General features: G+C 72.3%; 172 protein-coding genes, 4 tRNA genes, 1 other RNA gene, 8 pseudogenes and 2 riboswitches (1 of these 187 cut by a window edge). Of the genes and pseudogenes, 92 read left to right on the forward strand and 93 right to left on the reverse strand.

Annotated features, from left to right (window positions below; all coding sequences use genetic code 11):
- From hrcA to ACFY4A_RS00975, 12 genes and pseudogenes are all read left to right on the forward strand, one after another.
- Window positions 1–602: the 3' portion of a heat-inducible transcriptional repressor HrcA gene (gene hrcA, locus ACFY4A_RS00920; RefSeq protein ID WP_390827272.1), read on the forward strand. Its footprint begins 415 nt before the window's first position; the window shows 602 of its 1,017 coding nt (coding positions 416–1,017); the start codon falls outside the window, past its left edge; its stop codon occupies window positions 600–602.
- Entirely contained in the window at window positions 603–1,739 is a 1,137-nt protein-coding gene (dnaJ, locus tag ACFY4A_RS00925; protein WP_390827273.1) for a molecular chaperone DnaJ, read from the forward strand.
- Between the two features lie 228 nt (window positions 1,740–1,967).
- Window positions 1,968–3,056 (forward strand): nitronate monooxygenase, encoded by a 1,089-nt coding sequence (locus tag ACFY4A_RS00930; protein WP_390827274.1) that lies wholly within the window; start codon window positions 1,968–1,970, stop codon window positions 3,054–3,056.
- Window positions 3,053–3,793: a 16S rRNA (uracil(1498)-N(3))-methyltransferase gene (locus ACFY4A_RS00935; RefSeq protein WP_390827275.1), complete on the forward strand. Its 741-nt coding sequence runs from the start codon at window positions 3,053–3,055 to the stop codon at window positions 3,791–3,793. The genes ACFY4A_RS00930 and ACFY4A_RS00935 overlap by 4 nt, the downstream gene beginning before the upstream one ends.
- A gap of 106 nt (window positions 3,794–3,899) precedes the next feature.
- Window positions 3,900–4,472, forward strand: a complete 573-nt coding sequence (locus tag ACFY4A_RS00940; protein ID WP_390827276.1) for a hypothetical protein — start codon at window positions 3,900–3,902, stop codon at window positions 4,470–4,472.
- Window positions 4,473–4,583: 111 nt separating this feature from the next.
- Window positions 4,584–7,826, forward strand: coding sequence for a S41 family peptidase (locus ACFY4A_RS00945; protein WP_390827617.1), 3,243 nt, complete (start codon window positions 4,584–4,586; stop codon window positions 7,824–7,826).
- A 94-nt stretch (window positions 7,827–7,920) separates the two neighbouring features.
- A complete protein-coding gene (locus ACFY4A_RS00950) occupies window positions 7,921–8,274 on the forward strand; it encodes a histidine triad nucleotide-binding protein (RefSeq protein WP_390827277.1) in 354 nt (117 codons plus the stop codon).
- 6 nt (window positions 8,275–8,280) lie between these two features.
- Window positions 8,281–9,213 carry a ribonuclease Z gene (locus ACFY4A_RS00955; protein ID WP_390827278.1) on the forward strand — a complete coding sequence of 311 codons (933 nt, stop codon included), beginning with the start codon at window positions 8,281–8,283 and terminating at the stop codon, window positions 9,211–9,213.
- Between the two features lie 20 nt (window positions 9,214–9,233).
- Window positions 9,234–10,262, forward strand: a complete 1,029-nt coding sequence (locus tag ACFY4A_RS00960; RefSeq protein ID WP_390827279.1) for an adenosine deaminase — start codon at window positions 9,234–9,236, stop codon at window positions 10,260–10,262.
- Window positions 10,263–10,433: 171 nt separating this feature from the next.
- Window positions 10,434–10,742: pseudogene (locus ACFY4A_RS00965) on the forward strand (enolase C-terminal domain-like protein); the annotation flags it as partial.
- 65 nt (window positions 10,743–10,807) lie between these two features.
- Window positions 10,808–11,989: a carbohydrate kinase family protein gene (locus ACFY4A_RS00970; RefSeq protein ID WP_390827280.1), complete on the forward strand. Its 1,182-nt coding sequence runs from the start codon at window positions 10,808–10,810 to the stop codon at window positions 11,987–11,989.
- Window positions 11,990–12,205: 216 nt separating this feature from the next.
- On the forward strand, window positions 12,206–14,284 hold the full coding sequence (locus ACFY4A_RS00975; RefSeq protein ID WP_390827618.1) for a glycoside hydrolase family 31 protein: 2,079 nt from the start codon (window positions 12,206–12,208) through the stop codon (window positions 14,282–14,284).
- A gap of 333 nt (window positions 14,285–14,617) precedes the next feature.
- Here ACFY4A_RS00975 and era read toward each other — a convergent pair whose 3' ends face one another.
- From era to ACFY4A_RS01020, 9 genes are all read right to left on the reverse strand, one after another.
- Complete coding sequence (era, locus tag ACFY4A_RS00980; protein WP_390827281.1) at window positions 14,618–15,571, reverse strand: GTPase Era; 954 nt, start codon at window positions 15,569–15,571, stop codon at window positions 14,618–14,620.
- A gap of 228 nt (window positions 15,572–15,799) precedes the next feature.
- Entirely contained in the window at window positions 15,800–16,162 is a 363-nt protein-coding gene (locus ACFY4A_RS00985; RefSeq protein WP_390827282.1) for a cytidine deaminase, read from the reverse strand.
- 66 nt (window positions 16,163–16,228) lie between these two features.
- Window positions 16,229–16,588, reverse strand: coding sequence for an MmcQ/YjbR family DNA-binding protein (locus tag ACFY4A_RS00990; RefSeq protein WP_390827283.1), 360 nt, complete (start codon window positions 16,586–16,588; stop codon window positions 16,229–16,231).
- Complete coding sequence (locus ACFY4A_RS00995; RefSeq protein ID WP_390827284.1) at window positions 16,585–17,895, reverse strand: hemolysin family protein; 1,311 nt, start codon at window positions 17,893–17,895, stop codon at window positions 16,585–16,587. The genes ACFY4A_RS00990 and ACFY4A_RS00995 overlap by 4 nt, the downstream gene beginning before the upstream one ends.
- Window positions 17,896–17,903: 8 nt before the next feature.
- Window positions 17,904–18,401, reverse strand: a complete 498-nt coding sequence (ybeY, locus tag ACFY4A_RS01000; protein WP_390827285.1) for an rRNA maturation RNase YbeY — start codon at window positions 18,399–18,401, stop codon at window positions 17,904–17,906.
- Window positions 18,402–18,413: 12 nt separating this feature from the next.
- Window positions 18,414–19,505 (reverse strand): PhoH family protein, encoded by a 1,092-nt coding sequence (locus ACFY4A_RS01005; RefSeq protein WP_390827287.1) that lies wholly within the window; start codon window positions 19,503–19,505, stop codon window positions 18,414–18,416.
- A 167-nt stretch (window positions 19,506–19,672) separates the two neighbouring features.
- Window positions 19,673–21,037 carry a GH1 family beta-glucosidase gene (locus ACFY4A_RS01010; protein WP_390827288.1) on the reverse strand — a complete coding sequence of 455 codons (1,365 nt, stop codon included), beginning with the start codon at window positions 21,035–21,037 and terminating at the stop codon, window positions 19,673–19,675.
- Window positions 21,038–21,083: 46 nt separating this feature from the next.
- Window positions 21,084–21,350: a protealysin inhibitor emfourin gene (locus ACFY4A_RS01015; protein WP_365775344.1), complete on the reverse strand. Its 267-nt coding sequence runs from the start codon at window positions 21,348–21,350 to the stop codon at window positions 21,084–21,086.
- 20 nt (window positions 21,351–21,370) lie between these two features.
- On the reverse strand, window positions 21,371–22,444 hold the full coding sequence (locus ACFY4A_RS01020) for a M4 family metallopeptidase (RefSeq protein WP_390827289.1): 1,074 nt from the start codon (window positions 22,442–22,444) through the stop codon (window positions 21,371–21,373).
- Window positions 22,445–22,824: 380 nt separating this feature from the next.
- On the opposite strand from ACFY4A_RS01020, the gene leuA reads away from it, so the two are divergent.
- Window positions 22,825–24,546, forward strand: coding sequence for a 2-isopropylmalate synthase (gene leuA, locus ACFY4A_RS01025; RefSeq protein WP_390827290.1), 1,722 nt, complete (start codon window positions 22,825–22,827; stop codon window positions 24,544–24,546).
- Window positions 24,547–24,741: 195 nt separating this feature from the next.
- Window positions 24,742–25,440, forward strand: a complete 699-nt coding sequence (locus ACFY4A_RS01030) for a TerB family tellurite resistance protein (RefSeq protein ID WP_390827291.1) — start codon at window positions 24,742–24,744, stop codon at window positions 25,438–25,440.
- A 14-nt stretch (window positions 25,441–25,454) separates the two neighbouring features.
- Here the strand turns inward: ACFY4A_RS01030 and ACFY4A_RS01035 are convergent, their stop codons facing one another.
- A complete protein-coding gene (locus ACFY4A_RS01035) occupies window positions 25,455–26,003 on the reverse strand; it encodes a GNAT family N-acetyltransferase (protein WP_390827292.1) in 549 nt (182 codons plus the stop codon).
- 318 nt (window positions 26,004–26,321) lie between these two features.
- Between ACFY4A_RS01035 and ACFY4A_RS01040 the strand changes: the two genes are divergently transcribed.
- From ACFY4A_RS01040 to ACFY4A_RS01065, 6 genes are all read left to right on the forward strand, one after another.
- Window positions 26,322–27,092, forward strand: a complete 771-nt coding sequence (locus ACFY4A_RS01040) for an SCO2525 family SAM-dependent methyltransferase (protein ID WP_390827619.1) — start codon at window positions 26,322–26,324, stop codon at window positions 27,090–27,092.
- Window positions 27,093–27,147: 55 nt separating this feature from the next.
- Complete coding sequence (locus ACFY4A_RS01045; protein ID WP_390827293.1) at window positions 27,148–28,992, forward strand: SCO2524 family protein; 1,845 nt, start codon at window positions 27,148–27,150, stop codon at window positions 28,990–28,992.
- A gap of 3 nt (window positions 28,993–28,995) precedes the next feature.
- Window positions 28,996–29,913, forward strand: coding sequence for an SCO2523 family variant P-loop protein (locus ACFY4A_RS01050; protein ID WP_390827294.1), 918 nt, complete (start codon window positions 28,996–28,998; stop codon window positions 29,911–29,913).
- Window positions 29,910–30,872, forward strand: coding sequence for an SCO2522 family protein (locus ACFY4A_RS01055; RefSeq protein WP_390827295.1), 963 nt, complete (start codon window positions 29,910–29,912; stop codon window positions 30,870–30,872). The genes ACFY4A_RS01050 and ACFY4A_RS01055 overlap by 4 nt, the downstream gene beginning before the upstream one ends.
- A 1-nt stretch (window position 30,873) precedes the next feature.
- Window positions 30,874–31,863, forward strand: a complete 990-nt coding sequence (locus ACFY4A_RS01060; RefSeq protein WP_390827296.1) for an SCO2521 family protein — start codon at window positions 30,874–30,876, stop codon at window positions 31,861–31,863.
- A gap of 95 nt (window positions 31,864–31,958) precedes the next feature.
- Window positions 31,959–33,158, forward strand: coding sequence for a hypothetical protein (locus tag ACFY4A_RS01065; protein WP_390827297.1), 1,200 nt, complete (start codon window positions 31,959–31,961; stop codon window positions 33,156–33,158).
- 40 nt (window positions 33,159–33,198) lie between these two features.
- Here ACFY4A_RS01065 and ACFY4A_RS01070 read toward each other — a convergent pair whose 3' ends face one another.
- Window positions 33,199–34,134: a dihydrodipicolinate synthase family protein gene (locus ACFY4A_RS01070; RefSeq protein ID WP_390827298.1), complete on the reverse strand. Its 936-nt coding sequence runs from the start codon at window positions 34,132–34,134 to the stop codon at window positions 33,199–33,201.
- Window positions 34,135–34,192: 58 nt separating this feature from the next.
- Here ACFY4A_RS01070 and ACFY4A_RS01075 point away from each other — a divergent pair, with 58 nt between their 5' ends.
- The 4 genes from ACFY4A_RS01075 (at window position 34,193) to ACFY4A_RS01090 (ending at window position 36,469) form a co-directional block, all read left to right on the forward strand.
- Window positions 34,193–34,639: a protein phosphatase gene (locus ACFY4A_RS01075; protein ID WP_390827299.1), complete on the forward strand. Its 447-nt coding sequence runs from the start codon at window positions 34,193–34,195 to the stop codon at window positions 34,637–34,639.
- A 66-nt stretch (window positions 34,640–34,705) separates the two neighbouring features.
- Window positions 34,706–34,837 carry a hypothetical protein gene (locus tag ACFY4A_RS01080; RefSeq protein ID WP_390827300.1) on the forward strand — a complete coding sequence of 44 codons (132 nt, stop codon included), beginning with the start codon at window positions 34,706–34,708 and terminating at the stop codon, window positions 34,835–34,837.
- On the forward strand, window positions 34,834–35,580 hold the full coding sequence (gene recO / locus ACFY4A_RS01085) for a DNA repair protein RecO (RefSeq protein WP_390827301.1): 747 nt from the start codon (window positions 34,834–34,836) through the stop codon (window positions 35,578–35,580). The genes ACFY4A_RS01080 and recO overlap by 4 nt, the downstream gene beginning before the upstream one ends.
- Before the next feature lie 55 nt (window positions 35,581–35,635).
- Window positions 35,636–36,469, forward strand: coding sequence for an isoprenyl transferase (locus tag ACFY4A_RS01090; RefSeq protein ID WP_390827302.1), 834 nt, complete (start codon window positions 35,636–35,638; stop codon window positions 36,467–36,469).
- 134 nt (window positions 36,470–36,603) lie between these two features.
- Here ACFY4A_RS01090 and ACFY4A_RS01095 read toward each other — a convergent pair whose 3' ends face one another.
- From ACFY4A_RS01095 to ACFY4A_RS01110, 4 genes are read right to left on the reverse strand one after another with little or no spacing between them, the layout of a single operon-like run.
- Complete coding sequence (locus tag ACFY4A_RS01095; RefSeq protein WP_390827303.1) at window positions 36,604–37,023, reverse strand: Fur family transcriptional regulator; 420 nt, start codon at window positions 37,021–37,023, stop codon at window positions 36,604–36,606.
- Window positions 37,024–37,081: 58 nt separating this feature from the next.
- Window positions 37,082–37,984, reverse strand: a complete 903-nt coding sequence (locus ACFY4A_RS01100) for a metal ABC transporter permease (RefSeq protein ID WP_390827304.1) — start codon at window positions 37,982–37,984, stop codon at window positions 37,082–37,084.
- Window positions 37,984–38,820 (reverse strand): metal ABC transporter ATP-binding protein, encoded by an 837-nt coding sequence (locus ACFY4A_RS01105; protein ID WP_390827305.1) that lies wholly within the window; start codon window positions 38,818–38,820, stop codon window positions 37,984–37,986. Before ACFY4A_RS01105 ends, ACFY4A_RS01100 begins: the two co-directional genes overlap by 1 nt.
- Before the next feature lie 17 nt (window positions 38,821–38,837).
- Window positions 38,838–39,797, reverse strand: a complete 960-nt coding sequence (locus tag ACFY4A_RS01110) for a metal ABC transporter substrate-binding protein (RefSeq protein WP_390827306.1) — start codon at window positions 39,795–39,797, stop codon at window positions 38,838–38,840.
- A gap of 174 nt (window positions 39,798–39,971) precedes the next feature.
- Between ACFY4A_RS01110 and ACFY4A_RS01115 the strand changes: the two genes are divergently transcribed.
- On the forward strand, window positions 39,972–41,354 hold the full coding sequence (locus ACFY4A_RS01115; protein ID WP_390827307.1) for a glycine--tRNA ligase: 1,383 nt from the start codon (window positions 39,972–39,974) through the stop codon (window positions 41,352–41,354).
- 77 nt (window positions 41,355–41,431) lie between these two features.
- Here ACFY4A_RS01115 and ACFY4A_RS01120 read toward each other — a convergent pair.
- A pseudogene (locus ACFY4A_RS01120) lies at window positions 41,432–41,589 on the reverse strand (chitinase); the annotation flags it as partial.
- Window positions 41,590–41,699: 110 nt separating this feature from the next.
- Here ACFY4A_RS01120 and ACFY4A_RS01125 point away from each other — a divergent pair.
- Together ACFY4A_RS01125 and ACFY4A_RS01130 are read left to right on the forward strand one after the other, a co-directional pair.
- On the forward strand, window positions 41,700–42,704 hold the full coding sequence (locus ACFY4A_RS01125; protein ID WP_390827308.1) for an aldo/keto reductase: 1,005 nt from the start codon (window positions 41,700–41,702) through the stop codon (window positions 42,702–42,704).
- Window positions 42,705–42,730: 26 nt separating this feature from the next.
- Window positions 42,731–43,321, forward strand: coding sequence for a TetR family transcriptional regulator (locus tag ACFY4A_RS01130; RefSeq protein ID WP_390827309.1), 591 nt, complete (start codon window positions 42,731–42,733; stop codon window positions 43,319–43,321).
- A gap of 17 nt (window positions 43,322–43,338) precedes the next feature.
- Here the strand turns inward: ACFY4A_RS01130 and ACFY4A_RS01135 are convergent, their stop codons facing one another.
- The gene (locus ACFY4A_RS01135) at window positions 43,339–43,752 is read right to left on the reverse strand and encodes a hypothetical protein (protein ID WP_390827310.1); all 414 of its coding nucleotides are present in this window, start codon (window positions 43,750–43,752) and stop codon (window positions 43,339–43,341) included.
- A gap of 222 nt (window positions 43,753–43,974) precedes the next feature.
- A complete protein-coding gene (locus tag ACFY4A_RS01140; RefSeq protein WP_390827311.1) occupies window positions 43,975–45,513 on the reverse strand; it encodes an MFS transporter in 1,539 nt (512 codons plus the stop codon).
- A gap of 81 nt (window positions 45,514–45,594) precedes the next feature.
- Between ACFY4A_RS01140 and dusB the strand changes: the two genes are divergently transcribed.
- Entirely contained in the window at window positions 45,595–46,761 is a 1,167-nt protein-coding gene (gene dusB / locus ACFY4A_RS01145) for a tRNA dihydrouridine synthase DusB (protein WP_390827312.1), read from the forward strand.
- Window positions 46,762–46,788: 27 nt separating this feature from the next.
- On the opposite strand, the gene ACFY4A_RS01150 is transcribed toward dusB, so the two are convergent.
- Window positions 46,789–48,480 carry a CDP-alcohol phosphatidyltransferase gene (locus ACFY4A_RS01150; RefSeq protein ID WP_390827620.1) on the reverse strand — a complete coding sequence of 564 codons (1,692 nt, stop codon included), beginning with the start codon at window positions 48,478–48,480 and terminating at the stop codon, window positions 46,789–46,791.
- Between the two features lie 1,552 nt (window positions 48,481–50,032).
- On the opposite strand from ACFY4A_RS01150, the gene ppdK reads away from it, so the two are divergent.
- The 3 genes from ppdK (at window position 50,033) to ACFY4A_RS01165 (ending at window position 54,760) form a co-directional block, all read left to right on the forward strand.
- Window positions 50,033–52,780 carry a pyruvate, phosphate dikinase gene (gene ppdK / locus ACFY4A_RS01155; protein ID WP_390827313.1) on the forward strand — a complete coding sequence of 916 codons (2,748 nt, stop codon included), beginning with the start codon at window positions 50,033–50,035 and terminating at the stop codon, window positions 52,778–52,780.
- Window positions 52,781–52,942: 162 nt separating this feature from the next.
- Entirely contained in the window at window positions 52,943–53,869 is a 927-nt protein-coding gene (locus tag ACFY4A_RS01160; RefSeq protein ID WP_390827314.1) for an oxidoreductase, read from the forward strand.
- 108 nt (window positions 53,870–53,977) lie between these two features.
- Window positions 53,978–54,760 carry a sulfite exporter TauE/SafE family protein gene (locus ACFY4A_RS01165; protein ID WP_390827315.1) on the forward strand — a complete coding sequence of 261 codons (783 nt, stop codon included), beginning with the start codon at window positions 53,978–53,980 and terminating at the stop codon, window positions 54,758–54,760.
- A gap of 20 nt (window positions 54,761–54,780) precedes the next feature.
- Here the strand turns inward: ACFY4A_RS01165 and ACFY4A_RS01170 are convergent, their stop codons facing one another.
- From ACFY4A_RS01170 to ACFY4A_RS01180, 3 genes are all read right to left on the reverse strand, one after another.
- A complete protein-coding gene (locus ACFY4A_RS01170) occupies window positions 54,781–55,398 on the reverse strand; it encodes a class F sortase (RefSeq protein WP_390827316.1) in 618 nt (205 codons plus the stop codon).
- A gap of 169 nt (window positions 55,399–55,567) precedes the next feature.
- The gene (locus tag ACFY4A_RS01175; protein ID WP_390827317.1) at window positions 55,568–56,101 is read right to left on the reverse strand and encodes a hypothetical protein; all 534 of its coding nucleotides are present in this window, start codon (window positions 56,099–56,101) and stop codon (window positions 55,568–55,570) included.
- Window positions 56,102–56,631: 530 nt separating this feature from the next.
- Window positions 56,632–58,275 carry a M4 family metallopeptidase gene (locus ACFY4A_RS01180; RefSeq protein ID WP_390827318.1) on the reverse strand — a complete coding sequence of 548 codons (1,644 nt, stop codon included), beginning with the start codon at window positions 58,273–58,275 and terminating at the stop codon, window positions 56,632–56,634.
- Window positions 58,276–58,407: 132 nt separating this feature from the next.
- Here ACFY4A_RS01180 and ACFY4A_RS01185 point away from each other — a divergent pair, with 132 nt between their 5' ends.
- Window positions 58,408–58,860, forward strand: coding sequence for a gamma-glutamylcyclotransferase family protein (locus ACFY4A_RS01185; RefSeq protein WP_390827319.1), 453 nt, complete (start codon window positions 58,408–58,410; stop codon window positions 58,858–58,860).
- Window positions 58,861–59,017: 157 nt separating this feature from the next.
- Here ACFY4A_RS01185 and ACFY4A_RS01190 read toward each other — a convergent pair whose 3' ends face one another.
- Window positions 59,018–59,731 (reverse strand): vancomycin high temperature exclusion protein, encoded by a 714-nt coding sequence (locus tag ACFY4A_RS01190; protein WP_390827320.1) that lies wholly within the window; start codon window positions 59,729–59,731, stop codon window positions 59,018–59,020.
- 273 nt (window positions 59,732–60,004) lie between these two features.
- Here ACFY4A_RS01190 and ACFY4A_RS01195 point away from each other — a divergent pair, with 273 nt between their 5' ends.
- The 3 genes from ACFY4A_RS01195 to dnaG all read left to right on the forward strand — a co-directional run bounded on the left by ACFY4A_RS01195 (window position 60,005) and on the right by dnaG (window position 64,794).
- Window positions 60,005–61,384, forward strand: a complete 1,380-nt coding sequence (locus ACFY4A_RS01195) for a deoxyguanosinetriphosphate triphosphohydrolase (RefSeq protein ID WP_390827321.1) — start codon at window positions 60,005–60,007, stop codon at window positions 61,382–61,384.
- A gap of 194 nt (window positions 61,385–61,578) precedes the next feature.
- Window positions 61,579–62,844 carry an NAD(P)/FAD-dependent oxidoreductase gene (locus ACFY4A_RS01200; RefSeq protein ID WP_390827322.1) on the forward strand — a complete coding sequence of 422 codons (1,266 nt, stop codon included), beginning with the start codon at window positions 61,579–61,581 and terminating at the stop codon, window positions 62,842–62,844.
- A gap of 39 nt (window positions 62,845–62,883) precedes the next feature.
- Window positions 62,884–64,794, forward strand: a complete 1,911-nt coding sequence (dnaG, locus tag ACFY4A_RS01205; protein WP_390827323.1) for a DNA primase — start codon at window positions 62,884–62,886, stop codon at window positions 64,792–64,794.
- A gap of 13 nt (window positions 64,795–64,807) precedes the next feature.
- On the opposite strand, the gene ACFY4A_RS01210 is transcribed toward dnaG, so the two are convergent.
- Complete coding sequence (locus ACFY4A_RS01210) at window positions 64,808–65,005, reverse strand: hypothetical protein (RefSeq protein WP_390827324.1); 198 nt, start codon at window positions 65,003–65,005, stop codon at window positions 64,808–64,810.
- Between the two features lie 269 nt (window positions 65,006–65,274).
- Here ACFY4A_RS01210 and ACFY4A_RS01215 point away from each other — a divergent pair.
- Window positions 65,275–66,544 (forward strand): annotated as a pseudogene (locus ACFY4A_RS01215) (RNA polymerase sigma factor).
- Between the two features lie 49 nt (window positions 66,545–66,593).
- Here the strand turns inward: ACFY4A_RS01215 and ACFY4A_RS01220 are convergent.
- The 4 genes from ACFY4A_RS01220 to ACFY4A_RS01235 form a co-directional block, all read right to left on the reverse strand.
- Complete coding sequence (locus ACFY4A_RS01220; protein ID WP_390827325.1) at window positions 66,594–68,576, reverse strand: ABC transporter ATP-binding protein; 1,983 nt, start codon at window positions 68,574–68,576, stop codon at window positions 66,594–66,596.
- The gene (locus tag ACFY4A_RS01225; protein ID WP_390827326.1) at window positions 68,576–70,309 is read right to left on the reverse strand and encodes an ABC transporter ATP-binding protein; all 1,734 of its coding nucleotides are present in this window, start codon (window positions 70,307–70,309) and stop codon (window positions 68,576–68,578) included. Before ACFY4A_RS01225 ends, ACFY4A_RS01220 begins: the two co-directional genes overlap by 1 nt.
- Before the next feature lie 277 nt (window positions 70,310–70,586).
- Window positions 70,587–72,041 carry an FGGY family carbohydrate kinase gene (locus ACFY4A_RS01230; RefSeq protein WP_390827327.1) on the reverse strand — a complete coding sequence of 485 codons (1,455 nt, stop codon included), beginning with the start codon at window positions 72,039–72,041 and terminating at the stop codon, window positions 70,587–70,589.
- 90 nt (window positions 72,042–72,131) lie between these two features.
- Window positions 72,132–72,434, reverse strand: a complete 303-nt coding sequence (locus ACFY4A_RS01235) for a YtxH domain-containing protein (RefSeq protein WP_390827328.1) — start codon at window positions 72,432–72,434, stop codon at window positions 72,132–72,134.
- Between the two features lie 147 nt (window positions 72,435–72,581).
- Between ACFY4A_RS01235 and ACFY4A_RS01240 the strand changes: the two genes are divergently transcribed.
- From ACFY4A_RS01240 to ACFY4A_RS01250, 3 genes are all read left to right on the forward strand, one after another.
- A tRNA-Asn gene (locus tag ACFY4A_RS01240) sits at window positions 72,582–72,654 on the forward strand.
- 5 nt (window positions 72,655–72,659) lie between these two features.
- Window positions 72,660–72,732: transfer RNA gene (locus tag ACFY4A_RS01245), tRNA-Asn, on the forward strand.
- Between the two features lie 189 nt (window positions 72,733–72,921).
- Window positions 72,922–72,998, forward strand: a tRNA-Ile gene (locus ACFY4A_RS01250).
- A gap of 149 nt (window positions 72,999–73,147) precedes the next feature.
- Here the strand turns inward: ACFY4A_RS01250 and ACFY4A_RS01255 are convergent.
- The gene (locus ACFY4A_RS01255; RefSeq protein ID WP_390827329.1) at window positions 73,148–73,309 is read right to left on the reverse strand and encodes a hypothetical protein; all 162 of its coding nucleotides are present in this window, start codon (window positions 73,307–73,309) and stop codon (window positions 73,148–73,150) included.
- 66 nt (window positions 73,310–73,375) lie between these two features.
- The gene (locus tag ACFY4A_RS01260) at window positions 73,376–74,110 is read right to left on the reverse strand and encodes an ANTAR domain-containing response regulator (protein ID WP_390827330.1); all 735 of its coding nucleotides are present in this window, start codon (window positions 74,108–74,110) and stop codon (window positions 73,376–73,378) included.
- Between the two features lie 289 nt (window positions 74,111–74,399).
- On the opposite strand from ACFY4A_RS01260, the gene ACFY4A_RS01265 reads away from it, so the two are divergent.
- Window positions 74,400–75,332 carry an anti-sigma factor RsbA family regulatory protein gene (locus tag ACFY4A_RS01265; protein WP_390827331.1) on the forward strand — a complete coding sequence of 311 codons (933 nt, stop codon included), beginning with the start codon at window positions 74,400–74,402 and terminating at the stop codon, window positions 75,330–75,332.
- 33 nt (window positions 75,333–75,365) lie between these two features.
- Here the strand turns inward: ACFY4A_RS01265 and ACFY4A_RS01270 are convergent, their stop codons facing one another.
- The gene (locus tag ACFY4A_RS01270) at window positions 75,366–76,406 is read right to left on the reverse strand and encodes a rod shape-determining protein (RefSeq protein ID WP_390827332.1); all 1,041 of its coding nucleotides are present in this window, start codon (window positions 76,404–76,406) and stop codon (window positions 75,366–75,368) included.
- Window positions 76,407–76,740: 334 nt separating this feature from the next.
- Here ACFY4A_RS01270 and ACFY4A_RS01275 point away from each other — a divergent pair, with 334 nt between their 5' ends.
- Entirely contained in the window at window positions 76,741–80,439 is a 3,699-nt protein-coding gene (locus ACFY4A_RS01275) for a S8 family serine peptidase (RefSeq protein ID WP_390827333.1), read from the forward strand.
- Here ACFY4A_RS01275 and ACFY4A_RS01280 read toward each other — a convergent pair.
- Together ACFY4A_RS01280 and ACFY4A_RS01285 are read right to left on the reverse strand one after the other, a co-directional pair.
- A pseudogene (locus ACFY4A_RS01280) lies at window positions 80,440–81,639 on the reverse strand (AMP-binding protein); the annotation flags it as partial.
- Between the two features lie 15 nt (window positions 81,640–81,654).
- Window positions 81,655–82,293, reverse strand: coding sequence for a hypothetical protein (locus ACFY4A_RS01285; protein ID WP_390827334.1), 639 nt, complete (start codon window positions 82,291–82,293; stop codon window positions 81,655–81,657).
- A 16-nt stretch (window positions 82,294–82,309) separates the two neighbouring features.
- Between ACFY4A_RS01285 and ACFY4A_RS01290 the strand changes: the two are divergent.
- Window positions 82,310–82,467: pseudogene (locus ACFY4A_RS01290) on the forward strand (SMP-30/gluconolactonase/LRE family protein); the annotation flags it as partial.
- A 34-nt stretch (window positions 82,468–82,501) separates the two neighbouring features.
- On the opposite strand, the gene ACFY4A_RS01295 reads toward ACFY4A_RS01290, so the two are convergent.
- The 6 genes from ACFY4A_RS01295 to ACFY4A_RS01320 all read right to left on the reverse strand — a co-directional run bounded on the left by ACFY4A_RS01295 (window position 82,502) and on the right by ACFY4A_RS01320 (window position 91,758).
- Entirely contained in the window at window positions 82,502–83,899 is a 1,398-nt protein-coding gene (locus ACFY4A_RS01295; protein ID WP_390827335.1) for an FAD-dependent monooxygenase, read from the reverse strand.
- Between the two features lie 26 nt (window positions 83,900–83,925).
- Window positions 83,926–85,101, reverse strand: a complete 1,176-nt coding sequence (locus ACFY4A_RS01300; protein ID WP_390827336.1) for an MAB_1171c family putative transporter — start codon at window positions 85,099–85,101, stop codon at window positions 83,926–83,928.
- A 544-nt stretch (window positions 85,102–85,645) separates the two neighbouring features.
- Entirely contained in the window at window positions 85,646–86,812 is a 1,167-nt protein-coding gene (locus ACFY4A_RS01305) for an MAB_1171c family putative transporter (protein ID WP_390827337.1), read from the reverse strand.
- The gene (locus ACFY4A_RS01310) at window positions 86,809–87,315 is read right to left on the reverse strand and encodes a toxin (protein ID WP_390827338.1); all 507 of its coding nucleotides are present in this window, start codon (window positions 87,313–87,315) and stop codon (window positions 86,809–86,811) included. Before ACFY4A_RS01310 ends, ACFY4A_RS01305 begins: the two co-directional genes overlap by 4 nt.
- A gap of 104 nt (window positions 87,316–87,419) precedes the next feature.
- Complete coding sequence (locus ACFY4A_RS01315; protein WP_390827339.1) at window positions 87,420–88,664, reverse strand: DUF6545 domain-containing protein; 1,245 nt, start codon at window positions 88,662–88,664, stop codon at window positions 87,420–87,422.
- A 133-nt stretch (window positions 88,665–88,797) separates the two neighbouring features.
- Window positions 88,798–91,758: a beta-galactosidase gene (locus ACFY4A_RS01320; RefSeq protein WP_390827340.1), complete on the reverse strand. Its 2,961-nt coding sequence runs from the start codon at window positions 91,756–91,758 to the stop codon at window positions 88,798–88,800.
- 856 nt (window positions 91,759–92,614) lie between these two features.
- Between ACFY4A_RS01320 and ACFY4A_RS01325 the strand changes: the two genes are divergently transcribed.
- A complete protein-coding gene (locus tag ACFY4A_RS01325) occupies window positions 92,615–93,493 on the forward strand; it encodes a hypothetical protein (RefSeq protein WP_390827341.1) in 879 nt (292 codons plus the stop codon).
- 68 nt (window positions 93,494–93,561) lie between these two features.
- Here ACFY4A_RS01325 and ACFY4A_RS01330 read toward each other — a convergent pair whose 3' ends face one another.
- Entirely contained in the window at window positions 93,562–94,011 is a 450-nt protein-coding gene (locus ACFY4A_RS01330) for a MarR family winged helix-turn-helix transcriptional regulator (protein WP_390827342.1), read from the reverse strand.
- A gap of 87 nt (window positions 94,012–94,098) precedes the next feature.
- On the opposite strand from ACFY4A_RS01330, the gene ACFY4A_RS01335 reads away from it, so the two are divergent.
- The gene (locus ACFY4A_RS01335; protein WP_390827343.1) at window positions 94,099–95,097 is read left to right on the forward strand and encodes an NADP-dependent oxidoreductase; all 999 of its coding nucleotides are present in this window, start codon (window positions 94,099–94,101) and stop codon (window positions 95,095–95,097) included.
- A gap of 118 nt (window positions 95,098–95,215) precedes the next feature.
- On the forward strand, window positions 95,216–95,635 hold the full coding sequence (locus tag ACFY4A_RS01340) for an organic hydroperoxide resistance protein (protein WP_390827344.1): 420 nt from the start codon (window positions 95,216–95,218) through the stop codon (window positions 95,633–95,635).
- A 187-nt stretch (window positions 95,636–95,822) separates the two neighbouring features.
- On the opposite strand, the pseudogene ACFY4A_RS01345 reads toward ACFY4A_RS01340, so the two are convergent.
- A pseudogene (locus ACFY4A_RS01345) lies at window positions 95,823–96,531 on the reverse strand (serine hydrolase domain-containing protein).
- A gap of 206 nt (window positions 96,532–96,737) precedes the next feature.
- Between ACFY4A_RS01345 and ACFY4A_RS01350 the strand changes: the two are divergent.
- The gene (locus tag ACFY4A_RS01350; protein ID WP_390827345.1) at window positions 96,738–97,547 is read left to right on the forward strand and encodes an EI24 domain-containing protein; all 810 of its coding nucleotides are present in this window, start codon (window positions 96,738–96,740) and stop codon (window positions 97,545–97,547) included.
- 185 nt (window positions 97,548–97,732) lie between these two features.
- On the opposite strand, the gene ACFY4A_RS01355 is transcribed toward ACFY4A_RS01350, so the two are convergent.
- Window positions 97,733–98,704, reverse strand: coding sequence for an aldose epimerase family protein (locus tag ACFY4A_RS01355; RefSeq protein WP_390827346.1), 972 nt, complete (start codon window positions 98,702–98,704; stop codon window positions 97,733–97,735).
- A 44-nt stretch (window positions 98,705–98,748) separates the two neighbouring features.
- Complete coding sequence (locus tag ACFY4A_RS01360; RefSeq protein ID WP_390827347.1) at window positions 98,749–99,654, reverse strand: SGNH/GDSL hydrolase family protein; 906 nt, start codon at window positions 99,652–99,654, stop codon at window positions 98,749–98,751.
- Window positions 99,655–99,910: 256 nt separating this feature from the next.
- On the opposite strand from ACFY4A_RS01360, the gene ACFY4A_RS01365 reads away from it, so the two are divergent.
- Window positions 99,911–100,405 carry a DUF3145 domain-containing protein gene (locus tag ACFY4A_RS01365; protein ID WP_141361221.1) on the forward strand — a complete coding sequence of 165 codons (495 nt, stop codon included), beginning with the start codon at window positions 99,911–99,913 and terminating at the stop codon, window positions 100,403–100,405.
- Between the two features lie 150 nt (window positions 100,406–100,555).
- On the opposite strand, the gene fabF is transcribed toward ACFY4A_RS01365, so the two are convergent.
- The 5 genes from fabF to fasR all read right to left on the reverse strand — a co-directional run bounded on the left by fabF (window position 100,556) and on the right by fasR (window position 105,528).
- A complete protein-coding gene (fabF, locus tag ACFY4A_RS01370) occupies window positions 100,556–101,827 on the reverse strand; it encodes a beta-ketoacyl-ACP synthase II (protein WP_390827348.1) in 1,272 nt (423 codons plus the stop codon).
- Between the two features lie 86 nt (window positions 101,828–101,913).
- Window positions 101,914–102,162, reverse strand: coding sequence for an acyl carrier protein (locus tag ACFY4A_RS01375; RefSeq protein WP_003989952.1), 249 nt, complete (start codon window positions 102,160–102,162; stop codon window positions 101,914–101,916).
- Between the two features lie 100 nt (window positions 102,163–102,262).
- Window positions 102,263–103,294 (reverse strand): ketoacyl-ACP synthase III, encoded by a 1,032-nt coding sequence (locus ACFY4A_RS01380; RefSeq protein ID WP_390827349.1) that lies wholly within the window; start codon window positions 103,292–103,294, stop codon window positions 102,263–102,265.
- A gap of 21 nt (window positions 103,295–103,315) precedes the next feature.
- The gene (locus tag ACFY4A_RS01385) at window positions 103,316–104,233 is read right to left on the reverse strand and encodes an ACP S-malonyltransferase (RefSeq protein ID WP_390827350.1); all 918 of its coding nucleotides are present in this window, start codon (window positions 104,231–104,233) and stop codon (window positions 103,316–103,318) included.
- A gap of 89 nt (window positions 104,234–104,322) precedes the next feature.
- A complete protein-coding gene (gene fasR / locus ACFY4A_RS01390; RefSeq protein ID WP_390827351.1) occupies window positions 104,323–105,528 on the reverse strand; it encodes a fatty acid biosynthesis transcriptional regulator FasR in 1,206 nt (401 codons plus the stop codon).
- A gap of 95 nt (window positions 105,529–105,623) precedes the next feature.
- Here fasR and ACFY4A_RS01395 point away from each other — a divergent pair, with 95 nt between their 5' ends.
- The gene (locus tag ACFY4A_RS01395) at window positions 105,624–106,301 is read left to right on the forward strand and encodes a pirin family protein (RefSeq protein WP_390827352.1); all 678 of its coding nucleotides are present in this window, start codon (window positions 105,624–105,626) and stop codon (window positions 106,299–106,301) included.
- Here ACFY4A_RS01395 and ACFY4A_RS01400 read toward each other — a convergent pair.
- The 3 genes from ACFY4A_RS01400 to ACFY4A_RS01410 form a co-directional block, all read right to left on the reverse strand.
- On the reverse strand, window positions 106,285–106,584 hold the full coding sequence (locus ACFY4A_RS01400; RefSeq protein ID WP_390827621.1) for a DUF5959 family protein: 300 nt from the start codon (window positions 106,582–106,584) through the stop codon (window positions 106,285–106,287). The genes ACFY4A_RS01395 and ACFY4A_RS01400 overlap by 17 nt on opposite strands.
- Before the next feature lie 184 nt (window positions 106,585–106,768).
- Complete coding sequence (locus tag ACFY4A_RS01405) at window positions 106,769–107,587, reverse strand: serine hydrolase domain-containing protein (RefSeq protein ID WP_390827353.1); 819 nt, start codon at window positions 107,585–107,587, stop codon at window positions 106,769–106,771.
- A 19-nt stretch (window positions 107,588–107,606) separates the two neighbouring features.
- Window positions 107,607–108,077 carry a GNAT family N-acetyltransferase gene (locus tag ACFY4A_RS01410; RefSeq protein WP_390827354.1) on the reverse strand — a complete coding sequence of 157 codons (471 nt, stop codon included), beginning with the start codon at window positions 108,075–108,077 and terminating at the stop codon, window positions 107,607–107,609.
- A 105-nt stretch (window positions 108,078–108,182) separates the two neighbouring features.
- On the opposite strand from ACFY4A_RS01410, the gene ACFY4A_RS01415 reads away from it, so the two are divergent.
- A complete protein-coding gene (locus tag ACFY4A_RS01415) occupies window positions 108,183–108,656 on the forward strand; it encodes a MerR family transcriptional regulator (protein ID WP_390827355.1) in 474 nt (157 codons plus the stop codon).
- Between the two features lie 110 nt (window positions 108,657–108,766).
- Here ACFY4A_RS01415 and ACFY4A_RS01420 read toward each other — a convergent pair whose 3' ends face one another.
- The 3 genes from ACFY4A_RS01420 to ACFY4A_RS01430 form a co-directional block, all read right to left on the reverse strand.
- Window positions 108,767–109,621: a DUF4429 domain-containing protein gene (locus ACFY4A_RS01420; protein WP_390827356.1), complete on the reverse strand. Its 855-nt coding sequence runs from the start codon at window positions 109,619–109,621 to the stop codon at window positions 108,767–108,769.
- Between the two features lie 66 nt (window positions 109,622–109,687).
- On the reverse strand, window positions 109,688–110,905 hold the full coding sequence (locus ACFY4A_RS01425; protein WP_390827357.1) for an alpha/beta hydrolase: 1,218 nt from the start codon (window positions 110,903–110,905) through the stop codon (window positions 109,688–109,690).
- 149 nt (window positions 110,906–111,054) lie between these two features.
- A complete protein-coding gene (locus ACFY4A_RS01430; protein ID WP_390827358.1) occupies window positions 111,055–111,747 on the reverse strand; it encodes a TetR family transcriptional regulator in 693 nt (230 codons plus the stop codon).
- A 142-nt stretch (window positions 111,748–111,889) separates the two neighbouring features.
- On the opposite strand from ACFY4A_RS01430, the gene ACFY4A_RS01435 reads away from it, so the two are divergent.
- Window positions 111,890–113,509, forward strand: coding sequence for an MFS transporter (locus ACFY4A_RS01435; RefSeq protein ID WP_390827359.1), 1,620 nt, complete (start codon window positions 111,890–111,892; stop codon window positions 113,507–113,509).
- A 268-nt stretch (window positions 113,510–113,777) separates the two neighbouring features.
- Here the strand turns inward: ACFY4A_RS01435 and aceE are convergent, their stop codons facing one another.
- Entirely contained in the window at window positions 113,778–116,525 is a 2,748-nt protein-coding gene (aceE, locus tag ACFY4A_RS01440) for a pyruvate dehydrogenase (acetyl-transferring), homodimeric type (protein WP_390827360.1), read from the reverse strand.
- Between the two features lie 415 nt (window positions 116,526–116,940).
- Here aceE and ACFY4A_RS01445 point away from each other — a divergent pair, with 415 nt between their 5' ends.
- The 6 genes from ACFY4A_RS01445 to ACFY4A_RS01470 all read left to right on the forward strand — a co-directional run bounded on the left by ACFY4A_RS01445 (window position 116,941) and on the right by ACFY4A_RS01470 (window position 121,419).
- Window positions 116,941–117,378, forward strand: a complete 438-nt coding sequence (locus ACFY4A_RS01445; protein ID WP_390827361.1) for a DUF3052 domain-containing protein — start codon at window positions 116,941–116,943, stop codon at window positions 117,376–117,378.
- 118 nt (window positions 117,379–117,496) lie between these two features.
- The gene (locus tag ACFY4A_RS01450; protein WP_390827362.1) at window positions 117,497–117,955 is read left to right on the forward strand and encodes a peroxiredoxin; all 459 of its coding nucleotides are present in this window, start codon (window positions 117,497–117,499) and stop codon (window positions 117,953–117,955) included.
- A gap of 136 nt (window positions 117,956–118,091) precedes the next feature.
- A complete protein-coding gene (locus ACFY4A_RS01455) occupies window positions 118,092–118,667 on the forward strand; it encodes a TerD family protein (protein ID WP_390827363.1) in 576 nt (191 codons plus the stop codon).
- A gap of 115 nt (window positions 118,668–118,782) precedes the next feature.
- A complete protein-coding gene (locus tag ACFY4A_RS01460; RefSeq protein WP_390827364.1) occupies window positions 118,783–119,361 on the forward strand; it encodes a TerD family protein in 579 nt (192 codons plus the stop codon).
- 51 nt (window positions 119,362–119,412) lie between these two features.
- Window positions 119,413–120,561, forward strand: a complete 1,149-nt coding sequence (locus tag ACFY4A_RS01465; RefSeq protein WP_390827365.1) for a DUF475 domain-containing protein — start codon at window positions 119,413–119,415, stop codon at window positions 120,559–120,561.
- A 120-nt stretch (window positions 120,562–120,681) separates the two neighbouring features.
- Complete coding sequence (locus ACFY4A_RS01470; RefSeq protein WP_390827366.1) at window positions 120,682–121,419, forward strand: Tellurium resistance; 738 nt, start codon at window positions 120,682–120,684, stop codon at window positions 121,417–121,419.
- A gap of 27 nt (window positions 121,420–121,446) precedes the next feature.
- Here ACFY4A_RS01470 and ACFY4A_RS01475 read toward each other — a convergent pair whose 3' ends face one another.
- On the reverse strand, window positions 121,447–122,247 hold the full coding sequence (locus tag ACFY4A_RS01475; protein WP_390827367.1) for a TerD family protein: 801 nt from the start codon (window positions 122,245–122,247) through the stop codon (window positions 121,447–121,449).
- A 171-nt stretch (window positions 122,248–122,418) separates the two neighbouring features.
- Here ACFY4A_RS01475 and ACFY4A_RS01480 point away from each other — a divergent pair, with 171 nt between their 5' ends.
- The 3 genes from ACFY4A_RS01480 to ACFY4A_RS01490 are packed head-to-tail and all read left to right on the forward strand — an operon-like array spanning window position 122,419 to window position 127,017.
- Window positions 122,419–123,597 carry an HpcH/HpaI aldolase/citrate lyase family protein gene (locus ACFY4A_RS01480; RefSeq protein ID WP_390827368.1) on the forward strand — a complete coding sequence of 393 codons (1,179 nt, stop codon included), beginning with the start codon at window positions 122,419–122,421 and terminating at the stop codon, window positions 123,595–123,597.
- A 37-nt stretch (window positions 123,598–123,634) separates the two neighbouring features.
- The gene (locus ACFY4A_RS01485) at window positions 123,635–126,205 is read left to right on the forward strand and encodes a phosphoribosyltransferase (RefSeq protein WP_390827369.1); all 2,571 of its coding nucleotides are present in this window, start codon (window positions 123,635–123,637) and stop codon (window positions 126,203–126,205) included.
- A complete protein-coding gene (locus ACFY4A_RS01490; RefSeq protein WP_390827370.1) occupies window positions 126,205–127,017 on the forward strand; it encodes an HAD family hydrolase in 813 nt (270 codons plus the stop codon). The genes ACFY4A_RS01485 and ACFY4A_RS01490 overlap by 1 nt, the downstream gene beginning before the upstream one ends.
- Before the next feature lie 5 nt (window positions 127,018–127,022).
- Here ACFY4A_RS01490 and ACFY4A_RS01495 read toward each other — a convergent pair whose 3' ends face one another.
- The 5 genes from ACFY4A_RS01495 to ACFY4A_RS01515 all read right to left on the reverse strand — a co-directional run bounded on the left by ACFY4A_RS01495 (window position 127,023) and on the right by ACFY4A_RS01515 (window position 130,515).
- The gene (locus ACFY4A_RS01495) at window positions 127,023–127,244 is read right to left on the reverse strand and encodes a zinc ribbon domain-containing protein (RefSeq protein WP_390827371.1); all 222 of its coding nucleotides are present in this window, start codon (window positions 127,242–127,244) and stop codon (window positions 127,023–127,025) included.
- Window positions 127,245–127,519: 275 nt separating this feature from the next.
- Window positions 127,520–128,938 (reverse strand): hypothetical protein, encoded by a 1,419-nt coding sequence (locus tag ACFY4A_RS01500; RefSeq protein WP_390827372.1) that lies wholly within the window; start codon window positions 128,936–128,938, stop codon window positions 127,520–127,522.
- Between the two features lie 74 nt (window positions 128,939–129,012).
- The gene (locus ACFY4A_RS01505) at window positions 129,013–129,783 is read right to left on the reverse strand and encodes a DUF4097 family beta strand repeat-containing protein (protein ID WP_390827373.1); all 771 of its coding nucleotides are present in this window, start codon (window positions 129,781–129,783) and stop codon (window positions 129,013–129,015) included.
- Window positions 129,784–129,984: 201 nt separating this feature from the next.
- Window positions 129,985–130,056 (reverse strand) — tRNA-Val (locus tag ACFY4A_RS01510).
- 96 nt (window positions 130,057–130,152) lie between these two features.
- Window positions 130,153–130,515 carry a hypothetical protein gene (locus tag ACFY4A_RS01515; RefSeq protein WP_390827374.1) on the reverse strand — a complete coding sequence of 121 codons (363 nt, stop codon included), beginning with the start codon at window positions 130,513–130,515 and terminating at the stop codon, window positions 130,153–130,155.
- Window positions 130,516–130,735: 220 nt separating this feature from the next.
- Here ACFY4A_RS01515 and ACFY4A_RS01520 point away from each other — a divergent pair, with 220 nt between their 5' ends.
- Both ACFY4A_RS01520 and ACFY4A_RS01525 read left to right on the forward strand, forming a co-directional pair.
- Window positions 130,736–131,023 (forward strand): hypothetical protein, encoded by a 288-nt coding sequence (locus ACFY4A_RS01520; protein WP_390827375.1) that lies wholly within the window; start codon window positions 130,736–130,738, stop codon window positions 131,021–131,023.
- Window positions 131,024–131,079: 56 nt separating this feature from the next.
- Window positions 131,080–131,310 (forward strand): DUF2277 domain-containing protein, encoded by a 231-nt coding sequence (locus ACFY4A_RS01525; protein ID WP_390827376.1) that lies wholly within the window; start codon window positions 131,080–131,082, stop codon window positions 131,308–131,310.
- An 84-nt stretch (window positions 131,311–131,394) separates the two neighbouring features.
- Here ACFY4A_RS01525 and ACFY4A_RS01530 read toward each other — a convergent pair whose 3' ends face one another.
- Both ACFY4A_RS01530 and ACFY4A_RS01535 read right to left on the reverse strand, forming a co-directional pair.
- Complete coding sequence (locus ACFY4A_RS01530) at window positions 131,395–132,030, reverse strand: DedA family protein (RefSeq protein ID WP_390827377.1); 636 nt, start codon at window positions 132,028–132,030, stop codon at window positions 131,395–131,397.
- A 223-nt stretch (window positions 132,031–132,253) separates the two neighbouring features.
- Entirely contained in the window at window positions 132,254–132,907 is a 654-nt protein-coding gene (locus ACFY4A_RS01535) for an HNH endonuclease family protein (RefSeq protein WP_390827378.1), read from the reverse strand.
- A gap of 434 nt (window positions 132,908–133,341) precedes the next feature.
- Between ACFY4A_RS01535 and ACFY4A_RS01540 the strand changes: the two genes are divergently transcribed.
- On the forward strand, window positions 133,342–133,920 hold the full coding sequence (locus tag ACFY4A_RS01540) for a TMEM165/GDT1 family protein (protein ID WP_390827379.1): 579 nt from the start codon (window positions 133,342–133,344) through the stop codon (window positions 133,918–133,920).
- Between the two features lie 603 nt (window positions 133,921–134,523).
- The gene (locus ACFY4A_RS01545) at window positions 134,524–135,183 is read left to right on the forward strand and encodes an HAD-IA family hydrolase (protein WP_390827380.1); all 660 of its coding nucleotides are present in this window, start codon (window positions 134,524–134,526) and stop codon (window positions 135,181–135,183) included.
- Between the two features lie 24 nt (window positions 135,184–135,207).
- Here ACFY4A_RS01545 and ACFY4A_RS01550 read toward each other — a convergent pair whose 3' ends face one another.
- On the reverse strand, window positions 135,208–135,459 hold the full coding sequence (locus tag ACFY4A_RS01550) for a peptidoglycan-binding protein (RefSeq protein ID WP_390827381.1): 252 nt from the start codon (window positions 135,457–135,459) through the stop codon (window positions 135,208–135,210).
- On the opposite strand from ACFY4A_RS01550, the gene ACFY4A_RS01555 reads away from it, so the two are divergent.
- Window positions 135,458–135,706 carry a hypothetical protein gene (locus ACFY4A_RS01555; RefSeq protein ID WP_390827382.1) on the forward strand — a complete coding sequence of 83 codons (249 nt, stop codon included), beginning with the start codon at window positions 135,458–135,460 and terminating at the stop codon, window positions 135,704–135,706. The genes ACFY4A_RS01550 and ACFY4A_RS01555 overlap by 2 nt on opposite strands.
- A 1,882-nt stretch (window positions 135,707–137,588) precedes the next feature.
- Window positions 137,589–139,772, forward strand: a complete 2,184-nt coding sequence (locus ACFY4A_RS01560) for a DHA2 family efflux MFS transporter permease subunit (protein WP_390827383.1) — start codon at window positions 137,589–137,591, stop codon at window positions 139,770–139,772.
- Window positions 139,773–139,864: 92 nt separating this feature from the next.
- Here ACFY4A_RS01560 and ACFY4A_RS01565 read toward each other — a convergent pair whose 3' ends face one another.
- From ACFY4A_RS01565 to ACFY4A_RS01575, 3 genes are all read right to left on the reverse strand, one after another.
- Complete coding sequence (locus ACFY4A_RS01565; RefSeq protein WP_390827384.1) at window positions 139,865–140,089, reverse strand: hypothetical protein; 225 nt, start codon at window positions 140,087–140,089, stop codon at window positions 139,865–139,867.
- Window positions 140,090–140,102: 13 nt separating this feature from the next.
- Window positions 140,103–140,603 (reverse strand): GNAT family N-acetyltransferase, encoded by a 501-nt coding sequence (locus ACFY4A_RS01570; RefSeq protein ID WP_390827385.1) that lies wholly within the window; start codon window positions 140,601–140,603, stop codon window positions 140,103–140,105.
- Window positions 140,604–140,960: 357 nt separating this feature from the next.
- Complete coding sequence (locus tag ACFY4A_RS01575; protein WP_390827386.1) at window positions 140,961–141,365, reverse strand: DUF1992 domain-containing protein; 405 nt, start codon at window positions 141,363–141,365, stop codon at window positions 140,961–140,963.
- Window positions 141,366–141,466: 101 nt separating this feature from the next.
- On the opposite strand from ACFY4A_RS01575, the gene ACFY4A_RS01580 reads away from it, so the two are divergent.
- Complete coding sequence (locus tag ACFY4A_RS01580) at window positions 141,467–141,859, forward strand: hypothetical protein (protein ID WP_390827387.1); 393 nt, start codon at window positions 141,467–141,469, stop codon at window positions 141,857–141,859.
- A gap of 35 nt (window positions 141,860–141,894) precedes the next feature.
- Here ACFY4A_RS01580 and ACFY4A_RS01585 read toward each other — a convergent pair whose 3' ends face one another.
- The 3 genes from ACFY4A_RS01585 to proP all read right to left on the reverse strand — a co-directional run bounded on the left by ACFY4A_RS01585 (window position 141,895) and on the right by proP (window position 144,571).
- Window positions 141,895–142,089 carry a zinc ribbon domain-containing protein gene (locus ACFY4A_RS01585; RefSeq protein WP_390827388.1) on the reverse strand — a complete coding sequence of 65 codons (195 nt, stop codon included), beginning with the start codon at window positions 142,087–142,089 and terminating at the stop codon, window positions 141,895–141,897.
- Window positions 142,090–142,271: 182 nt separating this feature from the next.
- Window positions 142,272–142,943: an O-methyltransferase gene (locus tag ACFY4A_RS01590; protein ID WP_390827389.1), complete on the reverse strand. Its 672-nt coding sequence runs from the start codon at window positions 142,941–142,943 to the stop codon at window positions 142,272–142,274.
- Between the two features lie 263 nt (window positions 142,944–143,206).
- Window positions 143,207–144,571 (reverse strand): glycine betaine/L-proline transporter ProP, encoded by a 1,365-nt coding sequence (proP, locus tag ACFY4A_RS01595; protein ID WP_390827390.1) that lies wholly within the window; start codon window positions 144,569–144,571, stop codon window positions 143,207–143,209.
- Between the two features lie 413 nt (window positions 144,572–144,984).
- On the opposite strand from proP, the gene ACFY4A_RS01600 reads away from it, so the two are divergent.
- Window positions 144,985–147,018 (forward strand): phosphatase PAP2 family protein, encoded by a 2,034-nt coding sequence (locus tag ACFY4A_RS01600; protein WP_390827391.1) that lies wholly within the window; start codon window positions 144,985–144,987, stop codon window positions 147,016–147,018.
- Between the two features lie 29 nt (window positions 147,019–147,047).
- On the opposite strand, the gene ACFY4A_RS01605 is transcribed toward ACFY4A_RS01600, so the two are convergent.
- Together ACFY4A_RS01605 and ACFY4A_RS01610 are read right to left on the reverse strand one after the other, a co-directional pair.
- Window positions 147,048–147,257, reverse strand: coding sequence for a hypothetical protein (locus ACFY4A_RS01605; RefSeq protein WP_390827392.1), 210 nt, complete (start codon window positions 147,255–147,257; stop codon window positions 147,048–147,050).
- Window positions 147,224–147,661 carry an ATP-binding protein gene (locus ACFY4A_RS01610; protein WP_390827394.1) on the reverse strand — a complete coding sequence of 146 codons (438 nt, stop codon included), beginning with the start codon at window positions 147,659–147,661 and terminating at the stop codon, window positions 147,224–147,226. Before ACFY4A_RS01610 ends, ACFY4A_RS01605 begins: the two co-directional genes overlap by 34 nt.
- Before the next feature lie 91 nt (window positions 147,662–147,752).
- On the opposite strand from ACFY4A_RS01610, the gene ACFY4A_RS01615 reads away from it, so the two are divergent.
- Complete coding sequence (locus ACFY4A_RS01615; protein WP_390827395.1) at window positions 147,753–148,601, forward strand: helix-turn-helix domain-containing protein; 849 nt, start codon at window positions 147,753–147,755, stop codon at window positions 148,599–148,601.
- The gene (locus ACFY4A_RS01620) at window positions 148,561–148,767 is read left to right on the forward strand and encodes a DUF397 domain-containing protein (protein WP_390827397.1); all 207 of its coding nucleotides are present in this window, start codon (window positions 148,561–148,563) and stop codon (window positions 148,765–148,767) included. The genes ACFY4A_RS01615 and ACFY4A_RS01620 overlap by 41 nt, the downstream gene beginning before the upstream one ends.
- Window positions 148,768–148,770: 3 nt before the next feature.
- Here ACFY4A_RS01620 and ACFY4A_RS01625 read toward each other — a convergent pair whose 3' ends face one another.
- The 8 genes from ACFY4A_RS01625 to ACFY4A_RS01660 all read right to left on the reverse strand — a co-directional run bounded on the left by ACFY4A_RS01625 (window position 148,771) and on the right by ACFY4A_RS01660 (window position 156,931).
- A complete protein-coding gene (locus ACFY4A_RS01625) occupies window positions 148,771–149,304 on the reverse strand; it encodes a PH domain-containing protein (protein ID WP_390827398.1) in 534 nt (177 codons plus the stop codon).
- A 59-nt stretch (window positions 149,305–149,363) separates the two neighbouring features.
- Window positions 149,364–150,047: a YoaK family protein gene (locus ACFY4A_RS01630; RefSeq protein ID WP_390827399.1), complete on the reverse strand. Its 684-nt coding sequence runs from the start codon at window positions 150,045–150,047 to the stop codon at window positions 149,364–149,366.
- A gap of 213 nt (window positions 150,048–150,260) precedes the next feature.
- Window positions 150,261–151,097, reverse strand: coding sequence for an ECF transporter S component (locus tag ACFY4A_RS01635; RefSeq protein WP_390827400.1), 837 nt, complete (start codon window positions 151,095–151,097; stop codon window positions 150,261–150,263).
- On the reverse strand, window positions 151,094–152,779 hold the full coding sequence (locus ACFY4A_RS01640) for an ABC transporter ATP-binding protein (protein ID WP_390827401.1): 1,686 nt from the start codon (window positions 152,777–152,779) through the stop codon (window positions 151,094–151,096). The genes ACFY4A_RS01635 and ACFY4A_RS01640 overlap by 4 nt, the downstream gene beginning before the upstream one ends.
- A complete protein-coding gene (locus ACFY4A_RS01645; RefSeq protein WP_390827402.1) occupies window positions 152,776–153,912 on the reverse strand; it encodes a CbiQ family ECF transporter T component in 1,137 nt (378 codons plus the stop codon). Before ACFY4A_RS01645 ends, ACFY4A_RS01640 begins: the two co-directional genes overlap by 4 nt.
- Window positions 153,905–154,546 (reverse strand): SCO2322 family protein, encoded by a 642-nt coding sequence (locus ACFY4A_RS01650; protein ID WP_390827403.1) that lies wholly within the window; start codon window positions 154,544–154,546, stop codon window positions 153,905–153,907. Before ACFY4A_RS01650 ends, ACFY4A_RS01645 begins: the two co-directional genes overlap by 8 nt.
- The gene (locus ACFY4A_RS01655) at window positions 154,543–155,766 is read right to left on the reverse strand and encodes a prenyltransferase/squalene oxidase repeat-containing protein (RefSeq protein WP_390827404.1); all 1,224 of its coding nucleotides are present in this window, start codon (window positions 155,764–155,766) and stop codon (window positions 154,543–154,545) included. The genes ACFY4A_RS01650 and ACFY4A_RS01655 overlap by 4 nt, the downstream gene beginning before the upstream one ends.
- Window positions 155,767–155,897: 131 nt before the next feature.
- Window positions 155,898–155,971: riboswitch (cobalamin riboswitch) on the reverse strand.
- Window positions 155,972–156,132: 161 nt separating this feature from the next.
- Window positions 156,133–156,308, forward strand: a riboswitch (TPP riboswitch).
- A complete protein-coding gene (locus ACFY4A_RS01660; protein ID WP_390827405.1) occupies window positions 156,308–156,931 on the reverse strand; it encodes a TetR family transcriptional regulator in 624 nt (207 codons plus the stop codon). Its footprint overlaps the riboswitch before it by 1 nt.
- 207 nt (window positions 156,932–157,138) lie before the next feature.
- Here ACFY4A_RS01660 and ACFY4A_RS01665 point away from each other — a divergent pair, with 207 nt between their 5' ends.
- Genes ACFY4A_RS01665 through ACFY4A_RS01675 form a run of 3 tightly spaced genes read left to right on the forward strand, consistent with a single transcriptional unit; the run spans window position 157,139 to window position 160,409 of the window.
- Window positions 157,139–158,593 (forward strand): glycosyltransferase family 4 protein, encoded by a 1,455-nt coding sequence (locus ACFY4A_RS01665; RefSeq protein WP_390827406.1) that lies wholly within the window; start codon window positions 157,139–157,141, stop codon window positions 158,591–158,593.
- The gene (locus tag ACFY4A_RS01670) at window positions 158,587–159,339 is read left to right on the forward strand and encodes a class I SAM-dependent methyltransferase (protein ID WP_390827407.1); all 753 of its coding nucleotides are present in this window, start codon (window positions 158,587–158,589) and stop codon (window positions 159,337–159,339) included. The genes ACFY4A_RS01665 and ACFY4A_RS01670 overlap by 7 nt, the downstream gene beginning before the upstream one ends.
- Window positions 159,336–160,409, forward strand: a complete 1,074-nt coding sequence (locus tag ACFY4A_RS01675) for a prenyltransferase/squalene oxidase repeat-containing protein (RefSeq protein WP_390827408.1) — start codon at window positions 159,336–159,338, stop codon at window positions 160,407–160,409. Before ACFY4A_RS01670 ends, ACFY4A_RS01675 begins: the two co-directional genes overlap by 4 nt.
- A 28-nt stretch (window positions 160,410–160,437) precedes the next feature.
- Here ACFY4A_RS01675 and ACFY4A_RS01680 read toward each other — a convergent pair whose 3' ends face one another.
- Complete coding sequence (locus tag ACFY4A_RS01680; protein WP_361409023.1) at window positions 160,438–160,731, reverse strand: hypothetical protein; 294 nt, start codon at window positions 160,729–160,731, stop codon at window positions 160,438–160,440.
- Between the two features lie 152 nt (window positions 160,732–160,883).
- Between ACFY4A_RS01680 and ACFY4A_RS01685 the strand changes: the two genes are divergently transcribed.
- Window positions 160,884–161,447 (forward strand): hypothetical protein, encoded by a 564-nt coding sequence (locus ACFY4A_RS01685; protein WP_390827409.1) that lies wholly within the window; start codon window positions 160,884–160,886, stop codon window positions 161,445–161,447.
- A 115-nt stretch (window positions 161,448–161,562) separates the two neighbouring features.
- Here the strand turns inward: ACFY4A_RS01685 and ACFY4A_RS01690 are convergent, their stop codons facing one another.
- From ACFY4A_RS01690 to ACFY4A_RS01705, 4 genes are all read right to left on the reverse strand, one after another.
- The gene (locus ACFY4A_RS01690; protein ID WP_390827410.1) at window positions 161,563–162,324 is read right to left on the reverse strand and encodes a hypothetical protein; all 762 of its coding nucleotides are present in this window, start codon (window positions 162,322–162,324) and stop codon (window positions 161,563–161,565) included.
- Between the two features lie 157 nt (window positions 162,325–162,481).
- Window positions 162,482–163,459 (reverse strand): N-acetylmuramoyl-L-alanine amidase, encoded by a 978-nt coding sequence (locus ACFY4A_RS01695; protein WP_390827411.1) that lies wholly within the window; start codon window positions 163,457–163,459, stop codon window positions 162,482–162,484.
- A 10-nt stretch (window positions 163,460–163,469) separates the two neighbouring features.
- The gene (locus ACFY4A_RS01700) at window positions 163,470–164,171 is read right to left on the reverse strand and encodes a class I SAM-dependent methyltransferase (RefSeq protein WP_390827412.1); all 702 of its coding nucleotides are present in this window, start codon (window positions 164,169–164,171) and stop codon (window positions 163,470–163,472) included.
- Window positions 164,172–164,283: 112 nt separating this feature from the next.
- Entirely contained in the window at window positions 164,284–166,023 is a 1,740-nt protein-coding gene (locus ACFY4A_RS01705) for an MFS transporter (protein WP_390827413.1), read from the reverse strand.
- 243 nt (window positions 166,024–166,266) lie between these two features.
- On the opposite strand from ACFY4A_RS01705, the gene ACFY4A_RS01710 reads away from it, so the two are divergent.
- Complete coding sequence (locus ACFY4A_RS01710) at window positions 166,267–167,124, forward strand: MaoC/PaaZ C-terminal domain-containing protein (RefSeq protein ID WP_390827414.1); 858 nt, start codon at window positions 166,267–166,269, stop codon at window positions 167,122–167,124.
- 76 nt (window positions 167,125–167,200) lie between these two features.
- Here the strand turns inward: ACFY4A_RS01710 and ACFY4A_RS01715 are convergent, their stop codons facing one another.
- Window positions 167,201–167,356, reverse strand: a complete 156-nt coding sequence (locus tag ACFY4A_RS01715) for a hypothetical protein (protein WP_390827415.1) — start codon at window positions 167,354–167,356, stop codon at window positions 167,201–167,203.
- Window positions 167,357–168,903: 1,547 nt separating this feature from the next.
- Window positions 168,904–169,950, reverse strand: a pseudogene (locus ACFY4A_RS01720) (hypothetical protein); the annotation flags it as partial.
- A 197-nt stretch (window positions 169,951–170,147) separates the two neighbouring features.
- Here ACFY4A_RS01720 and ACFY4A_RS01725 point away from each other — a divergent pair.
- Genes ACFY4A_RS01725 through ACFY4A_RS01735 form a run of 3 tightly spaced genes read left to right on the forward strand, consistent with a single transcriptional unit; the run spans window position 170,148 to window position 173,082 of the window.
- On the forward strand, window positions 170,148–171,032 hold the full coding sequence (locus ACFY4A_RS01725) for a Nif3-like dinuclear metal center hexameric protein (protein WP_390827416.1): 885 nt from the start codon (window positions 170,148–170,150) through the stop codon (window positions 171,030–171,032).
- A 13-nt stretch (window positions 171,033–171,045) separates the two neighbouring features.
- Window positions 171,046–171,789 carry a zinc ribbon domain-containing protein gene (locus ACFY4A_RS01730; protein ID WP_390827622.1) on the forward strand — a complete coding sequence of 248 codons (744 nt, stop codon included), beginning with the start codon at window positions 171,046–171,048 and terminating at the stop codon, window positions 171,787–171,789.
- 24 nt (window positions 171,790–171,813) lie between these two features.
- Window positions 171,814–173,082 carry a bifunctional RNase H/acid phosphatase gene (locus tag ACFY4A_RS01735; protein WP_390827417.1) on the forward strand — a complete coding sequence of 423 codons (1,269 nt, stop codon included), beginning with the start codon at window positions 171,814–171,816 and terminating at the stop codon, window positions 173,080–173,082.
- Here ACFY4A_RS01735 and ACFY4A_RS01740 read toward each other — a convergent pair.
- Both ACFY4A_RS01740 and yaaA read right to left on the reverse strand, forming a co-directional pair.
- Window positions 173,066–173,376, reverse strand: a pseudogene (locus ACFY4A_RS01740) (keto-deoxy-phosphogluconate aldolase); the annotation flags it as partial. The gene ACFY4A_RS01735 and the pseudogene ACFY4A_RS01740 sit on opposite strands and share 17 nt — an antisense overlap.
- A gap of 44 nt (window positions 173,377–173,420) precedes the next feature.
- Window positions 173,421–174,230 carry a peroxide stress protein YaaA gene (gene yaaA, locus ACFY4A_RS01745; RefSeq protein WP_390827418.1) on the reverse strand — a complete coding sequence of 270 codons (810 nt, stop codon included), beginning with the start codon at window positions 174,228–174,230 and terminating at the stop codon, window positions 173,421–173,423.
- Between the two features lie 78 nt (window positions 174,231–174,308).
- Here yaaA and ACFY4A_RS01750 point away from each other — a divergent pair, with 78 nt between their 5' ends.
- From ACFY4A_RS01750 to ACFY4A_RS01780, 7 genes are all read left to right on the forward strand, one after another.
- A complete protein-coding gene (locus ACFY4A_RS01750; RefSeq protein ID WP_390827419.1) occupies window positions 174,309–175,814 on the forward strand; it encodes an RNB domain-containing ribonuclease in 1,506 nt (501 codons plus the stop codon).
- A gap of 262 nt (window positions 175,815–176,076) precedes the next feature.
- Window positions 176,077–176,478: RNase P RNA component class A (gene rnpB, locus ACFY4A_RS01755), an RNA gene on the forward strand.
- Between the two features lie 477 nt (window positions 176,479–176,955).
- Window positions 176,956–178,746 carry an ATP-binding protein gene (locus tag ACFY4A_RS01760; RefSeq protein WP_390827420.1) on the forward strand — a complete coding sequence of 597 codons (1,791 nt, stop codon included), beginning with the start codon at window positions 176,956–176,958 and terminating at the stop codon, window positions 178,744–178,746.
- Between the two features lie 121 nt (window positions 178,747–178,867).
- Window positions 178,868–179,287: a roadblock/LC7 domain-containing protein gene (locus ACFY4A_RS01765; RefSeq protein ID WP_390827421.1), complete on the forward strand. Its 420-nt coding sequence runs from the start codon at window positions 178,868–178,870 to the stop codon at window positions 179,285–179,287.
- The gene (locus ACFY4A_RS01770; protein WP_390827422.1) at window positions 179,284–179,640 is read left to right on the forward strand and encodes a DUF742 domain-containing protein; all 357 of its coding nucleotides are present in this window, start codon (window positions 179,284–179,286) and stop codon (window positions 179,638–179,640) included. The genes ACFY4A_RS01765 and ACFY4A_RS01770 overlap by 4 nt, the downstream gene beginning before the upstream one ends.
- Window positions 179,621–180,238: an ATP/GTP-binding protein gene (locus ACFY4A_RS01775; RefSeq protein WP_390827423.1), complete on the forward strand. Its 618-nt coding sequence runs from the start codon at window positions 179,621–179,623 to the stop codon at window positions 180,236–180,238. The genes ACFY4A_RS01770 and ACFY4A_RS01775 overlap by 20 nt, the downstream gene beginning before the upstream one ends.
- On the forward strand, window positions 180,235–181,491 hold the full coding sequence (locus ACFY4A_RS01780; RefSeq protein ID WP_390827424.1) for a cytochrome P450: 1,257 nt from the start codon (window positions 180,235–180,237) through the stop codon (window positions 181,489–181,491). The genes ACFY4A_RS01775 and ACFY4A_RS01780 overlap by 4 nt, the downstream gene beginning before the upstream one ends.
- Before the next feature lie 305 nt (window positions 181,492–181,796).
- Here ACFY4A_RS01780 and ACFY4A_RS01785 read toward each other — a convergent pair whose 3' ends face one another.
- Both ACFY4A_RS01785 and ACFY4A_RS01790 read right to left on the reverse strand, forming a co-directional pair.
- Window positions 181,797–183,023: a cytochrome P450 gene (locus tag ACFY4A_RS01785; protein ID WP_390827425.1), complete on the reverse strand. Its 1,227-nt coding sequence runs from the start codon at window positions 183,021–183,023 to the stop codon at window positions 181,797–181,799.
- Between the two features lie 441 nt (window positions 183,024–183,464).
- Complete coding sequence (locus ACFY4A_RS01790; protein WP_390827426.1) at window positions 183,465–184,010, reverse strand: DoxX family protein; 546 nt, start codon at window positions 184,008–184,010, stop codon at window positions 183,465–183,467.
- 132 nt (window positions 184,011–184,142) lie between these two features.
- Here ACFY4A_RS01790 and ACFY4A_RS01795 point away from each other — a divergent pair, with 132 nt between their 5' ends.
- Both ACFY4A_RS01795 and ACFY4A_RS01800 read left to right on the forward strand, forming a co-directional pair.
- Window positions 184,143–184,469 (forward strand): nuclear transport factor 2 family protein, encoded by a 327-nt coding sequence (locus ACFY4A_RS01795; protein WP_390827427.1) that lies wholly within the window; start codon window positions 184,143–184,145, stop codon window positions 184,467–184,469.
- Between the two features lie 318 nt (window positions 184,470–184,787).
- Window positions 184,788–186,035 (forward strand): D-alanyl-D-alanine carboxypeptidase family protein, encoded by a 1,248-nt coding sequence (locus ACFY4A_RS01800; protein ID WP_390827428.1) that lies wholly within the window; start codon window positions 184,788–184,790, stop codon window positions 186,033–186,035.
- 294 nt (window positions 186,036–186,329) lie between these two features.
- Here the strand turns inward: ACFY4A_RS01800 and ACFY4A_RS01805 are convergent, their stop codons facing one another.
- Both ACFY4A_RS01805 and ACFY4A_RS01810 read right to left on the reverse strand, forming a co-directional pair.
- Window positions 186,330–187,088, reverse strand: a complete 759-nt coding sequence (locus tag ACFY4A_RS01805) for an SDR family oxidoreductase (protein ID WP_390827429.1) — start codon at window positions 187,086–187,088, stop codon at window positions 186,330–186,332.
- A gap of 88 nt (window positions 187,089–187,176) precedes the next feature.
- Window positions 187,177–188,235: a Gfo/Idh/MocA family protein gene (locus ACFY4A_RS01810; RefSeq protein WP_390827430.1), complete on the reverse strand. Its 1,059-nt coding sequence runs from the start codon at window positions 188,233–188,235 to the stop codon at window positions 187,177–187,179.
- A 110-nt stretch (window positions 188,236–188,345) separates the two neighbouring features.
- Here ACFY4A_RS01810 and ACFY4A_RS01815 point away from each other — a divergent pair, with 110 nt between their 5' ends.
- From ACFY4A_RS01815 to ACFY4A_RS01840, 6 genes are all read left to right on the forward strand, one after another.
- Window positions 188,346–189,653, forward strand: coding sequence for a multidrug effflux MFS transporter (locus tag ACFY4A_RS01815; RefSeq protein ID WP_390827431.1), 1,308 nt, complete (start codon window positions 188,346–188,348; stop codon window positions 189,651–189,653).
- Window positions 189,602–190,789 carry a serine hydrolase domain-containing protein gene (locus ACFY4A_RS01820; protein ID WP_390827432.1) on the forward strand — a complete coding sequence of 396 codons (1,188 nt, stop codon included), beginning with the start codon at window positions 189,602–189,604 and terminating at the stop codon, window positions 190,787–190,789. The genes ACFY4A_RS01815 and ACFY4A_RS01820 overlap by 52 nt, the downstream gene beginning before the upstream one ends.
- A 92-nt stretch (window positions 190,790–190,881) precedes the next feature.
- Entirely contained in the window at window positions 190,882–191,103 is a 222-nt protein-coding gene (locus ACFY4A_RS01825) for a hypothetical protein (RefSeq protein ID WP_390827433.1), read from the forward strand.
- 205 nt (window positions 191,104–191,308) lie between these two features.
- Complete coding sequence (locus ACFY4A_RS01830; RefSeq protein WP_390827434.1) at window positions 191,309–192,304, forward strand: small ribosomal subunit Rsm22 family protein; 996 nt, start codon at window positions 191,309–191,311, stop codon at window positions 192,302–192,304.
- A 93-nt stretch (window positions 192,305–192,397) separates the two neighbouring features.
- Window positions 192,398–193,015 carry a TetR/AcrR family transcriptional regulator gene (locus ACFY4A_RS01835; RefSeq protein WP_390827435.1) on the forward strand — a complete coding sequence of 206 codons (618 nt, stop codon included), beginning with the start codon at window positions 192,398–192,400 and terminating at the stop codon, window positions 193,013–193,015.
- A gap of 143 nt (window positions 193,016–193,158) precedes the next feature.
- On the forward strand, window positions 193,159–193,896 hold the full coding sequence (locus tag ACFY4A_RS01840) for a bifunctional DNA primase/polymerase (RefSeq protein WP_390827436.1): 738 nt from the start codon (window positions 193,159–193,161) through the stop codon (window positions 193,894–193,896).
- Window positions 193,897–194,024: the final 128 nt, after the last annotated feature.

Below are 194,024 nucleotides of genomic sequence, written 5' to 3' on the forward strand. Positions count from 1 at the left end.
TGTCTCTCGCGCCCGCGCGCGTGATGCTCGTGCTGATCACGGACACCGGCCGGGTCGAGCAGCGGATGGTCGACTGCCCGGCGCCCTTCGGGGAGACCTCCCTGGCCGACCTGCGGGCGCGGCTGAACAGCCGGGTCGCGGGCCGCCGGTTCACGGACGTGCCCCACCTCGTGGAGGACCTGCCCGACGGCTTCGACGCCGAGGACCGGGGCACCGTCTCGACCGTGCTGTCCACCCTGCTGGAGACGCTCGTCGAGGAGAACGAGGAGCGGCTGGTCATCGGCGGCACCGCCAACCTCACCCGCTTCGCGCACGACTTCCCGCTCACGATCCGGCCCGTCCTGGAGGCGCTGGAGGAGCAGGTCGTGCTGCTGAGGCTGCTCGGTGAGATGCAGAATCCGGGCATGACCGTGCGCATCGGTCACGAGAACGCCCACGAAGGACTCAACTCCACGTCCATCGTGTCGGTCGGCTACGGTTCGGGCGGCGAGGCAGTGGCCAAGCTCGGCGTGGTCGGACCGACCCGCATGGATTACCCGGGAACGATGGGAGCGGTACGCGCAGTGGCACGGTACGTCGGACAGATCCTGGCGGAGTCGTAGGTGGCCACGGACTACTACGCCGTTCTCGGCGTGCGCCGTGACGCGTCGCAGGAAGAGATCAAGAAGGCCTTCCGGCGGCTCGCGCGCGAGCTGCACCCGGACGTCAACCCGGATCCGAAGACCCAGGAGCGGTTCAAGGAGATCAACGCCGCCTACGAGGTGCTCTCCGACCCGCAGAAGAAGCAGGTCTACGATCTCGGCGGCGACCCCCTCTCGCAGGCCGGCGCGGCCGGCGCGAGCGGCTTCGGAGCCGGTTCCTTCGGGAACTTCTCCGACATCATGGACGCCTTCTTCGGTACGGCGTCGCAGCGCGGACCGCGTTCGCGCACGCGCCGGGGCCAGGACGCGATGATCCGGCTCGAGGTCGAGCTGGACGAGGCGGCCTTCGGCACCACGAAGGACATCCAGGTCGACACGGCCGTCGTCTGCAACACGTGCAGCGGCGAGGGCGCGGCCCCGGGCACCACCGCGCAGACGTGCGACATGTGCCGCGGCCGGGGTGAGGTCTCGCAGGTCACCCGGTCCTTCCTGGGCCAGGTCATGACGTCGCGTCCGTGCCCGCAGTGCCAGGGCTTCGGCACGGTGGTCCCCACCCCGTGCCCGGAGTGCGCCGGAGACGGGCGCATCCGCGCCCGCCGCACCCTGACCGTGAAGATCCCGGCCGGTGTCGACAACGGCACGCGCATCCAGCTCGCGGGCGAGGGCGAGGTCGGCCCCGGCGGCGGTCCGGCCGGCGATCTGTACGTCGAGATCCACGAGCTGCCGCACTCGACCTTCCAGCGGCGCGGCGACGACCTGCACTGCACGGTCACGATCCCGATGACCGCGGCGGCCCTCGGCACCAAGGTGCCGCTGGAGACCCTGGATGGCCTGGAGGAGGTCGACATCCGCCCGGGCACCCAGTCCGGCCAGTCGATCCCGCTGCACGGCCGGGGCGTCACGCACCTGCGCGGCGGCGGCCGGGGCGACCTCGTCGTCCACGTCGAGGTCCAGACCCCGACCAAGCTCGACCCCGAGCAGGAACGCCTGCTTCGCGAGCTGGCCAAGCTGCGCGGCGAGGAACGTCCACAGGGCCAGTTCCAGCCGGGGCAGCAAGGCCTGTTCTCGCGGTTGAAGGATGCCTTCAACGGGCGTTGACGCGGGGGCTTGGGGCCGGCCGGGGGCTCGGGGGTCGTCCCCCGGGCAGGCACAGTCAGCCGGGGCAGCAAGGCCTGTTCTCGCGGTTGAAGGATGCCTTCAACGGGCGTTGACGCGGGGGCTTGGGGCCGGCCGGGGGCTCGGGGGCGTTCCGGAGGGGATTCCTCTGACATATGCCAGAGGTCGCCCGGGTTCGGACTCGTCAGGAGGACGTGACAACATGCCGTCATGTCCTCCGCACTGACCGATCTCTTCCCGCACCCGATCGTGCAGGCGCCGATGGCGGGCGGGCCCGCGGTGCCGCCGCTCGCCGCGGCGGTGTCTGATGCCGGCGGACTCGGGTTCCTCGCCGCCGGTTACAAGACCGCCGACGGCATGTACCAGGAGATCAAGCAGCTGCGCGGTCTGACCGCCCGCCCCTTCGGCGTCAACGTGTTCATGCCGCAGCCGGAGAGCGCCGAGACCGGCGCCGTCGACCTCTACGCCCACCAGCTCGCCGGCGAACCCGGCTGGTACGAGACCGAACTCGGCGATCCGGACTCCGGACGCGACGACGGCTACGACGCCAAGCTCGCCGTGCTCCTGGACAACCCGGTGCCGGTGGTCTCCTTCCACTTCGGCGTGCCCGCCCGCGAGGTCGTGGACTCCCTGCACCGGGTCGGCACCTTCGTTTTCGCCACCGCCACCACCGCCGAGGAGGCGCTCGCCGTGGACCGGTCGGGCGCGGACGCGGTGATCGCCCAGGGCGTGGAGGCCGGCGGCCACCAGGGCACCCACCGCGACCTGCCGGAGCGGGACGGCGCCGGGATCGGCGTGCTCTCGCTCGTCGCGCAGATCCGTGAGACGGTCGCCCTGCCGATCATCGCCACGGGCGGCATCATGCGCGGCAGCCAGATCGCCGCCGTGCTCGCGGCGGGCGCCGGCGCCGCCCAGCTCGGCACGGCCTTCCTCGCCACCCCGGAGTCCGGCGCGCACGACCTGCACAAGCAGGCACTGACCGACCCGGTGTTCCCGCGTACGGAGCTGACCCGGGCGTTCTCCGGGCGGCCGGCCCGCGGACTGGTCAACCGCTTCATGCGGGAGCACGGCCCGTACGCGCCCGCCGCCTACCCGGAGGTCCACCACCTCACCGCCCCGCTGCGCAAGGCGGCCGCCAAGGCGAATGACGCGCAGGGCATGGCGCTGTGGGCGGGCCAGGGCCACCGGATGGCCCGCGACCTGCCCGCCGGGCAGCTGGTGGAGGTGCTGGTCGCCGAACTCGACGCGGCACGCGCGGCGTTGGCGGCCGGTTTGGCGGCAGGAGGTGACGCGCGATGACCGCGCCGGTGTTCGTCGTGGACGAACTGAAGGGCATCACAACGGAGTTCGTGCTGGACGGCCCCGAGGGGCGGCACGCGGTCTCGGTCAAGCGGCTGCGGCCGGGCGAGGACGTGGTGCTCACCGACGGCCGCGGTCGCTGGATCGAGGGCGTGGTCAAGGCCGCCGAGGGCAAGGACCGGCTGGTGATCGCGGACCTGGCGGCCCTCGTCGAGGAACCGCCGGAGTCCCCCCGTATCACCGTCGTCCAGGCCCTGCCCAAGGGCGACCGCGGCGAACTCGCCGTGGAGACCATGACCGAGGTCGGCGTGGACGCGATCGTGCCGTGGGCCGCGTCCCGCTGCATCACGCAGTGGAAGGGCGATCGGGGTCTGAAGGCGCTCGGCAAGTGGCGCTCGACCGCCCGCGAGGCCGGCAAGCAGTCCCGCAGGGTGCGCTTCCCCGAGGTCGCGGACGCGGCGACGACCAAGCAGGTTGCGGCACTTCTGGCCGGAGCCGACTTCGCCGCCGTGCTCCACGAGAGCGGCGAGGAACGCCTGGCCACCGCCGAACTCCCCGCACAGGGCGAGATCGTGCTGGTCGTCGGCCCCGAAGGCGGGGTCTCCCCCGAGGAGTTGGCGCAGTTCCGGGACGCGGGGGCGAAGGCGTACGTGCTCGGCCCCACCGTGCTGCGCACCTCGACCGCCGGTACGGCGGCGGCCGCCCTGCTGCTGGGCCGTACCGGCCGCTGGTCCTGACCGGCAGGGCACGCCCCGCGGCCGGCCGAATGAGTGCTGGCGCGCGGCGCGCGCGTGGCCGTATGCGCTCTACCGCCCCGGGCGCGGCGGTGGCAGGCTGCCGTACATGGGGGCATTGAGGCGGATTCGGCACCTGTCGCACGGGCGGCGGGTGAGGGCCGTGGCGGTGCTCGCGGTGGTCGCCGCGGGCGGGGCCGTCGCATGTGATCCCGGCGGGCTCAGCGCCGCGTCGGCGGCGTACACGACCGACAGGACGGCGACGGCGGAGTTGAACCGGCGGCATGCTTCGGTGAGTTGGCTCAGCTGCACGGGCAGGGACGACGGCGGCCGGACCCGCACGGCGGGGAACCCGACGCCGTCCGCGTCCGAGACCACCGTGGTCTCCGTGGACTGCCAGGGGCAGACGAAGGACGGCCGGAAGATCACCGTCACCGGGAAGGTCACCCGGGCCGTCGACGGAGCCTGCGTGCGCGGGGACCTGACCGCCAAGGTGGGCGGCAGGGTGTGGTTCCACGTGCGCGGCCTCGGCGACTGCGACGCCACGACCGGTCCGACGTTCCGGCCGGCCGTCACCTACCGGCCGACCCACGGGCAGCCGGAGCCGGGGGTCACGGTGACCGTCACGCGGACGATCTGGTGCCAGGGCGATCCCACCTGCTGGCCCGTACGTGGCAAGTGAGGCCGCACCGCTGCCGGTTCGCGTGCCGGGGAAGCCATCCGCCCCCTGTCCGTGGCCGCCGCCCCTGCGTAGGGTGATCACGTGACTCAGCCCGCATCGTCTCCGTCGCCCGTGTCGTCCGTATCGTCTGCTTCCTCCGCGTACCTCCGGTTCCCGCATCTGCGCGGCGAGTTGGTCGCCTTCACCGCCGAGGACGACGTGTGGCTCGCGCCGCTGGACGGCGGCAGGGCCTGGCGGGTCAGCGCCGACAACGTGCCGGCGAACCATCCCCGTATCTCGCCCGACGGCACTCTCGTCGCCTGGACCTCCACCCGTGACGGCGCACCCGAGGCGCACATCGCCCCGGTCGCCGGCGGTCCCGCCAAGCGCCTGACGTACTGGGGGAGTTCGAAGACCCAGGTGCGCGGCTGGACCCCGGACGGCGAGGTCCTCGCGATCAGCGCCCAGGGCCAGGCCAGCCTGCGCCGCACCTGGGCGCGCGCCGTCCCGCTCGACGGCGGACCGGCCACCACCCTGCCGTACGGGCCCGTCGGCGACGTGGCGTACGGCCCCCACACCGTGTTGCTGTCCGCGCCGATGGGCCGCGAGGCGGCATGGTGGAAGCGGTACCGGGGCGGCACGGCGGGCAAGCTGTGGATCGACCGTGAGCACACCGGGGAGTTCGTCCGGCTGCACGAGGACCTGGACGGCAACCTCGAGTACCCGCTGTGGGTGGGGGAGAGGATCGCGTTCCTCTCCGACCACGAGGGCACCGGCGCGCTGTACTCCTCCCTCGCCGACGGCTCGGACCTGCGCCGGCACACCCCGATTGGGGGCACCTCCCGCTCGAGCGAAGCCGGGGGTGGGGGAGGTTTCTACGCCAGGCACGCGGCCACCGACGGCACTCGGGTCGTCTATTCCAGCGCCGGTGAACTCTGGCTGCTGGACGACCTGGACGCCGCCGAGCCGCGCCGGATCGACGTCCGGCTCGGCGGGCCGCGCGTGGACCTCCAGCCGTATCCGGTGAACGCCTCCCACTGGTTCGGCTCGGCGGCCCCCGACCACACCGCACGCGGCAGCGCGGTCGCCGTGCGCGGCGCCGTCCACTGGGTCACCCACCGCTCCGGTCCTGCCCGCGCGCTCGCCGCCGAGCCCGGCGTACGCACCCGGCTGCCGCGCACCTTCCGCGCCGAGGGCGAGGAGTGGGTGGTGTGGGTGACGGACGCCGAGGGCGACGACGCCCTGGAGTTCGCGCCCGCCACCGGCCTCGCGCCCGGCGCGACCCCGCGCCGGCTGGGCGCCGGGCAGCTCGGCCGCGTCCTGGAACTCGCCACCGCCCCCGACGGCAGCCGCGTGGCCGTCGCCTCGCACGACGGCCGGCTGCTGCTCGTCGAACGCGAGAGCGGCGAGGTGCGCGAGGTCGACCGCAGCGAGCACGGGGACGTCGGCGACCTCGCCTTCTCGCCCGACTCCGCCTGGCTGGCCTGGTCGCACCCCGGCCCGCGCCCACTCAGCCAGCTCCGCCTCGCCAACACCACCGACCTGTCGGTCACCGAGGCGACCCCGCTGCGCTTCCGCGACCACGCGCCCGCCTTCACCCTCGACGGCAAGCACCTCGCCTTCCTCTCCCACCGCTCCTTCGACCCGGTCTACGACGAGCACGTCTTCGACCTGGCGTTCGTCGAGAGCTCCCGCCCGCACCTGATCACGCTCGCCGCGGCGACCCCCTCGCCGTTCGGCCCGCAGCGGCACGGCCGGCCCTTCGAGGCGCCCGACAAGGAGGAGACCCCGGACAGCGAGGGCATCCCGACGACCCGGATCGACCTGGACGGCCTGGCCGACCGCATAGTGCCGTTCCCGGTCGAGGCCGCCCGCTACTCCAACCTGCGCGCCGCCAAGGACGGCGTGCTCTGGCTCAGGCACCCGGTGCGCGGAGTCCTCGGCGCCTCCCGCGCCACACCCGACGACCCCGACCCGAAGACCGAACTGGAGCGCTACGACCTTCTCCAGCAGCGCATCGAGCACCTCGCCGCCGACGCCGACCACTTCGCGGTCAGCGGCGACGGCAAGCGGGTCCTGCTGTGGACGGACGGCAAGCTCAAGGTCGTGCCCAGCGACCGGCGCGCCTCCGGCGACGAGGACAGCGACTCCAACATCACCGTCGACCTCGGCCGGGTCCGGCAGACCGTCGACCCGGCCGCCGAGTGGCGGCAGATGTACGAGGAGACCGGTCGCATCATGCGGGACCACTTCTGGCGGCCGGACATGGGCGGCGTCGACTGGGACGGCGTCCTCGACCGCTACCGGCCCGTCCTGGACCGGATCGCCACCCATGACGACCTGGTCGACCTGCTGTGGGAGGTGCACGGCGAGCTGGGCACCTCCCACGCCTACGTCATGCCGCCGGGCGGCTTCGGGCACGGCAGCACCCGGCAGGGGCTGCTCGGTGCGGACATCTCCCTGCACCAGGACGGCAGTTGGCGCATCGACCGGATCCTGCCCTCGGAGACCTCCGACCCGGACGCGCGCAGCCCGCTCGCCGCGCCCGGCGTCGCGGTGCGCGCCGGGGACGCGATCGTCGCGGTCGGCGGCCGCCCGGTCGACCCGGTGACCGGACCCGGCCCGCTGCTGGTCGGCACGGCGGACAGGCCGGTCGAACTGACCGTCCTGCCGGCCGGCGGGGGCGACCCGCGGCACGCCGTCGTGGTCCCCGTCGCCGACGAGGAGCCCCTGCGTTACCACGCGTGGGTGGCCGACCGCAGGGCCTACGTCCACGAGCGGTCCGGCGGCCGCCTCGGCTACCTGCACGTACCGGACATGCAGGCCCCCGGCTGGGCGCAGATCCACCGCGACCTGCGCGTGGAGGTGGCCCGCGAAGGACTCGTCGTCGACGTGCGCGAGAATCGCGGCGGCCACACCTCCCAACTCGTGGTGGAGAAGCTGGCCCGGCGGATCGTCGGCTGGGACCTGCCGCGCGGGATGCGGCCGGAGAGCTACCCGCTCGACGCGCCCCGCGGCCCGGTCGTCGCCGTCGCCAACGAGTTCTCCGGCTCCGACGGCGACATCGTCAACGCGGCCATCAAGGCACTGGGCATCGGGCCGGTCGTCGGCACCCGTACCTGGGGCGGTGTGATCGGCATCGACAGCCGCTACCGCCTGGTCGACGGCACACTCATCACCCAGCCCAAGTACGCCTTCTGGCTGGAGGGTTACGAATGGGGCGTGGAGAACCACGGGGTGGACCCGGACATCGAGGTGGCGCAACGCCCGCAGGACCACGCGGCGGGCCGCGACGTCCAACTGGACGAGGCGATCCGCCTGGCGCTGGAGGCGCTCCAGGAGACGCCCGCGAAGACACCGCCGTCCCTGCCGTGACCGTCCGGGGGCGGCGGTCCCCGGGCCCGGCCGGATCCGCTCGCCCTGGATACCATGCCCCCGTACTCGATCAACCCGGCGTGAGGAGCACCGCATGGCAGGGGAACCCCAGGGCGACTGCCTGTTCTGCAAGATCGTCGCGGGACATGTCCCGGCCACGATCGTCCGCGAGACGGAGACGACCGTCGCCTTCCGAGACATCAACCCCCAGGCGCCCACCCACGTCCTGGTGATCCCCAAGGCGCACTACAAGGACGCCGCCGTCCTCGCCGCCGAGGCCCCCGGACTCGCCGCGGACGTCCTGCGTGAGACACAGGCGATCGCCGACGAGGACAAGCTGGACAGCTACCGCATCGTGTTCAACACCGGCTCCGGCGCCGGCCAGACCGTCTGGCACGCCCACGCCCACGTCCTCGGCGGCCGCGGCCTCGAGTGGCCCCCCGGGTAGGCCGTCGTGTCCGTACGTGAACTGGTCGTCCTCGGCACGGCCAGCCAGGTGCCCACCCGGCACCGCAATCACAACGGCTATCTGCTGCGCTGGGACGGCGAGGGCATCCTGTTCGACCCCGGCGAGGGCACCCAGCGCCAGATGCTGCGCGCCGGGGTCGCGGCGCACGACCTGAACCGGATCTGCGTCACCCACTTCCACGGCGACCACAGCCTCGGCCTGGCCGGGGTGATCCAGCGGATCAACCTCGACCAGGTGCCGCACGAGATCACCGCCCACTACCCGCGTTCGGGCAGGCGCTTCTTCGACCGCCTGCGCTACGCCACCGCCTACCGCGAGACGGTCGGGATCACCGAGGCCCCGGTCGACGCCGACGGCGTTCTCGCGACGACCCCGGCGTACACCCTCGAGGCCCGCCGGCTCTCCCACCCCGTGGAGTCCTTCGGCTACCGGCTCGTCGAGCCGGACGGGCGCCGCATGCTGCCCGAGCGGCTCGCCGCGCACGGGATCAAGGGCCCGGACGTGGGCCGCATCCAGCGCGAGGGCTCCCTGGACGGGGTCCCGCTGGAGGCCGTCAGCGAGGTGCGGCGCGGACAGCGGTTCGCGTTCGTCATGGACACCCGGCTGTGCGAGGGCGTGCACGCGCTCGCCGAGGGCTGCGACATGCTGGTCATCGAGTCGACCTTCCTCGACGAGGACGAACGACTGGCCGTCGAACACGGTCACCTGACGGCCGGTCAGGCGGCACGGGCGGCGCGGGACGCCGGCGTGCGGCATCTGGTGCTCACCCACTTCAGCCAGCGGTACACCGCTCCGGGGGGCACCTCCCGGACGGAATCCGGGGGAGAATTCGAGCGGCAGGCGCGGGCGGCAGGGTTCGACGGCGAGCTGACCGTGGCGCACGACCTGCTCAGGGTGCCGGTTCCGAAACGCCGCTGACCAGGTCGTACGATGTTCCGATGCCTCTGCCGAAAGCCGAACTGCACCTCCACATCGAAGGCACCCTGGAGCCCGAGCTCGCTTTCGAGCTGGCCGCGCGCAACGGCGTCGAGCTGCCGTACGCGGACACCGACGCGCTCCGCGAGGCCTACCGGTTCGAGGACCTCCAGTCCTTCCTGAACCTGTACTACGAGCTCATGGCCGTCCTGCGCACCGAGCGGGACTTCGAGGACCTGGCCGACGCCTATCTCGCGCGGGCCGCCGCGCAGGGCGTGCGGCACGCGGAGATCTTCTTCGACCCGCAGGCCCACCTGTCCCGGGGCGTCGGCATGGGCACGGTCGTCGACGGGCTGTGGCGGGCGCTGGGCCGGTGGGGGTCCCCCCGCTCGAGCGAAGCCGAGAGTGGGGGAGCGGAGAAGCACGGCGTCTCGACCCGGCTGATCATGTGCTTCCTGCGCGACGAGTCCGTCGAGTCGGCCATGGAGACGCTCGAGGCCGCCAAGCCGTACCTCGACCGGATCGCGGGGATCGGGCTGGACTCGGCCGAGGCGGGTCACCCGCCGGCGAAGTTCCGCGAGGTGTACGAGGCCGCCGCCGCCCTCGGGCTGCGGCGCGTGGCGCACGCCGGCGAGGAGGGTCCGCCGGAGTACATCGCGCAGGCCCTCGACGTGCTCGGCGTCGAGCGTGTCGACCACGGGCTGCGCTGCGTGGAGGACCCCGAGCTGGTCGCCCGCCTGGTGCGCGACCGGATCCCGCTGACCCTGTGCCCCCTGTCGAACGTCCGCCTCCGCGCGGTCGACACGCTGGCGGCCCATCCGCTGCCCGCCATGCTGGACGCCGGTCTGCTGTGCACGGTCAACTCCGACGACCCGGCCTACTTCGGCGGTTATGTCGGCGATAACTTCGACGCCGTGCGCGACACCCTTGGCCTGGGCGAGGACCGGCTGCGCGAACTGGCCCGCAACTCCTTCCTCGCCTCCTTCCTCGAGCACGACGAGGAGCGGCGCCGGCGGTACCTCGCCGAGGTCGAGGCGTACGAGTTCCCGTAAGTCCCGCCGAATCCGTCTCCCGCATGCGCCGGGCGCCCTGTGCGCCCGGCGCATGCGGGTTTTTTTGGTGTCTGGGGTTTGCGGGCGGCCAACGGCGATCCCCCGCAGGTCCGTTGACGGAGCACATTCGCATTTCCAAGCTCCGTTCCCATACGTGGATGGCGTCTATGCGTGCCCGGCCTCCACCACGCCTGCGACACCCACTACCCCTGGCAGTCGGAGGACGTCCTGACCGAACGGCTCGCCTTCGACGGCGGCCGGATCGCCGTACCCGACGCCCCCGGTCTCGGCGTCGAACTCGACCGGGACAGGCTGGCCTTCCTGCACCGCCGCAGGGCCGAGGACGACGGCCGTCTGCGGGACCGGGACGACGGCCGTCTGCGGGACCGGGACGACGCGGCGGCGATGCGCGTCGCCGAACCGGGCTGGGCCGCCCCGGCGACCCCCGCCGGTAGGCGCGGCCGCCGCTCCCCGGCGTGAGCGCCGACGTGTCGTCGGCGCTCTGGTGCACACTGGCCGGACCAGCACACCTCAGGGAGCGCACCGTGACCGCGTCCAACACGTCCGCCGGAGCGGGACCGGAGTACCCGGAGGACCGGGAGTACATCGTCGGGGCGCCGCACGCCCACGTCGCTCCCCAGGTCGACCCGCTGGCCCGACTGCGCTCGGCGGACGACCCGCCCTGGGACGTGTACCTCACGGGCACCGTCTTCCTCGACATCATCTTCACCGGACTCGACTCCGCCCCGGTGCGCGGGACCGAGTCCTGGGCGCGCGGGATGGGGTCGAGCCCCGGCGGGGTGGCCAACATGGCGACCGCGCTGGCCCGCCTGGGACTGCGGACCTCCCTGGCGGCGGCCTTCGGCGACGACCACTACGGCGACTACTGCTGGGACGCGCTGGAACAGGGCGAGGGCATCGACCTGTCCCCGTCCGGCACCGTGCCCGGCTGGCACTCGCCGGTCACCGTATCCATGGCGTACGAGGGCGAGCGCACCATGGTCTCGCACGGCCACGAGCCGCCCCCGGAGGCCGTGTTCCTCCAGGAGGGCGTCCCGGAGTGCCGGCCTCGCGCGCGTGCCGCCGTGGCCTCGCTGACGCCGGGCCGGCGCTCTTCCTGGATCGCACAGGCCGCGAGCGAGGGCACGCGCATCTTCGGGGACGTCGGCTGGGACGACACCGGCGCCTGGGACCTGGCGGGCCTGTCCGACCTGGAGCACTGCGAGGCGTTCCTGCCCAACGCCGAGGAGGCGATGCGCTACACGGGCACCGACTGCCCGCGCGCCGCCGCGCACGCGCTGACCGCGTTCGTACCGCTCGCGGTGGTCACCCTCGGCTCCGAGGGCGCCTACGCGGTCGACCGGCGCACGGGGGAAAGCGCCGAGGTGCCCGCCATCGCGGTGGAGGCCCTGGACCCGACCGGCGCGGGCGACGTCTTCGTGGCCGGCTTCGTCACCGGCACCCTGGCCGGCTGGCCGCTGGCCGACCGCCTCGCCTTCGCCGGCCTCACCGCCGCCCTGTCCGTGCAGGAGTTCGGCGGCTCCCTGTCGGCCCCCGGCTGGTCCGAGATCGCCGCCTGGTGGCGCCGGGTCCAGTCGGTACAGGGCCAGGACCCGGCGGCCCTGCGGCGGTACGCGTTCCTGGAGGACCTGGTTCCCGAGGCGAGCGTCGAGCCGTGGCCGCGGCGCCGGGCCGTGCCGACCATCGGGTTCCGCAGGCCGGCGTGACCGGCGCCGCGACCGAGCGCCGAGCCGACCGCCCCGGCGGACGGGGCGGATTCGGCGCATTCCGCCACGGTGTCTCGGCCGGGAACGTCGTTGACAGGTGACGTCCGCCGCCCGATCATCGGCGCGACCGAACACGATGAGGCAAGCAGCCTCCGGCCTCCTGACTCCCTCCGTCGAAGGACATGCGTCGTGCGCAGACCATCACGCAGACCCGGACTGCTCCTCGCCGCTTCCGGCCTTGTCCTCGCGCTGCCCGTCGCGTTGACCGCGCCGGAACCGGCCCAGGCGCGGGCACGGACCGGGCCCGGCCCCGACCGGCACGCGCCCCGGTTCACCCAGTCCGCGGGTCAACTCACCTTGACCGTACCGGCGAGCCGCACCACCCCCGGTTACACAATTCGGGTGACGAGAGATCAACTCTCTTTGACGACGGCCCGTTCGGGCGGCACGGTTCTGGCCGCCGCGGGCGGTGACACCGGCGCGCTGCGCTTCCAGACCGCCGGCGGATGGCAGCACGCCACCCGAGTCACCGACTGGACCTGGCGGAACGGCACGCTCACCCTCACCGCCGCCACGACGACGGCCGGTGCCACCGTACGGGCCCGGCTCACCCCGTCCGCCGACCGCTACCGGCTCGACTGGCAGGTCCTGGGAACCGCCCCCGAACGTCTCGGCCTCGCCTACGACTTGCCGTCCTCCGGCCACTGGTACGGCCACGGCGAGACCCAGACCCCGCACGGCGGACCCGCCACCGACCAGCCCTGGCCGCTCGACAGCGGGCAGGTCGCCGACCCGGCCTTCGGGCCCGCCTCCTACTACATGGTCGACCCGTTCTGGTACACCTCCTCGGCTGCCGGACTGCACGTGGACACCGGGCACGTCATGAACGTGGCGATCAACCAGGACGAGGACGGCCTCGGCCGCTTCGACATCGAGTCCGCGGACCCCTACCGGGCCACGGTCTTCGTCGAGTCCACGCCGCTGGAGGTCTACCGCGACTACGTCGGCGTCGTGGGCAAGCCGGCCAAGAGCGACGCCACCCACCGGCAGTACGCCGAGCCGGTGTGGAACTCCTGGGCGCAGTTCTACACCCGCGTCGATCAGGCGGGGCTCGTCGGCTACGCCCAGGACCTGCACGACCACGGGATCACCGGGCACACGCTCCAGCTCGACGACAAGTGGGAGTCCGACTACGGGAACATGACCTTTGACCCGAAGGCCTACCCGGACCCCAGGGCGATGTCCCGCCGGATCCACGACCTCGGCTTCGACCTCGGCCTCTGGGTGACCCTGTGGATCAACCTGGACTCCGACCAGTACCAGTACGCCGCCGACCACGGCTATCTGCTCGGCGCCGCCGCCGACCCCGCCGAGCCGTGCCGGGTCACCTGGTGGAACGGCACCGCCGGCATCGTCGACCTCGCCAACCCGGAGGCCAGGACCTGGTACGTGGGCCGGCTCGGCAGCCTGATGAGCACCTACGGCGTCGACGGGCTGAAGTTCGACACCCGCTTCTTCGACGAGCGGTGCGCTCCCCGCCCGGGTTACGAACCCACCGACTACCAGCGCCTCGGCGCCCGGCTCGCCGACGAGTTCGACCTCCAGGGCGTCGGCATCCGCGTCCACTGGGACACCACCGCCCACCGGGCCGGGTTCGTCACCCGCCAGCTGGACAAGGGCACCGGCTGGAACTCCCTGCGGGCCGCCGTCACGCAGAACCTCGCCGTCTCCACCATCGGCTATCCCTTCGTCACCACCGACATGATCGGCGGCTCCAGCGGTCAGCCCGCCCCCACCAAGCAGGTACTGGTCCGCTGGGCCCAGGCCGCGTCACTGATGCCGCTCATGTACGCCTCCACGTCCCCCGTCGCCACCGTCGACGCGACGACCGGCAAAAAGGTGGCGTACGACGCGCAGACCGCCGCCCTCTACCGCGAGGCCATCGCCCGCCACGGCCGCCTCGCCCCCTACCTCCGGGACCAGGTCCGGCACACGCTGCGCACCGGCGACCCGATCATGCGCCCGCTCTTCTTCGACTTCCCGCACGACGAGCAGGCGTACACGATCACCGACGAGTGGATGCTGGGCCCCGCGATCCTGGCGGCCCCCCAACTGGCCGACGCCCCCAGCCGCTCCATCCACCTCCCCCCAGGCACCTGGCACGACGTGACCCACGCCCGAACCCTGCGCGGCCCCCGAACCATCCGCTCCTACACCACACCCCTGAACGTCACCCCCATCTTCATCAACCTGAACGCAAAGGAAGCGAAGGAGGCCCTACGGGCCTTGCGCTGACAGCCACCCACCCGACTCGGTGAGCGGAGAGCCCACGGCCCAGCACGGTGAAGCAGCCGAGGAACTCCGAAGGAGGCACCGGTTCGGCCAACCGAGTCGGGTGAGCGGGTGGGCAAAGCGGAGGCGCAGGGGTGGAGCCCCCGCCGGGGTCTGGGGCGGAGCCCCGGGCCCGGAACTTTCAATCCACCGAGTCGGGCGGGTGACAACGCGGGGTGCAGGTGGCGGAGCCCCGGGGCGGGACCATCTCACCCCACCGAGTCGGGCGGGTGGGTGGGAAAGCGGGGGGCCGCGGGGGCGGAGCCCCGGGGGAGAGGGGCCCTGCTCACCGAGTCGTCAGAAGCCGAGGCGGCGCAGCTGCTTGGGGTCGCGTTGCCAGTCCTTGGCGACCTTCACATGAAGGTCGAGAAACACCGGCGTCCCCAGCAACGCCTCAATGTGCTTACGGGACTTGATCCCGACCTCCTTCAGCCGCTTCCCCTTGGGCCCGATGATGATGCCCTTCTGGCTCGGCCGCTCGATGAACACGTTGGCGTGGATGTCGAGCAGCGGCTTGTCCGCCGGGCGGTCCTCGCGAGGCAGCATCTCCTCCACCACCACGGCGATGGAGTGCGGCAGCTCGTCCCGCACACCCTCCAGCGCCGCCTCCCGGATCAGCTCGGCCACCATGACCTGCTCGGGCTCGTCCGTGAGGTCGCCCTCGGGGTAGAGCGCGGGCCCCTCGGGCAGCAGCGGGACCAGCAGGTCGGCCAGCAGGTCCACCTGCTTGTTCGCCGTCGCCGACACCGGCACGATCTCCGCCCAGGTGATCCCCAGCTCCTCGCCCAGCCGGTCGATCGCGATCAGCTGCTCGGCGAGTGCCTTGGAGTCCACCAGGTCCGTCTTCGTGACGATCGCGACCTTGGGCGTCTTCTTGATCCCCGCCAGTTCCTTCGCGATGAACCGGTCACCGGGCCCGATCTTCTGGTCGGCCGGCAAGCAGAAGCCGATCACGTCGACCTCGGCCCAGGTGGTCCGTACGACGTCGTTGAGCCGTTCCCCCAGCAGCGTGCGCGGCTTGTGCAGCCCCGGCGTGTCCACCAGGATCAGCTGCGCGTCCGGGCGGTGGACGATGCCCCGCACGGTGTGCCGCGTCGTCTGCGGCCGGTTCGAGGTGATCGCCACCTTCTGCCCGACCAGAGCGTTCGTGAGGGTGGACTTGCCCGCGTTGGGGCGGCCCACGAAGCAGGCGAAGCCCGCCCGATGGGCAGCTTCGACGGACTGCTCGGATGACTGGGTGCGAACGCTCATGGCGCCCATTGTCCCTGATCCACGAGCCCCGGCTGCACACGCGTCCTCAGTCGACGAGGCCCAGCCTGGCGCGGTCCCGCTGCCTGGTTGACGAGGACGGCCGAGAGGGCGCCCACGACCACCAGCGTCAGCGCGGTGCGCACCAAGTGCCGCCGAGGCCACCGCCCAGCGACTGACCCGCACCGCGCGACCATGTGCGGCCCGCCACCAGAGCCCGCCCGGCGGACCTCAGCCGTTCTCGCCCGCCGGCAGGGTGAGCCGGACGGCGCCGTCCGGTCCGGCCAGCAGTACCGGTGTTTCGGCGCCGCCCAGGTCCCGTACGGCGGCCCGGTCCTCCGGGGCGATCCCCTCCGCCTCGCTGACCACCGCCGCCGCCTCCAACGACGTCGCCCCGGACGCGACGGCCATCGCCACCGCCGTCTGGAGGGCGCTCAGCTTCAGTGAGGCGAGGTGCACCGACCCGGCGACGTACGTGCGCCCCGTCTCGTCGCGTACGGCCGCGCCTTCCGGCACACCGTTGCGGGCCCGGGCCGAACGGGCCAGAGTGACGATCTTGAGGTCCTCGGGATCAAGCGCGTTGGTCTCGTTCATGCCCCGAGCATAGGAGCCGCCCCGGCGGCCGCCGAGATCACCCCGGCGGCCGCGGAGTCCGGGTGCTCACGCCCGGTCGAGACGGAGCCGGTCCGCGCGGGGCAGGCCCGCCACGACCAGGTCGTAGGAGTCCTCGACGAGTTCGCGGACCAGGCGGTCCGGGAGCCCGGCGTCGACCGTGACCGTGTTCCAGTGGCGCTTGTGCATGTGCCAGCCGGGGACGATCAGGCCCTCGTACTCGGCGCGCAGCCGGATCGCGTCCTCCGGGTCGCACTTGAGGTTGACCTTCAGCGGGCGGGAGTCCAGGGCCGACAGGGCGAACAGCTTGCCCTTGACCTTGAACACCGAGGTCTCCGGGTTGAAGGGGAAGTCCTCCACCACCGCGTTGAACGACAGGCACAGGGCGCGCAGCTCCTCGGGACTCATTCCGGCTTCCCCTTCCCGTCCCCGGTGGGCGCCGCCGGGCCCACCGGCTCCGCGAGCACGGTCACGATCTTGTTCCGGCGGCCGGCCGCGGCCTCCGCCGTCAGCCGCAGCTCCCGGCCGTCGGGCAGCTCCACGACCGACGACGCGCCCGCGATGGGAACCCGGCCCAGGGCCTTGGCGAGCAGCCCGCCGACCGTCTCCACGTCCTCGTCGTCGTACTCCTCCAGGCCGTACAGCTCGCCCAGGTCCGTGATGTCCAGGCGCGCGGTGACGCGGTAGCGGTCGTCGCCGAGCGGCTCCACCGGCGGCAGCTCACGGTCGTACTCGTCGGTGATCTCGCCGACGATCTCCTCGAGGATGTCCTCGATGGTGACGATGCCGGCCGTGCCGCCGTACTCGTCGATGACGACGGCGACGTGGTTGCGCTGCTTCTGCATCTCGCGCAGCAGGTCGTCGGCGTTCTTCGTGTCCGGAACGAAGACGGCCGGACGCATCGCCGTCGACACCAGCTCGCTCTCGGCGTCCCGGTTGATGTGCGTCTTGCGGGCCAGGTCCTTCAGATAGACGATCCCGACGATGTCGTCCTCGCTCTCGCCGGTGACCGGAATCCGCGAGAAGCCGGAGCGCAGCGCCAGCGTGAGGGCCTGGCGGATGGTCTTGTACCGCTCGATCACCACCAGGTCGGTGCGCGGCACCATGACCTCGCGCACGAGGGTGTCCCCGAGTTCGAAGACCGAGTGCACCATGCGCCGCTCCTCGTCCTCGATCAGCGACTCCTGCTCGGCCAGGTCGACCAGGGCGCGCAGTTCCGCCTCGGAGGCGAACGGGCCGCGCCGGAACCCCTTGCCGGGGGTCAGCGCGTTGCCGATGAGGATCAGCAGCGACGGGATCGGGCCCAGCACCCGGGCGAGCGGCACCAGCGCGTATGCCGCCACGGTCGCCGTGTTCAGCGGGTGCTGGCGGCCGATGGTGCGCGGGGAGACCCCGACGGCCACGTACGAGACGAGCACCATGACCGCGATGGCGACGACGAGCGCCTGGGCCGTGCCGGAGAACGCCTCCAGACAGGCGTAGGTGACCAGCGCCGCCGCCGCCATCTCGCAGGTCACGCGCACCAGCAGCGCCAGGTTGAGGTAGCGGGTCGGGTCGGCGGCGACCTGGGCCAGCTTGGCGCTGCCGCGGCGGCCCGACTTCACGGCCTCCTCGGCACGGAAGCTGGACACCCGTGCCAGGCCCGCCTCCGCGCAGGCGGCGAGCCAGGCGGCGACGACGAGCGCGATCGCGCCGACGACGATCTGAGGGCTCATGGGCGGGCTTACGAGACGGTGGGCGCCGGGGACGGGCCGCGCAGGCCCCGCTCCGCGCGCCAGCCGTCCACGATCGCTGCCTGCAGACCGAACATCTCGGCCTTCTCGTCCGGCTCCTCGTGGTCGTAGCCGAGCAGGTGCAGCACGCCGTGGACGGTGAGCAGCTGGAGCTCCTCGTCCATGGAGTGCTGCGTCGGGGCCTCGGCACCCTGCTTCGCGGCGACCTCGGGACACAGCACGATGTCGCCGAGGAGGCCCTGCGGGGGCTCGTCGTCGTCCTTGGACGGCGGCCGCAGCTCGTCCATGGGGAAGGACATGACATCCGTGGGCCCCGGCAGGTCCATCCACTGGACGTGCAGCTGCTCCATGGCGTCGGCGTCCACGACGATCACCGAGAGCTCGGAGAGCGGGTGGATGCGCATCCGGGTGAGTGCGTAGCGGGCGATGTCGAGGATCGCCCGCTCGTCGACCTCGCTTCCCGACTCGTTGTTGACGTCGATCGACATGGTGGTGCTGGTCTACTTCCCCTTGTGCCCGTGTCCGTGCGCGTGCCCGGCCCTGCCGTGGCCGCCGGTCCTGGGCGCGCCGTTCTCGGTGCCGTGCTTGCTGTCGTACTTCTCGTACGCGTCGACGATACGGCCCACGAGCTTGTGCCGTACGACGTCGTGCGACGACAGCCAGGAGAAGTGGACGTCCTCGACCCCCTCCAGGATCTCCTGCACCTGCCGCAGCCCGGACTTCTGGCCGTTGGGCAGGTCCACCTGGGTGACGTCACCCGTGATGACGATCTTCGAGTCGAAGCCGAGCCGGGTGAGGAACATCTTCATCTGCTCGGGGCTGGTGTTCTGGGCCTCATCCAGGATGATGAAGGCGTCGTTGAGGGTGCGGCCGCGCATGTAGGCGAGCGGCGCGACCTCGATCGTCCCCGCCGCCATCAGACGCGGGATGGAATCCGGGTCGATCATGTCGTGCAGCGCGTCGTACAGCGGGCGCAGGTACGGGTCGATCTTCTCGTACAGCGTGCCGGGCAGGAAGCCCAGTCGCTCGCCGGCCTCGACCGCCGGGCGGGTCAGGATGATGCGGTTGACCTGCTTGGACTGCAGGGCCTGCACCGCCTTGGCCATGGCCAGGTAGGTCTTGCCGGTACCGGCGGGGCCGATGCCGAAGACGACCGTGTGCTTGTCGATCGCGTCGACGTACCGCTTCTGGTTGAGCGTCTTGGGGCGGATCGTGCGGCCGCGGGAGGACAGGATGTTCTGGGTCAGGACCTCGGCGGGGGTCTCGTGGCCGTCGCTCTCGCCGTTCTCGCTCGCCTTGAGCATGGCGATGGAGCGTTCCACTGCGTCCTCCGTCATCGGCTGCCCGGTGCGGAGCACCAGCATCATCTCGTCGAACACGCGCTGGACCAGGGCGACGTCCGCCGGATCGCCGACCGCGCTGATCTCATTGCCCCGGACATGGATGTCGGCCCCCGGGAAGGCCTTCTCGATCACGCGCAGGAGAGAGTCGCCGGACCCCAGGACGGTCACCATGGGGTGCTGGGCGGGGACGGTGAACTGTGCTCTGGCCTGCCCCTGCGCGGGGGTCTTGGCTGCGGGTGTCTGAGTCATGGGCCGGCGCTGAAGGCCTGCGGTTCCTCCTCGTCACGGCCGCACAAGTGTGGGCGGCCTCGCGCTTCCAGGGTACGACGGGGGAGTGACAACGCCGTAGGGCTTTTCGGCGACCCCGGAGCGCGACTCCAGGCGGCCTCGGCGCCCTGGGCGGCCCCGGAACGGGATCAGTCCGGCACGAGGGACGCGACGGCCCCCGTCCCCGGTCCCCGCTGGGCCCGCAGCAGGTCCCGGAACCAGCGGTAGGACGCCTTCGGGGTGCGCTCCAGGGTCTCGTAGTCGACGTGCACCAGGCCGAACCGGCGGGCGAGGCCTTCCGCCCACTCCCAGTTGTCCAGCAGCGACCACACGAAGTAGCCGCGAACGTCCACGCCCGCCTCCAGGGCCCGGTGCAGGGCGCGGATGTGTCCGTCCAGGTAGGCGATGCGGTCCTGGTCGTCGAGGCCCTCGTAGGAGCACCCGTTCTCGGTGATGACGACGGGCGGGAGCCGGTCGCCGTAGCGGTCGCGGAAGCCGGTCAGCAGCTCGGTCAGCCCCTCCGGGGCCACGGGCCAGCCGAAGTCCGTGACCGGACGGTCCTCGATCTCCCGTACCGAGAAGGGCAGTTCGGCGGGCAGGGCGACACCGCCGAACTCGATCTCCTCGCCGCGCGGAGCGCCCACCCGCGTCGGGGCGTAGTAGTTGACGCCGTACCAGTCCAGGGGCTCCGCGATGACCTTCAGATCCGAGTCGACGTGCTCGGCGGAACCGGGCATCAGCTCGCCCAGCCCCTCGGGGTACCGGCCGAGCAGCAGCGGGTCGGCGAACAGGCGGTGCAGCAGCAGGTCGTAGAAGCCGGCCGCCTCGACGTCCGCCTGCTCCCCGGACGCCGGCCAGACGGGCCCGTGCGAGTTGGCGATACCGATGTCCGTGGCCCCGGCCGCGCGCAGCGCCCGGACCGCCAGGCCGTGGGCGAGCAGTTGGTGGTGGGCGGCCGGAAGCGCGTCGAACAGCAGCCGCTTCCCCGGTGCGTGCACGCCCAGGGCATGGCCGAGCAGGGTGTGCTCGGCGGGCTCGTTGAGCGTGATCCACTTCGCCACGCGGTCGCCCAGGCGTTCGGCGACCACCGACACGTGGTCGGCGAACCGCGCGGCCGTGTCCCTCTCCAGCCAGTCCAGCCGGGCCGGCAGGTCCCAGTGGAAGAGGGTCGGGACCGGGCGGACGCCGGCCGCGCACAGGTCGTCGACCAGGCGGTCGTAGAAGTCCAGGCCGCCGGGGGAGTTCACCCGGGGCCAGGAGACGGAGAAGCGGTACGCGTCCACGCCGAGGCCGGCCAGCAGTGCCACGTCCTCACGGTGGCGGTGGTAGTGGTCGCAGGCCACCGCCGCCGTCGAGCCGTCCTTGACCCGTCCCGGCTCGGCCGAGAACGTGTCCCACACGGACGGCTCGCGCCGGTCGACCGCGCCCTCGATCTGGTGGGCCGAGGTGGACACGCCCCACAGGAAGCCGGCCGGGAACCGGGGTATCGGGTTCGTCGCCACGCGCGAGACCATCCTCACCGTCGGTAACGGAAGTCGACGCCCGAGCGGGAAAAGGGCCTCACGCGCCCTCCTTGAGCACTCGGGAGATGAGCTCGCGCTGCTCCCCGGTCAGCCGGGGATCGGCCGCGTACACCGTCCGGCCGTCCACGGTGATCTCGTAGCTGAAGCCGTCGGGCACCCCGGCCGGCGGCGCGGCCCTGCCGGCGGCCAGCGCCCGCTCGGCCAGCTCCCGCCACTGCGGGGCGTCGGGCCGCCCCGAGACGTCCACCTCGGCGCGGCGCTCGATGCCCGCGAACCCTCCTGTGCGCCTCACTCGAATCCGCATGGTCCGTGTCTAGTACGGAACTACAGCGTCCGCACCCCTACCTGTTCCCAGGCCTTCCGCACGGCCTCGAGTTCGCCGCCGTCGGCGCCGTACCGCTCCCGCGCGGCCCGCACGGTGAGCGTGGCGAAGTCCGTGAACTGCGCGTCCTCGTGCAGCTCGCCGCCGGTCAGCACGTCGTACCAGAGCTGTCCCGCCTTCTCCCAGGCGTGGCCGCCGAGTGCGGTGGCGACCAGGTAGAAGGCGTGGTTGGGGATGCCGGAGTTGATGTGGACGCCGCCGTTGTCGCTGCCGGTGTGGACGTAGTGGTCCATGGTGGCCGGCTGCGGGTCCTTGCCGAGCACGTCGTCGTCGTACGCCGTGCCGGGGGCCTTCATGGAGCGCAGCGCGGTGCCGCTGACGCCCGGGGCGAGCAGCCCGGCGCCGATCAGCCAGTCGGCCTCGGTGGCGGTCTGGCCGAGCGTGTACTGCTTGATCAGCGAGCCGAAGACGTCGGAGAGCGACTCGTTGAGCGCGCCGGACTGCCCGAAGTAGGCCAGGTTGGCGGTGTGCTGGGTGACGCCGTGGGTCAGCTCGTGGCCGATGACGTCGACCGGGATGGTGAAGTCCAGGAAGATCTCGCCGTCGCCGTCGCCGAACACCATCTGCTCGCCGTTCCAGAAGGCGTTGTTGTACTTCTCGTCGTAGTGCACGGTCGCGTCCAGCGGCAGGCCGCTGCCGTCGATGGAGTCGCGCCGGTAGGCCGTGAGGTACAGCTCGAAGGTGGCGCCGAGGCCGGCGTAGGCGCGGTTGACCGTGGCGTCCCCGCCGGGCTCCTCGCCCTCGCCGCGCACCTTCCGCCCGGGCAGGTCGGTGCCGTGCCGGGCGTCGTAGACGGTGCGGTGCGGCTGCCCGTCCCGCTTGCCCGCGGGCGCGGCGACGGCGGGTGCGCCGATGACGGTCGTCAGCCGCCGCCGGGTGCGCTCGAAGGCGTCGCGTTCCAGCGTCCGGCGGGCGGGTCCGGCGAGCGCGGGGTCCTCGTTGCGTGCGAGGCGGTCGAGGACGTGCGGCGGCACGATGGTGCAGAAGACGGGCTCGAAGCCCCCGTTGGTCGTCATACCAGGAACAATTGCACTCTGTGGTCGCGCTGTCACCACCCGCAACCGTGATTGGTGAAATATCGGGCGACGAGCCCGCCCTTCCGTCGCGAAGTGATAGGTGTTCGCGGCGGAGAAGCCTGAAGGGGATGACGCCGCGTGACATCGCGCACTTTTTGCCCTGTTTGCCCCTTCGGTTTCGCATACTGGGACGGGTCCGCGCATCCGGCGCGGCTCGGCTAGGCTGCGCAGCATCATGCGTTTCGGGCTGCTTCTCCTTAGCTGCCGCGGCGAGGGCCTGTAGTCGAGGCCGACCCCCTCCCCGCGGAGTTCGGCGTTGCGCCGTCGGCCGTTCTCCGGCACCCGCGGACCCGCGGACTTTTCGAGGAGCCCACGCAAACATGGTCAACCGCCAGCAGCCCAGTTCCATGCCGATCCACAAGTACGGCCGCTACGAGCAGGTCGACATCCCCGACCGCACCTGGCCCGGCCGCCGGATCACCGTCGCCCCCCGCTGGCTCTCCACGGACCTGCGCGACGGCAACCAGGCCCTGATCGACCCGATGTCGCCCGAGCGCAAGCGCCGGATGTTCGACCAGCTGGTCAAGATGGGCTACAAGGAGATCGAGGTCGGCTTCCCGGCCTCGGGGCAGACCGACTTCGACTTCGTGCGCTCGATCATCGAGGAAGAGGGCGCGATCCCCGAGGACGTCACGATCTCCGTACTGACCCAGGCCCGCGAGGACCTGATCGAGCGGACCGTGGAGTCCCTGAAGGGCGCCCGGCGCGCCACCGTCCACCTCTACAACGCCACCGCCCCGGTCTTCCGCCGGGTCGTCTTCCGCGGCTCCAGGGACGACATCAAGCAGATCGCCGTCGACGGCACCCGCCTGGTGATGGAGTACGCCGAGAAACTGCTGGGCCCCGAGACGGAGTTCGGCTACCAGTACAGCCCCGAGATCTTCACCGACACCGAGCTGGACTTCGCCCTGGAGGTCTGCGAGGCGGTCATGGACGTGTACCAGCCGGGCCCGGGCCGTGAGATCATCCTCAACCTGCCCGCCACGGTGGAGCGTTCGACACCGTCGACGCACGCGGACCGCTTCGAGTGGATGCACCGCAACCTGTCCCGCCGCGAGTACGTCTGCCTGTCCGTCCACCCGCACAACGACCGCGGTACGGCCGTCGCCGCCGCCGAGCTGGCGCTGATGGCCGGCGCCGACCGCGTCGAGGGCTGCCTGTTCGGGCAGGGCGAGCGCACCGGCAACGTCGACCTGGTCACCCTGGGCATGAACCTGTTCTCGCAGGGCGTCGACCCGCAGATCGACTTCTCCGACATCGACGAGATCCGCCGCACGTGGGAGTACTGCAACCAGATGGAGGTCCACCCGCGCCACCCGTACGTGGGCGACCTGGTCTACACGTCCTTCTCCGGCTCCCACCAGGACGCCATCAAGAAGGGCTTCGACGCCATGGAGTCCGACGCGAAGGCCAGGGGCGTCACGGTCGACGACATCGAGTGGGCGGTGCCGTACCTGCCCATCGACCCCAAGGACGTCGGCCGCTCCTACGAGGCCGTCATCCGCGTCAACTCGCAGTCCGGCAAGGGCGGTGTCGCCTACGTCCTGAAGAACGACCACAAGCTGGACCTGCCGCGCCGGATGCAGATCGAGTTCTCGAAGATCATCCAGGCGAAGACGGACGCCGAGGGCGGCGAGGTCACGCCGAAGGAGATCTGGGCGGCCTTCCAGGACGAGTACCTGCCGAACCCGGAGAACCCCTGGGGCCGCATCCAGGTCAGGACCGGCCAGTCGACGACGGACACCGACGGGGTCGACACCCTCACCGTCGAGGCCACCGTCGACGGCGAGGACACCGTCCTCACCGGCACCGGCAACGGTCCGATCTCGGCCTTCTTCGACGCCCTGCACTCCATCGGCGTCGACGTACGCCTGCTGGACTACCAGGAGCACACGATGAGCGAGGGCGCCTCCGCCCAGGCCGCCTCGTACATCGAATGCGCGATCGACGACAAGGTCCTGTGGGGGATCGGCATCGATGCGAACACGACACGTGCGTCGCTGAAGGCCGTCGTCTCGGCCGTCAACCGCGCAGCGCGCTGACCGCTCTGAGTGGCGCTTTCGGGGCCCCGGCCGCCTGCTGAGGCGGCCGGGGCCCCGTCGTGTGCCCGGCGAGTATCGGCCAGCCGGCGACGCAGGTCACGGAAAGGTCTCGTCCGGGGTGCTGACTGCACCTCGACAATGTGGCTAACATCACGCCAGCACGGCGATGCTGCCGTGCCGTTACGGAGGTGGGACGTGCTGCCAGTACGGGGACGAAACGGCCGTGTCACCAGGCTTGCCCGGCTGCTGGGCACCCGCACCGCGTGGACGCCGGTCGGCGACGGCGAGTTCTTCTGCCCCGGCTGCGGCGGGGACCGCAACTACCAGCGTCTGACCGGGCGGCGGCGCTTCACCGTCCTCGGCGTACCGCTGCTGCCGCGCGGCACGACCGGGCCGGTCGTCGAGTGCGCCGCCTGCGGCGGCCACTTCGGCACGGACGTCCTGGACCACCCGACGACCACGCGCTTCTCCGCGATGCTCCGCGACGCCGTGCACACCGTCGCCCTGGCGGTGCTCTCCGCGGGCGGAACCGGCTCCCGTACGGCCCTGGAGACCGCCGCGGCCACGGTCCGCGCGGCCGGCCTGGCCGACTGCACCGAGGAGCAGCTGGCCGCCCTGGTCGAGGCGCTGGCCGCGGACACCGGGCGCGCCTACGACGTCCATCCGTGCGGCGCGGGCCTGGCCATAGAGCTGCACGAGGCCCTCGACCCGCTCGCCCCGCACCTGGCCCCCGCGGGCCGGGAGTCGATCCTCCTCCAGGCCGCCCGCATCGCCCTGGCCGACGGCCCCTACACCCCCGCCGAGCACGACACCCTCAGCACCGTCGGCGCGGCCCTGACCATCTGCACCGACGACGTGACCCGCCTCCTGGCGGAGGCCCGAACACCGTCGTGACGGGGCCCGGCGGCTCAGTGGCCCCGGTCGAGTTCCAACCGCATCACCCTGCGGTCCATGCCGGGGCCGAAGTAGTCCCGGCGCAGGCCGGCGTCGGGTTCCTCCGGGCGGAAGCCGAGCGACCAGTAGAGCAGGAAGGCGGCACGGTTGGCGGGTTCCACGGTGAGCCGGACCTGTTCGACACCGCTCCGGCGCAGCCGTGCCAGGGCCGCCACCATCAGCTCCCGGCCCAGCCCGTGGCGGCGGCGGTCGTGTGTCACGCACAGGCCCAGGACCCAGCTGTCCGTGCCGAGTGCCGTGGTGGCGGCCAGAACATAGCCGTGCAGGCGGCCCTCGCCGTCGTCGAGAACCAGGAAGTGCTCCGCGTACATGTCGTAGAGCTGACGCAGCAGGAAGCCGGGATAGGCGACCTCCCGGAAGACCTCCTCGTCGAGCCGTCGCAGTTCGGGCAGGTCGGACTCCCGTGCCGTCCGCAGCACCAGCGGCAGGGGGCCCGGGGGCGGCACCGGTGCCGTGAGCTGCTCTTGGCGGTCCGAGGAGCGTTCCAGCGGTTCGGCGGTCATGCCACCCCCAGTCAGGACGTGCGGACGTCAACGCGACGGGCACCGGCTCGAACACCCGAAGGAATGAGGCTCAAGGTGGCGGCCGGTCGTTCGTTCTGACTAGAGTGAGCGCCCAACTCGTGCTGTTCAAGGGCGAGTTCGGATGTGCTCCCAGCTGTGCTGCCGTGCGCCCGAGCGCACCCCTCACATGGGGATGGGCGTATTCCCGGCTGTCTGCGCGCGCCGCCGTGGCCTACCGTGCGAGGAAAGACGTTGCCACTTCATTCGCCGAACTCCTCGGGGCTCGGCACACGGCATACGGACCTTCCCGGAAAACGAATGGAACACGGCAGGGTGACTATGGATCGCAACGCTGACGCACCGTGGTCGAAGTTCGATCCAGAGGTGTACGTCGACGACAATTACCGGACGCCCCTCGAAGTAGATCTGCTGATCGTTCGGTTGCTGCGCGACTATTTCAGCCGTTGTTTCGCCGGAGGCGCCTCCGATTCGGTGCGGGGTGTCGACGTCGGTGCCGGTGCGAACCTCTACCCCGCGCTTTCCATGCTGCCCTGGTGCGAAAAGATCCTCCTGCTCGAGTACGCGCGTCCGAACGTCGAGTACCTGGAGAGGCAGATCGCTCCCGGAGGGCTCGACGTGGCGTGGGACGCGTTCTGGGACGTGCTCCGGGAAGCTCCGGCCTACCGCGGGATCGAACCGAGGAGCCGGGTCGGCGAGATCGTCCGGGTGGAGCGTGGCAACCTGTTCGACCTCGACGGACAGCGGCGCTGGGACATCGGGACGATGTTCTTCGTCGCCGACTCGATGTCCGAGTGCGCCGACGAGTTCCGGCGCGGAGTGCGCTGCTTCATGAACGCGCTGAATGAGGGCGCTCCGTTCGCCGTCGCGTTCATGAAGGAGTCGGTCGGTTACCACGTGGGCGAGCATCGCTACCCGGCCTATCGGGTGAATGAGGACCGGGCCGGGGAGAGCCTGCAGCGGTACTCCACGGAGTTGAAGATCCATGATCTGCACCACATGGTGCGGCCGGGCCACGAGGGAATGCTTCTGGCCCTGGGGCGGCGGAATTCGGAGATTGCCGTCCCGTAGGAACGGGGACCATGTCTGCACACAGGGCAACGAGATCTGTACGAGGGGTGCGGGGATGCAGATCAAGCCACGCCAGCATCTTCTGGACATCTGGCGCGCCACGGCCCGCCATTCGTTCGACGACGGGAAGCTGGTCTGGGGGGACACCGACGGGCTGAGCAGCGTCGCCGACGCGGAGCGACTGCTCTGCCTGCTGTACCCCGCCACCGAGATCCCCGCCTTCCGCCTCGACCAGCCGGACACCACCGAGCGGGACGTCCTGCGCGCGTTGGAGGGCGTCGGTAGCCGACTGGAGATCCCGCCCAACCTGGTCACCGCACTGACCCAGTTCATGCGCACCCACACGGGCCCGGACGACAGTCCCACCTTCGCCGGCGGCCACTACTTCAAGCCCGCCGACCCGTTAGGTGAACTGACGTACGAGCAGAGCCAGTTGGGCGTGGTCGACTCCTACTCCATGTCCGTCACGCTCTGTCTCGCCACGCTCGGGTTCCTCAAGGTCTACGAGGGCACCACGACCCGCCCCGAGCTACGCAGAGCGGTCGCCGAACTGAGGGAGGCCACGAAGACCCGGCTGACCGCCGCGATGATCAGCCTGTTGCGCTCCTTCACCGTCAACGTCTTCGACGCCGAGTCCGAACAGGGCCGACGGCTGATCCAGGTCATCGGGCAGCGCAGACAGTCCGACCGGGCCGTCCTCCAGCAGTTCTCCCGCCGGTTCCGCCCCCTGCGCGCCACGATCATCGAAAGCCTCACGCGCGGCATCCAGGTCGACGAGAGCATCCGGGACGAGAGCCAGCTCTTCGAGTGCGGTTGGGCCTGGGGCGTGGTGCAGGACGCGCCGAAGATCACGGACCTGGACGTCCAGGTCCCCGGCCAGCCCGACGGCATCGCCGACCGGCTGCCCTACGTCTACTTCACCGTGGCCGCCCTCGACGGTATCCAGGACCTGTTCTCCGAGCGCACACTCACCCTGGGTCTGCTCGATGCCGACCAGCAGAAACTCGCCGAGGCGCTGCGTCTGCGCTGGGAGCTCAGCCAGCAGTACTGGTCGGCTGTCGCCCGATTCGGCGCCGACCGCTGGCCACTGGAGGACCTCCCGTGGCAGACGACCGGCCTGCGGCTGGAGTCCGAGTACTTCTCCCTGACGGTCGCGGCCATCCTCGTCCACGATCTGGTCCGCCGGAAGGCGACCGACGACGACCTCACCCGCACCGTCGCCGTCATGGAGCGCCTCGCCGACCGCGGCCGGATCACCAGCCGGATGACCAGGGAGGACCCCACCATCCGGCTGCACGACCCGGGAGTCACCATGCCGCTCGCCGGGTCCGAGCGCTCCGGCGGGCTGCTTCAGTGGCGGATGACCGACTTCTCCGCACACCTCCTCAAACGGATCGTCCAACTCGCCGAGCTCTCCCGGAACATCGGCGCACAGGACCGTTTGCTGCGGCTGGCGGAGCAGGCCTTCGAACACCTGTGGAACCGGAGGATCGAGGAGGGCGAGGGTGCCGGCCTCTGGGACAACGTGAGGGCGGTCTACCCGGAGGCGCGCGACGCCCGCCGGCGCCTGTCCTGGAGCATCACCGAACGCGTCACCGAGTGCCTGGTGGCCGCCCGCAACCTGTACGAGCAGCAGCCCATCCGCAGCCCCGAACTCGCCCAGCTGGCCCGGGAACTGCTCAGCGAGGCCACCCACCTGTTCGGCAGAGAGCAACTGGAGGCGTCCGTCGCCGCCGACGGAAGCCGCAGCCGGGCGATGCGCAGCATCGAGAATCGCCTGGACCACGCGCGCAGCCTGGTCGACGACCGGCCCGCCACCGCCTTCGCGCTGGCCCTGCCCGTGCTCCAGGAACTGGACACTCTGGCCCAGGCCAGAGGCGCCGCCGCGCAGGAGGTGTGACCCGTGCTCGTCTTCGCCGCCTCCGACAAGGGAGGCACGGGGCGCTCGGTGACCAGCGCCAACCTGGCCTACCAGCGTGCCCTCACCGGAGACCACGTGGCCTACGTGGACTTCGACTTCGGCTCGCCGACGGCCGCGGCCGTCTTCGATGTCCCCGGAGCGGTGCGCGGCACCGAGGAGAGGGGCCTGCACTCCTACTTGGAGGGCGAGATCAACGAGCCGGCCAGGATCGACGTCTGGCGGCAGACCGAGCACCCCTTGCTGCGCGCCCGGCCGAACCAGTCCGGCCGCCTGGTCCTGTTCCCCGGGGACGCGGGCGGCGGCGAGTTCGTCACCGGTGAGGACGTTCTGGAGCGGTGTATCGACCTCCTGGTGCGGCTGAACGGTGAGTTCGACGTGATCGTGGTGGACCTGAGCGCCGGCCGCAGTTACGCCGTGGACATGGTCCTGGCGGCGACGGCCCACCCCCGGATGCGCAACGTCCCCTTCCGCTGGCTCGTCTTCCACCGCTGGACCCGGCAGCACGTGATCGCCGCCTCGGGGCTGGTCCACAAGGAACACGGCATCATCAAGGGCGGCGTGGAGCGCGGGCACGACGAGGAGGCACTGCGGGCCGCTGTCCGCTTCGTACGGGCCGCCGTGCCCGACCCGGAGTCACCGCTGTGGTCCCAGGGCTCGCCCGCCCAGGCGGCCTGGATGCAGGCCTGCGACGAGGCGCTGCGCCGGCTCGCCGCGGAGCACCGCGTCGGCGACAGCGTCGTCCTCGGCGTCGTACCACTGGAGCCCATCCTGCAGTGGCGCGAACAGTTGATCACGGAAGAGGACGTGCTCTCCACCCAGATCGCCAACAAGGAGACCCTGGAGGCCCTGGAGGAGATCGCCCTGCGCCTGACGGACGACTCGTACTGGGGGCGGCCATGACGGAGGCAGTGTTCCGCGAGACCACCGCCGATCCACGCACCCAGGCGGTGCCGCTGTCCCATCTCTCCTTGGAACTGGGCCACCTCTACATGGAGGACTTCGAGGCCGGTCCGCAGCGCCTGCGGCAGCACTTCGCGCAGGTGCGCCCCTGGGTGGAGGCCGCGCGCGCCGCGGCGGTCCGGACCGGCGGCAGACGCCCCCGCATCAGCACCTGTTTCCTGATCGACGACTACTTCACCCGTTTCTCCAGCCCTGCCGAACTCGTCCCGCTTCTGCTGGCGGAGGCCGACCGGGCCGGGCTGGTCGTCGACTACCTGGCCCGCGAGTCCGGCTGTGCGGTGATCGGCAAGGTGCCGGTCGCCCAGGCGGTGGCGGGTCGCATCGTCGAGTCGCCGCCGCCCGGCAGCCACGGCATCCGTCCGCCGGCCGCGCAGACCGGCTGGCTGGCCAACGGCGAACGCAGCCCCGTCGCGCGCGCCCCGCAGGCGATGAAGACGGCCGCCGCCTGGCGGCCGCCCAAGGAGACTGCAGCCCGCCGCCACTCCGTCTTCCTGGACGTCGAGCTCTGGAGCGACGCCCCCGACGGACATCGCACCTGGTCCTGCCCCTTCCTCGCCGCAGTGTGGCAACTGGCCCGCCTCGGGCTGCTGCGCAACGAGGGCGAGCCCGTCTTCGTCCCGCACCCGCACACCGCTTCGCAATTCCCCGAGGACTGGGACGAGCTGCCCGCACTGATCCGGCTCAATCCCCGGGCGGACCCGTTCGCCGCCTACCGGACCTGCTCGGTGCTGCCCAACCGCTTCCTGCCCGTCGAGCACGCCGTCCGCGTCATACTCGACCAGACCGAGGTGGACCGCGAAGCGCTGAACCAGGTCGCCGAGCGGTCCGCCCACGAGGACCTGGCCGTCCCGGACTCGGTGGCCGACCGTGTCTCCTACGTCTTCTACGCGGGGCCGTGACATGGGGGGCTTCGCACCCGAGGAGACCGCGCCGCGCGCCGTACTCGCCTGCGGAGAGGTCCGGACCTGCCTGCTGCCGACCCGGCAGGCCCTGGACATCCGGGCCGCCGCCCAGCTCCTCGGGCTGCGCGTCGACGAACGCGTCCTGCTCTCCGAGCGGCCGAACCTCTACGCGCGCTCGCCCGACACCCTCACCGGGATCGACTGTCCCCTTCCCAGCGCCAACGGCGCCAGGGTCCGCGCGGTCGGCACGGTCGCCGCACGGGCCGCGCTCACCGAGGGACGCGTCCTGCAGACCTCCGCGTACTTCCATCTTCCCGCCGACGGACCCGACCAGCGGCGGCCGTGGGGCTACTACTTGGTGCGGCCCGGGGTGGTCGAGCCGTTCGGGAAGCTTCCCCAGGAAGCGGTCGCCCAGGGCGTGCTCGGCGGCGGGCGGCACGGCGAACTCGACATCGGGCTGATCGCGGACGGGCTGCTCACACGACTGCTGCGCCACCCCCTGCTCGACCAGCGTCCGCCTCTCAGGTCCCGCCCCACCCGGCTCCGCTGGGTGGCCCTGCCCGCGGCCCCGGGCGACGGTCCGTCGATCGAGCGGTTCACCCTCGTCGAGGACGAGTTGCGCACCGTGCGGCTGCGGATACCCGAGGGCACCCGCACCGCCGAGATCGCCGGGCTCTGCGACGACCTCGCCCTGCACGACTGGCTGCTCACCACGGTGGTCCGCATGCTGGACGGCATCAGTCTGGGGGCGGCGCCGCCATCCGCCCGGAACAGGGCGGGGGCGGGGGAGGACCGTCCCGCCGTTGTCAGGGCGCTGCGGCCCGCGGTCGACCACCTGCTGCATCTGTGGATGCCGCGGGCGCGGGTGGCGAAGGATCTGGCCCCGCTGTGGGAGGCCCTGGAGGAGCGGCCCGGCTTCAGCCGTCAGTGGCAGGCGATGGTGCAGCGCATCCGCGACCAGCTCACCCTGCACGCGATTCCCCCGTAGCGGGAACCCGCGAGTCCCGAGGGGCCCTGACAGGGCCGCGCACGCACATCCCCGCACGTCGACCCGATGCGTATCCCAACGGGGGGAGAAGCGAGATGAGCACGGCACAGTCACCTCAGCCCGAGAACACGGCAGGCACGCCCGGAACGGCGCACGCCTCCGGCCGCTCGAGCGGTGCGGCGGCACCCGGTCCGGCGGGCGAGCCGCGTACGCCCGGCACCCGGGACCGATTCCGGGCGGCCCTCGGAACGAACGCGCCGCACCCCGATCCGTCCCGGTGGGTGCGCCGGGTGTCGGCCGGCCTTGTCGTCGGCGCCCTCGCCTGGTGCGTCACCGCCCTGCTGAGTCCCCAGGACGGGGCGCTGCGGCACTTCCTGGTCGCCGTGTTCTGCGCCGGCGCCGCGGTGATCGTCCAGCACATCCTGGGCCTGGACCGGCTGCTGGAGGAGAACGCCCGACGGATGGAGAGCGTGCTGGCCCAGACCGCCGCCGTGCGGGAAGGTCTGCGCAGGCACGACGACGAGGTGGAATCCGGCCTGACCCGGCATGCCGAGGACATTCGGCGGCTGGTCGAGAGCCGCCTCGCCGAGGTGGACCGGGGTGCCGAACTCCATCCCCGGGTGGACCGGGTCCGCGCCGAAGGCGTGCCCGAGCTGGCCAAGAGCTTCGCCGAGGTCCTCGCGCCCGGCCCCTCGATCCTCTACACGTTCGTCCACCTGGAGATGAAGCGGGTGGTCGGACACATGGCGGACCTGACCAATCTGAGCGCGGAGTGCCCCGGCGAGAACCACGACTGGCTGCTCTCCCTCACTCGCGCCGCCGAGCAGTCCATCTGCGCCACCAGCACCTCCGTGGACCGGGAGTTCTGGAGCAGCGAGCCTGCCAGCCGCTATCTCCAGGCACAGCAGGAGGCGATCGAGGAACGCGGCGTGCCGGTGCGCCGGGTGTTCCTGCTGGAGAGCGCGCGGGAACTCGACGACCGACTGCTGCGGCTGTGCGAGGAGCAGGAACTGCTGCACATCGAGGTGCGCGTGTCGGTCCTGCCCGAACTGCCGCCACACCTCCAGCGCGGTACCACCAACGACTTCATCCTCTACGACGAGGAGGTGTCGTTCGAAATCGACCAGGATCTGCGCGACGTCAATGTCAGGACCAGGCTCATCGCGCGTCAGGACCACGTCCAGGACCGCAAGAAGCGCTTCCGGGAGCTGTGGGAGGCGGGCATGAGCGTCCGCGAACTCGAGGTACGCGTCGACGACGAGGAGGAGGGCACCTGGATGGTCCACAGGGGCTGAGCCGAGCGACGCGCGGTCCCCGCCGCCTTCCACGCTGCCCTCACACCAGGCCCGCCGCAGCCAGGAATGCCTCCACCCTTTTGATCTCCCCCGCCGACAGGGGGATCTGGGGTTCCGCCGTGACCGGGCAGCCGATGACGCCCCGCAGGTACAGCGCCGCCTTGAACGCGCCGAGCGCCGAGGAACCCGCGCCCATGCGGACGGGGTCGCCGGCACGGGTCAGGCCGAACAGGGCGCACAGGCGTTCCTGTTCGGCGCGCGCGGCGTCCCAGTCGCCCGCCCGGGCGAGCCGGTAGAGGCGGACGTAGCCGTGCGGGTCGACGTTGGCCAGACCGGGCACCGCGCCGTCGGCACCCACCGCGAGGGCGGCGTCGACGATGAGCTCGGAGCCGGTGAGCACGCTGAAGCCGGTGGTCCCGGCGCGGGCGCCGACGCCGGCGACGACCTCGCGGAAACCGCCCAGGTCCCCGCTGGAGTCCTTCAGCCCGGCCAGCACGCCGTCGGCGGCGAGCTCCAGGACGAGCTCCGCGGGGAGCCTGCCGGGCACCGAGACCGGGATGTCGTAGGCGATCACCGGGACCGGGCTGCCGGCCGCGACGCGGCGGTAGTGGCGGGCGATCTCCGCCGGGTGGGTGGGGGCGTAGAACGGGGCGGTGACGACGACGGCCTGCGCGCCCGCCGCGGTGACGGCGGCGACGTGGTCGAGCACACGCGCGGTGGTCATGTCGATCGCCCCGGCCAGGACGGGGAGCTGCCCCCCGACGTGGGCCACGACCGTCTCCACCACCTGCCGCCGCCCGCGGTCCGTCAGGAACGCCGCCTCGGACGTCGAACCGAGCAGGAACAGCCCGTGCACCCCGCCCGCCACCAGATGGTCGACCAGGGACAGCAGCGAGGGCACGTCCACCTCGCGGTCCGGGGTCAGCGGCGTGCACACGGGCGGGACGACACCGGTCAGCGGGGCGGGGAAGGTCATGAGGTCTTGTATAGTCGCCGCGCCGTGGCGGCACACGTCGAAGGGGGGCGCCACGCCCATGAACGACAAGCGCGAGGACCCGCCGTGGGACGAGCGTGCCCCGGGTGTGCTCCGGCTGCCGTCCGGGCTGCTGGTGCGGGGCAGGGGCCTGAGCCGCCCTCTCGACCCGTCGGCGCAGCCGCCCTCGTACGGCGTCTACCTCCTCGGCAGGCGGCCCCCGGACCTTCCCTGGGAGTCCCACTGGCTGCGGTGGCCCGACTTCCGCCTCCCGGCGGACCGCGCCGCCGCCCGCGTGGTCCTCACCGAGGCCTGGCAGCGTGCCGCCGGCGAGCGCGTCGAGTTCGCCTGCGACGGCGGCCGCGGTCGCACCGGCACGGCCCTGGCCTGCCTGGCGGTGCTCGACGGCGTACCGGCGAACGAGGCCGTCGCCTACGTCAGGACCCACTACGACCGGCACGCGGTGGAGACGCCGTGGCAGAAGCGCTACGTACGGCGGTTCGGATGACCGAGCCGGACGCCGCGGGGCCCCTCCGGGGCTCCGGCGGTGTTGCGGTGAGGGCAGAATGGGCTCATGAGTCTGTTCCGCGACGACGGCATCGTGCTGCGCGCCCAGAAGCCGGGTGAGGCGGAACGGATCATGCTGTGCCCTCCCGGGGGACAACCCCCGGGCCCCCGGCCGGACGGCCGCGGAGGTGTGCGATGAGTCTCTTCCGGGATGATGGCATCGTCCTGCGCACCCAGAAGCTCGGGGAAGCCGACCGCATCATCACCTTGCTCACCCGCGGGCACGGGCGGGTGCGTGCCGTGGCGCGGGGGGTGCGGCGGACGAAGTCGAAGTTCGGGGCCCGGCTCGAGCCGTTCTCGCACGTGGACGTGCAGTTCTTCGCCCGGGGCGGTGAGCTGGTGGGCCGGGGGCTGCCGCTGTGCACGCAGAGCGAGACCATCGCCCCCTACGGCGGCGGGATCGTGACCGACTACGCCCGCTACACCGCCGGGACGGCCATGCTGGAGACCGCCGAGCGGTTCACCGACCACGAGGGCGAGCCGGCCGTCCAGCAGTACCTGCTGCTGGTGGGCGCCCTGCGCACCCTCGCCCGGGGCGAGCACGCCCCGCACCTCGTGCTCGACGCCTTCCTGCTGCGGTCGCTGGCCGTCAACGGCTACGCGCCCAGCTTCGGAGACTGCGCCCGGTGCGGGATGCCCGGCCCGAACCGCTTCTTCTCGGTGGCCTCCGGCGGCTCGGTCTGCGCCGACTGCCGGGTGCCCGGCAGCGTCGTACCCTCGCCGCAGACGCTCGCGCTGCTCGGCGCGCTGCTCACGGGGGACTGGGCGACCGCCGACGCGTGCGAGCCGCGGTACGTCAGGGAGGGCAGCGGGCTGGTCTCCGCCTACCTGCACTGGCACCTGGAGCGCGGGCTGCGCTCACTTCGGTACGTGGAAAAGTAGTACGCCGACCAAGTAGTACGTCAGTACGTCCGAAAGCAAGGGAGACGAGAAGCACATGGCCGTACGCGGGATCCTGGGGCGCCGGCGCCCGGAGTACAGGGCGCCCGAGCCGCATCCGTCCGGCGCCCGCGCGCCGAAGCTCCCCGGCGAGCTGGTCCCCGAGCACGTGGCGATCGTCATGGACGGGAACGGCCGCTGGGCCAAGGAGCGCGGGCTGCCCCGCACCGAGGGGCACAAGGTCGGCGCCGAGCGGGTGCTGGACGTGTTGCAGGGCGCGATCGAGATCGGCGTCGGCAACATCTCCCTGTACGCCTTCTCCACCGAGAACTGGAAGCGTTCGCCGGACGAGGTGCGCTTCCTGATGAACTTCAACCGCGACTTCATCCGCAGGACCCGCGATCAGCTCGACGAACTCGGCATCCGGGTGCGCTGGGTGGGCCGTATGCCCAAGCTGTGGAAGTCGGTCGCCAAGGAGCTCCAGGTCGCCCAGGAGCAGACCAAGGACAACGATCGGCTCACGCTGTACTTCTGCATGAACTACGGCGGCCGGGCCGAACTCGCGGACGCGGCCAAGGCGCTCGCGGAGGACGTCAGGGCGGGCCGGCTCGACCCGGCCAAGGTCACCGAGAAGACCGTCCAGAAGTACCTGTACTACCCGGACATGCCGGACGTCGACCTGTTCCTGCGCCCGAGCGGTGAGCAGCGCACGTCCAACTACCTGCTCTGGCAGAGCGCGTACGCCGAGATGGTCTTCCAGGACGTGCTGTGGCCCGACTTCGACCGCCGCGACCTGTGGCGGGCCTGCATCGACTTCGCCTCCCGCGACCGCCGCTTCGGCGGCGCGATCCCGAACGAGGAACTCCTCGCCATGGAGGGCGACGGCAGGTGACTCAGCCCGTTTGAGGGTGCCCCCTGCTCGTAGAGCTTGGGGGAGATTGAGGACGAGGCCGTTCAGGCCGAAGCGGGGGTCTGGGGGTGGCAGCCCCCGGGGCAGGCCATCCCAGACCACCGCACAGGACCGGCTCAGCCGCCGGAGGCCGCCGCGCACTCCGCGCAGGTGCCGAAGATCTCCACCGTGTGGGCGACGTTGACGTAGCCGTGCTCCGCGGCGACCGCCTCCGCCCACTTCTCCACCATCGGCCCCTCGACCTCGACCGCCTTGCCGCAGACGCGGCAGACGAGGTGGTGGTGGTGTTCGCCGGTGGAACAGCGGCGGTAGACCGACTCGCCGTCGGAGGTGCGCAGGACGTCGACCTCGCCCGCGTCGGCGAGGGACTGAAGGGTGCGGTAGACCGTCGTCAGGCCCACCGAGTCGCCCCTGTGCTTGAGCATGTCGTGGAGCTCCTGCGCGCTGCGGAACTCGTCGACCTCGTCGAGGGCCGCCGCGACAGCGGCACGCTGCCGGGTGGCGCGGCCCTTCACGGGCGGTCCAGCGGTGGTCACCGGTCGGCCTCCTCACGTCTCGCCTGCGGGCCATTGTGCCAGCCCGGGCCGGGCGCGGTCAGGCGCCGGCCCCGCCGCCGGCCGCCCTGGTGGCCGGAATCGCGCACTCCGCAGGGTCCCCGGCGGGCCGCGCCGCGGCGAGCGCCCGCGCGCGTCGCCGGGCCAGCGGCGTGGCCAGCGCGGTGAGCGCGATGAACGCCGCGATGGTGAGCAGCACGATCGTCGCGCCGGGCGGCACGTCCTGGTAGTACGACGTGACCGTGCCGCCGATCGTCACGCTCACCCCGATGGCGACGGCGATCGCGAAGGTCGCGGCGAAGCTGCGGCTGAGCTGCTGGGCGGCGGCCACCGGGACCACCATCAGCGCGCTGACCAGCAGCAGCCCGACCACGCGCATCGCGACCGTCACCGTCACCGCCGCCGTGACCGCCGTGAGCAGGTTCAGGGCGCGCACCGGCAGCCCGGTCACCCGTGCGAACTCCTCGTCCTGGCTGACCGCGAACAGCTGGCGGCGCAGGCCCAGGGTGACCAGCACGACGAAGGCGGCCAGCAGGCAGATCGCGGTGACGTCGGACTGCGAGACCGTGGAGAGCGAGCCGAACAGGTACGACGTCAGGTTGGCGTTGGAGCCGCCGGGGGCGAGGTTGATGAACATGACGCCGCCCGCCATGCCGCCGTAGAAGAGCATCGCGAGGGCGATGTCGCCGCGGGTGCGGCCGTACCAGCGGATCAGCTCCATGAGGACCGCGCCCAGGACGGAGACGGCCGTCGCCATCCACACCGGGGAGGTGGACAGCAGGAAGCCCAGGCCGACGCCGGTCATGGCCACGTGGCCGATGCCGTCGCCCATCAGGGCCTGGCGGCGCTGCACGAGGTAGATGCCGACGGCGGGGGCGGTGATGCCGACCAGGACGGCGGCGAGCAGGGCCCGCTGCATGAAGGCGTAGTTCAACAGGTCCATCAGCTCAGCAGTCCCGTGCGGATCGGAGCGGCGCCCGAGGCGTCGTGGGGATCGAGGCAGTGGTGCGAAGCACCTCCACCAAGGGCGGTGGTGGGCGACGGGTGGGCGTGGTCGTGGCCGGGCAGGGCGTGCTGGCCCACGGCCTTCGGCGGCGGTCCGTCGTGCAGGACGCAGCCGTCGCGCAGCACCACCGCCCGGTCGATCAGCGGCTCCAGCGGGCCCAGCTCGTGCAGCACGAGCAGCACCGTCGCACCGGCCGCCACCTGCTCCCCTAGCGTGCTCGCCAGCACCTCCTGGCTGGCCAGGTCGACACCGGCCATCGGCTCGTCCATGATCAACAGCTCGGGTCCGGCGGCGAGCGCGCGGGCGATCAGCACGCGCTGGTGCTGACCGCCGGAGAGGGCGTTCACCGAGTCCTTCGCGCGGTCCGCCATACCGACCAGTTCCAGGGCGCGCCGTACGGCCGCGTGGTCGGCCTTGCGGAAGACGCCGAAGCGGGTGCGGGAGAGCCGGCCCGAGGAGACGATCTCGGTGACCGTCGCCGGGACGCCGCTCGCGGCGGTCGTGCGCTGCGGTACGTAGCCGACGCGCGCCCAGTCGCGGAAGCGGTGCCGTGGGGTGCCGAACAGTTCGATCTCACCGGCGCTCACCGGCACCTGGCCGATGACGCTGCGCACGGCCGTCGACTTGCCGGAGCCGTTGGCGCCGAGCAGCGCGACGACCTCGCCCCGGCGCACGGTGAGGTCGATGCCGCGCAGGACGGGGCGCGAGCCCAGGTCGGCGCGCACACCGCGCAGGGTTATGACGGGTTCGGCGGGTTCGCTCCTGACGTCCATGACGCCCTCCGTCGCGCTCACTTGGCGCCCAGGGCTTTCTGCAGCGCCTCGAGGTTGGCTTCCATGACCTGGAAGTAGTCGGTGCCACGGGACTTGTCGGTGATGCCCTCGAGGGGGTCGAGGACGTCGGTCTTCAGGTGCGCGTCCCGGGCGAGGGTCTTCGCGGTCTTGTCGCTGACCAGAGTCTCGTAGAAGACGGTCGTGACCCCGTCGGCCTTCGCCGTCTCCTGGAGGTCCTTCACCCGGGCCGCGCTGGGCTCGGACTCCGGGTCGAGGCCGTTGATGGCCTCCTGGGTCAGGCCGTAGCGCTCGGCGAGGTAGCCGAACGCGGCGTGGGTGGTGATGAAGACCTTGTTCCTGGTGTTCTTCAGGCCGGTCTCGTACCGGGTGTTGAGCTCGCCGAGCTGCTCGACCAGGGCGGCGGTGTTCTTGCGGTAGTCGGCCGCGTGGTCCGGGTCGCCCTTCTCGAAGGCCTTGCCGACGCCCTCGGCGATCTGCGCGTAGCGCACCGGGTCGAGCCAGACGTGCGGGTCCTTGCCGCCGTGCTCCTCGTCGTGGTGGGCGTCGTGCTCCTCGGCGTGGCCGCCGGTCCCGGTGCCGTGCTCCTCCAGCGTGGTCAGGGACGTGGCGTCGATCTTCGTCCTGATCCCGGACTGGGCGACGGCCTCGTCGACGTTGGGCTGGAGGCCCTTGAGGTAGAGCACCGCGTCGGACTCCTCGAGCTGCGCGGTCTGCTTGGCGCTGATCTCCAGGTCGTGCGGCTCCTGGCCGGGCTGGGTGAGACTGGTGACGTGCACGTGGCTCCCGCCGATCCGCTCGGCGAGGAAGGCCATCGGGTAGAAGGACGCGACGACGTCGTACTTCCCGTCGCTGTCGCCGGCCGCGCCGGCGGAGGAGCAGGCGGCCAGCGTTCCGAGACCGAGAGCGGTGACCGTCAGGGCCGTGGAGCCGGATATGAGGCGTCGTCGTACGTTCATGACAGTCATTTTCAACGAAGATGGAAACCGTTGTCAACAAGCCTCGTGGCAGACCCCGAAAAGGGCCCTTACCCGGCACCGATTTGGTCGAGGGGGAGCCACCGCCGGTACCCTGAAGCATTCGCTCGTGAAGCGTCTCGCTTCGTCGCCCGTCGTCGTAATGAAGAGAGCACCGTGGCCGCCGACAAGATCGACACCATCGTCAGCCTGAGCAAGCGCCGTGGCTTCGTATTCCCCTGCAGTGAGATCTACGGCGGCCAGCGTGCCGCCTGGGACTACGGGCCCCTGGGTGTCGAGCTCAAGGAGAACCTCAAGCGCCAGTGGTGGCGCTACATGGTGACGTCCCGCGAGGACGTGGTCGGCATCGACTCGTCCGTGATCCTGGCGCCCGAGGTCTGGGTCGCCTCCGGTCACGTCGCCACCTTCACGGACCCGCTGACGGAGTGCACCTCCTGCCACAAGCGGTTCCGCGCCGACCACCTCGAGGAGGCCTACGAGGAGAAGAAGGGCCGCGCCCCGGAGAACGGCCTCGCGGACATCAACTGTCCCAACTGCGGCAACAAGGGCCAGTTCACCGAGCCCAAGCAGTTCTCGGGCCTGCTCTCCACCCACCTCGGCCCCACCCAGGACTCCGGCTCCGTCGCCTACCTGCGTCCGGAGACCGCCCAGGGCATCTTCACCAACTTCGCCCAGGTGCAGACCACCTCGCGCCGCAAGCCGCCGTTCGGCATCGCCCAGATGGGCAAGTCGTTCCGCAACGAGATCACGCCGGGCAACTTCATCTTCCGCACCCGCGAGTTCGAGCAGATGGAGATGGAGTTCTTCGTCAAGCCGGGCGAGGACGAGAAGTGGCACGAGTACTGGATGGAGCAGCGCTGGAACTGGTACACGGGCCTTGGCCTGCGTGAGGAGAACATGCGCTGGTACGAGCACCCGAAGGAGAAGCTCTCCCACTACTCCAAGCGCACCGCCGACATCGAGTACCGCTTCCACTTCGGCGGCAGCGAGTGGGGTGAGCTGGAGGGTGTCGCCAACCGCACCGACTACGACCTCTCCTCCCACGCCAAGGCCTCCGGCCAGGACCTGTCCTACTTCGACCAGGAGGCCGGCGAGCGCTGGACGCCGTACGTCATCGAGCCGGCGGCCGGAGTCGGCCGGGCGATGCTCGCCTTCCTGCTCGACGCCTACGTCGAGGACGAGGCGCCCAACGCCAAGGGCAAGATGGAGAAGCGCACGGTGCTGCGCCTGGACCACCGCCTCGCCCCGGTGAAGGTCGCGGTGCTGCCCCTCTCGCGGAACCCGGAGCTGTCGCCCAAGGCCAAGGGCCTGGCCCAGACCCTGCGCCAGAACTGGAGCATCGAGTTCGACGACGCCGGCGCCATCGGCCGCCGCTACCGCCGCCAGGACGAGATCGGAACGCCGTACTGCGTCACGGTCGACTTCGACACCCTCGAGGACAACGCGGTCACCGTCCGCGAGCGCGACAGCATGAAGCAGGAGCGCGTCTCCCTCGACCAGATCGAGGGCTACCTGGCCGGCCGCCTCGTCGGCTGCTGACCCGGTAACCCGGCAGTACCTCAGCGCCGGACGGCCGCCGAGACCTCACTCGGCGGCCGTCCGGCGTTCGTCGTTCCTCAACGGCCTTGCAGAGCCAACACGTTGTCGCCCAAGGTCCGGTTCTTCGACCCGGCCCAGTCGATCGACCAGGTCATCAGGCCCTTCAGGCTCGTCCCGTAGTGGCGCCGGGCCCGGGAGACCAGTGCGGCGCCATGTGGCCGCCGCCCGCACCGGCCGGTCGCATGACAGATAACAGCTGACAGATATTGAAATCTGTCAGCTGTCATGTCAGGTTGGTTACGGGTACCCGTTCAACCTCGCCCTCCGAGTCCCCAAGGAGCCCTCATGGACACCCGTCACCTCGGAACCACCGGCCCCCGCGTCTCCGCCCTCGGCCTCGGCTGCATGGGCATGTCCGCGCTGTACGGCGAGGCGGACCGGACCGAGTCCATCGCCACCGTGCACGCCGCCCTCGAAGCGGGCGTGACCCTGCTCGACACCGGCGACTTCTACGCCATGGGCCACAACGAGATGCTGGTCGGGGAGGCCCTGCGCACCGCCCCCGCGGCCCGGCGCGAACAGGCCCTGCTCAGCGTGAAGTTCGGAGCCCTGCGCGACCCGGACGGCAACTGGGCCGGCTACGACGGCCGTCCGGCCGCCGTGAAGAACTTCGCCGCCTACTCGCTGCAGCGCCTCGGCGTCGACCACATCGACGTCTACCGGATCGCCCGGGTCGACCCGGACGTGCCGATCGAGGAGACGGTCGGCGCCATCGCGGAACTCGTAGAGAAGGGACACGTCCGGCACATCGGCCTCAGCGAGGTCGGTGCCGACACGATCCGCCGGGCCGCCGCCACCGCGCCGATCTCGGACATCCAGATCGAGTACTCACTCGTCACGCGTGGCGTCGAGGACCGGATCCTGCCCACCACCCGCGAACTCGGCATCGCCATCACGGCCTACGGGGTGCTCTCGCGCGGACTGATCTCCGGGCACTTCGCCCGCGACCGCAAGCTCGCCGCGAACGACTTCCGGGCCCATTCGCCCCGCTTCCAGGGCGAGAACCTCCAGCACAACCTGAACCTCGTCGAGGCCCTGCGCAAGGTCGCCGAGGGCAAGGGCGTCACGGTCGCGCAGACCGCCATCGCCTGGGTGCTCTCCCGCGGCGAGGACATCGTCCCGCTGATCGGCGCCCGCACCCGGGAGCGGCTGGCGGAGGCACTGGGCGCGACCGCCGTCACGCTGGACGAGGCCGACCTGACGGCCATCGAGGAGGCCGTCCCGGCGGACGCGGCCGCGGGCGCGCGCTACCCCGAGGCGCAGATGGCCCATCTGGACAGCGAACGCTGACCCGGGCGCCGGGTACGGTCTAGGGCATGTCAGCCACCACCGAGATCCTGACCGCCGAGCGCATCCTCGAGGCGACCGAGGAGGTGCTGCGCCGCCACGGGCCGGCCAAGGCCACCGTGGTGGACGTGGCCCGCGCGCTCGGTGTCAGTCACGGCAGCGTCTACCGGCACTTCCGTACCAAGGCGGCGCTGCGCGAGGCGGTGACCAAGCGGTGGCTGGACCGCACGTCCGACGCCCTCGCCGGCATCGCCGCCGAGCACCGGGACCCGGAGGCCCGGCTGCGCGACTGGCTGCGGGGGCTGTTCGAGGCCAAGCGCCACAAGGCGGGCGACGACCCCGAGCTGTTCGCCACGTACTCGGTGCTCACCGGGGAGAACGGCGTGGCGGTCGGCGAGCACATCGCCGACCTGACCGGCCAGCTGACCCGGATCGTCCGGGACGGCGTCACGGCCGGTGCCTTCACGGCCGCCGACCCGGCCGTCACGGCCCGGGCCCTGTTTCATGCCACCGGCCGCTTCCACGACCCGAGTCATGCCCGGGAGTGGAAGCGGCCGGCGATCGAGGAGGAGTTCGAGGCGGTGCTCGAACTGGTGCTGGGCGGGCTACGAGCCCGTTAGCACCGTCATCTCCTGGGTCAGGTCACGTTCACGGTGACCGTCTTGGAGTGCGTGTTGCCGTGCACCACTCGCAGTTCCTGCTTGCCCTTGACCGCGAGCTTCGTGGACACCGTGTAGGTGTCGCCCTTCTTGACCGCGGTGGTCGCGCGCAGCGTGGTCCACTTGCCGTTGCTCAGGTGCTGGACGGTCAGCTTGGTGCCGACCGCCAGGTTCGCGGTGCGCCCGGTGAGCGTCACGCTCTGCCCGGCCTTGACCGAGGAGTGGTCTGCCCTGACCGTGATCGACGCTGCCTTGGTCGGCATGTGCGTCCGAGTGGGCATCGGGCTCGGACTGGTCACGGCGACGGCTGCGGCAGATCCGGCCGACACCAGCGCGGCGGACAGGGCGCCCGCGGCGACTCCACGGGCACAGCGGCGGAGTGTGAGATGCATGGTGGTCTCCCGTTGGTGGTTCCCCCCTGCGTCGCGCGTGCCCCGCAGGGCTCATCGCGCCCCTCCAGACTTGCCTCTGATCGCCCGCGCGGCACCTCGGGAGGAGTAACGCGGGGCTGTGGGCGAGCGGCGCTTTGATGAGAAGCCGCAGCTCAGCCGCCATGATCTCGCTTACTTTTTTCTTACCAAGCGTCCTGGCGGCGCCCCGCTCCCGACCGGCTCTCACCCCTCGGAAGCGTTCGTGCACGCACCGTGAGCATTCCCCGGGACCTCCTCGGCGCGGGCCACCGGACTCCCTCCCGCGCGGTCCGGCGTCTCAGGCCGGATGCCCGCTGCCTCTCGCACCTCGTGCTCCTGGAGCCGCTCGGCCGTGCGCTCGGCGGTCCCCCTGGCCCACCGGCCGCTGGTGACCGTGCCCAGTGCCAGCACCGCGACGCCGCACACCACCAGCACCCACCATCCGGGCCGGGCCGCCGGGACGAACGCGTCCCGGTAGGGCGAGGAGCCGACCCCGGCGGCCAGCAGCGCGCCGACCACCGCGACCCCGAGGGTCTGCCCGAGCTGGCGGCTGGTGGAGGCGACCGCGGCGGCGACCCCGGCCTGGGCGCGCGGCATCCCCGAGACGGCCGTGTTGGTGATCGGCGCGTTGACGAAGCCGAAGCCGATGCCGAACAGGACGTACCCGATGACGAGCGTGAGGTCGGAGGTCTCCGCCTCGAACGCGGCGAACAGCACCGAGCTCACCGTCATGGCGGTGCCGGCGACCAGCAGGGGAAGCCGCGGCCCCCGGGTGCCGACCAACCGCCCGGACAGCGGCGCGCACAGGAAGGTCGGTGCCGCCATCGGCAGCATCCACAGGCCGGCGTGCAGGGCGTCCAGGCCGCGCACGTTCTGCAGGTAGAGCGTGGACAGGAACAGGAAGCCGCCGAGAGCCGCGAACGCGCTGATCGCGATGACGGTGGCCCCGCTGAACGGCGCCGAGCGGAAGAAGCGCAGGTCGATGAGGGGTTCGATGCGGCGCGGCTCGTACCACAGCAGGCCGAGCAGGGCCGCGAGCGCGACGACGGCGAAGGGCAGGATCGTGGCGAGGCCGGAGACCGGGGCCTCGATGATCGCGTACGTCAGGGCGCCGAACAGGGCGATGACCAGGATCTGGCCGACCGGGTCGGGCCGGCGGGCCTTCGGCGCGCGGGACTCGGGGACGAAGCGCGCGGTGAGCAGCAGCGCGGCCAGGGCCACCGGCAGGTTGACCCAGAAGATCGAGCGCCAGCCGACCGACTCCACCAGCAGACCGCCGGCGAGCGGGCCGGCGGCCATGGATATGCCGACCACCGCGCCCCAGGCCCCGATGGCGCGGGCGCGCTCGCGCGGGTCGGTGAAGGTGTTGGTGATGATCGACATGGCGACCGGGTTGAGCATCGAGCCGCCGACCGCCTGCACCATGCGGAACACGACCAGCAGTTCCAGGTCCGGCGCGAGGGAGCACAGCAGCGAGCCGATGCCGAAGACGACCAGTCCCGCCATGAAGACGCGCTTGCGGCCGATGCGGTCGGCCGTGGAACCGGCGAGCATCAGCAGCGAGGCGAGCACCAGCGTGTACGCGTCGATGGTCCACTGAAGGCCGGAGGTGCTCGCGTGCAACTCGCGTTGCATCGAGGGCAGAGCGACGTTCAGAACGGTGTTGTCCAGGCTCACGATCAGCAGGCTCATGCAGCAGATCGCCAGGACCAGGAGCCGTCGTCGGTGGCTGAGCTCGGGCATGCGTTCCATGGTACGGGATTTCAATAGTGCGGTTAACTAATGACTGCTACATGATCCGTGCCGATACGCGACAATGAGGGAATGCCCATGCCCGAGTCCCCCCTCCAGATCGGCCCGCACACCGTCCGGCCACCCGTGGTGCTGGCCCCCATGGCCGGTATCACCAACGCGCCCTTCCGCACCCTGTGCCGGGAGTTCAGCCAGGGCAAGGGCCTTTACGTCAGCGAGATGATCACGACCCGGGCGCTGGTCGAGCGCAACGACAAGACCATGCAGCTCATCAGGTTCGACGCGAGCGAGCGCCCGCGCTCGATCCAGCTGTACGGTGTGGACCCGGCCACGGTCGGCAAGGCCGTCCGCATGATCGCGGAGGAGGACCTCGCCGACCACATCGACCTCAACTTCGGCTGCCCGGTGCCCAAGGTGACCCGCAAGGGCGGCGGCTCGGCCCTCCCCTACAAGCGCAACCTGCTGCGGGCGATCCTGCGCGAGGCGGTCAGCGGGGCCGGCGACCTGCCGGTCACCATGAAGATGCGCAAGGGCGTCGACGACGACCACCTCACCTACCTCGACGCCGGAAGGATCGCCGTCGAGGAGGGCGTGACGGCCGTCGCGCTGCACGGCCGCACGGCCGCCCAGCACTACGGCGGCACGGCGGACTGGGACGCCATCGCGCGCCTGAAGGAGCACGTGCCCGAGATCCCGGTGCTCGGCAACGGCGACATCTGGTCGGCCGAGGACGCGCTGCGGATGGTGCGGGAGACCGGCTGCGACGGTGTGGTCGTGGGCCGCGGCTGCCTGGGCCGGCCGTGGCTGTTCGCCGACCTGGTGGCGGCCTTCGAGGGACGTACGGACGCCCGTGCCGGAGGCACCGGTGGACGCTTCGTACGGCCCACCCTGCGCGAAGTGGCCGACGTCATGGTCCGGCACGCCACGCTGCTCGGCGAGTGGATCGGCGACGAGTCGCGCGGTGTCGTCGACTTCCGCAAGCACGTCGCCTGGTACCTGAAGGGCTTCGCGGTCGGCTCCGAGATGCGCAAGCGGCTGGCGATCACCTCCTCCCTCGAGGAGCTGCGCGCCGGTCTCGACGAGCTGGACCTCGACCAGCCCTGGCCCGCCGGCGCCGACGGGCCCCGCGGCCGCACCTCCGGCAACAACCGGGTGGTCCTGCCGGACGGCTGGCTGAAGGACCCCTACGACTGCGCAGGCGTCGGCGAGGACGCCGAACTGGACACCTCCGGCGGCTGAGGCGGTCCCGACAGCGCCGGCCGGCCGTCAGCCCTCTGGGTGCGGTGTGGAGCCGTACGCCGTCAGGAAGCGGTCGCGGAAGGAGCTCATCTTCCACACCGGAGCGTCGTGGTCGGGGCGCAGGCCCTCGGTCCAGCCCCAATCGTCGATCTTGTCCAGGACCTCAGGGTCCTTGGCGATGATCGCGCAGGGCACGTCACGGCCGGCATGGTCCCCGCTGACGCGGGCGTTGGGCTGGTGGTCGCCGAGGACCACGAGCACGGTGTCGTCCTTGCCGTAGCGCTCCACCCACTGGGTCAGGGCGGTCACCGAGTACTCGATCGACTTGCCGTACTCCTCGCGGGAGCGGGTGGAGCTGGTGAGGATGTCCGCCGGCTCGTTGCCGGCGGTCTCGATGTCCTTGAAGACCGAGCCGTCACCGAGCCGGTCCCAGCCGACCATCTCCGGCACCGGCGCCCAGGGCTGGTGGCTGGAGGTCAGGATGACGAACGAGGTCAGCGGCTTGTCGCGCTTCCTGCCGTGCTCCAGGCGCTGGAAGGCCTCCAGCGCGTACTGGTCGGGCATCGTCGACCAGCTGAACTTCGGCCCCTCGTAGCCCATCTCGAAGGCGTTGTAGACCTTGTCCAGGCCGTACCACTTCGCCTCCGGCCAGCCCTTCTGCACGCCCGGCATGATGCCGACCGTGTCCCAGGCCCCGGTCTTCCTGAACGCCTCGGTCAGGGTGAGGTGGTCGCCGGAGGTCACCGTGCGGTAGCGGTTCTGGTTGTCGACCCACAGGCCGGACATGAACGTGGAGTGGCCGAGCCAGCTGCCGCCGCCGTACGTCGCCGACGTCAGCCAGCCGCTCCTGGCGTGGAAGCCCGCCTCGGCCAGGGCCCGCGTACTGGCGTCGAGGGTCCTGCCGACGCCCGGCGCCGTGATCGGGTCCTCGATCGCGGTGCGGCCGTAGCTCTCGATGAACGTGAAGATCATGTCCTTACCGCGCAGGTCCGGCACGAGCTCGCCGCCCGGGGTGTCGCCGAACGGGTCCGCCTCCGCCGTCCTCGCGAACTCCCGCTCGTCCCGGATCGTGGAGCGCAGCGCCTGCTCGTGGTACTTGAGCATGACGACCGCGTGCTCGGAGGCCACCGGGACGCCGGAGACCTGGAGGTCCAGGGCCGAGCACGTCATCCACACCACGCCGGCGAGCAGCAGCCCGCGCGTCGAACGGGCCTTGTCGCGGCCCAGGAAGTCGCCGACGCGCACCACCGCGAAGGCCATCACGGCGAGCACCGCCAGGACGAGGAGGACGACTCCCATCGCAGCGAGCAGCGCCGTCGTCCGGCCGAGGGTGTCCCCGAGGTACGACTGGGCGTCGTCCAGCAGCTGCCAGTCGAGGACCAGGTTGAAGCTGCGGCCCAGGTACTCGTTGAACTCGATGTCCGTCAGGTTCAGCACGGTCAGCACGCCGAGCGCCAGCCCGCCGAGCACCGCCACGGCCACCCGCGGCCGGCGCGGCAGCACGAGCAGCACGGCCGCCAGGAGCAGCCCCTCCACCGGCAGCCGCGTGAACGCCGCGACCTGGAACTGCGCCTGCTTGTTCGGCAGCAGAAGCGCGACGGCGACGAGGAGAAGCGCGAGAAGGGTGACCCCGTGGGACAGCCGCCGCGCGGCCACTGGGTGCGCCCCCTTCCACCCACGCCAAGCCCGACGAACGGCCCGGGGCCGTATCGCCCGCAGGGTACGGAGGGGGAGCGGCGAGGAGGCTACGGCTCCGGCTGCCGGGCTTGCGGCAGAGACGGAAGCCCTGGTGGGCTCGGCGGCCGGGGCGGGCACGGTGGTCTCGGGGGGCCTGGTGGCGTGTGTGGCGGTGGTGGTCCTGGGGGGCTTGGTGGCGTGTGTGGCGGCGGTGGTCCTGGGGGGCGCGGTGGCCTGGGTGGGCTTGGTGGGCGTGGTGGTCTCGGGGGGCTGGGCGGCTTTGGTGGGCGTAGTGGCCGTGGTGGGCTCGGCGGCCTGGGTGGGCGCGGTGGCCTGGGTGGGCTGGGCGGCCTGGGTGGGCGTGGTGGTCTTGGGGGTCTCGGTGGATTCGGCGGCCTGGGCCGGCACCGCGCCTTCGTCGGCGGGTGCGGAGGCTTCGGCGTCCTGGGAAGGTGTGGCTTCGTGGCCCGGGGGTGCGGGGGCTCCGGCCGGGGAAGGTGCTGCCTCACCACTCGCCGGCACGGGTGTGCCGGCTTCGGAGGTGGCGGGCTCGCTGTCGGCGGCGGTTTTCGTCTCGTCGGTCTCGAATGCCGCCCGGGGCTCGTCCCCGGCGAGCCCGGTGTCGGCGGGGGTGTCCTCGGTCTCCTTGGCCGTCGCCGACACCGCCTGCGGGGTGTCGTCCACCGAGGGAGCGGTCGGGGCGTAGGTGTCTCCAGTGCGGGTCGTGGTTGTCGTTGCCGGCCTGCGCGCGGCGGGGATGGCCCCGGCGGGCCGGGCCGGCGCGGCAGCGGACGCCTCGGACCCGGGCTCGATGTGCTCCCCCGCGCCCGCCTCCGCGCCTGCGCCCGCCTCCCCCTTCGCGCCCGCCTCCGCGCCTGCGCCCGCCTCCCCCTTCGCGCCCGCCTCCGCGCCTGCGCCCGCCTCCGCGCCTGCGCCCGCCTCCGCGCCTGCGCCCGCCTCCGCCGCCTGCGAAACGGCCGCCTCCGCTCCGCCCCCGTGCGACGCCGGTTCTCCGGCCGAGCCCGATAGTGCACCCGATGACTGGCGTGTATCCGTGTGCTGAGGCACCCGAAGGTCCTTCCCTGCGCGGCGTCGCTGAGGAGGCGGGCCACGCTGGGGCCCGCCGCACTCCTGTACGGCCGGGGCCTCACCCGTGTTCACCGGTGCCGGGCAAACACCGGGCAAACGGAGCCCCGACCGAGGGGCCGGGAGCCGTCCGCATGGTGAAATTCGAGCGCCTGTGGCAGCGTGATTCTCGCCACCCTTGATAAGGGTTGCGCTCAGATGAGCGGATCTTGGGCGGCTGCACTTCTCCAAGGGGTGGCACTCAGTGCCACGCTTTGATCGTTCATCGATCGAAAACAGACGTGTCGAGAGTCGCTCATCTGAGCGACTGGGTGAGTCTGCGAGCGCTGATTCGTTCAAGAAGTGAAAACATCTGCACCCGACGGCTTGCCAAGCCTTGACTTTCGATCCGCTGGCGGACGACTGGTTATGGGCGCATGACCCACAAGTGGACGTACCCATCGGCCTTTGATCTGGGTATGTTCCTCGCCGTCAGGGCAGCCACCGCGTCCTCGAGGAGTCGAGACCCGTGTCGGAAAACAAAGATCTCCAGGTAGCCGATCGCGGCAACAGTGTTGAGGGCGTGAAGTTCGTCTACGACTTCACCGAGGGCAACAAGGACCTCAAGGACCTCCTCGGCGGCAAGGGCGCGAACCTGGCCGAGATGACGAACCTGGGTCTTCCGGTCCCGCCGGGCTTCACGATCACCACCGAGGCCTGCAAGGTCTACCTCGACAGCGGCGAGGAGCCCGCGGCACTGCGTGACGAGGTGAGCGCGCACCTCGACGCGCTCGAGCAGAAGATGGGCAAGAAGCTCGGCCAGGCCGACGACCCCCTGCTGGTCTCCGTCCGCTCCGGCGCCAAGTTCTCCATGCCCGGCATGATGGACACCGTCCTGAACATCGGCCTGTCCGACAAGTCCGTGCAGGGCCTGGCCAAGCAGGCCGGCGACGACCGGTTCGCCTGGGACTCCTACCGCCGCCTCATCCAGATGTTCGGCAAGACCGTCCTCGGCGTCGACGGCGAACTCTTCGAGGACGCCCTCGACAAGGCCAAGGAGAGCAAGAAGGTCACGGTCGACACCGAGCTCGAGGCCGCCGACCTGAAGAAGCTGGTCACCACCTTCAAGAAGATCGTCAAGAAGGAGGCCGGCCGGGACTTCCCGCAGGACCCGCGCGAGCAGATGGACCTCGCCATCAAGGCGGTCTTCGACTCCTGGAACGGTGAGCGCGCCAAGCTCTACCGCCGTCAGGAGCGCATCCCGCACGACCTCGGCACGGCCGTCAACATCTGCTCGATGGTGTTCGGCAACCTCGGCCCCGACTCCGGGACCGGCGTCGCCTTCACCCGCGACCCCGCCTCCGGCCAGCAGGGCGTCTACGGCGACTACCTGCAGAACGCGCAGGGCGAGGACGTGGTCGCGGGCATCCGCAACACCGTCCCGCTCGCGGAGCTGGAGCGGATCGACAAGAAGTCGTACGACCGGCTGATGCAGATCATGGAGACGCTGGAGAACCACTACAAGGATCTCTGCGACATCGAGTTCACCATCGAGCGCGGCCAGCTGTGGATGCTGCAGACCCGCGTCGGCAAGCGCACCGCCGGTGCCGCGTTCCGCATCGCCACCCAGCTCGTGGACCAGGGCCTGATCGACGAGGCCGAGGCCCTGCAGCGGGTCACCGGGGCCCAGCTCGCGCAGCTGATGTTCCCGCGGTTCGACGAGCAGGCCAAGGTCGAGCAGGTCGCCCGCGGCATCGCCGCATCCCCGGGCGCGGCGGTCGGCAAGGCGGTCTTCGACTCGTACACCGCCGTCAAGTGGTCCCGCTCGGGCGAGAAGGTCATCCTGGTCCGCCGCGAGACCAACCCCGACGACCTGGACGGCATGATCGCGGCCGAGGGCATCCTGACCTCCCGCGGTGGCAAGACCTCCCACGCGGCCGTGGTCGCCCGCGGCATGGGCAAGACGTGCGTCTGCGGCGCGGAGGACCTGGAGGTCGACACCAAGCGCCGCCGGATGACGGTCCCCGGCGGGCACGTCGTCGAGGAGGGCGACGTGATCTCCATCGACGGCTCCACGGGCAAGGTGTACCTGGGCGAGGTCCCGGTCGTCCCGTCCCCGGTCGTCGAGTACTTCGAGGGCCGGATGCACCCGGGCGCCGACGACGCGGACGAACTCGTCGAGGCGGTCCACCGGATGATGGCCTTCGCCGACCGCAAGCGCCGCCTGCGGGTGCGCGCCAACGCCGACAACGCCGAGGACGCGCTGCGCGCCCGCCGCTTCGGCGCCCAGGGCATCGGCCTGTGCCGCACCGAACACATGTTCCTCGGTGACCGCCGCGAGCTGGTGGAGCGGCTGATCCTGGCGGACACCCAGGCCGAGCGCGAGGAGTCCCTCAAGCAGCTCCTGCCGCTCCAGAAGCAGGACTTCGTGGAGCTGTTCGAGGCCATGGACGGCCTGCCGGTCACGGTGCGCCTGCTCGACCCGCCGCTGCACGAGTTCCTGCCCGACATCACCGAGCTGTCGGTGCGCGTGGCCCTCGCCGAGTCCCGCCAGGAGCCGCACGAGAACGAGCTGCGCCTGCTGCAGGCCGTGCACCGCCTGCACGAGCAGAACCCGATGCTCGGACTGCGCGGCGTACGCCTCGGGCTGGTCGTGCCCGGCCTGTTCACCATGCAGGTCCGCGCCATCGCCGAGGCCGCCGCCGAGCGCCGGGCCGCCAAGGGGGACCCGCGCGCCGAGATCATGATCCCGCTGGTGGGCACCGTCCAGGAGCTGGAGATCGTCCGCGAGGAGGCCGACCAGGTCATCGCCGAGGTCGAGGCGGCGACCGGCACGCAGCTCAAGCTGGCGATCGGCACGATGATCGAGCTGCCGCGCGCCGCGCTCACCGCGGGCCAGATCGCCGAGGCGGCGGAGTTCTTCTCCTTCGGTACGAACGACCTGACCCAGACGGTGTGGGGCTTCAGCCGCGACGACGTCGAGGCGTCGTTCTTCACCGCCTACCTGGAGAAGGGCATCTTCGGGGTGTCGCCGTTCGAGACGATCGACAGGGACGGCGTCGGCTCCCTGGTGAAGTCCGCCGTCCAGGCCGGCCGAACCACCCGCCCGGATCTCAAGCTCGGCGTCTGCGGCGAGCACGGCGGCGACCCCGAGTCCGTCCACTTCTTCCACGAGGTGGGCCTGGACTACGTCTCCTGCTCCCCCTTCCGCATCCCGGTGGCACGCCTGGAGGCCGGCCGGGCCGCGGTCGAGGCGGAGGGCAGCGACCACCGGTAGAAGACCCCGGAGTCCTCGTCGTGGTCCCCGACCCTCACTACCGATTGCGACGAGGACTCCGGTCCACGGAAGAAGAGGGGCGGCATCCCGTGCGGGGATGCCGCCCCTCTCCTACGTTGGATCACGAGTGCCTGCCGTCCCACTGTCACCGGGGAGCCGTCCATGTCCGGCTGGAACGCACACGACATACCCGATCAGAGCGGCCGTACAGCCGTCGTCACCGGGGCCAACAGCGGGCTCGGTCTCGTCACCGCGCGGGAACTGGCACGCAGGGGCGCCCGGGTGGTGCTGGCGTGCCGGAGCGAGGCGCGGGGGAGCGCGGCGGCCGATCGGGTGACGCGTGAAGTACCGGGAGCGGAGGTCGAGTTCGCGCGGCTGGATCTGGGGGACCTGGGATCCGTGCGGGAGTTCGCGGACGGGTACCCGTATCAGCGGCTCGATCTGCTCGTCGACAACGCCGGGGTGATGGCGCCGCCGTACGGGACGACGACGGACGGGTTCGAGACCCAGCTCGGGGTCAACCACCTGGGGCACTTCGCCCTCACCGGGCTGCTGCTGCCCAGGCTGCTCGACACGCCGGGCGCCCGCGTCGTGACCGTCTCCAGCATGATGCACGCGCTGGCCAACGTCGATCTGCACGACCTCAACAGCGAGCGGCGCTACCGGCGTTGGATCGCCTACGCCCGTTCCAAGACCGCGAATCTGCTCTTCACGCACGAGCTGGCGCGCAGACTCGCGGCCACCGGCTCCGACGTGGTCGCGGCCGCCGCCCACCCCGGATACGCCGCCACCAACCTCCAGACCGCGGGACCCCGGGCGGAGGGCCGCCGGACGGCCGAACGGCTCATGGAGGCCGGCAACCGGGTCCTCGCCCAGCCGGCCGAGGCGGGTGCCCTGCCCACGCTGTACGCGGCCACCGCCCCCGGCGTGCGCCCCGACTCCTTCCACGGCCCGTCCTTCGCCATGTGGCGCGGCGCCCCGGCCCCGTCCTGGCGGGCGCCCTGGACCCTCGACGACAGGGGCGGCCGGCTGCTCTGGGAGGCTTCCGAACGGCTCACCGGAGTGTCGTACGACGCCCTGAAGGACTGAGCCGGCCGCCCCGACCCCGTACGCCGTCACCCGCTCACAAGACCCTCGGACCTCAAAAGAAACTCAGATACGTGGACCGCCCACGCATCCCTGTCTAGGGTCGCGATCATGCCCGACATATCGCTGACCGTGGTCGTCCTCCTGTGCCTCGCCGCGTTCGCGGCCGGGTGGATCGACGCCGTGGTCGGCGGGGGCGGGCTCCTGCTGCTGCCGGCGCTGCTGCTGGGACTGCCGGGCGGCACCCCGGCCGCGGCCGCGCTCGGCACCAACAAGGCGGTCGCCATCGTCGGCACGACCGGCGCGGCCGTGACCTACGTCCGCCGGGCGCCCGTGGACGTCCGCACCGCCGTCCGCATCGGGCTGGCCGCGCTCGCCGGGTCCTCCGCGGGGGCGTTCTTCGCGGCCGGGATGAGCACCGAGGTGCTCAAGCCGGTGATCATGGTGGTGCTGCTCGGGGTGGGAACCTTCGTGATCCTGCGTCCCTCGTTCGGCACCGCCCCGGCGCCCGGTCCGGCCACCCGCCGCCGGATCCTCGCGGCGATCGGTCTCGCGGGTCTCGGTATCGGCTTCTACGACGGCCTGATCGGCCCCGGCACCGGCACGTTCCTCGTCCTGGCGCTGACCGCCGTACTCCACCTGGACCTGGTGACCGCCTCCGCCACCGCAAAGATCGTCAACTGTTGCACCAACGCGGGAGCCCTGGCCACCTTCGCCTGGCAGGGCACGATCCTGTGGCAGCTCGCGGCTCTCCTGGCCGTGTTCAACCTGGCGGGCGGCGCCCTGGGCGCGCACACCGCGCTGAAGAAGGGCAGTGGCTTCGTCCGGATCGTGCTGCTGACGGTGGTGTTCGCCCTGGTGGCGAACATGGCCTACCAGCAGTGGGTGGCCTAGCCGGGGCGTGCGCGGAGGGCTCAGCGGCTGCCGGTCAGGTGGGCGAAGACGACCACGTTGCCCCGGTAGCCGGTGCTCTTCGAGTAGCCGCCGCCGCAGGTGATGACGCGCAGTTCCGGGCGCTCGGCGGCGCCGTAGACCTTCTCGTCGGGGAAGTCCTTCGCCTCGTAGACCTCGATGGCGTCCACGGTGAAGACGGCGACTCCGCCGTCCCGGCGATCGATCTCGATGGTGCTGCCCTTCTTCAGGGCGCCGAGGTTGTAGAAGACGGCGGGTCCCTGGGCGTTGTCGACATGGCCGGCGACGATCGCGGTGCCTTGCTCGCCGGGGGTGGTGCCGGCCTCGTACCAGCCGGCCAGGTTCGTGTTCCCCGCGGGAGGGGCGTCGAGGCTGCCGGACTTCGTCAGACCGAGGCCGGTCAGGGGGGCGTCGATGCGGATGGAGGGGATGCGGACGCGCAGGGGCGGGGACGGCGGCAGCGCGGGGGCGGCGCGCGCTTCCTCACCGGAGTCGAACGCGCCCTCCGCCGCGCCGGGCTGGGGCGGGGCGTGGGTCTCGGCGCCGCTGTGCAGCAGCCACGCGCCGGAGCAGAAGGCGACCACGGTGACGGTCGCTATCGCGGTGTTGCCCATGCGCATACGGACGACCCCTCTCGGAACCCCGCGGGATTCCTGCCGGCCCCCTTTCGGCCCCTCTGGGCGCCCTCCCGGACTCGGTGCCCCGCACCCCCTCCGGGCCGTGAGGGGCATCGCACCCGGAGGGGGAGGGGACATGCGGTACTGGCGGACGGGCAGCGGAGGGTGCCCGTCAGATCCCGTCGCCTCTCGCCCGGCGGTGCAGGAGCCAGGTACCGCCCGCGGCGGCGACGGCGAGAGCCGCCACACCGGCCGCGGTCCGCACGGGGTCGCGGCCCTGCGCGCCGCCGACCCCCGTCTTCACGCTTCCCCGGGGCTCCACTTGCCCCTGGTCGGCCATCAGCGTGACGACCAGGTCGCCCCTGACCTCCTGGTCGCCCTCGGCGCACTGCGCGACGATCTCGTACGTCCCCGGCTGCGCGCTCTCCGGCACCCGGAACCGCCCGACCGCCTCGCCCGCGCGCGAGCCGGGCGCCAGCGTGAAGGGACCCGCGCCGACCGCGCTGGCATCGCCCGCCGCGGACGCCTTCTTGCCGCACCCCGTGGTGTTCACCGTGACCTGACCGCCCGGCTCGACCGAGTACGGATTCACCTCCAGACTGCCGCCGCCCGCGCCGTACGCGGACGCGGCCGGACCGCCCAGGGCGGCCACGGCGAGCAAGGCCCCGGCCATGGCCCTGGCCGGCCGGCGGACGGTACGTCGCATCGGTACTCCTCCGGGCTCGGTGATGGGGCCACGGCCGGCGACACCCGCGGGTGCCGCCGTCGGCCGTGTCCCTGCCCTTTCGAGGTAAGTGGCACCACGCCGCTCCCGCTTGCTGAAGGGCTGTCAGAAATGCGGCGAACGGGTGGCTGGACCATCCGCCCCGCATCGCTCCGCGGTCGACGTTTCGACAGGTCAGAGCCATCCTGCCGACGCGATGCCGGAGACTACCCGGAAGGCCGCCGGGCGCGAGGGTGAACGGGTGAGCACGACCGGCCCCGCAGACGCGCGGCGCGTGCGGGCGTCGGCCATCGCCCCGGACGTGCGTCGGGTCGCCCCGGCCGGGAGGGGCGTGCGTCGGGTCGCCCTGGCCGGGAGGGGCGTGCGTCGGGTCGCCCTGGCCGGGAGGGGCGTGCGTCGGGTCGCCCTGGCCGGGAGGGGCGTGCGTCGGGTCGCCCCGGCCGGGAGGGACGTGCGAGGGCCGCCCCGGCCAGGGAGGCGGGGCGGCCGCTTCGGCCGGGAGGGCGGGGTGGTCAGTTCACGTTGACCGCGCTCCAGGCCGCCGCCACCGCGCTGTACTCGGTGCTGCCGGCGCCGTAGAGGTCCTTGGCGGCGTTCAGGGTCGCCGTCCTCGCGCCCGCGTACTTCGTCGAGGACGTCATGTAGACCGTCAGGGCCCGGTACCAGATCTTGCCGAGCTTGTCGCGGCCGATGCCCGTCACCGAGGAGTTGTTGCAGGTGGGTGAGTCGTAGGCGACGCCGTTGACCGTCCTGGCGCCGCTGCCCTCGGCGAGCAGGTAGGCGAAGTGGTTGGCGACGCCCGAGGAGTAGTGGACGTCGAGGCTGCCCACCGAACTGCTCCAGCAGTCCGCCGAACTGCCGTCCTTGGCGGGCTTGTCCATGTAACGCAGGGCCGACTTGCCGAAGCCGGAGCGGACGATCTTCTCGCCGATCAGGTAGTCACCGGGGTCGGCGGGGTTGTTCGCGTACCACTCCACCAGAGTGCCGAGGATGTCGGAGGTGGCCTCGTTCAGGCCGCCGGACTCGCCCGAGTACGTCAGTGCCGCCGTCTTCGACGTCACGCCGTGGCTCATCTCGTGGCCGGCCACGTCGAGGGCGACCAGCGGGCCGAACGTGGTGCCGTCACCGTCGCCGTACGTCATGCAGAAGCAACTGTCGTCCCAGAAGGCGTTGTTGTAGTTGCTGCCGTAGTGGACGCGGTTGTACGAGCCCTTGCCGTCGCCCGCGATGCCGCTGCGGCCGTGGACGTTCTTGTAGTAGTCCCAGGTCTCGTTGGTGCCGTACTGCGCGTCGACCGCCGCCGTCGCGCGGTCCGCGGTCGCGCCGGTGCCCCAGTGGTTGTCGGCGTCCGTGAAGACCGTGGCGGGGGCGCGCTGGAAGCAGACGCCGAAGAAGCACAGGTCGGTCTTGTTCTCCGCGTCACCCGTGTACGTGTTGCCGCGCGTCGGGTCCTTGAGCTGGTACGTGGAGCCCGAGAGCGTGGTCTCCAGCGGCACCGTGCCGCTGTAGAGCGACTGGCCGTCGCCCGTCGCCGTCTCGATGCTGTCCCAGGCGTCGATCTGCGCGCCCGTGCGGGCGTCGGTCAGCACCGTACGGGCCACCGGGTTGCCGAGCGGGTCCAGCCCGACGGCGTTGGTGCGCCAGGCCAGACGCGGGGTGCCGTGCAGGGCGTCGACGATCAACTCGGGCTTGGCCTTGACCTGTTGCAGCTTCGTGCCCAGGTTCTCCGCGCGCAGCGCGTTCACCGCGAGGTCGGCTGCCTGCGGGGCGGAGAGTTCGGGCGTGGTGCTCGGGAGGGAAACCGTGCCCTTCGAGGCCCGGTTGGCGCCGCGGTAGCTGCCGTCCGGAGCCAGGTGGACGATGAAGTCACCGCCCAGCACGGGAAGTCGGTGGTACGTGCGGTCGTAGCGGACGTGCTGGGTGCCGTTCTTGTCGACGACCACGTCCCGTACGGTGGTGGCCTCGGCGGAGGTGAGGCCCAGTGCCGTGGAGTGGTGCACGAGCGCCGACGCGGCGTTGTGGATCGCGGCGGCCCGGGTGGGTCTGCCCTCCGCGTGCGCGGCGGGGGAGAGGGCGGCGGCCAGCAGGGTGGCGGTGGCGGCGGCCACGCCGGCCGTGGCAAGGCGGGAACCTCGGATGTGCCGTGTCCGACTCATCGGTCTCCTTGAGCGCGGGCGCCCTGGGGGCGCGCGGGGGTTGCGCTGGCGTCGACTGTGATTTAAGTGCTCATGACATGTCATGTCCATAGCGTCGTAGGGTGGGTGTGTGTTGGGGAGAGAATCGTTTCCGTGACGACTTCGACTGCTTCGACGCCACCGCCCGCACCGATTCCGTTCTTCGTCTACGGCACCCTGCGCCCGGGCGAGGGCAACCACGGCCTGTTCCTGCGCGGCCGCACCCACTCCGAGGAACCCGCCCGGCTGTCCGGCGCGGTGCTCTATGACGGACCCGGCTATCCGTACGCCGTGGAGGAGCCGGGCGGGCTGGTGCGGGGCGACCTGGTCGCCGCCCGGCCGGAGGAGTACGGCGAGGTGCTCACCGCCCTGGACCGGCTCGAGGGATACGTGGCCGGCGACCCGCGCAGCCTCTACGAGCGCATCGAGCGCGAAGTGGTCCGCGAGACCGACGGAGCGACCGTACGCGCCTGGATCTACGTCGCCGGACCGTCCATCAGCCGCCAGCTGCGCACCGAGGGAAAGCTGATCGAGGGGGGTGACTGGCGAACACGGCACCGGGTCTGACGGACGGTGACGCGACGGGGCAGGTCCGCAACAACCCGGGCGCGAGGACGCCTGCCGCGGGCAGGTGCGTGCCGTGCGGGAAGTTCGGCTCGTCGCCGGTCGGTTCGGGGCCGGCTGAGAGCCGCTCGGCCCGCCCGGGCCCCGTCGCGGGTGGGTGTCAGCGGGCGTCGGACAGGGCCCGGGCCACGCCGTGTTCCGTGCGGCCCAGGAATTTCGGGTCCGGCTGGAACACCGCCTCCAGGGCCGCCTTGCCGGCCGCGAACACCTCGCGGGTGCCGCCGTAGTACCAGGTGACGTCGTGCCTGGCGTCTACGCCGACACCGTAGGAGTCGATGCCCGCCGCGTCGCACAGGGCGACCGCGCGCCGGACGTGGAAGCCCTGGGTGACCAGGACCGCCCGGTCCACGCCGAAGATCTTCTTGGCGCGGACGCAGGAGTCCCAGGTGTCGAAGCCGGCGTAGTCGCTCACGATCCGGATGCCGGGCACGCCCCGCTTGGTCAGATACGCGCGCATCGCGTCCGGCTCGTCGTAGTCCTCGCGGCTGTTGTCGCCGGTCACCAGGAGCACCTTGACCCGGCCCTCGTGGTACAGCTGCGCCGCCGCGTCCAGCCGGTGCGCCAGGTACGGCGACGGCTCCCCGTCCCACAGGCCCGCACCGAAGACCACGGCCACGTCGGTGCGCGGCGCGTCCGCCGTGGTGCGCAGCCGGTCGCCGGCCACGACGTACATCCAGGTCGCCGGGAGCAGGGCCAGTACGCACCCGGCCATCACCGCCTGCACCAGCCGCCGCCGCCCGGCACGGGTACGCGGCAGGCGCGGACGTGTCCACGACGGTCGGCGCGGCGCGCGCGGCGCATGCGTCAGGCGCATCGGTCGGTTCCCTCCCCGGACGGCCCCACTGGCCTCGGTCAGCAAGGACGCGGCGCACGCCGCACCGGTTCACCGCCCGTGCCCCATTCTCGTGACAGCGGTCGCGGCACCGGAGTCGGGGAGGGCCCGCGCCCGCCACGGCCGGCGGGCGCACCGGAGTCCGGGGAGAGCCCGCGTCCGCCGTCGTCCGGCGGCGCGGGACACGCACTCCGTGGCGGGCCCGAGGCGGACGGTGACATCCCGATTGCGGGTGCCTGCGCTTACTGTCGAACCATGGACGGGATCGCATCCGAGGCAGCCCGGCCGTGCGAGCACGCCTCCCGGCCGTCCGAGAACCACGTGCCGCCGGCCGGGTACGAGGCGCCGGCCGTCGAGCGGTGGGCCGCCGAGCCGGACAAGCGGCCGGGGCGTACGGCCTTCCAGCGCGACCGCGCGCGCGTGCTGCACTCCGCGGCCCTCAGAAGGCTGGCCGGCAAGACCCAGGTGGTCACGCCGGGTGAGCACAGTCAGGCATGGGACGCCAGCCCCCGCACCCGGCTCACCCACTCGCTGGAATGCGCCCAGGTCGGCCGTGAGCTGGGCGCGGCCCTCGGCTGCGACCCCGACCTGGTGGAGGCGGCCTGCCTCTCCCACGACCTGGGCCACCCGCCCTTCGGGCACAACGGCGAACAGGCGCTGAACGAGTTCGCGCGGGACTGCGGCGGCTTCGAGGGCAACGCCCAGTCCCTGCGCCTGCTCACCCGCATCGAACCCAAGCGGTTCGTCGTCGACGCCGAGACGGACGAACTCGTCAGCGTCGGTCTCAACCTCACCCGCGCCGCCCTCGACGCCGCCACCAAGTACCCCTGGCCGCGCGGCGCCCACCCCACCGACCCGGCCTCGCCCAAGTTCGGTGTCTACGAAGACGACCGGCCGGTCTTCGACTGGGTGCGCAAGGACGCGCCCGGCACCCGCACCTGCTTCGAGGCCCAGGTCATGGACTGGGCGGACGACGTGGCGTACTCGGTGCACGACGTGGAGGACGGGCTGCACGCCGGCCACATCGACCCCGGCTGCCTGCACGCCGAACCCGAGCGGCAGGAGGTGTTCGCGGTCGCCGTCGGCCGCTACGTCCCGGCCGGCACCGACCCCCAGGAGCTCGCCGAGGCCCTCGACCGCCTCCTGGACCAGGAGTGGTGGCCGCACGGCTACGACGGGTCGGCCGTCGCCCAGGCCCGCCTGAAGGACGCCACCAGCCAGCTCATCGGCCGCTTCTGCCTGGCCGCCGAGGTCGCCACCCGGCAGCTATGGGGGCACCACCCGGGCCGTTCGAGCACTGGGGGAGGAAGCGGGCGCCTCACCCGCTACGGCGCGGAGCTCGTCGTGCCCCGGAACACCCGAATGGAGTGCGCGGTCCTCAAGGCCGTCGCCGACCGGTACGTCATGCAGCGCGCCGAGCAGGAGCGGCTGCGCGCCGACCAGCGGATCGTGGTCGCCGAGCTCGCCGAGGCGCTGACCGCCCGCGCCCCCTACGGTCTGGACCCCCAGTTCCGCGCCCTGTTCCACCAGGCCGCCGACGACCGTGCGCGCAAGCGCGTGCTCGTCGACCAGATCGCCTCCCTCACCGACGCGTCGGCCCGTTCGCTTCACGCGCGTCTGAGAGGGCACGCATGACTGCGGGAGAGCAGGCATGACATTGACAGCATGTTTACGGACACCCGTGGTACCGGTGGGACCCAAGTGAACCCAGTGGCCCCGACCGGGCCTCCAGGTGACCCTCCGTGGCCTGATCGGGCCACTCCCTCTTCCCGCACCACGCTCCGTGCGGGACGCTCCCATGTGGCGGCACCCTTACGAGGAGGCAACAAGTGGTCGACGCGGATCAGACATTCGTCATCGTCGGAGGAGGCCTGGCCGGCGCGAAGGCGGCCGAGACCCTGCGCGCGGAGGGCTTCAGCGGCCGCGTGATCCTCGTGTGCGACGAGCGCGACCACCCCTACGAGCGGCCGCCGCTGTCCAAGGGCTACCTGCTCGGCAAGGAGGAGCGCGACAGCGTCTTCGTGCACGAGCCCGCGTGGTACGCGCAGAACGACATCGAGCTGCACCTCGGCCAGACGGTCGTCGCCATCGACCGCGCCGCCAAGACCGTCCACTACGGGGACGACGGCACCCACGTGCGCTACGACAAGCTGCTGCTGGCCACCGGCGCCGAGCCGCGCCGCCTGGACATCCCCGGCACCGACCTCGCCGGCGTCCACCACCTGCGCCGCCTCGCCCACGCCGAGCGTCTGAAGCACGTCCTGACCCACCTCGGCCGGGACAACGGCCACCTCGTGATCGCGGGCGCCGGCTGGATCGGCCTGGAGGTCGCGGCGGCGGCCCGCGAGTACGGCGCCGAGGTCACCGTCGTCGAGCCGTCCGCCACCCCGCTGCACGGTGCGCTCGGCCCCGAGCTGGGCCAGCTCTTCGCCGAACTGCACCGCGAGCACGGCGTCCGCTTCCACTTCGGCGCCCGGCTGACCGAGATCGTCGGGCAGGACGGCATGGTGCTCGCCGTCCGGACCGACGACGGCGAGGAGCACCCCTGCCACGACGTGCTCGCCGCGATCGGCGCCGCGCCGCGCCTCGCCCTGGCGGAGTCGGCGGGCCTGGAGCTGGCCGACCGCGCCCACGGCGGCGGCATCAAGGTGGACGAGCGGCTGCGCACCTCCGACCCGGACATCTACGCGGCCGGCGACGTGGCGTCCTTCCCGCACGGGCTGTTCGACACCCGGCTGCGGGTGGAGCACTGGGCCAACGCGCTGAACGGCGGCCCGGCCGCGGCCCGCGCCATGCTCGGCCAGGAGGTCCTCTACGACCGCGTGCCCTACTTCTTCACCGACCAGTACGACCTGGGCATGGAGTACAGCGGCTGGGCGCCCCCCGGTTCGTACGACGAGGTGGTGATCCGCGGGGACGCCGGAAAGCGCGAGTTCATCGCGTTCTGGCTGAAGGAGGGCCGCGTCCTGGCCGGGATGAACGTCAACGTGTGGGACGTCACGGACCCGATCCAGCACCTGATCCGTACGAAGGCACCAGTGGACACGCAGGCGCTCGCCGACCCGCACGTGCCGCTGGGCAGCCTGGCCCCGTAGCCGGACGGGAGCCCCGGCGGACCACCGTAGACTTCTGGCGTGGCAGGACGGATCAACGACGAGGACGTGAAGGCGGTACGGGACGCGGTCCCGATCGACGGCGTGGTGTCCGAGTACCTCCAGCTGCGGAACGCGGGCGGGGGCAACCTCAAGGGCCTGTGCCCGTTCCACGACGAGAAGTCGCCGTCCTTCCAGGTCAGCCCGAGCAAGGGACTCTTCCACTGCTTCGGCTGCCAGGAGGGCGGCGACACCATCACGTTCGTGATGAAGATCGACCACCTCTCCTTCTCGGAGGCGGTCGAGCGGCTGGCCGCCCAGGCCGGCATCACCCTGCGCTACGAGGAGGGCGGGTACAACCCCGCCCACCAGCGCGGCGAGCGCATCCGCCTGGTGGAGGCGCACAAGCTGGCCGCCGAGTGGTACGCCGAACAGCTCGCGACCTCCGCCGAGGCCGAGACCGGCCGGCTCTTCCTCGCCGAGCGCGGCTTCGACCAGGGCGCCGCCGTCCACTTCGGCGTCGGCTACAGCCCCCAGGGCTGGGACCACCTCACCCGCTTCCTGCGCGGCAAGGGCTTCACCGACAAGGAGCTGATCCTCTCCGGCCTCTCCCAGGAGGGCCGCCGCGGCCCCATCGACCGCTTCCGGGGCCGGCTGATGTGGCCGATCCGCGACATCGGCGGCGACGTGGTGGGCTTCGGCGCGCGCAAGCTGTACGAGGCGGACAACGGGCCGAAGTACCTCAACACCCCCGAGACGGCGATCTACAAGAAGTCCCAGGTGCTGTACGGCATCGACCTGGCGAAGAAGGAGATCGCGAAGACCTCCCGGGCGGTGGTGGTCGAGGGCTACACCGACGTCATGGCCTGCCACCTGGCCGGCGTGCCCACCGCCATCGCCACCTGCGGCACCGCGTTCGGCGGCGACCACATCAAGATCCTGCGCCGGCTGCTGATGGACAACGGCTCGGCGCGCGTGATCTTCACCTTCGACGGCGACGCGGCCGGGCAGAAGGCGGCCCTGCGGGCCTTCGAGGACGACCAGAAGTTCGCCGCCGAGACCTACATCGCGATCGCCCCGGACGGCATGGACCCCTGCGACCTGCGCCTCGCCAAGGGCGACGAGGCGGTCGCCGACCTGGTCGAACCGCGCACCCCGCTGTTCGAGTTCGCGCTGCGCCAGATCGTGGCCCGCTACGACCTCGACACCCCGGCCGGCCGTGCCGCCGCCCTGGACGAGGCCGCGCCGGTCGTCGCCCGGATCAAGAACAGCGGCGCCCAGCACGAGGTCGCGGTGCAGCTCGCCGGGCTGCTCGGCATCCTCGACACCCAGTTCGTGGTCAAGCGGGTGGCCCAGCTGGCCCGCTGGGCACGCGAGCGCGGCGGCCGCGGTCCCGCGCCGGACCAGCCGCAGCGGGGGCCGCAGCAGCAGTACGCGCCGATGCGTCCCGCGCCCCGGGGCCCGGCGCTCAACCTGCGCAACCCGGTCTTCGCCACCGAACGCGAACTGCTCAAACTCGCCCTGCAACGCCCGGAGATGGTCTCGCCGGCCTTCGACGCCTACGGCGTGGACGAGTTCACCGCCCCGCCCTACGAGGCCGTACGCCAGGCGATCCTGGACGCGGGCGGCGCCGAGTACGGCGTGGGCGACCCGCAGGAGTACCTGGCCCGCGTCCGCGAGGCCGCCCCGGACGACACGGTCCGCGCGATGGTCACCGAGCTTGCGGTGGAGGCGATCCTGCTCCGCCGGGAGGTCGACGAGGCCTACGCGGGTGCCCAGCTGGTGACGGTCCGCCGCCGTGCGGTCGAACGCCGCATCCGCGACCTCCAGAGCACGGTCGCCCGCCTCGGCACCGGCGGCGACCCCGCCCAACTGGCCTCCGCCCAGAACGAGTTGTGGATCCTCCAGCAGTACGACCAGGCCCTGCGGGAGCGCGGCGCGGCGGCGCTGTGAGGGAGCGACGAGGTCAGTCCTGCCCGGGTGGATTGATGCCCATGTGCTCCATGATCGCCACCTGGCCCGCCACCAGCGCGCCGAGCAGCTTGCCATGCTCGGCCAGCGTCTTGGTGTGCGCCTCCAGCGCTTTGCTGTGCTCCAGCTGAGTCTGCCTCAAGCCCTGCATCAGCTGGACATCCGCGCGCCGCTGCTCCTGCAGCGCGGCCACGTCCCGATCGGAGTTCACGGCGAGGTGCCGTGTCGCGGCCTGTTGCTCCGCACCTCGTCCAGCCGCGCCCCAAGCGCCTCAAGACGCCGCCGCAGCTCCTCGATCTCGCCCACGTTTTCCGTCCCGCCCCAAGTCAGCGGGTCCCAGTGTCCCCGCCCGTCAATCCCATGGTCGAACGACCTGAGTAACCGGCGGGTCACGGACCGGACGCAAAAAGTCATCGCACGCCCCTCGTGGCGGTGATGTGTCGTACCCCACACTGGGTCCGGTTGCCTGAGTCCCCGGAGCGCGGCCGCTCCGTCCCACGGGTCCCACATCCCCGCGGCTGTGCTCCTCGCGTACGGGACGGACGGTGGCGAGGCCGCCGACTCCGCCCGCCTAGTACCGCTGCCGCACGCCTCAGCAGCGATCATCCTGGAGGTCGCCCCCGTGCAGACCCAGACCCTCACCCAGACCGACATCCCCACCGTCCCGGGCATCGCCGGGCCGGACCCGGACTTGGGGGAGGCCGACGTCGTCGCGGCCGTACCCCCACAGGACCGGCTCGCGCACCACCCCGGGGCGGAGCCGGAGTCGGAGGCCCCGCCCGAGCTTCCCGAGCCGGTTCCCGCCCGCACCGAGAGCGGCGGTCCCTCCTCCGACCTGTTCCGCCAGTACCTGCGGGAGATCGGCCGGATCCCGCTGCTCACCGCGGCCGAGGAGGTGGAACTGGCCCGGCGCGTGGAGGCCGGCCTGTTCGCGGAGGAGAAGCTGACCACCACCCCGGACCTGGACAGCCGGCTCGCTCTGGACCTGGACCGGATCGTCGTCCTGGGCCGGATGGCCAAGCGCCGGCTCATCGAGGCCAACCTGCGGCTCGTGGTGTCCGTGGCGAAGCGGTACGTAGGGCGGGGGCTCACCATGCTCGACCTGGTGCAGGAGGGCAACCTCGGGCTCATCCGGGCCGTGGAGAAGTTCGACTACGCCCGCGGTTACAAGTTCTCCACCTACGCCACCTGGTGGATCCGCCAGGCCATGTCCCGTGCCCTGGCCGACCAGGCCCGCACCATCCGCGTGCCCGTGCACGTCGTCGAGCTCATCAACCGGGTCGTACGGGTGCAGCGGCGGATGCTCCAGGAGCGGGGCTGCGAGCCGGCCCACGAGGAGGTCGCCGCCCACCTCGACCTGCCGCCCGAGCGGGTGAGCGAGGTCCTGCGGCTCGCCCAGGAGCCGGTCTCCCTGCACGCCCCGGTCGGCGAGGAGGACGAAGTCGCCCTCGGTGACCTGATCGAGGACGGCGACGCCGCCTCGCCCGTGGAGTCGGCGGCGTTCCTGCTGCTGCGCGAGCACCTGGAGGCCGTGCTGTCGACGCTGGGGGAGCGCGAGCGCAAGGTCGTGCAACTGCGGTACGGGCTCGTCGACGGGCGCCCGCGCACACTGGAGGAGATAGGCCGCATCTTCGGCGTGACGCGGGAGCGGATCCGCCAGATCGAGTCCAAGACCCTCAACAAGCTGCGCGACCACGCCTTCGCCGACCAGCTCCGCGGCTACCTGGACTGACGGGGGCCGCTCACCCCGGGCGAGCGGCCCCCGACGGCAGCACCGCCGGTCAGTCGACCTCGGCGACCGCCTGGGCGAACTGCGCCTTGTACAGGCGCGCGTACGCCCCGTCGGCCGCCAGCAGCTCGTCGTGCGCGCCGTGCTCGACGATGGAGCCGTTCTCCATGACGAGGATCGTGTCCGCGTCCCGGATCGTGGAGAGCCGGTGCGCGATGACGAACGACGTCCTGCCGTGCTGGAGTTTGGCCATCGCCTTCTGGATCAGCACCTCGGTACGGGTGTCCACCGAGCTGGTCGCCTCGTCCAGGACGAGGATCACCGGGTCGGACAGGAACGCCCGCGCGATGGTGATGAGCTGCTTCTCACCGGCGCTCACGCCGGAGCCCTCGTCGTCGATCACGGTGTCGTAGCCGTCGGGCAGCGTACGGATGAACCGGTCGGCGTGCGCGGCCCGCGCCGCCTCCTCGATCTCGTCGCGGGTGACCTCGCCCGCCCGTCGCCCGCCACCACCCTGACCGAGTGCGCTTCGCGCACCCCCTTCTACTCCAGCGCCGTAGGCGATGTTCTCCGCGATGGTGCCGCCGAACAGCCAGGTGTCCTGGAGCACCATGCCGATCCCGGACCGCAGTTCGTCACGCGACATCTTCCCGACGTCGACGCCGTCGAGCGTGATGCGCCCGCCGGTGACGTCGTAGAACCGCATGAGCAGGTTGACCAGCGTGGTCTTGCCCGCGCCGGTCGGACCGACGATCGCGACCTTGTGGCCCGGCTCCACCGTCAGCGACAGGTCCTCGATGAGCGGCTTGTCGGGGTCGTAGCGGAACGACACGTGCTCCAGCGCGACCCGCCCGCGCAGCTCCTCCGGCCGTACGCCCGGCACCGGATCCGCCGTCTGCTCCTCGGCGTCCAGCAGTTCGAAGACGCGCTCGGCCGAGGCGACGCCGGACTGCACCAGGTTCGCCATCGACGCCACCTGGGTCAGCGGCATCGAGAACTGCCGCGAGTACTGGATGAAGGCCTGCACGTCACCGATGGACAGCGTGCCCGACGCGACCCTGAGACCGCCGACGACGGCCACCAGCACGTAGTTGATGTTCGACACGAACATCATCAGCGGCTGCATGACGCCGCTGTTGAACTGCGCCTTGAACCCGGCCTCGTACAGCGCCTCGTTCTGCTCGGCGAACTGCTTCGCCGACTCCTCCTGCCGCCCGAACACCTTCACCAGGGTGTGCCCGGTGTACATCTCCTCGATGTGCGCGTTGAGCTTGCCCGTCGAGCGCCACTGCTGCACGAAGTGCGGCTGCGACCGCTTGCCCACGCGCGTGGCGACGACGAACGACAGCGGCACGGTCACCAGCGCGACCAGCGCCAGGATCCAGGAGACGTAGAACATCATGACGAGCACGCCGATGATGGTCAGCACCGAGTTGATCAGCTGGCCCATCGACTGGTTCAGCGTCTGCCCGATGTTGTCGATGTCGTTGGTGGCGCGGGAGAGCACCTCGCCGCGCTGGCGCTTGTCGAAGTACGACAGCGGCAGCCGCGACAGCTTCGTCTGCACGTCCTCGCGCATCCGGAACATGGTCCGGTTCACCGACCGGTTCACCAGCCGGGTCGCCACCGCCATCAGCAGGCCGGCCACCAGGAACGTGCTCAGCGCGAACAGCAGGACCTCGCCGACGGCACCGAAGTCGATGCCCTTGCCGGGGGTGAAGTCGGTGCTCTTCAGCATGTCGGCGATCGCGCCCTCGCCGCGCTCCCGCATGGAGGCGAGGACCTCGTCCTTGGTCGCCCCGGCCGGCATCTGCCGGCCGACGATCCCCGCGAAGACCAGGTCGGTGGCCTTGCCGAGGATCTTCGGCCCGATCACGCTGAGCGTGACGCTCACGACCACGCACAGCACCAGGGCGGCGAGCGTGACCCGTTCGGGTCTGAACTGGGCGATGAGCCGCTTGCCCGACGTCTTGAAGTCCATCGAGCGGTTGTCGGGCCCGGCCCCGGCCATCATCCGCCCCATCGGCCCGGCCATCAGGCAGCCTCCGCTTCCGTCAGCTGGGAGAGCACGATCTCCCGGTAGGTCTCGTTGTCCGCCATCAGCTCGTGGTGGCGGCCGGTTCCGACGACCCGTCCCTCGTCCAGGACGACGATCCGGTCGGCGTCGCGGATGGTCGCCACGCGCTGGGCGACGATGACGACGGTCGCCTCGGCGGTCTCGCGCCCCAGCGCCGCCCGCAGGGCCGCGTCGGTGGCGTAGTCGAGGGCCGAGAAGGAGTCGTCGAAGAGGTAGATCTCCGGGCGCTGCACCAGGGTGCGGGCGATGGCCAGGCGCTGGCGCTGGCCGCCGGAGACGTTCGTGCCGCCCTGGGCGATCGGCGCGTCCAGGCCGCCCTCCAGCTTGCGGACGAAGTCCTCGGCCTGCGCCACCTCCAGCGCGTGCCACAGCTCCTCGTCGGTGGCGTCCGGGTTGCCGTAGCGCAGGTTGGTCGCCACCGTGCCCGCGAACAGGTACGGCTTCTGCGGCACCAGGCCGACCGTCTTCGCGAGCAGCTCCGGCTCCACGGTGCGTACGTCCACGCCGTCGACGAGGACCTCTCCGCCGGTCGCGTCGAACAGCCGGGGCACCAGACCGAGCAGGGTGGACTTGCCGCTGCCCGTGGAGCCGATGACGGCGGTCACCTCGCCGGGGCGGGCGATCAGGTCGATGGCCTTCAGGACGGGCTCCTCGGCCCCCGGATAGCGGAAGCCGGCCCCGCGGATCTCCAGATGGCCGTGGCGGCGCAGCTCGGTCACGGGCGCGACGGGCGGCACGACGCTGGACTCGGTGTCCAGGACCTCCTGGATGCGCTCGGCACACACCTCCGCGCGCGGCACCATCATGAACATGAAGGTGGCCATCATCACGGACATCACGATCTGCATCAGATAGGCGAGGAACGCGGTCAGGTCGCCGATCTGCATCCCGCCGCTGTCGATGCGGTGGGCGCCGAACCACACCACGGCGATGGACGACAGGTTCACCACCGTCATCACCATCGGGAACATCAGCGCGAGCAGCCGGCCGGTGGCCAGCGACATCTCCGTCAGGTCCCCGTTGGCGCCGCGGAAGCGGTCCTTCTCGTACTCGTCGCGGACGAAGGCGCGGATCACGCGGTTGCCGGTGATCTGCTCGCGCAGCACCCGGTTCACGGTGTCCAGGCGCGTCTGCATGGACCGGAACAGCGGACGCAGCCGGCGCACGATCAGGGTCACGCAGATGCCGAGCACGGGGACGACGGCTACCAGCACCGCGGACAGCGGCACGTCCAGGCCGAGGGCCAGGACGACACCGCCCACACACATGATGGGCGCCGACACCATCAGGGTGAACGTCATCAGGGCCAGCATCTGGACCTGCTGCACGTCGTTCGTCGTCCGCGTGATGAGGGAGGGCGCCCCGAAGCCGCCGACCTCGCGGGCCGAGAAGGACTGCACACGGTCGAACACGGCCGCCCGTACGTCCCGGCCGAGCGCCGAGGCGGTGCGGGCGCCGTAGTAGACGGCACCGATGTTGCACACGACCTGCGTCAGGGAGATGCCGATCATCACGGCGCCGAACGTCAGGATGTAACCGGTGTCCCCCTTCACCACACCGTTGTCGATGATGTGGGCGTTCAGCGTGGGCAGGTAGAGCGTGGCGCAGGTCTGCAGGAACTGCAGCAGCACCAGGAGGGCTATGGGTTTCTTGTAGGGCCTGAGATAGGTCCGCAGGAGTCGTATGAGCACGCTGGGTCTCTCGAGTCGGCGATGGGGGCGGTCGATGTCCCCTGGCACCTATCGTCGAACACTCCACCCGCGTTACCTCAACCGATTAACCCGGCCGCGGGCCAACGACCGGGGCCCGACCGGCCGTTGACCCCACGTCGCCCGAACCACCGCGCGAGTGAACCGTTATGCCCCAAACGCCCCCGTAAGGGTGGCTGTTGCGGGTAGCGCGGCCGACCCTTGTTTCCGACAAGTCGGAAAAGGTCCGTGGGAGTGAAAGGGTTCGTGGGGGCAGTCGTCACCCCAGGAAGGCCCCCGGGTGAACCTGCTCACGCACCGACACGTACTGCTGGCGCACCGCCTGGCCCACCGCCAGATCCTCGCCCGGCTCCAGGATCTGGGCCACCGCGCCCTGCCAGGCCGGTGGGGTGCGCGGGTCGAGGGTGCCCTTGGAGGCGCCGAGCGCCCAGGCGGCCTGCCGGGCGGCGCCGATCGCGGCGTAATCGGCCGGCTGCGGTACGACGACCTGCGCGCCGAACACCGCCGGCGCGACGGCCTGTACGGCGGGCAGCTCGGCGGCGGGGCCGAGCAGGAAGACCCGGCGCACCTCCACGCCTCGGCCGCGCAGCACGTCGAGCGCGTCCGCGAGCCCGCACAACATGCCCTCGAACGCGGCCCGCGCCACATGCTCCGGCTTCATCGACTCGCGCCGGAGCCCGGCGAGCATCCCGGCGGTGTGCGGCAGGCTGGGTGTCCGCTCGCCCTCCAGATAGGGCAGCAGCACGAGTCCGTGCGAGCCCGGCGTCGACTTCGTCGCCAGGGCCGACAGGCCCTCCAGGTCGGGAACGCCCAGCAGTTCGGCGGTGCCGCGCAGCGCCCGCACCGCGTTCAGCGTGGTCACGACCGGCAGGTGCATGCCGGTGGCGTCGGCGAGCGAGGTGATCATCCCCGTCTGGTCGACGAGCGCCTCGGGGTGAACGGCCATCACCGAACCGGAGGCGCCGAGGGAGACGACCGCGTCGCCCAGGCTCAGCCCCAGCCCGAAGGCGGCGGCCATGGTCTCCCCGGTCCCGGCCGAGATCAGCAGCCCCTCCGGCGTGGTGCCGGCCGCCTCGGCCGGACCGATCACGTCGGGCAGCGCGGCCTGCCGACCCAGCGCCAGCTCGACCAGGTCGGGCCGGTAGGCGCCGGTGGCGGCGGACCAGTAGCCGGTGCCGGAGGCGCCGCCGCGGTCGGTGGTGCGGCGCAGCGGCCGTCCCAGCAGCTGCCACACCAGCCAGTCGTGTGCCTGGAGCAGGAGCGCCGTGCGCCGGGCGGCCTCGGGCTCGTTCTTGGCGAACCAGCGCAGCTTGGTCACCGGCAGCGGGGCCTGCGGCACACAGCCGACCGCCTGCGCCCAGGCCTCGCGGCCGCCGAGCGCGTCGATCAGGTCGGCCGCGGCGACCTGCGCCCGCCGGTCGCCGCCGACCAGCGCGGGCCGCACGGTGGCGCCCTGATCGTCGATCGGGATCAGCGCGCTCTGCTGCGCGGAGACGCCGATCGCCTGCACCCCCTCCAGGAGGCCGCCGCCCGCGGCCTCTCCGAGGGACAGCAGCCAGGCCTGCGGATCGACGTCGGCGGAGCGCCCGCCGCCCCCCGCGGTCTCCACCGGATGCGGCGCATATCCCTGCCTGAGTACGGCCCCCGTGTCCGCGTCACAAACGACGATACGAGTGAAATCGGGCGAACTGTCCAACCCGGCGACTATCCCCATGGCCAAAATTCTGCCGTACCGCCGCGCTTGCTCGGGCCGCGGCCACCTCGGCGCCACGGGGGTGCGCGCGGTGCCGCCGGTGCGGGTCGTTCACGTGTTGCTGGTGCCCCAGTCGTCCTCGCCGCTGCCGTTGGCGTGGGCGCGCAGGGAGCGCACCCGCTGGGCGACCGACTCGGGAATGCGGTCGCCGACCTTCTCGCTGACCGTGTGGTAGGCCTTGTCCGCGAACTGCCGGCCCTGCCGGGCCGCGGTCTCGGCGGTGTTGCGCACCGCGGGGTTCTGGGCGATCCGGCTGGCGGACTTCTTCAGCTGCTCGTAGCGCTCACGTCCGGCCCTCGTGCCCAGCACGTAACCCACGGCGATCCCTGCGATGAACGTGAGCCGGTAACGCATGGCGGCCACCCTTTCCCTTGCCTCGAGGTCACAGCCGGGGAGAACCGATTGGCGGAGCACCCCCCTGCTTGCGCTAATGTATGTGTCGCAGCGAGCGCGCGCCCCCTGGCGGATACCCGGGTAGGTGCGTTCGATGCAGCGAGGCATTCCTCCGTAGCTCAATTGGCAGAGCAGCCGGCTGTTAACCGGCAGGTTACTGGTTCGAGTCCAGTCGGGGGAGCTCGGTCCTCCGTAGCTCAATTGGCAGAGCAGCCGGCTGTTAACCGGCAGGTTACTGGTTCGAGTCCAGTCGGGGGAGCATGCTGAACGAGGACCCTTCGGGGTCCTTTTTCATGCCCGGTTTCATGCCTCTGGGGGAGCGCCGCGGCCCTGGTGGAGTCCTCGAGGTCATGAACGGCCGCGGAAGACGACCATCCGAAGCAGGAGATCGTATGAGCGGCTATGCTGCGGCAGACGGCGCGCACACTTGTACGTGACGCGCCGCAACGGGGCGGTAGCTCAGCCGGTTAGAGCAGCGGACTCATAATCCGTCGGCCGTGGGTTCGAGTCCCACCCGCCCCACCAGGCGCTACTCGCGCAGAATCGATGTGACCAGCGGTTTCGCGGGTCGTTCCCAGCCAGTCTGCGGCCCCCGGAAGTGGATCCGGGGGCCATCGGCGCGTGTTGGCCCGTTTTGCACTCGGCCGGAGCAACGGCTTGCGCGGACGGGCTACTCAGGAACGGTCGTCGGCGGGGTCGGCGGTCTCCGGCAGATCGTCGCGGTCGCCCTCGGCCTGGGAAGGGGTCGGGTACGGCGTGTCCTGTCGTCCTGCGGCGCGCTGCGTGTCCTCGTCGTCGCGTTCGCCCTCGGCCTGGGAAGGGGTGTGCTCTCTCATGGTGGTGACTCCTGCGGACGGGGCTGGTCACTCGTCCGCATACCGGGTACCCCGGTAGCCGGCCCGTCACCGTGCCCACGGTGTGTCCGGGCCGGGGCGGACGTGCAGCGCGAGCGCGGTGCGCAGCGCCGAGCGGATCTCCTCCGGCGGCACGGGGCCGTCGCCGCGCGCGCCTGCGGTGATCGTGGCGGCCACCGCGTGCAGCTTGGTGTTGGACCGCTGGGAGGCCTCCCGGAGGATGTCCCAGGCCTCTTCAGCGGTGCACGCGTGGGTGGCCATCAGGATGCCGCGGGCCTGGTCGATCACCGGGCGGGAGGACATGGCCTGGCGCAGCTGTTCGACCTCCGTCTGAAGCTGGAGCAGCCGTTCCGTGCGCTCCAGGGCCACCGCGGAGGCGACCGGAGGCGCGGGCCGCTCGGGCCCCGCGCCGCCCGCCGACGGCTGCGGCGGGTCCGCGGTGGCCAGGCCGGTCAGCTCCAGGACGCGGCGCGGCTGGCCCGTCCAGCCGGTCGCGGTCACCCGGACCGGGGGACGCCGGCCGCGGTCGTCGAGGGTGTCCAGGAGTTCCAGTCCGGCGGTGTCCATGAACGTCACCCCGGACACGTCCAGGTCCACCCGGCCGATGTCCGGCGGCAGCTCGGCCAGCGCCTGGGCCAGGGCCTCCGCACAGCCGTGGACCAGCTCCCCGCGCGCGGTGAGCGACACCTGGTCGGCCACCGGGTCCGTGCGGACGTCCACGGTGAGCGTGCCGGCCGGGATGCTCCGCCGTCGTGCGTGAGATCGTGATGCCGTTGCGGCCATGTCCCCGCCTCGTCCGTCCTCGGCAGTCCTCGCGCGTCCCCGCGACGGCGCGCTCCCCGTCCCCGCCCGCCCGCGCCCGACGCACGCCCCGGCGCCACGGAACCCCTGCGGTGCTGCCCTGCGCCTGCCCGCTCCTCGCACGACTACACGCGCCGGGCAACGGGCCTTGTCGGGGGTGCCGTGGGTACGCGTAAGGCGTAGGTACCCGATGGGCGCAGGCGGGGGCGTCGCGTCCGGGGACAACGGAGATGTTCTGGCCCGCGCTGCCGGGGATGGAGGTGTCGACGCCATGACCGCGACCGCGGAGCCCTTCGTCCACCCCGCCCTGTTCTACCGGGACGAGCGGGAGTACCTCGCGGGCACCGTGCCCTTCGTGCGCGAAGGACTGGATTCGGGCGAGCCGGTCGCGGTGGCCGTCCCCGGTGACAACCTCCGTCTGATCGAGACCGGTCTGGGCGCCGACGCCGGGTCCGTACGGCTGCTCGACATGCGTGAGGTCGGGCGCAACCCCGGCCGGATCATCCCCGCGGTGCTGCGCGCCTTCGCCGACGCCCAGCCCCCCGGCCGCCGGGTGCGGATCATCGGCGAGCCGGTCTGGGCCGGCCGTACGCCCGCCGAGTATCCCGCCTGCGTCCAGCACGAGGCACTGATCAACGCGGCCTTCCAGGGCCGCGAGGTCACCATCCTGTGCCCGTACGATGCCGCCCGACTCGACGAGCGGGTTCTCGCCGACGCGCACGCAACCCACCCCGTGGTCGTACCCGCCGGCGTCACCGGGCACCGGAAGAGCGCCGCCTACGCCCCCGAGCAGGTCGTCGCCCGGTACAACGAGCCGCTGCCGCCGGCGCCGGACGCGCTGTCGTTCTCGTACACGGCGCAGACGCTGTCGCAGGCCCGGCACGTCGCCGTCGCCGAGGGCGCGCGGCTCGGGCCCGCGGCCACCCGGCTGGAGGACCTGGCCCTGACCGTGGCCGAGCTGACCACCAACAGCGTGGTGCACGGCGGCGGTACGGGCGAGCTGCGGGTGTGGGCGAAGGACGGGTACGTGCTGTGCGAGGTGCGGGACAAGGGCCGCCTGGACGATCCTCTGGCCGGCCGCCGGCCCGCCCCCCGCGACCAGCGCGGCGGCCGCGGTCTGCTGCTGGTCAACCTCGTCGCCGACCTGGTCCGCGTGCACTCGGGCGAGGAGGGCACCACCGTCCGCTGCTGGTTCGCCGACTGACCGTCACCGGGGCGCCCCGGGTGGTCAGCACACCTACGCCCCCAGCGGGTTCAGCACCAGCGGCTCGATCTCGCCCTCCAGCATGGCGCCCAGCCCCTGGATCGCGCACACGTCGGGGCGTTCGGCGATGTGCACCGGCATGCCGGTCGCCTCGCGGAGCATCTGGTCCAGGCCCGGCAGCAGCGCGGAACCGCCGACCATCGTGATCCCGCGGTCGGCGAGGTCGGCCACCAGGTCGGGCGGGCACACGCGCAGCACCTTGTAGATGCCGTCGAGCACGGCGGTCAGCGGCGTCTGGATGGCCTCCCGTACGGCGGCCGTGTCGATCCGCACGGACCGCGCCAGTCCGGTGGCCACGTCCCGCCCGTGGATCTCGGTGGACGCCGGGCCGTGCGGGGTGAGCCCGTTCCCGGACAGGGCGATCTGGAGCGGCCGCAGGGACTGGCTGGGCAGTGTCAACGCGTGTGCGAGGCGCAGGTGTTGCACGATGGCGTGGTCGACGGCCTCCCCGCCGACGGGAATGCGCTCGGCGGTGACGATCGAGCCGAGCGAGAGGACGGCCACCTGGGTCGCCGCGGCCCCGCACACCATGATCATGGTGGCCTCGGGCCGCTCCACGGGCAGCCCGCAGCCGACGGCGGCTGCGATCAGCGTGTCGACGAGTTCCACACGGCGCGCGCCGAGCCCGACGAGCGTCTCGATCGTGGCCCGTTGGGCGAGCGGATCGGCGTCGTGCGGGGTGCAGGCGGCGGCCCGCAGCCAGGCCGCCTTGCGGCGCAGGGCGCGGCGCATCCCGTCGCCGAGCAGGTGCCGCAGCATGCGCTGCGCCATCTCGATGTCGACGACCGTGCCGCCGGAGACCGGGCGGACGACCCGGATGTACGCGGGGGTGCGGCCCGTCATCCGCTCCGCGAACTCGCCGACCGCGATCAGGGCCCCGTTACGGGTGTTCACGGCCGCGACCGAGGGCTGGTCGACGACGAGCCCCGGGCCCTTGACGTACACACGGGTCCGGGCCGCTCCCAGGTCGACGGCGAAGTGGCAGCGGCGCAACTGCTCCAGACTGGCGGACATGGCGGAGCCTCCTGAGAGCACGGACCGTGGCGGCCACCGGGCGGAGGCCTCCCTGGCATCGTGCTGGGGCGGCGGAGCGGGCGCCCGTTCAAGGGAGCCGGGCGGGGGGCCGCTGGACGGGTGGATTATGGCGCTCTGTGCGTAATGAGTGAAAGACAAGGACAAATGGGCGGCTCCCGCCGCCGACCGGGTCAGGGACTGTCCCGCTGGCGGGAACCCGCCAGGGTCAACTCGTTGTCCTCTTCCAACTCCCCTGTCACACAAGGCTTCTGCCACTCTTCGCAGCACCGACGACGTGGCACCGAGGACGTGTGGCGCGGAGAGGAGAGGCACGATGCGCGCAGGACCCTCCGGACGGAGAGCGGCCCTTGTGTCGGCCGGGCTCGTGATCGCCCTGCTGCCGGCAGGACCGGCGGCGGCCCGGCAGCCGGCGCAGCCGCCCGATCCCCCGGCGGCGGCCCCGGGCAGCGCCCGCACCGTCACCCTCGTCACCGGCGACAAGGTCACCGTCACCGACCTCGGCGGGGGAAGGAGGACCGTCACGGTGCGCCGCCCCCAGGGCGCCGCGGGTGCCGTGCGCACCCAGACGGCGGGCGGCGCCCTGACCGTCGTACCGGACGAGGCCCTGCCGTATCTGCGGGCGGGCCGGCTGGACCGGCGCCTGTTCGACGTGGACGCGTTGTTGCGGCAGGGACTCGCGGACGCCCGCACCGGAGAGCTGCCGCTGATCGTGACCTACGGCAAGGGCGTCCGGGTGGCGACCCCGCGTGGGACGGAGCGGACCCGGAGTCTCGCCAGTGTGCGCGGGGCCGCGCTGGAGGCCGCCAAGGGGCGGGTGTTCTGGCGGGAGTTCACCGGTCAGGGCACCCTGTCCGGCGGCATCGACAAGGTGTGGCTCGACGGGCGGGTCACCGCCGACATGGCCGCGAGCAACGCGCAGATCGGCACCCGCGAGGCCTGGGCGTCCGGCCTGACCGGCAAGGGCGTCACCGTCGCCGTCCTCGACACCGGCGTCGACACCTCCCACCCCGACCTCGCCGAACGGGTCGCCGTCACCAGGAACTTCGTCGACGGCGAGGACGCCGCCGACCGCAACGGCCACGGCACCCATGTGACGTCCACCCTCGGCGGCAGCGGCGCGGCCTCCGGCGGCGAGGAGAAGGGCGTCGCCCCGGACGCCACCCTCGCCGTCGGCAAGGTGCTCGGCGACCAGGGGTCGGGCAGCGAGTCGCAGATCATCGCCGGGATGGAGTGGGCCGCGCGGGACGTGCGCGCGCGGATCGTCTCCATGAGCCTCGGCTCCAGCGAGCCCAGCGACGGCACCGATCCCATGGCGCAGGCCGTCGACACCCTCTCCGAGGAGACCGGCGCCCTCTTCGTGGTCGCCGCGGGCAACACCGGCGCCCCCTCCTCCATCGACTCGCCCGGCGCCGCCGACGCCGCCCTCACCGTCGGCGCCGTCGACCCGTCCGACCGGGCCGCCTACTTCACCAGCGCCGGACCCCGCACCGGCGACAACGCCCTCAAACCCGATCTCGCGGCGCCCGGCGTCGACATCCTCGCCGCCCGCTCCCGACTCGCCCCCGGCAGCGGCGCCTACACCTCCATGAGCGGCACGTCCATGGCGACTCCCCATGTCGCCGGTGCCGCCGCGCTGCTCGCCCAGCAGCACCCCGACTGGAACGGGGCCCGGATCAAGGACGCGCTGATGTCCACGTCGAAGCAACTCGACGAGTCCGCCTACGTGCTGGGGGCGGGCCGGGTGAGCGTCCCGGACGCCGTGCACGCGCGGATCAGCGCCACCGGAAGCGCCGACCTCGGGTTCCACCGCTGGCCCCACGGCACGGACCAGCCGGTGACCAGGACGCTCACCTACGCCAACTCCTCCGGCGCCGACGTCGAGTTGAGCCTGGCCGTCGAGGGCGTCCCGGACGGCGTCGCCACCCTCGCCGACTCCACGCTCACCGTGCCCGCCCACGGCACCGCCTCCACCACCGTGACCGGAGACGCGGCCGAGGCCCCGGTGGGCGAGACCAGCGGGCGGGTCGTGGCCTCCACAGCCGGCACCCCGGTTGCGCACACCGCGTTCGGGCTGGTCAAGGAGGACGAGCGGTACACGCTCACCGTGCACGTCAAGGACCGCGACGGCGCTCCCCTGCCCGCCGATCTCACCGTGCAGCGGCTCGCCGCGGGCGCCGACCCGCACCCCGCGCACGTCGGCGACTCGGGCACCCTGCGCCTGCGGCTGGAGCCGGGCACGTACAGCCTGACCTCCTTCTTCGACGTACGCGGCGCTCACGGTGCCGACTCCCTCGGCCTGGGCTTCCTCGCGGCACCCGAGATCACGCTGGACCGGGACCGCGAGGTCACCCTGGACGGGCGCCGGCTGCGGGAGATCAGGGCCGAGACCGGACGGCGGACGGAGACCCGGCAACTGATCATGGAGTACGACCGGACGGCGGAAGGCTCCGACCTGTTCGGCGCCGTCCAGGTGCCCGTGGCGTACGACAGCGTCTTCGCCGCGCCGACCGAGCCGGTCACGCGGGGCACCTTCGAGTACCGGACCGTGTGGCGGCTCGGCATGCCGCTGCTGGAGGTCAAGGGCATCGCCGAGGCACTCGTCCAGCCCGGCGGCACGCTGATCGAGGGCCGCAGCAGGCTGCCGCTCGTCGACGTCGGCGACGGTGACTTCACCGGCAGGGACGTACGCGGCAAGGCTGTCCTGGCCCGGCTCACCGACTCCGCCGAACCGGCCGCGCTGGCCCAGGCGGCCCAGGACGCGGGCGTGAAGGCCCTGTTCGTGACGGACGACCTGCCCGGCCGGCTGAGCGCCTGGTGGGGCACCGACGACAACGCCGACCGACCCCTTCAGATCGCCACGGTCGACGCGGCCGACGCGGCACGGCTGCGGACGGCGATGGGGGTCCCCCCTGCTCGAGCGAAGTCGAGAGCTTGGGGGAACGTCGACATGACGGGGACGCGGAACACCCCGTACGTCTACGACCTCGCGCAGGGCCATCGAGGAGCGATCCCCGACGCGGAGCTGACGTACGCGCCCGGCCCTCGCCAACTGGCCGAAATACGCACCAGGTTCCACGCCGTGCGGCCGACGGGCGGCAGCGAGTTCCGGTACTCGGTCACCGACACCTTCCCCGTCCGCATCGGCTTCCAGGAGCCGATCGACCTCCCGGCCGAGCGCACCGACTACGTCTCCACCGGGCCCGGCCAGCGCTGGCAGGAGTCGGTGACGGTCGGCGACGGCACGCTGGAGCAGCGCGGCGGCCCGGTCCGCTACCAGGGCGGAACGCGCCCCGCGCTCGCCTGGTTCAAGCCGGTCTGGCATCCCTGGCTCGGCACCGGCCTCGACTGGGGACAGCAACGGGCGGGCGACCGGCTCCAGTTCAACGTGCCCGGCTGGGGCGACTCCGGGCCCGACCACACCGGTTTCGGGGACGTGTGGAGCGCGGACAGCGGCATGTCCCAGACGACGGCCGTCTACCTGGACGGGCAGTTGGCCGACCGGCGCACGGGCGCGGCCGTGTACGTCGGGGACGCGCCCCCGGCCGAGCACACGTACCGGCTCGTCACGGACACCGCGCTGGACGCGGGCAGATGGCGGCTCGCCACGCGGGGGCACGCGGAGTGGACGTTCCGCTCGTCGGCCACCCCCGAGGACCACTGGACCACCCTGCCGCTGATCAACCTCGCCTTCGACGTCGGCACCGACCTCGCGGGCGACCTGCGGGGCGGCGGACGGGTGCCGGTCGGCGTCCGCGCCCAGTACGTGGCGGGCGCGACCGGCACCGGGACCGTCGGCGACGGCAGCCTCGAGGTGTCCTACGACGAGGGCGCGACATGGCGGCCGGTCCCGCTGACCGGCGGGCACGCCTCCTGGCGCGGCACCCTGTCGGTGCCGCGCGGCGCCGCGTCCGTCTCACTGCGGGCCACCGCGGGCGACGACCGGGGCGGTTCGGTACGGCAGGAGGTCATCCGGGCGGTGGGGGTCGGGCAGGAGGACCGTCCCCCGTCCTGATCAGCCCTGTGCCAGCGCCCGTTTCATGATCTTCCCCATGTCGTTGCGGGGCAGGGCGTCGAGGAGACGGACGACCCGGGGCCGCTTGTGCGGGGCCAGGCGCCGGGTCACGTGATCGGCCAACTCCTCGGCGCCCGGCGGGGACTGCGGATCGGCCGGGACGATCCAGGCGACGATCCGCTCACCGAGGTCGGCGTCCGGCTCCCCGGTGACGGCGGCCTCGCACACCCCCGGGTGCTCCAGGAGCGCGTTCTCGATCTCGCCCGCGCCGATCTTGTAACCGCCGCTCTTGATCAGATCGGTGGCCTTGCGGCCGAGGATGCGGACCTGGCCGTCGGGGTCGCGCACCGCCATGTCGCCGGTGCGGAAGAAACCGTCGGCGGTGAACGCGGCGGCCGTCGCGTCCGGCCGGTTGAGGTACTCGGTGAACAGGTTCGGCCCGCGCACCTGGATCTCGCCGACCGTCTCCCCGTCGTACGCGGTGATCTCCGTACCGTCCTCCTCCACGAGCCGCAGCTCGACGCCCGGCAGCGGTACCCCGACCGTCCCGGCGCGGGCCTCGCCGTCGGCCCGCACGCTGGTGTTCATCAGCGTCTCGGTCATGCCGTACCGCTCGATCACCCGCCGCCCGGTCGCGGCCGCGATCCGCTCGTGGTCGTGCACGGGCAGCGCGGCCGACCCGGAGACCAGCAGCCGGGCCCCGCCGAGGGCCTTCACCAGCTCCGGGTCACCGGGCAGCGCCTCCGCGATCCGGTGGTACATGGTCGGCACGCCGAACAGCATGGTCGCCCCGCCGTTCAGCTCGCGCGCCACGCCGTCCGTCGTGAACCGACCCAGGTGCCGTACCGCCCCGCGGCGCCGCAGCGGCCCGAGGACGCCCAGCACCAGCCCGTGCACATGGAACAGCGGCAGTCCGTGCACCAGCACGTCGTCACCCGTCCACTGCCAGGCGTCGGCCAGCGCGTCCAGGGTGGCGGCGAGCGCCCGGCGGGGGAGGACGGTGCCCTTGGGCGGACCGGTGGTGCCGGAGGTGTAGACGACGAGCGCCGGGTCGCGGTCGCCGGCCCGGTCCTCGGGCACGGGTCCCCCCTCCCGCACATCGACATCGATTCGCTCCAACCCGGCGAGCGCGGTCGGCAGTTCGTCCCCGGGCGCGGCGAGCACCACGGGCGGCGCGCTGTCGGACAGGATGTGCCCGAGCAGCCACTGTTGTGTCTACTCGCTGATCCGGGTGCGTTGCAGCAGGCCCCAGGTGAACTCGGCCACGACCTCCCGGCGGACGCCCTGCCCGTCCGGGGCCTGGAACGACAGGCCCCAGCGGGTCGGGGCGGTGCCCTCCAGGGGGTGGACCGGCGCGAAGGCGCGGGCGGCCTCGTCGACCGTGCAGGACCAGGGGGTCAGGTCGGCCACGGTCCGCAGATCCGGCCCCTCGGCCCCCGGGGCGCGCACCAGCCACTCGTTCCAGACCCGGCCGTCCGGGGCGACCAGCACTTCCAGGCGCAGGTCGGGCCAGAGCGGGACGGGCCAGCTGCGGGCCTCGCAGTCCAGGCCGCCGACGCGGCGGGCGGTCGTCGACTCGGGCTCGCCGAGGACCGAGCGGATGAGGGTACCTCCCATGCCGTTGAGGCTGTGGGGGAGGGATGCCGCCGAGCGGGCCCTCGGTGAGCGGACCATCGCCTGCCAGCGCTTGTTGGCCTCGCGCATCTGCGCGCGGGAGGCGCCCAGCGTGCGGCGGGCGTCCTCCACCAGGTCCGGGTTGTGGTCGGCCATGCGGCGCAGCAGCACCAGCTGGAAATCCAGCGGGGTGAAGGGACCGGCGGGGCGTTTTCCGGAGGGCGTGGTCATACGACCCATCGTCGCCCACCCTGCCCCGCCCGGCACGGCCTGCGCCTTCGCCGGCCCCGGACTGACCGGCCTCTACGTCACCACGGCCCGCACGGGTCCGGCCGCCCCCCACCCCTGGCGGGCTCGCTCCTCGCCGTCCCCGACGCGGGCCGGGGCCTGCCCCAACCCGCCTTCGCGGGCTGACTCGCCCCGTCCGGGACTCGCCGGTCGGGCCGGGTCAGGTATTCGTCCGGTCCAGTTCTTCCAGGATCTTGCGCTCGGCCGGGGTCAGCGGGGGGCCCGCCAGCGGGGGGAGCAGAGGGCCGTTCAGGACGTCGAGGAGGGTGTCGGGGCGGAGGAGGCGCTGCGGCCCGGTGCGGAGGCTGGTGACCTCCCAGAGCGCGGCCGCGGCGCGGTAGGAGCCGGTGGCGGCCCTCGTCAGACGACGGCTGTAGGAGGTGACCAGGCGGTCGGCGGGTCCGGGCCGGGCGCCGCGGCTGTGCGGGTACCAGACGTCCTGGCCGACCGCGGCCGCCCAGGCCGCGTCGACCGGGCGGGCGGCGCCGCGCTGCACACGGCGGGCGAGACCGGGCGCGTCCGGGCCGGAGCGGTGCAGCGCATCGCGCAGCAGCCGGGCACCGAGCGCGGCCACCGACATGCCCTGCCCGTAGGCCGGGTTGTAGGTGGCCACCGCGTCGCCGAGCGCCACGAAGCCCTCCGGCCACTGCGGCAGCTTCTCCAGGAAGCGGCGCGCGTTGCTGGTGCTGCGGCTGATGTGCACATCGGTGAGGGGCTCGGCGCCGGAGACGAGCCGGCCGACGATGGGGGACGGCAGATCGAGGGCGTAGCGCAGGAACCCGTCGGGGTCCGCCGGCGGCTCACCGCCCCGCGAACCGGCGAGGCTGACCATCCAGCGGTCGCCCTCGATCGGCAGCACCATGCCGCTGCGGCCCGGCCGGCCCACGTACGGGTCGGCCTGCACCATCGTCAGCGGGAACTGCTCGGCGCCGGCGGGCGTGCGGTACACGCGCGTGGCGTTGACCAGCCCGGCGTCCACGCCGCGCTCCCGCACCCCGGAGATCCCGAGTTCCCCGAGCCAGGTCACCACCCGCGACCCGCGCCCGCTCGCGTCGACCACGAAGTCCGCGGCCAGCACCTCCTCCGCCGCGGGGGTGGCGATGCGTACACCGCGCACGCGCCGCGCGTCGCCCACCAGGCCGACCGCCTGTGCCTTGCGGATCACCGTCTGGGTGTGGGCGAGGACGGTGGAGCGGACCGTGAAGTCCAGCAGGGCGCGGGTGCAGCTGAGCATCCGCGGCCCGTCGTGCCGCCAGCGCCGCAGCCAGCCTTCGGGGGTCAGGGCCACCATGCCCTGGCCCAGCGGTATCTCCCGGGCGCCCGCGGCCAGCAGCCGCTGCCGTACGCTCCCGCCCGGCATCAGCTCCTCCATGGCGGCCAGGCCACCGGCCATGAGCAGATGGGCGTGGCGCCCCTGTGGCAGCCCACGGCGGTGGTCCGGCCCCTCGGGCAGGTCGTCGCGGTCCACTACGACCACGTCGTCCACGACGTCGGACAGCACCGCCGCGGCCAGCATGCCGGCCAGTCCGGCACCGATGACGACAGCTCTACGGGGCATGGGGCTCCTCGGAGTCGGCCATGGGCTCAGCCATGGGAGGTCCTCACCGTTCCTGCTCGTACGGCGGTTTCGGCGGATGTGCGGACCAGCGCCTGCGCCAGTTCCACAAGGCCGCTGGTTCCGGACACCTCCGTGGCGTGGAGGCGGTATCGGCTCGGCGCCGCGAGCGGCTCCTCGCGGGCGGCGGCGCGGCGCGCGGCGTCGGCGAGCATCGCCGCCTCCGCCGCGATCCGCGCCTCGTGCGCGCCGCGGCCCGCGCGCCGGGCTGCGGCCAGCGCCCGCTCGCGGACCTCGTCGTCGAAGTACGGGGCGAGGCCCAGCAGCGCGTCGTGGATGGACACCTCGCGCCACTGCAGGCGCGCCAGCGGCAGCTGCCACCAGGGGCTCGGCGGCTTGGGCCCGGTGGACACGAACCGCACCCGCGACCACAGCGGGCCCAGCCGCCGGTGATCGCGCAGGCCGCGCGCCTGGGCGAGGGCCGCCGGGAGCAGCCTGGGCAGCACGAAGCCCGCCGAGCACAGCAGCGCGGCGAGCGAGGCCATCGGCGGGGCGACCTTCGTGGACAGCACGTCCAGGTCGTGCCCCGTCCAACGCGCCACGACCGCCGTGTACTTGGTCAGCTGGAAGCCCACCACGTCCAGTGCCGAGCCGGCCAGGATCAGCCGCAGCCCGGCCCGCAGCAGCCCGGTGACCTCGCGGCTCCACTTGACGCACAGCGCGCAGGCCGCAAGCGTCGCCGCGCTGTGCCCGAGCAGGTAGAGCAGGATCATCTCGCGCATGTACGGCGTGTTGGCGTAGTAGGTGTCCAGGTCGGTGAGCCGCTCGGTGCGGGCGTCGCCCAGCGCGAACAGCACGACGATGACGACGACCAGCGAAGCGTAGGCGGCGATGCTGCGCAGCACCGTGCGCCGTACCCGCTCGCGCGGGCCGCCCCGCCAGTTGATCAGCAGGATGAGCAGCGAGCAGCTGTACGCGGAGAGCATCCCGTAGGTCAGCGGGGCACCGAAGTTGGGGATGCCGGTGAGGTCGTTGACGGTGGCCAGGGTCAGCGGCGCCGAGCAGACGAAGACCAACGAGCCGAGGACGATCGCCGCGCAGGTGGACATGGTCAGCGGGTTCCGTACCGCGATGCGCGGCCGCCGCAGCAGCACGATGGCGGACAGCCCGAAGATCCCGGCCGCCAGATAGACGACAAGACTCACACCGGCCACCTCCCCGCACGCCCGACCGGCCCGAGGCCCCTCCCACCCCGAACACCCTCTGCCGCACCGGCCCCACGGACGACCAACCGGGGCGCGGGGGACGGGTGCCGGGTGGTTGCGCGCGGGCCGGTGCGGTGGGTGGTCGGCGGCTGCGCGGCGGCCGGGTTCGGGGTGGTCCCGTGCGTGCTGGGTGGCGGTGCTGTCGCTCCGCGTGTGGCGGTCCCGCGGGGGACGGCCCCACGGGCGGCCTTCCGTGGCGCGGCGGCCGGGTGCGCGGGGGACGGGTGCCGGGTGGTCCCACGCTTGCTGGACGGCGAGTGAGCGGCGGCCGGGTGCCGGTTCGGCACCCGCTGGCCGCGCGGCGGTGCTGTTGTTCCCTGTGCGGCGATTCCGCGCGGGCCGGTCCGGTGGGCGGTCGGTGGCTGTGCAATCGGCGGGTGTGCCGCCGAACCGCGTGCGGTGGCTGCGGGTGCGGTCGTCGTGTGGGCCGTGGGCGCGGCTGCGGGAGTTTCCTGCGGCGGTCGTCGGGCCGCCCGGGAGTCGGTCATGGCGTGGTCGTGGGGGTCGTGCCGCTGGGGACGCGGGTGGCCGTCGCGGGTGCCGGTGCGGCCAGCGCGTCGGCCACGCGGACCAGCGCGGCCGGGCCCGGCACCCGGACGGTCAGCCGGCCCGCCTCGCCGGGCAGCGGCCCGCCGGGCTCGCGCACGGCGGCGGTGATGACCGCCGCCCACGCGGCGGCCTCGGCGCGCTCGGTGTCACCGGTCGCCCCCAGCACCGCCTCGTGGGTCCGCTCGTACAGGGACCGGTCGAAGGACGCGTCCAGATAGCTGAGCGCGTTGTGGATGCTGGTCTGACGCCACATCAGCCGCGTGGTGGGCGTGGCCCAGCGCGGCCGCGGCAGCCGCAGGCAGCGGCGGGTGAGCAGGTCGTCCAGCTCGCGCTCCAGCGGTTCCAGTCGCGCGTACGCCAGCCAGGACCGCCGCCACTCGGTGAGGCGGGGCCCGGCCAGCGGCACCAGGATGCCCGCCGACGTCAGCAGGGCACCCACCCCGGCGGCGGCCGGCGAGACGTTCGTGCTGAGCCCCGACCAGTCCCGCCCGCACCAGCGGGCGATCACGGCGACGAGCTTGGTCATGCTGTACCCGCCGGCGCACAGCGACCCCACCCCCAGGACCACCAGCCCCGCGCGCAGCCAGCCGGCCACCTCGCGCGCCCAGCGCAGCGCGGACACCGTGGTGACGCTGACGGCGCAGAGGTGCCCCACCAGGTACAGCACGATCATCTCGGCGACGAACGGCGTCGTCGCGTAGTAGGTGTCCAGGTCGGTCCGGCGCTCCACCGGCGCCTCGCCGAGCGCGAACGTGGTGGCGATGCCGACGAGCACCAGCGTGTAGGCGACCATCCAGCACCAGGCCACCCGGTGCACGTGCCCGCCGCCCCGCCAGTAGACGACGAGGACCTGGGAGGCCGCGCTGTAGGCGGTGATCGACGCGTACGTCAGCGGCGCGGCGAGATTCGGCACACCGCTGAGCCGGTTGATCGCGCCGACCGTCGGCGGGGCCCCGAGGAGGAAGCAGAAGCCGCCCAGGCCCAGCACCGCGCAGATCGCGCGCAGGTAGGGATCGCTGCGGTGGCGGGCCAGGTCCGGGGCCTTCACCGCCAGGCCCAGCCACAGCGCACCGCAGCTGACGTAGTTGATCAGACCGCTCATCTTCCCCGGGTCCCCCGGTAGTTGAGCGCCGCCCCGATGCGTCCGGCGAGGTCCTGCCCGTGGTCGGGGCCGTCGGTGAACACCGGGTCCGCAGACGCCTCCAGCCAGGCCCGCAGCCGACGGCCCATCAGCATGCCGAACCGGTCGGCCTCCTGTTCGTCGGCCATGCTGAAGTCGGTGCGTGCCGCGACCGGCCGGGGCGGGCCCGCGGCGGGCGCGGCGTCCGCGCCGGTCTGCCGCCGGCTCATGTGCCACACCTCGTGGCAGAAGATCACGATCTGGTGCCACACGGCGGCCCGCTGGTCGACGACGACCACGTCCTGGGTCTCGCCCTCCAGCCACAGCCCGCTGGCGGTGTGCGGCGGGAACACCTCCCGCCGGACGACGACCCGGCGGCCCCGCCAGGCGCTGACGGAGTCGACGAGCGCGGCCAACAGCACCTCCGGGTCGGCGGGGACCGGCACCCGGATGGGGTCGATGAGCGCGTCGGCGAGCCGCCGCATCTCCCTTTTCCTACGCACCATGCTCCCCCGTGGATCTCCCAGGCCTGCCCCCATCATCCTCGGGCCGCCCACGGTGGCGGAAGGTCCTTCGACCCTCACTCATCTCACTCATGAACGGGCACGCTCCCTGCCGGCGCGGCGGCCCTGATGCGTACCGAAGCGATGCGGTCGGGGTCGCGCAGGGCCCGGGAGACCGCGCCGATCCCGCGCAGCAGCTCCGTGGTGTCGCGGTCGCCGGCGGCGTCGTCCCGCGGCGCGCCCTCCCGCCTCTCCACGGCGTCCAGGACCGCCACAGCGGCGGCCAGCGGCTTCGCCGTCTCCGGCGCGAACCCCAGCTCCAGCGCGGTCTGGTAGGCCCGCCGGTGCAGTCCCTCGTCGATGCGGCGGGCCAGCCCCAGCAGCACATCGCGGATGAACGTCTCCCGCCGGGTCAGCCTGAGTTCCGGACCGCCCCGCGGCAGCGGCGCCGGGCCGCCGCCGTCGACGGTCCGCATCAGCAGGTACAGGGGCCGCAGTTCGTGGTGGGCGAGCCGGACGTGCCAGCGGTCGTGCAGGTACTGGCCGGCGTGCGGAAGGATGAAACCGACCGCGATCAGGATCGCCGACAGGCAGGCGACGGGCGGCGCCACGTCCGTGCTCAGCCAGTCCAGGTCGTGCCCGGTCCAACGGGCCCCCACGGCGGTCAGTTTGGCGGCGTCGAAGAGCAGGTTCAGGCCGTAGCCGACGCCCAGGGACTTCAGCCCGCAGCGCAGCCAGACGTCCAGCCCCTCGGTGCGCACCCAGTTCCAGATCACCCGGGACGTGATGAAGGCGGCGACGGCGTGCGCGAGCAGGTAGAGCAGGATCTCCTCGCGCATGAACGGGGTGCCGGTGTAGTACGTGTCCAGGTCCCGCAGCCGCTCCACGGGCACGTCGGCGAGGGCGAACAGCACCCACAGGGCGACGATCACCGCCGAGTAGACCGACACCACCCTGCGGATGGCGCGCCGGGTCGCGGCCGACCGGTCGGACAGCCCGGCCCGCCAGGCGATGATCAGCACAAGACAGGACGCGCAGAATGCGGTGAGCAGCGAATACACCCAGGGCGCCGCGATGTTCGGCACCCCCGTGATCCGGTTGGTCCAGCGGATCGTCGACGGCGCCACGAAGACGAACACCGCGCAGGCGAGGAGCAGCAGCCCGCCGACCGCGCGCAGCATCGGGTCCTGCCACAGCCGGATGATCGTGGGCAGTTTGATCACCAGGGCGGCGGTGAGCACGGCGGCCGCGATCCAGAAGGAGATGGAGGACTGCCCGGCCAGTACGGCGGGGTCCAGGGCGAGGCGGACCGGTCCGCCCGCTGAGTCCATCGGCACGCCCCTTCCGGCCCTCCGTCACGGGAGGGCCGTCCGAGCCTACGCGCCCGGAGTTGCCCGCGTCATGCGATCCGGCGACCGTCGACGCGCGCCCGCCAGGGACGGGGCGGGAACCCGTCCCGTCCAGTCACCGCCCGGGCGAGGGCAGCGGCGCCACCGGCACCCCGCCGGCCGCCGCGCCCAGCAGCGTCAGCCGCACCTGCCCGGGTCCCGACAGCGTGGTGAACTCCGACAGCACCGCCAGGGCCAGGGTGTTGGTGCCCCGGGTGCGCAGGATCCCGTTCGGCAGGACGAACGTGTGCTGCGGACCGACATCGTTGATGTACTGGCCCATGTTCCAGCCGTTGAGGAAGATCTGCGCGCGGTAGGAGCGGTACCGGTCGTCGTCCAGGGTGAGCCCTATAGAGGCGTCCACGCCCTGCTCCACGGCCAGCCGGAACGTGGTCCGGTACCACGTCACCCCCTGCCGCCGCGCCGCGCGCGGGAAGGTGACCGGCTCCCAGTCGCGGTCCGGGAAGCCCGGCAGGTGCCAGCCCTCCCGCTCCCCGTACAGCCCGCCGTTGTTCAGCGGTCCGCGCACCGGGTCGGGAGCGGCCTCGCCCTGGATCCGCCACCGCACCTTCGGCGCGCCCCCGGTGAAGGTGACCGCCGTCAGGCCGCGTGCCGCCTTGTGCGTGTCGCGCGCGGAGCCGTCCTGGTCGTGCTGCATCCGCCGCACCAGGACCGACAGCACGTGCCGGCCGGGCCCGCTCCGCGGTCCGGGCACCGGGAAGACCGCCGTGTCCGACCAACTTCCCTGCTGGAGGGTGCTGTTGTCGGGCACCGGCATTCGGTGGGTGCCCAGCGGCTCGCCGTCCAGCCAGGCCATCAGCAGCCCCTGTGTGCCGGTGCTGTAGGAGAGGGAGACCGATTCGACGCCGGTGGCGTCCGTGAACGTGCCGCGGTACCAGACGTCCCCGTAGTGGAAGCCGTAGTCGTCGGCGAACAGCACCGGCTGTCCCTTCGGCACGGGGGTCGTGCTGTACGAGGTCGTCAGGTCGGCGACCTTCCACGCCGAGTCGTCGAAGCCGGGACCGGACTCGGGGTTCTCGGTGCGCGTCCGCCAACCGCCGAGCGCGGGCAGCTTCACCTCGGGCACGCCCGGCAGCGGCGCATCGGCCCGCACGCTCTCCGAGCCGGTGGCCGACACCGGCACCGCGCGGCCGTTCCACGTCACACCGTCGATGCCCCGCGGACCCCACATCTCCAGCCCGGTCTCCTCGACGGTGTCGCCGGTGAGGTGCACCGTGGAGCCGCGCACGGTGGCGGTGCGCAGCAGTGCGGGGCCGTGGACCAGCAGGGAGCCCGACGGGGTGTCGTACGGCCACAGGCGCATCGAGGTCGCCTCGTCGGCGAAGAGCAGCAGCAGCGGACGGCCGTTCCCGTCGTCCTCCACCCGGATCCCGACCAGACCGCCGGCGCCGAGCGGGACGGTCAGGCGCAGCAGGCCCCGGTCGTAGGCGTACGCGGACTGCTGGCTCATCCGGGTGACCAGCGGCTCCTCGGGGGCCTCCAGCACCACGCGCGCCAAGTCGCCGTGGCGCCCGCAGAACACGGCGACGTCCTGCCGTCCCGCGGTGAGGAACAGCATCGGCTGCGCGGTGGAGTACCGCACTTTGCGCTGCCCCAGCGACAGCCCGGTGACCATCAGCCGGGCGTCCCGGGCCGGCACGGTCACCGGCAGGTCGGCGCCGGCCGCGCGCAGCGTGGAAGAGACCTCCTGGTCGCCGTCGTTGCGCAGGATGTGGACGTGGGCGCCGGTGTCAGGGTTCTTCAGGTGGTACGTCGTGAGCCCACGCACCTTCACGTCGGCCGCGCGGTCCAGCCTGGCGAAGTCGGGAACGCGCTGGAGCATGTGCCCGATCTGGTGCATCGGCACCAGTTTGTCGGTGGGCTGCCGGCCCTCGTCGAGGGCCGCCCCGTAGTCGTACGACGTGTAGACGACCGGCGCGGGCAGCCAGCCCCAGGAGGTGCCGCCGAAGGTCATGTACACGTTGTGGACGGTGATGCCGTTGGCGAGGTGGGTCAGGTAGAAGCGCCGCTCGTACGCCGCGTCCCGGGTGCGCCGCGACTCCGCGTACCCCTTGCCCTTGGACCAGGCGCCGCCCCACGGATCGAACCAGCCGCCGCCGGACTCCGGCATGAACCCGGGCGTGCGGGGACCGACGCTCGCTCCGCCGGTCCCGCCGCCGAAGTGCCCCCAGTCGGGCGGTGTCCGGTAGGGCGAGGGGTACCCGTCGAACCCGTACAGCCACCCCCGCTTCTCGCCGCCGGTGTCGAACGAGCCGGGGGTCCAGTGGCCGTTCCTGCCCTTGTCGTTGTGGAAGAGGGGGACGTCGATGCCGTCGGTGCGCACCTTCTTGTACAGGTGGGCCATGTAGGCGCGCCCGGTCGGCTCGTCCACGTGGGCGTCGTACTCGTTCTCGATCTGGTAGAGCAGGACCGTGCCGGTGCCCCGGGTGAACAGGTGCCGGACGACGATGGCATTGACGTGGCTCAGCCACTCGTCGACGTGCTTCAGGTACGTCGGGTCGGCGGTCCGCGCGGCGCCCTCGGTGGCGGTCAGCCAGCCGGGGAAGCCGCCGCCGTCGACCTCGGCGTTGATGTAGGGGCCGGGGCGCAGGATGACGTAGAGGCCGGTCTCGGCGGCCATGCGCAGGAACAGGTCGAGGTCCCGCACCCCGGTGAAGTCGTACCGTCCCGGGGCGGGGGAGTGATAGTTCCAGGCCACGTAGACGCTGACGGCGTTGTAGCCGTACGCGCGCATCTTCTGGAGCACGTCCCGCCACAGGGAGGGGCTCGGCAGCCGGAAGGGGTGCATCTCGCCCGACCACAGCACCAGTCGCCTGCCGTCGATCAGCAACGAGTAGTGGTCGAAGCCGACGCTGTGCCGCCGTCCGTCGGCGCTCGGCGGGGGCGGCGGCGGGCCCGTGGGCACGGAGCGCGCGGCGAAGGCCGACGGCGCCCCCGGCCCGCCGCTGCCGCCCAGGGCCAGTCCGAGCGCGGCGGTGCCCGCGAGGGCGCTGAATGAACGTCTGCTGAGCGCCAAGGGTGTGCCTCCGGGGCGATCTTACGGGGCGCGGGTTCCGCCATTCTGCACGGAAGCCAATCCGCACCACGCACGCACTCGGAACTCGGCGCGGTCGCACGACGCCGTACGGGGGCGCCGGACCCCCGCGGAAGAGGTGCCCCCGGCTCCGCCGCTACCGAACACTTGCCCAGTGCTCCACCCCCAGGGTGGAGGTGAAGGGCATCCTGCCCCCTGCGGCCCTCCGGGCCGCAGGGGGCACGGCTGAGATCGCGTCATCCGATGACGGATTTGTCGGATCTACCGCCGGACGGGCGGAAAGTGACGCCTGTGGAGGCCGCTGTAAGACCGATCTCCCCGGAGAGCGGCAAGGGCCGGTGAAGCAGGAACCCGAGGTGGCGCCCTAGTGTCCTGCGCCGGAAGTTCCTAGGTAGTTCGCACTGAGCCTCAGGCGGTCAACACGCCTGGTTGCTGGACCGGACCCAAACGCCGGTGCGAGACAGGATCTACCAACGGATTACTGGCGCAGGACACCAGCGGTGCGGACCGGAATCTCCTGCCGCCGGGCAGGAGAGGGCGTCAAGGGACCTCCGTGTGTGGCGGGCCCGGCGGGGATGGCCGGGCCCGTGGTCCTGGGGTGTCCGCGCGGGGGAGCACAGGCCGCTCAGGGATACGGAGACGGAGGCGGGGTTGTTCAACTCATGTGTGGGAAGTGTGGTTTCCGGATAGCCGCGGGCGGCGTGGAGTGGTGAAGGTGCCAAAGGGCCCGGCGGGTCACGGTTTCGACGAGCCTGTCGGTAGATTTTTCGATCCCGCACACAACCTTCACAGGCGCGCCTAGGAACCGCGCCCATCCGGAACTTACCCTTCCCGCGTCATGAACTACTGCCACCCGTGCCGACGGCACCTCAACGGCGCCCTCGCCTGCCCGGGGTGCGGCACCCCAGTGGAGACACTCCCCGTGTACGCGGAGGACCCGGGGGTGGGCGCGGATTCGGCGACCGTCCAAGTCCCGCAGGAGAGCACGGAGTCGTACCTCGACGAGGACCATGACGAGCACGGTGGGCGCGACGGGGACGGGGGCGACGACGGCCCTGCCGAGCCGGAGGGGCGGGCGGAGCCGCGCCGCTCGCGCGGCCGTGGACGTGGCCGGGGCGGAACTGCCGAGGCCGGTACGGGCGCCGAGGGCGCGGAGAGCGCCGGGGGCCGGGGCGCGAGCCGGCGGGACCGCAAGGCCGCGGCCCATCGCAGGCGCCGCCGCCGGGTCCTGCTGATGGCCGCCGGCTTCGTACTGGCGGGCGGTGGTCTGAGCCTGGCCGAACTCGGCGTCGACGCACCGGGCCTGCCGGGCTTCTCCCACCCCGAACCGGCGGCGGTCGGCGACGACGCGGAGGAGGGTGGCGCATCCCCCTCGGGCGCCGGCGGGACGGCCGGGCCGGCTGACGGCGCTCCGGGGACCGGCACGGGAACGGCCACGTCGGACGCCTCGAAGTCGGCCTCGCCCTCCGCCTCCGCGAAGGACGGGAAACCGAAACCGGACGCGAGCGACGCGAGCAGCCCCCGGCAGTCGGCCGAGGCGACGGCACAGGACGGCACGGCCGGGGGCGCGGACGGGCCGGGCGCGGCGGACCCGGCGACCCCGAAGGCATCCCCGCCCGCGGACTCCCCGACGCGGGACCCCGCCCCGCAGGCCCCTCAGCCGGACCCGGCCCCCACTCCGACCGGGTGCAACCGCTTCCTGTGGTGGTGCACGTAGGGCGCGATCCGCGGCCTGCGGGCCGCCCCGTCAGCGCCGGGCTGTACGGCCCGTGACGCCGGCCGCGGTCACCCGGGCTCCCCCTGGTCCACCATCCTCCGCAGCAGGTCCCGCAGCGCGAGCCGCTCCCCCTCGGAGAGGCCCGCCAGCGGCTCCCGGGCGAAGCGCAGCCCTTCCCGCAGCCCCCGGGCCACCCGCCGCCCCTCCTCCGTCGCCGCGGCCAGCTTCACCCGCCGGTCGCCCGGATCCGGCCGCCGCTCCACCAGCCCCCGCGTCTCCAGCCGGTCCACGATCCCGGTGACGTTCGACGGCTCGCACTTCAGCTTCTGCGCCAGCTTCCGCATCGGCAGCGGTTCCAGCGACAGCAGGCTCAGCAGCCGTGCCTGCGCCCCGGTCAGCGCGTGCTCCCCGGCGGCTTCCTCGTAGTCCTCGTAGAACCGGGCCACGACGTCCCCGATCAGTTCGACGACCTCCAGGGTCAGCGCGTCGGGTCGGCGGGTGTTCGGTGCGGCGGCCATGCGTCCAGCGTACCGGCTTACTTGACTTCATGAAATATTCAGGCGCATGGTTGTTTCATAAGCTGAAGTAACGGAGAGGCGCTTGTCGTGATCAACCGAGAATGGCACCTGCTCAGCCGCCCGGTCGGCTGGCCGAAGCCGGAGGACTTCGCCCTGGTCGAGGCCGAGATGCCGAAGCCGGGCGAGGGTCAGGTCCTCGTACGCAACGAGTACCTCTCCGTCGACCCTTATATGCGGGGAAGGATGAGCGCGGCCAAGTCGTACGCCGCGCCGTACGAACTGGGCAGGCCCATGCAGGGCGGCGCCGTCGGCGAGGTCGTCGCCTCCGAGGCCGAGGGGATCACCGTCGGCGACCACGTCCTCCACTTCAGTGGCTGGCGCGAGTACGCCGCCGTCAACGGCCGCAGCGCCGTCAAGGTCGACCCCGCGGCCGCGCCCCTGCCGGCGTACCTCGGTGTGCTGGGCATGACCGGGCTGACCGCCTACGCCGGTCTGCTGCGCACCGCCGCCTTCAAGGAGGGCGACGCCGTCTTCGTCTCCGGCGCGGCCGGCGCGGTCGGCGGCCAGGTCGGGCAGATCGCCAGGCTCAAGGGTGCCTCGCGGGTGATCGGCTCCGCAGGCTCCGACGCGAAGGTCCGGCTGCTGACCGAGGAGTACGGCTTCGACGCCGCCTTCAACTACAAGAACGGTCCGGTGGCCGAGCAGTTGAGGGCCGCCGCCCCGGACGGCATCGACGTCTACTTCGACAACGTCGGCGGCGAGCACCTCGAAGCCGCCGTCGGCTCCCTCAACGTGGGCGGCCGCATCGCGATCTGCGGAATGATCTCGGTCTACAACGACACCGAGCCCGCCCCCGGCCCGAGGAACCTCGCCCGGCTGATCCAGACCCGCGGCCGTATCGAGGGCTTCCTCGTCGGCGACCACTACGACCTCCAGCCCGAGTTCGTGCGGGAGGTCGGCGCCTGGGTGCGCTCGGGTGAACTGAAGTACCGCGAGACCGTCGTCGAGGGCGTCGAGAACACGCTCGAGGCCTTCCTCGGGGTGCTGCGCGGCGACAACACCGGGAAGATGATCGTCAAGCTGTGACCCCTCCCGACGGCCGTTCCCTGGAGTTTCGGTATGCGGTAACTTCTTTCCGGAACTCGAAACCGCCAGGTGCGACCGTGGGCGCGAGTCGCGGCGGACGAAGGAAGGAACGCACACCATGCCCATCCAGCAGTCCGACGTCCTGTACACCGCCGTCGCCACGGCCGAGAACGGCCGCGACGGCCGGGTCGCCACCGACGACGGCAAGCTCGACGTCGTCGTCAACCCGCCCAAGGAGATGGGCGGCAGCGGCGCCGGCACCAACCCGGAGCAGCTGTTCGCCGCCGGCTACAGCGCCTGCTTCCAGGGCGCCCTCGGCGTAGTGGCCCGCCAGGAGGGCGCTGACATCTCCGGCTCGACCGTCACCGCGAAGGTCGGCATCGGCAAGAACGAGGACGGGTTCGGGATCATCGTGGAGATCTCGGCGGACATCCCGAACGTCGACGCCGCCACGGCGAAGAGCCTCGTGGAGAAGGCCCACCAGGTGTGCCCGTACTCGAAGGCGACCCGGGGGAACATCACGGTGACGCTGGGCTGAGTCGACGGCTCGGTCGCCTGCGGGCGCTTTCAGCCGGTGTCGAGGGCCCGATCGTGCTCAGCGTTTCGCGCCTCCGCGGTCCCTCAAGCTCATAAGGAGCAGCGGGAACCCCATGTTCCCTCGACACCGGCGCGCCCTCCGGCTCCCTCGCGGCCGGCGTCTTGGGGTGCTGGACCTGAGTGGGCCCTCACCGTCGGTGGGGCCTGCGCCCCCGGAGGTCGGTCGGTACGGCGCCCTGGCGGTTGAACGCGATCGACGTCAGCGAGTGCGGTCCGCCGGGCCGCGGTCCAGCAGCTCCCGCTGCTCGGCGTTCGGGGCCATCGGCTGCGTGGGGCGGAAGACGGGGCTCCTGGGAGCCGGGCAGGCCCAGGAAGAAGTCCAGGCCGTAGGGGGCACGGACGCGCTCCTCGTGCAGGTCCTGGATCGTACGGCCGGTGGCACGGCGCACTATCTCGCCGGTGAGCGCGCCGATCACCAGGGCGTGGTAGCCGAAGCCGGTGCCGGGACGCCGGAACGGCCGCTGATCGGCGAGGCGTTCGGCGATCCCCCGGTCGTCGGCCAGCTCGGCGGGCGTGAAACCGCCGTCGGCGCCGACCAGGCCCGCACGGTGCGAGCATGTCCCGCAGGGTCAGCCCGCCCTTGCCCTCGGCCGCGAACTCGGGCCAGTAGTACGTCACTTTGCGGTCCAGCTCCAGGGTGCCGTCCTGGACGAGCAGCGCGACCACGAGGTGCGCGGCGCCCTTGGTCGACGAACACACCCCGTACAGCGAGCCGCCGCCGGTGCCGTCCGGTCCGGCCCACAGGTCGACCGCCCGCCTCCCGTGGACGTACGCGCACAACTGCCCCTCGCAGTCCGGCCGCTGAGCCGCCACGAACGCGGCGAACTCCTCCCGCACCGGTTCGTAGCCGTCGGCGACGGTGCCATGGATCCCCTGGATTGTCCGCTCTCCTCAACCTGACCGCTGCTCGCTGGCGACACAGTGGGTCCCGCCCATCGGTACGGCGGCGCCCGGCCGTTCGACTCAACGGGCCGCGCACCCGGAGAGCGAGTGGGCGCGCACCCGGAGGGCGGGCGGGCGCGGGCCCCGCATACAGTTTCCCCATGCGTGACCTCGGGGCCGGTTTCGCCCATCTCCTCAAAGGCCAGCGCTGGATGGCCCGGCACGGGAAGTCGTACCGCTTCGGACTGCTCCCGGGTCTGATCACGCTCGTGCTCTACGCGGCGGCGCTCACCGCGCTCGCGCTGTGGGGCGACGACGCGGTCACCTGGGCCACCCCCTTCGCCGACGGCTGGCCGGGTCCCTGGACCGGTCTCTTCCGCGGCCTGCTCACCGCCGTGCTGTTCGCCCTGGGGCTGCTCCTCGCCGTGGTCACGTTCACCGCGGTCACCCTCCTGATCGGCCAGCCCTTCTACGAGAGCCTGTCCGAGCAGGTGGACCGGGAGGTGTCGCCCGACGGCACGGCGCCCGAGTCCGGCCTGCCGCTCTGGCGCGATCTGTGGATCTCCGCCCGTGACAGCCTGCGCATCGTCGTGCGGGCCGCGCTGTGGGGCGTGCTGCTCTTCGCGCTGGGCTTCCTGCCGTTCGTCGGGCAGACGGTCGTGCCGGTGCTCGGCTTTTTCGTCACCGGCTTCTTCCTGACCGAGGAGCTCACCGCCGTCGCCCTCCAGCGCCGGGGCGTCGGACTGGGTGACCGTCTGGCCCTCCTGCGCTCCCGGAAGTTGCTGGTCTGGGGCTTCGGCGCCCCGCTCGGCCTGGCCTTCCTGGTGCCGTTCGTCGCGGTGTTCCTCATGCCGGGCGCGGTCGCGGGCGCGACCCTGCTCGCCCGCGAGCTGCTGGACGAGGAGACCGACGACGCGGTTGCTCCGGCACCGCGGACGACGCCGCAGTCGCAGTCGCCGGCACCCACCTGACGCGGGGCCGCGGCACAGTCGGCGAAGCCGCCGGTGTTTGTGAAGGGTTCGTACGGGATCGCGGCGCAGTGCCCGATCACCGGCTGCTTTCTCCCCCCGGCGGTTAACGTCTGGTCCGGGCCGAGTCTGCCCACCGCAGCCCCGGTCCGGGACCTGACCCCTGGGCCGGGGCCGGGCCGGTGCGCTCAGCGCGCCGAGAAGCCGTACACCGTCCGGGAGCGGAAGACCTCGCCCGGCCTGAGCTCGGTGCTCGGGAAGCCGGGGTGGTTGGGGGAGTCAGGGAAGTGCTGGGTCTCCAGGGCGATCCCGTCGCCCGGGGCGAAGGGGGCGGGGAGGTGGTCGCCGGTGTAGAGCTGGAGGCCCGGCTCGGTCGTCGCCACCGTCAGGACCCGGCCGGACGCCGGATCGTGCAGCTCGGCGACCTCCACCGGCTCGTCGGTGACGCCCTTGTCGAGGACCAGGTTGTGGTCGTAGCCGGAGCCCACCTTGCGCGTCCGCCGGAAGTCGAAGCGGGTGCCCGCCACCTCGTCGAGGGCACCGGTCGGGATCAGAGCCGCGTCCACCGGGGTGTACCGGGAGGCGTCGAGCCGCAGTTCGTGCCCGCCCGCGTCGCCGAAGCCGCCGAGGTTCCAGTACGAGTGGCTGGTGAGGTTGACGACGGTCGGCGCGTCCGTGACCGCCGTGCAGGCGATGTGCAGGGCGCCCGCCTCGTCCAGGGTGTACGTCACCGAGACCTCCAGGCGGCCCGGGAAGCCCTCCTCGCCGTGCGGGCTGATCCGGCTGAGCCGCACCCCGTGCTCGACCGGGGCCATCTCCCACATCCGCTTGTCGAAGCCGCCGTCCCCGCCGTGCAGCGAGTTGCCGCCCTCGTTCTGCTCCAGCGCGTACGTCCGGCCGTCCAGCGGGAAGCGGCCCCCGGCGATCCGGTTGGCGTACCGCCCGATCAGCGCGCCGAGGAACGGCTCGGGGTGGGCCAGGTAGCCGTCCAGGCCGGGGAAGCCCAGCACCACGTCCGCCGTGCGGCCGTCCCGGTCCGGGACCTCCACCGACTGCACGATCCCGCCGTACGACAGCACCCGTACCCGCACCCCGGCCCGCTCCAGCGTCCAGCGGTGCACCTCGGTGCCGTCGGCCAGCGTGCCGAAGAGTTCGCTCATGGGGGAACCCTAAGTCCTGTCGTCAGGGTGCCTTCAGGGGCTCTTCAGGGGGCTGTTCGGGGACTCTTCAGGGGGCTCTTCGCGGTGACGGTCCGGTAGGCGATCTCGGCGAGCCGGGCCTGACCGTCGCGGCTCGGGTGGAACCAGTCCCAGCGGCTCAGCTGGTCGGTGCCGAAGCGGTAGTCGAAGACCGCGTTGTTGTCGAAGCGGCAGCGGTGGTCCTTCGCGCAGACCTCCTTCAGCACCTCGTTGTACGCCCGCACCCGGGCCTGCACCGTGTCGCGCCGCTTGGTGGCGGCCGCGTCCAGCGCGTCGGCGTCGCCCAGCATGGACGGGCAGATGCCGAGCTTCCAGATCTGCTTGCCCAGTGCGTTCGTACGGCCCTCCGACCAGAGCCGCTTCAGGTCCGGCACGCTGGAGACGTACACCTGTGTCCTGGGCAGAGCCTGACGCAGTGTGTCCATCGCGGCCTGGAACTCGGCCCGGAAGACCGCCACCGGCGTCATCGCGTCCAGGGAGTCCCGGCAGGCGTCGTTCGCCCCGGCCATCACCGTCACCAGCTGCGGCTTCTTCCGTACGGCCTGCGCCATCTGGCTGTTCAGATCGGCCATCCGGGACCCGGTCACCGCGAAGTTCCAGCTGCGCTGGGCCGCCCCGGTCAACCCGAGCAGCCGCACCGCCAGGCTGTTGACCGACGCGTCGCTGCCCGTCGCCCAGGACGCCTCCGGGCAGTCCGTCAGCACCATGCAGGAGTCGAAGCCGCGGGTGATGGAATCGCCGACCGCGGCGATCGAGTCCGGGCTGGTGTCCCAGACGGGCGGCGGTGCCGCGGACGGGCGGGAGGCTCCGGCCTCGGCCTCCAGTCCGGCGGCGTTGCAGCCCGCGGTGGCCAGTACGGCCGCCGCCACGACGGCGTGAGCGGCCCGGGTACGGTGACGTCGTTTCCGCATGCCCTGGTGATCCCCTCGGTCGTCGTGAAGTGCTCCCCTCCATGAGAACGTGCGAGGGTTCCCGCCCCCACTCGAGTGGGCGGCTCGCACCCGTACAAGCGTCCCCCTGGGTGAATGGAGGGCGTTTCCTGGCACCGGGACCGACGGTACGTCACACTCCTCGCCCCGTCTCACGGTAGCCTCGCCATCAACGTGGCCTCAAACGCCACCGCTGTCCGCCCGCCCGCACCATGTCCCGCTCTGCCCGGAGGTCCCGGTGACGACACGTGGAGTTCTGTACGTGCACTCCGCGCCGCGCGCGCTGTGCCCGCACGTCGAGTGGGCCGTCGCCGGGGTGCTCGGTACGCGCGTCAGCCTGGACTGGATCCGGCAGCCCGCCGCGCCCGGCACCTGGCGCTCGGAGTTCTCCTGGCAGGGCCAGCCCGGCACCGCCTCCAAACTCGCCTCCGCGCTGCGCGGCTGGCAGCTGCTGCGTTTCGAGGTCACCGCCGAGCCCTGCCCCACCGCCGAGGGCGAGCGCTACAGCTGCACCCCCGACCTCGGCATCTTCCACGCCGTCACCGGCATCCACGGCGACATCCTCATCCCCGAGGACCGGCTGCGCGCCGCCCTGCTGCGCTCCCAGCGCGGCGAGACCGACCTCGAGGCCGAACTCGCCAAGCTCCTGGGCAAGCCCTGGGACGACGAGTTGGAGCCGTTCCGCTACGCAGGTGAAGGCGCCCCCGTGCGCTGGCTGCACCAGGTGGTCTGACGGCTTCGGGACCCGACCGCTCCCACCGATCCGAACGTTCCCGGATTCGACCGCTCCCACCGATCCGACCGCTTCCAGAACGACCGCTTGCAGAACCGAAGGGCCCCCACCGATCGGTGGGGGCCCTTCGGACATCCGCTGCCGGGGGTCTCAGACCGTCCGGAACGCCAACACCACGTTGTGCCCGCCGAAGCCGAACGAGTCGTTCAGAGCGGCGATGCGGCCCTCGGCGGGCAGCTTGCGCGCCTCCCCGCGGACCACGTCCGCGTTCGCCTCGGCCTCGGGGTCGATGTTCTCGACGTTGATGGTCGGCGGAGCCACCCGGTGGTACAGCGCCAGCACCGTCGCCACCGACTCCACACCGCCCGCGCCACCGAGCAGATGGCCGATCATCGACTTGGTCGCGGAGACCGCGAAGTGGTCGGCGTGGTCGCCGAAGACCTTGCGCAGCGCCTTCAGCTCGGCGATGTCACCCGCCGGCGTCGAGGTGGCGTGCGCGTTGACGTGCATGATCTCGGCCGGGTCCAGGTCGGTGCGGTCCAGCAGGTTCTGCAGGGCGTGCGAGATGCCCCGGCCCTCCGGCTCCGGCTGGACGATGTCGTGGGAGTCGGCGGAGATACCCTGGCCGACCGCCTCCGCGTAGACGCGGGCACCGCGCTTGGCGGCGTGCTCGGCGGACTCCAGGACGAGCACACCCGCGCCCTCGCCGAGGACGAAGCCGTCCCGGTCGACGTCGTAGGGGCGCGAGGCGCCCTCGGGGTCCTCGTTGTTCTTCGACATCGCCATCATGTTGCCGAACGCGGCGATGGGCAGCGGGTGGATCGCGGCCTCCGTACCGCCGGCGACGACGACGTCGGCACGGCCGGTGCGAATCATCTCGATGGCGTAACCGATGGCCTCGGCACCCGAGGCACACGCGGAGACCGGCGTGTGCACGCCCGCGCGGGCGCCCACGAGCAGGCCCACGTTGGCCGAGGGGCCGTTCGGCATCAGCATGGGGACGGTGTGCGGGGAGACGCGGCGGACGCCCTTCTCCTTCAGTACGTCGTACTGGTCCAGCAGGGTGGTCACCCCGCCGATGCCGGAGGCGACGACCGTGCCGAGCCGGTCCGGGTCGACGGTGCCGTCCTCACCGGCCTTGCCGGTGAAACCGGCGTCCTTCCAGGCCTCCTGGGCCGCGATCAGCGCGAACTGCGCGGATCGGTCCAGACGGCGAGCCTGCGGCCGCGGGATGACCTCGGTCGGCTCCACGGCCACCGGAGCCGCGATACGGACGGCCTGGTCGGCCGCCCACTCCTGGGTCAGGGGCTTCACACCGGACTTGCCGGCGACCAGGCCCTCCCAGGTGGAGGCTGCGTCGCCACCCAGCGGTGTGGTTGCGCCGATACCGGTGACGACCACGGTGCGATTGGTCGAGCTCACGGGAATTCTTTCTCCAACGGAACGAGGATTCGTACGGCGCCACCGCCGGGTGGCGGGGCAGTCAGCACAAGGCTGTGATCGGTCGATCAGCCCTGGTGCTTGAGGATGTAGTCGGTCGCGTCGCCGACCGTCTTGAGGTTCTTGACGTCCTCGTCGGGGATCTTGACGTCGAAGCGCTCTTCGGCGGCGACGACGACCTCGACCATGGACAGCGAGTCGACGTCCAGGTCGTCGGTGAAGGACTTGTCCAGCTGGACGTCCTCGACCGGGATCCCGGCGATCTCGTTCACGATCTCCGCGAGACCGGCGACGATCTCTTCCTGAGTGGCGGCCATGTCGGCGCTCCTTCGTAGATTTCCAGAGGGTGTTGCGCCCACCGCGTCAGCGGCAGGGGTGTGCGGTCCCGCACCGGAAGCATGATCCGGCACGGAGTGCCTAGGGGAGGGTAACGACCGTCGCGGCGTACACGAGACCCGCCCCGAAGCCGATGACGAGTGCGGTGTCGCCGCTCTTCGCCTCGCCGGTCGCCAGGAGCCGCTCCATCGCGAGCGGGATCGAGGCGGCCGAGGTGTTGCCGGTGGTGCGGATGTCACGGGCGACCGTGACGTGCTCCGGCAGCTTGAGCGTCTTCACCATCGAGTCGATGATCCGCACGTTGGCCTGGTGCGGGATGAAGACGTCCAGGTCGTCCGGGGTGATCCCGGCCGCGTCCAGCGCCTGCTGGGCGACCTTCGCCATCTCGAACACGGCCCAGCGGAACACCGCCTGGCCTTCCTGCGTGATCGCGGGGAACTTGACGTTGCCCTCGCTGTCGACGGGAAGCTCGGAGACGTCGCCGCTCCTGAAGCGGTCCCATGACACGGTCTGCTTGATGGTCTCGGCCTTGTCACCCTCCGAGCCCCACACGGTCGGGCCGATCGCGGGCTCCTGCGAGGGGCCGACCACGACCGCGCCGGCGCCGTCGCCGAAGAGGAAGGCCGTGGCCCGGTCCTCCAGGTCGGTCAGGTCGGAGAGCCGCTCCACGCCGATGACCAGCACGTACTCCGCCGAACCCTCGACGACCAGGCCCTTGGCCAGGGTGAGACCGTAGCCGAAGCCGGCGCAGCCCGCCGAGATGTCGAAGGCGGCCGCCTTGTCCGTGCCGAGCTTGTCCGCGATCTCGGTGGCGACGGCCGGGGTCTGGCTGAAGTGCGAGACCGTCGAGACGACCACGGCGCCGATCTGCGAGGCGTCGACCCCGGCGTCCGCGATCGCCTTGCCCGAGGCCTCGATCGACATCGCCGCGACGGTCTCCTCGGGCGACGCCCAGTGCCGGGTCTCGATGCCCGAGCGGGAGCGGATCCACTCGTCGGAGGAGTCGATCCTCTCCAGGATCACCTCGTTGGGCACCACCCGTGTGGGCCGGTAGCCGCCCACACCGAGGATGCGCGCGTACGGGGCACCCTTGCTGGGCTTGATCTTCGACATGCTCGTCGGCTCCTTAAGGCGTCAGGCGCTCGCGTGCTCGGCGATGAGCTCGCGGGCCGCGTCGAGGTCGTCGGGGGTCTTCAGCGCCAGCGTCTTCACGCCGGGCAGCGCGCGCCGGGCCAGACCGGTCAGCGTGCCGCCGGGGCACACCTCGATCAGGGCGGTGGCACCCAGCTCCTTGAAGGTCTCCATGCACAGGTCCCAGCGGACCGGGTTGGCGACCTGACCGACCAGCCGCTCGACGACCTCGCCGCCGCTGTGCACGGCCCGGCCGTCCTTGTTGGAGACGTAGGTGACCTTCGGGTCGGAGGGCGAGAGCGACTTGGTGGCCTCCGCCAGCTTCTCGACCGCGGGGCCCATGTGGTGCGTGTGGAAGGCGCCGGCCACCTTCAACGGGATGACCTTGCGCACGCCCTCGGGCATGTCCTCGTTCAGCGCGGCAAGCTGCTCCATGGTGCCGGCGGCGACGATCTGGCCGGCCCCGTTGACGTTCGCCGGGGTCAGGCCCAGCTTGCGCAGGTGCGCCGTGGACACGTCCGGGTCGCCGCCCAGCAGCGCCGACATCCCCGTCTCGGTGATCGCGGCGGCCTCGGCCATCGCCAGGCCCCGCCGGCGGACCAGGGTCAGCGCGGCGACGTCGTCCAGGACGCCCGCGAACGCGGCGGCGGTGATCTCGCCGACGCTGTGGCCCGCGACCACGTCCGCGACGGTGTCACCCAGTGCCGCGGCCGACAGGAGCCCGGCGGCGACCAGCAGCGGCTGGGCCACCGCGGTGTCGCGGATCGCGTCCGTGTCGGCCTGCGTGCCGTAGTGCACGAGGTCCAGGCCGATGGCGTCGGACCAGGCGGCCACACGGTCGGCGGCGCCGGGCAGTTCGAGCCAGGGAGTCAGAAAGCCGGGCGTCTGGGCGCCTTGGCCGGGAGCGACGAGTACGAGCACTCTCACACTCTCTCTTGGGGACGGCTGCGGCCGCCCGTGGGGACAGGGACGAAGAACAGGAAGGGGTTTTGTGGGCCCTCGACAAAAGCCTAGGCCTGGGGATCTCCATCGGCCAGACGCCCAAGGATCAGTGCGATCCGCAGGGTGAACGCGGATCGTACATCGGAGGGTGACCAACCGGTGACGTCAGTCACACGTCGGAGCCGGTAGCGCACGGTGTTCGGGTGAACGAAGAGCATCCTGGCCGCGCCTTCCAGACTGCTCGCCTGTTCCAGATAGACGCTGAGCGTTTCCAGCAGTGCGGAGCCGGCCTCCTCCAACGGTCTGTAGATCTCCTCTACCAACTGCTCGCGCGCGCCCGGGTCACCGGCGATGGCGCGCTCCGGCAGCAGATCGTCCGCCAGTACCGGCCGCGGCGCGTCCTGCCAGGCCGAACACGCCTTCAGCCCGGCCGCGGCGGCCTGCGCGGACCGGGTCGCGGCCAGCAGGTCCGGCACGACCGGCCCGGCGACGACCGGCCCGGCGGCGAAGGGCCCGATCAGCGACTTGGCCACCGCCAGCGGGTTGTCGCTCCCGCCCGCGATCACGACCAGCCGGTCCCCGAGTACCCCCGTGAGCACTTGGAGTTTGGCGTGCCGGGCGGCCCGCCGGATGGCCTCCACGGTCAGCTCGGAATCCCCGTCGGGCGCGGTCCCGAGCACCACGCACACGTGTTCGGGGGAGTTCCAGCCCAGGGCGGCGGCCCGCGACACGGCCCCCTCGTCGGCCTCCCCGCTGAGTACCGCGTTGACGACCAGGGACTCCAGCCGGGCGTCCCAGGCACCGCGTGCCTCGGCGGCCTGCGCGTAGACCTGCGCGGTGGCGAAGGCGATCTCGCGGGCGTAGACGAGCAGCGCCTCCCGGAGCACGGACTCGTCCCCCGGCGCCGCCACCTCGTCGATGGCCGTCTCCATGACCTCGATCGTGGTGCGCACCATCTCCACGGTCTGCCGCAGCGTGATCGCCCGCGTCAGCTCGCGCGGCGCGGTCCCGAACACATCGGTGGAGATCGCCTGGGGCGCGTCCGGGTGCCGGAACCACTCGGTGAAGGCGGCGATGCCCGCCTGGGCGACCAGCCCGATCCACGAACGGTTCTCCGGGGGCATCGCCCGGTACCACGGCAGCGTCTCGTCCATCCGTGCGATCGCCTGCGCGGCCAGGGACCCGGAGGACTTCTCCAGTCTCTTCAGGGTCGCGACGTGCGGATGGAGGGAGTGGGCTGCGGCTTCGGCCTGGCGGGATTCGGGTTCGGGCACGGGGACAAGACTGCCTCATCCGGACGTGCGTGCGTGCCGCCGGGTCGGGCCTGGGCTGCTGGGGCCCTTCACGGGCGGGGACTACGGTGGTCCGCGTGACGACGGAAGTACGGCGCGCGGCAGAGCGCTACCAGGGCGGCGAGCCGGCCGCCGGAATCACCTCCCGGCACGCCTTCTCCTTCGGCCCGCACTACGACCCGGACAACCTCCGCTTCGGCGCGATGATCGCCTGCAACGAGGAACGGCTGGCCCCCGGCGCCGGTTTCGACGAGCATCGGCACAGCCATACCGAGATCGTCACCTGGGTCGTCGAGGGCGAGCTGACCCACCGCGACTCCACGGGCCACGAGACGGTGGTCCGCCCCGGCGACGTCCAGCGCCTGAGCTCGGCGGGCGGCGTCGACCACGTGGAACGCAACGCCGGCCCCGCCCCCCTGACCTTCGTCCAGACCTGGCTGGCCCCCCTGGAACCCGGCGGCACCCCCTGCTACGAACTGGTCCACGGCATCGCCGACTCCACCCCGTACGCCATCCCGGAGGCCGGCACCATGCTCCACGTCCGCCGCCTCGGCCCGGACGAACGCACGGCGATCCCGGACGCGGCGCACGTGTACGTCCATGTCGTACGGGGCGAAGTGCGGCTGGGCGACGAGGAGTTGGGCCCGGGAGACGCGGCCCGCATCACGGCCGCCAGGGACGTCGAGGCGATGGCGCTGACGGACGCGGAGCTGCTGATGTGGGAGATGGCGGCGACCTCTACGAGGACGGTGTGATGGCCTTTCCGACGTGCTCCAGTCGCAGGCGGTTCTCCTTCAGACAGTTCGAGTCGGCGTCGATCGGTACGCGTACCGCGAACCGGGTCGACGGTGAGTCGTGGACGGTCACCTCCAGCGGGTCCTCCGGGACCACGTCCAGCCAGGCGCTGCGGTCGCCGGCCGGCCACTCGGCGCCCTCCTCGTCCTGAAGGGCGTCCGGGCAACGCTCCCACGCGTCCAGGTCCCCGGGTGACACCGTCAGGCGGACCCGTCCGTCGACGAAGTCGCTCCGCCGGACGATCTCGGCCGCGTGGTACGGCTCTTCGCCGGACGATCTCGGCCGCGTGGTACGGCTCTTCGTCCGTCGTCAGGGGCTCGTCGCATCGCACCTCGACGGTGACGCTCCGGGTGGAATCCGCGAACCGGAGTGCGAACCGGGGAAGTTCCGGCGTCTGTGCCGTGCCGGCCGCGGTCGAACCCCGGTGTCAGCGCAGCTCCGCCAGTACCGCGTCGGTGAACGGTGGCCATGCCTCGATCGCCCAGGGGCCGAAGGCGCGATCGGTCAGGGCCGCGCAGGCCGCGCCCGCGGCCGGGTCGATCCACAGGAACGTGCCGGACTGGCCGAAGTGGCCGAAGGTGCGGGGGGACGAGGAACCGCCGGTCCAGTGGGGGGACTTGGAGTCGCGGATCTCGAAGCCGAGGCCCCAGTCGTTGGGGTTCTGGTGGCCGTAGCCCGGCAGGACGCCCTTGGTGCCCGGGTACTGGACGGTCATCGCCTCGGCGACCGTGCGCGGGTCCAGCAGGCGCGGTGCCTGGATCTCGGCGGCGAAGCGGAGCAGGTCGTCGACCGTCGAGACCGCGTCCTTGGCCGGGGAGCCGTCCAGGGTCGTCCGCGTCATGCCCAGCGGCTCCAGGACCGCCTGGCGCAGGTACTCGCCGAACGGGATGTCCGTGGCCTTGGCGACGTGATCGCCGAGCTGCTCGAAGCCGGCGTTGGAGTAGAGCCGCCGCTCGCCGGGCCGGGAGGTCACCCGGTGCTCGTCGAAGGCCAGGCCCGAGGTGTGGGCGAGGAGGTGGCGGACGGTCGCGCCGGGCGGGCCGGCGGGCTCGTCCAGCTCGATCGCGCCCTCCTCGTAGGCGACGAGCACCGCGTAGGCCGCCAGCGGCTTGGTGACCGAGGCCAGCGGGAAGCGCCGCGTGGTCGGGCCGTGCGTGCCCAGGACCGTGCCGTCCGCGCGGACCACGCCCGCCGCCGCGGTGGGGACCGGCCAGTTCTCGATCGACGCCAGGGTGTTCAACGACATGACGTCGAGCCTATGCGGCTCACAGGCGCAGCCGCATCGAGGGGTCCGGCTTGCGTACGAAGCCCAGCTCGGCGTAGAGCGGCTCGGCCTCGGCGGACGCGTTGAGGTCGACCTGTGCCGCACCCCGCTCCCGGAACCAGTCCAGCAGCGACTCCATGCACGCGCGCGCGTACCCGCGGCGCCGGGCGTCCGGATCGGTGGCGACGCTGAAGACGTATCCGACCCGCCCGTGCGGGTTGTCCGCCCGCCCGATCCGGTACTCCAGCGTCCCGGCCACCAGCGCGGCCAGTGCCCCCGGCCGCTCCGGGTGATCCACGACGAACGCCGCGAAGTCGCCGTCCGGCTCGGCGAGCCGGGCCTTCAGGGCCGGCAGGGACTCGGTGTGCCAGCCGGTGGAGGAGTCGGCGCCGGACACCGAGTCGATCATCACCTGACGCAGCCGCAGGCATTCGGGGGCGTCGTCGGCCACGGCACGTCGTACGAGACTCATGCCCGCACGCTAGCCACCGCCCCCGTCCCGCGTCGCGCGCATTTCTCGCCGCCCTGCCGGGCTCCGCTTGCTTGGAGTGCACTCCAAGGCCATAGCGTGGGGGCCATGACGGTGACGCAGACCACGACCGCGACCATCGAGGAGACCCAGGAAGCCCCCACCGGCCCCGACCTCTGCTCCGCCGCACCCCGGCGGCACCCGCGCCCCGACGGACCGGACGGCTACACGATCAGCGAGGTCGTCGCCCTCACCGGACTGACGGCCCACACCCTGCGCTGGTACGAGCGGATCGGCCTGATGACCCATGTCGACCGCTCGCACACCGGCCGGCGCCGGTACACCAACCGCGACCTGGACTGGCTCGACCTGGTCGGCAAGCTCCGGCTGACCGGGATGCCGGTCGCCGACATGGTCAGGTACGCGGAGCTGGTGCGCGAGGGCGAGAGCACCTACGGCGACCGGCACGCGCTGCTGGAGGCGACCCGCCGGGACGTCCTGGCCCGGATCGCCGAACTCCGGGACACGCTCGCGGTACTGGACCGCAAGATCAGTTTCTACGCGGACGCCGGACACCCCTGAGAAGCGGACGCCCCTGGGAAGCGGGCGTCACCGGGCAGCGGACGCCTCCCCCGGAAGCCGGACGTCACCGCGCCCGGCGCGCGGCCCGGTGGGCGCCCGCGGCCGCACCCCTACAGCTCGGCCAGGAGTTCCGCCTTCTTCAGCGAGAACTCCTCGTCGGTGACCAGCCCCGCCTGATGCAGTTCCCCGAGGTGGCGGATCCGCTCCGCGATGTCCGCGGGGTCGCGGCGCGGGCCAGGCACCGGTACCGGAGCCGCCGGGCCCGCCGCCCGCACCGCGGCCAGTACGGCCGCGGCGAACGGCAGTGACTCGTGCACCGGCCCGTATCCGAGCCCGAACACCACCGCGGCCGGATCCTGATCCGGCTGCGGCGGCAGCGCGGCTGCGCCCGGGTCGCGTGGCAGCAGCCGCAGATGCCCCTCGAACACCTCGGGCGAGCGCCACTCCACCCCGCCCATGTCGGCGACGGGGAAGCTCTGGTCGCCTGCCTTCCACTTGGCCGAGGAGGCCCCCGTCCACGACCACCGGAACCGCACCGCCGTACCGTCGAAGGACGCCTTCCCGTCGTACGCCTTGAACTGCAGAGGAGCCCGCGGTGCCGCCACCAGATGGTGGTCGGCCGGTCCGGTCCCGGGGAGCCGGGCGCGCAGCTCTTCGGCGTAGTACTCGGCCAGCGTCTCCCGCTCGGCCGGCAGCACCAGGCGGTACGGGTCGCACCCCTCCTTGAGCTGTCCGTCGGCCGCGTCCATCACCGGATCGGCGCCCGGCCTGGGCTCGGCACGCAGGACCACGGTGCCGCGTCGGCCCGCGGTGAGCGTCACGCCCGCGAGTGCCGCCAGCGGGATCCGGCGGGCACCGAGGGCCTGGAAGAGCTTGGGTGTTCGAATCCCCCGTTCGTAACGGATGAGCACGGAATCGGACTCGAACTCCCAGGCAGCATGAAATCCGGCCAGCACGTCACCCATGCGGCTCATCGTAGGGGGCACAAGCTCCTTCGTCCCTCCCCAGGCAGACCGCAGTTCCTGCTGTCTCTACGCGCGTCCGGCCGGTGTCGCACCGGACAAATCCGCCCGGCATCCGTCGTCGTCATGTGCGCACCGCACCGAGTCGTAGGAGCCGACCCCGATCTCGGCGAAGTTCGCCAGGCTGTCGGTGCCGGGCTCGAAGTAGCCGGCGTGGCCCTTGGCACCCCGTGCCGACAGCACCCGTGCCCCGAACGCCGGGGAGACCGGGTCGGCGCCGTGGCCGAGGCCGCCGAGTTCGAGGTAGGGCACGTCCTGGATCCAGTCGGTGGCGTCCCGCATCGCCCATACCCGGGCGGAGGTCTGCAGGTGGGAGGCGCTCCGCACGCGCATACCGGGGCTGGCGGCCACCGCTATGTCGGACACCCGCTGCGGCAGCTCACGCGCGGCGACGCCGCACACCACCGACCCGTAGCTGTGGCAGAACAGCGAGACGGACGAGTCGCCGGGCAGCCCCCGCAGCAGCTTGTTCAGCCGCACGGAGCCCTCCTCGGCGCGCATCGCCGTGGCCGCGTCCACGCCGAGCCCGCTGGGCGCGGTGTAGTCGGCCCAGGCGATCACGGCCGTACGGGTCGAGGGAGCCGCCCTGCGCTCGGCCGCGTACAGCGACTTCGCCATGCCGTACGGCGCCGAGTACGGGCGGTAGGTCTTCCGGAAGGTGATCAGGTCGGTGTCCACGCCGGGGACGACGACGGAGACCCGCTCGGCCCCGCGCAGGTCGCCGAAGACCTCGGCGACCCGGCCCGAGCCCTCGGGATCGAAGGCCAGGATCTGCCGGTCCTTCGCCATCAGCGAGGTGTAGCGCTGCATACGGCGGCCCGCGTCCTGCTGCCCGGCCGGTGACAGCCGGCTGTCGTGCATACGGGCCTGCTCTGCCTTGCGTGCCTGCTGGAGCGCGATGCGGTTGGCCTGGTAGCGCAGCCCGACCGGGGCGCCGTCCATGTTGCCGACCGCGAGCGGGTAGCGATGGGCGAGCCGGCCGCGCTCCTGCGCCCCGAGCGAGGCGAAGAAGCGCCGCAGCAGGGCGGGGGAGGCGTCCGCGTCCGGCAGCCGGTGCCCGTGCAGGCGGCCGTGGTCCCAGGCTGTCAGCGACGCCTGGAGGGCGGTGGTCCCGCGATGGCCGCGCACCGCGGTCCAGCCGGTGGTGGCCAGCATCACGAAGACCACGGCCAGCGCGAGCAGTGCGCGCCAGACGTTGAGTTGTGGGGAGGTGTCGAAGGAAGTCACTGGAAGGACACACTAGGAGAACGAGACGGTCTCGCGTTAACCGAGTGACAGGTATCACGTTTCGAGCAGTGTGACGGTGACCTCAGCCGGTGAGCGTGTCCAAGATCGGGCAGGCGTACGGCAGTTCAAGATCGGTGGAATGTCCCGGCTCAAGACCGGGGGCCCGTACGCCAGTTCCCGGTGAGCGCGGGTCCCACCTGATCGAGGTACGCGGCGGTGAGTTCCCGCATGGCCTCCGGGCCGGCGTCCGCGCGCGTGCTCCACTGACGACCCGTCACCCGCATCACTCCGCCGAACACGGCCACCGCCAGACGCGGCCGCGGATCAGCGTCCATGTCGAGGCCCTCCCGCTCGGCGAGCAGCCGCGCGATCTGCTCCTCGGTCTCCGCCGAGCGGCGCAGATGCTCGGCGAGCAGGACCGGTGTCGACTCGATCACCCGGAACATGCGCAGGTACAGCTCCACGGGCACGACGCTGCCCACGGCGTCGCTGATCGTGTCCCAGCCCTCCAGTACCGCCCGGCGCAGCGCCTCCAGCGGAGCCTCCCCGGGCGGGCGGGCGCGCAGCGAGTCGACGAAGTGCGCCTCCACCATCTCCTGCACGGCGAAGGCGGCCTCCTCCTTGCCGGGGAAATAGCGGAAGAAGGTGCGCTGGGAGACGTCGACGGCCTCGGCGATCTCGTCGACCGTCGTCCGTTCGTACCCCTGGGTGGTGAACAGTTCCAGCGCCGCCCGCAGCAGCGCGTCGCGGGTGCGCCGCTTCTTGCGTTCGCGCAGTCCCGGCCGTGCCGCCGTCCGCGACACCGTTGGTGGCGTCGTCCCGGCGGTCCCCGCCGTCTCCATGGACCTCTCCGGACCTCTTTCCCGCACCGCTTCCCCGAACGTGAACCGTTTCCCCTGTTCAGACTATAGGGGAGTGCCATGTCAGTTACCGACTTGTGAATTGGTTTGTCGTTTGTCAGTGACTGTCATTAGCCTCGAACGTATGACTAGTCAGACCACCATCGACACGGCGGGGCCGGGGGACAGCGCCTCAGCGAACCCGTCGGACCTCACGCCGGCCAAGGGGCTGCGCGGGCACCCGTGGGCCACTCTGATCACCGTCGCCGTAGGGGTCATGATGGTGGCCCTCGACGGCACCATCGTGGCCATCGCCAACCCCGTCATCGGCAAGGAGCTGCACGCGACCCTCGCCGACGTGCAGTGGATCACCAACGCCTACTTCCTCGCCCTCGCGGTCTCCCTGATCACCACGGGCAAGCTCGGTGACCGCTTCGGGCACCGGCAGACCTTCCTCATCGGCGTGACCGGCTTCGCCGCCGCTTCGGGCGCCATCGGCCTGTCGAACAGCATCGCCATGGTCATCACCTTCCGGGTCTTCCAGGGGCTGTTCGGCGCGCTGCTGATGCCGGCCGCGCTCGGCCTGCTGCGGGCCACCTTCCCGGCCGAGAAGCTGAACATGGCCATCGGCATCTGGGGCATGGTCATCGGGGCCTCCACCGCCGGCGGCCCGATCCTCGGCGGTGTGCTCGTCGAGCACGTCAACTGGCAGTCGGTGTTCTTCATCAACGTGCCCGTCGGCGCCCTCGCCCTGATCCTGGGCCTGCTGATCCTGCTCGACCACCGCGCCGAGAACGCGCCGCGCTCCTTCGACATCCCCGGCATCGTCCTGCTCTCCGGCGCGATGTTCTGCCTGGTGTGGGCCCTGATCAAGGCTCCGGCCTGGGGCTGGGGCGATGGCACGACGTGGGCGTTCATCGCCGTGTCCGTGCTCGGCTTCGCCGCCTTCGCCCGCTGGGAGACGAAGGTGAAGGAGCCGCTGATCCCGCTGGCGCTGTTCCGCTCGGTCCCGCTGTCCGCCGGCGTGGTCCTCATGGTGCTGATGGCCATCGCGTTCATGGGCGGCCTGTTCTTCGTCACCTTCTACCTCCAGAACGTGCACGGGATGAGCCCGATCAAGGCGGGTACGCACCTCCTCCCGCTCACCGGCATGATGATCGTCGGCTCCCCGCTCGCGGGCTTCATGATCACCAAGGTGGGCCCGCGCATCCCGCTGGCGGGTGGCATGGCCGCGACCGCGCTCGCCATGTACGGCATGTCGACGCTCGAGACGGGCACCAGCAGCCTCACCATGTCGCTCTGGTTCGCCCTGCTCGGCCTCGGCCTCGCCCCCGTCATGGTCGGTGCCACCGAGGTCATCGTCGGCAACGCGCCCCTGGAGCTGTCCGGAGTGGCCGGCGGTCTCCAGCAGTCCGCCATGCAGATCGGCGGCAGCCTCGGTACGGCCGTGCTGGGTGCCGTGATGGCCTCCACGGTCAACAACGACCTGGCCGGCAACTGGAAGGACGCGGGGCTCCCGCCGCTCACCCCCGCCCAGCTGGACCAGGCCTCCGAGGCGGTCCAGTTCGGCGCGGCGCCGGTGCCGCAGGGCACGCCCGAGATGATCGCCACGAAGATCACCTCCGTCGCGCACGAGACCTTCATCTCCGGAATGAGCCTGGCCTCCCTCGTGGCCGCCGGAATCGCGGCCGTGGCCGTCCTGGTGGCGCTGCTCACCAAGCGCGGGCAGAACGCGGAGGCGGGCGCGGGAGTCGGCCACATCTGAGGGTGTCGACCGCGTCCGAGGGCGACGCCGACCGGCGGAGTTCGCCCGTCAGGGTGACTCCGCCGGAGATCCCTCGCCTCCGGTGCATACCGCAGGTGACAGTGGGTCAAGTCCTCCGCAAGGGCCGGGGAGGAGCGGCTGCGGCGCGCTGCCGGAGGGGTGCAGCGCGCGGGCGGCTGCGGCCGACGGCGTCCTCCTGCAACGGGAAAGGGCGGGTGGCGGGGCACAGGGCCCCGCCACCCGCCCTTTTCCCGTTCCAGCTCCCGTTCTAGGCGTCGCCGCCCGCCGTGCCCGGGTCCGCCGCCGACACCTCCAGGATCCGGTAGCGGTCGAGGGCCTGCTTCAGCACCGACCGGTCGACCTTGCCCTCACGGGCCAGCTCCGTCAGCACCGCCAGCACGATCGACTGGGCGTCGATGTGGAAGAACCGCCGGGCCGCCCCACGGGTGTCGGCGAAGCCGAAGCCGTCGGCACCCAGCGACTGGTATGTCCCCGGTACCCACCGCGCGATCTGGTCCGGCACCGAGCGCATCCAGTCGGAGACGGCCACGAACGGCCCCTCGGCCGCGCTCAGCCTCCGCGTCACCCACGGCACCCGCTGCTCCTCCTCCGGGTGCAGCAGGTTGTACTCCTCGCACGCCACGGCCTCGCGCCGCAGCTCGTTCCAGGAGGTCGCCGACCAGACGCCGGCCCGGACGTTCCACTCCTCGGCGAGGATCCGCTGCGCCTCCAGGGCCCAAGGGACCGCCACGCCCGACGCCATGATCTGCGCCGGGATGTCGCCCGCCGTGCCCTCGCCGAGCCGGTGCAGGCCCTTGAGGATGCCCTCGACGTCCACGTCCGCCGGCTCGGCCGGCTGCTGGATCGGCTCGTTGTAGACGGTGAGGTAGTAGAAGACGTCCTCGCCGTGCGGGTGCTGCTCGTCGCCGCCGTACATGCGGCGCAGGCCGTCCTGCACGATGTGCGCGATCTCGTACCCGTACGCCGGGTCGTAGGCCACGCACGCCGGGTTGGTGGAGGCCAGCAGCTGGGAGTGGCCGTCGGCGTGCTGCAGACCCTCACCGGTCAGGGTCGTACGGCCGGCGGTCGCGCCCAGGACGAAACCGCGCGCCAACTGGTCGGCCATCTGCCAGAACTGGTCGCCGGTGCGCTGGAAACCGAACATCGAGTAGAAGACGTACACCGGGATCAGCGGCTCGCCGTGGGTGGCGTAGGCCGAGCCCGCCGCGATCAGCGAGGCCGTGCAGCCCGCCTCGGAGATGCCGTCGTGCAGCATCTGCCCGGTCGGCGACTCCTTGTAGGCGAGCAGCAGGTCGCGGTCGACGGACTCGTACTGCTGGCCGAGCGGGTTGTAGATCTTCGCACTCGGGAAGAAGGAGTCCATGCCGAACGTGCGGTACTCGTCCGGCGCGATCAGCACGAACCGCCTGCCGATCTCCTTGTCCCGCATGAGGTCCTTCAGCAGCCGGACGAAGGCCATGGTGGTCGCGATGGACTGCTGGCCCGAGCCCTTCTTCACGGACGCGTACGCCCTGTCGCCCGGCAGCCGGAGCGGCTCGGAGCGCACGATCCGGGTCGGCACGTAGCCGCCGCAGCCCTTGCGGCGGTCGTGCATGTACTGCATCTCCTCGGTGTCCCGGCCCGGGTGGTAGTACGGCGGGGGGCCGGACTCCAGCTCCTTGTCGGAGATCGGCAGGTGCAGCCGGTCGCGGAAGCGCTTGAGGTCGTCGACCGTGAGCTTCTTCATCTGGTGCGTGGCGTTGCGGCCCTCGAAGTTCGGGCCGAGGGTCCAGCCCTTGATCGTCTTGGCCAGGATGACCGTCGGCTGGCCCTTGTGCTCCAGCGCCGCCTTGTAGGCCGCGTAGATCTTGCGGTGGTCGTGGCCGCCGCGGCCGAGCATCAGGATCTGGTGGTCGGTCATGCTCTCGACCATCTTGCGCAGCCGGTGGTCGTCGCCGAAGAAGTGCTCGCGGATGTAGGCGCCGGACTCGGTGGCGTAGGTCTGGAACTGGCCGTCCGGCGTGGTGTTCATCTTGTTCACCAGCACGCCGTCGCGGTCCTGGGCCAGCAGCGGGTCCCAGGAGCGGTCCCAGATGAGCTTGATCACGTTCCAGCCGGCGCCGCGGAAGACCGACTCCAGCTCCTGGATGATCTTGCCGTTGCCGCGCACCGGGCCGTCCAGGCGCTGGAGGTTGCAGTTGACCACGAAGGTCAGGTTGTCCAGGCCCTCACGGGCGGCGATGGACAACTGGCCGAGCGACTCCGGCTCGTCCATCTCGCCGTCGCCGAGGAAGGCCCACACGTGGGAGTCGGAGGTGTCCGCGATCCCGCGCGCGTGCATGTACCGGTTCATCCGGGCCTGGAAGATCGCGCCGATCGGGCCGAGGCCCATGGAGACCGTCGGGAACTCCCAGAAGTCCGGCATCGAGCGCGGGTGCGGATAGCTGGACAGGCCGTACGGAGACTTGGACTTCTCCTGACGGAAGCCGTCCAGGTGCTGTTCGGTGAGCCGGTCCAGCAGGTACGCGCGCGCGTAGATGCCCGGTGAGGCGTGCCCCTGGAAGAAGACCTGGTCGCCGCCCCGGCCGTCGTCCTTGCCGCGGAAGAAGTGGTTGAAGCCGACGTCGTAGAGGGAGGCGGAGGAGGCGAAGGTGGCGATGTGGCCGCCGACGCCGATGCCCGGCCGCTGGGCGCGGGAGACCATCACCGCGGCGTTCCAGCGCGTGGCGTTGAGGATCCTGCGCTCGATCTCCTCGTTGCCGGGGAAGAACGGCTCGCTCTTGGTGGGGATCGTGTTGACGTAGTCCGTGCTGCGCATCTCGGGCACGGCCACGCGCTTCTCGCGGGCGCGCTCGATCAGCCGGAGCATGAGGTAGCGGGCCCGCTCCCGGCCCCGCTCGTCGACCGCGGCGTCGAGCGAGTCGAGCCACTCCTGGGTCTCCTCGGGATCGAAGTCAGGAACCTGACTCGGGAGGCCGCCAATGATGATCGGGTTTCGATCGGATCCGGAAGCCACGCTGTTCCTTACCTGTCAGAGGGCTGACATATCTGGGGCGTATCTGGGTTGGTTCTTTGGGTTTCCTGGGTTCCTGTAGGTTTGTCTGCCTGTGCCTGCACCGTTCCCCATCGTGTACCTCGCGCCAGCCGCACGTCATCTCTACCGCGGGGTAACCCCGGGAGTCTTCTCCGGCATCCCCTGCCCGGGCCCCGGCTCCCAAACGTGCGAACCGGACAGAACGGTGTGGTGTGTGTCACCGCTGATCGCGATACCGTGTCAGGAGTTGCGGCGACACAGCCGGGATCGTCACCGTTTCGGCGGTCTGGACCGCCGGGTACTTGCGCGATCCGGCCCGCCCGTGTGGACTACGGCCAATGCTTCGCGCACGCGCGAGGCTGAAGACCTAAATCGCAACATCATCAGGAGGCAACCCGTGAGCGCGACCGCGGACCACGCGGAGGAGCGGACTAACCCGGCCGCCAGGCTGGGATTCCAGCCCGGGCAGGTGGTCCAGGAGATCGGCTACGACGACGACGTCGACCAGGACCTCCGCGAGGCCATCGAGGAAGCGATCGGCAGCGAACTCGTGGACGAGGACTACGACGACGTAGCCGACGCCGTGGTGCTGTGGTTCCGCGACGACGACGGCGACCTGACGGATGCGCTGGTGGACGCCACCACGTACATCGAAGAGGGTGGCGCGATCCTGCTCCTCACGCCGAAGACCGGCCGTGCCGGCTACGTGGAGCCGAGCGACATCTCGGAATCCGCGACCACGGCGGGTCTGTCGGCGAGCAAGAGCGTCAGCGTCGGCAAGGACTGGAGCGGCAGCCGCCTCGCGACGCCCAAGGCAGCCAAGTCCAAGAAGTAGCTCCCCCTCGTCCCCGGACACCGGACGGGCCGACTCGTGTCGGCCCGTCCGTCGGCCTGCGGTGATCACTGCGTAGGGTGGCATCACCCGAACAGTCCCACCGAAGGGAAGCACGACGATGGCGATCCAGGCCGGCGACAAGGCGCCCGACTTCGAGCTCAAGGACAACCACGGCCGGACCGTGAGGCTGTCCGACTTCCGCGGTGAGAAGAACGTGGTGCTGCTCTTCTACCCGTTCGCCTTCACCGGAGTGTGCACCGGCGAGCTGTGCGCCCTGCGCGACAACCTGCCGAAGTTCGTCAACGACGACACCCAGCTGCTCGCCGTCTCCAACGACTCCATCCACACCCTGCGCGTCTTCGGCGAGCAGGAGGGCCTGGAGTACCCGCTGCTGAGCGATTTCTGGCCGCACGGCAACACTTCGCGCGCCTACGGCGTCTTCGACGAGGGCAAGGGCTGCGCGGTGCGCGGCACCTTCATCATCGACAAGGAGGGCGTCGTGCGCTGGACCGTGGTCAACGACCTGCCGGACGCGCGCGACCTGAACGACTACGTGAAGGCGCTCGGCACCCTGTGACCCGGTGCCCCCGACACCGGTGATTCTTCGGCTCCAGGGCCTGCGTGGCGCGGGAACCCGTCACTAGGATCGAGTCGTTGATCCCATATCCGATGCACGACGGGGCTCCCCGCCCCCGGACAACAATGGAGGACTCGTGGGAGTCAGCCTCAGCAAGGGCGGCAACGTATCGCTGACGAAGGAGGCCCCGGGCCTGACCGCGGTCCTCGTCGGTCTGGGCTGGGACGCCCGCACCACGACCGGCAGCGACTTCGACCTCGACGCCAGCGCGCTGCTGCTGAACAACTCCGGCAAGGTGGCCAGCGACCAGCACTTCGTCTTCTTCAACAACCTCAAGAGCCCGGACGGCTCGGTGGAGCACACCGGTGACAACCTCACCGGTGAGGGCGAGGGCGACGACGAGACGATCAAGGTCGACCTCGCCGGCGTCCCGGCCGACGTCGACAAGATCGTCTTCCCGGTCTCGATCTACGACGCCGAGAACCGGCAGCAGTCCTTCGGACAGGTCCGCAACGCGTACATCCGCGTGGTGAACCAGGCCGGCGGTGCCGAGATCGCCCGCTACGACCTGTCGGAGGACGCCTCCACCGAGACGGCCATGGTCTTCGGCGAGCTGTACCGCCACGGCGCGGAGTGGAAGTTCCGCGCCATCGGCCAGGGCTACGCCTCGGGTCTGCGCGGCATCGCCCAGGACTTCGGCGTGAACGTCTGAGCCCAGGTCCGCACGGCCTCGCACCAATCCCGACCAGTCCGGCGTCGCGCGTTTCAGCGCGGCGCCGGACGCGCAGGACAACCAGACAGGCACCACCTCGGGGAGGACCAGTATCATGGGCGTCACGCTCGCCAAGGGAGGCAACGTCTCCCTCTCCAAGGTCGCACCGAACCTGACCAACGTCATGGTCGGACTCGGCTGGGAGGAACGCTCCACCACCGGAGCCCCCTTCGACCTCGACGCCAGCGCGCTGCTGTGCACCGGCGCCAACCGGGTGCTGGGGGACGAGTGGTTCGTGTTCTACAACCAGCTCACGAGCCCGGACGGCTCGGTGGAGCACACCGGCGACAACCTCACCGGTGAGGGCGAGGGCGACGACGAGACGATCCTGGTGGACCTCACCAGAGTGCCGTCGCGGTGCGAGAAGATCGTCTTCCCGGTCTCCATCCACATGGCCGACGAGCGCGGCCAGACCTTCGGGCAGGTCTCCAACGCCTACATCCGCGTCGTCAACCAGGCCGACGGCACGGAACTCGCCCGGTACGACCTGAGCGAGGACGCCGGCACGGAAACCGCCATGATCTTCGGCGAGCTCTACCGTTACCGGGGCGAATGGAAGTTCCGCGCCGTGGGACAGGGGTACGCGTCGGGACTGCGCGGGATCGCTCTAGACTTTGGGGTCAACGTTTCGTAAAGCCAAGTGCGGCGCGGGGGAGACCCGTACCGGATACGGATTGGGTAGCCAGTGCTTCTGAAAACCTTCGGCTGGTCGTTCGCGGTGACCGCGCTAGGCCTGGCCGCGGCGGTCTTGTACGGGGGGTGGACCGCCTTCGGGATCGTGGCGATCCTGTCCATCCTCGAGATCTCGCTGTCCTTCGACAACGCAGTCGTCAACGCCGGAATCCTGAAGAAGATGAACGCCTTCTGGCAGAAGATCTTCCTCACGATCGGCATCCTGATCGCGGTGTTCGGCATGCGGCTGGTCTTCCCGGTCGTGATCGTCGCCATCAGCGCCAAGATGGGCCCCGTCGAGGCCGTCGACCTCGCGCTCAACAACAAGGACCGCTACCAGGAGCTGGTCACGGACGCCCACCCGGCGATCGCCGCGTTCGGTGGCATGTTCCTGCTGATGATCTTCCTGGACTTCATCTTCGAGGACCGGGACATCAAGTGGCTGCACTGGATCGAGCGGCCCCTCGCCAAGCTCGGCAAGATCGACATGCTGTCGGTCTGCATCGCCCTGGTCGTGCTGCTCATCGCCTCCTTCACCTTCGCCGCCAACGCCCACCAGCACGGCGGCGCGCATGTCGACAAGGCGCAGACGGTGCTGATCGCCGGCATCGCCGGTCTGATCACGTACATGGTCGTCGGCGGTCTGTCCGGCTACTTCGAGGACAAACTCGAGGAAGAGGAGGAACGCGAGCACGAGGAGGAGGAAGAGGCCGCGCGCACCGGCAGGAAGCGCTCGGCGGTCGCTCTGGCCGGCAAGGCCGCGTTCTTCATGTTCCTCTACCTCGAGGTGCTCGACGCGTCCTTCTCCTTCGACGGCGTCATCGGCGCCTTCGCCGTCACCAACGACATCGTCCTGATGGCCCTCGGCCTCGGCATCGGCGCCATGTACGTCCGCTCGCTCACGGTCTACCTGGTCCGCCAGGGAACCCTCGACGACTACGTCTACCTGGAGCACGGCGCGCACTACGCGATCGGCGCGCTGGCCGTGATCCTCATGGTCACCATCCAGTACGAGATCAACGAGGTGATCACCGGCCTGGTCGGCGTGGTCCTGATCGCCTGGTCCTTCTGGTCCTCGGTGCGCCGCAACCGCGCCCTGGTGGCGGCCGAGACGAGCGCCGCGGGGGCGGACGCGCAGAGCGAGGTCTCCTCAGGGGTGTGACAGCCCTCCGGGTGAGGGAACGCTCTTGTGCGGGGCGGCCGACGAGGACCGGGTCGAACCGGTCCTCGTCGGCCGCCCCGTCGCGTGGGTCCGGTGTGTGAACTGGGGGCGGAAAGGGACATGGGCTTCTTCGACGGTCTGCTGGGAGGACGCGCGGCCGACTTCGACTCGGGCAGCGCCTCGTCCAACGCGATCGAGCTGACCAAGCGGCACCACCAGGTGTCGCTGACCAAGCAGGGCGCGGCCACCGGGCATCTGCGCGTCAACCTGACCTGGCGGATGCGCACCTCCGACTTCGGCGGTCCGGCCCGGCAGAGCCTGCTGCGGCACCCCCTCAAGGCGCTCAAGCCGCCGGAGGTGCTCGGGCACAGCCAGAGCATGGTCAACGTCGACCTCGACCTCGGCTGCATGTACGAGCTGTCCGACGGCACCAAGGGCGTCGTCCAGCCCCTCGGCGGCTTCCTCGGCGACGTGAACGCACCGCCGTACGTCAAGCTCAGCGGCGACGACCGGTTCGGGTCCGCGTCCGGCGAGACCATGTACATCAACCTCGACCACCGTGACGAGATCAGACGGCTGCTGGTCTTCGTCTACATCTACGACCGGACACCGGCCTTCGACCGCACCCACGCGATCGTCACGATGTACCCGAGCAACGGCCCGCGCATCGAGATCGGCCTCGACGAGCGCCACCCGCAGGCGCGCTCGTGCGCGGTGGTCCTGATCGAGAACGTCAAGGGCGAACTGGTCGTCCGCCGCGAGGTCAAGTTCGTCTACGGCTTCCAGTCGGAACTGGACCGCCTGTACGGCTGGGGCCTTCAGTGGGGCCGGGGCTACAAGTCCAAGACGGAGCGGTAGCACGAGCCGCCCCTCGGCCGTCCCGCCCTACCGCCCGACGAACTGCGGCCCTTGCGGCGGCAGCCGGAACTCCGGGTCGGGCACGGCCGCCACCGGCGGGGGATATCCGTACCCCGACGGGGCCGTGGCCGCCACCGGCTGCTGCGGGTAGCCGTACGCCGGCTGCGGATACCCGTACGCCGGCTGAGCCTGAGCCGCCGAGGGCACCGGCACGGGCTGCTCCGGCGGCAGCGGCTGCGCGGCCGGAGCCGCGCCCTGCAGGCCCTGCAAGCCCTGCGCCTCCTCCGACTCGTCCACCGAGATACCGAAGTCCGTGGCGAGGCCCTTCAGACCGTTCGAGTAGCCCTCGCCGAGCGCGCGGAACTTCCAGGCCTCGCCCCGCCGGTACAGCTCACCGCAGATCAGTGCGGTCTCCTCGCCCGTCTCCGGTTTGATGTCGAAGTGGGCCAGCGGCTCCTCAACGGCGGCCGTCGCGTCGTACAGCAGGATGCGCAGTCCCCGTACGACGTCGAAGGTGGCGCCGTCCGCCGAGGCGACCAGCAGAATCCGGGCCACATCCGGATCGAGCCCGGCGAGATCCGTCTGGACCGTGTCCGTCAGGCCCTCGGCGACCCGCTTCTTGCCCAGCCGCCAGACCTTCCCGGACGGATGCCGCGGCTGGTTGTAGAAGACGAAGTCCTCGTCGGAGCGCACACGGCCGCCGGGGCCCAGGAGCAGCGCCGAGGCGTCGACGTCCGGGATCCCCTGTCCGGGTGTCCAACGCACCACGGCCCGCACCGTGGTGGCGTCCAGCGGGACGTTCGACCCCTTCAGCATCGCGTGCGTCATGCGGTCATCCTGCCTTCTCCGTCCTGGTCACGACAACGCGGGGCATGGACACGGCCGGGTTACTTGAAATTCATGCCCCGCGGGAACTTCCGACATGGATTCGTACGTACTATTACCGGCCACCTTTTGACAGTCTTCGCAGGCCGCTCGATGCGCCACGGGGGGAGCTTCATGCGTCATTTCGGGCATCTCGCCGCCGAGGTGCGGCAGCGTCTGTTCCACCGGCAGCCGTGCGAGTTCACCGCCGACTCCCCGGCCCGGACGCTCTCCGCGGCCCTGGGCGCCACGCTCTACAGCCCGGCCACCCGGCCGCGGCTCGCCGGCGACATCGTCAAGCAGGCCGGGCGTGGCGTGGTCTCGATGGTGCTGTGCCTGGAGGACTCGATCGACGACGCCGAGGTGGAACACGGCGAGGAGAACCTGGTCCGGCAGTTCGCCGAGCTGGCCGCGCTCCCGCAGGCGCCCGGCTCCGCGGAGCTCCCGCTGCTGTTCGTCCGGGTCCGCGTCCCCGAGCAGATACCCGACCTGGTGCGGCGCCTCGGTCCCGCGGTGCGGCTGCTGTCCGGGTTCGTGCTGCCGAAGTTCACCGCGGAGCGGGGCATCCCGTTCCTGGAGGCGGCGGAGGCCGCCGAGGCGGAGAGCGGACGGCGGCTGTTCGCCATGCCGGTCCTCGAATCGCCCGAGCTGCTCTACCGGGAGTCGCGGGTGGAGACCCTGGAGGGCATCTTCCGCGCGGTCGACAAGTACCGCGACAGAGTGCTCGCGCTGCGCCTCGGCGTGACGGACTTCTGCTCCTCCTACGGGCTGCGCAGGGCCTCCGACATGACGGCCTACGACCTCCAGGTCGTCGCCTCCGTGATCGCCGACGTGGTGAACATGCTGGGGCGGGCCGACGGCACCGGGTTCACGGTGACCGGGCCGGTGTGGGAGTACTTCCGGGTGCAGGAGCGCATGTTCAAGCCACAGTTGAGGCAGAGCCCCTTCATGGAGGTGCAGGCGGTCGAGCTGCGCGAGAAGCTGATCGAGCACGCGATGGACGGGCTGCTGCGGGAGATCTCCCTGGACCACGCCAACGGGCTGCTCGGCAAGACCTGCATCCACCCCTCCCACGTCCTGCCCGTGCACGCGCTGTCGGTGGTCAGCCACGAGGAGTTCAGCGACGCGGCGGACATCTTGCGGCCCGAGCGCGGCGGCGGGGGCGTGCTGCGGTCGGCGTACACGAACAAGATGAACGAGGTGAAGCCGCACCGCGCCTGGGCCGAGCGGACCCTGTTGCGCGCCGAGGTCTTCGGCGTCGCGCGGGAGGACGTCGGCTTCGTGGAACTGCTGGCCGCCGCGGTCTCCGACTGACCGCCCCGCATCACCGCCGAGGGCACGCAAGGAAGGCATGAACAAGCCAGTGAACGACGGGCTCTGGTCCGGCACCTGGGTCGCCGAGCGGCTCGGTGTCGAACTCGTGGGCGACGACCGGCTGACGGGCCTGCTGGGGCTCGCGCTGCGCCGCAACCCCAAGCGGGCGCACCTGCTCGTGTCCAACGTGCTCGGCAAGCACGTGCCGCAGTCGCCTTCGGTCGTGTACGGCCACGGGTTCGCCCTGGGCCGCCGGGTACGGGACCTGCTGGGCGCGGACCAGTCCGGCAGGGCGGTCGTCCTGGGCTACGCGGAGACCGCGACGGGCCTCGGCCACGCGGTCGCGGACGGCCTGGGCACCGCGCCGTACCTGCACTCCACGCGCCGCCCGGTCCCCGGCGTCGCCACGGCCGGCGGCTTCGAGGAGTCCCACTCGCACGCCACCTCCCACCTCCTGCTGCCCGAGGACCCCGCCCTGCTGGCCTCCGACGGCCCGCTGGTCCTGGTGGACGACGAGTTCTCCACCGGCAACACGGTCCTGAACACCATCCGCGCCCTGCACGCCCGCTACCCGCGCGAACGGTACGTCGTGGTAGCGCTGGTCGACATGCGGGCCCCGTCCGACGCCGACCGCCTGCGGCAGTTCGCCGACCAGATCGACGCCCAGGTGTCCCTGGTCACCACCGCCTCCGGCACGGTCCACCTCCCGGCGGACGTCCTTCAGAAGGGCCAAGAACTCGTCGCACACCACGAAACAGCCCAACTGGCCGAGTTCCACACGGAGCAGGCACCATCCCCAGCCGGTGCTTCGGCGGGGGCGGAGGGTGCTGTCGTGTGTGGGGCGTCCGTCGTTCCTGGGCAGCGGGGGGCGGTGCGGGTGCGCCGGGTCGAGTTGCACTGGCCGCGGGGGGTTCCGGACGGAGGGCGGCACGGCTTCACGCCGGTGCACAGGGACCGGCTGGAGCGGGCGCTGCCCGCCATGGCCGCCCGGATCGCCGAGGCGTTGCCGCGGGGTGCGCGGCGGGTGCTGGTGCTCGGCTGCGAGGAGTTGATGTACGCGCCGCTGCGGCTGGCGCGGGAGGTGGAGCAGGTCGTGGAGGCCGAGGTGCGGTACTCCACCACCACCCGCTCGCCCGTACTCGCCGTGGACGACCCCGGTTACGCGATACGTACCCGGCTGGTCTTCCCGGCGCACGACAACCCGGCCGACGGCCCCGGCGAGCGCTACGCCTACAACGTGGCCGGCGGCGGCTTCGACGCCGTGGTCGCCGTCGTCGACTCCGTCGCCGACACCCCCGAACTGCGCGCGCCCACCGGCCTGCTGGCCCGGCTCGCCGCGCACACCCCGCACGTCCTGCTCGCGGTCGTGCCCTCGTACCTCCCCGTGCCCCCGCACGCCCCCGAAAGGTCCCCGATGCTGCCCGAGCCCCTGCGCGGCCCCGCCTTCTCCTCGTACGCGCCCGACGAGGTCGGCTGGCTGCTGCAGGACCTCTCGGACGTGACGCTGGAGGCGCCGACGGAGGAGCGCGAGGAGGCGATCCAGAGCGGCGGCGCGCACTACGCCGAGTCGCTGCCGGTGGAGTACCAGCCCAGCGAGCAGTACCAGGAGTTGTTCCACGCGGCCCTGACGGCCTCCGCCGCGCGCATCGCCCGCGCCGTCGGCGTGGTCACCGAGACGATCCTCGCCGAACTCCCCCTGCGCCGGAAGAGCCCGGCCGGGACGGAGGAGACCCCTGGCCCCGTGCTCGTCTCGCTCGCCCGCGCCGGCACACCCGTCGGCGTACTGATGCGGCGCTGGGCCCGGTTCCGGCACGGCCGGGACCTGCCGCACTACGCCGTGTCGATCGTGCGGGGCCGCGGTATCGACACCAACGCGCTGCGCTGGCTCGCCGCCCACCACGACCCCCGCGACGTCGTCTTCGTCGACGGCTGGACCGGCAAGGGCGCCATCACCCGCGAACTGGCCCAGGCGATCAGGGAGCTGGAGGAGCGTGAAGGGATCACCGGGTTCGACCCGGAGATCGCGGTGCTGGCCGACCCCGGCTCGTGCGTGCGGACCTACGGCACGCGGGAGGACTTCCTCATACCCTCCGCCTGCCTCAACTCCACCGTGTCCGGCCTGATCTCCCGGACCGTGCTGCGCGCCGACCTGGTCGGCCCGCACGACTTCCACGGGGCGAAGTTCTACCGCGAACTGGCCGGCGCCGACGCGTCGAACGTCTTCCTCGACGCCGTCTCCCAGTACTTCCCCGAGGTCGAGGACAGCGTCGACATGGCCGCCAAGGAACTGCTGTCCACCGACCGCACCCCCACCTGGGAGGGCTGGGCGGCGGTCGAGCGCATCAGCGAGGAGTACGGCATCCATGACGTGAACCTGGTCAAGCCCGGCGTCGGCGAGACCACCCGCGTGCTGCTGCGCCGGGTGCCGTGGAAGGTCCTGGCACGGTCCGGCGCCGGCGCCGACCTGGACCATGTACGGCTGCTGGCGGGGCAGCGCGGGGTCCCGGTCGAGGAGGTCGATGAACTGCCGTACAGCTGCGTGGGGTTGATCCACCCCCGGTACACGCGCGGGGCGACCGGCGCCGACGGCAGGGCGGTGACCCGCTGATGCCGGTCCTGGTGGCGAGCGATCTCGACCGTACGCTCATCTACTCCTCCGCCGCCCTGGCGCTGACCATGCCGGACGCGCGGGCGCCGAGGCTGCTGTGCGTGGAGGTGCACGAGAGCAGGCCGCTGTCGTACCTGACCGAGACGGCCGCCCAGCTGCTCACCGATCTCGCCGACACGGCGCTGTTCGTGCCCGCCACGACCCGCACCCGCAGGCAGTACCTGCGCATCAACCTGCCGGGCCCGGCCCCGACGTACGCCGTCTGCGCCAACGGCGGCCACCTGCTGGTGGACGGCGTGTCGGACGGCGACTGGCACCGGCGGGTGATTGCGCGGCTGGCCGACGAGTGCGCGTCGCTCGCGGAGGTCCAGGAGCACCTGCTGCGCACCGCCGACCCGGCCTGGGTGCGCAAGCACCGCGTCGCCGAGGACCTGTTCGCCTACCTCGTGGTGGAGCGCGAGCTCCTGCCCGAGGAGTGGATGAAGGAGCTGGCCGCGTGGGCGGCCGGCCGCGGCTGGACGGTCTCCCTGCAGGGCCGCAAGCTCTACGCCGTCCCCAAGCCGCTGACCAAGAGCGCCGCCGTCCGCGAGGTCGCCCGCCGCACCGGCGCCGACCTCGTCCTCGGTGCCGGCGACTCGCTGCTGGACGCCGACCTGCTGCACGCCGTGGACCGCGGCTGGCGGCCCGGACACGGTGAACTGGCCGACACCGGCTGGACGGCACCCGGCATCGCCGCCCTGCCCGAGCGCGGGGTGCTCGCCGGGGAGCGGATCGTGCGGGAGTTCCTCAAGGCGGCCCGGGCGCCCCGGTAGCAGCGTCAGCCGCAGCAGCCCCCGCCGCAGCACCCGCCGCCGCCCGAGCCGGACCGCGGCGAGGGTGCCGGGGCGGCCGCCGAGCCGCCCACCGCGACCGTGGACAGCAGCTTGACCGTGTCGTCGTGCCCGGCGGGGCAGCTCGCCGGGGCGGACGACTCCGCCATGGGACGACTCAGTTCGAAGGTGTCGCCGCAGCTCCGGCAGCGGTACTCGTAGCGAGGCATGCGCCCAGATTAACGGGCGTGACCGGACGCGCAGCCCTTCCCGTCCCCCATGTCTTGGTCTCTGTCCGGTTCCTGTGCGGAGGAATTGAAAAGACGGCTGATGATTTCGCGCCGCGAGGGCCGCGTGGCGGCTGCGAACAAGGGCGCGCAGGGCGTGCCGTACCTGCCACTCCACCAACACCTACAACAGGTCGGTGGCGAGCATCATCGCCTCCTACCCGGACGCGTACTACTACGCCTACCGCACCGGACCGGTGACCCCGGGGAGCGGGCCGTCAGTGGCCGGCTCCCCGCTCCTCGCGGATCCGGGCCACCACCGCGGCCACCGTCTGCCGTACCGCCTCGGTCTCCGTCAGGAAGTGCCAGTAGTCGGGATGGCGGCCCTCGAGCGTGGCGACCGCCCGCTCCAGCCGGCCCACCGAGTCGTCCAGCGGACGGGCGTGCCGCGGATCCGGCGTCGTACGGCCCGACATGGCCAGCCGCTGCGCGTCCCGGATCGCGAATCGGGTCCGCTCGATCTCCGCCTGCGGGTCCTTCTGCACCGCGTTCAGCCGCCGCAGCCGGTCCCCGGCGGCCGACACCGCCTCGTCCGTGGTGTTCAGCAGCGCCCGTACCGTCGACAGCAGCGCGGTCGCGTCCGGCCAGCGCTGGGCGTCCCGCGCGGCCCGCGCCTCCCGGAGCTTCGCCTCCGCCTCCCGCACACTCCCGGCGGCCTGCTCCGGCACCTGTTGCAGATCCTGCCAGCAGGCGGCCGTGAACCGCCGCCGCAGCTCGCTGAGCACCGGCTCCACCTGCCCGGCGCGCGTACTCAGCGCCTGCGCCCGGGTGCGCAGCGACACCAGCCGGTGATCGATCTCGGCGGCCTGCTCCGGCAGCCGCACCGCCTCCGCCCGGATCGCCTCCGCCTCCCGCGCCACCCGCTCGGCGCGTTCCAGCGTCGGCTGCACGCCGTGCTGTCCCGCGCCCTGGTTGAGCCTGGTCAGCTCAGGGGAGAGCGCGGCGAGCCGGGCGGCCAGGTCGTCCGCCCGGAGCCCGGAGCCGCGGGCGTCGTCCAGGGCGCCGGCGGCGGCGCTCAGGGCCTGCCGGGCGCGCTCCACGGCGGGCGCCACACGGGCCAGTTGGGTCTCGGCCTTCCCGAGCAACGGCCCGAGGCCACTGCCGAAACGGTCCAGCTCCCTTTTGACGTTGAGCAGTTCGTCCTTGGCGGCGGTCAGGTCGACGCGCGCCCGGGAGGCGACGGAGGCCTCCAGGTCGTCGCGGTCCAGGTCCTGGGCGTCGACGGCCTGGATGTAACGCCGACTGACCTCGTCGATGCGCCGGCCGAGCGCCTCGAAGTCGGCGACCGCGCGGCGGACGGCGGGGGAGTCGTCGACGGCCGTGATCGTCTCGATCGAGATCCGCAGGTCGCGCTGGGCGCTGTCCAGCTCGTAGAAGGCGGCCGCGGCGGCGTCCTTGGCGGCCTGCGCCTCGGCCCGCTGGGTCTCGGCCCGGCCGCCGAACCAGCGCCGGGTGCCGCCGCCCGCGAAGGCGGCCGGCAGCGCGAGCACGGCGAGCACCGGCAGGCCCATCAGGACGAGGACGTCATGGACGGCACGGGCGGGCGCGGTGCGCGCCGGTCCCGGACAGGCGCTCCGGGGCCGGGGCCGTGCAAACGGCGAGTGCGGCTGTGCGGGGGTCGCCGGTGTCGCCGTCACATCCCTCTCCCGTGCTGTGGTCCGCCATGCGTGTGGTCATTGTCCCATTCGCGGCGGACGAACACACGGGCCGGTCAGTCAGCCGTACGAACTGTGATCCTCCCGTCGCCGGTGGTCGCGGACACCACGTGGGAGCTTGAGTCGTCCCGGGGTACGGAGACGTCCGCCGATCCGTCGCCGGTCTTCGTCGACACCCGGTACCCGGCGTGCGGCAGTACCACGCTGATGGAGCCGTCCCCGGAGCTCGTCTCCACCCGGTCCGGCACGGCGGCCAGTTCGAGGCGGACCGAGCCGTCGCCGGTGGTGGCCCGCACCCGGCGCGAGGAGACCTCCGCCCGTACGGAACCGTCGCCGGAGCGCAGCTCCAGGGGCCCGGTGGAGTCGGTGACGTGCACGGATCCGTCGCCGGTGCGGATGCTCAGCGCGTCCTTGAACCCGCGCGCCCGCACGCTGCCGTCGCGGTCCTCGACCTTCACGGCTATCCCGCGCGGAACCTCGATCCGGTGCTTGGCCGAGCAGTCGGCGACGAACCCCGAGCACTTCATCCGCAGCACCAGCCGGTCGTCCTTCATGGACCAGTTCACCCTCGGATCGTCCCCGGCCAGCACGGACCCACGGAACCAGCGGGTGACCTCCACGGTCCCCGCCTGCACCGAACCGGCGGCGACGATCTCCAGCGCCGAGTCGTCCGAGTCGACGGTCAGGGTGCTTCCGCGCAGGGCGAAGGAGCGCCGCTCGGGGCTGGTGTCGTCCTCGGCGGATCCCCCGCAGGCCGTGGCCGTGGCGACCAGAACCACGACGGCACCGGCGACGGCGGCGACACGAGCGGGCACGGAACGGGACATGACGATCTCCCCCAGACAACGGACGACGAGCCCCCACGGCTCTGTGAAGACCGTAGGAAGAACCACCGCCGCGCAGAATCCGGTGCGCTACCGGACGGGGGGTGGGGTAAACCCCCGCAGCACGGGTCCGTTGACACGACGAGGGCCCAGGTCTCCGGGTGTCACCCGTGGACCTGGGCCCTGGCCGTGCACTGCAACCGGTGGGCGCGGACGGTTTCGAACCGCCGACATCCTGCTTGTAAGGCAGGCGCTCTACCCCTGAGCTACGCACCCGGACGAGTCGACAGCCTACCTTGCCGGGGGAGCCGTCCCGCAAACCCGTCGCCTGGCCCTCGGCGTCCCGCGGCACCTCCAGGAGCGAGGCGTGGCTCAGGCGGTCGAGGGCGGGGGCTCGTCCTCGTTGCCCGGGGGCTCGTGGGCGTGTTTCAGGTGGCTGCGGGCGGTGACGCCGTCCGGGCCGGTCAGTTCCGACCAGTAGCGGTGGGTGCTGACGAACACCGCGAGTTCGTGCTCGCGGCGGCGGAGCTTTTCGACCGCGGCCTGCTCGTCGGGCGTCCAACCCGGTGAGGCCGGCCGCTCCACCCTGCGCCAGCCACCGTCGTCGCTGAACCCGTCCAGCGGCTCGACCGACCAGGGCAGCCGCTTGAGCAGGGCCGCCAGCTCGGCCCGGACCTGGTGCAGCTCCTCCTGACCGGCGAGGAGGTCACTCGGGAAGTCATAGCGCGTAGCCACAGCGCAATGCTACGCCTGTTCGAATTTGGGGCGCGACCGTACTGTGGGGGTTCATGCGTTCGAGTTCGCTCCAGGTGGCGTCGGGGGGCGGCTGCCGGGGGGTGCGGCTTTTGAGCAGGGGCTCTCGAGTAGTAACGCGGATGCCGGGGTCGGGGCACGGCCCGTACTGTCCCGGCCACGGAGAACACCGTGAACGCCCGCGCGCGGACCACCGGGACTGGTGGGGCTCGTCGTCCTCGGTTTGATCGTGCTGTTCGCCGGGGCCGTGCCGATGTTCGTCGTGCCGCTGCTCACGCTTGCCTGCGCCGCCTGTCAGGACGGTGTGCTCGGGCCGCTCCGGTACGGGGACGCGCAGATGGTGGTGGCGCACGTCGCCGTGCCCGTGGTGGTCTTGGGGACCGTCGGCGGGATGCCGCACCCGCGCGGTGGTGCGCGGGTCGCCGCGATCGGGCTGGCGCTGCTGGGCGTGCTGCTCTGCGTGATGCCGGCCCTCGGTCGGGCCGTCTGAGGAGGGTGTGGCGAGGCGCTTGCGCGGTGCGGGCGGGGCGTGCTGACACTGGGGGCATGTGCCGGAGCATCAAGACACTGCGCCCGCCCGCGTTGCCCGAGGAGGCGACCGAGGAGGAGATCCGGGCGGCCGCCTTGCAGTTCGTGCGGAAGGTCTCGGGGTTCCGGGCGCCGGCCGCGCACAACCAGGAGGTCTTCGACCGGGCGGTCGACGTGATCGCGCAGGCCACGCAGGAGTTGCTGGCGGGGCTGGAAGTGCGGGGGCAGGCGGCGCGCAGGGCCGGGTGACGGCTGGGCGGCGGCCGGGCGGCGGGTGACGGTGGTGGCGGGTGACGGTAGGTGTCGGGTGCGGCGCCGGCCAGCGGTCTTTTCCTACGACGCCTCCGCCGGCTTCGGCGTGCGTCGCATCAGGTACGCCGCTCCCGCGCCCGCCGCGAAGAGCGCCGCCACCGAGACGCCGGTCGCCATCCAGGCGGCGCCCAGCCAGCGGGTGCCGAAGTAGCCGAGGGCCACGCTGTAGGCGGCCCAGGACAGGCCGGCCAGCGCGGACCAGGGCAGGAACTCCCGGACCCGGCGGTGTGCGGCGCCGGCGCTGAAGGAGACCACCGAGCGGCCGGCCGGAGCGAAGCGGGCCAGGACCACCAGCGCGCCGCCGCCCCGGGACAGGGCCGCCCCGAGCCGTTCCTGCGCCCGGCTCAGCCGCCGGGAGCGGGAGATCGCGCGGTCCAGGCGCTCGCCGCCGTGCCGGGCCAGGCGGTAGGCGACGAGGTCCCCCAGCACGGAGGCCGTCGCCGCGCACAGGGTCAGGGCCAGGATGTCGGGCACGTTCTGCGGGACATGTCCGGTCGCCGCGCCCGTGCCGGCGGCCGCCGCCGTGGCGGCCGTCACTATCAGCACGCCGCTGGGCAGAACCGGCAGGAACACATCCAGCAGAACGGACGCGGCCACCACGACGTAGATCCATGGAGTGCCGGTGAGCGACCCCACCCTCGCCACACTCTCCAGCACCGAAACTCCCCCCGTCACCCCCGTGAACCGCGGACCGTACCGCGGTGTCGTGCGGAGCGGCAGGAGCGGCCTGTGAACAGCCATACAGCGTACGCCGGAAGTGTGACAGAAGTTTCACTGGGGGTTCATGTGCTTGGCGCGCCCGGGCAGCGTTGGATCCGGCCGCCCTCCGCCGCCCCCTACGGGTACCGGGCGGCGGAGGCTGGTGGGGAGGGTCGGGGGATCAGCAGACGGCGAGGTAGTTCTGGAGCGCGCTCTTCTCGGCGGTGTCGACGGAGAGGTTGTAGTAGTACTTCACCTGCACCCAGGCGCGGACGTAGGTGCAGCGGTACGACGTCTGGGTCGGCATCCACTCGGCCGGATCCTTGTCGCCCTTGGACCGGTTGGAGCTGGCCGACACCGCGATGAGCTGGGGGCGGGTCAGATCGTTGGCGAACGCCTGGCGCTGGGCGGTGGTCCACTTGCCGGCGCCGGAGTCCCAGGCCTCGGCGAGTGGCACGACGTGGTCGATGTCGAGGCTGGAGGAGTCGGTCAGGGTGACGCCGTCGTACGTGGAGTACCAGCTGCCGCTGATGGACGCGCAGTTGGCGTCGGTGACGACGTTCGATCCGTCCCGCATGAGGACCGTCTCGCGGGTGTCGCACTTGCCGCTGATGGTGATCCAGTGCGGGAAGAGGGTGCGGTCGTAGCCGGTGCGGTTCTCGGTCGACACGGTGAGGGAGGCGAGGTAACTGCGGGCGGTGGCCGCGCTGACGGGGGTGGGGAGGGCCGCGGAGGCGGCCGGGCCGTTCAACAGGCCTATGGATGCTATGAGTCCGGTGATCGCCGCGACTATGCTGAGTCGTTGACGCGCGTAGAGCTTGGACCTGCGAGCCATGCTAACTCCCTTGGGTGTGAGGGGCGTTGGTGCGAGCAGGGGAAACGAGGGAATGCTCGCCGCGCAGTGTTGCGGGCGGGTGAGTGTGCGGTGAGAAGCTAATGACGCGTGCATGACACAGCAAGGGGGTGTGGGCGGACTTGCTGTTCGCTGTGATGTGGATCTCGGTGCCGGCCGGGTCGCGCGGGCGGTCGCGTACGATGGGTGGCGCGGAAGGGGAGTAGCTCTTCGCCGGACCGTCGACATACTGCTCAGCTCGGCTGAGCCGGCGCCCGGAGGCGGACCTCGTGAGCGAGGTCGGCCAGCGAGACCTTCGGTGAGCAGTGCACGCCCGTGCCGTACGGCAGGGGTGACCCGTGTGCTGTCCTGCCGAGGCGTCTTATCGCATCAGTCGCAGCACTCTCGGCGGGGTGGCCCCGACCGATTGAGGAACAGTGATCACCTTCAGCGTCCTGGCGCTCGTCTTCGGCGTCGTCTTCCTCGCGGAGTTGCCGGACAAGACGGCACTGGCGGGGCTCGTCCTCGGTACGCGGTACCGGGCCTCGTACGTCTTCGCCGGTGTCGCCGCCGCGTTTCTGCTGCACGTCGTGCTGGCCGTGGCGGCCGGCAGTGTGCTGACGCTCCTGCCGCAGCGGATCGTGCACGCGCTGACGGGTGTGCTGTTCCTCGGTGGCGCGGCCATGCTGCTGCTGAAGAAGGGCGACGGGGAGGAGGAGATCCGGCGGCCCGAGGACCAGTCCTTCTGGAAGGTCGCGGGGACGGGGTTCATGCTCATCCTGGTCGCGGAGTTCGGTGACCTCACGCAGATCATGACGGCCAACCTTGCCGCTCGTTACGACGATCCGCTGTCGGTCGGGCTGGGGGCGGTGCTGGCGCTCTGGGCGGTGGCGGGGCTGGGCATTGTGGGGGGCAAGGCGCTGATGCGGAGGGTGCCGCTTGCGTTGATCACGAAGATCGCGGCGTTGCTGATGGCGGGGTTGGGTGTGTGGAGCCTGTGGGAGGCGGTGGTGTGACGGGGTTTCGGGCTGTGCCCGGGCTTTGCTCGCTCGCCCGTCCGTCTCGGTGGGGTGAGGGGTTCCGGCCCCGGGGCTCCGCCCCAGGCCGCGGCGGGGAGTTGCTCCCTACGCCTCGGCTTTGCTCGCTCGCCCGTCCGTCTCGGTGGGGTGAGGGGTTCCGGCCCCGGGGCTCCGCCCCAGGCCGCGGCGGGGAGTTGCTCCCTACGCCTCGGCTTTGCTCGCTCGCCCGTCCGTCTCGGTGGGGTGAGGGGTTCCGGCCCCGGGGCTCCGCCCCAGACCGCGGCGGGCGTGCTGCCCTCCCGCACCCCCGCTTTCCCACCCTCCCATCCGTCTCGGTGGGAGAGAGTCCCGCCGTGGGGGCTCCGCCCCGGACCCGGGCGGGGGCTCGCCCCTGCGCCCCCGCTTCGCTCGCCCGCAGGTCCTCTTCCGGGCTTCACCCCGGCTCCATGCCGCAGGCGTGGTGGCGGGATGAAGGGATGTTTTGTACCGTGGAGAAACAAAGTGGCTCCCGTCCGCTTTCCCTGACCGGTGGACGGGGCCGCCTTGTTTCTCCGGGGAGCCGTGATCCCGCGCCCCCTTCGCCGTGTCTTGGAGTTGTCGATGACGGCCACCGCCGTGTTCACCGCCCGCGCCCTCCTGCTGGACATGGACGGCACCCTCGTCAATTCCGACGCCGTCGTCGAGCGGATCTGGCGCCGCTGGGCCGACCGGCACGGGCTGGACGGTGACGAGGTGATGAAGGTCGTCCACGGTCGTCAGGGGCACGCCTCGATGGCGCTGCTGCTGCCGGACCGGCCCATGGAGCGGAACCTCGCCGAGAACGCGCGCATGCTTGCCGAGGAGACCTCGGACATGGACGGCGTGATTCCGATTCCCGGGGCGGCGGAGTTCCTCACGGGCCTGCGGGAGGTGCCGCACGCCCTCGTGACCTCGGCCGACGTGGCCCTGTCCACGGCCCGGATGGCCGCCGCCGGCCTGCCCCTGCCCGACGTGCGCGTCACCGCCGAGTCCGTCGGGGCGAGCAAGCCCGACCCGGAGGGCTTCCTGAAGGGCGCCGCCGAACTGGGTGTCGCGCCCGCCGACTGCGTGGTGTTCGAGGACTCCGGGGCGGGGATCGCGGCGGGCCGCGCCGCGGGCATGCGGGTGATCGGCGTCGGTCCGCGTGCCGGGTTCCACCGGCCGGACGCGGTCGTGCCGGACCTGACCCAGGTGCGGGTCGAGGCCGTGGGTGACGGGAGCGTCCGGCTGCACGTGGCATAGCGGCGGCGCCGGGACGCCTCCGGCTCAGGGTTCTGTCGTCTCCGACTCCAGTCGTGCCCTCGTCGCCGGTCCGTACACCCCGGGTTCGTCGGCGCTGATGCCGCGGGACGACTGGTACGCGCGCACGGACCGCTCCAGCCGGTGGCCGAAGACACCGTCGGCCTTCCCCGGGTAGAAGTACAACTGGCTGAGCCGCAGCTGGAGTTCGGTCACCTCGGAGCCCTGGTCGCCGTGGCGCAGCACCGGATCGGGGGTCGCCGGGGCGCTGTCGCGCATGGTCGTCGCGGTCTCCGTCGGCCCGGTCGACTCCGAACCCGGGCCGGGAGCGTTCCCCGCCTGCGATCCGGACGGCGACGACTCCGCCGACTCCGAGGCCGACGCGGAAGGCGAGGTGTTCGCGCCGGGCGACGGCGACCCGCTCGTCGTCGCCGGGGCCGACAACGCGTCCGACGGCACGGCGGCCGTCGGCGCGGACGCCGAGGGTGTCTCCACCCACGCGTCCGGCACGCTCTCCCGAACCTGACGGGAGGCACCGTCCCGCTCCGGCGACTCGTAGGAGAACAGCCCGCTCGCGAACCCTGCCCCCGCCACGACCGTGACCAGGACCGCGCACGCGGACAGCACGATGGCGGGGCGGGTCCGCCGGCCGCCGCGGCGCCGGGTGTCCGCCCGGCCCTCGGGGCCCTCGGGGCCCTGGGTGTCAGCGGCCGGCTCCCGGGCGGCAGCCGGGTGCGCCTCCGTCGCCGTGTCGAACAGGCTCACGTCGGCCGCGCTTGGTTCACCCGGCTGCGGTGCGAACAGGGAGGGTGAGGTGGTGCGGGTCGGTGGCTGTGCGGGGAGGGCTCGCAGCGCCATCGTGGACTCGGCGGGGGAGTGGGGCCGTGGTCCCTCCCCGGTGGCCCCGACTGCTCCGGGGGTCCCGCCGGCCCCGGCAGCTCCGGCGGCCCCAGCGGCTCTTGAGGTTGTGGCTCCAGTGGCCATAGTGGCTTCCGTGGCTCCGGAGGTCCCGGTCCCGCTGGCCTCGGTGCCTCCGGAGGCACCGCCTGCCCCAGTGGCTGAAGCGGCTGCGGTGGCTCCGGCGCTTGTGGTGGCTTCGGTGGCGTCGGCGGCCGGAATGGCTTCGGCGGCTCCGGGCGTCCCGCTTGGCCCCGTGGCTGTGGTGGTAACGGGGGCTTCGGGGGCTCCGGCTGCCCCAGTCTCTCCGGCGGCTCCGGGCGTCCCGCTTGGCCCCGTGGCTGTGGTGGTAACGGGGGCTTCGGAGGCTCCGGCTGCCCCAGTCTCTCCGGCGGCTCCGGGCGCTCCGCCAGCCCCGGTGGCTTGGCCAGCCCTGGCATCTCCGAGGTTTCCGATGTCTCCGACGGCTCCAGTGATCCTGGTGGCACCAGCGACCGTGGTGGCTCCAGTGATCCCGTTGGCTCCACTGATCCCGGCGGGGCAAGCGACCCCGACAGCGCCGCTGGCCCCGCCGTCCCCCTCAGCCCCGACGAGCCCACCATGCCCGCCGTCCCCTGCTGGGGCACCGGCTGTCGGGGCGCCTCCTGCTGGGGCACCCGCTGCTGGGGCACCGGCTGTCGGGGCGCCTCCTGCTGGGGCACCCGCTGCTGGGGCACCGGCTGTCGGGGCGCCTCCTGTCGGGGCGCCTCCTGCTGGGGCACCCGCTGTCGGGGCGCTTCCTGCTGGGGTGCCTCCTGCTGGGGCGCCTCCTGCCGGGGCACCCGCTGTCGGGGCACCTCGTGCCGGGGCACCCGCTGCTGGGGCACCCGCTGTCGGGGCACCTACTGCTGGGGCACCCTGTGTCGGGGCGCCTCCTGTCGGGGCGCCTCCTGCTGGGGCACCCGCTGTCGGGGCGCCTCCTGTCGGGGCGCCTCCTGCTGGGGCACCGGCTGTCGGGGCGCTTCGTGCTGGGGCACCTCCTGCCGGGGCACCTCCTGCCGGGGCACCCGCTGTCGGGGCACCCGCTGCTGGGGCACCGGCTGTCGGGGCGCCTCCCGCCGGGACGTCCCCCGCCAGGGCCCGCCCCGCTGCGGCACCCCCCGCCGCGGTACCCTCCGGTGCCGGCGTCTCCCTGATGTCCACGTACGGCCGTATCCGCAGTGGATTGAAGTCCTCCGCCGCCGCGGCCTCGGCCGTTCGGGCGTCGCGTAGAGCGTCGGACGCCCGGCTTCCGCAGGCGCAGGACGGGGTGTTGTCCGTGCCCCGGGGCACCCCGCATTCGGGGCAGACGTGCCCCCTCCGCTCTTCCACGCGTCGGTCCCCTCCCGTACGAACTCCAAGGATTATGCAGATCCTCCGTACGCCTTCTCCCCGGAGGCCCCCGGAATGGCGGCGTCCGGGAGGACTCAACAGGCCATAACGGGACACACCGATGACGATGGAAGTTGTCACGAGAGCGTCGGGAGGACTCCATGGCCGGCGATGGGCACGGCAGGACCGGCATGACGGGGACCACGGGCGACGTCCCGGACGGCGACCGTCCGTCGTCGGTCATGCCCGCGTCGCCGCAGTCGCCGCAGCCCCCGCAATCGACGTACTCGCCACAGTCCCCACAGGTCCCGCAGCCCTCGCCCGGCGACGCCGCGGCCGCGCCCGAGCAGGTGTCGGGCAACGTCCTCGCCTCGATCGGCGCGCTGCTCCTCGGCATGCTGCTGGCCGCGCTCGACCAGACCATCGTATCGACCGCGCTGCCCACCATCGTCAGCGACCTCGGCGGCCTGGATCATCTGTCCTGGGTGGTCACGGCGTACCTGCTGGCGTCGACCGCCGCGACTCCGCTGTGGGGCAAGCTCGGTGACCAGTACGGGCGCAAGAAGCTCTTCCAGACCGCGATCGTGATCTTCCTGATCGGTTCCGCGCTGTGCGGCATGGCGCGGAACATGCCCGAGCTGATCGGGTTCCGGGCCTTGCAGGGCCTGGGCGGCGGCGGGCTGATGGTGTTGTCGATGGCGATCGTCGGCGATGTCGTCTCACCCCGCGAACGCGGCCGCTACCAGGGCCTGTTCGGTGCGGTGTTCGGCACGACCAGTGTGCTCGGCCCGCTGCTCGGCGGGCTGTTCACCCAGCACCTGAGCTGGCGCTGGGTGTTCTACGTCAACCTGCCCGTCGGTATGGTCGCCCTCGCCGTGATCGCGGCCGCCCTGCGCATCCCGTGCCGGTCGCAGCGGCACGTCATCGACTACCTCGGCACCTTCCTCATCGCCTCGGTCGCCACCTGCCTGGTGCTGGTGGCCTCGCTCGGCGGCACCACCTGGGGCTGGGGTTCGCCGCAGATCATCGGCCTGGCGGTGGTGGGCGTCGGGCTCGTCCTCGCGTTCCTGGCCGTGGAGCGGAGCGCGGCCGAACCGGTGCTGCCGCTGAAGCTGTTCCGCATCCGCACGTTCTCGCTCTCCGCGGTCATCAGCTTCATCGTCGGCTTCGCCATGTTCGGCGCGATGACGTACCTGCCGACGTTCCTTCAGGTCGTGCGGGGCATCTCGCCGACGCTCTCCGGTGTGCACATGCTGCCGATGGTGGTGGGCATGCTGACGGCCTCCACCGGTTCCGGGCAGATCGTCAGCCGTACCGGCCGCTGGAAGGTGTTCCCCGTCGTGGGCACCGCCGTCACCGCGATCGGCCTGCTCCTGCTGCACCAACTCGACGAGCACAGCTCGACGGCCGTGATGAGCGCCTGCTTCTTCGTCTTCGGCGTGGGCCTCGGCCTGGTCATGCAGGTGCTCGTCCTCATCGTGCAGAACGCCGTCAGCTACGAGGACCTGGGCGTCGCCACCTCCGGCGCCACCTTCTTCCGCTCCATCGGCGCCTCCTTCGGCGTGGCCATCTTCGGCACGGTCTTCGCGAGCCGCCTCGGTGACAAACTGACCGCCGCCTTCAAGGGCGTGCCGCTGCCGCCCGGGGTGTCGGCGAACGCGCTGAAGTCCGATCCGCGCGGCATCGCCGCCCTGCCGGCCGCGCTGCGCCCGGCGGCCCTGCACGCATACGCGTCCGCGATCACCGACGTCTTCCTCTACGCCGCTCCGGTCGCCCTTCTCGGCTTCCTGCTGGCCTGGTTCCTGAAGGAGGACCGGCTGCGCGGCTCGGTCACCGCCCCCGACGTCACGGAGACGTACGCGACCAACCCGGTCGAGCGGTCCTCGTACGACGAGGTGTGCCGGGCGCTGTCCGTGCTGGGCACCCGCGAGGGGCGGCGCGAGATCTACCGGGAGATCACCGCGCGGGCGGGCTACGACCTCGACCCCGCGGCGAGCTGGCTGGTGCTGCGGATGAAGAAGTACGGCTGGGTGGAACCCGCACTGCTGGCCGAGCGCAGCACCGTTCCGCTGGGCGTGATCACCGGGGCCACCCGCCAGGTCGAGGAGCGGCACCTGGGCGAGCGCCGCGGCGTGGACCTCGTACTGACCGAGGAGGGCCTGGAGGCCGCCGAGCGTCTGGCGCACGCCCGGGAGGAGTCGCTCGCCGAGCTGCTCGGCGACTGGTGGGGCCCGGACCGGCCGACCGACCTGGTGCAGCTGGTGAAGGAGCTGACGGGGGAGCTGTGCGGGTCGGACCGGGAGCGGCCGCACGAGAGCCGGCGGCCGGCTCCCCGCCTGATGTGAGGCGGCCGGTGACCGCTGACCCCGGAGGGCCCTCGGTCACCGGCAGGGGGCCCTCGGGCACCGGCAGGGGCGGGCAGTCACCGGCCGGACGGTCAGCCGTGGTTGCCGGTGGGGCGGCTGAGGTCCGGGGAGTGGACCGGGTCCAGCTCGCCGTAGTACGCGAGGTCCTGGTACTGCACCCCGGTGACGGTCAGTTGGGCCTTCGCGACCCCGCCGGGGACGGTCGTCCTGAACGTGACCGAGCCGTCCTCCTCCGTCGTGCCGGTCAGCTTCCGCACCGTGTCCCCGGCGGTCAGCTCGGCGGGGGGTCGGTGCATGGGGGATTGATGCTCAGCGCAGGGGTTTGCTGAACCAGTGCTCGGCGTACGGGTCGTCGTTGTGCCGTCCGGTCTCCGTGTAGCCGAGCCGGGCGTACAGGGTGCGGGCCTCCACGAGGTCGCTACGGGTGTCCAGGATCATCCGGTGGGCGCCGAGCGCGCGGGCGGCGTCCTCGGCCGCGGCGACCAGGAGGGCGGCGCCGCCCCTGCCCCGCACCTCCTCGCGCAGGAACACCCGGGTGAGTTCGGCCCGCTCCGCGTCCAGCAGCCGTACGCCCGCGGTGCCGGCCGGGGTGCCGTCGTACCGCGCGAGGAGCAACTGTCCGGTGGGCGGGGTGAGTTCGTCGCCGGTGCGGGCGGCGATCTCCCGCTCCAGCTCGTCGGGGTCGGTGCGGTGCCCCTCGTACAGCAGGTACCAGCGGTCGCTGACCTCCGTGTAGTACGCACGCCACAGCGCCGCGGCCGCGGGGGAGTTGACGGGTTCCGGGGCAATGGTCCAGGTCACGACCGACATTGTGGGGGCGCGGCGGGTGGCGGACGCAACCGATTAAGACGGGCGGCGGGCGCACCGGTCGAGGCGGCCGGCGGGCCGTGCGTGCGGAGTGTGCGGCGGGTTCGGGGCGTACAGGGCTCCCCGGGCCGGAGGTCCTGCGGGCCGCAGCGCCGGACAGGTCTGCGGGCCTGCGCGCCGGATGCCTACGGGTCCGGGTCCACGGGGCCGGACGGTCTTCGGGCGCGCGGCGCCGGAGCCCTGCGGGTTCCCGGACGCCCTGCGGGTTCGCGGGGCCGGACGCCCTGCGGGTTCGCGGGGCCGGACGTCCTATCGGGCCCGCGAGGCCGCATGGTCTACGGGTCCACAGGGCCGGACGGTCTACTCGGCCGCCCCCCGCCGCCTGCGCCACTCCTGGACGACCTCCTCGACGTCGTACCGCTTCAGGCCCAGCGGTGGGCCCGGCGGTGGCTTCAGCATCATGTCGAGGATCTTGGTGTTGATGTCCGCGATGACGGCGCGGACGACCCGCTCCGAGGGGGCCGCGAGGGCCGCCGCGAGCGCGTCCTCGGCCTGCTTGCGCAGGGCGAGCGTGGGCGGCAGGCAGGACAGGCCCTCGCGGGCCATCTTCCGCTTGACCCACCACAGCTCGTCGTACGTCATGTCGTCCGGCAGCGGCTTCCCCGCGCCCGGCAGGCGGTCGAACTCGCCGCGTCCCTGCGCGTCGCAGATCTGCTTGTCGACCCAGGAGCCGAACGCAACACCGGGTGGCTTTCGCTCGGTCATGGGTCCATTGTGCCGGACGCGGCCGGGCCGGGCGTTTTATCATGCGGCGGCGGCACGGCAATCCGGCCACCGCGCGAAGGACGTCACCAGGGGGAACCCACGTGCTCGAACTGACCATGGCCTCCGTCTCCGGGACGGACGCGGGCGCCACGGCCGGAATGCTCATGGCCGACGCTCCCAGCGAGCCGGGCGCCGCGCTGCGGGTGGGCCGGGACCCGGCCGTGTGCCGACTGGTGACGCCCGACGACTGGCTGTTCGTCTCCCGGGTCCACCTGGAGTTCCAGTGCGCGGCCGACGGCACCTGGCAGGTCACCTGGCTGCGCGGCTCCCAGCCGGAGCCGTCGTCCGAGGTCCGGCTGACCATCGGCGACCACACCCAGCCGCTCGCCTACGGCGGGACCGTCGCGCTGCCCCGGGGCGGCTCCGGCGAGATCGTCGTGCAGGACCGTACGAGTCCGCGCAGCGTCAACGTCGGGTTCTTCCACGAGGTTTGACTGCTCCCCTCCCTCGAAGGGAGGGGATTCCTGGCTCAGGCCGCCGCCTGGAGCAGCGCTCCAGGCGGTCTTGCCCGAGCATCACGCGGGCGCCAGTTCTTGTCCCGGGGGGAGACGGCTCCGCACGCGGTGCAGGCGTAGGTACGTTCCGACAGGGGCAGTGCGTGCTTGGTTCTCGCTCCGCACGATCCGCAGTCCAGGGTGGTGTGCGCGGGGCGCACCAGACACACGTGTTCACTTCCACCCGGCTACGCCGGACAGGACGTCAGGACGCTCCGCGCCTGGAGAAGCCAGATGTTGCGGCGCTCAGCGCCGCTGCCACAGGATGCGATTCCTACCCGGTGTGAAGGCCGGACCTTCCTCGCAAGAGAGCAGGTGAGCGCCGCGGGTAGCGAAGGACGGCCCCGGCCGGTCAATCCAGCACCCTCGCGAGCGCGAAGCCGTCGTGGCCCTTGCTGCCGACCGTCTGGATCGCCGTGCCGTCCAGCCTGGGGTGCTCGGCGATCAGTTCCAGGGCGGCCCGGGTGCCGAGCACGCTCGGGTCGGTGCTGGTGGGGTCGGTGACGTGGCCGCCGCGTACGACGTTGTCCAGGACGATCAGGCTGCCGGTGCGGGTCAGGCGCAGGGCCCACTCCACGTAGTGCCGGTTGTTGGCCTTGTCGGCGTCGATGAAGACCAGGTCGAAGGGCGGCGGGTTCTCGTCGGCGAGCTGGGGCAGCGACTCCAGGGCGGGACCCACCCGCACCTCGGCGACCCGGTCCAGGTCGGCGCGCGCGATGTTGCGGCGGGCCACGTCGGCGTGGCGCGGGTCGTACTCGAGGGAGATCAGCCGTCCGTCGGCGGGCAGCGCGCGGGCCAGCCAGATGGTGCTGTAGCCGCCGAGCGTGCCGATCTCCAGGATGGCGCGGGCGCCCTGGACCTTGGCGAGGAGTTGCAGCAGCTTGCCCTGGTTCGCGGTGACGTTGATGTGCGGCAGCCCTTCCGCGTCGCTGTCGCGCAGCGCGGCCTGAAGGGTTTCGTCCTCCGGGGAGAGCAGAGTGGTGAAGTAGTCGTCCACGTCGTCCCACAGCTGCGAGTCGCTCATGCACCAGGCCTTTCGTATGTCTAGTTAGATTCTCTAACTAGCCGGGCTAACGAATATAGCCGGGCGCGGAGGTGCTGTCAGGCAATGTCAGTCGTTCGGGGGCGGCTCGTGGGTCCGGGCTGCCTGAGGGCCTGACGGCAGTCGCCTTCGGGCGGAGACGGCACCGCCGCCCCCGGCAGGAGCCGGAGACGGCACCGCCGCCCCCGGCAGGAGCCGGAGACGGCGGTGGGAAACCGAGTGGTCTCGGCGGTCGGGAGGAGGGCTCACGCCTCCACCGACGGCGCCGAGCCTGGCAGCGGCCGGCCCGCGGACTCCGCCATGAACCAGACCGCCGCGCCGCCGATCAGCGAGGCCGCCATCATGTAGTAGGCGGGCATCATGAGGTTGCCGGTCGCGCCGATCAGAGCCGTGACCACCAGCGGGGTCGTCCCGCCGAACAGCGACACGGAGATGTTGAACCCGATCGACAGCGAGCCATAGCGGACCCGGGTCGGGAACAGCGCGGGCAGGGCGGACGGCATCGCGGCCGTGAAGCAGACCAGGAGCAGGCCCAGGGCGGCCATGCCCAGGCCCACCGCCGCCAGGCTGCCCTGGCGGATCAGCAGCAGCGCCGGGACCGACAGGAACAGGAAGCCCGCGCAGCCGGCGGCGATCACCGGACGGCGTCCGACGCGGTCGGTCAGCGCGCCCACGAACGGCTGGACGATCATCATCAGGGCCATCACACAGAGCACGACGAGCAGACCGTGCGTCTCGTCGTACTTGAGCACGCTGGTCAGATAGCTCGGCATGTACGACAGCAGCATGTAGTCGGTGACGTTGAAGACCAGTACCAGGCCCACGCACAGCAGCAGCGCCTTCCACTGGCCCGCGATCATCTCGCGCAGCGGCACCTTCGGGCGGTTCGACTCGCACGTGGCGGCCTCGGCCGCGAACGCCGGGGTCTCCTCCAGGCGCATCCGCAGGTAGAGGCCGATGACGCCCATGGGGCCCGCGATCAGGAACGGGATCCGCCAGCCCCAGGAGGTCATCTGGTCCGAGGGCAGCAGGGCCGTCATCAGGGTGACCAGGCCCGCGCCGCCGACGTAACCGGCCAGGGTGCCGAACTCCAGCCAGCTGCCGAGGAAGCCGCGCCGCTTGTCCGGGGCGAACTCGGCGATGAAGGTGGACGCCCCCGCGTACTCGCCGCCGGTGGAGAAGCCCTGCACCAGCCGGGCCGCGAGCAGCAGCAGCGGCGCCCCGACGCCGATCGTCGCGTACGACGGGATCAGGCCGATCGCGAAGGTGCCCACGGCCATCATGATCATGGTGAGGGCCAGCACCTTCTGGCGGCCGATGCGGTCGCCCAGCGGGCCGAAGACCATGCCGCCGAGCGGACGGACCAGGAAGGCCGCGGCGAAGGCGCCGAACGTGGAGAGCAGCTGCGCCGTCGGGTTGCCGGAGGGGAAGAAGACCTTGCCCAGCGTCACCGCGATGTAGCTGTAGACACCGAAGTCGAACCACTCCATGGCGTTGCCCAGCGCGGCGGCCTTCACGGCACGGCGGACGAGCGCTGGGTCGGTGACGGTGGTGTGGCGGCTCTTGGTGAGGGAGACGGACCGGGGCGCGGTGACGGTGACAGCTGACAAGGCTTCGCTCGCCTGCCTTTCGACGGGGACAGGGACCCGGCCCGTGCGGCGGCGCTGACGCGGGGGCCGAAAGCAGCCCACCGGGGCAGGCTGAAAATCGACCATACGGCTGTTCATGTCCGTTACGCACCGTACGCATGCCGATGCATATTGCACCTAAATGTTGGATGTCCAGGCACTTAGGCCCCGCACGGGCCGTGTTTCGCCGCTCCACACTGTGATCCATCTCGCGCCCCGGCCGGGGAACCGAACCGTCCGCGCACTATCGTCATCCCGACAAAAGGCGAGCGGACGACAGGTGAATCGGGGGTTGCCGCGTCCCTCTCCAGGGGAGGCGCGAGCCTCTCGGGGCGGCGAAAGCGATCCCGGCGCGGGAGCGCGCGGGACAGTACGGGGCGGGAGGCCGAGGGGGCGTGGCGAATGCGGAGCGCAGTGGGGGACCGGCGGCGGCGTTCGGAGCGGCGGCGGATCCGGCCACGGCGCGCCTGCACGCGACCCGCCTGGGGCTGTGGCTGATCGCCGGGATCCTCGCGATACGGCAGGTGGCCGTCGTCCTCACCACCCCGCGCGGCAGCCGGCTCACCGACCTGGAGACCTGGGTCGGACCCAACGGCGTCCTGCACGTCAAGGGGTCGCTGTACGACTCGACGCAGTTCACCGGCACCCCGTTCGGCGGCCTTGTGCTCAAGCCGCTGACCAGGGCCGCCGAGCAGACCCTCGGATGGGGATGGACCTTCGGCACGCTGCTGCTGGTGGTAGCCCTGGGCCTGATCGCCGCCCGCGCCCTGCCCGGTCCGGTCGGCCGCCGCACCTCACTGCTGGCCGCGCCCGTCGCGATCAGCCTGCTCATGCTGTCGCTGCCGGTGCGCAACACGCTCTGGCTCGGCCAGACCAGCGTCATCCCGGTCCTGCTCGTCCTGCTCGGCTGCTTCGTCGCGCGCGGACAGCGGGCCGGCGGCGCGCTGATCGGCCTCGCGGCCGCCCTGCAACCCACGGTGCTCCTCTTCGCGCCCCTGCTGTGGTTCACCCGGCGCCGGCAGGCCGCCGTCTCCACCGCCGTCACGTTCGCCGCGTGCACCGCGCTCGCCTGGGCCGCGATGCCGCACGACTCCTACACCTACTGGGTGCACCACATGGCGGGCGTGGGCCTCGGCGGCAGCGCCGACGCGCTCGCCAACCAGTCCCTGCACGGCGCCCTGCTGCGGCTCGGTCTGACCGGCCCGCTGGAGATAGGCCTGTTCCTGCTGCTGGGCGCGACGGTCGCGGTGCTCGCCCTGCGCCGGGCCGTGCGCTACGCCCGCGACGGCCAACTGCTGCTCGCCGTCGCGATCACCGGCTGCGCCGCGATAGCGGTGTCGCCCACCACCTGGCAGCACCAGCTGCTGTGGGTGCTCCTCGCGGTCGTCGGCCGGGTCGGCCGCCGCGCCTCCGACCGGTACGTCTGGCCGGTCGCCGTCATCCTCGTCATGACCCTTCCGGCGAAGATGATGCTGCCGCACATCGCGGCCCTGAACCCGCTGCGGGACAACATCGTCCTGCTGGCCGCCCTCGCCGCCGCGACGGCCGTGCCGTTCCTGTCCCGCACGTCGGAGCACTACGCCGCACCCGTCCCCACGGAGTACGCGCCCCCGGTCCCGGCCCGCTTCCGACGGGTCCCCCTGCTCCCCTTCCTGCGCCGGGTCCTCACCCGCCCGAACCTGTTCCTCGAACTGCTCCTCATACGCGTCACCTACGCCGCCTACCAGCAGGTACGCCTCGCGGCGAAGGGCGGCACCATCTCCGGCGGCCGGGCCCGCGCCGAGCAGCACGGTCACGAGATCCTCTCCCTCGAGCGCTTCCTGCACATCGACATCGAGCACGCGGTCAACCACGCCGTGGTGAAGATCGGCTGGCTGCGGAAATTCTTCGACTTCTACTACGAGTCCTTCCACTTCGTCGTCCCGCTGACCGTCCTCGGCGTCCTGTGCTGGCGCCGCCCGGTCGACTACCGCTGGGCCCGCTCGGCCCTCGGCTTCGCCACCCTCCTGGCCCTCGTCGGCTTCTGGCTCTACCCCCTGGCCCCGCCCCGCCTGATGCCGACCCTCGGCATCATCGACACGGTCCACGGCGTCCAGGACTTCTCCCAGCCCGACTACGGCACCCTGACGGCCCTCACCAACCAGTACGCCGCGATGCCGTCCCTGCACTTCGGCTGGTCGCTGTGGTGCGGCGTGGTCATCGCGGTCGTGGCCCCGAAGCGGTGGATGAAGGCCCTGGGCCTCCTCCACCCCCTCTTCACCGTCTCGGCCATCGTCGCCACCGGCAACCACTGGGTGCTGGACGCGGTGGGCGGCGCGATCGTCGTCGGCGCGGGCTTCACGCTGACGTACCTGCTCTCCGGGCCGCGCGCGGTCGCCGTGCCCGCCGCACCGGAGAGGCAACCGGCAGCCGAACTCGTCACCCGCTGACGAGCCGCACAACAAAGGCCCCCGTTGGGTCACGGATGGTCGCGGTCGAGGAACCAGACCGTCCAGAGCACCGCCGTGCACACCACGGAGAGCCGGGACACGGGCCACCAGCGGCTGCGGACGAACCGCCGCAGCAACACCAGGGCGGGTTGGACGAACCGCCCGGTGCGGACGCTGGTGGTCAGGAACTCCCGCTCCAGCGCGGTCAGAGCGCTTCCGCCCGTGAAGTGCCGGAGCACTCGAACCACACCGTCTTGCCGGTCCCTCCGCGCGGTTCCACGCCCCACTTGTCGGTCACCGCATCGACCAGCAGCAGTCCGCGTCCGCCTTCCGCTTCCGGGGACAAGTCCGCGGGGACGGCCGGGAGTTGCGGCGAGCCGTCCGTCACCTCCACGCGGACTCCGCCCGTCTGCCGCAGCACCAGCAGCGTGCACCGCCGGTCCGGGACATGCCGTACGACGTTGGCGACCAGCTCGGTCACGGCCAGCTCCACCGCGTCGGTGAGCCCGATCAGGTCCCAATCACCCAGGCAGGAACGGACGATACGGCGGACGTGCCGCGCGGAGTGCTCACCGAGGGTGAGGCACATGCGGTACTGGTCGGGGCGTGGGCCCGCCAGGACGGAGGGAAAGTAGTCGTTCACGGTACGAGAGTGGCGCCTGCTGGCTACGCTCGGCTACGGAACGGATACAACGCGTCCCTCAGTGGGCGGAGTTGCACGAGAGGGGCCGCGCGTGACCCACATCAACGCCCTCGACCCGGGCGCCTCACCGCTCGACTACTACGGCTACGAGCTTCGTCGACACCGGGAGACGGCCGGACTGACCCAGCGTCAGCTCGGCGAGATCATCAACTACACGGGGTCGCTCGTCGGCCAGATCGAGACGGCCAGAAAGCTGCCTACGCAGGAGTTCAGCGAGCGCGCGGACGCGGCGCTGGGCACGGGCGGGCTGCTGTCCCGGCTCGTCACCCTCGTGATGCGGAGTCAACTCCCAGCGTGGTTTCAGCAGGTGGCGGAGCTGGAAGCGCGAGCGGTCAAGATCCGCACCTTCCATACCCACCTGGTGCACGGTCTGTTGCAGACCAAGGCGTACGCGCGTGCGGTGCTCAGTGCGATGCACGTGGTCAACATCGAGGACCGCACCGCCGCACGACTCGCTCGCCAGTGCATCTTCGAGAAGAGCGAGCCTCCGGTCTTCTGGTCCGTGCTCAGCGAGACCGTGCTGTACCAGAAGATCGGCAGCCAGGAGACGATGCGGGACCAACTGGCCCGCTTGTTGACCTTCGAAACCAACCCGCGCGTCAATGTCCAGGTGTTGCCGTTCTCAGCCGGTGTGCACGCGGGGCTTCAAGGCTCGTTCAACCTCTTTCACTTCGCCGGAGACCCCGACATCGTTTATACGGAGGGCTACGGCAGCGGGCATCCGAGCGCCAATCCGGAAACAGTCAGAGACTGTTCGCTCCGTTACGATCACCTCCAGGCCGCCGCGCTTTCGCTCAGGGATTCGGCGGAGTTGATCCGGCACGTGATGGAGGAGCGTTATGGGGAACAACGTGGTGCCGAGGGAGATCCAGTGGCGTAAGTCCAGCTACAGCGGTGACCAGGGCGGAGATTGCGTCGAGATCGCCGAAACCCCCTGCGCCACCGTGGCCGTACGCGACTCCAAGACCCCCGCAGGCCCGGTGCTCACCCTCGCACCCGCCGCCTTCACCGAGTTCCTGTCGTGGGCGGCTGCGGTCGCTGAATGATCGTCATCCGGCGACCGGCGGCACCTGTCCGCCCCACTGGTGGCTGCGCTGCTCGTTCTCCACGGCCTCGTAGATCAGGCCCTGGAGGCCCTCCGGGTCCGAGACGTGCTTCAGCTGGAGCGTTCCGTGTTCCGAGGCCGACTGGACGGTCAGCGTTCCCTCGCGCAGGATGCGCTCCCACAGCGTGGCGCGGAACTCGACGTCGTTGACGCGGGCCAGCGGGATGCTGTGGCCCGTCTTCGTCAGGAAGCCGGTGCGCACGGAGACCCGCTTCGTCGTGACGATGTAGACGGTGCTGCGCCATATCAGCAGCGGCCGCAGCCAGAACCAGACGGAGACGATCAGCGCCAGGCCCAGCACCACGTACCGGGCCACGGTGCCCCAGTCCTTGCCGGACGGAATCACCCACGCCAGCGCGCCCGCCACGGCCCAGACGAGTACGAGGACGACGAACTCGCCCACCATCTGGGTCCAGTGCTGGCGGGTCGCATGTATCAGTTCCTCGTCATCGGCCAGATGACGGTCCACGTTCACCATGGGCGGCATCCTGGCACATCGACTGCCGTAGGAGTACGGCCCCTCCTACCCGAGGGGCGTCATTCGCGTCCCGACGTCACCACGGCCAGGACGCCCGCCATCACCGCCGCGATCAGCAGCGGGATGCCCAGGTCGTGGTGGACCACCAGCCAGGCGCCGAGGGCGGCGCCGGCCAGCATCGCGATGACGGAGGCGGTGCGGCGCGGGGAGCGGTGGCCGGAGCCGCCACCGGCCCGGGAGTCGGAGGCGAGGCCGGTCAGGGTCATCGTCAGGACCGTGGTCGTGAGGTCGGGTACGCCCAGTTTGCGGACCGTGGCGTTGCGCAGGCCCATCGCGAAGGCGGTCAGGGCGATGACGGAGTACACCATGGCCTCCGTGCCCGGCGCGGCGCAGGCCACCACCGCGGACGCCGCGACCAGTACGGCCTCGGCGGCGAGGGTCACCCTGGCCCAGGTGCGGCGCGAGCCGGTGCCGTAGCGCTGTGAGACCCGGCCGCCGGCCGTCGCGCCCAGCAGGAAGCACACCAGGGAGGTGGCGGTGTGCGGGACGGAGAAGCCCGGTGCGCCGGCGGCGGCGAAGCCGAGCACGACCACGTTGCCGGTCATGTTGGCGGTGAAGACGTGTCCAAGCCCGAGGTAGCTGACCGCGTCGATCAGTCCGCTGACCACGGTCAGCCCCAGGAGCACCGCCACCAGGCGCAGTCCGCGTGCCTCGGGGTCGTCCGGTCGCGGGTCCGTCGTCATGGGGCCAGGAAAGCACCAACCGCGGGTCCGCTGCAGCCGGACGCGGTGGATGCGGCGGCCCAGGGGCCGGGGGCCGCCGCATCCACGAGTGCCGCGAGGTGGCTCGAACCGGGGTCTCATGGCGGTCCACGTCCGTGCCTCGTAGGTGACCCGGCTCATGTGGGCGGCCTCACCGGGTGCGTCACGATCGGCGTACGCGGTCTCACCCACCGGTCACGGCGGCGGTGCGGTGACCGGGGCCTCGAAAGTGACCGGGGCCTCGAAGGCGGCCCGGCGGGTGGCCCGGCGCAGCGCCCTGAGGACCGCGGGGCCGAGGACGAGGGTCAGTACGACGGTGACGGCGGCCCGGCCCAGGTCCCAGCCGAGCGAGGTGGCCAGGCAGTACGCCACGAACCGGGCCAGGTTGGCCGGGATGCCCGCGTGCGGGTCGAAGGCGATGGAGGAGGCGAGGGTGCCCATGAAGGGCCAGCCCGCGAGGTTCATGACGGTGCCGTAGGCGAAGGCGGCCAGGAAGCCGTAGAGCGCGAGCAGCAGCAGTTCCGTGCGTCCGCGCAGCCGGTCGGGGCCCGGCAGCAGGCCCGCGCCCATGGTGAACCAGCCCATGGCCAGCATCTGGAACGGCATCCACGGCCCCACCCCGCCGGTGAGCAGCGCGGAGGCGAACATCGTCACCGAGCCGAGCACGAACCCGAAGCCCGGCCCGAGCACGCGCCCGCTCAGCACCATCAGGAAGAACATGGGCTCGATGCCGGCCGTCCCGGCCCCGATCGGGCGCAGCGCGGCCCCCGTCGCGGCCAGCACACCGAGCATGGCGACGGCCTTCGGGCCGAGGCCGGACTCGGAGATCGTCGCGGTGACGACGGCGACGAGCAGGACGAGCAGGCCCGCGAACAGCCAGGGCGCGTCCTGCGCGTGCGCGCTGAGCCGTGAGGCGGGCGGTGCGAGGAACGGCCAGCCGAACGCGGCCACACCGACCGCGCTGACCAGGGCGAGCGCGGCGAGGGACCGGGGGCCGAGGCGGACGGCCCGCACTCGGGGACGGGCCGTCATGCCAGCGCCTCGCGGACCTGGGCGGCGGTGAGCCACCGCTGCGGGGCCAGGATCTTGGTGACCTGCGGGGCGAAGGAGGGGGAGGACACCACCACCTCGGCCATCGGACCGTCGGCGATCACCTCGCCCTCGGCGAGCAGCACGACCCGGTGGGCCAGTTCGGCGGCCAGCTCGACGTCGTGCGTGGCGAGCACGATGGCGTGTCCCTCGGCGGCGAGCGCGCGCAGCAGGGCGACCAGCCGGGTCTTCGCGCCGTAGTCGAGACCGCGGGTCGGCTCGTCGAGTAGCAGCAGGGGCGGGCGGGCGGTGAGCACGACGGCGAGCGCGAGTGCCAGTCGCTGGCCCTCCGACAGGTCGCGGGGGTGGGTGTCGTCGCCGACGCCGGGCAGCAGCTCGCGGACCAGGGCCCGGCAGGTGCCGGGCGCGGCCTGCGCGTCCTGGTCGGCGGCCGCGCACTCGGCGGCGACCGTGTCGGCGTACAGCAGGTCGCGCGGCTCCTGCGGGACGAGCCCGACCCGGCGCACAAGTTCGCGGGGCGTCGTGCGGTGCGGGACCGCGCCGCCCGCCCGGACCCGCCCGGCGGACGGCTGGACCAGCCCGACGAGCGAGCCGAGCAGCGTGGACTTCCCGGCGCCGTTGCGGCCCATGAGGGCGACGGTCTCGCCGCGGGCGACGGACAGGTCGACGTTCCGCAGGGCCTGGACGCCGGCGCGCCGGACACTCAGGGAGCGGACCTCGGCCACGGGCGCGCTCGCCGCGACGGGCTCGGGGGCGGGGCCGCGGCGCAGCCGCCACCGGGGCGCCGAACGGGGCGCGGGGACCGGGAGTGCCGTGGCCGGTGCAGTCCCGGAGCGCACGGGCTCCCGTCCGTCCAGCCGCTGCCGCAGATCCGCGGCCCGGCGGCGGGCGTCCCGCACGGTCAGCGGCAGCGGGGACCAGCCCGCCAGCCGGCCCAGGTCCACCACCGGCGGATACACGGGGGAGACCGCCATGACGTCCGCCGGGGGCCCCAGCAGCGGGGCGGCGCCCGTGGCGGGCAGCAGGACGACCTGGTCGGCGTACTGGACGACCCGTTCCAGGCGGTGCTCGGCCATGAGGACCGTCGTGCCCAGGTCGTGCACGAGCCGCTGGAGGACGGCGAGGACCTCCTCGGCGGCGGCCGGGTCGAGCGCCGAGGTCGGCTCGTCCAGGACGAGCACCTTCGGGTGCGGGGTGAGGACCGAGCCGATCGCGACCCGCTGCCGCTGGCCGCCGGAGAGGGTGGCGATGGGGCGGTCGCGCAGGTCGGCCAGGCCCAGCAGGTCCAGGGTCTCCTCCACGCGCCGCCGCATCACGTCCGGGGCCAGGCCCAGCGACTCCATGCCGTAGGCGAGTTCGTCCTCCACGGTGTCCGTGACGAAGTGCGACAGCGGATCCTGGCCGACGGTGCCGACGACGTCGGCGAGTTCGCGCGGCTTGTGGGTGCGGGTGTCCCGGCCGGCCACGGTGACCCGGCCGCGCAGGGTGCCGCCGGTGAAGTGCGGCACCAGTCCGCTGACCGCGCCCAGCACGGTGGACTTGCCGACGCCGGACGGCCCGACGAGGAGGACGAGTTCACCTTCGGGCACCTCGAAGTCGACGCCGCGGACGGTGGGTTCCACCGCTCCGTCGTAGGTGACGGAGACATCCTCGAAGCGGATCACGACGGCTCCTTGGGGGCGGGACTGGCGGGTGCGGCGAACGCGGGGGCCAGACCGAGGAGTACGGCGGCGGCGGGCCACAGGGGAAGAGTGGGCGGGACGAGCGGGACCACACCCGGGTGCAGGGCCTGGGGATCGCGGGCGGCGGCGAGCGCCAGCAGGGCCGGGACCAGCACGCCCGACCCGGCGACCAGGCAGGAGCGGAGGTTCCAGGCGTCCGGGCGGTAGCGGGTGCGCGGGGAGCGGCGCCCGCCGAGCCACAGTCCGGCCAGGGCGGCGGCGACCCCGGCGAGCAGTACCGGCAGGCCGTAGGCGCCGCCCTCGGCGGTGAGCAGTCCGTACGTCCCGGCGCAGACGCCCAGCAGGCCGCCGAGCGTGAGCGCGGCGGTGGTCCGGCGGACGGCGGGCGCGACCTCGGCGGTACGGCCGTAGCCGCGGGCGTCCATCGCGGCGGCGAGGGCGACGGAACGCTCCAGCGCGCCCTCCAGGACCGGCAGTCCGACCTGCACCAGGCCGCGGACGCCCCGGTCGGGGCGGCCCCGCAGCCGGCGGGCGGCACGCAGGCGCCGGCCGTCGGCGACCAGGTGCGGGGCGAAGGTGAGCGCGACGACGACGGCGACCCCGGTCTCGTACAGGGCGCCGGGCAGGGACTTCAGCAGCCGGGCGGGCGCGGCGAGGGCGTTCGCGGCGCCGACGCAGACCAGCAGCGTGGCCAGCTTCAGCCCGTCGTACAGGGCGAAGACGACCGCCTCGGCCGTGACCCGGCCGCCCAGGCGGATGCCCTGCGCCCAGTGCGGCAGGGGGACTTCGGGCAGGGAGGCGATCACGTGCGTGCCGGGAATGGGCGAGCCGAGCACGACGGCGAAGACCAGGCGGATGACGAGGACGGCGAGGGCGAGCCTGACGAAGGCGGTGTAGGACCGGGCGGACGGCGTGTTGGGGCGGCAGCTCACCACGACGTGGCCGGAGACCGCCAGCAGCAGACCGAGCAGCAGGGGATTGGTGGTGCGGGTGGCCGCGGTGCCCAGGGCCAGCGCCCACAGCCACCAGGCGCCCGCGTGGACACCGGCGGAGCCGCGGGCGGGTGCGCCGCCGGCGCGGCCCGCCCGCCCGCGGTCCCGCACGGCGTCACGCATCCCCGCGCCGCCGCGCCTGCCAGACCGCCGCCGCGACCAGCACGACCACCACGGCACCGCCCGCGAGGAGACCCACCGACGGGCCCTCGCGCGGCTCTTCCTCGGCCGGCTGCGCGCTCTTGCCCGCCGTCATCTGCTCGCCGCAGCCCTTCTGCGGATAGCCGGCGATGGCGCACAGCAGGGCGTTGGTGTCGTACCGCAGCGGTTTCGCCACGGCCGCCAGGGCCTCGGCCGTGGTCGCGTCGGACGGCACCCGGGCGCACGCCGTGCGCGGCGCCGGCGGGGTCTCGCCGGACGGGGCGTCCGCCTGGACGCCGAAGTCGAGGATGAGCGCCACCCGCTTGCTGTCCCTCTGGGCCGGTGTCCTGGCGCAGATGGCCTCGAAGCCGGCCGTCCCGCGCGGTTTGCTCGCGTCCTGGGAGTCCTCGCTCACCGAGAAACGGAAGCCCTGGACGTCACCGTCGGAGGGACGCGCGGTCGACGGGCCCTCTGTGGCGTACGTCCACTTCTCGCCGTCGCGGTCCCAGAAGGACCAGTACCGGTAGCCGGCGGCGTGCGCCTGACCGGCACCGGCCACCAGCAGGAGCGCGGCGGCGAGCAGCGGTGCGCACAGCGCCCGGAGCCGGCGTATCACGGCTGCCCCTGCTTCTTCCGGCCGCTCAGCAGGAACCCGATGCCGACGCCCGCGACGAGGAAGACGCCGACGGTCCACCAGACTCCGTAAGTGGGGTTGTCCTTCGCGATGTCCCCGACACCCTTCTCACCGACGGACTCGGGAGCGGGCCCGGTCGCGTTGAGCCGCTCGACCAGGTCGACACCGCCGAAGTCACGCGGGTCGCCGTCGGCCGCGTACGCGGCGAAGACGAGCTGGGCGTAGGCGGCGGGACCGCTCTGCTTCGCCCACGCCTCGGAGTTCTTCTCCAGCCACTTCAGCGGCTTCCGCGCCTGCGCGGGCCCGCTCTGCACGGCCAGGGCGACGACCGCGTCGGCGGTGTTGCCGAAGTCGGGCTGGTCGGTGGCACCGGGGAGAGAGGAGGTGAGGTGACCGTCCTTGGCGACGGCCTGCGCCAGGTACGAGGCGCCGTTGGCCGCGGCCCGGTCGGGGCTGGGCTTGCCCGAGTCCTCGCAACGGGCCTCGGCGCCCGCGTCCTTGCCGGCCTTGGGGGCCATGCCCCGCCCGAGCGCGGCGACGACGGCCGCCGCCGTGGCGTCCGCGTTGGCGGCGAGCTCGCCCTTCTTGTCCGGCTGGTAGGCGAAGGCGCCGGCCCCGTCGCCGGAGCACGGCAGGGCGAAGGAGAACAGGGCGTCGTAGGGGGACTTGCCGTCCTTGACGACACTCTCCGGCTTCTGCCCGACGGCGGCGAGCGCGCCGATCACGACCGAGGTCGAGTTGGTGTCGCTGGGCCCGCCGGGCGTGTACGGCCAGCCGCCGTCCTCGTTCTGCACGGACTTCAGCCAGGACACCGCCTTGCCGGTGACCGTGTCGTGGCCGCCGAGCGCGGCGAGGGTCTGCACGGCGGCGGCGGTGCTGTTGGTGTCGACCATCACCTTGGCGTCGCAGGGCTTGCCCGGCTCGGCGCGGAAGGCCGCGAAGGAACCGTCTGCGCACTGCTGTCCGGTCAGCCAGTCCACGGCCTTGGCGGCGGGCCGCACACCCACGGTGTGCTGCGCGAGCAGCGCCAGGGACTGCCGCCAGACGCCGTCGTACTGGGGGTCGGTCCTGCCGTAGAGCCCCGCCGGAAGTGCCGGCGACGACGGGGACGGGCCGGCGGACGTGTCTGCGACGGCGGGGGCCGCGCTGCCGATCACGGCGACGGCGGCGGCCAGGGCCGCGGCGCTGGGGCGGAAGTTCATGATCGGCGGGGGCCTCTCCCTGCGGGGAGCCGGACAGCACGGGACACCCCGGCGGCTCGGCTCCGTATACCTCGACGGTGCGATGCGCCGGCGGATCTGCCGACGTATGCGAGCCGGTCACGTCCCGCCCCGGGCATTCCGGCTCGCCGCCCTCGCGGGACGGCTCACGGTTGCGGGTCAGCGCCGGATTTCCACCGGCTTCCCCCCGAACGGGTGTGATGACGACCCGGTCACTCTACCGGCCTACCGGAAAGGCCCCGAGGGGCGGCCGACGCCCGTCTCGCGCGGCGCGGGAGAAAACCGAAAAAATCTTCGGATTGGGGGGTTCCATTCGATGCGGGTGGATTTATTCTGGGAAATGGCCTACGAGGCGAGTGAGGGAGTTCAACCGGAGTAGCCGACTTTGGCGAGACGCTACGGCATCCGCTGAGGCCGACGTCGACGGTCGGGCTGAGAGGCCGGAAGGTAGTAGTCGGACCCGAAGGCGACCCCCATTACCTGATCCGGGTAATACCGGCGAAGGGAACCCGTCTCGTAGGTCCTATTCGTGCGCCTCGGGGGGTGCGGTCAGGTCGATCAGGCGGCACGCCGTCTCCATGTCGGCCCTCACCTGGGCGATGGAGGCGCGGCCCGAGAGCCAGGTGATCAGGGCCGAGAGCCAGGTGTGCTCGATCACGCGGACCGCGGAGAGCTGCTCGGTGGTGGGCTCCTCCAGGCCCATGGCGTCCAGGACGATCGCGGTGGTCTGACGGGAGACCTGGTCGACCTCCGGGCTCACGCTGCGGTCGGCGAAGGTCAGCGCGCGGACCATCGCGTCCGCGAGATGGGGCTCGCGCTGAAGGGCGCTGAAGGCGCGCATCAGGGTCTCGGCCACCCGCTCGGCGGCGCTCTCGCCGGCCGGCGGGTTCTTGCGCAGCGTGCCGTGCAGGCGCTCCAGTTGGTCCTGCATCGTGGCGACGAGCAGGTGGACCTTGGACGGGAAGTACCGGTACAGCGTGCCCAGCGCCACTTGCGAGGACTCCGCGACCTCCCGCATCTGCACCGCGTCGAAGCCGCCCCGGCCGGCCAACTGCGCGCTCGCGCGCAGGATGCGGCGGCGGCGGGCCTCCTGCCGCTCGGTGAGGGGCGGTGAGGCCGGCCGGGAGGTACTGGCTCGCGCAGGCATGGGTCCCGTTCCGTGACAGTCGGTGAGGCAGGGGGCCGGACCGCGGGCAGTGGTGCGGGCCGTGGTGCGAATCACCCGATCCGCTGCTCACAGCGTGGCTACCTGCCGGTAGATTCGGAGCCTCCTGAACGATCAAGTCTGAAACTTGTTCTAGATTAGCGTCCCGGCGTAATGTCGCGGGACAGTGCAGTCAGAAGGGGGCCCGGAGTGACCGCTGAGCCCAGTCAGGCGGGGTCCCCGGCGGACCTGGCCGCGGACGGCGAGCGACCGCTCGGCATAGCGCTCCTCACCTACAAGGGGAACCCGTTCTGCGGCGGCCAGGGCGTCTACGTGCGCCACCTCTCGCGCGAACTGGCCCGCCTCGGCCACCGGGTCGAGGTGATCGCCGCCCAGCCCTACCCCGTCCTCGACACCCTCGGTGACATCGCCGGCGACGGCCACGACGGCCGGCTGCGCCTGACCGAGCTGCCGAGCCTGGACCTCTACCGGCAGCCGGACCCCTTCCGCACCCCCGAGCGCGACGAGTACCGCGACTGGATCGACGCGCTGGAGGTCGCCACCATGTGGACCGGCGGCTTCCCCGAGCCGCTGACCTTCTCGCTGCGCGCCCGCCGCCATCTGCGCGCCCGGCGCGGGGAGTTCGACATCGTCCACGACAACCAGACCCTGGGGTACGGGCTGCTGGGCGACGTCGGCGCGCCGCTGGTCACCACCATCCACCACCCCATCACCGTGGACCGGAAGTTGGAGCTGGACGCCGCCGAGGGATGGCAGCGGCGCTGGTCCGTACGGCGCTGGTACGCCTTCACCCGCATGCAGAAGCGCGTCGCGCGCCGGCTGCCCTCCGTGCTCACCGTCTCCGGCACCTCCCGCCGGGAGATCGTCGACCACCTCGGGGTGCGCGAGGACCGCGTCCACGTCGTGCACATCGGCGCCGACACCGACTTGTTCTCACCCGACCCGGCCGTGCGGCAGGTACCCGGCCGGATCGTGACCACCTCCAGCGCGGACGTGCCGCTCAAGGGGCTGGTGTTCCTCGTCGAGGCGCTGGCGAAGGTGCGGACCGAGCACCCCGCCGCCCACCTCGTCGTCGTCGGCAAGCGGCCGGAGCAGGGCCCGGTCGCGAGGGCGGTCGAACGCTACGGCCTCGAAGGGGCCGTCGAGTTCGTCAAGGGGATCTCGGACGCCGAACTGGTCGGCCTGGTCCGCTCGGCCGAGGCCGCGTGCGTGCCGTCGCTGTACGAGGGTTTCTCCCTGCCGGCCGCCGAGGCCATGGCCACGGGCACCCCGCTGGTCGCCACGACCGGGGGCGCCGTCCCCGAGGTCGCGGGCCGCGACGGCGAGACCTGCCTGGCCGTGCCGCCGGGCGACGCCGGGGCGCTGGCCGCGGCGCTGAGCCGGCTGCTCGCGGACCCGGAGCTGCGCTTCCGGCTGGGCCGGGCCGGACGTGAGCGGGTCCTGCGGCACTTCACCTGGGCCCGCGCCGCGGAGGGGACCGTGGCCCGTTACCGCGAGGCCCTCGCCCGCTCCCGCGCGGGCACTCCCGTCGGGGCCGCGCGCGACGGCCGGCGCGCGGGCACCCCGGGTGCCGGCCCCGCGGGGACCGGCACCCCCACCACGACCGACGCCGACCTCAACCGCGAAAGCAGGGCCACGTGCTGACCGTCGACTTCTCCCGGTTCCCGCTCGCCCCGGGCGACCGCGTCCTGGACCTCGGCTGCGGTGCCGGCCGGCACGCGTTCGAGTGCTACCGGCGCGGGGCCCGGGTCGTGGCACTGGACCGCGACGGCGAGGAGATCCGCGAGGTCGCCAAGTGGTTCGCCGCGATGAAGGAGGCCGGGGAGGCGCCGGAAGGCGCGACCGCGACCGCCATGGAGGGCGACGCGCTGGCGCTCCCCTTCCCCGACGAGTCCTTCGACGTCGTCATCATCTCCGAGGTGATGGAGCACATCCCCGACGACAAGGGTGTCCTCGCCGAGATGGTCCGGGTGCTCCGGCCGGGCGGGCGGATCGCGGTCACCGTGCCGCGCTACGGCCCCGAGAAGGTCTGCTGGGCCCTGTCCGACGCCTACCACGAGGTGGAGGGCGGCCACATCCGCATCTACAAGGCCGACGAACTCCTCGCCAGAATCCGCGAGGCGGGCCTGAAGCCCTACGGCACCCACCACGCGCACGCGCTGCACTCGCCGTACTGGTGGCTGAAGTGCGCGTTCGGCGTCGACAACGACCAGGCGCTGCCGGTGCGGGCGTACCACAAGCTGCTGGTCTGGGACATCGTGAAGAAGCCGCTGGCCACCCGGGTGGCCGAGCAGGCGCTGAACCCGCTGATCGGCAAGAGCTTCGTGGCGTACGCGACCAAGCCGCACCTGCCCGCCACGGCCGGGCGCGCCGAGGCGGCCGCCACGTGACGACTCCCCGGACAGAACACCTCGTCCTGCCCGGGGTCCTCACCGCCGGGCAGGCCGCCGCGACCGTGCGCGGCATACTCGCCGCCCAGCGGGAGGACGGGGCGATCCCGTGGTTCCGCGGGCACCACCTCGACCCGTGGGACCACGTCGAGGCGGCGATGGGGCTGGACGCGGCCGGTGAGCACGAGGCCGCCGAGCGGGCCTACGAATGGCTGGCCCGCCACCAGCTCGAGGACGGCTCCTGGTACGCGGCCTACGCCGACGGGGCGCACGACGACGTCACCGACCGCCGCCGGGAGACCAACTTCGTCGCCTACACAGCCGTAGGCGTCTGGCACCACTACCTCTCGACGGGCGACGACACCTTCCTGGACCGCATGTGGCCCGTCGTGTACGCGGCGATCGAGTTCGTGCTGCGCCTCCAGCAGCCCGGCGGGCAGATCGGCTGGAAGCGGGAGGACGACGGCACGGACACCTCGGACGCGCTGCTGACCGGGTGCTCCTCGGTCCACCACGCGCTGTGCTGTGCGCTGGCCATCGCGGAACAGCGTGAAGAACCGCAACCGGACTGGGAGTTGGCGGTCGGCGCGCTCCGGCACGCGATCCGCGCGCACCCGGAGCGGTTCCTGGACAAGGACCGCTACTCCATGGACTGGTACTACCCGGTGCTGGGCGGCGCGCTGACCGGCGCGGAGGCGAAGGCGCGCATAGCGGCGGGCTGGGACCGCTTCGTGGTGCCCGGACTCGGGGTGCGCTGCGTCGTGCCCAACCCGTGGGTGACGGGCGGGGAGTCGGCCGAACTCGCCCTGACCCTGTGGGCGGTGGGCGAGTCGGACCACGCCCTGGCCGTGCTCCAGTCCATCCAGCACCTGCGCGACCCGGACAGCGGCCTGTACTGGACGGGCTACGTCTTCGAGGACGACGCCGTGTGGCCCCGCGAACTGACCACGTGGACCGCCGGCTCCCTCCTCCTCGCCGTGGCCGCGCTCGGCGGCCACGAGGCCACCTGCACGGTCTTCGCGGCGGGCGACCGCCTGCCGCGGGGCCTCGAGACGGACTGCTGCGACTGACGCCGCCCCGCCGGCCGGCCCGCCGTCGTCAGTGCCGGTGCATCCGGTTGGCGACGGCGTGGCCGACGAAGAGGTAGACCACGGCGGCCAGGCCGTAGCCGGCGATCACGCGGGCCCAGGGCCGGTCGAAGGTGAAGAGGTCCCGGGACCAGCCGGCCAGCCAGTCGGCCGCGCCGTGGACGAACCGGACCAGCTCGTTGGCCCTGTTGGCGTCCAGCAGGTACATCAGAATCCACAGTCCGAGGATGACGGCCATGACGTCCGCGACCACCGCGATGACCGTACCGGCGGAGTTGGAACCCGTGCGATATCGAGGGGACATGCCCTGCGTCTGCCCCGGAATCCCGCCGGAAACCCGAACCGCGCACGGGGAGTGACCCGGAGGGTACCTCCAGTGCACTGTTTCGGCACGGCCACCCAGGATCACACGGACCTCCTGAACAACACCCGGAGCAACATGTTCGGGAGGACACCGTGCCCGTACCGATGCGGCGCCTCGCCCTGGCGCTGACGCTCTGCTGCGCCCTGCTCGCCGGTTCCACCGGGTGGGCCGTGGGCCAGAGCACTCCGCAACACAGTCCGACGGTCGCCGTGGCGGCGGCCACGCCCCGCCCCACCACGCCCGCGGAGAAGCAGAAGCTCGCCAAGACCCGGTTCGTGGCGAACGCGGCTCTCGCGGCCGGGGCCACCTACCAGTGGATCGTGAAACCGTACAAGCAGGGCAAGTTCAAGAAGGGGGCGCCACACCGCAAGGCCACCCTCGCCAAGGCGGCCCTCGCGGGCGCGTTCACGTACAACCGGCTCAAGGCCGCCGAGCGCAACGCCCACGGCGACCCCCTGCTGTCGAAGGCACTCGCCCCGCTCTCCTCGGCCATCGCCGGCCTGAAGGCCCTGCCCAGCAAGCTGCGCAAGGGCGACAGCTCGGCGGTCCAGGACTACAACAACGTCATCAACAAGGTGAAAGGCGCCGGGAGCAGCGCGGGCGCACCGGTCAAGGACAAGGTGCCGTCCGACTCGCAGCTGATCCGGGGCTCCTAGGAGCCGTCCCCGCACTGTTCGCCGACGGCCTGCCGGCTCGAGGCCTCGCGGGCAGTACGGCAACGGCCCCCCGCCCGGAGGGCGGGGGGCCGTTGGGCCGGTCCGTTGGGCCGGATCAGCCGCGCTGGATGTTTGAGGCGTCCTGGAGGACACCGCGGCGGCCGTCCTGCATCTCGGTCAGCAGGCCCTGACCGCGCTGCTCCACGGCCAGGTACCACACGCCCGGCGCCAGTTCGGCGATCGGCGCGGGGGACCCGTCCTCCGCGAACAGCGGACGCGGCGCCGGCACGGCGAACCAGAACGGCGAGAAGGCGGCCGCGGGCTGCTGCCCCTGCGGGGCCTGCTGCGGCTGACCGCCGCCGACCGACTGGTTCTGCTGCGGCTGCCCGGCGTACGGCTGCTGCGCGCCCGGGTAGCCGTACCCGCCCTGCGGCTGTGCGCCGTAGGGCTGCGGCGTGACCGGCTTGGGCGCGGGCATCAGGGCGGCCTGGAGGGCCGGGACCACCGGGGTGACGACGGCGCCGGCGGCCAGGACGAGGGCCGCGATGAAGCCGAGGATCAGGCCGGAGCCCGCGCCGACCTGGGGAGCGTCCACCAGGTTCCAGAACATGATCCACGCCACCAGGACCGTGAACGCCACTCCCACCGCGCCCAGGTCCAGGCCCGCCACCTTGCGGGGCTGCGGCAGACACCGGTTGACGACGATCAGTGCGGCGCCGATCACTCCGCCCATGTAGACGCCCAGGCCCAGACCGAGCGCGTCCCAGGCGTTGCTGGTGAGGTAGCTCGAGTAGGAGTGGAGGAACGACGCGATGAACAGCAACACCGCTGCTCCGATCACCACGCCGTCGCCCCGAGTGAGGGAGCGGATATTCACGTCAGGTCCTTCGTAGGTCGTCGTCTCGTCGTCGGTGGAGGCGTCGCTGTCACCGTCTCGCCGTCAGGCCGCGGTGCGAAGCGCGGGGGTGGCCCCTCATCTACGGATGACACTATCGTCCGTACGGCCGCGATGTCCGCCGGGATGAGTGCCCTGATCATGACCCGCGCAGGAAACTCACGATTCCCTCAGAGATCCCCTCTGCCGCCTTCTGCCGCCAGTTACCGCTGGTGAGCGCTGCCGCGTCCTTGCTATCGCGCATGTTGCCGCACTCGATGAAGACCTTCGGAACCGTTGACAGATTGAGACCGCCCAGGTCCTTCCGCGTGACGAGACCGGTGCCGCCGCCGATGTAGTTGGACGGTGCCTCGCCCGTGACCCGCACGAAGTCGCCCGCGATGCGCTCGCCCAGATCGCGGGAGGCGGAGACGATCGGGCGGGTGTCGGCGGAGCCGGCGTGCACGGCCGCCGGGAGGATGACGTGGAAGCCGCGGTCGCCGGTCGCCGCGCCGTCGGCGTGGATCGACACGGCGGCGTCCGCGTGCGCGTCGTTGCCGATCCGGGCGCGCTCGTCGACGCACGGGCCCCAGGCCGGTGAGTCGCCGTCGTGGGTCAGTTTCACCGTGGCGCCCTGCGCCTCGAGCAGCGCGCGCAGCCGGTGGGCCACGTCCATCGTGAACCGGGCCTCGGTGTAACCGGCGTTGGTGGACGTGCCGGTGGTGTCGCACTCCTTGCGGTTGGTGCCGATGTCCACCGTGCGGTTGATCTCCGCCGTGTGCCGGAAGTTGCCCGTGTTGTGGCCCGGGTCGATGACGACGACCTTGCCCTTGAGCGGGCCGGAGGCGACGGGCGCGGAGGCGGAGGGCGTCCGCGCGGGGGAAGGGCCGGCCCCCTTGCCGTCCTGACCGGGGTAGGAGGGCAGGACCGGCTCCTCGGACGTCGAGGGGGAACCGGTCGCCGACGGCGGGCCCGCCGTGTCCGAGCCGTCGCCCGGGTCGCCCACCGCCTCGTACACCAGCCAGCCCAGCAGCGCGCCGGGCACCAGTGCCGCGAGGGCGACGGTCAGCAGCCCCCGACGGAGGCGGCCGGGGCGCTCGGGCTGCGGGACATCGAAGTCGGGGCCTGTGTACGACACGTCTGCGACTCTAACGGCGGGCGCGGGCGCCTGCTTCCGTTCGCCGCAGGACGCGCAGCGATCCGGTCGCCGACACCTCGGTGAACCCGCCCGACTCCAGGGCCCGGAGGTAGACGCGGTACGGGGCCTGCCCGGTGAACTCGTCCACCGGGTCCGGGAACACGTCGTGGATGACCAGCAGCCCACCCTCGGCGAGGTGCGGCGCCCACCCCTCGTAGTCGGCGCCGGCGTGCTCGTCGGTGTGGCCGCCGTCCACGAAGAGAAGGCCGAGCGGGGTGTTCCACAGGGCGGCGATCTGCGGCGAGCGGCCGACGAGCGCCACCACGTGGTCCTCGAGACCCGCCCGGTGCAGGGTCCTGCGGAACGTGGGGAGCGTGTCCATCAGCCCGATCTCGGGGTCGACCGTCTCCGGGTCGTGGTACTCCCAGCCGGGCTGCTGCTCCTCGCTGCCGCGGTGGTGGTCCACGGTGAGCGCGGTGACCTGGGCCCGCCGGGCGGCGTCGGCGAGCAGGATCGTCGAGCGCCCGCAGTACGTGCCGACCTCCAGCAGCGGCAGCCCCAGCCGTCCGGCCGTCACGGCCGCCGCGTACAGCGCGAGCCCCTCGTCGGTGGGCATGAACCCCTTCGCGGCCTCGAACGCGGCGAGGATCGCGGGTGGGGGTCCCCCCTGCTCGAGCGCAGCCGAGAGCTCGGGGGAAGGTGCCGCGGGCATGGGGTCGGTCCTTCCGGTCGGTCGTGCATCCGTTCCGGCGCCATGCTGCCGCACCCCCTGCCGCGCGGGCGACAGGGGGTGCGGTGGCGTACGTCTCAGGCGTACGTCTGTTTCAGGCGGTGACCGACTCGCCCGGCAGGGACAGGTCCAGGTCGACCGGGTGGTCCTCGCCGGTGTGGGTCGCCGCGCTGGCGTGCGGGCCGTGCCCGGCGGCGCGGGCGGCCAGGACGTACGGGCCCCGGGCCGGGACCGCGAGGGCGTAACTGCCGTCCTCGGCGGAGAGCGTGGCGCCCGCCTGGCGGCCGCGGCGGTCGATCAGCGTGACCTTGGCGCGGGCGACCGGGGCGCCGCCGGCGTCCAGGACCCGGCCGCGGAAGCCGCGCAGGACCGCCTCGGCCCGCGCCAGGTTGGCGTCCTCCTCGCTGCTCGCGCGCAGCTGCGGGCCGTTCGAGAGGTTCGGCCGGGGCAGGCACAGGGCCAGTGTCAGGCCCACGACGACGGCGGCCGTGGCGATCAGGAAGGAGACACGGAAGCCGTGCATGGTCGGGATCGCGAGGCCGCCGGCGTGGTGCGCGGTGTTGGCGAGCACCATGCCGATCACGGCGCTGGACACCGAGGTGCCGATGGACCGCATCAGGGTGTTGAGGCCGTTGGCCGCGCCCGTCTCGGAGGCCGGGACCGCGCCGACGATCAGCGCGGGCAGCGACGAGTACGCCAGTCCGATGCCGGCGCCCAGAACCACCGAGACGACGACGGTCTGCCAGGCCGCGTTCATCAGGCCGAGGCCGGCGGCGTAGCCGACCGCGATGACCAGCAGGCCGATGATCAGGGTGACCTTCGGGCCGTGGCGGGCGGACAGACGGGCGTAGACCGGCGCGGTGAACATCATGGTCAGGCCCAGCGGGGCCACGCACAGACCGGCGACGACCATCGACTGCCCGAGCCCGTAGCCGGTGGCGGTGGGCAACTGGAGCAGCTGGGGCAGGACGAGGGAGACGACGTAGAAGCTGACGCCGACCATGATCGAGGCGAGGTTGGTCAGCAGCACCTCGCGGCGGGCGGTGGTGCGCAGGTCGACCAGCGGGGCCGCGACGCGCAGCTCCATCAGGCCCCACAGCAGCAGGACGGCGACGGCCGCGGCGAACAGGCCGAGCGTGGTGGGCGACGACCAGCCCCAGTCGCTGCCCTTGGTGACGGGCAGCAGGAGCAGGACCAGGCCGCCGGACAGGCCCAGCGCGCCCGGCAGGTCGAAGGAGCCCTCGGCGCGCGTCGGGGACTCCGGTACGACGAGGAGGGTGAGGCCGATGGAGAGGACGCCGAGTCCGGCGGCGCCGTAGAAGAGGGTGTGCCAGTCGGTGTGCTGGGCGACCATGGCCGCGGCGGGCAGGGCGAGACCGCCGCCGACGCCGATCGAGGAACTCATCAGCGCCATGGCGGAGCCGAGCCGCTCGCGCGGCAGCATGTCCCGCATCAGGCCGATGCCGAGCGGGATCGCGCCCATCGCGAAGCCCTGGAGCGTGCGGCCCGTGATCATGGGCAGCAGGGCGGAGGTGAACGCGCTGACCAGCGCGCCGACCACCATTACGGCGAGGCTCGCGATCAGCATGCGGCGCTTGCCGTACAGGTCGCCGAGGCGGCCCATGATCGGCGTGGCCACGGCGCCGGACAGGAGGGTGGAGGTCAGGACCCAGGTGGCGTCGCTGGGCGAGGTGTCCAGCAGTTGTGGCAGGTCCTTGATGACCGGGACGAGCAGGGTCTGCATCACCGCGACGACGATCCCCGCGAAGGCGAGCACCGGGACGACGGTCCCGCTCGCTCTCCGTTCGGGCCGTCCGTTCGTCGTGAGCGTCATCGAGTGGGGCCTCCGGGCCTTGAGGGTGGAGCGAGCGGTCATCCGTGCGGAACGGGCGCTGGGGCAACCCCGTAGGCCGAGGCAACTATTCCGATGCTTTGGCTTACTAACGAATTCTTGACCGTTCCGTGAGGATCCGAACGCCTGTCAGGCCGCCTGGCGGGTCGGGGTCCGCGGCGGGAAACTGACGCGGTGTCAGGGCTCTTCACAGCCGAAGAGCGCTGGGCTAGATTCTGGAGCCCCATGCCCATCGACGCAGCCAAGGCCCTCGCGGCCGAACCCCGTACCGGTGAGATCTCCTGGACCCCCAGGGACGTCCTGCTCTACCACCTCGGCATCGGCGCGGGCCTGCCCGCCACCGACCCCGGCGAACTGCGCTACACCCTGGAGACGCGGCTGCATGTCCTGCCGAGCTTCGCCACCGTGGCCGGCGGCGGCTCGCCCGGCGTGATCAGCGGCCTGTCCATGCCCGGCGTCGACGTCGACCTCGCCCGCGTCCTGCACGGCGGCCAGTCGCTGACGGTGCACCGCCCCCTGCCCGTGGCGGGCACCGCCACCGCCACCAGCCGCATCGCCGCCGTGTACGACAAGGGCACGGCGGCCGTCCTGGTCATGCGCACCGAGGTCGCCGACGGCGACGGGCCGCTGTGGACCGGTGACGCGGCGATCTTCGTCCGGGGCGAGGGCGGCTGGGGCGGCGACCGCGGTCCCTCCGCCCGGCCCGCCGCGCCGGCCGGTGAGCCGGACCGCATTGTCGAGCGGACGGTCCGCGAGGACCAGGCCCTGCTCTACCGTCTGAGCGGCGACTACAACCCGCTGCACGCCGACCCGGAGTTCGCCGAGCGCGCCGGCTTCGACCGGCCCATCCTGCACGGGCTGTGCACCTACGGCATGACCCTCAAGGCCGTCGTCGACACACTGCTCGGCGGGGACGTGACCCGCGTAAGGTCCTACGCCACGCGCTTCGCCGGGGTGGTGTACCCGGGCGAAACCCTGCGCATCCGCATGTGGCGGCAGGACGGCAGGGTCCGGGTGACGGTGAGCGCCGTCGAGCGGGAGGACGCACCGGTGCTGACCGACACGATCGTCGACCACGCCTGAGCGGGGGACGGTCGAGCGTTCACGAAACGGCCCCGCCCATCGGCGGATGGGCGGGGCCGTGGCGTTCGACGTGCCGTCAGGCCGCCGACTCGTTCTGCTCCGCGGGCCTGCGGTGGCGGCCGCTGGGTGCGGCCTCACCGTCGCCGACCGAAACCGGACCCCGGTGCTTGCCGTGACCCGCGGACTCTTCGACGTCGGCGGCGGACGGCTGGGTCGTGCTGGCGTCGCTCATCGGAAGAAATTCACCCCGTCAACAATGATCTTTCGTACAGCCGGGCGAGTTTAACCGGCACACCTCGGGTCGAATCCAGGCGGCCACGCCAACCGGCACTACTTCGTTACAAGACGCCCCAGGGGTGCCTGTTGGAGCGGAACGGGGCGAGGGGTGGGACGGGGAACGAGGGGGGTCGGAGGGCCGGGTTCCGGTGCGGGGGCGGGGCCGGGTCCGGCTACGGATCCGTCTTCCTGGCCGGAGGCGGCGTGCGGGGCGGCTTCCGGCGCGGGATGGGGCTGTCCGGTTTCGGGTGTGGCCTGCGGTGGGGCTTCGGGTGCGGGGTGGGCTCCGGTTCCAGGTCCGATGAGGAGGCCGGTTCCGAGGGTGGCGTGGGTTCTGGTTACGGGTGTGAGGTGCTGGTGCGGCGTGGCTTCGCTTGGAACGTGGGGTCCTCTTTCGGCTCCGATGTGGGGCCCGGCCGCGGGTGCGGCTGTGTGGGGCCCGACCTCGGGCGCGGTGTGGGGACCGGGTTCGGGTCTGGCTTCGGGTCCGGCTTGGGGTCCGGTGTGGGGCCTGGCCGCGGGCGCGGTGTAGGGCCCGGGTTCGGGTCCGGCTTCGGGTCCGGCTTCGGGTCCGGCTTCGGGTCCGGCTTCGGGTCCGGTGTGGGGCCCGGCATGGAGTGCGGCGTGGGGCCCGGCCTCGGGCGCGGTGTAGGGCCCGACCGCGGGTGCGGCCTGGGGGCCGGATTCGGGTCTGGCTTCGGGTCCGGTGTGGGGCCCGGCATGGAGTGCGGTGTGGGGCCCGGCCTCGGGCGCGGTGTAGGGCCCGGGTTCGGGACCGGCTTGGGGCCCGGTGTGGGGCCTGGCCGCGGGCGCGGTGTAGGGCCCGGGTTCGGGTCCGGTGTGGGGCCTGGCCGCGGGTGCGGCTTGGGGTCCGGTGTGGGGCCTGGCCGCGGGCGCGGTGTAGGGCCCGGGTTCGGGTCCGGATTCGGGTCTGGCTTGGGGTCCGGTGTGGGGCCCGGCATGGAGTGCGGTGTGGGGCCCGGCCGCGGGCGCGGTGTAGGGCCCGGGTTCGGGTCCGGATTCGGGTCTGGCTTGGGGTCCGGTGTGGGGCCCGGCATGGAGTGCGGTGTGAGGCCCGGCCTCGGGCGCGGTGTAGGGCCCGGGTTCGGGTGCGGCTTGGGGTCCGGTGTGGGGCCTGGCCGCGGGTCCGGCTTGGGGTCCGGTGTGGGGCCTGGCCGCGGGCGCGGTGTAGGGCCCGGGTTCGGGACCGGATTCGGGTCCGGTGTGGGGCCCGGCATGGAGAGCGGCGTGGGGCCCGGCCGCGGGTGCGGATTCGGGTCCGGCCCCGGGTGTGGCGTGGCGTTCCTGTTCGGGGCCGGTGTGCGGTCCCGTTCCCCGTGTGGCGCAGGGCCTGGGTTCGGCTTGTGATCGGGACTCAGCGGGCGGTCCGGATCTGGAGGGCGGTCCGGATTCGGTTGCGGGCCGTGGTCCGGGTGCCGTGGCCCGGTCCGGCGCTTCAGACGGGGCGGGCAGCGGGATGCGTGCCCCCCTCAGTCCCGGTCCCGGTGCCGACTGCCTCGTCGGAGCCGCCCACCGCGCCACTGCGCACGGCACCGCACTCGTGGCGTAGGGCAGATGAAGTACACCGTCGTCGGTCCACAAGCCGGACCCGGACAGCCACCCCTCGGGCGCCGGAAGATGCCGTACCTGCCGCTCGGCGGGCCGCCACACGGCCACCCAGCTGCCGAACGCGCCGTCGCAGCGCAGCGCCACCCCGCACTGCTCCGGGGTGAGCACCTGCCCCGGCTGGATCGCGAACGGCGTCACCACGCAGTCCGCCAGCCGCAGGCACTCCGGGAAGCGCACCGGCTGCGTGCTGCCCAGCACGCCCCAGCCCAGCCGTTGGCGCCCCGGCGAGGGGGCGTCCGAGCGGATCAGCAGCAGTCCGCTGTCGGGGTCGGCGAGCAGCAGCCGGTCGTCGCTGCCGGCCGCGATCTGGAGCAGCGGCGACGTCTCGCCGCCGCCCTCCAGGTCCACCACGACCGCCTTGGTGCGCCCGCCCGTCTCGCGGTCCAGGGCCAGCATCCGCCCGGCGCGGTCCAGCCAGACCCCGCCCGAGCAGCGGCCCGGCACCTCGGCCAGGTGCTCGGGCCCGAAGGTGCCGCCCACCACCAGCCACACCGCCGAGGACCGCCGGCCCACGGCGAGCGCGTAGGCCCGCTCGCCGCCGGGCGCCGGGGGCAGCAGCCGCAGCCCCGCGCCCTCCGGGCACTCGATGGCGCCGAGCGGCAGCTCGCCGGTCCCCGGGCCGGTCGGGTACAGCAGCGAGAAGGTGTGCCGGCCGTCCACCAACCGCCGGATCAGCACCCGGCCGTCGCCCATCGGCAGCACCTCCGTGCCGGGCTCCTCGGGCTGGTTGCCGGGCAGCGGCACCGCGTACGGCTCGGGGCCGTCCAGCGTCCAGCGCTCCGGGTACAAGGAGTCTCCGCCGCCTGCGAGCCGGGCGGCGTAGGCACCGTCCACCGTGATCGTGCAGCCCGCCCGCGGGGTACCGTCGTCGTCCTCGTCGTCCTCGCCGGCCGCCGAAGTCTCGACAATGCAGGCTGTCATCGTTCGGTCACCTCCTGCCAGGACGGTAGTTTTCCCACGCACACAGGGCGGACCGGCGGGCGGCTGCTTCACACATACGGGTGGCCGAAAAACGATTCGCCTGAAGAAACGGAGACCGATGTGCTGGACTGCCCCGGTCCGAGCGGGGGCGACGGCACCGGTTCAGCCGCGGCGAACACCCAGGTAGCCTTGCACCCGTGCCCCGTCTGTCTGAAGTCATCGCCGCGCTGGAGAACCTGTGGCCCGCCGAGCGGGCCGAGTCCTGGGACGCGGTCGGCACCGTCGTGGGCGACCCCGAGCAGGAGGTCGGCCGGGTCCTGTTCGCCGTCGACCCGGTCCAGGAGATCGTCGACGAGGCGGTGAAGCTGGGCGCGGACCTGCTGGTCACCCACCACCCGCTCTACCTGCGCGGTACGACGACCGTGGCGGCCTCCACCTTCAAGGGCCGCGTGGTGCACACCCTGATCAAGAACGACATCGCCCTGCACGTGGCGCACACCAACGCGGACTCCGCCGACCCGGGCGTCTCCGACGCGCTGGCCGGGGCGCTGGACCTCAGGGTCGTACGCCCCCTGGTGCCGGACGCCACCGACCCGGAGGGCCGCCGGGGCCTGGGCCGGGTCTGCGAGCTGGACCACCCGCTGACCCTGCGCGACCTCGCGGCCCGCGCCGCCGAGCGGCTGCCCGCCACCGCGCAGGGCGTCCGCGTGGCCGGCGACCCGGAGGCGGTCGTGCGCACGGTCGCCGTCAGCGGCGGCTCCGGCGACAGCCTCTTCGACGACGTACGGGCCGCAGGCGTCGACGCCTTCCTCACCGCGGACCTGCGCCACCACCCGGCCTCCGAGGCCCGCGGCCAAAGCCCCCTCGCACTGCTCGACGCGGCGCACTGGGCCACCGAGTGGCCCTGGTGCGAGCTGGCCGCCGCCCAGCTCGACGAGATCTCCGACCGGCACGGATGGGGCCTGCGTGTCCACGTCTCCAAGACGGTCACCGACCCCTGGACCGCCCACGCGGCGTCGTCCGCCGCCACCCTTCCGATGAGCGCTTCGCGCGCCCCTTCCTCTACTTCCTCTACTAGCTAACGGGAGCCCCCAACTGAACGCCGCGCCCGCCGACCAGATCCGACTCCTCGACGTCCAGGACCTCGACGTCCGCCTCCAGCAACTGGCCCACAAGCGGAAGTCGCTGCCCGAGCACGCCGAGATCGAGTCGCTGAACCGGGACCTCACGCAGCTGCGCGACCTGCTGGTGGCCGCGCAGACCGAGGAGAGCGACTGCGCCCGCGAGCAGACCAAGGCCGAGCAGGACGTGGACCAGGTACGCAAGCGTGCCGCCCGTGACCAGCAGCGCCTCGACTCCGGCGCGATCACCTCGCCCAAGGATCTGTCGAACCTCCAGCACGAGATCGCGTCCCTCGCCAAGCGGCAGGGCGACCTGGAGGACGTCGTCCTGGAGGTCATGGAACGCCGCGAGTCCGCGCAGGAGCGGGTCACCGAGCTGACCGGGCGCGTCGCCTCCGTCCAGGCCAAGGCCGACGACGCGACCGCGCGCCGGGACGCGGCCTTCGAGGGGATCGACGGCGAGGTGGCGTCGGTGACGAAGGAGCGCGAGGTGATCGCCGGCGCCGTACCCGCGGACCTGCTGAAGCTCTACGACAAGCTGCGCGAGCAGCAGGGCGGCATCGGCGCGGCCAAGCTGTACCAGCGCACCTGCCAGGGCTGCCGGCAGGAACTCGCCATCACCGAGCTGGGCGAGATCCGCGCGGCCGCCCCCGACACGGTCGTACGCTGCGAGAACTGCCGCCGCATCCTGGTGCGCACCGCCGAGTCCGGTCTGTAGTCGGGTCTGCGAGGAGCGAGCGGCGTGCGGGAGTTCATCGTCGAGGCCGACGGCGGGTCGCGGGGCAATCCGGGGCCCGCGGGCTACGGGGCGGTGGTGCTCGACGCGGCGACGGGGGAGCCCCTGGCGGAGCACGCGGAGTACCTCGGTGTGGCCACGAACAACGTGGCCGAGTACCGGGGCCTGCTGGCCGGCCTGCGCGCCGCGCACGCCCTGGATCCCGCGGCGGCCGTGCACGTCCGTATGGACTCCAAGCTCGTCATCGAGCAGATGTCGGGCCGCTGGAAGATCAAGCACCCCGACCTCAAGCCGCTCGCGACGGCGGCGGGCCGGGTGTTCCCGCCCGACCGGGTCACCTACGAGTGGATCCCCCGCGAGCGCAACAAGCACGCCGACCGCCTGGCCAACGAGGCGATGGACGCGGGTGCCCGCGGCGAACAGTGGTCCGGCCCGTTCTCGGACACGCCGGGCAGCCCGATCACCGAGCCGATCCCCGACAGCGGCACGGACACCCGCACCTCGTCGGCCTCCGGTGGTTCCGTTTCCGCCGACACCGGCGCGGGAGCCGACGTCCGGGCGGCGCGTGCCGCCGCCGGTGGTGGCCGGCCGGCTTCCGGTGCGGGGCCTGATGAGGCCGTGGCCGCGCCCGGCTGGGCGCCCGCCGATCTCGGTGCTCCCGCCACCTTCGTTCTGCTGCGGCACGGGGAGACGCCGCTGACGCCGCAGAAGCGTTTCTCGGGCTGTGGTGGCACCGATCCGTCGCTGTCCGGCGTGGGCCGCGAGCAGGCCGAGAAGGTCGCGGCGGCGCTCGCCCGGCGCGGCACCATCCAGGCCGTCGTGTCGTCGCCGCTCGCCCGCACCCGCGAGACCGCCGCTGTCGTCGCCGCCCGCCTCGGCCTCGACGTGACCGTGGAGGAAGGGCTGCGCGAGACCGACTTCGGCGCCTGGGAGGGGCTCACGTTCGGCGAGGTGCGCGAGCGCTACCCGGACGACCTGAACGCCTGGCTGGCCACCCCGGACGCCGAACCCACCGGCGGCGGCGAGAGCTTCGCGGCCACCGCGATCCGGATCGCCGCCACCCGGGACAAGCTGGTCGCCGCTCACGCGGGCCGCACGGTGCTGCTCGTCACGCACGTCACCCCGATCAAGACGTTCGTCCAGCTGGCCCTCGGCGCGCCGCCGGAGTCCCTGTTCCGCATGGAGCTGTCGGCGGCGTCCCTGTCGGCGGTGGCGTACTACGCGGACGGCAACGCCAGCGTCCGCCTGTTCAACGACACGTCCCACCTGCGCTGACCGCCACCGCCGCGCGGGCCGGCCGTTCGACCCCGGCCCAGTTCCGGGCGGCCACCCCCGACGCCGTGGACACCCAGGGCAGGGACGGCACTTCGGATGCCGGCATCGCCTCCAGCAGCACGTCGGTCCAGCCGGGGCTCACCAGGAGGCGCCCCGCCACCACGCTCCGCGCCACCTGCGCCTGCGTGATGACCACCCCGCGCCCACCACCGCATCGGCGATCGCCGGAAGCGCGTCGAGCGCGGCCGACGTCCGCGGCGTCACCTCGATCGCGGGCAGCCCGCCGGCCACCAGCAGCACCCGTGCTCCAGCGGTACGGCCCCGGGTGGATCCCCGCGTCAGTGGATCTCCGTCACCACCACGTCCAGTGCCCACGGCCGCCCCGCCTTCCGCGGCGGCTCCGCCTCCACGACGTACCCGAGGTCCCGCAGCGCCTCCACCAGCCCCGCCGGGTCCTTCGGAGCGGCCCCCTCGGTCAGCAGGGAGCGCACGATCCGCCCCTTCGTGGCCTTGTTGAAGTGGCTGACCACGGACCGCTTCTCCACCCCGTCCACGATCTGGGAGTGCAGCACCCGCACCGTCGCCGTCCGGCCCGCGGCCTCCCCCTTCGGCTTCCACGCCGCCGCGTACGCCGACGACCGCAGGTCCAGCACCAGCCCGTCACCGGCCGCCTCGGGCAGCACCGAGGCCATCGGCGTACGCCAGTACGCGGCCAGCGCGCCCAGCCCGGGCAGCTTCACACCCATCGAGCAGCGGTAGGAGGGGATCCGGTCGGTCACCCGTACCGCGCCCCACAGCCCCGAGAAGACCAGCAGCGAGCGCGCGGCGCGCCGCTTGGCCGCCGGGTCGAGGGAGGCCAGGTCCAGGGCGTCGTAGAGAACACCGGTGTAGATCTCCCCGGCGGGACGCGTCCCCGCCGTGCGCAGCCCGGCGTTCTTGGCGACCTCGCCGCGCAGGCCCTCGCTCAGCCCGAGCACCTCGCGGGCCTTCTCGTTCTCGTCGGGGTCTCCCGCGCACAACTCGACCAGTTCCGTCAGCACCGTCTCGCGGGCGGCGGCCAGCCCCGGCAGTGACAGCGACTCGGGCCTCAGCGGGGCGCCGCGGCCGGCGGCGGCCTTGCCTTCGGACGGGGGGAGCAGCACAAGCACGGGGGTAACTCCTTCGGGGTAGCGCTCCGCGACAGCGTACGGCGTGCCACCCGTGCGCCCCCGCCCTACGCTCGCTGTATGCCCCGCCGCCCGCTCCGCGTGACCGGCGCCCCCGAAGGACTCCTGAGGGCCGCCCTCGCCGCACTGCGCACCACGCTCGACGTGCCCGGTGGCTTCCCGCCCGCGGTGCTCGCCGAGGCGGAACGGGCCGCGCGGGACCCCGCCCTCCCCCTGCACGACGCCACCGACATCCCGTTCTTCACCCTTGATCCGCCGGGCTCCAACGACCTCGACGGGGCCGGCCTCGACCGGGCGACACACCTGTCCCGCCGGGGCAGCGGCTACCGCGTCCGCTGCGCGGTCGCCGACGTGGCCGCCTTCGTCGTACCGGCGGGCGCCGTGGACGCCGAGACGCACCGGCGGGCGGTCACCCTGTATTTCCCCGACGGCAGAGTCCCGCTGCACCCGGCCGTCCTGGGCCAGGGCGCCGCGAGCCTGCTGCCCGGGCAGACCCGGCCCGCCGTGCTGTGGACGCTCGACCTGGACGCGGAGGGCCGCACGCGGGCCGTCGACGTCCGCCGTGCTCTGGTCCGCAGCCGGGCACAGCTGGACCGGGCCGGTGTGCAGAAGGAGATCGACGGCGGAACCGCCGACGAACCGGTCGCGCTGCTTCACAACGTGGGGCGGCTGCGGGAGCGGCTGGAGGCCGAGCGCGGCGGCACCTCGCTCGTGGTGCCCGAGCAGGAGGTCGTGGAGCACCCGGCGGACATGCCCGGGGGCCGCGCGTACGAGCCGGCGTACCACGCCCCGCTCCCGGTCGACCGCTGGAACGCCCAGCTCTCACTGCTCACCGGCATGGCCGCCGCCGAACTGATGCTGGCCCACGGCACCGGCGTGCTGCGCACCCTGCCGGCTGTCCCCGACGGCGCGGTCGGCCGGCTGCGGCGCAGCGCGCACGCCCTGGGCGTCGACTGGCCGCACCACGTGTCGTACGCCGCCCTCCTCGGCACCCTCGACGCGCACCGGCCGCGGCACGCGGCCTTCCTGTGGGAGTGCGCGACCCTGCTGAGCGGCGCCGGCTACACCATCTTCCGGGACGGCGGGCTCCCGGCGATCACCGCGCACGCCGCCGTCGCCGCGCCCTACGCGCACTGCACGGCCCCCCTGAGCCGCCTCGCCGACCGGTACGCCACCGAGATCTGCCTGGCCGCCGCGGCCGGCCAGGACGTGCCCGAGTGGGTGCTCACCGCGCTGGACGCGCTGCCGGAACGGATGGCCGAGGGCGCCCGGCGCGCGGCCGCAGTGGAGCGGGAGTGCCTGGACGTGGTGGAGGCCGCGCTGCTGAAGGACCGCGTCGGCGAGCTCTTCGAGGGCTGTGTGATCGACGTCGACGAACACGGTCCCACCGCCGGCACCGTCCAGGTGGAGTCCCCGGCCGTCGTCGCCCGCGTCGAGGGCGGCGCCGCACCGTTGCCGCTGGGCGAACGCCTCCGACTCCGGCTCACCCGGGCCGACCCGTCCGCCCCACCACCCGCGAGGGTGCGCTTCACACCCGCGCGAGCACACCGGCGTCCTCGGCGTTAAACCGCACGAGCCGCACCCACCTGCGCCTGCCGAAGAGGGTGACGTGCTCGACCGGCGCGGTCGGTTCGAGGGTGACGGAGGTCTGCGAGCCGACGGGCACGTCCAGCTCGCCCTCGGTCCGCTCGTGCGTCGTGCGCGTCGAAGGCCAAGCGCACGGTCCGGCGGCCGGCCTGGGCCTGACCAGGGCCTGACGGGGCTTTGCCGGCACCCGGCCGGAAGCAGGGCCGGTCGGCGCGACCGGTACCATGGTGCGTACGGCAGACGAGCCGGGCGGGCGGCCGCGTGAAGTCCTCAGGGGCTTCCCGAGGAACGTCCGGGCTCCACAGGGCAGGGTGGTGGCTAACGGCCACCCGGGGTGACCCGCGGGACAGTGCCACAGAAAGCAGACCGCCGGGGATCTCGGTCCTCGGTAAGGGTGAAACGGTGGTGTAAGAGACCACCAGTGCCCAGGGTGACCTGGGCAGCTCGGTAAACCCCACCCGGAGCAAGGTCAAAAGGAGTCGCCGCAAGGCGGCTCTGCGCGGACGTTCGAGGGCTGCCCGCCCGAGTCCGCGGGTGGACCGCACGAGGCCGGCGGCAACGCCGGCTCTAGATGGATGGCCGTCGCCCCGGGCTCCGCGAGGAACCCGGGGAACAGAACCCGGCGTACAGCCCGACTCGTCTGCCGCTCACCTCGCCCGGGGCGCGCCGTCTTGCCGCTGACCGGGGTTCCGCTCAGTCGCCGCCGCCCTCGCCGGGTGTCCCAACCGCCGTAGATGTTGGGCGTGTTCGATTATTCTTGCGTGTGGTTGGCTGGAAAGTGGCTGACGGTGTGCGAAGTTGACGCCAGAGAGGCGTTCGTTTTTTTACGATTTTGACGCTTCGTCAGCGCGTTTGGCAGGCTGGCCATGTGCGTCAGCCGGGCTGAGGTGGTGCCAACTCCTCTATCACAGCTGGTGCTTCGGGCGGTTGGTTCGCGACGAACTTGGGTCACCGGCGGACTGTGCAGCTAGTCAGATCTTCTCGCGCAGCAGTGTGGCTAGCATGAGCAGGTACCCGGTCGGAAGATCGTCGTCCTCTTGGCGACACCCCTTTCCGGCCTGCGGCCGCCGTGTGTCGGCTGCCCCGTTTCTTCTGATCTCATGGACCGAGGGACCGCGGAATGTCAGTGCCTGCACCGCCCAGTCAGCACCGGTCGGCGAAGGCGCCGCACACCTCGCCGACCGCGCCCCTGGTCGTGCTGGTGGTGAGCGCCGCGGCCGGCGGCGCGGCCGTCGCCCTGGCGCCGTCCGGCGCCCGCACCTGGGCGCTGACCGTGGCGGCGGTCGCCTGGGTGTGCGTGGCCGCGGCCGTCCTCGTCAGCCACCGGCTCGTCCACCGGGCCCGGCGCACGGCCGCCGCGCAGGCCTCCGAGACCGGCCGCCTCAAGGCGCAGTCGGCGCAACTGTCGGCGGAGACCGCGCACCTGGTCAACGTGACGCTGCCCGCCGTGGCCAAGCAGCTGCGGGACGGCACGAGCGCGGCCGACGCGCTGGGCAGCGTGCCGCCGCCGTCCGACCCGCAACTGGGCCGGATCGTGCACACCTTCGCCGCCGCCGTCGAGGAAGGCGTGCAGCACGCGGCCGCCCTGGACGGCGAGCGCCGGCAGGCCCAGCACGAGCTGAACGAGGCGGCCACCGCGCTGGAGCGGCTGGCGCAGGAGACGCTGCCCGCCGCGGTCGCCCGGCTGCGCGAGGGCCAGTCCGCCGACACGGTGCTCGCCGAACTCGACCTGCCGCAGCCGGCCATGGTCCGTACCCCGACCGAGTCGTTCGTCCGCGAACTCGCCCACAGCGAGCGGCGCGCCGCCGCGGCACAGGCCGCCTCCGCCAAGGCGCTCAGCCGCGTCCAGGCCAAGTCCGTCAGCATGCTCGCCGACCTGCGGGAGATGCAGGAACGCCACGGCGAGGAGGTCTTCGGCGACCTGCTGAAGCTGGACCACAGCACCTCCCAGCTCGGCCTGATGACCGACCGGCTGGCGCTGCTCATGGGCGGCCGGTCCAGCCGTGCCTGGAACAAGCCGATCGTGATGGAGAGCATCCTGCGCGGCGCCGTCGGCCGTATCGCCGCCTACCAGCGGGTGCGCCTGCACTGCTCCACCACCGCCGCGATCTCCGGCTTCGCCGCCGAGGGCGTCATGCATCTGCTCGCCGAGCTGATGGACAACGCCGCGAACTTCTCCCCGCCCATCGACGAGGTGCACGTCTACGTCGAGGACCGCAGCGCCGGCATGGTCGTCACCATCGAGGACAGCGGCCTGAAGATGGCCGACGCGGCGATGCGCCGCGCCGAGGAGGCGGTGTCCGGCCACATGACCGACCTCGCCTCGCTCCAGGGCACCCGGCTCGGCCTCGCCGTGGTCGGACGGCTCGCGGTGAAGTACGGCATCAACGTCAACTACCGTCCCTCGTCCCGCGGCGGCACCGGCGTCGTCGTCCTGCTGCCCCCGCAACTGCTCGCCCAGCAGCGCGAGTCGGTGTCGCGCGAGGCGGCCGGCCGCCCCGCCGCGGGGACCGCGCCCACGCCGGGCCCCGCCCCCGCCGTGTCGCCCGCCCCGGCCCCGGAGCCCGGGGCCACCTCGCGCCCCGACGTCCCGGAGCGGCCCGCCGCCCGGCCGGAGCTGCCCGAACAGCCACAGCCCCGGCGTGCCACCGGCTCCACGCTGAACGGCCTGCCCGTCCGCGCCCCCGGCCGCACCATGGCCCAGGCGGAACGGGAGCGCGAGCAGCGCCGGTCGGCGTCCGAGGCGGCATCCGGGGCGGCGTCCGAGGCGGCGGACGGAGCCCGCCCGGAGCAGCGTCCGGCACGCGACGCCGGTTCACGGTTCGGCGCCTTCCACCGCGGGCGCCGGTCCGCGGGCGGCACCGCCGGACCGGATGCCCGGCCCGAGTCCGAGCCGCCGGCCGCCCCGTAGCCGCAGCCCCCTTTCCCGTACGGCGCCCGGGGCGTCGGCGCCCACTTCCCGCTCGAGTTCCTGAGATTGGAGGAACGGGCCGGTGACCGGTCAACCGGGCACCACCGTCCCATCACCCATCATGCAGACCACCGACAACAGCCTCACCTGGCTCCTGCAGAGCCTCCTGAAGCGCACCCCCGGCACCCGGCACGCCCTGGCCCTGTCCCGGGACGGCCTGAAGCTGTGCTGGACCGAACACCTGACGCTCGACCAGGCCGACCAGCTGGCGGCGATCTGCTCCGGCATCCAGGCCCTGGCCCAAGGCGCGTCCGTGGAGTTCGGCGACGGTACCGGCGGCGTCCGGCAGTCCATGACCGAGTTCCACGGCGGCCTGCTGTTCATCGTGGAGGCCGGCGAGGGGGCACATCTGGCCGTCCTCGCCGACGAGGACGCCGACCCCGGCGTGGTGGGCCACCAGATGTCCGAGCTGGTGGAGCAGATCGGCGAGCACCTGCGCGCCGAGCCCCGAGAGCCGGTTCCGGGAAGTGCCGCGTCGTGATGCGCAAGCCCGTGGACACCGGTGACCCCGACCGGCTCTACACGGTCACGGCCGGCCGGAGCCGCGCCGACGACTCCTTCGACCTGGTCACCCTCATCGTCAGTGAGTGCCGGCCCACGGCGGGAATGCAGTCGGAGCACGCCCGGATCCTGGAGCTGTGCCAACATCCCACAGCCGTGGTCGAGATCGCCGCGGAGCTGAAACTGCCCATCACGGTGGTGCGGATTCTGCTCGGCGACCTGCTCGACACGGGCCGCATCACCGCCCGCCACCCGCGCGCGGCGCAGTCCGTCGCCTCCCTCCCCGATTCCGCCCTTCTCAAGGAGGTGCTCCATGGGCTCCGCAACCTCTGAGCTGCCCTCCCACCGCACGCCACTGGCCGACGCGGCGGAGACCGGCCTGAAGATCGTCATCGTGGGCGGTTTCGGTGTCGGCAAGACGACCCTGGTCCGCTCGGTGAGCGAGATCCGGCCGCTGAACACCGAGGAGGTGATGACGCAGGCCGGCGTCGGCGTCGACGAGACCAGCGCGGTCGCGACGAAGACGACCACGACGGTGGCGTTCGACTTCGGGCGGATCAGCCTCAGCGAGCGCATGGTGCTGTACCTGTTCGGCGCGCCGGGCCAGGAGCGCTTCTGGTTCCTGTGGGACAGGCTGTTCTCCGGAACGCTGGGCGCCGTGGTGCTCGTGGACACGCGACGGATGGACGACTCCTGGTACGCGATCGACCGGCTGGAGCACCACAAGACGCCGTTCGTGGTGGCCGTCAACCGGTTCGACGACGACACCAACCGGTACTCCCTGGAGGAGATCCGCCAGGCGCTCGCGCTGCCCGAGCACGTGCCGATGCTCGACTGCGACGCGCGGGTCCGGCAGTCCGGCAAGGACGTGCTGGTCACCCTCGTGGACCACCTGTACGAACTGGCCATGGCCCAGGAGGCGACACCGTGACCGACCCCTCTTCCGCGCAACCGGCTCCGCCGGGCTGCCCTGCCCACACCGACGCGGTGCGCCTGGCGGGCCTCGAGTACCAGCAGACGCCGTCGCAGTTGTACCGCGCGCTGCGCCGGGAGCACGGCGCGGTCGCGCCGGTGCTGCTCGACGGGGACATCCCGGCCTGGCTGGTGCTCGGCTATTCCGAGGTCACGTACGTGACCAGCCACGACGAGCTGTTCGCGCGGGACTCCCGGCGCTGGAACCAGTGGGAGAACATCCCGGGGGACTGGCCGCTGATGCCGTACGTCGGATACCAGCCGTCGGTGCTGTTCACCGAGGGCGACGAGCACCGGCGGCGGGCCGGGGTGATCACCGAGGCGCTGGAGGGCGTCGACCAGTTCGAACTGGCCCGCAACTGCCAGCTGATCGCCGACCGGCTCATCGCCGCCTTCGCGGGCAGCGGCCAGGCGGAGCTGATGACCGGTTACGCGCACGCCCTGCCGATGCGGGCCGTGGTGCAGATGTGCGGGATGCCGACCTCGGGCGAGGACACCCAGCAGCTCGTCGAGGACCTGCGAATCTCGCTGGACGCGGCGGAGGGCGACGACCCGGTGGCGGCCTACGGGCGAGTGGGCGAGCGGCTGCGGCGGCTGGTGAAGGACAAGCGGGTCAACCCGGGTCCGGACGTCACCTCGCGCATGCTGCTGCACCCTGCGGGGCTGACGGACGAGGAGATCGTCCAGGACCTGATCTCGGTGATCGCCGCGGCGCAGCAGCCGACGGCGAACTGGATCTGCAACACGCTGCGGCTGCTGCTGACGGACGAGCGGTTCGCGGTGAACGTGTCGGGTGGCCGGCTCAGTGTGGGCGAGGCGCTGAACGAGGCGCTGTGGCTGGACACGCCGACGCAGAACTTCATCGGGCGGTGGGCCGTCCGGGACACCCAGCTGGGCGGGCGGCAGATCCGGGCGGGCGACTGTCTGGTGCTGGGGCTGGCCGCGGCCAACACCGACCCGCAGATCTGGCCCGATTCGCACGTGGGTGCGGAGAACGCCGCGCACCTCTCGTTCAGCAACGGCGAGCACCGCTGCCCCTATCCGGCACCGCTGCTGGCGGACGTGATGGCGCGTACGGCGGTGGAGACGCTGCTGGAGCGGCTGCCCGACCTGGTGCTGTCGGTGGAGCCGGAGAAGCTGACCTGGCGTCCGTCGATCTGGATGCGGGGGCTGACGGCGCTGCCGGTGCAGTTCACGCCGGTGGTGCATTAGGGCGGGGTCTGGTGGTGCCGTGGGGCGGGGTCTGGTGGTGCCGTGGGGCGGGGTCCGGTGATGCGGTGGGGCGGGCGCTCGGTGATGGAGTACGTGGGGGGCTGGTGGTGCCGTAGGGCGGGGTCTGGTGGTGCCGTGGGGCGGGGTCCGGTGGGCGCTCGGTGATGGAGTACGTGGGGGGCTGGTGATGCCGTAGGGCGGGCGCTCGGTGATGCGGTGGGGCGGGCGTCCGGTGGTGAGATGAGGCAGCGCGGGCACATGGGCCCCTGGGTGGGGCCCATCACCTCGGTCAGGCGGTCAGGCGGTCAGGCGGTCACGGGAGTGAACCGCACCGGCAGGCGCTGCGGTCCGCGGGTGAAGACGCCCTCCTCGACCGGGTCGAAGCCGTCGGCGAGGCGCATGTCGGGCATGGCGTCCAGAAGCTGGCTGACGCCGATCTCGACCTCGGCCTTGGCGAGCAGCGCGCCGACGCAGAAGTGCCGGCCGAGCGCGAAGGCGAGGTGGTCGGCGGCGGCGGAGAAGGCGGTCGTGGTGGTGAGGTCGTCGCGGAAGATGTCGAAGCGGTCGGGGTCGCGGTAGCGGTTCTCGTCGCGGTTGGCGGCGCCTATCAGGCAGGTGACGGTGACGCCGGGGGGTATGGTGCCGCCGCTGAGCTTCACCTCGGTCGCGGACTGCCGCATGATCATGTGGACGGGCGGGGTGTGGCGCAGGGTCTCGGCGAAGGCGCGCGGGATCAGGTCGCGGTCGGCGCGGACGGCGGCGAGCTGGTCGGGGTGGAGCAGCAGGTTCGCGAAGATGCTGGCGATCGCCTTGTCGGTGGTCTCGCCGCCGGCGGCGAGAAGCAGGCTGCAGAACGCCTTGATGTCCTCGTCGCTCATCCGCACGCCGTCGACCTCGGCGGCGCACAGCGTGGACAGCAGGTCGTCACCCAGGTTGTCGCGGCGCTCGCGGATGATCGGCAGCATGTACTCGGCGAACTCGACACGGGTCCGCTCGCCCGCCGCGGCCACCTCGGGGTCGCCCGAGAGGTTGCCGAGGAAGGCGATGACGGACGTGTACCAACGGTGGAAGCGCGCGTGGTCGGCCTTGTCGAGGCCCAGCATGTCGGCGATCACGTTGACCGGGAAACGGGTGGCGTAGTCGGTGACCAGGTCGGCGGAGCCGGAGTGCCGGAAGGCGTCGATCAGTTCGCGCGAGTTGCGCTCGATGACGGGCAGGAACTTCTCCTGGAGGTCGCTGCCGCGGAAGGCGGGGGCGACGAGGGCGCGGCGAACGGCGTGCTCCCGGCCGCTGAGCTGGAGGATCGTCTTGCCGTGCACGGGCTCGATCTGCCAGTCGTAGTTGTCGGTGGTGAACTCGCCGTTCTTGTCCTTGAAGACGCGCTCGACGTCCTCATAACGCGAGATGATGTAACTCTGCGTGGCCTCGTGCCAGATGAGGGGCGCGGTGTCGCGCATCAGACGGTACGCCGGGTAGGGGTCCGCGGCGAACTCGGGCGAGAGGATGTCGGGCACCTGCTGCGCGGTGGACATGGGGCTCCCTCAAGGTCAGTGACTGGCTTACGGCACAAGGTAATTGATCACCAGTCAACCGAGACAGCCCCCACCGCGGTGCGGGCCGCCCCCCAGGCAACCGTTGGCCGAAAACCACTCGTTGACTTTGGCCAAAGCGGCCAGGTCGTCGTATCAGCCGATGCCTGCCCTCGAGTACGGCGGCGCCCGGCCGCGGACAGCGGGGCTCAATCGCCCGACGCCGCCCGGCTTTCGGACATGTGCCTTTCGGCCGGTCCGCGAAACCCGGTTCGTTGTGTGGCGCAGTCGGTCGCGAGGTCGGGCAGGCCCCGTCGAGGGGGCGGTGCGCGTCCAGCCAGGCCCACAGGTCGTCGACGGCGGACCAGAGGTCCTCGGGCGGTGCCGGTGCGGTGCCGGGGTGCTGATCGCTCATGCAGCGCAGCCTGCCACGACCAGCGCGCCCTACTCCTCGGAAAGCGCCTCCTGCCCCGCCTCCTTCTCCCGGCGCAGCCGCCGTACGCGCGCGCCCAGGACCACGGACGTCGCCGCGGCCACCGTCGCGAACGCCGCCGGGACCATCCAGCCACGGTTGGCGGTGTGCCCGAGGGCGTGGTCCACGGAGAGCCGGCCGGGGCCCGTGATCGCCAGGCCCGCGGAGGTCAGGCCCAGCGAGGCGGCGTACTCGTAACCGCCGCTCTGGGCGAAGAAGCCGCTGGGCGCGTGCACCGCCGCCGCCCCCGCCATCGCGCCGGCCGCCGCCGCGCCCGCCGCCGGCGTCGCCAGGCCCATGGCCAGCAGCAGACCGCCGCCGGCCTCCGCCAGCCCCGCCGCCATCGCGCTCGCCTTCCCCGGCCGGTAGCCCACGGACTCCATGAACTGGCCCGTCCCCTCGATCCCGCCCCCGCCGAACCAGCCCAGCAGCTTCTGCGCGCCGTGCGCTGCCAGCACGCCGCCGGTACCCAGCCGGAGCAGCAGCAGGCCCAGATCGCGTCGGTCGTAACAGGTCACGGTGACTCCCCAGGCAGATGGCGGAAGACCAGCGGAAACGGACCCCTTCCGGGTGTCCACCGTCGCACCGCCCACACCCGGCGGGCCCCTTTGCGGGTGGCGGGGGCCGGGGACCGGTGTGACGCTGCCGACATGACGATTCAGACCGCCAGACTCAGAGACCCGGCCGTCCGTGCCTTCGTCACCGCCGTCAACGCTCACGACCGCGAGGGCTTCATGCAACTCCTCGCGCCCGGCGCCACCATGGCGGACGACGGAACCGACCGCGACCTCGCCGAGTGGATCGAGCAGGAGATCTTCTCCACGCACGGCCACATGGAGGTCGACAACGAGTCCGACGGCGGCCGCGCCCTCCTCGCCCGCTACCGCAACGACACCTGGGGCGAGATGCGCACCCGGTGGGCGTTCACCATCACCGACGACGGCCGGATCTCGCGCTTCGAGACCGGCCAGGCGTAGAACACGGACGCGAGTCTCCGTACGGTGCCTCGCCCTCGCGCGCGCACCGACTCGCGGCGTTCCCGGGCTTCCGCTCGGTCACCCAGGCCGAGGAGAACGCGAGGGCGCTCGCCGAGGGCCCGCCGACCGCCGCCCAGCCGGCCGAGACCGACCGCACCCTGGGGCGGTGAGCGGGGGAGCAGGGGTTGAGCGGGGGAACGGGCGTGGAGCGGGCCACGCAATTCGACAGGTCATCCGATGACTCGTTTTGATGATCTTTTGACCAGGTTTTGAGGGCATGTCGCGCATGGGCTCGGTCTCGCTTTGTACGGTCCCCGGGTGCGTGATTCCTCTCGGTCCCCCCACCACCTGTCCCGGCGTTCCCTGCTCGCCCTCGCCACGGCCGCACCGCTGACCGCCATGACCGCCACCGGCCCGGCCGGGGCCGCCACCCCGGCCCGCGCCGTCACCCCTGCCCGTGGCGTCACCCCTGCCCGCGCCGCGACCGTGATCGGCGGCGAGCGGCTGGCCCGTGCGGAAGTGCAGGTGAGCGGCGCCACCGGTCTGCCCGGCCGGCTCACCGCCCGTGCCTGGCTCCTCGCCGACTGGGAGACGGGACACGTGCTCGCCGCCTACCGCGCGCACCAGCCCCTCGCGCCCGCCTCCACGCTGAAGATGCTGTTCGCGGACACGGTGCTGGGGAAGTTCCACCGCGCCGAGCGGCACACCGTCACCGGCGCCGAGCTGGCCGACATCCCCATGGGCTCCAGCCTCGTCGGAATCCGGGCCGGGACCACCTACACGGTGGAGCAGCTGTGGCAGGGCGTGTTCCTGCGCTCGGGCAACGACGCCGTGCACGTGCTCGCCCACATGAACGGCGGGGTGGCGAAGACGGTCGCCGAGATGCAGGCCAGGGCCGAGGACCTCCAGGCCCTGGACACCCACGTGGTCAGCCCGGACGGTTTCGACCACCCCGGTCAGCGGTCCTCGGCGTACGACCTGACGCTGATCGCCCGGCACGGGCTGCGCAACGCCGACTTCCGCGGCTACTGCGGCACGCGCGCCGCCGACTTCCCGGCCGGCCGGAACAAGAGCTTCCGGATCCAGAACACCGACCGCCTGCTGACCGGCGCGTGGGGCCTGAAGGCGTACGAGGGCCTGATCGGGGTGAAGAACGGCTACACCAGCGACGCCGGCAACACCTTCACCGGTGCGGCCGTACGCGGCGGCCGCACCCTGCTGGCCACGGTGCTGAACCCCGCGGCCGGCAGCAACGCCGTCTACGAGGAGACCGCCGCCCTGCTCGACTGGGGCTTCGGACAGGGGCGTTCCGCGCAGCCCGTCGGCACGCTGGTCGAGCCGCTGAGCGAGGGCGGGGCGAAGGCGGACGCGGGCGCCTCTGCCGAGAAGCAGGCCGCACCGGCCGCCGCCGGGCCGCCCGGCGCGGCGGCGGAGGGCCGCCCCTCGGCCTGGCGACTGCTGGAAGGTGCGGGCGGGACGGTCGTGCTGCTGACCGGCGGCATGTGGGCGCTGCGTCGACGCCGGTCAGCGGCCACCGCCGACACGGGGGGCCGCCACCGGCGCTGAGCCGACTGCGCGGCAGCCGTTCCACGCACCGGCGTGCACCCCGCGGTGCCGCCGCGGGGCCCACCCCCTGCCGGTGCCGTGGAACGGCTGCCGCCTCCCCCCGAGATGTGGCTCTGGACCCGGCCGACGGAAGCGCGCTGCTCCAACTGTGAAGCTTCGATGGAGGAGATGTCGAGCATAGGCGTTCTACCGGCCCCGGTGGTATGGAGGTTGGGATTCCGCTTGTGCAGATTGCCCCCGGGGGGTCCCTGCGACCGTCCGCTCCGTGCCGCTCACAGCTCCCTCCCGGGTCGCTCAGCCCCGCCCCACGTACGGCATCGTCGTCGCCAGCACCGTCGCGAACTGCACGTTCGCCTCCAGCGGCAGTTCCGCCATGTGCCGTACGGTGCGTGCCACGTCCGCGACGTCCATCACGGGTTCCGGCACCACCTCCCCGTTGGCCTGGAGGGCGCCCGACTCCATCCGGGCCGTCATGTCGGTGGCGGCGTTGCCGATGTCGATCTGCCCGACCGCGATCCGGTACGGCCGTCCGTCCAGGGAGAGTGCCTTGGTCAGGCCGGTCAGGGCGTGCTTGGTGGCGGTGTAGGGCGCCGAGTGGGGCCGGGGCGTGTGCGCCGAGATCGAGCCGTTGTTGATGATCCGGCCGCCCTGCGGGGCCTGCTGCTTCATCCGCCGGTACGCCGCCTGCGCGCACAGGAAGGCCCCGTTGAGGTTGGTGTCCACCACATGCCGCCACGCCTCGTAGGACAGGTCCTCCACCGGCACGCCGCCCGGCCCGAACGTGCCCGCGTTGTTGAACAGCAGGTCGACGCGTCCGAACCGCTCGACGGTGGCGGCGAACAGCGCGGCCACGTCGTCCGGCCGGGCCACGTCGGCGCGTACGGCGAGGGTTGCGGCCCCCGGGGCGAGCGCCGCCGTCTCCTCGAGCGTCTCGGGGCGGCGCCCCGCCAGGGCCACGGACCAGCCCGCGTGCAGCAGTTCCACGGCTACGGCGCGCCCGACACCCGAGCCGGCTCCGGTCACCACCGCGATCTTCGATTGCCTGTCGGTCATGGCACCGGAGCGTACGAGGACGGTCCGCCACGCGGAATCCACTGTCCGCCATACGGATGTCCGCCGATGCCCGCCGACGTCGCGCGGCTCAGGCGAGCGCGGCCTCCCGGGCCTGGCCGGCGTCCGGTCCGCCCGCCTCCCCCGGATACCGCACGCCGATCCGCTCCCGCACCGCGTCCAGCGTCCGCATCACCGCCAGGGTGCCCGCCAGCGGCACGAGCGGCGACTCCGTCTCGCCGGCGCGCAGGGCCCGCATCACCTCCCGTGCCTCGTGCCGCAGGCTGGTGCGCGGCCCGTCGGCCGGGTCCGCGGTGAACTCCTCCGGCTCACGGCCGTGCCGGCGCAGGACGAAACGCTCCGGGTGGAAGAAGCCGGAGGGCACGTCGATCCGGCCCTTGGAACCGGTGACCGAGGCGCAGGTCGCCGTGGAGCCCGTGATGGAGCAGTGCAGCTGGGCCAGCGCGCCGCCGTCCCAGGAGAGCAGCGCGCCGGTCTGGAGGTCGACGCCCTCCGTGGAGAGCACCGCCCTGGCCGTGACGTCCGACGGCTCGCCGAGCAGCAACTGCGCGAACGACACCGGGTAGACGCCGAGGTCCAGCAGCGCCCCGCCGCCCAGGTGCGGGTCGCGCAGCCGGTGCGAGGGCGGGAAGGGGCCGGCGAGCCCGAAGTCGGCCTGGACGGTGCGTACTTCGCCGATCGCGCCGTCATCGACCAGTGCCTTCAGCCGCCGTACCAGTGGATTGCAGTACATCCACATGGCCTCCATCAGGAACCGGCCGTGCTCCCGGGCGAGGGCGACGAGTTCCTCGGCCTGCCGCAGGTTCAGCGTGAACGGCTTCTCGCACAGCACGTTCCGCCCGGCCGCCAGGCACAGGCCGGCGGCCGCCCGGTGAGCCGCGTGCGGGGCGGCGACGTAGACGACGTCGATGTCCGGGTCCTGGGCGAGCGCATCCCAGTCGCCGTAGGCCCGCGGGATCCCGAACCGCTCCGCGAACGCCTTCGCCGGCTCCTCGGCGCGCGAGGCCACCGCCACGACCTCGGCGTCCGGCAGGTCCACCAGGTCCGCGGTGAACGCGGCCGCGATCTGGCCGGTCGCCAGAATCCCCCAGCGCACCGTCTGCTCCGCCACCCCGGACACTTCCGACATCCCGGACCCCACCCTCGCTCACGCGTTCCTCGGCACGGCGTACGAGCTGAGAGCATAGGCGGCGGATCAGCGGGAGAGGGCCGGAGAGGGCCGTAGTGGGAGGGACAGACATGTCGGAGGGTGGGGCGCCGGCACCGCACGCGCCGGAGACGGCCGTACCGGAGCGGGGACTCGCCGGACCACCGGCGCGCGCGGCCCGCCGTGCCGGGCTGCTGGTGACCCTGATCCTCGGCGGGCTGACCGCGACGCCCCCGCTCGCGATGGACATGTACCTCCCCTCCCTGCCGGAGGTCACCCGGTCCCTGCACGCCCCGGCCGCCACCGTCCAGCTCACGCTGACCGCCTGCCTGGCCGGCATGGCGCTCGGGCAGCTGGTGGTCGGCCCCATGAGCGACCGGTGGGGGCGCCGCCGCCCGCTGCTGGCCGGGCTGGCCGTCTACGTCCTCGCCACCGCACTGTGCGCGCTCGCCCCGAACGTCGAGACGCTGGTCGCCTTCCGGCTGGCCCAGGGCCTGTCGGGCGCGGCCGGCATCGTGATCGCCCGCGCGGTCGTCCGGGACCTGTACGACGGCGTGGCCATGGCCCGCTTCTTCTCCACCCTGATGCTGATATCCGGGGTCGCCCCGATCGTGGCGCCGCTGATCGGCGGGCAGATCCTGCGGGTGACGGACTGGCGGGGCGTGTTCGTCGTCCTCACGGTGGTCGGGGCACTGCTGGCCGCGGTCGTCTGGGCCCGGCTCCCGGAGACCCTGCCGCCCGCCCGCCGGCACGGCGGCGGGGTGGGCGAGGCGCTGGGCTCGATGCGCGGGCTGCTCGCCGACCGCGCCTTCAGCGGGTACCTGCTCGCGGGCGGCTTCGCCTTCGCCGCGCTGTTCGCGTACATAGCCGCCTCGCCGTTCGTGATCCAGGAGATCTACGGCGCCTCCCCGCAGACGTACAGCCTGCTGTTCGGGCTCAACTCGGTCGGGCTGGTCATCGTGGGCCAGATCAACGGCCGGGTGCTGGTCGGCCGGGTCCGCCTGGACCGGGTGCTGGCCGTCGGCCTCGCCGTGGTCATCCTGGCCGCGACCGGCCTGCTGCTGATGACCACGGGGGTCTTCGGGGGCGTGGGCCTGGTGCCCGTGGCCGCCGCGCTGTTCGTGCTCATGTCCGCGATGGGCGTCACCCTGCCCAACACCCAGGCGCTCGCCCTGATGCGCACCCGGCGGCACGCCGGTTCCGCGTCCGCCCTGCTCGGCACGTCCTCCTTCCTCATCGGCGCGGTCGCCTCCCCGCTGGTCGGGATCGCCGGGGAGCACACCGCCGTGCCCATGGCGCTGGTCCAACTGGCGGCCGCGCTGGTGGCGCTGGCCTGCTTCATGGGAATGTGCCGTCCCTGGAAGCCGCGTGCGGCCGAGAGCGTGCAGGAGGAGAGCTGAGCGCACCGAGACTGCGCGGGGACACACCGGAAAAGGCCGGACTGGACCCCGCCGAGCTGCGTCACCTCGTCCGCGAGGTCCACGACCTCACCATCGGGGAGCACCCCTGGGCGGCGGGCGCCGTCGTGATCGCCGGGCGCGGCCCGGTGGTGGCCGTCGCCGAGGCGGCGGGCTGGGCGGTGCGGTACGCGTCCTACGACCCCGTCACCGACCGGGGTGTCGAACTGCCGCCCGCCCAGCGGGTGCCGATGACCGTGGACACGCCGTTCGACCTGGCCTCCCTCACCAAGCTGTTCACCGCGGTCGCCGCCGTGCAGCAGATCGAGCGGGGCACGCTGGGCATCGACGCGCGGGTGGGGGCGTACCTGCCGGAGTTCCGGGCGGCCGCCGCGCACGGCGTCACCGTACGGCAGCTGCTCACCCACACCTCCGGGCTGCGCCCCGAACTCCCGCTGTACGACTGCCCCGACGACGCCGCCCGGTCGGCGATGCTGCGCGCGGAGGCCCCGGTGGGCGTGCCCGGCACGTACACCTACTCGGACCTCAACCCGCTGCTGCTCCAGCACGTCCTGGAGCGGGTCACCGGCCGCCCCCTGGACGTCCTGGTCCACGACGGGATCACCCGCCCGCTGGGCATGGCCTCGACCCGCTTCGGCCCGTGCCCCGGCGCGGCGGCGACCGAGGACCAGCGGCGACCGTGGGCCAAGGCGGACCGGGGGATGCTGCGCGGTGAGGTCCACGACGAGAACGCCTGGGCGCTGGGCGGTGCGGCCGGGCACGCGGGCCTGTTCTCGACGGGCCCCGACCTGGCGGTCTTCTGCCGCGCGCTGCTCGCGGGCGGCTCCTACGGCCCCGCCCGGATCCTGGGCCCCGACTTCGTCGAGCTGCTGCTCGCCCCGCCGGGCCTGGGCTTCGCCGTGGACCAGCCGTGGTTCATGGGCGAACTGGCGGGCGGCGGAGCGGCGGGCCACACCGGCTTCACCGGCACGTCCCTGGTCCTCGACCCCGCCACGGACACCTTCCTGGTGCTCCTGGCCAACACGGTCCACCCCCGCCGACGCCCCCCGGCGAACGCCCCACGGGCGGCAGCGGCGACCCGGCTGGCCCGAGCGGTCCGGGGGGCCCGCCGGGCCTGAGGGGCGTGGGCGGTTGGGGGTGCGTGGCGGCGCTTGAGAGACGAGGGCGAACACCGCGTAGAGGGCCGTCAGGGCCTCAGCGAGGTCGCGGTTTGCACGGTGTGGCGACCGGTTACCCATGCGGAACTCCGGAGGTCGCCTGCAGCCGCAGGGCCACCACCGCGGCGGCGGCGCACGCGATGCTCTCCAAGAAGCCCGTCGAGGTCTGTCTGTCCCGCCGCACTGTGGGTGGGAGCGGGGTGGCGACCCGGGCCGCAGCGGACAATGCTGCCGTCCGCGCGACCCTGCGCATCGCCGCGCCCCTGCGGGCCTAGTGGTGTACCGGGACTTGGTCGGGTTCGGGCAGGCGGTCCCTTGAGGGGCTTAGGTGATTCGAGGTGCGTAAGGGAGCTTGAGGGGCATCAGTGTCTTTCGGGGTATGCGCCGGAGCTCGAGGGCCCTGGCCGGTTGGGGCCGCCGGCCGGACGTGAGAGACGCGAGCGGGTCCGGGCAGCCCTCCGGACCTGAGAGAATCGCACGGTGAACGACGCCGTACCCACGTCGGAGACCCTCCGCGCCGCGCTCTCCGGTCTGCTCGACGGACTGCCGCCCCGGCAGGCCGCGGGCGCCGTGGAGCGGCTGATCGCCAACTACCGGGGGAGCACCCCGACCGACGCGCCGATCCTGCGCGACCGCGCGGACGTGGTCGCGTACGCCGCGTACCGGATGCCGGCCACCTTCGAGGCGGTGCGCTCGGCGCTGGAAGCGTTCGCGGAGGCCGTGCCGGAGTGGACGCCCGGCAGCCACACCGACGTCGGCGGCGGCACCGGCGCCGCCGCGTGGGCCGTCGGCGCCACCTGGGACGGGACCCGGCCGGTGACCGTGCTCGACTGGGCCGAGCCCGCGCTCGCCCTCGGCCGGGAGATCGCCGAGGCCGACCCGGCCCTGCGCGACGCCCGTTGGCAGCGCGCCCGGATCGGCGCGGCGCTCACCCTCGACGACACCGACCTCGTCACCGTCTCCTACGTCCTGGGCGAGCTGACCGAGCCCGACCGCGCGGCCGTCGTGGACGCCGCCGCGGCCGCCGCCCGCGCCGTCGTGGTCGTCGAGCCCGGCACACCCGACGGCTACGCCCGCGTCATCGAGGCCCGGGACCGGCTGATCGCGGCCGGCTTCCAGGTCGCCGCGCCCTGTCCGCACAGCGCCGCCTGCCCGATCGTGCCCGGCACCGACTGGTGCCACTTCTCGGCCCGCGTCAGCCGGTCCTCCCTGCACCGGCAGGTCAAGGGCGGCTCCCTCGCCTACGAGGACGAGAAGTTCAGCTACGTCGCCGCCACCCGCTTCCCGGTCGTCCCGGCCTCCGCGCGCGTCGTCCGCCGCCCCCAGATCCGCAAGGGCCAGGTCCTGCTGAACCTGTGCACGCCCGACGAGGGCCTGCGCCGGGAGACGGTCACCAAACGCCACGGCGACCTGTACAAGGCGGCCCGCGACACGGACTGGGGCGACCCCTGGCCACCCCCGGACCCGACGCGCTAGCAACCGGCCCCGGCACACAGGCGGGGCGCGGACCCGCACGGTTCGGGAGGAGCGGCGAGACGCGCCGTCTCACCTCCCTGCTACCGTCGGCGCATGCCCGACAAGCCCGCCCCCGACGCCAGCCGCCGCAGTGAGAAGTCCCGCCGCGCGATCTACGCCGCCGCGCTCGCGCTCGTCGCCGAGACCGGGTATCCGAAGACCACGATCGAGTCGATCGCAGCGCGGGCCGGGGTGGGCAAGCAGACGATCTACCGCTGGTGGACCTCGAAGGCGGACGTGCTCATGGAGGCGTTCCTCGACCTCGGCGAACAGGCGGCGGCCCGGCAGGGGGACGGGCAGCCGTACGGGATCCCCGACACCGGTGACCTCGCCGCCGACCTCAAGGCCGTCCTGCGCGCCACCGTCGACGAACTCTTCGACCCGGCGTTCGAGGCGCCCGCCCGGGCCCTGGCCGCCGAGGGCGTGGTGAACGAGCAGCTCGGCCGGCAGTTCGTGGCCAAGCTGCTCCAGCCACAGCTGGAGCTCTACGTCCGCAGACTGCGCTCGGCCCAGGACGCCGGCGCCGTACGCCCCGACGTCGACCCGCGGATCGCCCTGGAGTTCTTCGTCTCCCCACTCGCCCAGCGCTGGCTCCAGCGCACCGCGCCGATCTCCTACGAGTACACCGACACCCTCGTCGACTACGCGCTGTACGGGCTCGCGCCGCGCTGAGCGCCGCCGCGGCCACCCCGGATGCGGGCACGGCCACCCCGGATGCGGGCACGGCCACCCCCGGTTGCGGGCTCCGGCCCCCCGAGGCGGAGGATGGTGGGACCATGGGACATGCTGTCCACACCAGCGAGGTCAGGGGATAGATGAGCGCGGAGTTCGGCGACCGCACCGGCCGGCAGGGCAAACTCACCAGGTGGCTGTGGGGACGCCGCCCCAAGGAAACCGCCGGCGACGGCGGTCGTGAGGGCCTGCTGCTCGCCGCCGCCACCGCGGGACTGCCCCTCGCGCCCGCCGCGCACCCGGCCACCGGATACGGCTGCTCCTGCGACCGCGTCGGCTGTCCCACGCCCGCCCGGCACCCGGTGTCGTTCGCCTGGCAGACGCAGTCGACCACCGACCGCGCCCAGATCGAGCGCTGGGCCCGGCACCAGCCGCAGGCCAACTTCATCACCGCGACCGGAATGGTGCACGACGTCCTCGACGTACCCCTGGAAGCCGGCCGCGAGGCCCTCGAGCGGCTGCTCGCGGAGGGCGTCGAGGTCGGTCCGGTCGCCGAGAGCGACGACGGCCGCATGCTGTTCTTCACCCTCACCCGCGGCACGCCCGAGGACGAGGACGAGTGGTGGCCCTGCGAGCTGGACTGCCACCCGGAGACCATGGACGAGCACCCGGGCCTGCGCTGGCACTGCCGCGGCTCCTACGTCCTGGTACCGCCGGCCCGCCTGCCCGGCGACGACGATCAGCAGGTGCGCTGGCTGCGCGGCCCCGAGCACGCCCTCCCGGACCCCCTGAGCCTCCTGGAACCCCTCACCGACGCCTGCGCCCGCCACGCCGCCCAGGAGCCGGACACGCACTCCACGTCCTGGCCCCTGCACCACTGAACGCCCGACGGCCGAACCCCCCGGGCCCGCTGCGCGGCCCCGAGCACGCCCTCCCGGACCCCCTGAGCCTCCTGGAACCCCTCACCGACGCCTGCGCCCGCCACGCCGCCCAGGAGCCGGACACGCAC

This window comes from Streptomyces sp. NPDC001292 (assembly GCF_042896465.1).
In the GTDB taxonomy this organism is placed as follows: domain Bacteria; phylum Actinomycetota; class Actinomycetes; order Streptomycetales; family Streptomycetaceae; genus Streptomyces.

Excerpts from the sequence above, each read along its gene's own strand:
- ACFY4A_RS00930 (WP_390827274.1), top strand. The coding sequence starts at position 1,968 with ATGTCCTCCGCACTGACCGATCTCTTCCCGCACCCGATCGTGCAGGCG.
- ACFY4A_RS00935 (WP_390827275.1), top strand. The coding sequence starts at position 3,053 with ATGACCGCGCCGGTGTTCGTCGTGGACGAACTGAAGGGCATCACAACG.
- ACFY4A_RS00940 (WP_390827276.1), top strand. The coding sequence starts at position 3,900 with ATGGGGGCATTGAGGCGGATTCGGCACCTGTCGCACGGGCGGCGGGTG.
- ACFY4A_RS00950 (WP_390827277.1), top strand. The coding sequence starts at position 7,921 with ATGGCAGGGGAACCCCAGGGCGACTGCCTGTTCTGCAAGATCGTCGCG.
- ACFY4A_RS00960 (WP_390827279.1), top strand. The coding sequence starts at position 9,234 with ATGCCTCTGCCGAAAGCCGAACTGCACCTCCACATCGAAGGCACCCTG.
- era (WP_390827281.1), bottom strand. The coding sequence starts at position 15,571 with ATGAGCGTTCGCACCCAGTCATCCGAGCAGTCCGTCGAAGCTGCCCAT.
- ACFY4A_RS00985 (WP_390827282.1), bottom strand. The coding sequence starts at position 16,162 with ATGAACGAGACCAACGCGCTTGATCCCGAGGACCTCAAGATCGTCACT.
- ACFY4A_RS00990 (WP_390827283.1), bottom strand. The coding sequence starts at position 16,588 with ATGAGTCCCGAGGAGCTGCGCGCCCTGTGCCTGTCGTTCAACGCGGTG.
- ACFY4A_RS00995 (WP_390827284.1), bottom strand. The coding sequence starts at position 17,895 with ATGAGCCCTCAGATCGTCGTCGGCGCGATCGCGCTCGTCGTCGCCGCC.
- ybeY (WP_390827285.1), bottom strand. The coding sequence starts at position 18,401 with ATGTCGATCGACGTCAACAACGAGTCGGGAAGCGAGGTCGACGAGCGG.
- ACFY4A_RS01005 (WP_390827287.1), bottom strand. The coding sequence starts at position 19,505 with ATGACTCAGACACCCGCAGCCAAGACCCCCGCGCAGGGGCAGGCCAGA.
- ACFY4A_RS01010 (WP_390827288.1), bottom strand. The coding sequence starts at position 21,037 with ATGGTCTCGCGCGTGGCGACGAACCCGATACCCCGGTTCCCGGCCGGC.
- ACFY4A_RS01015 (WP_365775344.1), bottom strand. The coding sequence starts at position 21,350 with ATGCGGATTCGAGTGAGGCGCACAGGAGGGTTCGCGGGCATCGAGCGC.
- ACFY4A_RS01020 (WP_390827289.1), bottom strand. The coding sequence starts at position 22,444 with ATGACGACCAACGGGGGCTTCGAGCCCGTCTTCTGCACCATCGTGCCG.
- leuA (WP_390827290.1), top strand. The coding sequence starts at position 22,825 with ATGGTCAACCGCCAGCAGCCCAGTTCCATGCCGATCCACAAGTACGGC.
- ACFY4A_RS01035 (WP_390827292.1), bottom strand. The coding sequence starts at position 26,003 with ATGACCGCCGAACCGCTGGAACGCTCCTCGGACCGCCAAGAGCAGCTC.
- ACFY4A_RS01040 (WP_390827619.1), top strand. The coding sequence starts at position 26,322 with ATGGAACACGGCAGGGTGACTATGGATCGCAACGCTGACGCACCGTGG.
- ACFY4A_RS01045 (WP_390827293.1), top strand. The coding sequence starts at position 27,148 with ATGCAGATCAAGCCACGCCAGCATCTTCTGGACATCTGGCGCGCCACG.
- ACFY4A_RS01055 (WP_390827295.1), top strand. The coding sequence starts at position 29,910 with ATGACGGAGGCAGTGTTCCGCGAGACCACCGCCGATCCACGCACCCAG.
- ACFY4A_RS01060 (WP_390827296.1), top strand. The coding sequence starts at position 30,874 with ATGGGGGGCTTCGCACCCGAGGAGACCGCGCCGCGCGCCGTACTCGCC.
- ACFY4A_RS01065 (WP_390827297.1), top strand. The coding sequence starts at position 31,959 with ATGAGCACGGCACAGTCACCTCAGCCCGAGAACACGGCAGGCACGCCC.
- ACFY4A_RS01070 (WP_390827298.1), bottom strand. The coding sequence starts at position 34,134 with ATGACCTTCCCCGCCCCGCTGACCGGTGTCGTCCCGCCCGTGTGCACG.
- ACFY4A_RS01075 (WP_390827299.1), top strand. The coding sequence starts at position 34,193 with ATGAACGACAAGCGCGAGGACCCGCCGTGGGACGAGCGTGCCCCGGGT.
- ACFY4A_RS01080 (WP_390827300.1), top strand. The coding sequence starts at position 34,706 with ATGAGTCTGTTCCGCGACGACGGCATCGTGCTGCGCGCCCAGAAGCCG.
- recO (WP_390827301.1), top strand. The coding sequence starts at position 34,834 with ATGAGTCTCTTCCGGGATGATGGCATCGTCCTGCGCACCCAGAAGCTC.
- ACFY4A_RS01090 (WP_390827302.1), top strand. The coding sequence starts at position 35,636 with ATGGCCGTACGCGGGATCCTGGGGCGCCGGCGCCCGGAGTACAGGGCG.
- ACFY4A_RS01100 (WP_390827304.1), bottom strand. The coding sequence starts at position 37,984 with ATGGACCTGTTGAACTACGCCTTCATGCAGCGGGCCCTGCTCGCCGCC.
- ACFY4A_RS01105 (WP_390827305.1), bottom strand. The coding sequence starts at position 38,820 with ATGGACGTCAGGAGCGAACCCGCCGAACCCGTCATAACCCTGCGCGGT.
- ACFY4A_RS01110 (WP_390827306.1), bottom strand. The coding sequence starts at position 39,797 with ATGAACGTACGACGACGCCTCATATCCGGCTCCACGGCCCTGACGGTC.
- ACFY4A_RS01125 (WP_390827308.1), top strand. The coding sequence starts at position 41,700 with ATGGACACCCGTCACCTCGGAACCACCGGCCCCCGCGTCTCCGCCCTC.
- ACFY4A_RS01130 (WP_390827309.1), top strand. The coding sequence starts at position 42,731 with ATGTCAGCCACCACCGAGATCCTGACCGCCGAGCGCATCCTCGAGGCG.
- ACFY4A_RS01135 (WP_390827310.1), bottom strand. The coding sequence starts at position 43,752 with ATGCATCTCACACTCCGCCGCTGTGCCCGTGGAGTCGCCGCGGGCGCC.
- ACFY4A_RS01140 (WP_390827311.1), bottom strand. The coding sequence starts at position 45,513 with ATGCCCGAGCTCAGCCACCGACGACGGCTCCTGGTCCTGGCGATCTGC.
- dusB (WP_390827312.1), top strand. The coding sequence starts at position 45,595 with ATGCCCATGCCCGAGTCCCCCCTCCAGATCGGCCCGCACACCGTCCGG.
- ACFY4A_RS01160 (WP_390827314.1), top strand. The coding sequence starts at position 52,943 with ATGTCCGGCTGGAACGCACACGACATACCCGATCAGAGCGGCCGTACA.
- ACFY4A_RS01165 (WP_390827315.1), top strand. The coding sequence starts at position 53,978 with ATGCCCGACATATCGCTGACCGTGGTCGTCCTCCTGTGCCTCGCCGCG.
- ACFY4A_RS01170 (WP_390827316.1), bottom strand. The coding sequence starts at position 55,398 with ATGCGCATGGGCAACACCGCGATAGCGACCGTCACCGTGGTCGCCTTC.
- ACFY4A_RS01175 (WP_390827317.1), bottom strand. The coding sequence starts at position 56,101 with ATGCGACGTACCGTCCGCCGGCCGGCCAGGGCCATGGCCGGGGCCTTG.
- ACFY4A_RS01180 (WP_390827318.1), bottom strand. The coding sequence starts at position 58,275 with ATGAGTCGGACACGGCACATCCGAGGTTCCCGCCTTGCCACGGCCGGC.
- ACFY4A_RS01190 (WP_390827320.1), bottom strand. The coding sequence starts at position 59,731 with ATGCGCCTGACGCATGCGCCGCGCGCGCCGCGCCGACCGTCGTGGACA.
- ACFY4A_RS01195 (WP_390827321.1), top strand. The coding sequence starts at position 60,005 with ATGGACGGGATCGCATCCGAGGCAGCCCGGCCGTGCGAGCACGCCTCC.
- ACFY4A_RS01220 (WP_390827325.1), bottom strand. The coding sequence starts at position 68,576 with ATGGCCGGGCCGATGGGGCGGATGATGGCCGGGGCCGGGCCCGACAAC.
- ACFY4A_RS01230 (WP_390827327.1), bottom strand. The coding sequence starts at position 72,041 with ATGGGGATAGTCGCCGGGTTGGACAGTTCGCCCGATTTCACTCGTATC.
- ACFY4A_RS01235 (WP_390827328.1), bottom strand. The coding sequence starts at position 72,434 with ATGCGTTACCGGCTCACGTTCATCGCAGGGATCGCCGTGGGTTACGTG.
- ACFY4A_RS01255 (WP_390827329.1), bottom strand. The coding sequence starts at position 73,309 with ATGAGAGAGCACACCCCTTCCCAGGCCGAGGGCGAACGCGACGACGAG.
- ACFY4A_RS01260 (WP_390827330.1), bottom strand. The coding sequence starts at position 74,110 with ATGGCCGCAACGGCATCACGATCTCACGCACGACGGCGGAGCATCCCG.
- ACFY4A_RS01265 (WP_390827331.1), top strand. The coding sequence starts at position 74,400 with ATGACCGCGACCGCGGAGCCCTTCGTCCACCCCGCCCTGTTCTACCGG.
- ACFY4A_RS01270 (WP_390827332.1), bottom strand. The coding sequence starts at position 76,406 with ATGTCCGCCAGTCTGGAGCAGTTGCGCCGCTGCCACTTCGCCGTCGAC.
- ACFY4A_RS01275 (WP_390827333.1), top strand. The coding sequence starts at position 76,741 with ATGCGCGCAGGACCCTCCGGACGGAGAGCGGCCCTTGTGTCGGCCGGG.
- ACFY4A_RS01285 (WP_390827334.1), bottom strand. The coding sequence starts at position 82,293 with ATGGGTCGTATGACCACGCCCTCCGGAAAACGCCCCGCCGGTCCCTTC.
- ACFY4A_RS01295 (WP_390827335.1), bottom strand. The coding sequence starts at position 83,899 with ATGCCCCGTAGAGCTGTCGTCATCGGTGCCGGACTGGCCGGCATGCTG.
- ACFY4A_RS01305 (WP_390827337.1), bottom strand. The coding sequence starts at position 86,812 with ATGAGCGGTCTGATCAACTACGTCAGCTGCGGTGCGCTGTGGCTGGGC.
- ACFY4A_RS01310 (WP_390827338.1), bottom strand. The coding sequence starts at position 87,315 with ATGCGGCGGCTCGCCGACGCGCTCATCGACCCCATCCGGGTGCCGGTC.
- ACFY4A_RS01315 (WP_390827339.1), bottom strand. The coding sequence starts at position 88,664 with ATGGACTCAGCGGGCGGACCGGTCCGCCTCGCCCTGGACCCCGCCGTA.
- ACFY4A_RS01325 (WP_390827341.1), top strand. The coding sequence starts at position 92,615 with ATGAACTACTGCCACCCGTGCCGACGGCACCTCAACGGCGCCCTCGCC.
- ACFY4A_RS01330 (WP_390827342.1), bottom strand. The coding sequence starts at position 94,011 with ATGGCCGCCGCACCGAACACCCGCCGACCCGACGCGCTGACCCTGGAG.
- ACFY4A_RS01340 (WP_390827344.1), top strand. The coding sequence starts at position 95,216 with ATGCCCATCCAGCAGTCCGACGTCCTGTACACCGCCGTCGCCACGGCC.
- ACFY4A_RS01350 (WP_390827345.1), top strand. The coding sequence starts at position 96,738 with ATGCGTGACCTCGGGGCCGGTTTCGCCCATCTCCTCAAAGGCCAGCGC.
- ACFY4A_RS01355 (WP_390827346.1), bottom strand. The coding sequence starts at position 98,704 with ATGAGCGAACTCTTCGGCACGCTGGCCGACGGCACCGAGGTGCACCGC.
- ACFY4A_RS01360 (WP_390827347.1), bottom strand. The coding sequence starts at position 99,654 with ATGCGGAAACGACGTCACCGTACCCGGGCCGCTCACGCCGTCGTGGCG.
- ACFY4A_RS01375 (WP_003989952.1), bottom strand. The coding sequence starts at position 102,162 with ATGGCCGCCACTCAGGAAGAGATCGTCGCCGGTCTCGCGGAGATCGTG.
- ACFY4A_RS01380 (WP_390827349.1), bottom strand. The coding sequence starts at position 103,294 with ATGTCGAAGATCAAGCCCAGCAAGGGTGCCCCGTACGCGCGCATCCTC.
- ACFY4A_RS01405 (WP_390827353.1), bottom strand. The coding sequence starts at position 107,587 with ATGTCGTTGAACACCCTGGCGTCGATCGAGAACTGGCCGGTCCCCACC.
- ACFY4A_RS01410 (WP_390827354.1), bottom strand. The coding sequence starts at position 108,077 with ATGAGTCTCGTACGACGTGCCGTGGCCGACGACGCCCCCGAATGCCTG.
- ACFY4A_RS01415 (WP_390827355.1), top strand. The coding sequence starts at position 108,183 with ATGACGGTGACGCAGACCACGACCGCGACCATCGAGGAGACCCAGGAA.
- ACFY4A_RS01420 (WP_390827356.1), bottom strand. The coding sequence starts at position 109,621 with ATGGGTGACGTGCTGGCCGGATTTCATGCTGCCTGGGAGTTCGAGTCC.
- ACFY4A_RS01430 (WP_390827358.1), bottom strand. The coding sequence starts at position 111,747 with ATGGAGACGGCGGGGACCGCCGGGACGACGCCACCAACGGTGTCGCGG.
- ACFY4A_RS01435 (WP_390827359.1), top strand. The coding sequence starts at position 111,890 with ATGACTAGTCAGACCACCATCGACACGGCGGGGCCGGGGGACAGCGCC.
- ACFY4A_RS01450 (WP_390827362.1), top strand. The coding sequence starts at position 117,497 with ATGGCGATCCAGGCCGGCGACAAGGCGCCCGACTTCGAGCTCAAGGAC.
- ACFY4A_RS01460 (WP_390827364.1), top strand. The coding sequence starts at position 118,783 with ATGGGCGTCACGCTCGCCAAGGGAGGCAACGTCTCCCTCTCCAAGGTC.
- ACFY4A_RS01470 (WP_390827366.1), top strand. The coding sequence starts at position 120,682 with ATGGGCTTCTTCGACGGTCTGCTGGGAGGACGCGCGGCCGACTTCGAC.
- ACFY4A_RS01475 (WP_390827367.1), bottom strand. The coding sequence starts at position 122,247 with ATGACGCACGCGATGCTGAAGGGGTCGAACGTCCCGCTGGACGCCACC.
- ACFY4A_RS01480 (WP_390827368.1), top strand. The coding sequence starts at position 122,419 with ATGCGTCATTTCGGGCATCTCGCCGCCGAGGTGCGGCAGCGTCTGTTC.
- ACFY4A_RS01485 (WP_390827369.1), top strand. The coding sequence starts at position 123,635 with ATGAACAAGCCAGTGAACGACGGGCTCTGGTCCGGCACCTGGGTCGCC.
- ACFY4A_RS01490 (WP_390827370.1), top strand. The coding sequence starts at position 126,205 with ATGCCGGTCCTGGTGGCGAGCGATCTCGACCGTACGCTCATCTACTCC.
- ACFY4A_RS01495 (WP_390827371.1), bottom strand. The coding sequence starts at position 127,244 with ATGCCTCGCTACGAGTACCGCTGCCGGAGCTGCGGCGACACCTTCGAA.
- ACFY4A_RS01505 (WP_390827373.1), bottom strand. The coding sequence starts at position 129,783 with ATGTCCCGTTCCGTGCCCGCTCGTGTCGCCGCCGTCGCCGGTGCCGTC.
- ACFY4A_RS01525 (WP_390827376.1), top strand. The coding sequence starts at position 131,080 with ATGTGCCGGAGCATCAAGACACTGCGCCCGCCCGCGTTGCCCGAGGAG.
- ACFY4A_RS01535 (WP_390827378.1), bottom strand. The coding sequence starts at position 132,907 with ATGGCTCGCAGGTCCAAGCTCTACGCGCGTCAACGACTCAGCATAGTC.
- ACFY4A_RS01545 (WP_390827380.1), top strand. The coding sequence starts at position 134,524 with ATGACGGCCACCGCCGTGTTCACCGCCCGCGCCCTCCTGCTGGACATG.
- ACFY4A_RS01555 (WP_390827382.1), top strand. The coding sequence starts at position 135,458 with ATGGTCGTCGCGGTCTCCGTCGGCCCGGTCGACTCCGAACCCGGGCCG.
- ACFY4A_RS01550 (WP_390827381.1), bottom strand. The coding sequence starts at position 135,459 with ATGCGCGACAGCGCCCCGGCGACCCCCGATCCGGTGCTGCGCCACGGC.
- ACFY4A_RS01560 (WP_390827383.1), top strand. The coding sequence starts at position 137,589 with ATGGCCGGCGATGGGCACGGCAGGACCGGCATGACGGGGACCACGGGC.
- ACFY4A_RS01565 (WP_390827384.1), bottom strand. The coding sequence starts at position 140,089 with ATGCACCGACCCCCCGCCGAGCTGACCGCCGGGGACACGGTGCGGAAG.
- ACFY4A_RS01570 (WP_390827385.1), bottom strand. The coding sequence starts at position 140,603 with ATGTCGGTCGTGACCTGGACCATTGCCCCGGAACCCGTCAACTCCCCC.
- ACFY4A_RS01575 (WP_390827386.1), bottom strand. The coding sequence starts at position 141,365 with ATGACCGAGCGAAAGCCACCCGGTGTTGCGTTCGGCTCCTGGGTCGAC.
- ACFY4A_RS01590 (WP_390827389.1), bottom strand. The coding sequence starts at position 142,943 with ATGAGCGACTCGCAGCTGTGGGACGACGTGGACGACTACTTCACCACT.
- ACFY4A_RS01620 (WP_390827397.1), top strand. The coding sequence starts at position 148,561 with ATGGGGAACAACGTGGTGCCGAGGGAGATCCAGTGGCGTAAGTCCAGC.
- ACFY4A_RS01625 (WP_390827398.1), bottom strand. The coding sequence starts at position 149,304 with ATGGTGAACGTGGACCGTCATCTGGCCGATGACGAGGAACTGATACAT.
- ACFY4A_RS01630 (WP_390827399.1), bottom strand. The coding sequence starts at position 150,047 with ATGACGACGGACCCGCGACCGGACGACCCCGAGGCACGCGGACTGCGC.
- ACFY4A_RS01635 (WP_390827400.1), bottom strand. The coding sequence starts at position 151,097 with ATGACGGCCCGTCCCCGAGTGCGGGCCGTCCGCCTCGGCCCCCGGTCC.
- ACFY4A_RS01645 (WP_390827402.1), bottom strand. The coding sequence starts at position 153,912 with ATGCGTGACGCCGTGCGGGACCGCGGGCGGGCGGGCCGCGCCGGCGGC.
- ACFY4A_RS01655 (WP_390827404.1), bottom strand. The coding sequence starts at position 155,766 with ATGAACTTCCGCCCCAGCGCCGCGGCCCTGGCCGCCGCCGTCGCCGTG.
- ACFY4A_RS01660 (WP_390827405.1), bottom strand. The coding sequence starts at position 156,931 with ATGCCTGCGCGAGCCAGTACCTCCCGGCCGGCCTCACCGCCCCTCACC.
- ACFY4A_RS01680 (WP_361409023.1), bottom strand. The coding sequence starts at position 160,731 with ATGTCCCCTCGATATCGCACGGGTTCCAACTCCGCCGGTACGGTCATC.
- ACFY4A_RS01700 (WP_390827412.1), bottom strand. The coding sequence starts at position 164,171 with ATGCCCGCGGCACCTTCCCCCGAGCTCTCGGCTGCGCTCGAGCAGGGG.
- ACFY4A_RS01705 (WP_390827413.1), bottom strand. The coding sequence starts at position 166,023 with ATGACGCTCACGACGAACGGACGGCCCGAACGGAGAGCGAGCGGGACC.
- ACFY4A_RS01710 (WP_390827414.1), top strand. The coding sequence starts at position 166,267 with ATGCCCATCGACGCAGCCAAGGCCCTCGCGGCCGAACCCCGTACCGGT.
- ACFY4A_RS01715 (WP_390827415.1), bottom strand. The coding sequence starts at position 167,356 with ATGAGCGACGCCAGCACGACCCAGCCGTCCGCCGCCGACGTCGAAGAG.
- ACFY4A_RS01750 (WP_390827419.1), top strand. The coding sequence starts at position 174,309 with ATGCCCCGCCGCCCGCTCCGCGTGACCGGCGCCCCCGAAGGACTCCTG.
- ACFY4A_RS01760 (WP_390827420.1), top strand. The coding sequence starts at position 176,956 with ATGTCAGTGCCTGCACCGCCCAGTCAGCACCGGTCGGCGAAGGCGCCG.
- ACFY4A_RS01765 (WP_390827421.1), top strand. The coding sequence starts at position 178,868 with ATGCAGACCACCGACAACAGCCTCACCTGGCTCCTGCAGAGCCTCCTG.
- ACFY4A_RS01775 (WP_390827423.1), top strand. The coding sequence starts at position 179,621 with ATGGGCTCCGCAACCTCTGAGCTGCCCTCCCACCGCACGCCACTGGCC.
- ACFY4A_RS01785 (WP_390827425.1), bottom strand. The coding sequence starts at position 183,023 with ATGTCCACCGCGCAGCAGGTGCCCGACATCCTCTCGCCCGAGTTCGCC.
- ACFY4A_RS01795 (WP_390827427.1), top strand. The coding sequence starts at position 184,143 with ATGACGATTCAGACCGCCAGACTCAGAGACCCGGCCGTCCGTGCCTTC.
- ACFY4A_RS01805 (WP_390827429.1), bottom strand. The coding sequence starts at position 187,088 with ATGACCGACAGGCAATCGAAGATCGCGGTGGTGACCGGAGCCGGCTCG.
- ACFY4A_RS01810 (WP_390827430.1), bottom strand. The coding sequence starts at position 188,235 with ATGTCGGAAGTGTCCGGGGTGGCGGAGCAGACGGTGCGCTGGGGGATT.
- ACFY4A_RS01815 (WP_390827431.1), top strand. The coding sequence starts at position 188,346 with ATGTCGGAGGGTGGGGCGCCGGCACCGCACGCGCCGGAGACGGCCGTA.
- ACFY4A_RS01835 (WP_390827435.1), top strand. The coding sequence starts at position 192,398 with ATGCCCGACAAGCCCGCCCCCGACGCCAGCCGCCGCAGTGAGAAGTCC.
- ACFY4A_RS01840 (WP_390827436.1), top strand. The coding sequence starts at position 193,159 with ATGAGCGCGGAGTTCGGCGACCGCACCGGCCGGCAGGGCAAACTCACC.